The 184,417-nt window shown below is 66.7% G+C and carries 164 protein-coding genes, 1 tRNA gene and 3 pseudogenes (1 of these 168 only partly in view); 90 read left to right on the plus strand and 78 right to left on the minus strand.

What is annotated here, in order from left to right:
• The 3 genes from ABZS43_RS12875 to ABZS43_RS12885 all read right to left on the minus strand — a co-directional run.
• Nucleotides 1-186 carry the beginning of a mechanosensitive ion channel family protein gene (locus ABZS43_RS12875; RefSeq protein WP_355036038.1) on the minus strand. 663 nt of this gene lie to the left of the window's left edge, so only the first 186 of its 849 coding nucleotides appear in the window; the start codon lies at nt 184-186; its stop codon lies off the left edge, out of view.
• A 141-nt stretch (nt 187-327) separates the two neighbouring features.
• A complete protein-coding gene (gene prfB / locus ABZS43_RS12880) occupies nt 328-1,443 on the minus strand; it encodes a peptide chain release factor 2 (protein ID WP_355036039.1) in 1,116 nt (371 codons plus the stop codon).
• A gap of 143 nt (nt 1,444-1,586) precedes the next feature.
• On the minus strand, nt 1,587-2,444 hold the full coding sequence (locus tag ABZS43_RS12885) for a helix-turn-helix domain-containing protein (RefSeq protein ID WP_355036040.1): 858 nt from the start codon (nt 2,442-2,444) through the stop codon (nt 1,587-1,589).
• Between the two features lie 143 nt (nt 2,445-2,587).
• On the opposite strand from ABZS43_RS12885, the gene ABZS43_RS12890 reads away from it, so the two are divergent.
• Both ABZS43_RS12890 and hisN read left to right on the plus strand, forming a co-directional pair.
• Nucleotides 2,588-3,184, plus strand: a complete 597-nt coding sequence (locus ABZS43_RS12890; RefSeq protein ID WP_355036041.1) for an NAD(P)H-dependent oxidoreductase — start codon at nt 2,588-2,590, stop codon at nt 3,182-3,184.
• A gap of 61 nt (nt 3,185-3,245) precedes the next feature.
• Nucleotides 3,246-4,037, plus strand: coding sequence for a histidinol-phosphatase (gene hisN / locus ABZS43_RS12895; RefSeq protein WP_355036042.1), 792 nt, complete (start codon nt 3,246-3,248; stop codon nt 4,035-4,037).
• Nucleotides 4,038-4,095: 58 nt separating this feature from the next.
• Here hisN and ABZS43_RS12900 read toward each other — a convergent pair whose 3' ends face one another.
• Both ABZS43_RS12900 and ABZS43_RS12905 read right to left on the minus strand, forming a co-directional pair.
• Entirely contained in the window at nt 4,096-4,620 is a 525-nt protein-coding gene (locus ABZS43_RS12900; RefSeq protein WP_355036043.1) for a GNAT family N-acetyltransferase, read from the minus strand.
• Nucleotides 4,617-5,588 carry a hypothetical protein gene (locus tag ABZS43_RS12905; RefSeq protein WP_355036044.1) on the minus strand — a complete coding sequence of 324 codons (972 nt, stop codon included), beginning with the start codon at nt 5,586-5,588 and terminating at the stop codon, nt 4,617-4,619. Before ABZS43_RS12905 ends, ABZS43_RS12900 begins: the two co-directional genes overlap by 4 nt.
• 396 nt (nt 5,589-5,984) lie before the next feature.
• On the opposite strand from ABZS43_RS12905, the gene ABZS43_RS12910 reads away from it, so the two are divergent.
• Nucleotides 5,985-7,376, plus strand: a complete 1,392-nt coding sequence (locus ABZS43_RS12910; protein WP_355036045.1) for an acyl-CoA dehydrogenase family protein — start codon at nt 5,985-5,987, stop codon at nt 7,374-7,376.
• 35 nt (nt 7,377-7,411) lie between these two features.
• Nucleotides 7,412-8,641 (plus strand): acyl-CoA dehydrogenase family protein, encoded by a 1,230-nt coding sequence (locus ABZS43_RS12915; protein ID WP_355036046.1) that lies wholly within the window; start codon nt 7,412-7,414, stop codon nt 8,639-8,641.
• 74 nt (nt 8,642-8,715) lie between these two features.
• On the opposite strand, the gene ABZS43_RS12920 is transcribed toward ABZS43_RS12915, so the two are convergent.
• Entirely contained in the window at nt 8,716-8,907 is a 192-nt protein-coding gene (locus ABZS43_RS12920) for a hypothetical protein (protein ID WP_355036047.1), read from the minus strand.
• 401 nt (nt 8,908-9,308) lie between these two features.
• On the opposite strand from ABZS43_RS12920, the gene ABZS43_RS12925 reads away from it, so the two are divergent.
• From ABZS43_RS12925 to ABZS43_RS12945, 5 genes are all read left to right on the plus strand, one after another.
• Entirely contained in the window at nt 9,309-9,647 is a 339-nt protein-coding gene (locus ABZS43_RS12925) for a hypothetical protein (protein WP_355036048.1), read from the plus strand.
• Nucleotides 9,648-9,956: 309 nt separating this feature from the next.
• Nucleotides 9,957-11,069, plus strand: coding sequence for a tyrosine-type recombinase/integrase (locus tag ABZS43_RS12930; protein WP_355036049.1), 1,113 nt, complete (start codon nt 9,957-9,959; stop codon nt 11,067-11,069).
• 10 nt (nt 11,070-11,079) lie between these two features.
• The gene (locus ABZS43_RS12935) at nt 11,080-11,424 is read left to right on the plus strand and encodes a helix-turn-helix transcriptional regulator (protein ID WP_355036050.1); all 345 of its coding nucleotides are present in this window, start codon (nt 11,080-11,082) and stop codon (nt 11,422-11,424) included.
• Nucleotides 11,425-11,508: 84 nt separating this feature from the next.
• Nucleotides 11,509-13,698 (plus strand): hypothetical protein, encoded by a 2,190-nt coding sequence (locus tag ABZS43_RS12940; RefSeq protein WP_355036051.1) that lies wholly within the window; start codon nt 11,509-11,511, stop codon nt 13,696-13,698.
• Between the two features lie 298 nt (nt 13,699-13,996).
• Nucleotides 13,997-14,284, plus strand: a complete 288-nt coding sequence (locus tag ABZS43_RS12945) for a hypothetical protein (protein ID WP_355036052.1) — start codon at nt 13,997-13,999, stop codon at nt 14,282-14,284.
• Nucleotides 14,285-14,879: 595 nt separating this feature from the next.
• On the opposite strand, the gene ABZS43_RS12950 is transcribed toward ABZS43_RS12945, so the two are convergent.
• The gene (locus ABZS43_RS12950) at nt 14,880-15,518 is read right to left on the minus strand and encodes a TetR/AcrR family transcriptional regulator (protein ID WP_355036053.1); all 639 of its coding nucleotides are present in this window, start codon (nt 15,516-15,518) and stop codon (nt 14,880-14,882) included.
• Between the two features lie 99 nt (nt 15,519-15,617).
• On the opposite strand from ABZS43_RS12950, the gene ABZS43_RS12955 reads away from it, so the two are divergent.
• On the plus strand, nt 15,618-16,469 hold the full coding sequence (locus ABZS43_RS12955) for an alpha/beta hydrolase (RefSeq protein ID WP_355036054.1): 852 nt from the start codon (nt 15,618-15,620) through the stop codon (nt 16,467-16,469).
• A gap of 421 nt (nt 16,470-16,890) precedes the next feature.
• On the opposite strand, the gene ABZS43_RS12960 is transcribed toward ABZS43_RS12955, so the two are convergent.
• On the minus strand, nt 16,891-17,583 hold the full coding sequence (locus ABZS43_RS12960; protein WP_355036055.1) for a helix-turn-helix domain-containing protein: 693 nt from the start codon (nt 17,581-17,583) through the stop codon (nt 16,891-16,893).
• Between the two features lie 347 nt (nt 17,584-17,930).
• Between ABZS43_RS12960 and ABZS43_RS12965 the strand changes: the two genes are divergently transcribed.
• The 3 genes from ABZS43_RS12965 (at nt 17,931) to ABZS43_RS12975 (ending at nt 22,543) form a co-directional block, all read left to right on the plus strand.
• Nucleotides 17,931-18,752 (plus strand): SDR family oxidoreductase, encoded by an 822-nt coding sequence (locus tag ABZS43_RS12965; protein ID WP_355036056.1) that lies wholly within the window; start codon nt 17,931-17,933, stop codon nt 18,750-18,752.
• A 68-nt stretch (nt 18,753-18,820) separates the two neighbouring features.
• Nucleotides 18,821-20,248 carry an NAD(P)-binding domain-containing protein gene (locus ABZS43_RS12970; RefSeq protein WP_355036057.1) on the plus strand — a complete coding sequence of 476 codons (1,428 nt, stop codon included), beginning with the start codon at nt 18,821-18,823 and terminating at the stop codon, nt 20,246-20,248.
• Between the two features lie 45 nt (nt 20,249-20,293).
• Nucleotides 20,294-22,543, plus strand: coding sequence for a N,N-dimethylformamidase beta subunit family domain-containing protein (locus tag ABZS43_RS12975; protein ID WP_355036058.1), 2,250 nt, complete (start codon nt 20,294-20,296; stop codon nt 22,541-22,543).
• 150 nt (nt 22,544-22,693) lie between these two features.
• Here the strand turns inward: ABZS43_RS12975 and ABZS43_RS12980 are convergent, their stop codons facing one another.
• The 3 genes from ABZS43_RS12980 to ABZS43_RS12990 all read right to left on the minus strand — a co-directional run bounded on the left by ABZS43_RS12980 (nt 22,694) and on the right by ABZS43_RS12990 (nt 25,802).
• Nucleotides 22,694-23,311, minus strand: coding sequence for a TetR/AcrR family transcriptional regulator (locus ABZS43_RS12980; protein ID WP_355036059.1), 618 nt, complete (start codon nt 23,309-23,311; stop codon nt 22,694-22,696).
• The gene (locus tag ABZS43_RS12985) at nt 23,308-25,038 is read right to left on the minus strand and encodes an amidohydrolase family protein (protein WP_355036190.1); all 1,731 of its coding nucleotides are present in this window, start codon (nt 25,036-25,038) and stop codon (nt 23,308-23,310) included. Before ABZS43_RS12985 ends, ABZS43_RS12980 begins: the two co-directional genes overlap by 4 nt.
• 437 nt (nt 25,039-25,475) lie before the next feature.
• Nucleotides 25,476-25,802, minus strand: coding sequence for a trypco2 family protein (locus tag ABZS43_RS12990; RefSeq protein ID WP_355036060.1), 327 nt, complete (start codon nt 25,800-25,802; stop codon nt 25,476-25,478).
• Between the two features lie 436 nt (nt 25,803-26,238).
• Here ABZS43_RS12990 and istA point away from each other — a divergent pair.
• Nucleotides 26,239-27,737, plus strand: a pseudogene (gene istA / locus ABZS43_RS12995) (IS21 family transposase).
• Nucleotides 27,734-28,522 carry an IS21-like element helper ATPase IstB gene (gene istB / locus ABZS43_RS13000; protein WP_355036061.1) on the plus strand — a complete coding sequence of 263 codons (789 nt, stop codon included), beginning with the start codon at nt 27,734-27,736 and terminating at the stop codon, nt 28,520-28,522. The pseudogene istA and the gene istB overlap by 4 nt, the downstream one beginning before the upstream one ends.
• Nucleotides 28,523-28,559: 37 nt before the next feature.
• Here istB and ABZS43_RS13005 read toward each other — a convergent pair whose 3' ends face one another.
• Both ABZS43_RS13005 and ABZS43_RS13010 read right to left on the minus strand, forming a co-directional pair.
• Nucleotides 28,560-28,991 carry a hypothetical protein gene (locus ABZS43_RS13005; protein ID WP_355036062.1) on the minus strand — a complete coding sequence of 144 codons (432 nt, stop codon included), beginning with the start codon at nt 28,989-28,991 and terminating at the stop codon, nt 28,560-28,562.
• Nucleotides 28,988-29,284, minus strand: a complete 297-nt coding sequence (locus tag ABZS43_RS13010; protein WP_355036063.1) for a hypothetical protein — start codon at nt 29,282-29,284, stop codon at nt 28,988-28,990. Before ABZS43_RS13010 ends, ABZS43_RS13005 begins: the two co-directional genes overlap by 4 nt.
• Nucleotides 29,285-29,349: 65 nt before the next feature.
• Between ABZS43_RS13010 and ABZS43_RS13015 the strand changes: the two genes are divergently transcribed.
• Nucleotides 29,350-29,574 (plus strand): DUF6188 family protein, encoded by a 225-nt coding sequence (locus ABZS43_RS13015; protein WP_355036064.1) that lies wholly within the window; start codon nt 29,350-29,352, stop codon nt 29,572-29,574.
• Between the two features lie 99 nt (nt 29,575-29,673).
• Here ABZS43_RS13015 and ABZS43_RS13020 read toward each other — a convergent pair whose 3' ends face one another.
• Both ABZS43_RS13020 and ABZS43_RS13025 read right to left on the minus strand, forming a co-directional pair.
• On the minus strand, nt 29,674-30,129 hold the full coding sequence (locus ABZS43_RS13020) for a T6SS immunity protein Tdi1 domain-containing protein (protein WP_355036065.1): 456 nt from the start codon (nt 30,127-30,129) through the stop codon (nt 29,674-29,676).
• Between the two features lie 242 nt (nt 30,130-30,371).
• Nucleotides 30,372-31,049 carry a hypothetical protein gene (locus ABZS43_RS13025; protein ID WP_355036066.1) on the minus strand — a complete coding sequence of 226 codons (678 nt, stop codon included), beginning with the start codon at nt 31,047-31,049 and terminating at the stop codon, nt 30,372-30,374.
• Between the two features lie 180 nt (nt 31,050-31,229).
• Here ABZS43_RS13025 and ABZS43_RS13030 point away from each other — a divergent pair, with 180 nt between their 5' ends.
• From ABZS43_RS13030 to ABZS43_RS13055, 6 genes are all read left to right on the plus strand, one after another.
• The gene (locus tag ABZS43_RS13030) at nt 31,230-31,739 is read left to right on the plus strand and encodes a winged helix-turn-helix domain-containing protein (protein ID WP_355036067.1); all 510 of its coding nucleotides are present in this window, start codon (nt 31,230-31,232) and stop codon (nt 31,737-31,739) included.
• A 260-nt stretch (nt 31,740-31,999) separates the two neighbouring features.
• Nucleotides 32,000-33,625 (plus strand): acyl-CoA synthetase, encoded by a 1,626-nt coding sequence (locus ABZS43_RS13035; RefSeq protein ID WP_355036068.1) that lies wholly within the window; start codon nt 32,000-32,002, stop codon nt 33,623-33,625.
• A 134-nt stretch (nt 33,626-33,759) separates the two neighbouring features.
• Nucleotides 33,760-35,418, plus strand: coding sequence for an acyl-CoA synthetase (locus ABZS43_RS13040; protein WP_355036069.1), 1,659 nt, complete (start codon nt 33,760-33,762; stop codon nt 35,416-35,418).
• A 127-nt stretch (nt 35,419-35,545) separates the two neighbouring features.
• Entirely contained in the window at nt 35,546-36,109 is a 564-nt protein-coding gene (locus ABZS43_RS13045) for a hypothetical protein (RefSeq protein WP_355036070.1), read from the plus strand.
• A 269-nt stretch (nt 36,110-36,378) separates the two neighbouring features.
• Complete coding sequence (locus ABZS43_RS13050) at nt 36,379-37,806, plus strand: PepSY domain-containing protein (RefSeq protein ID WP_355036191.1); 1,428 nt, start codon at nt 36,379-36,381, stop codon at nt 37,804-37,806.
• A 143-nt stretch (nt 37,807-37,949) separates the two neighbouring features.
• Nucleotides 37,950-38,657, plus strand: a complete 708-nt coding sequence (locus ABZS43_RS13055; RefSeq protein ID WP_355036071.1) for a hypothetical protein — start codon at nt 37,950-37,952, stop codon at nt 38,655-38,657.
• Between the two features lie 54 nt (nt 38,658-38,711).
• Here the strand turns inward: ABZS43_RS13055 and ABZS43_RS13060 are convergent, their stop codons facing one another.
• The 3 genes from ABZS43_RS13060 to galK all read right to left on the minus strand — a co-directional run bounded on the left by ABZS43_RS13060 (nt 38,712) and on the right by galK (nt 41,994).
• A complete protein-coding gene (locus tag ABZS43_RS13060) occupies nt 38,712-38,966 on the minus strand; it encodes a hypothetical protein (protein ID WP_355036072.1) in 255 nt (84 codons plus the stop codon).
• A gap of 12 nt (nt 38,967-38,978) precedes the next feature.
• Nucleotides 38,979-40,676 (minus strand): sodium:solute symporter family protein, encoded by a 1,698-nt coding sequence (locus ABZS43_RS13065; protein ID WP_355036192.1) that lies wholly within the window; start codon nt 40,674-40,676, stop codon nt 38,979-38,981.
• Nucleotides 40,677-40,875: 199 nt separating this feature from the next.
• On the minus strand, nt 40,876-41,994 hold the full coding sequence (galK, locus tag ABZS43_RS13070; protein ID WP_355036073.1) for a galactokinase: 1,119 nt from the start codon (nt 41,992-41,994) through the stop codon (nt 40,876-40,878).
• 244 nt (nt 41,995-42,238) lie between these two features.
• Here galK and ABZS43_RS13075 point away from each other — a divergent pair, with 244 nt between their 5' ends.
• From ABZS43_RS13075 to ABZS43_RS13085, 3 genes are read left to right on the plus strand one after another with little or no spacing between them, the layout of a single operon-like run.
• Nucleotides 42,239-42,835 (plus strand): pyruvoyl-dependent arginine decarboxylase, encoded by a 597-nt coding sequence (locus ABZS43_RS13075; RefSeq protein ID WP_355036074.1) that lies wholly within the window; start codon nt 42,239-42,241, stop codon nt 42,833-42,835.
• Nucleotides 42,832-43,452, plus strand: a complete 621-nt coding sequence (locus tag ABZS43_RS13080) for a hypothetical protein (RefSeq protein WP_355036075.1) — start codon at nt 42,832-42,834, stop codon at nt 43,450-43,452. Before ABZS43_RS13075 ends, ABZS43_RS13080 begins: the two co-directional genes overlap by 4 nt.
• A complete protein-coding gene (locus tag ABZS43_RS13085; RefSeq protein WP_355036076.1) occupies nt 43,452-45,005 on the plus strand; it encodes a diguanylate cyclase in 1,554 nt (517 codons plus the stop codon). The genes ABZS43_RS13080 and ABZS43_RS13085 overlap by 1 nt, the downstream gene beginning before the upstream one ends.
• Before the next feature lie 53 nt (nt 45,006-45,058).
• On the opposite strand, the gene ABZS43_RS13090 is transcribed toward ABZS43_RS13085, so the two are convergent.
• The 3 genes from ABZS43_RS13090 to ABZS43_RS13100 all read right to left on the minus strand — a co-directional run bounded on the left by ABZS43_RS13090 (nt 45,059) and on the right by ABZS43_RS13100 (nt 46,948).
• The gene (locus ABZS43_RS13090) at nt 45,059-45,703 is read right to left on the minus strand and encodes a helix-turn-helix domain-containing protein (protein WP_355036077.1); all 645 of its coding nucleotides are present in this window, start codon (nt 45,701-45,703) and stop codon (nt 45,059-45,061) included.
• Between the two features lie 35 nt (nt 45,704-45,738).
• On the minus strand, nt 45,739-46,452 hold the full coding sequence (locus tag ABZS43_RS13095) for a DUF6319 family protein (RefSeq protein WP_355036078.1): 714 nt from the start codon (nt 46,450-46,452) through the stop codon (nt 45,739-45,741).
• A 232-nt stretch (nt 46,453-46,684) separates the two neighbouring features.
• Nucleotides 46,685-46,948, minus strand: a complete 264-nt coding sequence (locus ABZS43_RS13100; RefSeq protein WP_355036079.1) for a hypothetical protein — start codon at nt 46,946-46,948, stop codon at nt 46,685-46,687.
• A 125-nt stretch (nt 46,949-47,073) separates the two neighbouring features.
• Here ABZS43_RS13100 and ABZS43_RS13105 point away from each other — a divergent pair, with 125 nt between their 5' ends.
• The 4 genes from ABZS43_RS13105 to ABZS43_RS13120 all read left to right on the plus strand — a co-directional run bounded on the left by ABZS43_RS13105 (nt 47,074) and on the right by ABZS43_RS13120 (nt 51,701).
• Nucleotides 47,074-48,114 (plus strand): NAD(P)-dependent alcohol dehydrogenase, encoded by a 1,041-nt coding sequence (locus ABZS43_RS13105; protein ID WP_355036080.1) that lies wholly within the window; start codon nt 47,074-47,076, stop codon nt 48,112-48,114.
• 57 nt (nt 48,115-48,171) lie between these two features.
• Nucleotides 48,172-49,872: a class I adenylate-forming enzyme family protein gene (locus ABZS43_RS13110; protein ID WP_355036081.1), complete on the plus strand. Its 1,701-nt coding sequence runs from the start codon at nt 48,172-48,174 to the stop codon at nt 49,870-49,872.
• Between the two features lie 192 nt (nt 49,873-50,064).
• Nucleotides 50,065-51,087, plus strand: a complete 1,023-nt coding sequence (locus ABZS43_RS13115) for a DoxX family membrane protein (protein ID WP_355036082.1) — start codon at nt 50,065-50,067, stop codon at nt 51,085-51,087.
• Nucleotides 51,088-51,497: 410 nt separating this feature from the next.
• Nucleotides 51,498-51,701: a hypothetical protein gene (locus ABZS43_RS13120; RefSeq protein ID WP_355036083.1), complete on the plus strand. Its 204-nt coding sequence runs from the start codon at nt 51,498-51,500 to the stop codon at nt 51,699-51,701.
• Here the strand turns inward: ABZS43_RS13120 and ABZS43_RS13125 are convergent.
• Entirely contained in the window at nt 51,698-52,867 is a 1,170-nt protein-coding gene (locus ABZS43_RS13125) for an alpha-hydroxy-acid oxidizing protein (protein WP_355036084.1), read from the minus strand. The genes ABZS43_RS13120 and ABZS43_RS13125 overlap by 4 nt on opposite strands.
• 106 nt (nt 52,868-52,973) lie before the next feature.
• The gene (locus ABZS43_RS13130) at nt 52,974-53,783 is read right to left on the minus strand and encodes a nuclear transport factor 2 family protein (protein WP_355036085.1); all 810 of its coding nucleotides are present in this window, start codon (nt 53,781-53,783) and stop codon (nt 52,974-52,976) included.
• 74 nt (nt 53,784-53,857) lie between these two features.
• Here ABZS43_RS13130 and ABZS43_RS13135 point away from each other — a divergent pair, with 74 nt between their 5' ends.
• Complete coding sequence (locus tag ABZS43_RS13135) at nt 53,858-54,649, plus strand: 3-oxo-5-alpha-steroid 4-dehydrogenase (RefSeq protein ID WP_355036086.1); 792 nt, start codon at nt 53,858-53,860, stop codon at nt 54,647-54,649.
• A gap of 66 nt (nt 54,650-54,715) precedes the next feature.
• Here the strand turns inward: ABZS43_RS13135 and ABZS43_RS13140 are convergent, their stop codons facing one another.
• The 4 genes from ABZS43_RS13140 to ABZS43_RS13155 all read right to left on the minus strand — a co-directional run bounded on the left by ABZS43_RS13140 (nt 54,716) and on the right by ABZS43_RS13155 (nt 58,162).
• Entirely contained in the window at nt 54,716-55,246 is a 531-nt protein-coding gene (locus ABZS43_RS13140) for a DUF2231 domain-containing protein (protein ID WP_355036087.1), read from the minus strand.
• Nucleotides 55,247-55,275: 29 nt separating this feature from the next.
• Complete coding sequence (locus ABZS43_RS13145) at nt 55,276-56,793, minus strand: long-chain fatty acid--CoA ligase (RefSeq protein WP_355036088.1); 1,518 nt, start codon at nt 56,791-56,793, stop codon at nt 55,276-55,278.
• A gap of 501 nt (nt 56,794-57,294) precedes the next feature.
• Complete coding sequence (locus ABZS43_RS13150) at nt 57,295-57,606, minus strand: pyrimidine/purine nucleoside phosphorylase (protein ID WP_355036089.1); 312 nt, start codon at nt 57,604-57,606, stop codon at nt 57,295-57,297.
• 61 nt (nt 57,607-57,667) lie between these two features.
• Complete coding sequence (locus ABZS43_RS13155) at nt 57,668-58,162, minus strand: lipocalin family protein (protein WP_355036193.1); 495 nt, start codon at nt 58,160-58,162, stop codon at nt 57,668-57,670.
• Nucleotides 58,163-58,387: 225 nt separating this feature from the next.
• Between ABZS43_RS13155 and ABZS43_RS13160 the strand changes: the two genes are divergently transcribed.
• The 5 genes from ABZS43_RS13160 (at nt 58,388) to ABZS43_RS13180 (ending at nt 63,266) form a co-directional block, all read left to right on the plus strand.
• A complete protein-coding gene (locus tag ABZS43_RS13160) occupies nt 58,388-58,750 on the plus strand; it encodes a hypothetical protein (RefSeq protein WP_355036090.1) in 363 nt (120 codons plus the stop codon).
• Nucleotides 58,751-58,838: 88 nt separating this feature from the next.
• Nucleotides 58,839-59,684, plus strand: coding sequence for a MerR family transcriptional regulator (locus ABZS43_RS13165; RefSeq protein WP_355036091.1), 846 nt, complete (start codon nt 58,839-58,841; stop codon nt 59,682-59,684).
• Between the two features lie 161 nt (nt 59,685-59,845).
• Nucleotides 59,846-61,267 (plus strand): FAD-dependent oxidoreductase, encoded by a 1,422-nt coding sequence (locus ABZS43_RS13170; protein ID WP_355036092.1) that lies wholly within the window; start codon nt 59,846-59,848, stop codon nt 61,265-61,267.
• The gene (locus tag ABZS43_RS13175) at nt 61,264-61,986 is read left to right on the plus strand and encodes a DUF1365 domain-containing protein (protein WP_355036093.1); all 723 of its coding nucleotides are present in this window, start codon (nt 61,264-61,266) and stop codon (nt 61,984-61,986) included. The genes ABZS43_RS13170 and ABZS43_RS13175 overlap by 4 nt, the downstream gene beginning before the upstream one ends.
• Nucleotides 61,983-63,266: a cyclopropane-fatty-acyl-phospholipid synthase family protein gene (locus tag ABZS43_RS13180; RefSeq protein ID WP_355036094.1), complete on the plus strand. Its 1,284-nt coding sequence runs from the start codon at nt 61,983-61,985 to the stop codon at nt 63,264-63,266. The genes ABZS43_RS13175 and ABZS43_RS13180 overlap by 4 nt, the downstream gene beginning before the upstream one ends.
• Here ABZS43_RS13180 and ABZS43_RS13185 read toward each other — a convergent pair whose 3' ends face one another.
• Nucleotides 63,267-64,616 (minus strand): TIGR01777 family oxidoreductase, encoded by a 1,350-nt coding sequence (locus tag ABZS43_RS13185; RefSeq protein ID WP_355036095.1) that lies wholly within the window; start codon nt 64,614-64,616, stop codon nt 63,267-63,269.
• A gap of 88 nt (nt 64,617-64,704) precedes the next feature.
• Here ABZS43_RS13185 and ABZS43_RS13190 point away from each other — a divergent pair, with 88 nt between their 5' ends.
• Together ABZS43_RS13190 and ABZS43_RS13195 are read left to right on the plus strand one after the other, a co-directional pair.
• Nucleotides 64,705-65,679, plus strand: a complete 975-nt coding sequence (locus ABZS43_RS13190) for an SDR family NAD(P)-dependent oxidoreductase (RefSeq protein WP_355036096.1) — start codon at nt 64,705-64,707, stop codon at nt 65,677-65,679.
• Between the two features lie 163 nt (nt 65,680-65,842).
• Nucleotides 65,843-66,250: a MarR family transcriptional regulator gene (locus tag ABZS43_RS13195; protein WP_355036097.1), complete on the plus strand. Its 408-nt coding sequence runs from the start codon at nt 65,843-65,845 to the stop codon at nt 66,248-66,250.
• Between the two features lie 149 nt (nt 66,251-66,399).
• Here ABZS43_RS13195 and ABZS43_RS13200 read toward each other — a convergent pair.
• Nucleotides 66,400-66,473, minus strand: a tRNA-Met gene (locus tag ABZS43_RS13200).
• A 593-nt stretch (nt 66,474-67,066) separates the two neighbouring features.
• On the opposite strand from ABZS43_RS13200, the gene ABZS43_RS13205 reads away from it, so the two are divergent.
• Complete coding sequence (locus ABZS43_RS13205; protein WP_355036098.1) at nt 67,067-67,606, plus strand: transglycosylase family protein; 540 nt, start codon at nt 67,067-67,069, stop codon at nt 67,604-67,606.
• Between the two features lie 92 nt (nt 67,607-67,698).
• On the opposite strand, the gene ABZS43_RS13210 is transcribed toward ABZS43_RS13205, so the two are convergent.
• Nucleotides 67,699-70,707: a UPF0182 family protein gene (locus ABZS43_RS13210; protein WP_355036099.1), complete on the minus strand. Its 3,009-nt coding sequence runs from the start codon at nt 70,705-70,707 to the stop codon at nt 67,699-67,701.
• A 241-nt stretch (nt 70,708-70,948) separates the two neighbouring features.
• Between ABZS43_RS13210 and ABZS43_RS13215 the strand changes: the two genes are divergently transcribed.
• The gene (locus tag ABZS43_RS13215; RefSeq protein WP_355036100.1) at nt 70,949-71,527 is read left to right on the plus strand and encodes a PPA1309 family protein; all 579 of its coding nucleotides are present in this window, start codon (nt 70,949-70,951) and stop codon (nt 71,525-71,527) included.
• Between the two features lie 9 nt (nt 71,528-71,536).
• Here ABZS43_RS13215 and ABZS43_RS13220 read toward each other — a convergent pair whose 3' ends face one another.
• Nucleotides 71,537-72,559, minus strand: a complete 1,023-nt coding sequence (locus ABZS43_RS13220; protein WP_355036101.1) for a PDZ domain-containing protein — start codon at nt 72,557-72,559, stop codon at nt 71,537-71,539.
• Between the two features lie 161 nt (nt 72,560-72,720).
• On the opposite strand from ABZS43_RS13220, the gene ABZS43_RS13225 reads away from it, so the two are divergent.
• The 3 genes from ABZS43_RS13225 to ABZS43_RS13235 all read left to right on the plus strand — a co-directional run bounded on the left by ABZS43_RS13225 (nt 72,721) and on the right by ABZS43_RS13235 (nt 76,613).
• Nucleotides 72,721-74,112, plus strand: a complete 1,392-nt coding sequence (locus tag ABZS43_RS13225; protein ID WP_355036102.1) for a zinc-dependent metalloprotease — start codon at nt 72,721-72,723, stop codon at nt 74,110-74,112.
• A gap of 211 nt (nt 74,113-74,323) precedes the next feature.
• Entirely contained in the window at nt 74,324-75,187 is an 864-nt protein-coding gene (locus tag ABZS43_RS13230; RefSeq protein WP_355036103.1) for a hypothetical protein, read from the plus strand.
• 82 nt (nt 75,188-75,269) lie between these two features.
• Nucleotides 75,270-76,613 carry an AarF/UbiB family protein gene (locus tag ABZS43_RS13235; protein ID WP_355036104.1) on the plus strand — a complete coding sequence of 448 codons (1,344 nt, stop codon included), beginning with the start codon at nt 75,270-75,272 and terminating at the stop codon, nt 76,611-76,613.
• 301 nt (nt 76,614-76,914) lie between these two features.
• On the opposite strand, the gene ABZS43_RS13240 is transcribed toward ABZS43_RS13235, so the two are convergent.
• From ABZS43_RS13240 to ABZS43_RS13250, 3 genes are all read right to left on the minus strand, one after another.
• Nucleotides 76,915-77,187 (minus strand): WhiB family transcriptional regulator, encoded by a 273-nt coding sequence (locus ABZS43_RS13240; RefSeq protein WP_355036194.1) that lies wholly within the window; start codon nt 77,185-77,187, stop codon nt 76,915-76,917.
• 197 nt (nt 77,188-77,384) lie between these two features.
• Nucleotides 77,385-77,750: a hypothetical protein gene (locus ABZS43_RS13245; protein ID WP_355036105.1), complete on the minus strand. Its 366-nt coding sequence runs from the start codon at nt 77,748-77,750 to the stop codon at nt 77,385-77,387.
• Between the two features lie 112 nt (nt 77,751-77,862).
• On the minus strand, nt 77,863-80,010 hold the full coding sequence (locus tag ABZS43_RS13250) for an ATP-dependent DNA helicase UvrD2 (protein ID WP_355036106.1): 2,148 nt from the start codon (nt 80,008-80,010) through the stop codon (nt 77,863-77,865).
• A 111-nt stretch (nt 80,011-80,121) separates the two neighbouring features.
• Here ABZS43_RS13250 and ABZS43_RS13255 point away from each other — a divergent pair, with 111 nt between their 5' ends.
• Complete coding sequence (locus tag ABZS43_RS13255; protein WP_355036195.1) at nt 80,122-80,352, plus strand: mycoredoxin; 231 nt, start codon at nt 80,122-80,124, stop codon at nt 80,350-80,352.
• 89 nt (nt 80,353-80,441) lie between these two features.
• On the opposite strand, the gene nudC is transcribed toward ABZS43_RS13255, so the two are convergent.
• Together nudC and ABZS43_RS13265 are read right to left on the minus strand one after the other, a co-directional pair.
• Nucleotides 80,442-81,341: an NAD(+) diphosphatase gene (nudC, locus tag ABZS43_RS13260; protein WP_355036107.1), complete on the minus strand. Its 900-nt coding sequence runs from the start codon at nt 81,339-81,341 to the stop codon at nt 80,442-80,444.
• 15 nt (nt 81,342-81,356) lie between these two features.
• Entirely contained in the window at nt 81,357-82,430 is a 1,074-nt protein-coding gene (locus ABZS43_RS13265) for a potassium channel family protein (RefSeq protein ID WP_355036108.1), read from the minus strand.
• Nucleotides 82,431-82,560: 130 nt separating this feature from the next.
• Here ABZS43_RS13265 and ABZS43_RS13270 point away from each other — a divergent pair, with 130 nt between their 5' ends.
• A complete protein-coding gene (locus ABZS43_RS13270) occupies nt 82,561-82,959 on the plus strand; it encodes a hypothetical protein (protein ID WP_355036109.1) in 399 nt (132 codons plus the stop codon).
• 12 nt (nt 82,960-82,971) lie between these two features.
• Here the strand turns inward: ABZS43_RS13270 and ABZS43_RS13275 are convergent, their stop codons facing one another.
• Both ABZS43_RS13275 and ABZS43_RS13280 read right to left on the minus strand, forming a co-directional pair.
• On the minus strand, nt 82,972-86,664 hold the full coding sequence (locus tag ABZS43_RS13275; protein WP_355036110.1) for an ATP-dependent DNA helicase: 3,693 nt from the start codon (nt 86,662-86,664) through the stop codon (nt 82,972-82,974).
• A gap of 103 nt (nt 86,665-86,767) precedes the next feature.
• Nucleotides 86,768-90,568 (minus strand): ATP-dependent DNA helicase, encoded by a 3,801-nt coding sequence (locus ABZS43_RS13280; RefSeq protein ID WP_355036111.1) that lies wholly within the window; start codon nt 90,566-90,568, stop codon nt 86,768-86,770.
• Nucleotides 90,569-90,679: 111 nt separating this feature from the next.
• On the opposite strand from ABZS43_RS13280, the gene ABZS43_RS13285 reads away from it, so the two are divergent.
• The 10 genes from ABZS43_RS13285 to mtnC all read left to right on the plus strand — a co-directional run bounded on the left by ABZS43_RS13285 (nt 90,680) and on the right by mtnC (nt 100,909).
• A complete protein-coding gene (locus ABZS43_RS13285; protein ID WP_355036112.1) occupies nt 90,680-91,459 on the plus strand; it encodes an alpha/beta fold hydrolase in 780 nt (259 codons plus the stop codon).
• 3 nt (nt 91,460-91,462) lie between these two features.
• The gene (locus ABZS43_RS13290) at nt 91,463-91,774 is read left to right on the plus strand and encodes an MGMT family protein (protein ID WP_355036113.1); all 312 of its coding nucleotides are present in this window, start codon (nt 91,463-91,465) and stop codon (nt 91,772-91,774) included.
• Between the two features lie 25 nt (nt 91,775-91,799).
• Nucleotides 91,800-92,546, plus strand: coding sequence for a VOC family protein (locus ABZS43_RS13295; protein ID WP_355036114.1), 747 nt, complete (start codon nt 91,800-91,802; stop codon nt 92,544-92,546).
• Nucleotides 92,547-92,665: 119 nt separating this feature from the next.
• Nucleotides 92,666-94,465: an NTP transferase domain-containing protein gene (locus ABZS43_RS13300; RefSeq protein ID WP_355036115.1), complete on the plus strand. Its 1,800-nt coding sequence runs from the start codon at nt 92,666-92,668 to the stop codon at nt 94,463-94,465.
• Nucleotides 94,466-94,576: 111 nt separating this feature from the next.
• Nucleotides 94,577-94,756, plus strand: a complete 180-nt coding sequence (locus tag ABZS43_RS13305; protein WP_355036116.1) for a hypothetical protein — start codon at nt 94,577-94,579, stop codon at nt 94,754-94,756.
• Between the two features lie 286 nt (nt 94,757-95,042).
• Nucleotides 95,043-97,355, plus strand: coding sequence for an arylsulfatase (locus tag ABZS43_RS13310; protein ID WP_355036117.1), 2,313 nt, complete (start codon nt 95,043-95,045; stop codon nt 97,353-97,355).
• 147 nt (nt 97,356-97,502) lie between these two features.
• On the plus strand, nt 97,503-97,853 hold the full coding sequence (locus ABZS43_RS13315) for a DUF1330 domain-containing protein (RefSeq protein ID WP_355036118.1): 351 nt from the start codon (nt 97,503-97,505) through the stop codon (nt 97,851-97,853).
• A 106-nt stretch (nt 97,854-97,959) separates the two neighbouring features.
• Nucleotides 97,960-99,621: an S-methyl-5-thioribose-1-phosphate isomerase gene (mtnA, locus tag ABZS43_RS13320; RefSeq protein WP_355036119.1), complete on the plus strand. Its 1,662-nt coding sequence runs from the start codon at nt 97,960-97,962 to the stop codon at nt 99,619-99,621.
• Nucleotides 99,618-100,193: a cupin gene (locus ABZS43_RS13325; RefSeq protein WP_355036120.1), complete on the plus strand. Its 576-nt coding sequence runs from the start codon at nt 99,618-99,620 to the stop codon at nt 100,191-100,193. Before mtnA ends, ABZS43_RS13325 begins: the two co-directional genes overlap by 4 nt.
• A complete protein-coding gene (gene mtnC, locus ABZS43_RS13330) occupies nt 100,190-100,909 on the plus strand; it encodes an acireductone synthase (protein ID WP_355036121.1) in 720 nt (239 codons plus the stop codon). Before ABZS43_RS13325 ends, mtnC begins: the two co-directional genes overlap by 4 nt.
• Here mtnC and ABZS43_RS13335 read toward each other — a convergent pair.
• Both ABZS43_RS13335 and ABZS43_RS13340 read right to left on the minus strand, forming a co-directional pair.
• Nucleotides 100,897-101,838: a hypothetical protein gene (locus ABZS43_RS13335; RefSeq protein WP_355036122.1), complete on the minus strand. Its 942-nt coding sequence runs from the start codon at nt 101,836-101,838 to the stop codon at nt 100,897-100,899. The genes mtnC and ABZS43_RS13335 overlap by 13 nt on opposite strands.
• 186 nt (nt 101,839-102,024) lie before the next feature.
• Complete coding sequence (locus ABZS43_RS13340; protein WP_355036123.1) at nt 102,025-102,867, minus strand: helix-turn-helix transcriptional regulator; 843 nt, start codon at nt 102,865-102,867, stop codon at nt 102,025-102,027.
• A gap of 944 nt (nt 102,868-103,811) precedes the next feature.
• Between ABZS43_RS13340 and ABZS43_RS13345 the strand changes: the two genes are divergently transcribed.
• The 4 genes from ABZS43_RS13345 (at nt 103,812) to narI (ending at nt 110,902) form a co-directional block, all read left to right on the plus strand.
• On the plus strand, nt 103,812-107,519 hold the full coding sequence (locus tag ABZS43_RS13345) for a nitrate reductase subunit alpha (RefSeq protein ID WP_355036196.1): 3,708 nt from the start codon (nt 103,812-103,814) through the stop codon (nt 107,517-107,519).
• Between the two features lie 65 nt (nt 107,520-107,584).
• Complete coding sequence (gene narH, locus ABZS43_RS13350; protein WP_355036124.1) at nt 107,585-109,405, plus strand: nitrate reductase subunit beta; 1,821 nt, start codon at nt 107,585-107,587, stop codon at nt 109,403-109,405.
• A 61-nt stretch (nt 109,406-109,466) separates the two neighbouring features.
• Nucleotides 109,467-110,147, plus strand: coding sequence for a nitrate reductase molybdenum cofactor assembly chaperone (gene narJ / locus ABZS43_RS13355; RefSeq protein WP_355036125.1), 681 nt, complete (start codon nt 109,467-109,469; stop codon nt 110,145-110,147).
• The gene (gene narI / locus ABZS43_RS13360; protein WP_355036126.1) at nt 110,144-110,902 is read left to right on the plus strand and encodes a respiratory nitrate reductase subunit gamma; all 759 of its coding nucleotides are present in this window, start codon (nt 110,144-110,146) and stop codon (nt 110,900-110,902) included. Before narJ ends, narI begins: the two co-directional genes overlap by 4 nt.
• 62 nt (nt 110,903-110,964) lie before the next feature.
• Here narI and ABZS43_RS13365 read toward each other — a convergent pair whose 3' ends face one another.
• From ABZS43_RS13365 to ABZS43_RS13380, 4 genes are all read right to left on the minus strand, one after another.
• Nucleotides 110,965-111,417, minus strand: a complete 453-nt coding sequence (locus ABZS43_RS13365) for a VOC family protein (RefSeq protein ID WP_355036127.1) — start codon at nt 111,415-111,417, stop codon at nt 110,965-110,967.
• Between the two features lie 175 nt (nt 111,418-111,592).
• Complete coding sequence (locus ABZS43_RS13370) at nt 111,593-111,928, minus strand: TfoX/Sxy family protein (RefSeq protein WP_355036128.1); 336 nt, start codon at nt 111,926-111,928, stop codon at nt 111,593-111,595.
• Between the two features lie 47 nt (nt 111,929-111,975).
• Entirely contained in the window at nt 111,976-112,995 is a 1,020-nt protein-coding gene (locus ABZS43_RS13375) for an alpha/beta hydrolase family protein (protein WP_355036129.1), read from the minus strand.
• 91 nt (nt 112,996-113,086) lie between these two features.
• Nucleotides 113,087-114,001, minus strand: a complete 915-nt coding sequence (locus ABZS43_RS13380; RefSeq protein ID WP_355036130.1) for an NAD-dependent epimerase/dehydratase family protein — start codon at nt 113,999-114,001, stop codon at nt 113,087-113,089.
• Nucleotides 114,002-114,130: 129 nt separating this feature from the next.
• Between ABZS43_RS13380 and ABZS43_RS13385 the strand changes: the two genes are divergently transcribed.
• A complete protein-coding gene (locus ABZS43_RS13385; protein ID WP_355036131.1) occupies nt 114,131-115,090 on the plus strand; it encodes a helix-turn-helix domain-containing protein in 960 nt (319 codons plus the stop codon).
• Between the two features lie 23 nt (nt 115,091-115,113).
• Here the strand turns inward: ABZS43_RS13385 and ABZS43_RS13390 are convergent, their stop codons facing one another.
• From ABZS43_RS13390 to ABZS43_RS13410, 5 genes are all read right to left on the minus strand, one after another.
• A complete protein-coding gene (locus ABZS43_RS13390; RefSeq protein WP_355036132.1) occupies nt 115,114-115,920 on the minus strand; it encodes a sirohydrochlorin chelatase in 807 nt (268 codons plus the stop codon).
• A 46-nt stretch (nt 115,921-115,966) separates the two neighbouring features.
• A complete protein-coding gene (locus ABZS43_RS13395) occupies nt 115,967-117,214 on the minus strand; it encodes a uroporphyrinogen-III synthase (RefSeq protein WP_355036133.1) in 1,248 nt (415 codons plus the stop codon).
• Nucleotides 117,215-117,220: 6 nt separating this feature from the next.
• Nucleotides 117,221-117,622, minus strand: a complete 402-nt coding sequence (gene nirD, locus ABZS43_RS13400; RefSeq protein ID WP_355036134.1) for a nitrite reductase small subunit NirD — start codon at nt 117,620-117,622, stop codon at nt 117,221-117,223.
• Nucleotides 117,623-117,686: 64 nt separating this feature from the next.
• Nucleotides 117,687-120,257, minus strand: a complete 2,571-nt coding sequence (nirB, locus tag ABZS43_RS13405) for a nitrite reductase large subunit NirB (RefSeq protein ID WP_355036135.1) — start codon at nt 120,255-120,257, stop codon at nt 117,687-117,689.
• A gap of 26 nt (nt 120,258-120,283) precedes the next feature.
• Nucleotides 120,284-121,768 carry a nitrate/nitrite transporter gene (locus ABZS43_RS13410; RefSeq protein ID WP_355036136.1) on the minus strand — a complete coding sequence of 495 codons (1,485 nt, stop codon included), beginning with the start codon at nt 121,766-121,768 and terminating at the stop codon, nt 120,284-120,286.
• Nucleotides 121,769-122,134: 366 nt separating this feature from the next.
• Here ABZS43_RS13410 and ABZS43_RS13415 point away from each other — a divergent pair, with 366 nt between their 5' ends.
• The 6 genes from ABZS43_RS13415 (at nt 122,135) to ABZS43_RS13440 (ending at nt 129,503) form a co-directional block, all read left to right on the plus strand.
• A complete protein-coding gene (locus ABZS43_RS13415) occupies nt 122,135-122,809 on the plus strand; it encodes an FCD domain-containing protein (RefSeq protein ID WP_355036137.1) in 675 nt (224 codons plus the stop codon).
• Nucleotides 122,810-122,973: 164 nt separating this feature from the next.
• Nucleotides 122,974-124,458, plus strand: a complete 1,485-nt coding sequence (locus ABZS43_RS13420) for an MFS transporter (protein ID WP_355036138.1) — start codon at nt 122,974-122,976, stop codon at nt 124,456-124,458.
• A gap of 232 nt (nt 124,459-124,690) precedes the next feature.
• Nucleotides 124,691-126,568, plus strand: coding sequence for an SCO2524 family protein (locus ABZS43_RS13425; RefSeq protein WP_355036139.1), 1,878 nt, complete (start codon nt 124,691-124,693; stop codon nt 126,566-126,568).
• Between the two features lie 9 nt (nt 126,569-126,577).
• The gene (locus ABZS43_RS13430) at nt 126,578-127,501 is read left to right on the plus strand and encodes an SCO2523 family variant P-loop protein (RefSeq protein WP_355036140.1); all 924 of its coding nucleotides are present in this window, start codon (nt 126,578-126,580) and stop codon (nt 127,499-127,501) included.
• Nucleotides 127,502-128,497, plus strand: a complete 996-nt coding sequence (locus ABZS43_RS13435; RefSeq protein ID WP_355036141.1) for an SCO2522 family protein — start codon at nt 127,502-127,504, stop codon at nt 128,495-128,497.
• 1 nt (nt 128,498) lies between these two features.
• Nucleotides 128,499-129,503, plus strand: coding sequence for an SCO2521 family protein (locus ABZS43_RS13440; RefSeq protein WP_355036142.1), 1,005 nt, complete (start codon nt 128,499-128,501; stop codon nt 129,501-129,503).
• An 18-nt stretch (nt 129,504-129,521) separates the two neighbouring features.
• Here ABZS43_RS13440 and ABZS43_RS13445 read toward each other — a convergent pair whose 3' ends face one another.
• The 9 genes from ABZS43_RS13445 to ABZS43_RS13485 all read right to left on the minus strand — a co-directional run bounded on the left by ABZS43_RS13445 (nt 129,522) and on the right by ABZS43_RS13485 (nt 139,764).
• Nucleotides 129,522-130,313: a hypothetical protein gene (locus ABZS43_RS13445; protein ID WP_355036143.1), complete on the minus strand. Its 792-nt coding sequence runs from the start codon at nt 130,311-130,313 to the stop codon at nt 129,522-129,524.
• A gap of 47 nt (nt 130,314-130,360) precedes the next feature.
• Nucleotides 130,361-130,828 (minus strand): GNAT family N-acetyltransferase, encoded by a 468-nt coding sequence (locus ABZS43_RS13450; RefSeq protein ID WP_355036144.1) that lies wholly within the window; start codon nt 130,826-130,828, stop codon nt 130,361-130,363.
• Between the two features lie 338 nt (nt 130,829-131,166).
• Nucleotides 131,167-132,129 carry an SCO2521 family protein gene (locus ABZS43_RS13455; RefSeq protein WP_355036145.1) on the minus strand — a complete coding sequence of 321 codons (963 nt, stop codon included), beginning with the start codon at nt 132,127-132,129 and terminating at the stop codon, nt 131,167-131,169.
• Between the two features lie 12 nt (nt 132,130-132,141).
• On the minus strand, nt 132,142-133,149 hold the full coding sequence (locus ABZS43_RS13460; protein ID WP_355036146.1) for an SCO2522 family protein: 1,008 nt from the start codon (nt 133,147-133,149) through the stop codon (nt 132,142-132,144).
• Nucleotides 133,150-133,193: 44 nt separating this feature from the next.
• Nucleotides 133,194-134,162 (minus strand): SCO2523 family variant P-loop protein, encoded by a 969-nt coding sequence (locus ABZS43_RS13465; RefSeq protein WP_355036147.1) that lies wholly within the window; start codon nt 134,160-134,162, stop codon nt 133,194-133,196.
• Between the two features lie 3 nt (nt 134,163-134,165).
• Nucleotides 134,166-136,010, minus strand: coding sequence for an SCO2524 family protein (locus tag ABZS43_RS13470; protein WP_355036148.1), 1,845 nt, complete (start codon nt 136,008-136,010; stop codon nt 134,166-134,168).
• Nucleotides 136,011-136,281: 271 nt separating this feature from the next.
• Nucleotides 136,282-137,133 (minus strand): TIGR02569 family protein, encoded by an 852-nt coding sequence (locus tag ABZS43_RS13475; protein ID WP_355036149.1) that lies wholly within the window; start codon nt 137,131-137,133, stop codon nt 136,282-136,284.
• 119 nt (nt 137,134-137,252) lie between these two features.
• Nucleotides 137,253-138,437, minus strand: coding sequence for an adenylyltransferase/sulfurtransferase MoeZ (gene moeZ, locus ABZS43_RS13480; protein ID WP_355036150.1), 1,185 nt, complete (start codon nt 138,435-138,437; stop codon nt 137,253-137,255).
• A gap of 154 nt (nt 138,438-138,591) precedes the next feature.
• Nucleotides 138,592-139,764: a DUF3152 domain-containing protein gene (locus tag ABZS43_RS13485; protein ID WP_355036151.1), complete on the minus strand. Its 1,173-nt coding sequence runs from the start codon at nt 139,762-139,764 to the stop codon at nt 138,592-138,594.
• Between the two features lie 327 nt (nt 139,765-140,091).
• Between ABZS43_RS13485 and ABZS43_RS13490 the strand changes: the two genes are divergently transcribed.
• Nucleotides 140,092-140,787, plus strand: a complete 696-nt coding sequence (locus ABZS43_RS13490) for a TetR/AcrR family transcriptional regulator (RefSeq protein WP_355036152.1) — start codon at nt 140,092-140,094, stop codon at nt 140,785-140,787.
• A gap of 106 nt (nt 140,788-140,893) precedes the next feature.
• Here the strand turns inward: ABZS43_RS13490 and ABZS43_RS13495 are convergent, their stop codons facing one another.
• Both ABZS43_RS13495 and ABZS43_RS13500 read right to left on the minus strand, forming a co-directional pair.
• Nucleotides 140,894-141,121, minus strand: a complete 228-nt coding sequence (locus tag ABZS43_RS13495) for a DUF3107 domain-containing protein (RefSeq protein ID WP_355036153.1) — start codon at nt 141,119-141,121, stop codon at nt 140,894-140,896.
• Between the two features lie 109 nt (nt 141,122-141,230).
• Nucleotides 141,231-141,737, minus strand: a complete 507-nt coding sequence (locus tag ABZS43_RS13500) for a YceI family protein (protein WP_355036154.1) — start codon at nt 141,735-141,737, stop codon at nt 141,231-141,233.
• On the opposite strand from ABZS43_RS13500, the gene ABZS43_RS13505 reads away from it, so the two are divergent.
• On the plus strand, nt 141,722-142,525 hold the full coding sequence (locus ABZS43_RS13505) for a helix-turn-helix transcriptional regulator (protein WP_355036155.1): 804 nt from the start codon (nt 141,722-141,724) through the stop codon (nt 142,523-142,525). The genes ABZS43_RS13500 and ABZS43_RS13505 overlap by 16 nt on opposite strands.
• A 46-nt stretch (nt 142,526-142,571) precedes the next feature.
• On the opposite strand, the gene ABZS43_RS13510 is transcribed toward ABZS43_RS13505, so the two are convergent.
• From ABZS43_RS13510 to ABZS43_RS13520, 3 genes are all read right to left on the minus strand, one after another.
• Nucleotides 142,572-143,267 (minus strand): ferritin-like fold-containing protein, encoded by a 696-nt coding sequence (locus ABZS43_RS13510; protein ID WP_355036156.1) that lies wholly within the window; start codon nt 143,265-143,267, stop codon nt 142,572-142,574.
• A 73-nt stretch (nt 143,268-143,340) separates the two neighbouring features.
• A complete protein-coding gene (locus ABZS43_RS13515; RefSeq protein ID WP_355036157.1) occupies nt 143,341-144,396 on the minus strand; it encodes an alpha/beta hydrolase in 1,056 nt (351 codons plus the stop codon).
• Nucleotides 144,397-144,451: 55 nt separating this feature from the next.
• On the minus strand, nt 144,452-145,309 hold the full coding sequence (locus ABZS43_RS13520; RefSeq protein ID WP_355036158.1) for a hypothetical protein: 858 nt from the start codon (nt 145,307-145,309) through the stop codon (nt 144,452-144,454).
• 418 nt (nt 145,310-145,727) lie between these two features.
• Between ABZS43_RS13520 and ABZS43_RS13525 the strand changes: the two are divergent.
• The 5 genes and pseudogenes from ABZS43_RS13525 to ABZS43_RS13545 all read left to right on the plus strand — a co-directional run.
• Nucleotides 145,728-147,239 (plus strand): annotated as a pseudogene (locus ABZS43_RS13525) (DEAD/DEAH box helicase); the annotation flags it as partial.
• Between the two features lie 1,224 nt (nt 147,240-148,463).
• Nucleotides 148,464-149,699: a hypothetical protein gene (locus tag ABZS43_RS13530; protein WP_355036159.1), complete on the plus strand. Its 1,236-nt coding sequence runs from the start codon at nt 148,464-148,466 to the stop codon at nt 149,697-149,699.
• 53 nt (nt 149,700-149,752) lie between these two features.
• On the plus strand, nt 149,753-150,364 hold the full coding sequence (locus tag ABZS43_RS13535; protein ID WP_355036160.1) for an acid phosphatase: 612 nt from the start codon (nt 149,753-149,755) through the stop codon (nt 150,362-150,364).
• Nucleotides 150,361-150,858, plus strand: coding sequence for a GNAT family N-acetyltransferase (locus ABZS43_RS13540; RefSeq protein ID WP_355036161.1), 498 nt, complete (start codon nt 150,361-150,363; stop codon nt 150,856-150,858). The genes ABZS43_RS13535 and ABZS43_RS13540 overlap by 4 nt, the downstream gene beginning before the upstream one ends.
• 90 nt (nt 150,859-150,948) lie before the next feature.
• On the plus strand, nt 150,949-151,647 hold the full coding sequence (locus ABZS43_RS13545; RefSeq protein WP_355036162.1) for an endonuclease V: 699 nt from the start codon (nt 150,949-150,951) through the stop codon (nt 151,645-151,647).
• 5 nt (nt 151,648-151,652) lie between these two features.
• Here the strand turns inward: ABZS43_RS13545 and ABZS43_RS13550 are convergent, their stop codons facing one another.
• Nucleotides 151,653-152,078: a hypothetical protein gene (locus tag ABZS43_RS13550; RefSeq protein ID WP_355036163.1), complete on the minus strand. Its 426-nt coding sequence runs from the start codon at nt 152,076-152,078 to the stop codon at nt 151,653-151,655.
• Between the two features lie 105 nt (nt 152,079-152,183).
• Here ABZS43_RS13550 and ABZS43_RS13555 point away from each other — a divergent pair, with 105 nt between their 5' ends.
• Together ABZS43_RS13555 and ABZS43_RS13560 are read left to right on the plus strand one after the other, a co-directional pair.
• Complete coding sequence (locus ABZS43_RS13555; RefSeq protein WP_355036164.1) at nt 152,184-153,131, plus strand: diacylglycerol kinase family protein; 948 nt, start codon at nt 152,184-152,186, stop codon at nt 153,129-153,131.
• 248 nt (nt 153,132-153,379) lie between these two features.
• Nucleotides 153,380-153,634, plus strand: a complete 255-nt coding sequence (locus tag ABZS43_RS13560; protein WP_011211115.1) for a WhiB family transcriptional regulator — start codon at nt 153,380-153,382, stop codon at nt 153,632-153,634.
• A gap of 137 nt (nt 153,635-153,771) precedes the next feature.
• Here ABZS43_RS13560 and ABZS43_RS13565 read toward each other — a convergent pair whose 3' ends face one another.
• The 4 genes from ABZS43_RS13565 to ABZS43_RS13580 form a co-directional block, all read right to left on the minus strand.
• Nucleotides 153,772-155,286, minus strand: a complete 1,515-nt coding sequence (locus ABZS43_RS13565; RefSeq protein WP_355036165.1) for a histidine kinase N-terminal domain-containing protein — start codon at nt 155,284-155,286, stop codon at nt 153,772-153,774.
• Nucleotides 155,287-155,301: 15 nt separating this feature from the next.
• Complete coding sequence (locus ABZS43_RS13570) at nt 155,302-155,517, minus strand: biotin/lipoyl-binding carrier protein (RefSeq protein WP_355036166.1); 216 nt, start codon at nt 155,515-155,517, stop codon at nt 155,302-155,304.
• Between the two features lie 259 nt (nt 155,518-155,776).
• Nucleotides 155,777-156,064, minus strand: coding sequence for a mycothiol system anti-sigma-R factor (rsrA, locus tag ABZS43_RS13575; protein ID WP_355036167.1), 288 nt, complete (start codon nt 156,062-156,064; stop codon nt 155,777-155,779).
• The gene (locus ABZS43_RS13580) at nt 156,061-156,714 is read right to left on the minus strand and encodes a sigma-70 family RNA polymerase sigma factor (RefSeq protein WP_355036197.1); all 654 of its coding nucleotides are present in this window, start codon (nt 156,712-156,714) and stop codon (nt 156,061-156,063) included. Before ABZS43_RS13580 ends, rsrA begins: the two co-directional genes overlap by 4 nt.
• A gap of 355 nt (nt 156,715-157,069) precedes the next feature.
• On the opposite strand from ABZS43_RS13580, the gene ybaK reads away from it, so the two are divergent.
• Nucleotides 157,070-157,561, plus strand: a complete 492-nt coding sequence (ybaK, locus tag ABZS43_RS13585; protein ID WP_355036168.1) for a Cys-tRNA(Pro) deacylase — start codon at nt 157,070-157,072, stop codon at nt 157,559-157,561.
• Between the two features lie 165 nt (nt 157,562-157,726).
• Nucleotides 157,727-158,029: a hypothetical protein gene (locus ABZS43_RS13590; protein WP_355036169.1), complete on the plus strand. Its 303-nt coding sequence runs from the start codon at nt 157,727-157,729 to the stop codon at nt 158,027-158,029.
• A 42-nt stretch (nt 158,030-158,071) separates the two neighbouring features.
• On the opposite strand, the gene ABZS43_RS13595 is transcribed toward ABZS43_RS13590, so the two are convergent.
• On the minus strand, nt 158,072-158,875 hold the full coding sequence (locus ABZS43_RS13595) for an SOS response-associated peptidase (RefSeq protein WP_355036170.1): 804 nt from the start codon (nt 158,873-158,875) through the stop codon (nt 158,072-158,074).
• Between the two features lie 167 nt (nt 158,876-159,042).
• Here ABZS43_RS13595 and ABZS43_RS13600 point away from each other — a divergent pair, with 167 nt between their 5' ends.
• The 3 genes from ABZS43_RS13600 (at nt 159,043) to rsgA (ending at nt 163,064) form a co-directional block, all read left to right on the plus strand.
• Nucleotides 159,043-160,551, plus strand: a complete 1,509-nt coding sequence (locus ABZS43_RS13600) for an aldehyde dehydrogenase family protein (RefSeq protein WP_355036171.1) — start codon at nt 159,043-159,045, stop codon at nt 160,549-160,551.
• 148 nt (nt 160,552-160,699) lie between these two features.
• Nucleotides 160,700-162,010 carry a 3-phosphoshikimate 1-carboxyvinyltransferase gene (gene aroA, locus ABZS43_RS13605; RefSeq protein WP_355036172.1) on the plus strand — a complete coding sequence of 437 codons (1,311 nt, stop codon included), beginning with the start codon at nt 160,700-160,702 and terminating at the stop codon, nt 162,008-162,010.
• Nucleotides 162,011-162,071: 61 nt separating this feature from the next.
• Nucleotides 162,072-163,064, plus strand: coding sequence for a ribosome small subunit-dependent GTPase A (rsgA, locus tag ABZS43_RS13610; protein WP_355036173.1), 993 nt, complete (start codon nt 162,072-162,074; stop codon nt 163,062-163,064).
• Nucleotides 163,065-163,081: 17 nt separating this feature from the next.
• On the opposite strand, the gene ABZS43_RS13615 is transcribed toward rsgA, so the two are convergent.
• A complete protein-coding gene (locus ABZS43_RS13615; RefSeq protein WP_355036174.1) occupies nt 163,082-163,525 on the minus strand; it encodes a hypothetical protein in 444 nt (147 codons plus the stop codon).
• A 337-nt stretch (nt 163,526-163,862) separates the two neighbouring features.
• On the opposite strand from ABZS43_RS13615, the gene ABZS43_RS13620 reads away from it, so the two are divergent.
• The gene (locus ABZS43_RS13620) at nt 163,863-164,117 is read left to right on the plus strand and encodes a hypothetical protein (protein ID WP_355036175.1); all 255 of its coding nucleotides are present in this window, start codon (nt 163,863-163,865) and stop codon (nt 164,115-164,117) included.
• Nucleotides 164,118-164,188: 71 nt separating this feature from the next.
• The gene (locus tag ABZS43_RS13625; protein WP_355036176.1) at nt 164,189-164,599 is read left to right on the plus strand and encodes a hypothetical protein; all 411 of its coding nucleotides are present in this window, start codon (nt 164,189-164,191) and stop codon (nt 164,597-164,599) included.
• 86 nt (nt 164,600-164,685) lie between these two features.
• Here ABZS43_RS13625 and secA read toward each other — a convergent pair whose 3' ends face one another.
• Entirely contained in the window at nt 164,686-167,532 is a 2,847-nt protein-coding gene (gene secA / locus ABZS43_RS13630; protein ID WP_355036177.1) for a preprotein translocase subunit SecA, read from the minus strand.
• 464 nt (nt 167,533-167,996) lie between these two features.
• On the opposite strand from secA, the gene ABZS43_RS13635 reads away from it, so the two are divergent.
• From ABZS43_RS13635 to bluB, 6 genes are all read left to right on the plus strand, one after another.
• Nucleotides 167,997-169,403: a wax ester/triacylglycerol synthase family O-acyltransferase gene (locus ABZS43_RS13635; RefSeq protein ID WP_355036178.1), complete on the plus strand. Its 1,407-nt coding sequence runs from the start codon at nt 167,997-167,999 to the stop codon at nt 169,401-169,403.
• 19 nt (nt 169,404-169,422) lie between these two features.
• The gene (locus ABZS43_RS13640; protein WP_355036198.1) at nt 169,423-170,040 is read left to right on the plus strand and encodes a hypothetical protein; all 618 of its coding nucleotides are present in this window, start codon (nt 169,423-169,425) and stop codon (nt 170,038-170,040) included.
• A gap of 124 nt (nt 170,041-170,164) precedes the next feature.
• Nucleotides 170,165-171,310 (plus strand): ferredoxin reductase, encoded by a 1,146-nt coding sequence (locus ABZS43_RS13645; protein ID WP_355036179.1) that lies wholly within the window; start codon nt 170,165-170,167, stop codon nt 171,308-171,310.
• 101 nt (nt 171,311-171,411) lie between these two features.
• Nucleotides 171,412-172,875: a fatty acid desaturase gene (locus tag ABZS43_RS13650; RefSeq protein ID WP_355036180.1), complete on the plus strand. Its 1,464-nt coding sequence runs from the start codon at nt 171,412-171,414 to the stop codon at nt 172,873-172,875.
• Nucleotides 172,876-173,005: 130 nt separating this feature from the next.
• Nucleotides 173,006-174,256: a fatty acid desaturase gene (locus tag ABZS43_RS13655; protein ID WP_355036181.1), complete on the plus strand. Its 1,251-nt coding sequence runs from the start codon at nt 173,006-173,008 to the stop codon at nt 174,254-174,256.
• Between the two features lie 98 nt (nt 174,257-174,354).
• Nucleotides 174,355-174,981, plus strand: coding sequence for a 5,6-dimethylbenzimidazole synthase (bluB, locus tag ABZS43_RS13660; RefSeq protein ID WP_355036182.1), 627 nt, complete (start codon nt 174,355-174,357; stop codon nt 174,979-174,981).
• Here the strand turns inward: bluB and ABZS43_RS13665 are convergent.
• A pseudogene (locus tag ABZS43_RS13665) lies at nt 174,978-175,436 on the minus strand (hypothetical protein); the annotation flags it as partial. The gene bluB and the pseudogene ABZS43_RS13665 sit on opposite strands and share 4 nt — an antisense overlap.
• A gap of 328 nt (nt 175,437-175,764) precedes the next feature.
• On the opposite strand from ABZS43_RS13665, the gene ABZS43_RS13670 reads away from it, so the two are divergent.
• The 3 genes from ABZS43_RS13670 to ABZS43_RS13680 are packed head-to-tail and all read left to right on the plus strand — an operon-like array spanning nt 175,765 to nt 177,476.
• Entirely contained in the window at nt 175,765-176,460 is a 696-nt protein-coding gene (locus ABZS43_RS13670; protein ID WP_355036183.1) for a helix-turn-helix transcriptional regulator, read from the plus strand.
• A gap of 10 nt (nt 176,461-176,470) precedes the next feature.
• Nucleotides 176,471-176,896, plus strand: a complete 426-nt coding sequence (locus ABZS43_RS13675) for a hypothetical protein (protein ID WP_355036184.1) — start codon at nt 176,471-176,473, stop codon at nt 176,894-176,896.
• Between the two features lie 55 nt (nt 176,897-176,951).
• Complete coding sequence (locus tag ABZS43_RS13680; RefSeq protein WP_355036185.1) at nt 176,952-177,476, plus strand: hypothetical protein; 525 nt, start codon at nt 176,952-176,954, stop codon at nt 177,474-177,476.
• A 53-nt stretch (nt 177,477-177,529) separates the two neighbouring features.
• Here ABZS43_RS13680 and raiA read toward each other — a convergent pair whose 3' ends face one another.
• From raiA to ABZS43_RS13710, 6 genes are all read right to left on the minus strand, one after another.
• A complete protein-coding gene (raiA, locus tag ABZS43_RS13685) occupies nt 177,530-178,219 on the minus strand; it encodes a ribosome-associated translation inhibitor RaiA (protein WP_355036199.1) in 690 nt (229 codons plus the stop codon).
• 312 nt (nt 178,220-178,531) lie between these two features.
• On the minus strand, nt 178,532-179,176 hold the full coding sequence (locus ABZS43_RS13690) for a ComF family protein (protein ID WP_355036186.1): 645 nt from the start codon (nt 179,174-179,176) through the stop codon (nt 178,532-178,534).
• Nucleotides 179,177-179,227: 51 nt separating this feature from the next.
• The gene (gene lpqB / locus ABZS43_RS13695) at nt 179,228-181,033 is read right to left on the minus strand and encodes an MtrAB system accessory lipoprotein LpqB (RefSeq protein ID WP_355036187.1); all 1,806 of its coding nucleotides are present in this window, start codon (nt 181,031-181,033) and stop codon (nt 179,228-179,230) included.
• Nucleotides 181,030-182,805: an MtrAB system histidine kinase MtrB gene (gene mtrB / locus ABZS43_RS13700; protein ID WP_355036200.1), complete on the minus strand. Its 1,776-nt coding sequence runs from the start codon at nt 182,803-182,805 to the stop codon at nt 181,030-181,032. The genes lpqB and mtrB overlap by 4 nt, the downstream gene beginning before the upstream one ends.
• A gap of 98 nt (nt 182,806-182,903) precedes the next feature.
• Complete coding sequence (mtrA, locus tag ABZS43_RS13705) at nt 182,904-183,590, minus strand: MtrAB system response regulator MtrA (protein ID WP_355036201.1); 687 nt, start codon at nt 183,588-183,590, stop codon at nt 182,904-182,906.
• 69 nt (nt 183,591-183,659) lie between these two features.
• The gene (locus ABZS43_RS13710; RefSeq protein WP_355036202.1) at nt 183,660-184,304 is read right to left on the minus strand and encodes a dTMP kinase; all 645 of its coding nucleotides are present in this window, start codon (nt 184,302-184,304) and stop codon (nt 183,660-183,662) included.
• Nucleotides 184,305-184,417 lie beyond the last annotated feature (113 nt).

Raw genomic sequence — 184,417 nt, forward strand, 5'->3', positions numbered from 1 at the left:
GGCCGCCTCGGAACGCACGAGCGCGTCGCTGGTGTGGAATCCGGAGTCGATCTTCTGGGTGATCCGATCGCGGACGAAGGTCGCGAAGCGACCGAACAGCACCACGCCGAGCAGCAGCAGGACGATCTCCAGCCCGCTGGATCGCAGCCAGGCCGTGGTGTCCGACGAGATCCCGAGCGCGATCACCGGATCGGCTCCCGCAACGTCTCATCTTCGGCATCACACACGCCAGACAGGCTACAACGGTACGGCCCCGAGCACGGCGCGTCATGCCGTTGCGGCCCCGCCGACCTTCCGTGGCGAGGCCGAATTCCAGCCCGCCACAAACTAATTTGCCTGCTCTCGCATCCGCCAGCGAATCCCGGACTCGATGAAACCATCGATATCGCCGTCCAGCACCGCGGTCGGATTGTTCACCTCGTAGTTCGTGCGCAGATCCTTGACCATCTGGTACGGGTGCAGCACGTAGGAACGCATCTGGTTACCCCAGGACGCGCCCTCGTTGGTCTTGAGCGCGTCCATTTCGGCGCGCTCCTCCTGCCGCTTGCGCTCGAGCAGTTTGGCCTGCAGCACGCGCATGGCCGAAATCTTGTTCTGTAGCTGGGATTTCTCGTTCTGGCAGGTGACCACGATGCCGGTGGGGATGTGGGTCAGTCGCACCGCCGAGTCGGTGGTGTTGACGCTCTGACCACCTGGCCCCGAGGACCGGTACACATCCACCCGGATCTCGCCTTCGGGAATCTCGATATGGTCGGTGGTCTCGACGACAGGAAGCACCTCTACCTCGGCGAACGAGGTCTGGCGGCGGCCCTGGTTGTCGAACGGACTGATGCGCACCAGGCGATGGGTGCCCATCTCGACCGACAGCGTGCCGTAGGCGTAGGGCGTCTTCACCGCGAAGGTCGCGCTCTTGATTCCCGCCTCTTCGGCGTAGGAGGTGTCGTAGACCTCGACGGAGTAGTTGTGCCTGTCCGCCCAGCGGATGTACATCCGCATCAGTTTCTCGGCCCAGTCGGCGGCATCCACACCACCCGCGCCGGAACGGATATTGACCAGCGCCTCACGCTTGTCGTATTCGCCGGACAGCAGCGTGCGGACCTCCATGGCCTCGACATCGCCGTGCAGGGAGGCGCGTTCGGCATCGGCCTCGGCGAGGGCGACGGTCATGGCCTCGCCCTCTTCGCCCTCGGCCAATTCGTACAGCACCGGTAGATCATCGAGCCGCTGCCGCAATTCCTCGACGCGGCGCAGTTCACCCTGGGCGTGTGAGAGTTCACTGGTGACCTGCTGGGCATGGTCCTGGTCGTTCCACAGGTCCGGATCCGCGGCCTGATGTTCGAGTTCGTCGATTCGGCGGCGTAATTCCTCGATATCGAGGACCGACTCGACCGTCTTCAGGGTCGCGTCGAGTTCGGCGAGGTCGGCGGAAACATCAGGATGCACGATGTTCAAGCGTAGTCGCCCCGCCTGTCCGGCAGCTCTTCAGGCCGGGTACGTCTGTGCCGAGCGGATGACAGCAGGGGATTGCGTCGAATAACCCATGGGAGCGAGACTACCGGCGCACCCGGGCGAGCCGCGAGGCCATTTCAGTCGTTGACCGCGCGCAGCGCGCCGGGTCTGCGTCCGCTGAGACTGTCGAGCGCCGCGGCGGTGGCCGCGTCGGCGGGCAGGTGCACGACCAGTTGCTGATCGTCGTCGGCCGACAGATCGAGCGTCTCGAAGGCCAGGCGAAGCGGACCGACCGCGGGGTGCGCGAACCGGGTGACGCCGGTGGCGGCGGGCAGGCTCGGGACGGTGTCGAGGCGGCGGGTGAATTCCGCGCCCGCTACCACGGTCAACTCGTCGACCAGGGCCGCGATATCGCGGTCGGCGCGGAACGGGCCGTGTTTGAGGGCGGCGACCACTTCGTCGGCCACGTGCTCCCAGTCCGGGTACACGGTCCGCGCCCGCGCGTCGGCGAAGGTGAAAACGGCCAGGTTCGCCGAACCCGGATCGTCCAGCAATCCCGCGGGCTCCATCAGCTGCCGGTAGCCCTCGGTGTAGGCGAGCACCTCACCCAGCCTGTTGACGACTACCGCGGCCGTGGGTTCCAGCCGGTCCAGCACGGCCCGGACCGTCGGCCGCACCGCCCTGTTCGGCGGCGCGCCGCCCATACAGCTGAAACCGGGATCGGCGGCCTTGGTCAAGCGGTGCAGGTGAATACGCTCGCTCGGCGTCAACCGCATGGCATCGGCCAGTGCGGACAGCACCGGCGGCGACGGGCGACGATCGCGGCCCTGTTCGAGCCGGATGATGTATTCCACGCTCACCCCTGCGAGGGTGGCGAGTTCGGCGCGGCGCAGACCGGGGGTGCGGCGGCGCGGTCCCGCGGGCAGTCCGACCTGGGCGGGTGGCACCGACTCGCGCCGGGACCGCAGGAAAAGTCCCAGCTCGTTATCGCTCACCCCTCGACGGTAACAAGCGGTGGCGATCCGATGGTGTCCCTGTCACTACCACTCTTCCGCCGGTCTTCCTGGTTTTTCCCGCCGACCGCAGAGTTGATCCCGGCGACCGGTCCGGTCGCGAATCAGCCATGGAGGAGACCGTAATGACCGCAGCACCTTTGAAACTCGCGGTGATCATCGCCAGCGTCCGGGAGGGACGATTCGGGCCGGTGGTGGCCCGGTGGTTCATCGACCAGGCCGACCGGCACGGGGGATTCGAGGTGGATCTCATCGATCTCGCCGACGCCGAACTCCCGTTGGCGGTGCCATCGGTCTCGCCCATGATCGAGCCGAACCCGCCACGCCCGGATGGCATGCTCGACCTCACCGCGCGGCTGACCGCGGCCGACGCGTTCGTCATCGTGACGCCCGACTACAACCGCAGCTATCCGGCCGCGCTGAAATCGGCGATCGACTGGCATTTCACCCAGTGGGACGCCAAGGCCATCGGTTTCGTCGGCTACAGCGGCGCCAGCGGCGGACTGCTCGCGATCGAACATCTGCGGCAGATCTTCAACGAGCTCAATGCCCACACCGTGCGCGATTACGTCTCGTTCCCGCGCTATTACCTGCTCTTCGACGCCGAGGGCGAACTGCTCGACCCCGAAGGGCCGGCGGCTGCGGCCGATGCCATGCTCGAACAGTTGCAGTGGTGGGCGCGCGCCCTCGAGGCCGCTCGCGCGGTGTCCGTCTCCGCCTGATCGCGCGGGGGCGTCGCGTGCCGCGCGGCACGGAACCGAAGACGCCCGATAGGGTTCGTGTGTGGCTGCTCACTCCTCCGACCTGGAACTCGCCCTGCGATTGGCCGACGAGGCCGACGCCATCACCAAGGCGCGGTTCGGCGCACTCGATCTGAAAGTGGATGCCAAACCGGATCTGACGCCGGTCTCGGATGCCGATATCGCGGTGGAGCAGGCGATCCGCGTGCTGCTCGGCCATGCCCGACCCGATGACGCGGTACTCGGCGAGGAATTCGGCGGTGAGGCCGAATTCAGCGGACGACAATGGGTGATCGATCCGATCGACGGCACCAAGAATTTCGTCCGCAGAGTACCGATCTGGGCCACCCTGATCGCGCTACTCGAGGACGGTGTCCCGGTGGTCGGCGTGGTGAGCGCGCCCGCGCTCGGCAGGCGGTGGTGGGCGGCGACCGGGTCCGGCGCGTGGTCGGTCTTCCATCCCGGTGCGCCGCAACCGATCTCGGTGTCCGCGGTCTCCGACCTCGGCGCGGCCAGTCTGTCCTTCTCCAGCCTCTCCGGGTGGCGGGAACGCAGACTGCGCGACCGTTTCCTCGATCTCACCGATGATGTGTGGCGCGTGCGCGGCTACGGCGATTTCTTCAATTACTGCCTGCTAGCGGAGGGCGCGGTCGATATCGCCGCCGAACCGGAAGTGTCCCTGTGGGATTTGGCGGCGCTCGACATCCTCGTCCGCGAGGCGGGCGGCGCCTTCACCTCCCTCGACGGCACGCCGGGGCCGCACGGCGGTGACGCTGTCGCCACCAACGGATTGCTGCAGAACGAGGTCCTGGCCCGGCTGGGCGCGACGGCCTGAGCGGACGAACTCCGCTCGCTCGGACCGATTCCCGCACCCCGCGACGGCGAATGTCGGCTCAGGCCGGATCCAGCGACTTCTCGTACAGGATCACCCGAAACGCTCCCTGGAATTGCGGCGGCAGCATCGTTTCCCCGACCTCGACGAAACCCTGTGCGGTGTAGTACTTCCGGAGCACGTCATTGCTCGCGGCGGTGTCGAGGCGCTGCCGGGTGATGCCATTGGCCAGGGTGCGCTCGGCACAGAATCTCAGGATTCTCGCCCCTGAATCCCGTCCTCGCCGCTCGGGCGCGACCATGAGGCCATGGACGTAGCCCGCTTCGTCGTCGCCACCCCAGAACGCCGGATCGCGCCAGATCAGGCGGACCGCCGCGATCAGCGCGGCGGATTCCCGCCACACGAACCATTCCCCGCGCTCGGCTTCCTCGCGCACCAGAGCGGCCGGATATTCGCCAGGCAGCCACTGCACGATGCCGTTGTCGAGCATCCACCCGGCCAGCCGATCGCGTAGTCGGGCGATATCCTCGGCGTCATCGGGGGCAGCGGGACGCATGGGCGCCGCTTCGGGCACGGACTCCGTCATCGACGTGGGTCGGCCGGGGTCAGGTCGAGGCCGGGCGGGGGTCGCAGACGACGAAGAGTGCCGTCCATGCTGGTGACGTACATGCACCAGGTCTCGCCGTCACGGACGATGCGCACCGATGTCGCGCCATGAGGCGGATTCTGCAGGGGCGGAGCGTCTTTGATGAGTCCGGTGATGATCGTGCAGGCCGCGCCGGTGACGGTATCCACCTGGTAGACCGCGCCGAGCACGTGGTCGGCGACGAAAAGCGCGCCCGCGCGGGTGGCTTCCATATCGTCGGGCACCACGGGCAGTCGCGGGACGCCTGTGACGACCGTCGGGTTGTTCGGCGCGTCGAGGGGAATGCGGTAGATGTTCAGTAGCGCGCTGTCGGTGAAGATGGAGACACCGTCGGGCGCCAGCGCGAGACCATTGCTCCACGGCAGCGATGACCAGGTCACCGTGTATTCACCGGTCGACGGGCGATACCGCGAGATGCCGGTCGGCGGGCCGACGAGCCCGAGGGCGCTGAACAGCAGGTCCCCGTCCGGCAGCACGAGCAGTCCGTTCGGACCGTTCAGACCGGTCAGCAGTGTCGTGACCATGCCACTGCCGATGTCATAGCGAGCCAGGGTGCCCGGCGGTTCGGCCGCGCCATCGCCGGTCAGGAAATAGACCGAATCCCCCACCACCCGGACCCCGGCCGGGTGATTCAATCCGGTCACCACCTTCTCGAACCGGCCCGCCGCGTCGACATGGGCCAGGTATCCGTCGAGAATTCCGGTGACATAGAAGCCGCCGTGCCCGTCGCTGTCCAGATTCTCGAGATTCCCCACCCCGCTGACCACGGTGTCGGCGGTCCATCCTTCTGCGCACGAGGCGGCGATGGGTTCCGCCGTCGTCGCGGGCATTCCGGCGAGCCCGCCGACGGCCACCGCGCACGCGAGTATCGCGGCCCGAATCCGCCCGCTCTTCGACCCTGTCGTCATGTGGCACAACATAACAGCGATCATCGGCCGGTGGAGCGGAGCGTGAACCGCCGCCACACGATCAACCGAGCTGCCCCGTGTGCGGCCATACGCGACGAAAACCCCCGCCACCCAGTACATTCGGTCACTCTCCCGTGCCCTGGCACAATGCTGCCACTGGAACTTTCCACTAAATCCGAATTATGGGCGTTTCATTGCTTGCCGCCCCGGGATGCGGGAAACTCGCGAAGCCGCCGATATCGGACGGTTGTCCAGATTCGTACCGGACATCACACCGGCACCCGGACAACAATCCGCGAACAACGGCTCGACGCATTTCTTACTCTGGAGTAAGATAGTCTTACTCAGGAGTAAGATCTGGGAAAGACTCGCCCCGCCCCACCGGAGAAACAGGTGATGATGAGCACTCGAGACAGCGCGACGAAGCGACGTCCTGACACGTCCGCCGTCGGCCTCAACCAGCCCAAACGGGACTGGATGGGTGCCGCGATGCGGGTCATGACAACCCTGACCGGGTCGGAACTCGTCGAGAAATACAACCTGCGCAAACCGATCGAGCGAGTCACCTACGAAGGCACCAAGACCGGCTTCCGCACCCTCGGTGCGGCCACCCGCGCCTTCGGCAAGGTCGCGGGCGGGGGGCGGCCCAAGCGGCTGGCGAACAACGAGTCGACGAGGAAAGATCTCTTCGACATCACCCCCTCCGACGAGCAGCAGATGATCGTGGAGACGGTGCGGGACTTCGCCGCCGAGATCCTGCGCCCGGCCGCCTTCGACGCCGACGCCGCGGCCGCGGCCCCGCGCGACCTGCTCGAGCGCGCGGCCGAACTGGGCATCACCCTGATCAACGTGCCCGAGGAACTCGAGGGCGCGGCCTCCGAGCGCGGCGCGGTCACGAACTCGATGGTCGCCGAAGCGCTCGCCCACGGCGATATGGGGCTGGCCCTGCCGATCCTGGCGCCGAGCGGTGTCGCTGTCGCGCTCTCGCAGTGGGGCACCGACGCCCAGCAGCAGACCTATCTGCCCGCCTTCACCGGCGAGAACGTGCCGCAGGCCTCGGTCGTGATCTCCGAGCCGCGCGCCCTGTTCGATCCGTTCGCCCTGCAGACCAAGGCCACTCGGTCCCCAAGCGGCTACCGGCTCAACGGTGTGAAGAGCCTGGTCCCGGCCGCCGCCGACGCGGAACTGTTCCTGATCGCCGCCGAACTCGACGGCCGTCCGGCCATCTTCATCGTGGAATCCGACGCGCCGGGCCTGGTCGTCGAGGCCGACCCGAGCATGGGTCTGCGCGCCGCCGGCCTCGGACGCCTGCTGCTGGACAATGTCGCGGTCGGCACCGATGCCATCCTCGGCGACGGTGACGCCGCGACCCGCGCGGAGGAGTACGCCGACGCGGTGCGCTTGGCGCGCCTGGGCTGGGCCTCGCTCGCCGCGGGCACCGGCCAGGCCGTGCTCGACTACGTGATTCCGTATGTGAACGAGCGCGAGGCGTTCGGCGAACCCATCTCGCACCGCCAAGCGGTCGCTTTCATGGTCGCCAATATCGCGATCGAGCTGGACGGTCTGCGCCTGGTGACCCTGCGGGGCGCCTCCCGCGCGGAACAGGGCCTTTCCTTCGCCCGCGAGGCCGCCCTTGCCCGCAAACTCGCCACCGACAAGGGCATGCAGATCGGTCTCGACGGCGTCCAACTGCTCGGCGGCCACGGCTTCACCAAGGAACACCCGGTCGAGCGCTGGTACCGCGATCTGCGGGCTATCGGCGTCGCCGAGGGTGTCGTGCTCGTCTGACCCGGCCCGATCGCGTATTTCAGGAGACCTCACCCATGATCAACCTCGAACTCCCCAAGAAGCTGAGGGCCAGCGCCAATCAGGCCCACCAGGTCGCCCAGGAGATCTTCCGTCCGATCTCACGCAAGTACGACCTCGCCGAACACGATTACCCCGTCGAACTGGACGCCATGGCCGCCATGGTGGAAGGACTCGCGGATTCCGGCACCCAGAAGATCGGCGGCGCGGCAGGCGGACGATCCGACGACAGCGAAAAGGACGCGCACGCGACCGAGTTGCTCGGTAACGCCAACGGCGGCAACATGTCCGCGCTGTTGAACACGTTGGAAACCTCGTGGGGCGATGTCGGCCTCATGCTGTCGATCCCCTACCAGGGCCTCGGAAACGCGGCTATCGCGGCCGTCGCCACGGACGAACAGCTCGAGCGTTTCGGCAAGGTGTGGGCCGCCATGGCGATCACCGAGCCGTCCTTCGGCTCGGATTCCGCCGCCGTCACCACCACCGCCGTGCGCGACGGCGACGAATGGGTGCTCAACGGCGAGAAGATCTTCGTCACCGCCGGTCAGCGCTCCACCCACATCGTGGTGTGGGCGACGGTCGACAAGAGCCTGGGCCGCGCGGCGATCAAATCGTTCGTCGTGCCGCGCGACGCCCCCGGTCTCTCGGTGGCCCGGCTCGAGCACAAACTCGGCATCAAGGCCTCCGATACCGCCGTCCTACTGTTGCAGGACTGCCGCATCCCCGCCGACAACATCCTCGGCAGCCCGGAAGTCAACGTGGAGAAGGGTTTTGCCGGGGTCATGCAGACCTTCGACAACACCCGCCCCCTCGTCGCGGCCATGGCGGTCGGCGTCGCGCGCGCCGCACTGGAAGAACTGCGGACCATCCTGACCGACGCGGGCGTCGAGATCTCCTACGACACCCCGGCGAACAACCAGCATGCCGCCGCCGCCGAATTCTTGCGCATGGAGGCCGATTACGAAGCGGCGTACCTGCTTTCGCTGCGCGCCGCGTGGATGGCCGACAACAAGAAGCCCAACTCACTCGAGGCTTCCATGTCCAAGGCCAAGGCGGGGCGTACCGGTACCGACCTCACCCTCAAGGCCGTCGAGCTCGCCGGAGCCATCGGCTACTCCCAGCGCAGCCTGCTGGAGAAGTGGGGTCGCGACTCGAAGATTCTCGACATCTTCGAGGGCACCCAGCAGATCCAGCAGCTGATCGTGGCTCGCCGGGTGCTGGGGAAGACCAGTGCTGAGCTGAAATAGGCTGTTGGACAACGGAAACCCGGTGCCGGTCGGATCATCGACTGGCACCGGGTTTCTGGTCTCCGCCGCGGTCTTCACTCGCTCGGCTCAGTCTGGGCCGTCGCTGGGCCGTCATCCACTGCCCACGCGGCGAACGCGTCATCCACGGCCCGCCGCGCCCGCTCGTTGCTCGACGGCAGAAGATGGGAGTACACCCGCAAGGTGAAACCCGGATCTTCGTGGCCGAGAAAGTCCGCGAGTTCCTTCACCGATACACCGTGTGCCAACAGTTTCGACGCCTACAGGTGGCGAAGCCCGGTATGCATCCCGTCGGCACCAGGCCCCGGTGAACCGCAGAGACCTGATCATCAGGCCACACAACGATTTTCGGTGTTCGCGACACCGGTCGTCGCACCGTCTTCGCCCGGCAAGGGTTCTCGCGGATCGGCCGGTCATCGACCGCGGAGTCCAGCACACCCGAGACGATCCCGAACAGCACGTTCATGTAGTTGTCGGAGTACTTACGTTCCTCCAGTTTGCGCAAGATCCGCACCCAAGGCCTGGTTGATCTTTCCTTGATACCTCTCCGGCCTGCAAAGGCCGCAGCACCGCTCGCTGAGCCCGGAATTCACAAGGGGCGTGTGATCTTGTACCCACAAAAGCGGTCGATCACGAAAGTGAGGATGGCGTGAGCTGGAATTCCGGAGAGACGTGGCGGCTGGTCCGCGATGAGGAACTCCTCGGCGAGATCGTGATCGAGAGCGGTGACTTCCCCTGGCTGTCCGGACGTTTCCTGCCGCAGCCAGCCTTTGACGACGTCAAGCCCCTGTTCGACCAAGAGCTTGCCCTGATTGAGTCCGGCGTGGACAACCATATCGGGGAATGGGAACGTATCTATGCCCGCATCACAGATGCACTGAGCCTGCTGTCGCCGCGTGGCCCAGTGTCGGAATTCCTTCTCCACATCCAAGGCGACGAGGCGTGGTTCCGTTGGGATGACGAGCCGTTCGACGACGATGGAAGCTGAGGCCGGGCCGCTAGTCCGGAGACTAGGTAGTCGGTGAGGGGTAGCCCTGGACACCGGAATGAACGGTAAATCTGAAGCCAGGCAACGTAGTTCGAGGTAGTTGGCTAGAAAGTCTGGCGTATTGCATCGGATGATGTATTGGAGGGCTTGCGTATTGGCGTCGGTGCTGGTGGATCAATGTCGGCAGGCTAGTTGAATCGATTCTCCTACTTGACCTTCTGTGGTGCTGTAACGTGCGCCTTCGCGTGGGGGATTGCATCCAATGATCGAATCAATCATCTGCTTGACGGGCGAGTAGGAGCGTTTGGAGTGGTTTCGGAACGCCAAGGCGAGTTGCGGGCCGTGGCCGGTACAGCCGAGACGGTGCTCGCATCCGGCGTGGCACTGTTGCAGCCGGAGGAAACGGTGTTGCAGGCCATGCTGGCCGGCTGGGCGAAGCAGCAGGCGGCTCGATTGGTGGCACCGGGCACGCTGGAGCAGCGGGAGCAGAACGTGCGGCGGCTGGTGGCGTTCACCAACGACTACCCGTGGAACTGGGGACCGGTGGACATCGAGGACTGGACTGCTGCGATGGTCGATCGCGGATTGGCTCACTCCACGATCCGGCACTACCAGGGGCAGGTAGCCCTGTTCCTGGACTACCTGACCGACGCCCGATACAGATGGGATGCGGTGTGTGAGAAGCATTTCGGAACACATCCGGTCCAGGTGTTCCACGAATGGAACACGGCGGTGCACCGTGCTGACGTAGAAGCGCGGCCCGGCAACCGCCCCATGAGCCGCGACGAGCTCCAGGACTTCTTCGACTACTGCGACGACCGTGTGGCAGTCGTCCGCCGGTCCGGCCGGAAGGGCTGGCTCGCGGCGTTCCGCGACGCGGCCGTGTTCAAGACCATCTACGGCTGGGGCCTCCGCCGCCGAGAAACCGCGATGCTGGACACGATCGACTGGTCGTCGAACGCGGCCACACCCGAATTCGGGCGCTACGCGGCGTTGTCGGTGCGCTACGGCAAGGCGATGCGCGGCAGCCCACCCAAACGACGGTCGGTGTTGTCGACGATGGGTTGGGCCGTGGAGGCCGTCACCGAGTGGGTGGAGGACATCAGGCCGATGTACGGAGTGACCAACACGGTCATGTGGCCGACCGAGCGCGGCGGCCGAATCACCAACGACTACCTGAACACTCGGTTCGCGGCGTGCCGAGACGCGCTCGGCCTGCCGGCCGAACTCGGGCCGCATTGCCTGCGGCACTCCTACATCTCCCACCTGCTCGAGGACGGATTCGACCACCTCTTCGTCCAGCAGCAGGTCGGCCATGCCTGGGGCTCCACCACGGCGCTCTACACATCGGTCGGCTCCGACTACAAGAACAAGGCGTTGCGCCGCGCCCTCGACCGGGCATTCGCCCCAGCACCACGATGAAGAGGAACCGATGACGAGCCGAAGTCGAAAACTCGGATACCACTGGCACCTGCGGACGCTGATGGCGGGCAAGGGCATGTTCGCCACCACCGACCTGGTGCCCCTGCTGGCTGAGCGCGGCGTCACCCTGTCATCCGCGCAGGTATACCGGCTGGTGACCCAAACCCCGGAACGGTTGAGCCTGCCGATCCTGGTAGCGCTGTGCGACATCCTCGACTGCACGCCGAACGACCTCATCGAGCCGGTGGCGGAGGCGAAGCGATCCAAGGCCACTGGGACCAGCGGCGTGGTGGTGAAGGCCGATGCCGTGACCGTGGACCGCAAGCCCCGCCGTGCTGAGATCCGGCGACAGTGATCACCGGGACGTGCTCGGTCTGCGGCGAGAAGCGGGAACTCGTCGGCATCACACCGCAGGGCGGACGCTGGCAAGAAGCGCCACGTGGCCGCAGCGGACTTGCAGCGGAAACGGGATCGCATCATCGCCGCGGTCGGGGCTGTGGAGCCGGAGCTGCCGGTCGACGTCATCGACGATGCGGTTCGCACGGCGGCTCCGCTCAAGCGCCACGCGAGCATGCTCGCCGCATACCTGGAAGGACACCCGGACGCGCTGTCCGACGGCCCCACCAGCGGCATCGCCCCACTGCACCGCCTGGCCGGGCTGCTGGCCGAGGCCGGGGCTCGACGCATCGCACCCCGGCACCCGGTCTGCGCGCGATGCGGCCGACGCGAACGCAGGCACAAGCGCGCCGACGGCGGCACATGCGCGAACTGTCGGTCGCAGGAAAAGCGGCCATGCCCGGCCTGCGGCAACGTCCGCAGGCCATACGCCCTCGATGCGGACGGCCGCACCCTGTGCCATATGTGCATTCGTCGCCGGCAACGGCAGGTCGAGGCGACCGAACTGAGCGACCGCATCGCGGACTGGGTCGTGTCCCGCAACCCCGACGCAGCCCGCACGGCGATCATCGCCGTCATCGACGGAGTCGCACCCAACCTGGAATACCTCCGTCGAGTCGCAGCCGAGCTCGACCAGGAGAAGATGCAGCCGCCGGGCTGGCCTCCGGGCGCCACGGCCAACCTCATCGCTGCTCTCGTATCGACCGGTGCCGCCGCAAACGTTCCCGCTCTGATCTGCCACGACTGCCTACAACACGCGGGACCGAACCCGCACATCAGCCTGAACCCCGTCACCGTCAGTCCGGGAATGGTGCGTTGCGACGCCTGCACAAGAAGATGTCCCGCCTGCGGCCGGTCGTCGCGGTTGCCCGGCGAGAACATCTGCGGGCGATGCCGCACCGACCGGGCTCGGCCGCGCGTCCGCGGCACCTGCGCGGGCTGCGGTACACACGATCAACGACTCGGCGACGCCGGAACCTGCCGCCGATGTCGAAGTCTCGTCCTGAAACCCTGCGACGACTGCCGCGAGCCCGCTCACCGGACCCGATCCGACGACGCGTGGGTATGCCAACGCTGCGCCCTGCGGCGAGATATCGACAAGCTGCTTCCCGACGACGGCGGACCGCTCGCCGCATTGCGGGAAGCGATCCTCGCGGCCAAGCCGAAGACGACCAGGATGTGGCTGGCGTTCCCGCATGTCGCAGAACGCATCTCGGCACTGCGAGATGGACGGATAGCTCTCACCCACACCGCCCTCGACCAGCTCCCGGCTGGCCGCGACGTGGAACACCTCCGTCACCTGCTCGTCGGAGCCGGTGCCCTGCCGCCGGACCCACTTCGCCGAGTCAACGACTGGGCAGCACAACTGCCGCAGGTCCTGGCCGTTCTCGACCAGACGGACAGCCGAACAGTGCGATCGTGGCTGAACTGGAAGGTGCTGCCTCGACTACGTCGCCGCGCCGAAGCCGGGCATCATATGGGCTCGAGTCTGGGCAACGCTCGACAGGACCTGCGTGAGGTCGTGGCCTTCCTCACCGGTCTCGCCGCGACCGGACGATCCCTCGCTACCTGCTGCCAAGACGACCTGGACAACTGGTTCGGAGAACGAACCGCGCAGCGATATCGCGTCCGGCCGTTTCTGACCTGGGCCAAACGTCGCCGCCACCTTCCACGGACCCTGTCGATGCCGCCGAAGTATCGCGGAACATCCACGACACCAACAGATTCTGAATCGCGCTGGGCTACAGCCCGCCGACTCGTCGATGACGACTCCATCCACCCCGCCGACCGCATCGCCGCCGCGCTCGTCGTGCTTTACGCTCAGCCCTTGGCGCGGGTGACGGCGCTGACCCTCGACCACATCCGCAAAGACGGCCAGGCGATCATGCTCAGGCTCGGCGAGGACGAGCTGGAACTCCCCGAACCGTTCGCGTCGCTCATCGTTCAGCTGCCGTGCCCCCGCCGCAACGGGCCATCGATGCAGTTTCCCGGTCGATGGCTGTTCCCCGGAACACGTCCGGGTCGCCCGGTAGGGCCGATTCCGCTCGCGAATCGACTTCTCGCCCTCGATATTCAGCCTCGCCCGATGAGGGCATCTGCTCTGCGTCAACTGGCAGCCGAACTGCCGCCCGCCATCGTCGCCAGCGTGCTCGGAGTTCGGCCGTCCACGGCCGTCAGATGGGCAGGAGAAGCGGGAGGCAACTGGACGAACTACGTCCACGACCGGACATAGACGCCACGGCGATGTCGCTTCTCTCCTGCTGCGTTCCCGTGCTCCGACTGCAATCCGCCCCACGCTGCGGCTGGCTCTCACTGAAACCGGCTGGTGCACGCTGGTTCCGCGCACCATCCGCGTGTGGCTACGCTGGTAAATTCCGACGTCGTTGGCTGGTGAATCCTGACGTCGGGGAGCGTGGATCGGGGTCATGTTGATCGGCCAAAAGTGACGTCATCGGTCGGCGTGGCGGCAGCCGAATCGGAGTGTCGCACGCGCTGATGAGCATCGTGCGTTTCTCGCGGCTGGGCTGCCGGTGCGCGACCTCGATGAGGTCGACGCGGAATGGAGAACATGGGAAAAGCCGTGGCCGGACTGGCGTGACGGTGATCAGGAGGACCTGCAGCGGCATCTCGACTGGCCGGTCGATGACGCTATCTGGCAGGTTGAGCGGGAAGGGCAGTGGCTGCGGGGCGTGCCGAGGCTGGTTCCGGTGTATGGACACCGGTTTCTGCCGGCCGGCTGTGGAAGTTGGGGGCATCCTGTTCTGTCGGTGTGGCGGCTTGGGGACATCATCTGTTATGGCGGTGACCTGAACTTGTAAGTCCGTTTGGAGTTCACCGAAGTCGGTGATGACGACTGGCGCAGCGAGCAGTGGAAGTCGCGGGTGACGGTGCCTTTTTGGCGCGACTACTTGTTGTGAGGCCGAGGGCCGACCTCGCGAACGAGTCGGCAGATCCGGGGTATCGGTGAACTGTGACGTCGGCGCTGTGGGTTGGAGCTGGCTCGGCACCCGGGACCGAGCACACCGGTCCTTGCACCGCAACCACGATCACGACGTCAGAATCCGCCGATGTGAACATCCCCCGATCCCGACCGACGCCAAAATTCACCGATGAGTGACGTCACAGATAGCCGATAGAACCACACGTGTATGTACGACTTTGAGGAGTCTGTTGATGTCCGGTGCCAGTTGATCTGACGTATTGCCAATGTTCTGGCACAAGTGCGGAGGTTCTGCCACCAATCTGACGCAGGTCGATCCCAATACGCGCCCCGGGCGAAGCGCGAGCTGCGCGATTGCGCGGCGCTTCAGCGGTCGTTCGACCGCGATGCCCCACTCATCGTCGATTATCCACACGGGACCATGTACCTACACCTCTACGACACTGAAACTTGTTCCGGGACAGAAAATCCGGTTACACATCCTTCCCGGGGCGAGGCGTCGGCCCTTGCTCTCCGGCAACGGTCGTGCGCAGGGTCTCGATCCACCAGTCGAGCATCTGATCCCGCGCGGCCGCGCCCAGGCCGACGCTGCGGCGGAATTCATCGCCGAACAACGGCTCCATCGCAACAGCCTGGTGCAATGCGGCCACCGTAAGCTGGATCGTCTCGCGCGGTGGCGGCGTTCTCCCGCTGGCCGCGCAGCCCTCACACGCCTGAGCGTGCAGCCGGTCCACCACCTCATCGAGCAGCCCGCTGCCGGTATCCCGCCAACCGGACCGGTGCAGCGCGAGCGCCAGTTCGGCATAACCGTCGGCGTAGAGTGCCGACAGCGCGTGCACCAACTCGGCGGGGTCGATCGGGCTGTCGGTCCACGCGCCCAAAACAGCGTGCAGTTCGGTCTTCAGTTTGGCCCCGCCGAATCGCAGCAACGCCTCCAGCAGTTGGTCCCGCGTGCCGAAGTGATGGTTCACCGCGGCATCGGACACGCCGATCTCGGCGGCGACCGCACGCACCTGCACCGCGGCCAGTCCACCTGCGGTCAGTAGCCCGCTCGCCGCCTCCAGGATCATCCGCTTGGCGTCATCGGGTGTACGTCGTACTCGGACAGCCACCCAGCAATCCTACCTTGACTAGTCGAGGTAAGATTCCTTACCTTGGATACTCAAGGTAAGGAGTGTGGCGTTGTGCACGAACAATCCACGATTCCGGCGATGACCGAGCTGGCGGCGACACTGGGCGTCTCGATCCACGATCCGACGCCGCCCCGTGAGATTCACTTCTCCCATGCGGGCTGCCGGCTACACGGATTCGACTGGGGCGGAATCGGATCACCGGTGCTGCTGCTGCACGGCGGCAGATTGACCGCGCACACATGGGATTTCGTCTGCCTCGGCCTGCGCGGCGATGCCCGGCTGGTCGCGCTGAATCTGCGTGGGCACGGTGACAGCGACTGGTCCGACGACTACAGCATCGACACCCTGGCGGCCGACATCGTCGCCACCGCCGACCACCTCGGCTTCGATCGGGTCGGTCTGGTCGGAATGTCCCTCGGCGGCGTGGTCGCCGCCCACGTCGCCGATGCGTGGCCAGACCGAGTCGACCGGCTGGCACTCATCGATGTCGCCCCCGGCGTGGACTTCGAAAGCACCCAGCGAGTGCGGGCATTCATCACAGGGCTCGGCCCGGTGCGGGAACTCCAGACGATTGTGGACACCGCGATGCAGGTAAATCCGCGCGCGAACCGCGCGGCAGTCACCTACCGCATGAGCACACTGTTTCGCCGTTCACCCGATGGCGATTGGGTGCCGAAGGCCGATCCGAGTCCACCCGACTTTCCTGCTATTCTCGCTGCCATCGATCGGCTGGCCGATCAGCTGGGCGGGGTGCCGGTGCTGTTGGTGCGCGGCGGGCGCAGCCGGGTACTCCCCCAAGTCGCCGCCGAACGACTGGTCGAGCGCATTCCGGACGGGGAGCTTGTGGTCGTACCGGACGCCGGGCACAACGTCCAGGAGGACAATCCGGCCGAGTTGATCACCGCACTGCGTGCCTTCCTGACACGCTGACCGCGACCAAACGCCCGGCAACTGCCACCGCAGTCAATCCCGCCGCCGCATGCACCTCGGACCTTCGGGATACCGGGTACCGCCCGGAGTAAACAGTGGCAACAGGTGCAGTCAACGCCGCTAGGAACGAACCACCTTGCGTCAACAATCTGGCAAGCCGACCGCGCAACGGTCTGACACAGACCTGACGCAATGCTGCTCACACCCCAAGCCCTGCGTCACATCGATTGACAAAGGACAGTTGACCGCGAACTCACACGACGTCGTGAAGAGGCAGCGAAGCGCATCGACGGGGCAGGTTGTTGGGCGGTGATGGGGTCGGCGGGCTCGGAGCTCGTGGCACCGTACATTCGGGACCAGACGCACTGCTCGGACCGGTGTTGCGCTGATCCTTCCCGGCAGGATCGCTGCTGCTATTTCCTCATGATGTTCGATCGGTCAGGGCATCTGCGCGGGCAAAGGACCTCGTAGTGCTCTGTGGTCCCTGGGATCCGCGCGGGTTCGGCGACGCCGGATCGTTCGTTTCGACCGCGAGAGAGACCACTGCCTCGGCCAGCGCCTGCAACGACGCGGCAGCCAGTGCGGTGTCGCGATCGGCGAGCCAGGCGAGCACGGTGCCGTCTACCGCGGTGGCGACCATGCGGGCCAGCGTCTCCACCGGGACGCGCCAGTGCACGTCGAATCGCTCCGTCACGCTCTCGAGCAACGTCGCGGCGCGATCGGTGTAGAGGCGGTATTGCCAACGGCCCAGCGATCCAGGGTCGTCGGGGGCCCGCAGATCGAGCAGTGTGAGTTCGTAGAGGACCGCCTGGCGACCGGGTTCGGTTACGGTCGCGGCGAGCAGCTGCTCCATCGCCGTCCTCATGACCGCACGCAGCGAGCCCGACGAGACGTCCAGATCTGTCAGCGCGCTGGTCTGCGCGCCGACCACCGCTTCGGTCAGCTCGCGCAGCAGTTCTTCCTTGGACCGGAACGCGTAGTGGAACGCGCTCTGTGGCATCCCTGCTTCGGTGCAGATGGCGCGGGTCGTCGCCGCGGAGACCCCGTCGCGAGCCATCACGACGAACGCCGCGTCGACGAGCAGTCGACGTCGCTCCTCAGCCCTCAGACGCACCAACAAGGCCCCTTCCGGTCGGTACGCGAGCCAGGAGACGCCGCGAACCACTCACCCGAGCTACCCGGTCGCTCGACCAAGTCACGTCGGGCAATCCTACCCGCTCACGTGCGCGGCGAAAATTGCACGCGATCAAGCCCTACCTGGTTCGCCGCAGCGTTCCGGATCAGCTCTCGGGGCAGCTCGCTCCTTATCGAGGTAGTCACCCGGCACGAATTCCGCCGCGTTGGTCAGTTGACCAATTCGTAACACGAGATAGTGGCGGACCGCCCGATAGTGGCCTAGTCTCGACTCGAATCGGTCAATTGACCTGTTCACTCGACCCACTTTGCGGCCCCAGGAGAGTCATGGCTCGGTATCAATCCACATACGCGCTGGTCACCGGAGCGGCGGGTGGCATAGGACTGGAAGTCGCCCGGCGCCTGTCCGCGCGCGGCCATCGAATCCTGGCCGCAGAACGCGACGACATTCTCGCCGCCCAGGCGGCCGAGCAGATCGGCGCCGACGCCATCCCCGTCGCGTGCGACCTCGCCGACGACGCCGCTGTCGCGGCCTTGTCCGACCGCGTCGAGAACGAGTGGGGACACGACCTCGAGATCTGCTTCCTCAACGCGGGCATCATCATTCCCGGTGACGTACTCGACACGACACCTCAACAGATCGACCTCCAGCTACGGATCATGCTCGGCTCCACGATCCAGCTCGCCCGATCCGCGGCTACCGCGCTGAGCGCACGCGGGTCGGGGCACATCGTGGCGACGGTGTCGCAGGGAGCGGTGCTCGCCCTGCCCGGCTCCGCGACATACTCCGCCGCCAAGGCAGGTCTGCGCGCCTTCCTCGCGGCACTGCACCTCGAATTGCGGGGCACCGGCGTCACCGTCGGGGGCGTATATCCCAGTGCCGTCGACACTCCGATGCTCCGGCACGAGGCCACGCACGGCGGCAGCCTGCTCAACTTCGTGGGCACCATCTCGTCCGTCTCAGACGTCGCCGACGCGGTCGACAAGGTCATGCGCACCGGCCGCGTCGAGGTCTTTCTCCCGGTCGCCGACGGACTCGCCGCACGCCTGCTACAGGTCGCACCCCGTCTCGTCCCCCTGCTCCTGCCATTCGCCGACCGTATCGGCGAGAAGGGACGACAGCGCTACCTCGCCGGGTTCAGCGCCTGACCCGCCACCGGTCGTCGGCGCAGACGGCCCGATCAGCTATTCCCACATCACCGACCACGGGAGTTCCCATGACCAAAAGCCAGAAGACCACACCAAGACTCGCCGCGGCCCCCGAACCAGGCCCCCAGTCCTCCGGCGAAATCTTCGCCCGCGATTCAGCTGTCGCGATCGTCGGCGCCGGACCGGCCGGACTGAGCGCAGCCCGCATGCTCCGCCACTACGGCATCGACTACGACCACTTCGAACGTCACACCGACGTCGGCGGGCTCTGGGACATCGACAACCCGGGGACGCCGATGTATGAGTCGGCGCACTTCATCTCCTCGCGTGACGTGTCGGGCTTCTACGACTTTCCCATGCCGAAGCATTTCGGGGACTATCCCAGCCGACGCCAGATCCTCCAGTACACCCGCGATTTCGCCGAGACGTTCGGGCTGCGGGAGAACATCGAATTCGACACCGCAGTGGACTCGGTCGTCCCCGACGGTCACACGTGGGTCCTTACTCCGTCCAGTGGCGCACCGCGACGGTACCGCGGAGTGATCTGCGCGTCGGGGACCAACTGGCACCCGCGGATGCCGCAGCACCCCGGAACGTTCGATGGCGAGATCCGTCACGCTGTCACCCACCGTCGCGCAAGCGATTTCGCCGGCAAGCGCGTTCTGGTCGTGGGCCTCGGCAACTCGGGTGCCGACATCGCCTGTGACGCGGCCCAGGCCGCCGACGCCGCCTTACTCAGCGTCCGACGCGGCTACCACATCGTGCCCAAGCACATCTTCGGTATCCCTTCCGACCAGTTCGACGATACCGGCGCCGCGCTGCCACGCTGGATCGAACGCCCACTGGTGTCCGGACTGCTGCGGTTGATCGTCGGCGATGTCACCCGCTGGGGCCTGCCCAAGCCGGACCACAAGCTTTTCGAATCACACCCATTGCTCAACAGTCAACTGCTGCACCACCTCCAGCACGCCGATATCACCGTCAAGCCCGATATCGCCCGGTTCGACGGACCGGACGTGGTGTTCACCGATGGCTCCCGCGAACGCGTCGACCTGGTGCTGTACGCGACCGGCTACGAGATGCGCATCCCCTACGTCGACGCGGCCTTGTTCGCCTGGAACGGCGACCGGCCGGCACAGTACCTCACCGCGTTCAACCGGCGTCACCGTAATCTCTTCACGTTGGGGTTCGTCGAAGTCAACTCCAGCGCATACACCCTGTTCGACAACATCTCGAACGTGGTCGCCCAGTATCTCCGTGACCAGACAGCACGTCCCGCGGCGGCCGCCCTGTTCGACCGGATGATCGCCACCGAACACCCCGACCTGACCGGTGGACTCCACATGGTGAAATCCGACCGCCATGCGGGATACGTCGATGCCAAGACGTACCGAAAAATCCTTGCGCGCGTGCGGAAGCGGATGGGGTGGTCCGACCTCGAACCCGGTTTCGCCGATCACCTCGTCCGGCCGGCATCGGTGGACGTAGCTCGCTGACCGAGCGCATCCGTTCACGCCGCACCAGTGCCGAAAGGGCCGATAATGACAATGAACCTCGCACCGCCCGTCGCGGGATATCTCGACTGCATGTCGTATGCCCCCGGTGATACCGTGTCCGTCCACGCCAGCGGTGTCTCCCCGACCGTCGCCGTGAGCCTGGTACGCCTGGGACGAGGCCCGATTCCCGGCCGGGACGTTCCTGCCGCCGTCGAGACGATCGACTGGTGCGCTTCTGGAAGTTACCCCCTCCACCGGCAGTCGAGCTGTGTCGGTGGATTCTTCATCGCCGAACTCGGTTCCCCGGTACGGTCCGACGTCGGATTCACCATCGGCGCCCACGTGTTCCCGACACGACCCGGCGCGTCACAGACTCTGGTCCACCTCCTGGGGGACAACATAAACGATCTTCGCCTCGTCGCAGAGGACCACGACGTCACGCTGACCGTCCGCACCGGCTCCGGCAGCGTGACCACCGTGACGTGCGCCGACGCGCTGCGCAGCCGTGCGTGGTCCTTCGTCGCCGCACGGGTCACCGCCACGTCCGTCGAGGTCCACGTCGTCGGAGCGGACCCGCTCTACGCGCCGACAGTGCACGCGACCATCGACGCGCGGAATCCGATCACCGGATTCGAAAGCCGCGCCGTGACCTTTGCCGCCGCGGACGCCAGGGACGTCACACCGCTGTCGTACTACACCCGCGGACGGGCGACGGCGTTCTTCGAAGGCAAGCTCGCCGCCCCCTTCGTCGTATACGGATCATCGTTCGACGCCGCCGCGGCATCGTCACCGCAAGAGTTGGCCGATGCGGTTTCAGAGCACGGGGGCGCGCTCTGGGACCTCGCGCCGCGTCGTCCGGGAACCGATCGCATCCACCAGCCTGTAATCGCCGGCTCCGCCGCACCGGGCCTGCTGGTCAACCTCCCGACACAGGGTGTGACCGGCCCGACTTGGGACGGCACATCAGTGTCCTTCCGTGAGCACTCCGAGCAGTACTCCGCCGCCCATTTCCATTCCACCGACCTCGTCGACTGCGGGTGGGAGCCCCTCATCACCGCACAATTGCCCACGGACCTGCCGAGCGGCGTGTACGGCGTCGAGATGCGCGCCGAGGACGGGAGCGCCGACACAGTGCCGCTATTCGTACGTCCGGCACCTGGTGGGCCACACAAGCGGATCGCCTTCCTCGCTCCGACCTTCACCTACCTCGCCTACGGCAACGAAGATCTCCTCGGATTCTTCTCCGACGTGCGGGCCCACATCCTGCACGAGCAACCCGAACTTCGAGAGTTCGCCCGCACACGCCAGGTCTACCGCGACCGGGAGTTCGGTGCCTCTTTATATGACCGACATCCCGACGGCAGCGGCGTCCACACCACCTCATGCCGTCGGCCGATGCTCGACCAGCGGGCCGACACCCCGTTCTGGGCTTACCTCACCGGGGCGCGTGGGCTCGGCGCGGACATGTACCTTGTCGAGTGGCTGGAGCGGTTCGGATACGAGTTCGACGTGATCACCGACCTCGACGTGCACACCGGTGGCGTCGACGCGCTCGCGAGTCACACCGTCGTCCTGACGGGATCGCACCCCGAGTACCACTCCGGTCGTGTCCTCGACGCACTCGAGCAGTTCCGCGACACCGGCGGCCGGATCGGATACCTCGGCGGCAACGGTTTCTACTGGGTGACGGGCGTTCTCGATGATGAGGCGCCGGTGATCGAGATCCGCCGCGGTCACGTCGGCATCCGGACGTGGGCCTCCGAACCCGGGGAAACCGACGTGGTCAGCAGTTGGGAGCCCGGTGGGCTGTGGCGGTTCCGGGGGCGCGCGCCACAGCGACTCGTGGGTGTCGGCATGGCCGCTCAGGGCGGTGACTCCCGCCCGTATCGGATCCACGACGATGCCCGGGCAGCCGCACCGTGGTTCTTCGAGGGGATCAGCGGGTCCGTGATCGGGGACACCGGGTTCATCGATGGCAATGCCGCCGGTGACGAGCTCGACCGCGTCGACGCCGACTTGGGCACTCCGCCGGGCACCGTCGTCTTGGCCTCCTCCGGTAACCACCCGGAAGGAACCCAGCGCGCGGCCGAGGAGTTGCTGCAGCTGTTCCACGGCTCCGCAAGCGGACCGAACGATCCCGACGTGCGCGCCGACATGGTGTGGTTCGAGACGCCCGGCGGCGGTGCAGTGTTCTCCACCGGATCCATCTCGTACCTGTCGTCGATCATGGCCGACGACGGTGACAACTCCTCCTCCCGAGCCCTTCGCAATGTCCTCAACCGGTTCCTCGCCTGAACCCTCTACTCCACGGACGTGGCACACGCAATGGCGAGCCGACTCCCCACTCTCGGCCCGATCGCCGAGGCGGCTGCCGCCGCACCGTGTCGACTCGCGTGGACCGCGGCCGAAGCCGACGATTTCCGAATGCCCATGGACGCAAGCTGATCAGCGCTCCACGGCGGCGGCGTTCCGATCGAGCAGCTGCCGGTAGACCTCGGCCACATAATCGATCCTGGCGTCTTCGAGTTCGGGACGTGGGTAGGTGATGCGGAAGATCGCCTCGCCGTCGAACATGTGGATCAACGAGGTTGCCAGCAAGCGGGCGAGTCCGGCGGGTGTGTCAGGGCCGAGGACTTCGTGCGCGGCCCGCTCGACATCCGCGATCAGCGCATGAGCGACCGGCTCGAGTCGGATGCGCAGCTCCGGTTCGGTGCGGGCGGCGACCAGCAGTTCGAACCAGACGGTATTGGTCCGATGGCGGATCTGTGCGCGGGTGGCGCGAAGCGCGTCGGCGAAATTCAGCGGATCACCCACCACGGACAGCGCGGCGAAGGCAGCCATATGCTGGTGGCCGACCTCTTCCGCGGCGGCGACAACAAGCTCGATGCGCGAATCGAAGTGTCGGAAGATGCCACCCTTGGACACACCGGAGCGTCGGCTGATCTCACCGAGCGAGGTACGGTGGTAGCCGACCTCGGCGATCGCCTCGATGGTCGCATCGACGAGCTTGGCGACGGTCGCGGCACGGCGATGGGCCTGAGTTCGGCGCGGCTTGGTCGTCACTGTTGCCCGGACCGCAGGAACTTCCCGGTGCGGCGGCTGCCGAGCACAGGAGCGGCCACGCCGTGCCCGAAGACGTATTCACCGCCAATGAACACAGCCGTCACGGCGTCGTCGTTGCGATTGACCATGCGCGGCAAATTCTCGAACTGGGCAACCGGGTGTTCGGCGTACGCGTCGAGCGTCTCGTCGAGGTGTGCCGGATCGATGACGACCAGGTCGGCTCGGTCGCCTTCGCGCAGATGCCCGGCATCGATGTCGTACCAGTCGGCCAGTTCCCCGGTCAGCCGGTGCACGGCACGCTCCAGCGACATGAAGGGCCTACCCGCGGACTCGGCCCGGTGTACACGCCGCAGGAACCGCAGGCCGAAGTTGTAGAAGGCCATGTTGCGCAGATGCGCGCCCGCGTCGGAGAATCCGAGTTGCACGCCCGGATCGCTGCCCAACTTCTCCAGATACTCCGGCCGGTGATTGGAAATAGTTGTGCGCCAACGGACTTTGGTGCCGTACTCGACAACCAGGTCGAGGAACGCGTCCACGGCATGCAGCCCGCCGCGGTCGAGACCCACCTGGCCGAACGTCTTGCCGATCACCTGCTCGTCAGGGCAGGCCACGATCTCGGCATCGAAGAAGTCCCGATGCCAAACGCGCAAGCCGAATTTGGCGTCGTAGTCCTTGCGGCACCGCCTACGGTAGGCCTCGTCGCGCATCAGCGCGTTTCGCTCGACCTGGTCGGACAGATGCAAAGCGGCCGCGCCCGAGCCGAACTCCTCGAAGATGACGAGATCGATACCGTCGGCGTAGACCTCGAACGGGACCGGTAGGTGCTGCCAGCGGAAGTCGCCACCGAATCTGTTGAGCAGACGGGCGATCGGACCGAGGATGTGGATCAGAAACGGGCTCGCCTTGATATCGGCGGCGGACAGCAGACTGGTCTTCAGCGGCTTGCGGAAGATGCCCAGCGAACTGAGCGTCATCGCGCCGACACTGCGCGGGGACCTGACATCGGGTCCGGCCTGCAATACCCGGCGACGGCGACGCAGAACCGCGTTGAGCCGCCGACGTTCTCGAGTCTTGGCATAGGTCGAGTGCAGTGTGCGCGAGCGGCAGGTTTCACCATCGAGCTTGTCGAAAAGCAGCTGCTGCGCGGACATTCCGACGAAGCCCGCATCCAGCGCGTCGGTCAGCTTCGCCTCCATGGCGGCGAGTTCGGCGGCCGTAGGGCGAACATCCTTGCGGGTGGCGCGATCGAGACCCATCACCGCAGTGCGCACGTCGGAATGACCGAGGAACGCGGCGATATTGGGTCCGAGCGGTAATGCCTCGAGTGCCTCGACGTACTCTCGCGCGGACGTCCAGGTCTTGGACTCGGCGACCGTGCCGATCACATTCCGGCGCGGTATCGCCTCGACCCGGCCGAAGAGATCTCCGGCATCGGTGGCCCCGACGTGCACGGTGGACAGCGAACACGACCCGAGGAACACCGTGGTGATGCCATGACGTACCGATTCGCTCAGCGACGGAGTTCCCAGCACCTCGACGTCGTAGTGGGTGTGGATGTCGATCATGCCCGGCACGACCCATTGACCCGCCGCGTCGACGACGTTCACGCAGCCGGTTTCATCCAGCGGATCAATGGAAATGGCGGCGACCCGGCCGTCGCGGATACCGAGATGGCGGATCGCCGATGCGGACCCCGCACCATCGAACCAGCGTCCACCTTTGACGATTGTGTCTTAGCTCATAACAACATGGCAACCGATCGGTCGCAAAATGTCAAGGTGGGTGACCGCTGGGGTCCGATAGCGCGGAACGGACACCGGGCTCGCCGTGCGTGCGGCAGGTTGCGAAGTCCGGGGGCAGATGGCAAGAGGCTGGAGAATCCGCCGCGCTCGCGCCGATTTCTACGACCGCGATCACGGGTGGGACCGGTTCGACCGGTAGGTGCCCGACCGGCTGCGGTGGTCTCGCTGAAGCAAAGTCCGTGCTTCGAACGTTCCGGGCTGCATGCTCTACGTTCCGGCGGTGTCGGGGTCTGATCGTGGAGAGCGCCGACGACGCGCGCGGAGGTGACCACCAGCCGCGGACCGATCAAATACCCTGACCCGACCGGGTGCCCGATACCCCCACCGCATACCAGCATCACCCTTCCGGCCCTATCGAGGGGTTAGCGGCCGACGTGGCCGCGGACCTCGCCCGGTCCTCGGTTACGGTCGTCGCGGCCGACCAGCACGTCACCACCGTCCCGGTTCTTCGGGGTCAAGGTCACCGTGACCCTGTGCTTGCGTGCGCGTGATCCGCCGGCTTCCACGTCACCTGTGACCACCCACGCCTTGAACCCGCCCTTGACCTTCGCGTCCGCTCGCAGCTCGACCCCGAATGACAACTCGATCGGGCCCACCACGAACCGCATGTCCTCATCCGCGCCCCGCGCGGTAGCTGTCAGCAACTGATTCCGGACTGCGGCGACCGCGTCCCCCAACTCGATATCCATAACCCCCCTCGCCGGCGGCGAGCGACACGCTACACACCATGCCAGCCAGCGGACAGCGTTGCCGGGATGCATGATTCGCCACGCGAGACCGCCTCGATCTCGGGCGAGGCCACTTGGGATACGGAAGCACCCCAGACAGCGTTGTGCTCCCCCGGGGGAAGGTCGGGAGGACCCATCACCGAGACCGTATCGAGCTACATGAAAGACCTCGCCATTTACATCATCGAACGCCCGCAGTAACGGCACGCCTGCGATAGCCCATGAAGGGTGTCCGTGGCCATGACAGAGTCCCCGCTGGTGGCCGGTGGTAGGTCGCCGCTGGCGGCCAGGTAGAAGTCCCCATTCCCTTGCTCGTCGTGTCATACCCCGGAACTCGTGGCCTGGGCGGTGACGGTGATAGCGCCAACTGTCATCCGTCACTGCCCAGGGAGTTCCATTGAAGTCTGCGAGAGAGCGAATGGACATCATTTCCGCCTATCGAGAGGTCGGAACCTATCGAGGGGCCGCCGAGTTGTGCGGCACCACGCACAAGACCGTGAAACGTGTCATCGAGCGTGTCGAGTCCGGCGGCCGGCCGCCGGAGCGGATGCCGCGGTCCCGCAATTACGACTCGATGCGGGATCTGGTCGCCGAGCGGGTCGCGAAGTCGAAGGGCCGGATCTCGGCCAAGCGACTACTCCCGGCGGCGCGAGCCGCCGGTTACGAGGGGTCGCCACGGAATTCCGGCGGCTGGTAGCCGAGCAGAAAGCGTTGTGGCGCAAAGACAATCATCGAGGCCGTCGTCCGGCGGTGTGGTCGCCGGGTGAGTATCTGGTGATCGATTGGGCCGAGGCCGCACCCGGATTGCAGCTGTTTTGTGCGGTGCTGGCGTTCTCGCGGTGGCGGTTTGTCGCGTTCGCTGCCGATCAGCGCCAGTCGACGACGCTGGCGTTGATCGCCGAGGCGTTCGCCGTGATCGGCGGGGTTCCCACGCGGGTGCTGGCCGATCGGATGGGCTGCCTGAAAGGTGGGGTGGTCGCGAACATGGTTGTTCCGACTGCCGAATATGTCAGGTTCGCAACGCATTACGGCTTCTCGCCGGATTGGTGTCATGCAGGCGATCCGCAGTCCAAGGGCATCGTGGAGAACCTGTGCGGCTATGCCCAGCGGGATCTGGCGGTGCCATTGCTGACCGAGGCCGCGATAACCGGGCGAGCGGTGAGCTTGCGGGAGGCCAACACGGCGGCGAAAGCGTGGTGCGCGGAAGTGAACTCGCTGGTGCATTCGGAGATCTGCGCGATCCCCGACGAACGCCTCACCCTCGAGCGGGAGTTGTTGGGGCCGTTGCCGTCGCTGCGGCTCGAGATCGGCGCACCATCGGTGACCCGCACCGTCGACCGGCTCTCGTGTGTTCGTTACTCCTCGGCCCGCTACTCGGTGCCGACCCGCCTGATCGGTGAGAAAGTGCAGATCGTCCTCGACTGCGGTGCGCTGCTGGTGCTCGAACCAGCGACCGGGGTGATCGTGGCCGAACACGAACTCGTCGCACCCGGTGAAACATCGATCCTCGATGACCACTACGACGGGCCACGGCCCGCACCCAACCGCGGGCCACGTCCGAAAACCACCGTCGAGCAACAGTTCTGCGCCCTCGGGCCGGACGCGGAAGCATTCCTCGTCGGTGCGGCCGCGATCGGCAACACCCGCCTGGGCCAGGAGTTGGAGATCCTGCTCGCGCTCGGCGCCGCCCACGGCGAACCCACGCTGGTGGCGGCGTTGCGGCGGGCGGTGGCGTTCGGGCGTTTCCGCGCCGCCGACGTCCGCTCCATCCTCGCCGCCGGCACCGGCACCCCGCAGCCGCGCCCAGCAGGTGAGGCGCTGGTGCTGGACCTGCCCACCGCACCGACCCGCTCCCTGGACGCCTACAAGATCACTCGTGACGGGAGCGCATCATGACCACAGCACGATCGAAAACCGTTCCCCCCAAACCGATTCCGGAACTCGCCGCCGATCTCGACGCCGGTCTGCGCCGGTTGAAGCTGGCCACGGTCCGCCGCACCGCATCCGAGGTGCTGGCGGTCGCGAAAACCCAGCGCTGGACCCCGGAAGAGATACTGCGCACCCTGATCGAGGCCGAACTGGCCGCCCGCGACGCCTCCAACGCGGCCAACCGGCTCAAGGCTGCCGCGTTTCCGGTCACCAAGACTCTCGACAGCTTCGACGTGTCGGCGTCATCGATCCCGCAAGCTACCTTCGACTACCTGTCGAGTCTGGAATGGGTTCGCGCGCAACACAATCTCGCGATCATCGGTCCACCCGGGACAGGCAAGAGCCACACCATGATCGGGCTCGGCCACGCCGCCGTCACCGCCGGCCACAAGGTCCGCTACTTCACCGCCGCCGACCTGATCGACACCCTCTACCGCGGCCTGGCCGACAACACCGTCGGCCGAATCATCGATACCCTGCTACGCGCGGACCTCGTGATCCTCGACGAGATCGGGTTCGCACCGCTCGACGACACCGGCACCCAACTGCTGTTCCGGCTGGTCGCGGCCGCCTACGAACGGCGGTCGCTAGCAGTCGCCTCGCACTGGCCGTTCGAGCAATGGGGCCGGTTCCTGCCCGAACACACCACCGCCGCCAGCATCCTCGACCGGCTACTGCACCACGCCACCATCGTCATCACCGACGGTGACTCCTACCGCATGAAACACCGCAAGCGAGGTGACCACCCCTGAACTAACCACCCCACCCCCGCAAGGGGGTGGGGACTTCCTACCTGACCACCAGCGGCGACCCCCAAATGACCATTGACAAAGCGGCGCACGGAGCAGAGACGACTACGTTGGAATTCAGGGGTTTGAATACTCCGGTATTGCCAGTTGTCGGTTGTTGATGATCATAAACGGTGAGTCCGGTTTTGGCGGTGATGAACGGTTCGCACACCCAGTCCTGCGGTGCGACCCAGTCCAGGGCGCCGACCTCACCGGCATAGCGGCGCACCCGTGCCACGTACTCACGGGGTGTTGGTCCGGCGGCCCAGGGTCTATGAACGCTGAGCATGGAGAATCCGTTTGAATCCAACGCCCACCGCCCCTGCGCCTGCGGCAACGTGCGGTATTGCGACAGACGCACATCGGAGATGAACAACGGCACCGCGGTACGAGTCAGCCAACCCGGCTGATGAGTACCGAGATAGAACCTCACGCGGTCTCCTTCTCATCCCAGCGCAGGACCGTCGCCAGACGCGGCAAGGTGATCGGGTCCGCGACAGCGCCTGTGCGCGGGAAGACGAGTTCGGCCAGGGCCGGTCCGACGATGGTGGCGGCACATCCTTGCGCACCGAAAGCGTGTGCCAGATGCACAGCGGTACCGCGGTAGTCATCGGGGCTGTGTCCCGGCAGCATCCGCACACGAACCAGATCCACACTGCCGCCGACCTCGACAGCGAGCAGACACGGCACGAAGTGTGTCCGCCGTTGGTGATGCTCAGCCCGCATGCGGTGAGCAGCCGCCCCCAGCGCAGCCGGTACCGGAACCATGACAGGAACCCGGTCCGTGCCCGGTGGGTGATCCACCGCTCGAAGTCGACCTCGAACCCGCCCTTCGAGGCACGATTACTTCCGCCGTCGTGAACTCTTCAGGGACTCTGACCATCGACTTGGACTCCGGGAACCGGCTCGTGGTCCCAGCACACGATGAATACGAGGCATGGTCCCTTGTAGGTCCGAAGGGTTATAGAGTCGTATGCATGCCGCATGGCGAGCTGGCGACTTGGACGGCCGACTGATCGTGAGTTGAGCGCGAGGGTGGACGCACACGGCAAAGTCACCGGATGTCCATTCAGGGATTCACACGCAGCGCTGCGCGGACTCGAGGAATTCGCTCCCTACTGGATATCGAGGCGGACCTCCGCACCCGGTGGCAGCGACGCCACCTGCTGGTGGATCTGACCGGAAACGTTGAGGCTGACGGCGAAATCGACCACACGCAGATTCTCGATGGCCAGTTCGCCGCCGAGGATCGGGGGTTGGTTGAAGTCGTACACGGCGTCGTCGTCGGGTAGCAGACCGTTTTCGGCGGCGGCGACCGCGAGGCTCGCCAGCAGATATTGCTCCATGCCGTCGTGGGTGTTCAGTTCCTCTTCGAGGTCGTCGGGGGTTTCCCAGGGACGGGTGAGCTCACCGTTGAGTGTGTCCAGCCACCACAGCCCGTCCTCGGCCTCGAAGAAGACGTCGCCGAAAAGCGAGGCGCACAGGGGTGTCTTACCGTCGAGGCCGATCCACTCCCAGGACCGGAGCCCCTCTTCGAATTGCTGTGCCGTGAACGGCTTGACTAGTTGCACACCGCGACCCTACTCACGTTTGTCGCCTTCGCCGGTTCCGCCACGGCCGAACCGATGAGGATCGGTTGACGTACGGCCGTTCAGAAATTGCGGGTCGCCGCGGCAGGGAGTCCGGGATATCGGTCGCGGCCAGGGGGCGGGGTGTACGGATCCGGCGTCGCGCTCGGGGTGGACGGATTCCGGCTCGAGTTCTTCGGCGGACCCGGCACGATCGCACCGAACAGATTCGCGCGCGGCGCGATTCAGCAGGTGAAGTATTCGCCCGCGTTCACTTCGCGCGGCGCGGATGCCTCAGTGAGACATCCGAAGGGCACCACACCGGCGTCGCTGGCCCGGAAACCTGTTCCCGCGTCGGCGTTCACGCACAGCAGGCCGCTCGAATCCATGCGGCACCGATTGCCGTGCAGACTGATCCGCGAACCGTAGGGCAGTTGAGCACCGTATCCGCGCAGGAACGGCCCTGGATCGCCGTGCAAGCCGCCGACTGTCAAGGTCTGTCCGGCGAATTCCACCCAGCCGCCGACCCAATTGCCCTGACGACTCGATGGCTGCGCGGGCGGATTCTTCAGATCGACCAGGCAGACCAGGCTGTGACGCCCCTCGTGGCCGTCGCTCATACATTTGATCTTCCCGGTCGGGCTGGTGAAAGCCCGGTCACCGCTGTCCAACTCGGTGGATACACCGTCTTCGGTCGTCGCGCTCGCGTACTTCGAACCGGTGACCTCGGTGCCGGCCTCCACCCAGGCGACAACCTCCTTGATCGGGGCTCCGCTGCCTGGCGCCGCTTTCGCCGCGGCGGAGGTGGACGGCGCGACGGTCGCCGTGGTCGTCGACGTCGGGGTTTCATGCGAGGAATGGTCGGTTGTCGATGAGCAGGCTGCCGCGAGAAGGACCAGAGCCGCCAAGGCCGCGATACGCATGCGTGCACATTAGCGCCCCGGCGCCGACGTCCCGACAGGTGTCGGCCGATCGCCGAGACTCGGCGAATAGGCAAGGGAGCGTATCGAATTGGCGGACCGATGGCCCCGGATCCGACCGGGTCGAATTCGACGAGCGGCTATCCGTTGTCAGCGACCAGCCGACTACATAGGCTCGTCGACGTGGATCTGGAAGGACGTGTGGCGGCCCTCGAACGCCGAATCGCGGTGCTCGAGGCGGGCCGAACGACAGCCCCGGACGGCAAGGCCGAATCCGGCGAGGAGCTCTGGGCGGTGAACCGCCTGCGCGCGGAGTTCGCCGACTCGGGCGTGACGAACGGCGGGGTGCTCGTCACCGGGTCGGGGCGTTTACCCGCCGGGGATCAGTACGCGTGGCAGATGGGTTTCACCACCGACGACCTCCTGCTCGATGACGCGGACGGGGCAGCCGAATGCCTCGCGGCACTGAGTAGTCCGGTCCGGCTACGGCTGCTGCGCGCCATTCTCGCCGGACGCCGCACCGCCTCGGAACTCGCCGAACTCGACGGTGTCGGCACCTCCGCGCAGATCTACCACCATCTGCGCCAACTGGCCGCCGTCGGCTGGCTGCAAACCGCGGGCCGTGGTCGATTCGACGTGCCGCAGGGCCGGGTCGTGCCACTGCTCGTGGCCTTGGCGAGTGCCCGGCGCTGAAGAACTGCTTCGTGGTCCGGACACAGCGGCCGCTCGGGGCGCTGACCTCGCATGACATAACTCCGGCCGACTGTAATCATGGTCGGCGAGCGGACGGTTCCGGCACCAGGACGCACGATTCCGGATAACTCACAACGACTCGATGTCTCCTTTGTCTGCTTCGACTATGACGCGGAACACACCCTGCTACGGTGGGCCCGACATGCCGTTCGGTTCGCTTGGTCGATGGCCTCGCGAGTTTGCTGTGGAGGTACTTCGACATGAAGGTTGCGCACGCGGTCGAGGCCGTGAAGGCGATAGGTCTACTTCGCAGCCGCGGGGTCACCGATCCCCGCAATCCCTTGGAGACGTTGCGGACCATCAAGGAGTCGCGGGTCTTCGGCCCGCAGGCGACGGCGGTCCAGCATTCCGCCCGTGTCACACCGGACTTGCCCGCGCTCGTGGACGAGCGCGGCGAGCTGACCTACCGCCAGCTCGACGAGCAGGCCACGGCAATCGCTCGCGGTTTGCGCGCGGCGGGCATCACCGAGGGCACCGTGATCGGCGCACTGTGCCGCGATCACCGTGGCCTGATCCTGTCGATGGTCGCCGCGGGCAAACTCGGCGTCCGGGTCGCCCTGATGAACACCGGATTCGCCAAACCGCAGTTCGCCGAGGTGTGCGAGCGGGAGCAGGTGAAGGCGGTGCTGCACGACAGCGAATTCCTCGGCCTGCTCGACGCGCTACCTCCGGAACTACCGCGCTACCTGACCTGGGTGGACGAAGGCGCCGAAATCCCCTCGGGTGAACAGACGCTCGATGATCTCATCGCCGCCAATTCCACCGAACCGCTGCCGACGCCGACCAAGCCGGGCGGTTTCATCATTCTGACCAGCGGCACCACCGGGCTGCCCAAGGGCGCGCCCCGCAGCAAGGCATCTCCGCTCGCGACCGCGCAGCTGGTCGACCGCATCCCGTTCCCGAGACACGGATCCCAGGTCATCGTGTCGCCGATCTTCCACAGCACCGGTTTGGCGACCTGGCTCGTCGGCGCGACGCTCGGCAACAAGGTGGTGATGCGACGCCGCTTCGACGCCGAGGCGACGCTGAAGATGGTCGCCGACCAGAAGGCCGAGATGCTGGTCGCGGTGCCGACGATGCTGCATCGGATGACCGAACTGCCCGCCGAGGTCCGCGCCGCCTACGACCTGTCCTCCCTGAAATGCATCCTGGTCGCGGGTTCGGCGCTGTCCCCGGAGCTGTGCGTCAAGGCGACGGAGGCTTTCGGGCCGGTGCTCTACAACCTGTACGGGTCGACCGAATGCGCGGTCGCCACCGTCGCTTCCCCGCAGGATCTGGCGCTCGCCCCCGGAACGGTCGGACGCGCGCCCATCACCTGCGAGGTTCGGCTCTACGACGACAACGACCAGCGGGTCACCGCTACCGGCGTCACGGCTCGGATCTTCGTCCGCAGCGGCGCGCCGTTCGAGGGCTACACCGACGGCCGTCACAAGCAGATCATCGACGGCTATATGTCCAGCGGCGATGTCGGCCACTTCGATGAGCACGGTTTGCTGATGGTGGACGGTCGCGACGACGACATGATCGTCTCCGGCGGCGAAAACGTCTTCCCGCAGGAAGTCGAGAATCTGCTGCTGGAACGCATCGACATCTTCGATGTCGCGGTCGTCGGCGTCGATGATGTCGAATTCGGCAAACGCCTGCGGGCCTTCGTCGTCGTCGAACCCGGCCACGCGCCCGACGCCGAGGAGATCAAGAGCCACGTCAAGGAGAATCTGGCTCGTTACAAGGTGCCGCGCGAGGTCGTATTCCTCGATGACCTGCCCCGCAACATGACAGGAAAGCTGTTACGCCGAGTACTGGTGGAGTACGAGGTAGAGCGGTAGAAACCGCCGAGGCTCTGAGACGGCGACCACAGGAGTCCAGAGTTGCTTGCTATTGTCGCAGCAGCACTGGATCTCGAGGTTGCGATCCACACCACCCCCAGTCCTCGTGGGTGGATCGCGGAAGGTTGTTGTCGATGGCGTCCCTTTCCTTCCCTGCCCTAGGTGGCACCGCGCGCAAAGCCGCCGATGCCGCTCTAGGTATCAATGTCATGGTGAAGCGGCGGCTTTTCAATCCGTTGCGCCCGGACCACGCCGCTCGATCGGCGTTCAACGTGCTGAAGTTCGGACCGTTCGCCGGGGTGGTGATGCACGCCGCGCAGACGAGGCCGCAGGCCGCGGCCATCGTGGACGAACGGGGCGAGCTGACTTTCGGTGAGCTGAACGAGCAATCCAGCGCGCTGGCCCGCGGACTCCAAGCGCGCGGCATTCAACCGGGCGATGTCATCGCATTGCTCGCGCGCGACCACCGGGGCATGGTGTTGAGCCTGCTCGCGGCAGGCAAACTCGGGGTGCGCGCGGTACTGATGAATACCGGCTTCGCCAAGCCGCAGTTCGCCGATGTCGCCGCGCGCGAGAAGGTCAAGGCGGTGCTGCACGACAGCGAATTCCTCGACCTGATGAGCGCCATCCCCGACGATATCCCCCACATCCTCACCTGGGTGGATGAGAAGGACGGCGCGGACCCGTCGATCCCGACCCTGGAATCGGTATCGGAGGGCCACTCGGTAGAGCCGCTGTCTCCGCCCGACAAGCCGGGCGGTCTCGTCATCCTGACCAGCGGCACCACCGGCACCCCCAAGGGCGCCCCGCGCGACCGGGTGAGCCCGTTCGCCTCGGCACAGTTCGTGGACCGGGTACCGCTGCCTACCAACGGGACCATGATCATGGCGGCGCCGATCTTCCACGGCACCGGACTGTCGCAGTTCACCCTCGGCCTCGCCCTCGGCAATCGGGTCGTCTTCCAGCAGCGCCGCTTCGACCCGAAGCTGACGCTGTCGAATATCGCCGAATACAAGGCGGATTCGCTGGTCGTGGTGCCGACGATGTTGCAGCGCATCCTCGACCTGGGCGACGACGTTCTGGCGACATACGATCCGAGCAGTATCAAGGTGATCTTCGCCGCGGGTTCGGCCATCGCGCCCGATGTGGTCACGAGGACCCTGGATTACTTCAACGACAGCCTGTACAACCTGTACGGGTCCACCGAATGCGCGGTCATGACCGTCGCGACGCCCGAGGATCTGCGCAAGGCGCCGACCACCGCGGGTAAGGCGCCGGTCGGCATCAGGATCGTGCTGCTGGACGAGAACCGCCAGCGGATCACCGAGCCGAATGTCACCGGCACCATCTTCGTCGACAACGGTTTCGCCTTCACCGGCTACACCGATGGCCGCACCAAGGAGGTCGTCGACGGCATGATGTCCAGTGGCGACGTCGGCCATTTCGATGCCGACGGCCTGCTCTACATCGATGGCCGCGATGACGACATGATCGTCTCCGGCGGCGAGAACGTCTTCCCGCTCGAGGTGGAGAACCTCATCGCGAGCCGCGACGATATCTTCGAGGCCGCGGTCGTCGGCGTCGACGACCGCGAATTCGGGAAGCGACTGCGCGCCTTCGTCGTCCCCGGTCCTGATTCCAAGCGCGACGCGCAGGAGATCAAGGACTACGTGAAGGCGAATCTGGCCAGGTACAAGGTGCCACGCGAGGTGATCTTCCTCGATGAACTGCCGCGCAACGCGACCGGCAAACTGCTGCGTAAGCCGTTGATCGAGATGGAGATCGACGCCTGATTTCCACGTGAACTCCGAACTCCGGCAGGTCCTTATCGGGCCTGCCGGAGTCGTCCGCGGACCCGAAACCCTCTCACCCCGAATTCCGACCGGATAGTGCCGGGAAACGGTCAGCTATCATCAGCGGGTGAAAATCGAGTTCGGCCGGTCGACCGCGGGATCCCGCGGTGCCGTCGCGCTATTGCGCGGTGGGTCGGCCGGGGCGATCTCGGGAACCATTTCCCTCGCCGCGCACGGCTGGGCCTCCGGCGGTGCGGCCCCGGCAAGCGCGACGCTCGTGCTGCTGGCCGCCGCGTCCGCTGTGATCGGCGCATCGGTCGCGGGGCTCGCGCCACTGCGCGACACCTCCGGCGGACTCGTCGCGGCGCTGATCGGCGGACAACTGCTCGGTCACCTCACCATGGGGTTCGACTCGGGGCATCTGCATCAGGGTGACGTACAGCTGACCCCGCGGATGATCGCCGCGCATATCGTCGCCGCCTTCGCCGCCGCCGTGATCATTCGCGGCGCTGAGGCCGCCTACCGGATCGGGACCGCGGTACTGGCCCGGGTCCTTCCTCTCATTCACCGCGCACCCGTCGTCGCCGAGCCCGCGCCTGCGCGCACCGCTCACCGCGACCGGGTCATCCTGCGCATCTTCGCGATCGAATCGCTGCGCACGCGGGGACCACCGCTCGCCGTTTCCCTCTGATCTCACTCCACACCCGGTGCCCGAGCCTCACGGCTCGCGCGTCGTCGTGACCTGCCACCGCGCCCGATCCGAGCGCGGGAATTCTTGCGCGACAGCCCTTTCGCGTCCCACCGCGTCATGTGGCGACCCCGCGCTCGATCGGCACGTCCGCGCCACCTCGGCGTCGACTCGACGATATCGGCCGACGGCCGGACCGGGTTCCGAACCTCAGAATCGAAACGATCGTGAGCACAACAGAATCCATCACTCCAGATGTCGTGCACAGCGCGATGCCACCGAAACCGCCGCCTCGCCGCGGCACCGGCCTGCAGTCGCTCGCCATGCGATTGCATTTCTACGCGGGCGTATTCGTCGCCCCGTTCATCCTGATCGCCGCCGTCACCGGCGCGCTGTACGCGATCTCGCCCACGCTCGAGCAGATCGTCACCCATGACCTGTTGAAGGTCGAACCGGGCACGGCCGCGCGACCGCTGTCCGAGCAGGTCACCGCCGCGGTGTCGACCAGGCCGGAGCTGACGCTGGTCGCCGTCGCACCGGCGCCGGGGGCCGACGACACCACCCGCGTGATCTTCAGCGATCCGGCACTCGGCGCTTCCGAGCGTCGCGCGGTATTCGTCGACCCGTACACCGCGCGGCCCGTCGGCGAATCCGTCGTCTACGGCAGTTCGGGCGCACTGCCGCTGCGCACCTGGATCGATCGGTTGCACCGCGATCTGCACCTCGGGGAGCCCGGCCGCCTCTACAGCGAGCTCGCGGCGTCCTGGCTGTGGATCATCGGACTGGCCGGGCTGGTGCTGTGGATACGCAGGGTCCGTGCGCGCCGCGCCAGGAATTCGGCAGGCTGGTTGTTCGCGGCCGACCGTTCCACCGCCGGTCGCCTCCGGAATATGAACTGGCACGGTGCGATCGGCATCTGGGTGCTTCCGCTCCTGCTGCTGCTCTCGGCCACGGGCATGAGCTGGTCCACCTACGCGGGCGCGAATATCACCGACCTGCGCACGCAACTCAACTGGACCACCCCGTCGGTGAGCACCACCCTGCCCGGTGCGGACACCTCCGCCGCCACCCCGGCGGGCGATCACCACACCGGTCACGAGGCCGCGCCGCGACCGCCCGATCCGGCGGCGCGGATCGCTTCTCTCGACCGCGTATACGACGCGGCGCGCGGAGCGGGGGTCACGCAGGGTGCGGAGATCACGATTCCGGCAGAATCCGATGCGGCCTTCACGGTGAAGGAACGGCGGATGCCCGGCACCTACACCGTGGACGCGGTGGCGGTGGACGGTGCTTCCGGTTCCGTCACCGCGCGACTGGACTATGCGGACTGGCCGTTGATGGCGAAACTGACCAACTGGGGCATTCAGTTCCACATGGGTCTGATGTTCGGCCTGCTCAACCAGTTACTGCTGCTCGCGGCCATGATCGGGCTGATCGTGGTGGTGGTGCTCGGCTACCGGATGTGGTGGCAGCGGCGGCCGGTTCGCGCCGGTGCGCGGTTCGCCCCGGGTCGGGCTCCGCGTCGTGGCGTGCTGCGCAAGAGCTCTCCCTTGGTCGCGGTACCGCTGCTGGCCGCCGCCCTCGTGGTCGGCTGGTTCGCGCCACTGGTCGGGCTCAGCCTGCTCGCCTTCCTCGTGATCGACGTGATCGTCGGGCTGTCCGGACGGACGCCCGAACCCGAGCACACCCCGGTTTCCTGACCGGCGATGTCACCGACGCCGAGACTCCCGTCCGGCGTGACCGATACGGCCCGCCCGCGAAGTGGCACGGCCCTCGGACAGGCCGCGCCCGCGACCGGACGCGCGGCCCCAACCACAACTCACCATTCGAAAAAGGACTCCCCATGAAGATCACCGCATTCGCTCTGGCCGCCGCATTCATGACGACCGCCGTCACCGTCGCCGCGGGGGCGAGCTCCGCCGCGGAACTGCCCGCCCCGGAAGCCATCGGATTCTCCGCCCACGCCACCGATACCCAGTCGATCATCGCGATCGACGCCGGATCGCTTGTCATCGAAGACGACGCGCTGAAAATCACATCCGCCGACGGTGTCGTGGTCGCGGGCGCCCCGCTGACCCTGCGCATCGACGATTTCGAATTCCCCATCGCCGCAGCGGTTTCCGGCCGCGAGGCGACGCTCACCCCGCAGTTGTCGATGGACAGGGCGGTGTACAAGCCCGTCGCGCTGCCCTTCGAGGACAAAGCGCCGTGGAAATCCGAATACGAGCGCGAACAGGCCGCCTGGAGCCGGATGACGAGCACCATCGGCATGGGCGCGTCGGTCGGCACGCTGATCGGCGGTCTCGGTGGCGGTGCGCTCGGCTGTGTCCTCGGCGGAATCGCGGGTGCGACGGTCGCCTCGGCCACGATCGTCGGGCTGTTCGGCCCGTTCATTCCGGCCGCCGCCGTCGGTTGCGTCGCTGGCATCGCCGCCGTCGGTGCGCTCGGCACCCTGATCGGCCAGATCCTGGTCACCGCCCCCATGGCCATCGGTGCGGCGATTCAGTACGCCGTCACCACGAACCAGCCGTTCGTTCCCCCGGCCAAGTAGTCGAAGCGGCGGCTCCGCCCAGCCGCGCGTTGGGCGGAGCCGCCGCGCTCGTGTCTATTCCGATGGTGCGGAATCATCCCCGGTCACAGGGGTTTCCGATGTCGGGGGTACCACAACCGGACGCAGCCGCGCCCAGACGAGGAACAGCAGGCCGACGACGGCCATGCCGATACCGGCCCAGATATTGATATCGACGCCGCCCGTTTTGGCTTCCTCGGCGGCGGTGTCGTGCACCAGACCGGTGATGACGAGGATGACGCCGTAGCAGCCGAGTAGCGCGCCGACGATGGTGCGGATGTCGAAAAGCACGGGGCGACTCCCTTATCCGAAGACGAGGTTGAGGGCGACGACCATGGCCAGGGCGATACCCGCGAGCAGGACGGGACGCTGGTACCAGGGCAGTGTCGCCTGTTCGGGATCGGTGCGCAGTTCCTCGGGGGTCTCGGAATAGACGAGGCCGACGAGTTCGGCCGCGGGTTTGGGCCGGGTCACCTGGGTCACCGCGACGCTGACGACGATATCGACCGCGAAGGCGGTGCCCGCGGCGAGGAAACTGGCGCCCTGGCCGGAGAGTTGGAAGACCTCGACCTCGTGCAGGAGGAAAACCACGATCGCCGACGCGGTGCCGCAGACCAGGCCGAGCCAGCCCGCGGTCGGGGTCATCCGCTTCCAGAACATGCCGAGAATGAACGTCGCGAACAGCGGCGCGTTGAAGAAGCTGAACAGGGTCTGCAGGTAATCCATGATGTTGCTGAAATTCCCCGCGATGAACGCGGTGAAGATCGCGGCCACGGTAGCTCCGACGGTGGCGAGGCGTCCGACCTTCAGGTAGTACCCGTCACCGCGATCCCTCACCGCGTACTGCTGCCACAGGTCGTAACTGAATACCGTGTTGAAGGCCGAGATATTGGCCGCCATACCCGCCATGAACGCGGCGAGCAGACCGGCGAGACCGACCCCGAGCAGACCGTTCGGCAGCACATCTTTCATCAGGTAGAGCAGCGCCTGGTTGTAGGTGACGTCGCCGGTGAAGTCGGGGTCGGCGGATACCGCCTGTTTGTACTCGATCATCTCCGGCACCAGGACCGCGCTGGTCATGCCGGGAATGACGACGATAAGCGGGATGAACATCTTCGGGTAGGCGCCGATGATCGGGGTGCGCCTGGCGGCGGAGATGGAGTGAGTGGCCAACGCCCGCTGGACTTCCACGAAATTCGTCGTCCAGTAACCGAAGGAGAGCACGAATCCGAGACCGAAGACGATGCCGAGCACGGAAAGGAAGTCGTTCGCGAAACCGCTCAGCGCGTTACCCGGCCAGGACTCCCATTGTTCCGCGCCGCCGGGCGAGGCGGTCACCTTCTCGCGTAATCCGTCCCAGCCGCCGACCTTGTGCAGTCCGACCAGGGTGAGCGGCAGCAGCGCCGCGACGATGACGAAGAATTGGAGCACCTCGTTGTAGATGGCGGCCGAGAGCCCGCCGAGGGTGATGTAGGACAGCACGATCACCGCGGCGACGATCACCGATACCCACATCGGCCAGCCGAGCAGGACATTCAGGATGGAGCCGAGCAGGTACAGATTGACCCCGGCGATCAGTACCTGCGCCACAGCGAAACTCAGCGCGTTGACCAGATGCGCGCCGGTGCCGAAACGCCTGCGCATGAACTCCGGCACGCTGCGCACCTTCGAGCCGTAGTAGAACGGCATCATCACCACGCCCAGGAACAGCATGGCGGGCACCGCGCCGATCCAGAAGTAGTGGAAGGTCGGGAAGCCGTATTCGGCGCCGTTGGCCGACATGCCCATGATCTCGACCGCGCCGAGGTTGGCCGAGATGAACGCGAGCCCCGTCACCCAGGCGGGCAGTGAGCGCCCGGACAGGAAGAAGTCGATACTGGAGGAAACCCGCTGCCTTGCCATGATCCCGATGCCGATCACGAAGACGAAATACAGCGCGACCAGCGCGTAGTCGACCGGCTCCGCATTCAGGCGCAGCGTCGAGGCGGCGTCGAGGCGCACCCGCTGCGCGAGCGGTAGCGCGGAGGTCGCAACGAGCGAATCGGCAAGCGGCACAGCGTCGTCCCTCCAGGCGGTGAAACCGGGCGTCGAGCGTGGTCGTGCGTCGTGCGGGGCGGCGACCCAGTCGTCGCCCGCCTCTACTGTGCGTGATTGTGCCCCAGCGGCGCGGCACAATCACGCATAAAACCTGGACAGTCGATCAGTCCCGCCGGTGCGCACCGGGTGACGGCACCACGACGAACGTGCGCGGTGGCGCGAATGCGGAGCGAGCGAACCGTTCTCGCACGGATTCGGTCACCGCACCGGTGCGGTCCCTGTCGACGAGCGCGATCGCGCTGCCGCCGAATCCGCCGCCGACCATGCGCGCGCCGTGGGCTCCCGCCTCGATCGCGGCGTCGACGGCCGCGTCGAGCGCCGGAGTCGATACCTCGAAATCGTCGCGAAGCGAAATATGTCCCTCGGACAGCACGGGGCCGATCGCGCGCGGATCCGCGCCCTCCCGCAATTTTTCGGCAACTTCGAGTACGCGCGCGTTCTCGGTCAGCACGTGCCGCGCCCGTCGACGCGCTGTCGGGTCGGCGATGCGGTCGAGTTCGGCCATCGAGGCCACCTCGCGCAGCGACGGTTTTCCCAGCGCCGCGGCCGCCGCCTCGCACTGCGCCCGGCGTTGCCCGTATCCGCCGTCGACCAGCCGATGCGGCTGTCCGGTATCGATGACGAGCAGTTCCAGGTCGTGACCAGCCAGGTCGAACGGGATCTGCTCGAAGCCGGATTCGCCGCGGCCCCGGACGAACTCCCGCACGTCGAGGAACAGCGCGTGCCCCGCCGTGCACAGCATCGAGGCCGACTGGTCGAGCACTCCCGTCGGCGCTCCGGCGTATTCGTTCTCCGCGGTCCTGGCGATATCGATCAACTCGTACTCGGTCACGGTGGGCGCGAACAGATCACGCAGCGCGATCGCCACCGAGCACGACAGCGCGGCCGAGGAGGAAAGACCCGCGCCGATCGGCACCGCGCCGTCGATGGCGAGGTCGACGCCGGCGACGCGATGACCGCGCCGCGCGAATTCGGCGAAGACACCCAGCGGATAGCGCGCCCACGCCGGTACCCGGTCCCGCGTATCGGCCAGATCCGCCAGCCCGACGCGGACGGTATCGCCCTCGCGCTGACGCGAGGTCAGCACCACCGACGCGTCCGCGCGCAGCCGCGCACCGCATCGCACCACCAGCGGCACGGCGATCGGCAGCACGTAACCGTCGTTGTAGTCGGTGTGTTCGCCGATGATGTTGACCCGCCCCGGCGCCACCCACTCGCGCATGGTTCCTCCTGTCGTCGGGCCGTCCGTACCCGGTTCGCGCATCACCTACTTGTACGTCATCCGCTTCGACGCGCCTGGTTCCAGCACCGTCCAGGTGTCCGGCACCGCCGGACACCAAGTCCGAGACACGCCGTTCGACCACGACATTCGATCCGTAGGCATGCGCGATCGAAGATCTTGACGCACAGTCGAATTTGACGCAAAAACGACCTAAAAATTGGGTCAGTAGTTACGGGAGGGCACTATGATTCACAGCACCCCATACGGCGGCCTACTCGGGCGGCAGTGGATCGATCGACTCCGCCCACCGCTGGGCCGCCCGCGCGTCGCGAGTTCCGAACGCGACACCGGTGCGCCGTTGACGATCGAGATCGGCGCCGCGACAGGGGTGGGTCCGACCGCCGTTTCGGCTTTCGACGCGGCGCTGCGCGAACTGGGAGTGGGTGATGCCAACTTGATTCGCCTTTCTTCGGTGATCCCGCCGCGTGCCGTTCTCGAGCACGGCGCCCGGGTCCGCAAGCCGATTCCCTGGGGCGACCGGCTCTATTGCGTCTACGCGAAGGGCCACGCGGCCCGCTCCGGCGCAACGGCAGCGGCGGGCGTCGGCTGGGTACTGCGCGACGATGATTCCGGCGCAGGACTTTTCGTCGAGCACCACGGCGAATCCGCAGAGCAGGTCGAACACCTCATCCGATCCAGCCTGACCGATATGACCCGGCATCGACCGGCGACGTTCGGCCCGGTGCACTCGACGGTCGCCGAAACCCGGTGTGACGGCGATCCGGCCTGCGCCCTGGTGCTGGCCGCATACCACACCACACCGTGGGGACGACGCCCATGACCGCGACATCACGCGACGCGACGGCCGGGCCGGGGGGCGCGACCGGCGAGCCGGAAGTGCGCGTCACCGTCGAGACCGCGATCCCGGACGACCGGATCGAGATGTTCTATCGGCTCTACGAGGAAGCGTTCGGCCCACTTCGCACAAAGGCGATCGCCCGACAGGTTTTGCATCGTGAGGAATTCCGAGAGGAAATGACCGATCCGCGTGTACTCAAATACGTCGCACGGACCGAGGCGGGTGAACCGATCGGCTTGACCACGCTGACCAGGCATCTCGAGACCGTGCCGTGGATAAGTCCGGAATATTTCGCCGCGCGATATCCCGAACACGCCGCCAGGAACGCTATCTATTACGCGGGATTCACCCTTGTTGCCCCAAGTGCGCGACAAGGGGCGGCTTTTCATGCCATGATCAAATCAGTTGTCCAGGTTATGGTGGCCGAGCGCGCCGCGGTCGGTTGGGACATCTGCTCGTACAACAACACTCAGCTCTCGTTCGCCGACAGTATTCGCGCGGTGCTCGATGAGCAAGCGAACGTCGAAGTCGCGGTGGAGGATTCACAGACGTACTACACCGCACAGTTCACCGAGGACGGAGCGACCAAGGGGGGCTGATGACAGTCAGCGAAGAGCAGTCGGCGCGACGACGGTTCGGCACCGGCAGTATCTGGTGCGCATTACTGCTCGCCGGATGGACCGCACTCATCGCCCTCTCTTTACTCGTCGAATCCCGCGTGCTCGCTCTGATCGTCATGCTCGCCGTTGTCACCGGCGCGCTGACCATGATCGGGAGCGGGCTGCGCAGGCACCGGCCCGCCGAGCCATTGCCCTGGTACCTGCTCTCGGCCTCGGCGGTACTGTTCGCCGCGGGCACGACGCTGCGCGACTTCACGCAGGCCTACACCGGGCCATGGGACGATATATGCACTCTCGCAGGATATTTCGGTCTCGGTGTGGCCGCGACGCTGTGGCTGCGCCCCCGCCACGTCGGCCGGAACTACGACCTTGTGCTCGACTCCGCGCTCATCGGGCTCGGCGCCCTACTCGCCTCGTGGACCTTCCTCATATCCCCGATACTGCAAACCCGCGCCACCACGACGAAGACGGTGCTCGCCGCGACCTATCCGGTGGTCGACGCCGTCCTGCTGACCCTGATCGCCCATTCGGTGGCCACCTCGGCCCGGTCGGAAACCTCCCTGCGACTGGTGCATATCGGCCTGTTCGCCGTGCTGGTCGGCGATCTGGGCTACAGCCTGGAGACCGCGGGCACCGCGACGATCGAACACCAACTGCTGCTGACCCCGCTGCTGGCGGCCTACGCGACCGTCGGCATCGCGGCGCTGCACCCGACGATGGCGACGCTGGGAACACCGCGGCGCGTGCATCCGCACCAATCGCGCCAGCGCGCGAGTTTCATCGCTATCGCGTTGATCGTGGCGTCCCTGGTACCGGTGGTCGGGTCGAGCCTCGGCACCCTCGACCGCGTGGTGGTGTCCTCGCTGTTCGCCCTGCTACTGATCGGGGTACTGGCACGCAGCGAACGCGCGATCCAGCGCTCCGCGCGCAGCGAGCGGCGCGCGCAGTACCAGGCCGACCACGATATGCTCACCGGCCTGCTGAACCGCTCGGCCCTGTTGCGCGCGCTGACCCGCGACAGCGAGCACTGGGCCGACCAGCCGCTGACCCTGCTCTTCATCGACCTCGACGGATTCAAGATGGTCAACGACAGCTACGGTCACGCCGTCGGCGATGAACTCATCGCCAATGCCGCCGCCCGCATCAGGCGCGTGGTGCGCCGCGACGACGCGGTCGCCCGCTACGGCGGTGACGAATTCGTCGTACTCGCCCCGCTGGGTAGGCAGGAGGCGGTCATGCTGGCGGAACGACTACTCGGCGCGTTCGTCCGCCCCTTCGAGCTCAGTGCGGGCGAGGTCCCCATCACGGCCAGCGTCGGCATCGCCTGCGACAGCCCGCGCGGCTGCGAGGAGAACATCTACGATCTGATCCGCGACGCCGATTCGGCCATGTATCACGCCAAGGAATACGGCCTCGGCTACGCCTTCCACGGCGAGCTGCGACCCGGTCCGTTGACCAATGTCCTTCCCGCGCCGGGCGCTCCCGAATGTACGGCTTCCCGCATGACCCGCCGGCGCGAGACCGCCGTCTGACTCTGTTTCCAGACTGAAATATTCACGACGACACCGGATTCGGCGCGATCAGGTCATTCGGGGGCCGGCAGCCCGAGGATCGCGTGCACGAATTCGATGATCTGCGGCGCCTTGGCGGGCAGCGCCGCGGCGCCCTCCTCGACGATCACGCGCCGGGCGCGTTCCACGATCGCATCGGGAACGAACGAGATCAACGCCTCCGAGCGCCGCGGCAGCCGCGGATTCTCCAGCCTGGCCTGCTCGTAGAACTCGCGGTACAGCTCGCCCGAGACGTCGACCGCGTAGTCGCGAATCACCGCGGCGGCCCGATCCACGCACAGCGATTCCACGATCATCACCCGTGCGAAACCGGGTTCAGCGGCCACCACCTCACAGAAGGTGGTGACCACCGAGGCGATTCGCGCCTGCGCACTCGCCTCGCCGAGCGCGGCCAGCTCATCCACGATCCGGCGCGCCAGCATAGCCTGCGCCGACCGTAGGGCCTCGAGGAAACAGTCCTGTTTGGTGTCGAAATGCTCGTAGAACGTGCTGCGGGAGACCCTGGCCCGCCCGACGATATCGGCCAGCGTCGTCGCCGCGTAGCCCTTGCACTCGACCGAAGCCACGATCGCCTCGAGTAGCCTGCCCCGCGAAGAACCGAGCAGGGCATCCCTGGTCAACCTGTGCCGTTCGGCGAAATCGTTCCAGCGCAACAGCATACGGCCCTCCAGCGGAACCGCCGAGCCCCCACCCACTATTCGGACAGCTCCTCGAGCAGTTTGCGCGCTTCCTCGAGTTCGGCCTGTAGCTGGGCGACCTTCGCCTGCTGCACGCCGCGGGCGGCCTCGAGGATGCCCGCGACCACCTCGGCCACCTCCGGGTGCAGTACCTTGGCCGCCTGCGCCACGGCGGCGCTGGTGACCGGCAGTCCGCGGATCGTGCGCTTCTTGCCGTTGACCACGTCGACCGACCACTCGCCGTCGGGGGTGCCGGTGAGTGTCACGGTGACCTCGGGCGTCCTCGTCTTCCGCGCGGCGGGCGCTTTGGCGGGTTTGGCCGCCGCCCCCGCCGCCCCCGCTGCCACCGCCCCCGCTGCCGCGGGCTTGGCCGCGGCGGCATTCCCCGCGGACTGATCGGCGGAACTCCCGGCAGCGGTCTTCGAGGGAGCCGGCGAGGTGACGACGCTCGGCGGGGTGGACGGTGTCGCAATGCTCGTCACGGTCGACGGCTGGGTCACGGTGGAATCCTTCCTGGTAGTCGTCTTCGGCTGGGCGACGCTCTTCTGAGCGGGAGTCGCCGCGCGCGGTGGCTTGGTCAAAGTCACTTCGGTCGGAGAGAAGGACAGTACATCCTTGGAACCGGTCGGCCGGACCTGCAGGAAATCGCCGTCGGCCGGCTCACCGAGCGCGACCACCTTCCCGGACCGCCCCTCCGCTACGCCCACCGCGGCGGCTGTGAACCACACCATCGGCGGGCGACCACCCGCTATTTCCGTAGCTATCTGCTGAATCTCCGTGTCCGACAATGGCTTGGGCCTGGTTCTAGGCGAGGGCATGGTGCGCTCCGAGCGGTTTTCGTGGATGGCTGCGTGCACAGATGATGCCGCACCGCACCGACAGATTCACAGGGCGTCGCCAACTAAAGCCGCCCTCGGCCATATCCGGATTTTCAGCGAATCCACAGCAACACTGATTTTCACGTCACCGCGGCGCTTGCAGAGCGGGGAACCAGATCTGCGCGAGGATGCCCTGTCGCGCGATATCGCGGAATTCCGGCTCGAGCGCCGTAGCCTCGTCCCACGCGGGCAGCAGATCCCGGTACTGATGGAACCATTCGATGGCGCGCATCAGCCAGCCGACGAATTCGGCACGAGATCCGGTATCGAGCACCCGGTCCAGATCCTCGTAGCCCCGCAACGCGGTCGCCGCGGTGCCCTGCTCGCCGACCGCGCGCAGCACCTCCAACTTGGACGCGAAAATGTTAGCTTGTTGGCTACGTCACTGGGAGAACGGATCTGCCTCGACAGTGCCCGCGCCCACAACCCGGGCCACCGGAGGGCGGCCGACCAGATGCCCGAGGAGACCGAACGATGCGAGCGCTGCAATTGACAGGGCCCGAAACCCTGGAACTGCGTGAGGTTCCCATCCCCGAGATCGGGCCGACCGACCTGCTCATCAAGGTCGCGGCAGCGGGCATCTGCCACTCCGATCTCCATGTCCTGCACATCCCTTTCATCATGCGCGACGAGCCACTCACCCTCGGGCATGAAATCGCGGGCGTCATCGAGGCGATGGGCTCGGAAGTCACCGGTCGCGTCATCGGCGAGCGCGGCATCGTCTACCTGTGCTGGTCCTGCGGGGTGTGCCGGGAATGCGTGAGCGGCAACGAGAATGTCTGCCTCGCGGCGGGCCGTACCGCCATGCCGCCGTGTCCCGGTCTCGGACCCGACGGGGGCATGGCCGAATACGTCCGCATCCCGGCGAATTCGTTCGTGCCGATCGGCGACCTGGATTTCCTCGAAGCCGCACCCCTGGCCGACGCCGCGCTGTCGAGTTATCACGCCATCGATGGCGCGCGTTCGCACCTGCGCCCCGGATCCACTTCCGTCGTCATCGGCGTGGGCGGACTCGGTCACGTCGCGGTGCAGATCCTCGCCGCCACCACCGCGACCAGGATCATCGCGGTGGACGTCAACGCGGACAAACTGGCGCTGGCGGCACGCTGCGGCGCGACGGAGGGTCTACTCGGTGGCGCGGACACCGCCCGCGCCATCCTCGACCGCACCGACGGACGTGGCGCGGACGCGGTCTTCGACTTCGTCGGCATCGACGCGACCGCGACACTCGCCGTCGAATCGGTGGCGCCCAACGGCGCGTACCGCATGATCGGACTCGGCGGCGGCGCACCCGAGATCACCGCCGCCCCCGCGGGCGGTCCGGGCTGGCCGTGGGGCGCTTCGGTGCGAAAGTCCTACGGCGGCACCAAATCCGATCTGATCAACTCCGTCGAACTGGCCAGGACCGGCAGATTGCGGGTCGAGGTGGAACGTTACGACCTCGCCGACGGACGCGAGGCATTGGACCGACTCGACCGCGGCCTGATCCAGGGTCGCGCGGTTCTGGTCCCCTGATCCACCCATGCCTGCCGTCCCCTTCCCCGTCTTCCAACAGCCACCGAGGATCCGATGATGACGAAATCCGTTGACCCGCGAGCACTCGCCGCAGAAGTGGTCGGGCGGTTGACCGGGCCGGGTGGTCCGTTCGAAATGGCCGTCGAAGATGTGCTCGGCGCGCCGATACCGGTCATCAAGAACCGTGCCCGCTCCCTGAGCGAGATTCTCGCCGCGTCCGTCGCGCTCGGTGCACGCGATTACCTGGTCACCGAGGACCGGCGAATCTCCTACGCCGAGCACGCGGCGGCGGTAGGCGCGCTGGCTCGGGCACTGCGGGAGCGCTTCGGCATCGGCAAAGGCGATCGGGTCGGCATTTCGGCGGCGAATACGCCGGAGTGGGTGATGACGTTCTGGGCGGCACAGTGCCTCGGCGCGATCACCGTCGGCTACAACGCGTGGTGGGCGCCGAGAGAAATCGCCTACGGTATCGAGCACACCACCCCCTCGGTGCTGATCGTCGACGCCAAACGGGCGGCGCAACTGGCGGACCTGGACGTTCCGGTTCCCGTGCTGACCATGGAGCGGGACCTACCCGCGCTGATCGAGGAATTCGGCGACGGCGAGCTCCCCCGCACCCCGGTGGACGAGGACGATCCGGCGATCATCCTCTACACCAGCGGCACCAGCGGACGGCCGAAAGGCGCGGTTCATTCGCATCGAAATCTGCTGGCGGTCATCGACTATCACCGATTCAACGACGCGCTCGCCGCCGCCTTCGCGGGCGGTTCCGACGACGGCGCGCCCAAGGGCAGGCGATTCCTGTTGACCTCCCCGCTGTTCCACATCGCCAGCCTGCACAACCTGGTGATCCCTCGGATGGTGACCGGTGATACCGCGATCATCTACCAGGGCGCGTTCGATGCCGAGCGCATCCTTTCGCTCATCGAGCGCGAACGCGTCACCAACTGGGGAGCGATGCCGACCATGGCGGCGCGCCTGCTCGAGGTCGACCTTTCCCGCTACGACCTCTCCTCGCTCGCCGCGTTCTCGCTCAATTCCGCGCCGTCCTCCCACGCACTGCAACAGCAACTGCGACAACGACTTCCGGTCACCCGCACGGCTCTGGCGACGAGTTACGGCATGACCGAATGCAGTACCGCGGCCACCCTGGCCGCGCCGGCCGAACTCGCCGCCTTCCCCGATACCGTCGGCAGACCGGTCATCGGGGTCGCGCTGGAGATCCGCGACGCGGCAGGTGATCCGGTCGCGGAGGGGGTAGAGGGCGAGATCTGGGTGCGCAGCCCCTACGTGATGCTCGGCTACTGGCAGGACGAGGCGGCCACGGCCGCGGCCATCAGCCGTGATCGCTGGCTGCGCACCGGTGATATCGGCGTCCTCGAACAGGGCAGATTACGCCTGTCCGGCAGGCGTTCGGATCTCATTCTGCGCGGCGGTGAGAATGTCTACCCCACCGAGGTCGAGCAGTGCCTCGACGAACATCCCTCGGTGCGCGAATGCGCGGTGGTCGGCCTTCCCGACGACGATCTCGGTCAGCAGGTAGCCGCCCTCGTCGTCGTCGACGACGACGCGGTCGTCTCCGCACAGGATCTCGCGGAATTCGCCCGCGAGCGCCTGGCCTATTACAAGGTTCCGGCCCGGTGGCGGATCACCACCACCGAATTGACGCGCAATGCCACCGGCAAGGTGGTTCGCGCGGGTGTCGCCGACGCGCTGATCGCGACGTCGGACGCGGGGACCGATCGGCCGTCCGGGTAGTCCACGCCGGTCGTCGCACACCCGCGCCCGGCGCGGTCCGAGCACGACCCACCGGCCGCCGCGACGGCCCCGACTCGAACTGCGGATACGATTGCGCAGGTCATCGCCTCGGCGGTGGACTACTGATCTTGGTGTTTGACCATGAGGTTCCCGGGAATCCGACCCATAAGCCACCGAGAAAGGGTTGTCACCATGTTGCTGCGCCGGCTTGCCCGACCACTGCTCGCGACCGCGTTCATCGCCGACGGTGTCGATACGCTGATTCATCCACAGCCTCGTGCCAAGGCCGCCGCCGCGCTGGTTCAGCAGGGCGAACGGTCGCTGCCGAACAATGTCGCCGCCAAACTGCCCGCCGATCCCGGCACCGTTGTCCGGGTCAACGCGTTAGCGCAGGTCTCGGCCGGAACGCTGCTGGCGCTCGGACGCGCGCCCCGGCTGTCCGCCCTCGTGCTCGCCGCGACGGTCATCCCCGCGACGGTCACCGAACAGGATTTCTGGGCCGAGACAGATCCGGATCGCAAGATCGCCAAGCGCAACGCGTTCCTCAAGGACATCAGCCTGCTCGGCGGCCTGATGATCGCGAGCGCCGATACCGCGGGCAAGCCGTCGATCGGCTGGCGCGGTAAGCGGGCGGCGCACAGTGCCGCGGCCGCGGTCTCGGCCGCGCTGCCGATCGGTGCCTCGGATTCCTCCACCGCGGCGGCCCTGCGCGAGCAGGCCCACGAGGCGGCGCTGAAGGCCCGCGAGATCGGCGGGGTCGCTGCCACGAGGGGCGCCGAACTGGCCGGCTCGGCGCAGGCGCACGGCGCGGAATGGGTCGATCTGGCCAAGGAGCGCGCACCCGAGGTCGCCGCGCGGGTTCGCGGGTCCCGTTTCGCCGAGGCGGCCAAGGAACACAGCGCCGAATTCGCCGGAGTCGCCAAGCAGCGAGGCGCGGGATTCGCCGAGGTGGCCCGGGATCGTGGCCAGGAACTCGCCGAAGTCGCGCGCGAGCGCGGCGCGGACTTGGCCGAAGCGGCACGTGATCGTGGCGCGGAATTGGCCGAAGTCGCGCGCGAGCGTGGCGCGGTACTCGCCGAAGTCGCGCGCGAGCGCGGCGCGGAAATCGCGGAGACCGCCAAACAGCGCGCCCCCGAGATCGCGGCGACCGCACGCGAGCGTCGCGCCCTGCTGGCCGAGGCCGCGCGGGAGCGCGTCGAGGCGCGGCGTCGCTGATCGTCGTTCCGCGACGACAACCGACGAACTCGACACCCCGATCGGGCCGGGTGTGTGCGTTTCGGGCGATTCGATTCGCCCGCACGCACGCACCCGGCCCGATCGGCCGTGAGATCCATCCGGCCACAACACTTTTCTGTCTCAGCGGCCCTTCCGCTATCGCGGTGACATCGGTCACCGCGCGACATCGGACAGCGGCGATCGCGGGGTCTTGCGACAAATCGGCGCCGCGTTCCGGTACAACAGACACGTAGGCACCGGAGTCCGACCGCGGTCGAATCGCCGCGCGGCCCGTCCCTGGACGGGCCGCGCGTTACATTCAGCGACATCGCAGCGAAGGAACCTGGCGACGGTGAACCGGTGACGGTCCGCCTCTTGCCTGTATGTCCAAGGGCCCGAGTTGTCAGATTGTGAGTACCGCAGTGGATCTCGACCATCTCGTCCGATACCCCGATCACGACGATGTCCTGGCAGGCCAGATCTCCGGCATGCGGTTGCGCCGATTGATGCGCACCGCCGTCGGCCTGTCGGAGGAGTCGATCGAACTGCTCACCCAGCTCAGCGAACGGCTGCGTACCGCAGAGGGCGCACTGCCGGATTCCGCCATGATCTAGTGTGCGGCATGACCTTTCGTCGTCGGCATGATGTTCTCGCGCACGGCGGCGATATCCCGGTAGCCGTTCACCGCCATCAGCAGATCGGCCTCGGCGAGAATCATGCGCAGCAGATGCACCAGGCCCGGCACGCCGCCCAGCGCCAACCCGTAGACGTAGGGACGGCCGAGACCGACCATCGTCGCGCCGAGGCCGAGGGCTTTGACGACATTCGAGCCGGACCGAACCCCCGAGTCGAACAGCACCGGCACCCGATCATCGACCGCGGCCACGACGCCGGGCAGCGTCTCCAGTGCGCTGAGCCCGCCGTTGGCCTGGCGCCCGCCGTGATTGGAGCAGTAGATGCCGTCGACCCCGTGGTCGAGAGCACGGCGTGCGTCCTCGGGATGGGAGATGCCCTTGAGGATGATCGGCAGGTCGGTCAGTGAACGGAGCCATTCGAGGTCGTCCCAGGTCAGCGAGTTGCCGAAGGTGCCGATCCAGTGCAGCACGATCATCTTGGGATCGTCGGTGCCCGCCATCTTCTGGAATACCGGATCGCTGGTGTAGTTCTTCAGAACGTGCCCGCGCAGTTGCGGGAAGTTTCCGGTCGACAGGTCGCGGGGACGCCATCCCGGAATCCAGGTGTCCAACGTGACCGCGATGCCCCGATACCCGGCCCGCTCGGCCCGGCTCACCAGACTCGCGGCGAGATCGCGATTCTTGGGCGTGTAGAGCTGGAAGAATCCCGGCGTTGATCCGGCATGCGGAATGACCTCTTCCAGCGGGTCCTCCATCAGCGTGGAGAAGATCGCGGGGACGCCCGTGTCCGCCGACGCCCGCGCCACCGCGATATCGCCGTGTTTGTCGCCTGCGACCATTCCGATCACCCCGACCGGGGCCATGAACACCGGAGCGGCGAAGGTGTGACCCCACGCGCTCACCGACAGGTCGCGTTCGGTCGCGCCGACCAGCATCCGCGGTACCAGGCCCCAGTCCTCGAAGGCCTCGGCATTACGCCGCTGGGTCAGCTCATCACCCGCGCCGCCCGCGATATAGGAGTGCAGCGAAGCGGGCAGCGCGGCGGCGGCCTTGGCCTCGAGTGTCGCGTAGTCCATCGGGAACTCGGGCAGATTCCCGCCCAGCGCGGCGAAGTAGATCTCGTTCTGGTAGTCGGCGAACGCCATCGTCCGGCCCTTTCCGTCGGCGACAGGTCACAGCAGAGGCGCGGCACTGCTCTCCCCGGATCCTAGACACCCGTCCCGCGCCCTCGGACATCCCGAATTCGGGCCGCTACGGGGTGGCGTCGAAATACAGACCGATCCGCGTGATGGCGACGGTCTTCGGGTCGAAATCGATGATCGCGACGCCCTGCGCGTCGCCGAGGTCGACGGTGGCGGTCACCGTACGCCCTGCGGCGATCACCTTGTCCCACCGCATGTTCCGGGTGCGCTTGACGAAATCCTCGACCGAGACCGTCGTTCCCGCCGGCGATTCGAGCACGGCGCGCGCACCGAGCAACTCGCGCACCCGGGCGATATCGGCATCCGCCGCGGCGGTGAACACCTCGTGCACGCGGCGCTTACCCGCGCGCCCGACGCTCGACAGCGCCCGCATCATGCCGATGGCGCCGCCGACACCCTGGTTGACGACCAGTTGCGGTCCCAGTTTCATGGCCGCGCCCACCCCCCGCGCGCCGGTGCGCAGCAGTTGTCCGATCATCGGGGCCAACTCCCAGTGCGCCGCCAACCGCGCGATCACCCAGACCCCGCCGACCTCGGCCAAGTCGTAGCGCAGGTGCATCGGTACGAGGACCGTCGCGCCGGTGGACATGGTGGTGGAAATCGAAAGATCGCGCACGACCGTCCGGTCGACGACGATATCGCGCCTGACGTCGAAGGCGATGGTGTTGGGCCCGATGAAAGTGTCGTAGAAACGACCGATCGCGACCTGCCCCACGTGCGGGCGGGAACCGACCGGGTCGTTGACCGCGGCGTCCGGACCGAACAGGCCGACCCAGGCCGCCTTGTCGTGCGCCGCGACGGCGCGCGGCGAGGCCTGCACGGCCGCCATTAGATCCTCGGCGGTCGAATCCAGCGGCATGAGGGTTTCCTCCATCCACGACAGTACGAATATGTTAGAACATGTTCTAGTTTCTGCGCTCACAAAGGATCTCGATGGATTGGTATACCGGCGATACCGCCTACGACACCGTACTGACCATCGGCTTTGCCTTCGCGGCGTTCGTCCTGGTCGGCGGAATATTCGCGCAGAGTCCCTACGGCCGCTTCGCCACCACGAAGGCCGGTTTCAACCTCAATCCGAAACTCGGCTGGTGGCTGATGGAAATTCCCGCGACCGTGGTGTTCGCGGTGGTCTACCTCGCGGGCCCGCGACGATTCGAGCCGGTCCCGCTGGTGCTCGCGGGCATCTGGCTGCTGCATTACGGCAACCGCGGCTGGTTCTTCCCGCTGTCGATCCGACAGGTTCCCGGCAAACGCGGCAGCTTCAATATCTCGGTCCTGGCGGCGGGCATGTTCGTGACCGCGCTGCACGGCTACCTGAACGGCGCGTTCTTCAGCCGTGACTACCGGCATCAGTACGGTACCGACTGGTTCACCGATCCACGCTTCCTCATCGGCGTCGTGATCTACCTGAGCGGGTTCACCCTGCTGGTCCGTTCGGAGGCGATCGTGCGCAATCTGCGCGACAAGACCGATCCGGGCGCCGCCGAGTACCGGATTCCGTACGGCTTCGGCTTCCGCCTCGTCACGAGTCCCGCCTATCTCGGTGAGTTGATCGCGTGGGCGGGCTTCGCCTTACTCACCTGGTCCCTCGCCGGCGTCGTGATCTTCCTGATCACCGCGGGCAATCTGGTACCGCGCGCCTTGGCGACCCACCGGTGGTACCGGGAGCGGTTCGCCGACTATCCGACCGATCGCAAGGCGTTGCTCCCGTACGTGCTCTGAGCTCACGATGCGGGGCGAGCGCCCCGCCGACGATCGCGACGACGACGAGGAACCTTTTCGGCGGCGTCAGTACCGTCCGGCCGCACTGGAGGCGTCCCAGACCGCACGGGCGCCGGACTCCCCCACCCGATAGACCTGCACGGTGGCGGCCACTCCGGCGGCGAGAGTGAGGACGACGAGGACGGCGGCGAGAACGCGGGCGAGGGGTACGCCTCGACGTTCGCGCAGGTGGACGAAAAGAACCACGGCCGTCAACACCACGAGCGGAAGGACGAACCAGGTGAGCGTGTCGCCGAGTTCGGTGTGGGTTCGCAGCGTTTCGGAGGGACCGAAGGTACTGGCGAATTCCTCGCCCGCGTCCGCCGTGATCGGCGTCAGGACCATCGTGACCACCGCCAGCGCGCTGACCAGCCAGATCAGGGCCCGTCGCGCGGCAGGCCATGCCGCCGCGAGGACGAGTAACAGCGCGGTCAGCGGGACGAGGACGACCACCGCGTGAATGAGTAGGACGTGGGTGGGTAATCCGTCGATCGTCTGCACGTGCGCCTCCTTGATATCGACCGCGTCGGCGGTCCGCCGACCAGTCTCGTCCCGCATCGTATTCTTCGCACGGCGACCAGGAATGTTCAGGAGTCGGCGGGCGCGACCGCGTACCGCAGCCGCAATTCGCGTTTGAGCACCTTGTGGCTCGGACCGAGCGGCAACTCGGTCAGGAATTCCACCCGACGCGGGTATTTGTGCTTGGCGAGATGTTCGCGGCCGTATTCGATGATGTTCTCCGCGGTCGCGGCATCCGCGGACGCGGAATCCGTCGGCACGACCACCGCGCAGATCTCCTCGCCGTAGGTCGGGTCCGGCAGGCCGATGACCGCCACCTGCGCGATCCCCGGATGACGCAGCAGCGCCGACTCGACCTCGCTCGGGTACACATTGAAACCGCCGCGAATGATCAGATCCTTGGTGCGGTCAACGATCCGGACGAAACCGTCGTCGTCTTTGACGCCGAGGTCACCGGTACGGAACCAGCCGTCGACGACGGCTTCCGCGGTCGCCTCCGGATTCCCGACGTATCCATTGAACACATTGTGCCCGCGCACGACCACCTCGCCGAGCGCTCCGGTAGGCAGCAGCGAAATATGCCGCTGCGCTTCGGGATCGGCGATTTCCACATCGACGCCCCACACCGGATGGCCGACCGTCCCCGCGCGCGAGCCGAAATCGGGCTGGTTCACCGCGGCGGAGGGCGAGGTCTCCGACAGCCCGTAACCCTCCAGAATCCGCGCGCCGAAGGTCGCTTCGAAGGCCTCGAGCACCGCGCCCGGCAGCGCGGCGCCACCGGAAACGCACAGCCGCAGCGACGGAAGGGTTTCGGCCCGCGCAGCCGCCGCGATCAATCCGATGTACATCGTCGGCACCCCGTGGAAGGTGTCGACATCCTCGGCGACCATCAGCCGAATCGCCTCGGCCGCATCGAATCTCGGCTGCAGCACCAGAGCCGCACCGGCACGCCATGTCGAATTCATCGACACCGTCTGACCGAACACATGGAACAGCGGCAACGCGCCGAGTGTCACGTGTTCGGGGCGCACATCATTCGCGTCGAAGGCGTTGACCGTGGCGTTCATGACCAGATTCAGATGGCTCAGTTCGGCGCCCTTCGGCTTCCCCGTAGTTCCACTGGTGTAGAAGACCACCGCGGGATCATCGGGCGCTCGGGATATGAAAGCCGGAATCGGTTCTCCCGACAGCGAATTCGGATCCACCTGCGCAATTCCCGCGATCGCCGCCGCCGATGCGCCCACCTGCGCGAACAACGAGTGGCACACCAGCAACCCGGCCCCGCTGTCACGCAGCACATGGGCGGCCTCTCGCGCGGTCAGCAGCAGATGCACCGGCACCACCACCGCCCCGGCCGCGAGGATCGCATAGTAGGCGCGGGGGAATTCGGCCGTATTGGGGCACATCAGCGCGACTCGATCACCGGGACGCACTCCGAGTTCGATCAGCGCGGCGGCCTGGCCTCGCGCCTGTTCCCACAGTTCGGCGAAGGTGATCCGCTGTTCGCCCTCGATCAACGCGACCCGATCCGGCCTGCGCTTGGCCTGCTCGGCGAGGATGCTCGCGAGCGACAGTGTCGCATTCATGCTGAGTACTCCTATCTTTCGCGCGAAACCGCGCTGCCGCACCCGACGCATACTGCCGCCGGGGGTCACACGTTCCGGAGCGTCCACTCCGATCGGCCCACGCGGGCGATCCCGACCGACGCCCTAGCGGATCATCGCGTGCGTCGGCCGAGGCATCGGAAACCACGGATGTCGGCCCGATACCTCGATGACGTGATCGAGGCGGCAATGGTTCTGCGCTGATCATCGGATGCGCCGGGTTCGATATCGCGCGGCGGACCGGCAGATATCCACCGGGAGCGAGCGATATGCGGGGTTCGCGACTCGCAGCCCATTGGTACCTCCGAAACTAGCGGTGCACGTTTCGACAAGGCTAAGCCTGATACATATGGGGGCGCAAGTATCAAATTAGGATAGGCGACTACAGCAACGCGGCACCCCTCGGCCACCCGCGCTTCGCCGGGTGGCGGTCCGCGCGCTGTCCGGCCGTCCGGTCAGCGCGCGGCGACGAGCGTCGGGGAATCAGCCGAAATGACAAACGTAGTGCAGGGTTTCGACGACCTCGATATCGAATGAGCTGTCCCCCGGCACGCTGAAGGACTCCCCGCCGCGGAAGGTCACGGGCTCGGACGCACCCGGCAGGGTCACCTTGCACTCGCCCTCGATCAGTTCCATGACCTCCGGCGCGCCGGTGCTGAACGTGAGCGCGGACGGCAGGATGACGCCCACCGACTTGGATGTACCGTCGGCCAACTCGATGTTGTGGCTGACGCATTTGCCGTCGAAGTACACATTGGCCTTCGTGGACACGCTGACGTTCTCGAACTGCGACATGATCTCTTTCCCGAGGTGATGTGGAGCCGTCAGCTTACTGGGCCGGGGACGCGCCGGAATGTCACACTGTGCACAGCGGTGCGATCCCGGACAGACCACCCGTCGTCGGCGATGTCAGGTACATGCACTGACTCTGCCCGGCCGCTTCGATCGCGGTCCGAATCTGTTGCCACTGCGCCTCGTTCAGCGCGGGCGTGCGCGAGAGCACGAATCCGGAAAGTCTGCTCGGATCGGTCACCAGCGCCCAAGAGTAGTCATCGCCGAGCGCGGTCACGATGTAGTTGGTCGGCCCCTCGAGACTTTCCTGCGTCGGCACGCCGGGGAAACTGACGTGCAGTTGGGCGCCGGTCACGCGGTCGTTCACCGTCGCGGTGCCGCTGATCTCATTGGGTGTGCCCATCCAGGTGGTGCAGCGGTTGCGCACCGAGACATTGCCCTGCGGGTCGAGGGCGTAGGTAGCCATGGTGTCGCGGGCGCAGACCAGATTGAAGAACTGGGGCACGGCGGCGAGTTGATACCAGGTGCCGAGGTATCGGTCGAGTTCGAGCGAGGGCACCGGCGCGGGCCCGGCGACCGGCCGCGCGGGCTCGGCGGCGGCGACGCCCGCGGTGAGCGTCGCGGCGAACAGGGCGCAGGCGAGGGCGGCGGAGGAACGGCGGATCGTGCGACAAAGCGACAAAGGAACTCCTCGGATCGGCGACTCTTCCACCTTAGCTCATAACGATGCATAATTGATGCGTCGGTGCGGACCGTGTCCGACGCGGATCACGCAGGAGGTCGAATGCGTCACGACTTGTTCCCGCGCGTGGCCGGTATCGCGACCGCCGCATACGGCGTCGCGGTCGCCGTGCGCCCCGCGATATTGCTTGGCCCCTGCGGCTGGACCGACGAATCCCCGTCCGTGCGCGCACTGACCAGGATGGTCGGATTGCGCGACGCCGCATCCGGACTCGCGATGATCGCGGCACCGGACGCCCGATCGATGCGTGTCGCCATCACCGTCAGGGTGTGCTCGGATCTCTCCGATACCGCAGTGCTCGGACTCGCGCTACGCGGCAGGCCGCAACGCGCGAAGGCCATCGCCGTGACGGCGGGCTGGGCTCTGCTGTGCGCCGCGACCTCGGTCGCGACCGCGGGACCGTGACCCTCCGGCCGGGTACATCGCGCCGCCTCGGACACCGGGGTGCGGGGCCGTGACGACACACCCGGACTCGACCGGGCAGAATGAGGCGATGCCCGCCGGTTCCGCTCCAGTCTCCGACGCGGCCGGATACACAGTGCGCGCGGTCGCCGAGCGTCTCGGCATTCCGACCGCGACGCTACGAAGCTGGAACCGCCGCTACAACATCGGGCCCGCGCAGGATCGACCGGGAAAGCACCGCCTGTACTCCGAACGGGATATCGCACTGCTCGGCCAGATGCTCGCGCTGATCCGCGAGGGCGCGACACCCGCGGGGGCCGCCGCCTCGGTGCACGGACCGCTTTCGATGCGCGGCGACACGAACACACTGCTCGACGCCGCCTTCGCCCTCGACACGACGACCGTATCGAGTCTGCTCGCCGCCCATGTCCGCAATGACGGGGTGATCGACACCTGGGACCAGCTGTGCCGTCCCGCGTTCGCCGACATCATCGCCCGCCAGGACGACGGCGAGGGCTGCATCGACGTCGAACACCTGCTCTCCTGGTGCATCACCTCGATCATGCATCGCGTTGTCCCCCCGCCGGATACGAGGCGGTCCGCATCGATCCTGTTGGCCTGCACCGGCGGCGAGACACACGCGCTGCCCCTCGAGGTGCTGCGGGCCGCGCTCGCCGAGCGCGGCCGCGGCGCCAGGATGCTCGGCGCCGATGTGCCGACCACCGCCTTGACCGACGCGCTCGCCCGTCACGACGGCCCGACCTCGGTGATGCTGTGGTCCCAGCAGGAATCCACCGCACTCACCTCCGCGGTACGCGCCTGCGCGGGCACCGGCGCGCGGGTGTTCGTCGGCGGACCGGGCTGGGACGAAGTCATCCTGCCCGAGACGGTGACCCGGGTGCGGAGCCTCGCCGACGCCGCGGATCTGCTCGCCTGAGCCTGGCACCGCGTCCAGCACGCGCGCGCACAGCCTGCCGAACGCCCCGCCCCGCTTGATCGACCATCCCAAACGATCCGCACGGCGGACATCTCCGGTCGCGGGTAGCCTTTTTCATCAAACGATGCATAATTGATGCAGAAGGCGGCAGAGGGAGAGTTATGGTCGAGCGCGTATCGCGCGGCACGCGGCGCGTGGCCGTCATCGGCAGCGGAGTATCCGGATTGACCGCGGCGTGGGCCCTGGCCCGTTCGGCGGAGGTCACGCTGTACGAGGCACAGGCCAGACTCGGCGGGCACGCCGACACCCACAGGATCATCTCGGGAACGGGTGCGCCGATCGGCGTCGACACCGGTTTCATCGTGCACAACGACCGCACCTACCCGACGTTGCTGCGCCTGTTCGGCGAACTCGGCGTCGCGACACAGGAATCCGATATGAGCATGTCGGTCCGGTGCGACGGCTGCGGTCTCGAATACGCGGGAGCCCGCGGCCTCACCGGACTGTTCGCCACCCCGCGATCGGTGACACGCGGGCGCTACCTGCGACTGCTCATCGAGGTACCGCGCTTTCATCGTCTCGCCCTCGCGGAACTCGACGCCACCGAATTCGACGCCACCGAACTGGACACCACCGAATTCGACGCCACCGAACCGGACGCCACCGAATTGGAGGTTGCCGAATTGGAGGTTGCCGAACTGGACACCGCCGGTTCGGACGGTCGAACGTTGGGCGAATTCGTCAGGGCGGCGGGGTTTTCCGACTACTTCGTGGCACATTTCCTGACGCCGCTGGTTTCGGCGGTGTGGTCGTGCGATCCCACGACGGCGCTGCTGTACCCCGCCAGGTACCTGTTCGCCTTCCTCCAGCATCACGGCATGCTGACGGTTTTCGGCTCGCCGACCTGGCGCACCGTCGTCGGCGGGTCGGGTACCTATGTCCGCGCGGTCGCCGACCGGCTGGATACCGTGCGCGCCGCCACGCCGGTGCGCGCCGTGCACCGCGTCGCCGATGGCGTGGCGGTGCGGGACGACGCCGACGAGGTCGCGCTGTTCGACGCCGTCGTCGTCGCCACCCATCCCGATGAAGCGCTCGCCCTGCTCGCCGAACCGACCGATGCCGAACGCGCGATCCTGTCCGCGATGCCGTATTCGGTGAATCACACCGTGTTGCATACCGACGAATCGGTCCTCCCGAAGGCGACGCGCGCCCGCGCCTCGTGGAACTATCGCCTGCCCTCGTGCACCACACGGGCCGATCGGGTGCTGGTGAGCTACGACCTCACCCGATTGCAGCGCCTCGACCACGCCGACGAGCGCCGTTTCCTCGTCACGCTCGGCGATCAGGACCGGGTCGCCGAGGACCGGATCCTGGATCGGATGGTATACGAGCATCCGATCTACACACCGGATTCGGTTGCGGCACAGCGCAAACTGGGTGACATCGGCGATAATCGAGTGGCATTCGCCGGCGCGTACCACGGATGGGGTTTCCACGAGGACGGCGCGGTGTCGGGCCTGCGCGCGGCGCGGCGATTGGGCGCCGAGTGGGCCGGCGAGCCCCTGGCCGCGCACGCGTCATGAACGCGCGAATCATCCGTACCCGCATCCATCACTCGCGGCTCACCCCGCTGCGACACGAATTCCACTATCGCAGTTACAGCTGGCTGGTCGACCTCGACGATATGCCACAGCTGCCCCGATGGCTGCGCCCCTTCGCCGAGTTCAGGGCCGCCGACCACCTCGGTGATCCCGACACGCCACTGCGCCGCAATGTCGAGGACTACCTCGCCGAACACGGTGTCGACCTGCGCGGCGGGCGGGTGCTCATGCTCGCCAACGCCCGCGTCCTCGGCTATGTCTTCAATCCCCTCACGCTGTATTGGTGCCGCGACGACACCGGCGCCCCGGTGTGCGTGATCGCGGAGGTGCACAACACCTACGGTGGCCGCCACCGCTACCTGCTCCATACCGACGACAACGGCAGGGCCCGCACCGCCAAACAGTTCTATGTCTCGCCGTTCAACGCGGTCAGCGGTGAATACCGGATGCTTCTCCCCGAACCCGACGACGAACTACGGGTATCCATCGTGCTCGAGGACGGCGCTCCGATTTTCGCCGCCGCGATGACCGGCCGTTGCCGATCGGCCACCCTCCCGACGATCCTGCGCGCGATGATCGCCGTACCCCTCGCTCCACTGCTGGTCTCGGCGCGTATCCGCTGGCAGGGCGCGCGCCTGTGGGCCCGCCGTCTGCCCGTTGTCCCCCGGCCTTCCGATTCGCCCCAGGAGTCGCTGCGTTGAGTATCGAATTCCACGCCGAACGCCACACCCGACCCGCCCCGAGGGTATCGACGTGGCCCGACGTCGACACCGTTCCCACCGGCGCACGGGCCAGGATCGCGGCCACCGTAGCCGAGTGCCTGTTCCGGCGCGCGGTCCGCGACCTGCCGGTACGCGTCGAACTGCCCGACGGCACGCTGTACGGCGACGGCCACGCCGATCCTGAGCAACCGCGACTGATCCTGCACCGCCCGAACGCATTCTTCGCCCGGCTCGGAATCGGGGGGCTGATCGGCTTCGGGGAGTCGTATATGGCCGGGGACTGGTCGGCCCCCGATCTCGCGGCGACCCTGGAGATCTTCGGCGCGCGCATCGATACGCTGATCCCGGCGTACCTGCAGCGATTGCGACGACTCTACGTCACCGCACATCCGGAGGAGGAACGCAACAGTCCGGCCAACACCAGGGACAACATCGCCAGGCACTACGACCTGTCCAACGATTTCTTCGCCCTGTTCCTGGACGACACGCTGACCTACTCCAGCGCGCTGTTCTCCGACCTCACCGCGCCACCACGGTGGGACGATCTCGCCGCGGCCCAGCGCGCCAAAATCGATCGGATCCTGGACGCGGCGGCGGTCGGGCCGGGTACCCGGGTACTCGAAATAGGCACCGGCTGGGGTGAATTGGCGTTGCGTGCGGCCGAGAGAGGCGCCGTGGTTCGTTCGGTGACGCTGTCTGTCGAGCAGCGGGCGCTCGCCCTCGACCGGATCGCCGCCGCGGGCCTCGGCGACCGGGTGAGCGTCGATCTGCTCGACTATCGCCGGGTCGAGGGCAGCTATGACGCGGTGGTGTCGGTGGAGATGATCGAGGCCGTCGGCTACGAATACCTCGGTACGTTCTTCGCCACCATCGACGGCGTCCTCGCACCGGGCGGACGCGTGGTCGTGCAGTCCATCACGATGCCGCACGATCGCATGCTCGCGACCCGCGACACCTATACCTGGGTGCACAAATACATCTTCCCCGGCGGTTTCCTGCCATCGACCCGGCTGATCGACCAGACGGTGATCCGCAGTACCGGACTGGTCGTACGCGACAGCTTCTCGATCGGCCCGCACTACGCGCATACGCTGCGACTGTGGCGACAGCGCTTCGAAGCGCGGCGGGAGGAGGTGGCCGCACTCGGCTTCGATCCGGTCTTCCGCAAGATGTGGCGGCTGTACCTGGCCTATTCCGAGGCCGGATTCCGCTGCGGCTACCTCGATGTACGCCAGATCCTGCTCACCAGGGCGGATTGACTAGCCGGTCCGGCCGAGCAGGTGGCGCAACGTCGCTTCCAGCTCGGGTCGGCGGAAAGTGTGCCCGGCCCGCAGCAAGCGCATGGGCGCTACCCGCTGACTCGCCTCGGCGAGTTCCCTGGAGCCCTGCGCGCCGAGCAGCAACCCCGGCCCGAATTCGGGGACGGGAAGCAATGCGGGCCGGTTCAGCACCGCGGCAAGCGTCTTGGTGTATTCCGCATTCCGGACCGGCTGCGGCGCAACGGCATTGACCGGACCGACGAGGTCGACATCCCACAGCGCGCGATGGTAGACGTCGACGAGATCATCGATCCCGATCCAGGACAGCCATTGGCTGCCGTCACCGATCCGACCGCCGAGCCCGGTCGTGAACAGCGGTCTCAACAACTTCAGGGTGCCCCCGCGCGGCGATTGCACGATGCCGGTGCGCACCCGCACCACCCGGACGCCGGATTCCGCGGCGGCGCCGGTGGCCGCCTCCCAGTCCGACACGACATCGGCGAGGAAACCGTCACCGCGCGTGGATGTTTCGTCCAATACCTCGTCGCCGCGATCGTAACCGTAGAAGCCGATGGCCGAGGCGCAGACGAAGGTTCCCACCCCGGCGCGCGCCGCGCATTCGGCGAGCCTGCGGGTGGGACCGATCCTGCTCTCGGTGATATCACGCTTGTGCGCCGCCGTGAAGCGTCCGGCGATGGACGCTCCCGCCAGATGCACCACGGCGTCGACGCCGTCGAGTAGGCCGGGGGCGGGGTCGTCCGGGTGCCACTGTCTTTCGTCCGCGCTGTCCGGCTGGTGCCGGACCAGCCGCAGCACGGTATGCCCGCCGGTGGTCAGGAAGGCGGTCAGCGCCGAACCGATCAGCCCCGACGCGCCGGTGACGGCGATCGTCGATGGCGCGAAGCCGTGACCGGCGGCGCGACCGTGCGCGGTGAGATCATCGATGAGCTGGCGATAGCGGTAGTCGAACATCGGACGCAGCGCGAAGGCGGGGATCCAGGAATCCACCCTGTCCACCACCCTGGTGTGGGCGTCATCGATGATGTCGAAATCGTGGGTGTGCCGCCAGCGCAACAGCAATCCGGCCGGCAGCGAGGCAGGTCCGTCGGTGACCAGCGCGTCGACGAAACGGTGCGGCGGATCGTATCCGGCGGGGTCGTGCCTGGCGATCCAGCGCAACCCGCCGGGCAGGCCGAGAACCGCCTGGCCGTCGCGCAGGGAATCGGCCTCCGCGACCGGCGTCACCGGCTGCCACGGTGGTGCGAGCCGGGCGAACGCCCCGGGGCGGGAATACCAGGCGAACACCTCGGATCGGGGTACGGCGACGACACTCGAACACTCGATGCCCATGTTCCCGACTCTAACCACGAAATGCGTGTCCGCAACGTTCATGCATCGTTTCATCGCGATTCGCGACGAACTCTAGAAGAATGAGGCAATGACCGATGCACTCGGTGCCACGCCCCGACTCGACACCTTTCTTGATCGGACCATCGTCGCGGGCTTCACCCGCCTCGGCGTCGCACTCCGCCGCAAACACTGGCCGGCCGATCCCGCCCCGCACGCACTACGCGGCGCGACGGCCCTGGTGACGGGTTCCAATTCCGGCATCGGCCTGGCAATCGCCGAATCACTCGCCGGACTCGACGCGACCGTAGTGCTCGCGGTGCGCGACCGGACGCGAGGCGAGCGGGCGCGCGAGCAGATCCTCGCGGCGCATCCGGGCGCGAACATCCTGGTCACCGAATGCGATATCTCCGATCTCGGCGCCGTCACCGCCTGCGCGGACCGGCTGTGCGCACAACTGTCCGGGCTCGACGTGCTCATCCACAACGCGGGCGTGCTGCCGTCCGAGCGCACCGAATCGGTCGACGGACACGAACTGAGTTTGGCCACCCACATCCTCGGACCGCTACGCCTCACCGACGGGCTCGCACCGCTGCTGGCCGCGACGGAGGCGGGCCGGGTGATCTTCGTGTCATCGGGCGGGATGTACACCCAGCCGCTGGCCGTCGACGATCCCGAATACCTGCACGGCGAGTACCGCGGCGCGTCGGCGTACGCGCGCACCAAGCGCATGCAGGTCGCTTTCACCCCGATACTCGCCGAACAGTATGCGCCCCAGGGGATTTCGGTGCATTCCATGCATCCGGGCTGGGTGGACACCCCCGGCATATCCGACGCGCTGCCCGGCTTCCACCGCCTGGTCGGCCCGCTCCTGCGCACCGCCGCCGATGGCGCGGATACCGCGGTCTGGCTGGCGGCGACCCAACCGCCGCCGCCCTCCGGACATTTCTGGCACGATCGGCGGCAACGGCCCGAACACCGGCTGCGTCGAACGCGTTACTCCTCGGGCGAGGTCTGGCGTCTGTGGCTGGATTGCAACCGCGCGGCGGGGGTCACCGTGGGGTGAAGGGGGTGTTCTGTTCTGTGCTGCCCATGACGATGGCGGTTTGGTGGGTACCGTCGCTCGCCGCGGTCCACGACCGCATCGTGATCGTGGCGCTACCGGGGCGAGGGCAGGTCTGTACGAGCGGATCGAGTTTGGCGGTGTTGCATTGGTGAGGGAGCTCGGAATGTCAACCCCGCGAACGCGACTGATCCACGAGATCGCCGCCCGGCTGGGCCGCACTGTGCAGTGGGGTATGCGGATGAACCACACCGCCGCGGCGTCCCTCGGCGTCAACGCCACCGATATGGGCGCAATCCAAGCCCTGCAAGACGGACCGATGACCGCCGGTGAACTCGCGCGCCACCTCGGCGTCACCACGGCCGCGACCACCGCCATGATCGACCGGTTGGAACGGGCGGGTTTCCTCGCGCGCACCCGCGACCCGAACGAACGGCGCCGGGTGGTGGTCCAACTCGACGGCGCCCGCGCCCGCGCCGATATCGCCCCACTGTTCGCGCCGTTGATCCACAGCTGGCTCGACCGCCTCGCCGACTACGACGAACATGACCTGGAGGTCATCACCGGATCATGACCTTCAACGGAAGCCCCGCGCCCCAGCAACATGTCGCAGAAGGTTCCAGAAGTACTCATTCCCGGGACAAAAGGAACGAGTAAAAGACGACAGCCCAGAAAAATGACCCAGGCCAGAGAGTAGAAAAACTCTCTGGCCTGGGCCGTTTGTAGCGGGGACAGGATTTGAACCTGCGACCTCTGGGTTATGAGCCCAGCGAGCTACCGAGCTGCTCCACCCCGCGTCGGTAAACACCACATTACACACGTCTACGCACGGATGGCAAATCGCCGACCTCGCACGCGATCCTCGCAGGTCGGCACCCCGGATGATCGGCCGGAAGCCGCGTTCAGGACGGGTGTAGCACTTCGGATCATCGCAGTGACACGGCTCACTCGACGCCCCGCGGGGCTCGGGTCGAGGAGGAACGGACCGCGGAGCGGTCCACGTTTTCGGACAACCGCTCGGCGGAACGTGAGCGCGCGTGAACCCCGATCGGATCGCACAAACGTGACGCGGGACACTATTTCGTGGTAATCTCGATCACATTACGACGCTATAACATGCTGTCCGAAACGCAATCAGATGACGTTTCCGACCTGCGTGAATACAGCTATACCCGCTATTCGCTTCAGACAATGCTCACGTTATCAAGATGTGATCTGCCGAGATTTCTTCGTTACCGTCGAATCAGGCCCGGAGGCAATCCGCGGATGGGCTCCAGCTCGCACCGTTGCACACCGGAGACCCTGTCCCGCGGTACGAGAACCCCGACCTCCTGGGGACAGGGACCGGCAGTTTCCGCGCCGAGTCGGTGGACACAGGGAGGGAATACATATGTCTGAGAACCGGAAGTTCAGCGCGCGCGCCCTCGGCTTCGCTGCCGTCACCGGCGCCCTTGTTGCCGTCCCGTTCGCACTCTCCACCGGCACCGCCTCGGCTGCGCCCACCCACGACTGGGACGGCGTCGCACAGTGCGAGAGCGGTGGTAACTGGGGGATCAATACCGGTAACGGCTACTACGGCGGTCTGCAGTTCGCGCCGAGCACCTGGGCCGCGAACGGCGGACACGGCTCGGCCCACACCGCGAGCAAGGAAGAGCAGGTCCGCGTCGCGGAGAACGTGCTCGCCACCCAGGGTGCCGGGGCTTGGCCGGTCTGCGGCCAGTACCTGCGTTCCGCGGAGCCCGCGGTCGTCCAGGAGCCGGAGCCGGAGGTTCTGCCCGCACTGCCCACCGAACTGCCCACCAGCGCAACCTCGGCCGTCGACCAGGCCAAGAGCGCGGGCGCCGAGCTGGCGACGCAGTACGGCCTCGAGTCGCAGTACCGGGCCGTGCTCGAGCAGAACAGCGGGCTCATCGACTCGCTGTTCCGCTGACGCCGACCCCGTCAACGGAACAGCGTCTACAGGAACGGCGCCGCTATCACTGGGAGATAGCGGCGCCGTTCTGTATCAGTGGAACTACCGGATCAGCGACCGGCGTCCTGGTAAGCCTTGACCGCGGTCTCCAGTTCCTCCAGCGCCTTGCCGAAGTCCTGGAAGTTGCCCGAGCGCATGGCAGTTCGCACAGCCTCGATCTTCCTGTTCAGCTCCGCCGCCGCGGCATCCTTGGCCTGCGACGAACCCGCGGGCGGGGTGACGGTGCCCGCCGGCGGCTGGGTACCGCCTGCCTGCGGGGTCTGGGTGCTTTCCGTGGGCTGGGGCACGGTACCCGGTTTCGGCCGGGTGGACGGATCGCCGCCGAACGGCGTCGCCAGCGCACCCGCACCGGGGAGCAACTGATTGAGCGCCTCGGCAAGTGTCGCCGCATAGCCGACCTTCACGCTGCCCGCCTCGTCGCGATAGCTCACCAGCACGCGCAGCAACTGCGGGAAGGTGGACGTGGTCGGACCGGTATTGCGTTCGTTGTAGAACGGCTCCACGTAGAGGATGCCGCCGTCGGCGATCGGCAAGGTCAGCAGATTGCCGTATTTGATCTTGTTGGAGTTGGACAGCAGGGTTTTCTCCCGCGAGACCTGGTCCGCGGTCGTCATGCTGTTCTGCGTCTGCTGCGGACCCTGGGTCTGGGTGTCGGTCGGCAATTGCAGAATCGTGAACTTGCCGTACCCGTCGGGATCCGAGCGCACCGAGATGTAGGCGGACAGGAACTGACGGTTGTAGCCGACCATGGCGCTGGTCAGATTGAACACCGGTTTGTTCGTCGAAGCGTCGCCGAGCAGCACGTAGTACGGCGGCTGGTTGAACGTACCGCCGCCCTGGGCCTCGACGGTGGGATCCGCGGGCACCGACCAGAACGCGTTATTGGTGAAGAACTCACGCGGATTGTCCACGTGGTACTTCGTCAGCATTTCGCGCTGGACCTTGAACAGATCCTCCGGATACCGGAAATGCGCCCGCAGCTCCGGGGAGATCTCGCTCTCCGACTTGACCGCTCCGGGGAAAACTCCCCGCCACGCCCGCAGCACCGGATCGGAGGAATCGGTCTCGTAGAGCGTCACCGTGCCGTCGTAGGCGTCGACGGTGGCCTTCACCGAGTTGCGGATGTAGCTGACTTCCTTGCGCGGCAGCAGGCGGCCGGTCTTCTTGTCGATGCTGTCCTCGACAGCGCCGTCGAGCGAGGTGGTCTGCGCGTACGGGTAATTGTCCAGCGTGGTGTAGGCGTCGACGATCCAGACGATCCGTCCGCCGACGACCGCCGGGTAGGCATTGCCGTCGGTGGTCAGCCACGGCGCCACCTTCTGTACGCGCTCCTTCGGGCTGCGGTTGAAGATGATCTTCGAATCGTCGCCGATGGCCGAGGAGAACAGAATGTTGCGCTCGGCGTATTTGGCGGCGAAGGCGAGCCGGTTGAACCAGTTGCCGATCGAGACGCCGCCCTTGCCGTCATAGGTGAACGAGGCGGTGTCGGAATCGTATTCGCGGTTGTTCTGGCCGTCGACAGCGCCGACGATCGAGTAGTCCGGATTGGACTGCGAGATCAGCTCACCGAAGTAGACGCGCGGCTGGTCGACCTTGATCCGCTGCCGGTCCGGCGCGGTGAACAGATCGCTGACCATGAAGATCGGATAGCCGCTGTCGCTGCTGCCGCCGGTCGTCGCGTTCGGATCCTCCGACTGCGGTTTGTTGACGCGGTTGGCGGGCGCGGCGACGAAACCGTTGCCGTGGGTGTAGACGGTGTGCTTGTTGATCCAGTCGGTCTGGTTCCCGCTCAACGCCGCTGGATGCAGTTCACGCGCCGCGACGATGTAATCCTGCACGTCGCCGTTGAGGGTGTAGCGGTCGATATCCAGCGACTCGGGGAAGCCGTAGAAGTTCTTCAACTGCTGCAACTGGGTGAACGTCGGCGAAAGAATATTCGGGTCGAGCAGTCGGGCGTTGCCGATCGTGGCCGCGTCGACCGGGATCTCGAGCGGATTCTTGCGGCTCTCGCCCTTGTAATCCTTGTACTCGATCTTGTCGTCGGTGATCCCGTACGCCTGCCTGGTCGCGGCGATATTGCGCTCGATGTAATCGCTTTCCTTGTCCGCCGCGTTCGGACGCACCGAGAACTGCTCCACGATCAGCGGATACACCGCACCCACCAGGATCGAGGAGAGCACGAGCAGCGCGGCCGCCATCGCGGGCACCCGCAGATCACGCAGCACGATGCCGGCGAAGAAGGCGACCGCGCAGATCACCGCGATGGACAGCAGGATCAACTTGCCCGGCAGCACCGCGTTGATATCGGTGAACGAGCCGCCGGTGAAGGTCGGCTCCTTGCGACTGCTCATCAGCAGGTCGTAGCGGTCGAACCAGTAGGCCACCGCCTTGAGCAGCACGAACGTTCCCGCGAGCACCGCGAGCTGGATGCGCGCGGGCCTGGTCAGCGTGCCCTCTCGGCCGGTCAGCCGCAGCCCGCCGAAGATGTAGTGGGTGACCAGATTCGCGAAGAACGCGATCACGATCGCGACGAACAGCCAGTTCAGCACCATGCGGTAGAACGGCAGATCGAAGGCGTAGAAACCGACGTCGAGGTGGAACTGGGGATCTTGCTGACCGAAATCGCCGCCGTTGAGAAACAGTTGCAGCGTCACCCAATTCGATTGCGCGACCAGTCCCGACAGCACGCCGATCACCACGGGGATGCCGATGCCGAACAGCCGCAGCCTGCTCATCACGGTGGTTCGGTAGCGCGCGATCGGATCGTTCGGGCCCGCGACCGGAATGAAGACCGGACGGCTCCGGTAGGCGAGCAGCAGTGCCAGCCACACTACGAGGCCGACGAAGATCGCCACCACCACGAAGAGGATGACGCGGCTGCGCACGACCGTCAGGTACACGTTGCGAAAGCCGACTTCGCCGAACCACAACCAGTTGGTGTAGGCGTCGGTCAGCCGTGGTCCCAACAGGAGCAATGCCGCGATGACGACGGCTGCCACGAGCAGCACACGGCTGCGGCGGGACAGCGAAGGTAAGCCGGTGGGGGGCCGCATGCCCACGATGCCACTCTCCAAGGTCCGGCGGCGATCGCGCCGTTGCCGGGCGATGCACCGCAGTCCGATGATGCGGGTGGTCCTGTTCGGACCATCTCGCGCCCACTCTACGGAAACGGACATCGAATGGGCTCGGTGACCTTGTTCGGCATCGAAACGCGATTCTTCCCCGGTCATCCGATCCCGTGGGCGCACCAGTCGCCGAGTCCCGCTCCACCCGGCCGGGCCATGATGCGAGGATGTTTCGGTGACCGCTGATCTGCACGCCGAACTCGTCCTCGCCCGCTCCGTCCGGGAGGTGGCGGAATTCGCCGACGCCGAGGGCTGGGGCCATCCCCCGCAGATGTTCGCGCTGGTGCCGACAGCCGATCTGGTAGCCGCCGAACCCGCCTTGATCGATCAACTCGACCAGGGCAACGAACTCACCCCGGTCGCCCAGGAAGCGTTTCCCGAGGACATCACCGGCGGATCGATGGCGCTCGATGAATTCCTCGCGACCACCACCTGGCCACCCGCCGTCAAAGGCTGTGTGCTCGTCCAGGAAATCGTCGTGCTGCCGCCGGACGCCGAGAGCACCCTCGACGACGCGCTGGCCCCGCTGCTCGCCGATCACGACGCCGCCGACGCGGCAGCCCGCGCGGCGGCCGAATCATATCCGGAACGCCGGGAGGCGCGGCTGCTCGCCGCGGTTCTGCGCGAGGGCGCTTCCCTGTGCCTGCTGCAACTGCGTCCCGAGGACGACGAAGAATTCGCCGACCTCGAGCTGCGCACCTACCCCAACCTCGCGCCGAACCTGGTCGAGGCGCTGCACAACACCTTCGACTGACGAGACGACTCAGCCGCAGCCGACGGTTTCGCGGCCCGCGCCGATGTCGTTGAGGGATTGCACGGCGCCGCCCAGGTTCTCCACCTTGACCAGCCGCAATCCCTCGGGGGTCCGCTGCCTGGCCTCGTTGCAGTTCGCGGCGGGGACGAGGAAGGTCTCGGCGCCGACCTCGCGCGCGGCCATCATCTTGTACTGGATACCGCCGATCGGCCCGACCTTGCCGTCCTGGTCGATGGTGCCGGTGCCCGCGACGAATTTGCCGCCGTCCAGTTCACCGGGGCTGAGTTTATCGATCAGCGCGAGGCTGAACATCAGTCCCGCCGAGGGGCCGCCGATATCGGCCAGGTTGAAGGTGACCACCATCGGCGGGCGGGAGCCCTCGCCGGGGGTGACCCCCAGGTAGCCCTTGGCGGGATCGTCCGGGCGGGCGGCGAGGACGATATTCGCGGTCTGCTCCCCCGCGCCGCGGCGGAACGTCACGGCGAGTTCACTCCCCGGCGGCTGCGAGGAGACGGCCGTCACCACATCCTTGGGGGCCGCGATCGGCGCGCCGTTGATGCTGATCAGTTCGTCGCCCGGTTCCAGCACGCCCTTGGCCGGGCCGTCGCCGACCTTGCGGATGAGCACGACCGTCGGCAGATCGAGGAAATGCAGGGCGGCGACCTCCGCGTTGCCCTCGGAGTCCTTGAAATCCTGCTGGTTGGACTTGTCGATCTCCTCGCGCGGGACACCGGGCGGATAGACCTCGGCGCGCGGCACCAGCCCGTGCTGACCACTCGCCCAGAACCCGAACGCCTCGAAAAGGTTCAGCCCGTCGCGCACCGAGACCGTCGTCATATTGAGATGGCCCGTCGTCGGATCGACCGCGGCGCCCTGGACGTCGACCACTTGCTTGCCGTCGACCGCGCCCAGTGTGTTGAACGTGGGTCCGGGTCCGAGCGCGACATACGGCACGGTGACCACGGTGCCGATCACACCGAGTACGAGCACCGGGACGAGGGCGGCCACCAGGGTCATGATCCGACGATTCACCAGGCCCACCATAGTGATCGGCCCGGCAGACGGGCGGCTGAGGCAGGTTTTTCGGCGCCAGCGCGTCCTCTCGTTCGCCCCTCGCGAACATCGCGGCGCGACCAGCGCGAGCCGCGCCACCATCGGTTGTTCGCGCCCATCGCACGCGTAACGTTAGCTGTATGACTGACCTCCCATTCGGATTCTCGAACCGCGATGACGACGACGCGCGCAAGCGTGGCGAGGAGCCGAGCGGTGCCGATCCGAACAACCCGTTCGGGTTCGCGATGGGTGGTGCGGGCGGTTTCGATCCGTCGCAGCTGGGACAGATGCTGACCCAATTGGGGCAGATGCTCAGTGGCATGGGCCAGCCGGGCTCGGCGCAGGCCGGTCCGGTCAATTACGACGTAGCGAAGAGATTGGCCCGCCAGCAACTCGGATCGGCGAACTCCCCCGTATCGGCGGGCACCGCCGCGGCGATCAGCGATGCCGCGCACCTGGCCGAACTCTGGCTCGACGGCGCGACCACTCTGCCCGCGGGCGCGGGCCGGACGGTCGCGTGGACGCCCAACGATTGGCTGGAGGAAACACTGCCGACCTGGAAGCGATTGTGCGATCCGGTGGCAGAGCAGATCTCGGGGATGTGGACCTCGCAGTTACCGGAGGAGGCGCGCGAATTCGCGGCCCCGATGGTCGGGATGCTCGGCCAGATGGGCGGACTCGCCTTCGGCTCACAGCTGGGACAGGCGCTCGGGCAGCTGGCCAAAGAGGTGCTGACCTCGACTGATATCGGCCTGCCGCTCGGTCCGAACGCCACGGCGGCGCTGCTGCCCGCGGCGATCTCGGAGTTCAGCGCGGGCCTGGAACAGCCGGAAAGCGAGATCATGGTGTTCCTCGCGGCCCGCGAGGCCGCCCACCAGCGGTTGTTCCAGCATGTGCCGTGGCTGCGCCAGCAGGTGCTCGGCGCGGTCGAGGACTACGCGCGCGGCATCACAATGGATTTCTCCGCATTGGAAGAGGCCGCTCAGGGCATCGACCCGATGACGCTCGGCGATCCATCGAAGCTGGAGGAACTGCTGTCCAAGGGCACCTTCGAGCCGCAGACCACTCCCGAGCAGAAGCAGGCGCTGGAACGTCTGGAGACTCTGCTCGCGTTGATCGAGGGCTGGGTACAGGTGGTGGTCACCAAGGCCGTCGGCGAACGGCTACCCGGCGCGGGCGCACTCGCCGAGACTTTGCGTCGGCGTCGCGCCACCGGCGGCCCCGCCGAACAGACCTTCGCCACCCTGGTCGGCCTGGAACTGCGTCCGCGCAAACTGCGCGAGGCCGCCGCGCTGTGGCATCGCCTCACCGTCGATGCCGGAATGGAAGCCCGCGACGGAGTGTGGGCGCACCCCGACCTGCTGCCGAATTCCGACGATCTGGATTCCCCCGCCTCGTTCATGGATTCGGTGATCGGCGGTGGCGCAACGGCATTCGATGATCCAATGGCGCAGTTGGCGGAGACCGAGGCGCGCGAGGCCGCCGAGCGGGCCGCGCGCAAGGACACCGATACCGACGACGACACGGTATGAATCCGCGGGGTGACTCGTCGAATTCGGCAGCCAGGTAGCCGCTTTCGAACAAGGTAGCCGCTTTTGAACGAGGTAGCCGCTTACGAACGAGGCGGACACGCACGGGGACAGTGGCACGTCCGGCAATTGCCCTGTTAACAACAGACAATCCTGTGGATAACCCCAGGATTCCGGCCGTTCGCACGGTGTCGGCACCCGCATACTTCCTGGCATGACTACGAATCCTGCGCGGGGGCCGATGCTGAATCCACGGGTGACGGTGCTCGTCCGCCCGTCGGGCGTGGTGCAATTGGGTTGGGATCCGGAAAAGGCTCTGCTGATCGATCCACCTGGCCTCGACACCGCGACCGTACTGGCGTTCATCCGATTACTGGACGGTTTGCAGACCCGGCCGCAAATCATCTGGCAGGCCGGAGAAAGCGGTATCGGAGCGGAGCAGGCGGTGGCACTGCTGACCGAAATCGATGAGGCCGGCCTGCTCGTGCATCCGCGAGTCCGCGAACGACAGGTCCGATCGGTGCGGCTGCACGGACTCGGTCCGCTCTCCGATGCGCTGATGACGGGCCTGCGCCGACTGGCGATCCGTCCGACCCGCTCGCGCGGGTCCGTGCCGGATACCGCCAGCGCCGGGTGGCGGGCGGATCTGGTGATCCTCGCCGATGACGTGGTCGTCGATCCGCAACTGGTGAGCGAACTGGTCCTGCATCGCATACCTCACCTCCAGGTGCGCATCCGCGACGGAAAGGGAATCATCGGGCCCCTCGTCCTGCCCGGCGAGACGAGTTGCCTGCGTTGCGCGGATCTGACCCGGGCCGACTACGACGCGGATTGGCCGCATCTGGCCGCCCAACTCCTCGGACGGGTCGGACATGCCGGGCCCGCCGCGATCGCGGCGACGGCCGCGCTCGCACTGAACGAAGTCGAGTCGATCGTTGCCTGTTCGCCCCTTCGGACGCCCGCGACGTTGGACACCACGCTCGAACTCGACCTCGATTCCCATCTCATCCAGCAGCGTTACTGGGCGCCGCACGACGAATGCGGTTGCCGTGCCGTTTCGGCGGGCATACCGGCGTGATCATGCCGATTTCCCGGTGCCGGCAGGGACCGAGATCACATTACGATGGCGATCCCCCTGGTCTTTCCGCCATGATGGGTACGTGCCTGAGATTGTGCGTCGTCGCTCGTCCCGCAATGCCAAGTTGGCGAAGATTCCGCTCGGTATCGCCGGACGCGCCGCTGTCGGATTCGGCAAGAAGCTGGCCGGGGGTGACAAGTCGGAGATCAACGCTCAGCTGAACCAGAAGGCCGCCGAACAGTTGTTCACCGTGCTCGGCGAACTCAAGGGCGGGGCGATGAAATTCGGCCAGGCATTGAGTGTGATGGAGGCGGCGGTACCGGAGGAGTTCGGCGAGCACTACCGCGAGGCACTGACCAAACTGCAAGCTGCCGCGCCGCCGATGCCCGTCGACACCGTCCACAGGGTGTTGGATCAGCAACTCGGCACCCAGTGGCGGCGGCGTTTCCAGTCCTTCGACGACGTCCCGACCGCCTCCGCGAGCATCGGTCAGGTGCACAAGGCCGTGTGGTCGGATGGCCGGACCGTCGCGGTGAAAGTGCAGTATCCCGGTGCGGACGAGGCGTTGCGCGCCGATCTCAAGACGTTGTCGAGGATGACCGGCCTCATCTCCTCGGTGATTCCCGGCGCCGACGTGAAGCCGATCCTCGCCGAGATCACCGAACGCACCGAAGAAGAGCTCGACTACCGCAACGAGGCGACCAACCAGCGCACCTTCGCGAAGGCCTTCGACGGACATCCGGAGATCGTGGTGCCGAAAGTGGTCGCCGGCGCGCCGAAGGTGATCGTCACCGAATGGCTGGACGGAACCGCGGTGTCGAAGATCATCGCCGAGGGCGCACGGGATCCGGAGGGCACCCGGGACCTGCGCAATCGGGTCGCGCTGTTGATGGGCCGTTTCCACTTCTCCTCGCCGGAGACGGTCGGCCTGCTGCACGCGGACCCGCATCCGGGCAATTTCATGATGCTCGAGGACGGCAAACTGGCCGTCATCGATTTCGGCGCCTGCGCACCGCTGCCGAACGGATTTCCCGCAGTCCTCGGCCGGATGCTGTCCCTGGCCGTCGACGAACGGTTCGACGAACTGACCACCCTGCTCTACGACAACGGATGGATCATTCCGGGCAGGCAGATCACCGATGAGGAGATCGCCGACTATCTGCGTCCGTTCACCGATCCGATCAGGACCGAGTCGTTCCACTTCACCAGGAAATGGATGCAGCGGGTGGCAGGCAAGGCCTCCGACATCTCCAGCCCGGAGATGAAAACCGCACGCGCCATGCAACTTCCCGCCGAACACGTGATGATCTTCCGCGTGCTCGGCGGCTCGGTGGGCATCCTGGCTCAACTCGACGCCGAGATCCCGTTCATGCAATTGGCCAATACCTGGCTGCCGGGACTGCGCGAGGAGCGCTCGGCCAGCTGACGGACACCGTTGCGGCACACCACTTCTCGGCATGATCCCAGGGATCGTGCCGACGAGAAGTGCGCCGCCCCGATATCGAAAATCGTTGTCGTGCAACGCAGACCAGCCGCGCACCGGATCTCGGGGTGCGCGGCTCGTCTGCTTTCTCGTTCCTGGGCCCGGCATGGGTGCGGCGATAGCGGGGCCTCAGCGACCGGAGGGAGGGAAGACCTCGGCTCCGGGCTCACGACCTGTGCCACGACGACGCGTGGCACGGTCATGAGCCCGGTGAACCGTGTCCGGTTGTGCTCGCGAATCCCGCTCATGCGGAGATCGCGACCTTGCGCGGACGACCGCGCGGACGCTTGCGGGCGATCACGACACCCTGGTCGAAGATCTCACCGCCCCAAACACCCCAGGGCTCACCACGATCCAGGGCCGCGCTCAGGCAGCCCTTCCGGATCGGGCAGGACTCGCACAGTGCCTTCGCCTGCTCGAGTTGAGCGGGACTTTCGGCGAACCAGAGGTCCGGATCGTCGCCCGACCGGCACGGCAGGACTTTGGTGACCTCACGGGTGCGGGTCGGCCGCGCCACGGTTCGGCATGTCACGTGAGTAGTGGCCTGCGGCCAACTCTCGGCGGTGAACACGTCGTTCTCCTTCAGCTTTATTTGCAGCGGTTCGTTACTTTGTCCACGAAACCGGTGGCAAACGGCTGAAGAGCCGCTTAAAACAAATGGCCACGGGTTTCGCTTCGTATGCGATCCGTGGCCTGGAGGTCTGGGAGAGTCCCCTACCTAGATCGACATCTGTGTCGATTCCAGATCACGGTCGCCGGGTGTGCGGTGCGGAGGCGGGCTGCTTGCGTATCGACCTCGGCCGGGAGTTCCAGCAGTGCGGATGCCTGCTCATATCCGGTGTCGAATGCGAAAGCGCCGGGGCCCTCGATGGCCGCCGGGTGCCAGCTACCGCTGGGCTTGTCCTGACGCAGAGCGCAAATCGGCTGATGGGTACGCGTGACTTTCGCCTGCGCGCCGATACCGCCTACGAAGGACAGACCGGTCCCCTGCAAAGCGAGGACCCCCCGGGAGGCTGACATAGGCATACTCACCACACCGCCGATGGCGTTGTCAGCGTTGATATTCACGATGCCGTTCACCGGTCTGCCTCCCTCCTGTACTCGAAATCTGTCGGAACTGTGCGCGCCGGGATGACCTCCCGGTGCGTGATTCCCACCATATGCAATGTCGCCGAAACCGACAACATATTTTCTACCTGCGGTTTTGTGAGGTAGATCGGAGCCGCGACGCGACGATGGCGAGAACGTCCGCACCGTACTGGACGATCTTCTTCGCGCCGATGCCCGGAATCGCCTGCAGCGCCTTGTCATCGGAGGGCAGTTGTTCGGCGATGGCGGTGAGCGTGGTGTCGGTGAAGACCACGAACTCTCGCACCCGCAGTACCTCGGCCTTCTCGCTGCGCCACTCCTTCAGCGTCTCCAAGAGCACGGCGTCGAGTTCCGCGGGGCAGCGACGGCAGCGGCCGAGCATGGTGGCGTAGGTGCCGATGAGTGGTTTGGCGCAGATCCGGCAGGTGGGCCTGATCCCCGAGGCCTCCTTGACGGGCGCGGCGATCCGCGAGGCGGGCGAATCGTCGGGAACGACGCCATTGAGGAACCGGGACCGGCGCCTGGTCCGCCGCGCGCCCTCGGTGCGCGCCAGCGCCCAGGACAATCGCAGATATTCGCGGGCCCTGGTGACGCCGACATACAGCAGCCGCCGCTCCTCCTCCAATGCCGCGAAGTCGGCGACCGAGCCGTCGTCGGCGAGAACATGGGCGATCGGCAGGGTGCCGTCGGCGAGGCCGACCAGGAAGACCGCGTCCCATTCCAGCCCCTTGGCCGCGTGCAGCGAGGCCAGCGTGACGCCCTGCACGGTGGGCGGATGTCTGGCCTCCGCGCGCGCGGCCAGTTCCCGCAGCAGTCCGATGAGGTCGAGGTTCTCGTCCTGTTCGACCAGTTCCTCGGTCAGCCGGACCAGCGCGACCAGCGACTCCCAGCGTTCCCTCGCCTGCGCACCGGCCGGTTCGGTCGCCGTGAGTCCCACCGGGGCCAGTACCGCCCTGACCAGGGTGACCAGCGATTTCCCGTTCCGGGACTGGTCGGGCAGATCCTCGCGGGAGGCGGCCTGGCGCAGCACCGATACCGCCTGCCGCACCTCGGCGCGCTGGAAGAAACCCTCGCCGCCGCGCACCTGGTACGGAATGCCCGCTTCGGTCAGCGCCTGCTCGTAGGACTCGGACTGGGCATTGATCCGGTACAGCACGGCGACTTCCGAGGCCGGGGTGCCCGCCGCGATGAGTCGCCGGATCTCCTCGGCCACCGCGGCGGCCTCGGCCGGGACATCGGGGTGTTCGGCGAAAATCGGTTCCGCGCCGTCGGGCCGCTGGCCGATCAGCTGCAAGCGCGTGCCAGCGATACGTCCGCGCGCCGCACCGATCACCCGGTTCGCGAGCGAGACCACCTGCGGGGTCGATCGGTAGTCGCGTTCCAGACGCACCACCGTCGCGTCGGGAAAGCGACGGGAGAAGTCGAGCAGATAGCCGGGGGTGGCGCCGGTGAAGGAGTAGATGGTCTGGTTGGCGTCGCCGACGACGGTCAGATCGTCCCGCTCGCCCAGCCAGGCATCGAGCACCCGCTGCTGCAACGGGGTGACGTCTTGATATTCGTCGACGACGAAACTGCGGTAGCGCCCGCGGAATTCCTCGGCGACCGCGGGATAGTCCTCCAGCGCCGCGGCGGTATGCAACAGCAGATCGTCGAAATCGAGCAGCAGGCCCTCCGGCGAGGTCTTCAGCGATTCGTAGCCCGCGTAGACCTGCGCCACCAGGGCCGCGTCGTACGGCGGTTCACGATGGTGCGCGGCGGCGGAGGCCGGGTAGTCCTCGGGCGCGATGAGCGAGGCTTTGGCCCATTCGATCTCGCTGAGCAGATCGCGCACACTGTCGGTGGCCGAGGAGAGTCCCGCACGATGGGCGGCCTGCGCGACGATCGAGAATTTGCCGTCGATCAGTCGCCACGGAACCTCGCCGACGACCTGCGGCCAGAAATATTTGAGCTGACGCAGCGCCGCCGCGTGAAAGGTGCGCGCCTGCACCTGATTCGCGTCGCCGCCGAGGCCGAGTTCGCGAAGCCTGCCGCGCAACTCCCCCGCCGCGCGCGCGGTGAAGGTGACGGCGAGCACTTGATCGGCCTTCACGTGTCCGGCCGACACCAGATGCGCGATCCGGTGGGTGATCGTCCTGGTCTTACCTGTCCCCGCCCCCGCAAGCACGCAGACCGGACCGCGTGGCGCCCGTACGGCGGCGGCCTGCTCGGGATCCAGGGCGGCGAGGTCGGGTGCGGGCACGGCGTCCATCATGACAGTCCCCTCCGACAGCCCGGCGGTCACGGCGAATGTCGGTGAAGAAGGAACAGGATCGGCGCACACAGCGTTGAAGGGTCCGTGACTGACGCAACCCCCGCCCTGACCATGTACTCGACCACCTGGTGTGGTTACTGCCGCAGGCTGAAGAAGCAGCTGCAGGAGTCGGGCATCAGCTACGTGGAGATCGACATCGAGCAGGATCCGGCTTCGGCCGAATTCGTCGGTAGCGTCAACAACGGCAACCACGTGGTGCCGACGGTGAAATTCGCCGACGGTTCCACCGCGACCAATCCGTCACTGGCGGACGTCAAGAAAGTCCTCGCGACCCTCGGCTGACCGGGTATCGCACAGTTCCAGCGCAACAACTCCGATCCAGCTGCCGCCGCCGTCGCGGTTCCTGCCACGCGACGGCGATCCGGCGTGCATCAATCCAGCGCGGCCCAGGATTCGACGATGGTCCTCGCGATGGAAATAGAGCCGGGCAGCAGCAGCCGCGCACCGTCCTTGCGTGCGGACCAGTCCCCGACCGCCAGCGCCGCCCTGACCTCGGCCCGCGTGAACCAGTGCGCCTCGGCGATCTCGCCGTCCGAAAAGGCCAGCGGCTGTTCGGGATCGGCGACAGCGGCAAAGCCCAGCATCAGCGAGCGCGGGAACGGCCACGGCTGGCTGCCCAGATAGTGGATATCGCGGACGTCGAGACCCACTTCCTCCTTCATCTCGCGTTCCACACACCGTTCGAGTGACTCACCGGCCTCGACGAATCCGGCCAGAATCGAGAACAGCGTCGGCGGCCAGGTGTGCTGGCGGGCCAGCAGTACTCGGTCACCACCGTCGTGGATCAGGCAGATGACCGCCGGGTCGATACGCGGGAACTCTTCGTGGCCCTCCTCGGTGACCCGGGACCAGCCGCCCTTCGTCGCCACCGTCGCCGAACCGTCGCCCGCGTGGAATCCGGCCTTGTCGTGCCAGTTCAGCAGGGCCATCGCCGAGGTGAGGACACCGGCGGTGAAATCATCGATCTCGTCGGCGAGCGCACGCAGATCGGTCAGTTCACCCGTGAGATCCTTATCGCGCACCGCCCACAGATGCCTTCCGTCGCCGATGCCGAGGAAAACCGCGGCCGGGTCCGGTTCGGCCGACAACTCGACGGCCGCCTCGAGCAGCAGGGCGCCTTCGGCGAAGCGGAACTGCCCCTTGCGGTTGACGCGAAGCACTCTGGCCTCGCCCCAGCCCTCCTTCAGAGCCTGGTCATCGGCCCGGACTTCATCGGCGCGGTCGACGGCGGAACGCGACAGCAGCGGCACGGCATTCAAATCGAACGACACGCTTCGAGACTAGTCTCATTTGAGCACGCGACGAATATAGAGCAGCTTGTCCCCGCCTTCGATGGCGTCGACCGCGGGTTCGCCGACCCGGATCAACTCACCGTTTCGCACGACTCCCAGCACGATATCGCTGAGATGGCGTGGGGAACCCCCGATCTCGGACGGCTCGACATCGCGTTCGGCGACGGCGAAACCCTGCTCCGGGGTCAGCAGATCCTCCATGATCTCGACCACCGTGGGGGTGGTGGTGGCGATACCGAGCAACCGGCCCGCGGTCTCCGAGGACACCACCACCGAATCCGCGCCGGACTGCCGCAGCAGATGGGTGTTCTCCGCCTCGCGGATGGCGACCACGATCTTGGCGGTCTTGTTGAGTTCACGCGCGGTGAGCGTCACGAGGACGGCGGTGTCGTCGCGGTTGGTCGCGACCACCACCGAGGCCGCGTTCTGCACACTCGCCAATCGCAGCACGTCGGATTGGGTGGCCGAACCGTGCACGGTGACCAGGCCCGCGTTACCCGCCGACTCCAGCGCGAGGGAATCGGTGTCCACGACGACGACATCGCCCGGCTGCACACCGTCGGCGATCATGGCGTGGATCGCGGTCCTGCCTTTCGTGCCGTATCCGACGACCACGGTGTGATTACGCACGCTGCGCCTCCAACGCTGGATCTTGAATGCCTGGCGGGATCGCTCGGTGAGCACGCCGATGGTTGTACCGACGAGCACGATCAGGAAGAGCAGCCGCAGCGGCGTGATGATGATGATGTTCGCGAGCCTGGCCTCGGGAGACACCGGGGCGATATCGCCGTAGCCGGTGGTCGAGAGAGAGACCGTCGAGTAGTAGAACGCGTCGAGGAACGAGATGTCCTCGCCCGCGTTGTCGTGATAGCCGTCGCGACCGACGTAGACCACCAGCGCGGCGGCGAACAACAGACCGACCGCGAAAAGCACCCGCCGCACCAGGGAAACCCACGGGCTGTTCTGGATCTCCGGTATGCGAAGCAGACCGACCAGCGCGAAGTCGGGGCGACCGGATATTCCGAGCACGCCCGACCTGTCTCCGAAGTCACCCAACACCGGTGCCATCACTCCTGCCGCCCATCGAGCCGGCCATCTCCGGCATTACCTGTACCTCCGGCACAGCACGGCAGCCTACTCTGTCTCGGCCACACCGTTCGGTCTCGACGCGAACAGCCGGTCGATGCGAGGGTAGGGCATGGCAGAAACCACTTCGGATGACGGACGGCGCCCCGCGCTGGCCCTGGCCCTACTTCTCTTCGGTGTCGGGGTGCTGCATTTCGTCGCCCCGAAATTCTTCGACTCGATCGTGCCCAGGGCACTGCCGGGTAAGGCGCGCGACTACACCTACGCGTCCGGCGTCGCCGAGATCGGCGTCGCCGCGGCGCTGGCCGTGCCGCGCACCCGCGGCCTCGGCGGACGACTGGCCGCACTGCTTTTCATCGCGGTGTTCCCCGCGAATATCCAATTCGCCGTGGACACGGTGAAAAGCGAGAAGGCCTCGCAGGCGATCAAGGTGGGATCGGTAGCCCGGCTGCCATTGCAGATCCCGATGATCACGCAGGCGTTGAAGATCGCGCGCCTGGCTCGGCGCTGAGGCCCGCCGAACTCACTGATCGGCCTGCTCGCGCGGCGGCGCCGAGGTGCGGATGAGTTCGGCGAGTTCGTCGTGCCCCGGAAGTTCCGCGGGCGCGACGGTGCGGCCCGAACGCACGTAATGGAAAGCCGCACCGATCTTTTCGAGCATCTCCGACTCGGTCCCGCCGGTCCGGGCCGCCATCAGCCGCGCCCAGGCCAGACGGTAGATCGCCAACTGCATGGCGACCGCGGGTTCCTCGGCGGGGCCGGGTTCGGCGCCGGTCTTCCAGTCGACGACGATCCAGCCGCCACCCGGTTCGGCGAAAACCGCGTCCATCCGACCGCGGATGACCGTGCCCGCGATCGAGGTCTCGAAGGGAACCTCCACCTCGAGCGGGCTGCGGTGCGCCCACGGCGATTCGAGGAACGCGTCCTGCATGCGGGTCAGATCGGTGTCGACGCCGCCGTCGGCCGTCTCCGGTTGCCCCGCGCCCGGCAGGTCGTCCAAACCGAGCAATCGGCTACCGCCGAACCAGCGCTGCACCCAGGCATGGAAGGCGGTACCGCGCCTGGCCAGGGGATTCGGCGGGAACGGAAGCGGACGACGCAGTCGCCGAGCGAGTTTCGCCGGATCGGCGCGCATTTCCACCAGCGCGGTCGCCGGAATCTGCCCGGGCAGTTCCACCTCCTGCGTGCCCACGCGACCCGATTCGAATTCGGCGAGCAAGGCGTCGACATCGGCCGCCCATCCGTCGGGATCGTTCGGGTCGCCGGAGAATTCGGCGGGCGGGAGGTGATCGTCGGGTGGTGGGAGGAAGTCGTCGGGCAGGGGAGCGTGATCGTCGGTGAGGGGCAGATAGTCCTCGGGCGGGGCGAAATCGTCCGGCGGGAAGTCGTCGCGGAGGTAGGGGTCATCCGGGGTGGTGTAGTCCTCGGCTGGGTAGTCCTCGGCTGGGTAGTCCTCGGGCAAGGTGAAATCGACAGGCGGCGGGAGGAATTCCCGCCGGGGCGACTCGTCGTCGTCCGTCGGCGGGGTGGCCCGCGGATCAGCTCGGAGTGCGTCCAGGGCGGCGCGCACGAGGGCGGCGCCCCGTTCGACGGGGACGCGGCGTGGGCCGAGCGGGTCGCGCGGCCATTCGGCGGTGGCCGGATTGTCGGTGAAGGGGTTGACGGCGTCGACATCCGGCGGGTCGTCCCAGCGGGCGATATCGACGGCGCCGTTGACCGGGCTCCCCGGGGTTTCGCCCGCGGTCTTCAGCTCGAGCAGGAAGTCGGACGGCCCCTTGGGGGATGATCCGGTCTCGGCCCAGTGGTGTGCCGAAACCAGCAGTACGTGTTCGGTTCTGGTGAGCGCGACATAGAAGAGGCGGCGCTCCTCCTCGATCCGCCTGCGCTCGAGGGCGTCCTTGTGCGCTTTGACAGCGCGCTCCAGATCGGCGCGATCGTAGAGATCGGACAGGTCGAGCACGGGGACACCCTCGGCGGCGTCGTCCCGGATCCGGTCGCCGCGCAGCGTAGTCGGGAGTTCGGCGAGTGCGCCGAGCCAGGTGCCGGAGGCGGTACCGGAGGGAAATACGCCGCGCACCACGTGCGGAACCGCGACGACCTCCCATTCCAGGCCCTTCGCCGCATGCACCGTGAGCACCTGCACTCGATCACGCGCGACTTCGACCTCGCCTGGCTCGAGTCCGTTCTCCACGGATTCGGCGGCGGCGAGGAAGGCGAGCAGACCGCTCAGGGACGCGCCGGAATCCGCCGCGTAACCCGCGACCACCTCCGCGAACGCGTCCAGATGCTCGCGCCCGGCGCCGGTTCCCGCCATCGCGCGACGCGCCTGGGTTTCCACCCCGACGCCGATGGTGCGTTCGACATCCGCGACCAATTCGGCCAGCGGCTGCCCGCTGCGCTCCCGTAACGCGGACAGCTCACGGCCCAGCGCTTCGACGCGGGCGAATCCTACTTCCGAATACTGTTCGGCCGGACCGGGATCGGCGATCGCGTCGGCGAGTCCGGCCTGCTCCGCCGGTTCCGGCGCGACGTCGCGCAGCGCCTCGGCGAGGGTGGAACTATCGGTGATCGCTTTCGTCTCACCGCCGGATAGCCGACTGATCGACAGGTCGCGGGCCCGGCGGGCGAGCGCGGCGATATCGGTGACGCCGATCCGCCAGCGGGCGCCGGTGAGGATACGCATGGCGGCGCTGCCCGAGGCGGGTTCGGCGATGAGCCGCAGGGTGGCGACGATATCGGCGACCTCCGGCGTCGCGAGCAGTCCACCGAGCCCGACGATCTCCACCGGCAGACCCTGCTCACGTAGCGCCTCCGCCAGCGGCGCGGCATCGGCGTTGCGGCGTACCAGTACCGCGGAGGTCGGTGGCGGCTCGCCGTCGCTGCGCCGTCGCCCCCATTCCGCGGCGATCCGCTCGGCGAGCCAATCACGCTCCTGGGCGACAGTCTCGGTCAACGCCAACGCGACGACACCCGCTCCCGCATTCGGTTTGGCGCGCAACGCGTCGACGGTCACCCCGCCCTTGTCCCTGGCGCTGACCCGCAGCGGTTCGGCCACGAGATTCGCCAGCGCCAGCGCCTCCGGCGGATTCCGCCAGCTCGTCAGCAGGGGCAACGTCGGTGCGGGAACTCCTGGGGCACAGGGAAAATCCGTCGCGAAACGCGGCAGATTCGCCGCCGAGGCCCCGCGCCAACCGTAGATCGACTGCATCGGATCACCGACCGCGGTCACCGCCAGCCGCGGCCGGTCATCGGTATCGACATCCGGCGCAGCTTCGGCGATCGGCCGGTCGGAGCCGGGGGCGGTCGCGGCACCGCCGAAGAGGGCGGCCAGCAGGATGCGCTGGGCGTGCCCGGTGTCCTGGTATTCGTCGAGCAGGACGAGGTGGAAACGGTCGCGTTCGGCACTGCCGACTTCGGGGTGTTCGGCGGCGAGGCGGGCCGCGAGGGACATCTGGGCGCCGAAATCGAGGGCGCCGCGCCTGTGCAGGGCCGAGGACAGCTGGCGGACCAGCGGGAGCAGAGCGACGCGTTCGCGCTGGACCTGCACCAATCCGCGTAGGTACTGACTCGGACCGCCGCGCTGTCGAGGTCCCGCGGGCAGGGTGTGCACCAGCTTCTCCAGTTCGGTGTGCGCCTGGGCCAACTGTTCCGGCTCCACCAGATGTTCGGCCAGCTGACCGGACAGCGCCAGCACCGCTTCGGTCACCGATACCGGGGTGCGGTCGGTTTCGAGGTCACCGTCCCAGGTCCGCACCACCTGGTGCGCGAGTTGCCAGAGCTGGGTCTGGGTCAGCAGCGTCGCCGACGGTTCCACCGGCAGCAGCAGACCGTGCTGGGTGAGCAGGCGGCCCGCGTAGGAGTGGTAGGTGCTGATCTCCGGCTCCGTACCCGAGAGCCGCGCGCGCAGTTCTCCCGTGGCGTCGAGCTCACGCAGCAGCGGCGCTCCGGCGAGCCGTGCGAGCCGGGTGCGAATCCGGGAGGTCAACTGCTGCGCGGCTTTTCGGGTGAAGGTCAGCCCGAGCACCTGCTCCGGCAGTACCAGCCGATTGGCCACCATCCACACGACCCGCGCGGCCATCGTCTCGGTCTTACCCGCTCCCGCTCCGGCCACCACCAGCGTCGGACCGGCCGGTGCGGCGATCACCGCCGCCTGCTCGTCGGTCGGCGGTGGCAACCCCAGCGCCGCTGCCAGCTGGTGCGGCGTGACCTGGGTCATCGCCGCGCCCCGGCACCCATACGCGCCACGACGCGAAGCCACCACGTGGCTCGCGGCACTGTCGGTGATGCGTGGTGATCGGGTTCGCCGGGGTGGGGCGGGGTCATTCGTCGGTGACCTGCCTGCCCGTGTCCTGGACGGGGCAGCTGCCGGAAACCGCGCAGTGACGGCAGCCGTCATTGCGCATGGCCAGGTAGCTGGGGCCGCGGGTGGAGGTGGCGGCGTCATGGATGGTGGTGCGCCAGGTGTCGAGGGCTTCGGCATCGAGCGGATCCTGCATGCGCTGGGTGGCGCCCTCCTTGCTGGGTTTGGCGACGTACACCAGGCGCGCGCCGCCCGGTTCGCCCAGAGCGGGGGCGTCTGCCACCGGGGCAGCGCTACCGATGGCGTCCACGGCATCGGTATCGGGACCTCCGGTCGCGTCCTCCACGCCGACGCGCATATCCAGCGCCCCGAAGGCGGCGGCGACCTGGTAGGTGGCGAGCTGGGCGTGATCGGCGGCGGCCTGTTTCGAGATGGGTGTCTTACCGGTTTTCACGTCGACGATGACGAAGCGGCCGAAAGCGTCGCGTTCCAGCCGGTCCACCCGGCCCTTGATCCGAACCGGAGGCTCGTCGGTCGTGCGGGCGGGCAGTTCACAGTCGACGCTCACCTCGACCCCGGCCTGGGTGAGTTCCCCTCGGGTATTGCGCACCCACGCCATGAAGGTTTCCAACATCGCCTCGGTGCGGCGCAATTCCTGCCGGGAATGCCAGCCGGTACCGGGATCGATGGCCTGCCATGCCCTGTCCAACGCGGCACGCACCTGGGCTTCGGGGACACGGCCCGCGAGCGCCTGCACCAGTGTGTGCACCAGATTGCCCTTGACCGCGTGCGGATTGTCGCCGTCGGTGCCGCCGTGACGTTCCAGTGCCCAGCGCAGCGGACAGGTGCGCAGCATTTCCACCGTGGACGGCGAGAGCGCGACCGCGGTCTCGTCATCACCCCACAGTGGACGCGGTGAGCTGAGTCCGCCTGTGCCGTACCACTGCTCGGGGTGGGTGCCCGGCACCCCCGCCTCCGCCAATCTGGCCAGCTGGTGGGCCGCGCGCTTCCTGCGTTCGGGGTCGGCCTCGTCGTCGCAGACCACCCCGCGCAATTCGGCGACCAGCGCGTGCATCACCAGGGCGCGGCCCGGATCGGCGATCGGCAGTGCGCCAGGCTCACTGTCGTCGTCGTGGCCGAGCAGTTCGCCGAGGAACCGGGATGGCACCAGATCCCTTTCCCCCGACACCGATTCGACCGCGGTGACCAGCAGCGACCATCGGGCCCGGCTGCACGCGACGAGAAGGAGTCTGCGTTCCTCGGCCAGAATCGGGGCCGCGCGGCTCAACTGTTCACCCGACGGATCGATGCCCGCGGTGAGGTCGACCAGATCCTCGGTGTGCAGCAGGGTGCCGCGCGGGCGCGGGTTCGGCCAGATCCCTTCCTGCACGGCCGCCACCGCGACGACATCCCATTCCCTGCCCGCGGCGGCATGCGCGCTGAGCAGCGCGATCGCCTCACCCGGCGCGGTCAGTGGCGCGGTGTCCTGTGGGATCTCCTGCTGGACCAGATATTCGACGAACCCTTCGATACTCGCGCGCGGCAACCGGTCGACGTAGGCCGCCGCGGCGTCGAAGAGTCCTACGGCGGCATCGAGATCCCGATCGGCCTGCATTCCCATCGCGCCACCGCGTTCGGATTGCCCGAGCCAGCGCCGCTCCAGGCGCGAGGCGATCCACAGCGCCCACAGCACATCTTCCAGACCCGCGCCGTCGCTCCTGGCCTTGCGGGCCTTGTCCAGCGCGTCGATGACGCGTTTCAGCGGAGCCGCTTCGACCTCGGTCAGGCCGGAGAGCAGGTCGCGCTCGCCCATGTCGACGAGCAGGGCGCGCAGTACTTCGGCGGAGGACCGGTCCGGCGGGGAGTTCCGTTCGGCGTCAAGGACATCACGTTCGGAAACATCGCGTTCGGAAACATCGCGTTCGGGGACATCGCTTTCGGGGACATCGCTTTCGGGGACATCGCTTTCGGAGAGGTATTCGAGCCATTCGGGGTGCTCCGGCGCGCCACGGTATCGAACCGCGCTCATGTCGGAGGGCGTCTCGGCTTCCAGCCCCCAGTCCGCCTCGTTGTCGTGCCAATCGGATTCGCCGGCCGACCATTCGGGTTCGTAGGCGGCCCATTCGGGTTCCCTACCCGCCGGATCGTTGTCGTCGCCGGACGCCGCGGCGGCCTCGGCACCGGCTACGTAATCGGCCTGTTCCCAGTCGGATTCGCTGATATAGCGTTCGTCGTCGATCGGCCCCTCAGTCAGGTTCTCACCGGAAACACCCACGCCGCGAGCCGATTTCGCCTTGCGTTCGGAGTCGCGCACACTGCGCCGGATACCGCGACGCAATCTCCGCAGGCTGATCTGGTCGGCGCCGCCGAGCGGGCCGCCGAGCAGATCCAGCGCATCCTCGGCGGAGAACAGTTCGGTCGAGGCGCGCGGGCCCCGCTCCCCCGCCAGCACCGCGCGCAATGCCAGCAGCATCCAGGCCGCGCCGCGCCGCCGGGCCAGCGGCACGTCCAGCGCGGGCTGTTGCACGGGGACGCCCGCAGCGAGCAGTGCGCGGCGCAGGGGTGCGAGCGAGAGCGGGACCGAACGGACGATCACCGCCATGCGCGACCACGGCACACCCGCCGTGAGGTGGGCCCGCCGCAAATGATCGGCGATCAGCGCCGCCTCCTTGGCGGGCGTGGCCAGTACCCGGACGCGGACGGCCGCGCCGCCGTCCAGCGGTTCCGCGTCCCGCGCGGGCGGGGAGAACCGTTGCGGCCCGCTGCCCGGCAATCTCGCCGCGACACGGGCGACCGCAAGACGCACCGGCGCACTCGCCCGATGACTCTCCCGCAGCACGATGCGCCGCTGCGGCGGAATGTCGAGGTCGGTGAGGAATCCGGAATCGGCACCGCGGAAGGTGAAAATGCTCTGATCCGGATCTCCGGCCACCACCGAGGTGTGGGTCGAGTCGCCGATCACGCGGACGAGCAACGCGGCCTGCGGATCGAGATGCTGGGCATCGTCGACGAGCAGATATCGAATCCGCGATCGCTCGGCGGCGAGGAGTTCGGCATCACCGGCGAGCGCGTCCAGTGCCGCGCCGACCAGTTCCGCGGCATCCAGCGCGGGCGCGGTGGCCTCCGGGGCTTCGACCCCGACCGACCAGCGCAGCAGCATCGTCTGCTCGTAGCGCATCGCGAACCGGCCCGCGGCCACCCATTCCGATTTATCGTGCTCGCGGCCGAGGCGCACCAGATCCTCCGGGCCGAGTCCGCGTTCGGTGGCCCGCAGCATGAGGTCGCGCAACTGCTCGGCGAAACCACCGAGACCGAGTGCGGGCCGCAGTCGCTCCGGCCACAGACCGGTCGCTCCCGCGGCGATGTCGGTCAGATCCCCGCGCAGCATCTCCCGCAGAACCGCGTCCTGTTCGGCACCGGTCAGCAAACGCGGCGGCGGATTGCCGTGCGCGGTGGCATGCCTGCGCAGCACCGAGAAGGCGTAGGAGTGCAGGGTGCGCACCAGCGGCTCCCTGGTCGCGCCCGGCACGCCGCCCTGGTCTGCCAGGCGCATGGTGACCGCGTCGCGCACGGCGCTCGCCGCCTGCTTGGAATGGGTCAGGACCAGCACCGATTCCGGATCGACTCCGGCCGCGATCCGTTCGGCCGCCAGGTCGATCAACAGCGCGGTCTTCCCGGTCCCCGGTCCGCCGAGCACCTGCCACGGACGCCACCCCGGGCGGATCGGCCCACCTTCGGCATTGGCCTCGAACAGCGGGCGCACCTCGGCGCCCCAGAGCCTGGCCCCGGGCGCCGCCGCGTTCCGGCGAACAAGTCGCACCGCGCTATCCGATCGCACCACGCGGGCTATTGCAACAGACGCGACCGACAGTCCGGGCCGCCCCCCACCTCTGTGAGTTGCCCGCCTGCCCGCGCCGAGCAGAATAGTCGGGTGTCGATACTTCACGTGCACCGTTTCGGTCCCGCCGCCGGACCACTCGTTCTCGCCCTGCACGGGCTGACCGGTCACGGCAAGCGTTGGGCGGCGCTCGCGGAGGAGTATCTCCCCGATATCCGCGTGATCGCCCCCGACCTGCGCGGCCACGGCCGCTCGAGCTCGCTGCCACCGTGGGATTTCGAACGGATCGTCGCGGATCTGGTCGACCTGCTCGCGGCCGAAGCCGAGGAGCCGGCGCTGATCGTCGGACATTCGTTCGGCGCGGCGACGGCGGTGCATCTGGCCCATCGGCATCCGGAACTGGTACGCGGCCTGGTACTGCTCGATCCGGCCATCGCCCTCGACCCCGTTCGGCTCGACGAGATCGCGCACAACACACTCGCCCACCCCGACTACGCGAATATCGACGATGCCAGGGGTGACAAGCTGGCCAGCGCCTGGGCCGACGTCGCCCCCGCGCTGCTCGACGCCGAACTGAACGAACACCTGATCGCGACCGGTGACGGTCGCGTCGGCTGGCGTATGAGCCTGCCCGCCATCACCTCCTACTGGGGCCAGCTCGCCCGCGATTTCGTCCTGCCGCCCGCCGATCTGCCGACCGTCCTGGTGCAGGCGATGAAGGTGCGTCCGCCGTTCGTGACCCCGGAGTTCCGCTCCGCCCTCACCGCGCGTCTCGGCGAACGGCTCACCGTGCGCGAATTCGATTGCGATCACATGGTCGCCCAGTCCATGCCCGCCGAGACGGCGGCACTGGTGCGCGCGGCGCTCGGCTGAGCGATGCCGACGTCCGACGCCGAGATCGAAGAGGTCCGCGCCCTGGTCGGCCGCATTCCGCGCGGTGCGGTGGCCACCTATGGCGATATCGCCGCCGCCGCGGGACTTTCCACCCCGCGTACCGTCGGCTGGATCATGCGCACCGATTCCGCCGATCTGCCGTGGCACCGGGTGATCGGGGCGAGCGGAAGGCCCGCCGCGCATCTGGCCGACCGTCAGCTGCGACTGCTCGCGGCGGAAGGGGTGCCGGTCCGGGACGGGCGGGTGGATCTGGGTGCCGCGCGTTTCCGGTTTACCGAACTTCGGGATCGGTAGACGCGGCGCGGGTTACCGTGGAGGCATGTCCACCCGCCTGGCGCGTGTCGTCTTCGATGCTGACCGGCCGCGGTCCGTCGCGGGTTTCTGGGCCGAACTACTGGGCTGGGCGGTACCCCTCGATCGATCCGACGAGGTCGATGTGGCGGCACACGATCCGGACGGCCTGGAGATCGCGCTGACGTTCCTGCCCGCAGCGCATACCAAGCAGGGTAAGAACCGCATCCATCTCGATCTGGCGAGCCGGTCACTTGACCATCAGCGAGTCCAGGTGGATCGCGCGCTCTCCCTCGGCGCCCGCTGTATCGATATCGGTCAGGGCACCGTGCCGTGGGTGGTGCTCGCCGATCCCGAGGGCAACGAGTTCTGCGTCCTGGAGCCCCGCGAGCAGTACGTCGATACCGGAGCCGTCGCGGCCATCGTGGTCGATACCCGGGATCCGGTGCGGCTGGCCGAATTCTGGTCGACCGCCTCGGGCTGGCCGGTGACCTACGGCGGTTCCGAGATCGCCGGATTGCGATCGGCGACCGGACTCGGCTGCTGGCTCGAATTCGTGCACACTCCCGAACACAAGTCCGGTCGCAACCGTCTGCACCTGGACCTCACGTCCTTCCCCGCGGACGATCCGGCCGAGGAGGTGGCCCGGTTACGTGCGGCGGGTGCGACGCCGCTGGCCGCGGGCAGTCTCGGCATCGCACCGGGACTGCCGCTCGCCGATCCCGAGGCCAACGAGTTCTGCCTACTTCGTCCCGCACCCCATTACGCGATCTGATCCGATTGTCCGCCCCGTCCGCCCCGCGCCTCGCCGTCGGCGAGGTCGCGCTGCGTCCACCCGAGCCACCGACGAATTAGCATGTCGCCCATGCTGTACCTTGCCTCCGGACGGCTCCGATGAGAGCCGCCGACGCCATCGTGCTCGCGGGCGGACGCGCCAGCCGCATGGGTGGAATCGACAAACCCGGACTCGTCATCGGAGGCCGCTCCCTGCTCGACGCGGCGCTGTCCGCCGTCGCGGGCTGCGAGCACACCGTGGTGGTCGGCCCGCACCGGCCGGAGCTGGCTCCGAACCTCCTGCAGGTGCGTGAGGTGCCGCCGGGCTCGGGTCCGGTGGCGGCGATCGACGCGGGTCTGCGCGCGTTGAACGCCGATCCGGCCCCGCTGGTGGTGGTACTCGCGGCCGATATGCCGTTCCTGACCTCCGCCGCGATCGCGGCGCTGATGCGGCGGGAGGCCGAGACCGGTGCGGACGCGGTCTTCGCCGCCGACGACGCGGGCAGACCGCAATACCTGATCGGGCTGTGGCGGCGCGCCGCGCTGGTCGCCGAACTCGCCAAACTGGATTCGCCGGTCAACCAGCCGATGAAGGCACTGATACCGACCGATACCGTCATCGTCTCGGTTCCCGGTGTCGCCGATGTGGACACCGACGACGAGGTGCTGCGGGCGCGTGCCGAAGCCGCCACCGTCACCGCCGTGGCCGGATCGTCATCCGAAGCGGGCGCCGACGATTCGGATATATCGCCTCGGCCGCCCCTGACCGTGGACGAGGCCAGGAATGTCCTGCGCAGCGATCTGTCCCGGCTCACCGCCTACCGCACGCAGTTGCGCGCGGTGCGCGGAGCGGCGCTGGCCGCACCGCTGACAGCGCACGGACCGCTGCCACGATTCGACGTGTCGGCCATGGACGGCTACGCGGTCTCCGGTGACGGGCCGTGGCGGCTGCGCCGCGATATCGGATTCGCGGGCGGGCAGCGCCCGGTCGGGCTGCTCTCGGGCGAGGCGGTGCGCATCGCCACCGGCGCGCACGTGCCCGACGGCACCACCGCGGTGCTGCGCGACGAATTCGCCGAGGTGCGGCCGGGGCATGCCCTGCACCGGCTGCCGGATACGCCGCTGCGCGAGGATATCCGCCGCCGCGGCGAGGATCGGGGCGCCGGTGACCTCGTCGCCGCCGCGTCCACCCCGGTCTCGCCCGCTCTCATTTCCGCCGCGGCCAGCGTCGAGGTCAGCGAGGCGCTGGTACGCGGCCCGGTGCGGGCGCGAATCGTGATGACGGGCGACGAGATTCGCAGCGACGGCCCCCTACAGAGCGGCCAGACCAGGGACTCGATCGGCCCCGCGCTCCCGGATATCCTGTCCTACTACGGAATTCGCACGGTGGATCGGGTGCATCTACGCGATACCCCCTCCGGATTCGACGAAGTGCTCACGGCCACAGAGGATATCGATCTGCTGGTGGTCGTCGGTGCGACGGGTGGCGGCGCGGCCGATCAACTCCGCGGCGCGATCGCTCGCGCGCAGGCCCGGCTGCTGGTGCACCGGCTGCGACTGCGGCCCGGCGGCTCCACCCTCGTCGCGGAACTCCGGTCGGGCACCACCGTGCTCGGCCTGCCGGGTAACCCGTTCGCCGCCGTCGCGACCCTGATGGCACTGGCCGCCGCCATCGTCGAGGGGCGCACCGGCGCCAGGCCGGGACGCCCGCTCACCGGGCCGCTGCACAATGCCGCGGCCATCACCGCCGCCGTCCCCCGCATCGTCCCGGCACGGATCGCGCCCTACGGCGGCTGGCTCGGCGAGCCCCAGATGAGCACGGCGCACCTCGGTGACCTCGTCGACCGGGACGGTCTCGTCCTCGTGCCCGCCCAGGCCGCCGACGGCGTCACCGCCGAATTCCTGCCGCTACCGGCCTGAATACCTACGCACAATTAAATATCCGCAATTTCCCTTCCGATCCCCTTGCCTGCTCGCTATTGTGTTGATGTTAGGCGAATAACACATCACTTCGGAAAGGACCGAGTGGAGATGGCTGAAAAGTCGAAGAAAACGCCTAAGAAAATGCCCAAGCAGATGCCGAGGCAGCAGCAACAGCAGCGCCAGGAGCAGGGCATAGGCCGAGCAGGTTCGCACGACGAGCAGCAGATGGAAGGCCGTCAGCGGCCTTCGTCGCAGCGCGACACAGAGCGCCGCCACGGCCAGAACTGATTGACCAGCATACTGCGACCGCCGGTACCGGTACCGGCGGTCGCAGTATGTTTCCGCTAACTCCCGAATAAAACGGGAAATCGAGAATCCGCACGCACCGAGTCGTAATAATCAACCCGGTGTGCGGTAACTCGGCGCGCTTTAATCACCCCGGCGTGCGACAGCGAGAATCCGGCGCAGGCGGCAGGGGCGGCGAATCTACCAGCGGCCCCACATCCGATCACCCGTTCCGAGCATCCTGCGTCGAATACTGGCGACCCGGTGGCGTGCCGCTTTGACTGACCGGATGGCTGTTCCACCCCATGCCCGCGGCTACGCGTCGTTCCGCGGTTCCGTCGGGCGCACCACCGCGGACTCCACCCCCGAGTGGACCTACCCGCCGAGCGCGCCCGCGGACGCGCCCAACATCATCGTGGTCCTCGTGGACGACATGGGTTACAGCGATATCGGTCCGTTCGGTTCGGAGATCGACACCCCGACCCTGGATCGTCTGGCCGCCAACGGCGTACGGCTCACCAACTATCACACCACCCCACTGTGCTCGCCGTCGCGAGCCGCGCTGCTGACCGGAATCAATTCCCACCGAGCCGGTTTCGGTTTCGTCGCCAATGCCGACCCCGGATATCCCGGGCTGCGACTGGAACTGGCGGACGATGTGCTCACCCTGCCGGAGATCCTACGCGCCAGCGGATACGCCACCTACGCCGTCGGCAAATGGCATCTGGTACGCGATGCCACGATGAACCCTGCGGCACACCGTGATTCGTGGCCGACCCAGCGCGGTTTCGACCGTTACTACGGCTCGCTGGAGGGTCTGAACTCCTTCTACTATCCGAACCAACTCGTCTCGGACGCCTCGGTGGTCGATATCGAGGAATACCCGCCGGACTACTACCTCACCGACGATCTGACCGATAAGGCCATCGGCTATCTGAAGGATCTGCGCGCCCACGATTCGGCCAAACCCTTCTTCCTGTATTTCGCGCACGTCGCCATGCACGGCCCGCTCCAGGCCAAACCGACCGATCTGGCGAAGTATCGCGGTCGCTACGCCGGGGGCTGGGACGCGCTGCGGCAGAACCGTTTCACCGCTCAGCTCGCCCAGGGATTGTTCCCGGCGGGCACCCGTCAGAAGCCGCGCAATACCGAACCGGGTTACGAAGCGGCCGAATGGGATTCGCTGACCGAGGACCAACAGCGGCGCTTCGCCCGGTATATGGAGGTGTACGCGGGCATGGTCGACAGCGTCGACCAGAGCCTCGGCCGCGTTCTGGATGTGGTCGAACAGCTCGGGGAGCTCGACAACACCATCGTGGTCTTCACCTCCGACAACGGGGGCACCGCCGAGGGCGGGCCGGAGGGAACCCGAAGCTATTTCGCCGAATTCGCCCATATCGATGACCCGGACTGGATCGGCGATATCCCGCACGACGAGGAACTCATCGGCACCGCGCGACTGGGCGTGCACTATCCGCGCGGCTGGGGGCAGGCGTCCAATACGCCGTTCCGCTTCTACAAGGGGCAGACTTTCGCGGGCGGCGTGCGGGTGCCGCTGATCGTGTCGTGGCCGCGCGGTCTGCCGCGAACCGATGGCGACGACGGTATCCGGCACGAGTACGCCTATGTGACCGACCTCGCGCCCACGCTGCTCGATCTGGCCGGATTGCCGCGTCCTTCGGTGCGCAAGGGGGTGCCCGCCAAGAGTTTCGACGGTGTCTCCGCGGCGCGGCTGTTACACGATCCGCGGGAGCGGACACTGCACACCGAACAGTATTCGGAGATGACAGGGCACCGGGGTTTCTACCGCGACGGCTGGAAACTGCTGTCACTGCACGAACCCGGCGCCGATGTGGACGCCCCGCGCTGGCAACTGTTCGACGTGCGCGCCGATCCGACCGAATTGCACGACCTCGCGGACCGATTCCCCGACAAGGCCGCCGAGCTCGCGGCGGCCTGGGACGAATCGGCGTGGGCGAATACCGTTTTCCCGCTGCTCACCCGCCAAGATCTCGCACGCCGCCGCCCCGAGGAGGCGCGCCTGGCCGCGCCGTTGCGCCTGCTGCCCGGCACGCCGGTCCTCGAGCGCTACCGCTCCCAGCGCCTGATCGCCTACCGCGATTTCACCATCGCCGCCGAACTCGGCGGCTATCGCACCGGCGACGAGGGCGTCCTGGTGGCGCACGGCGATCCGCTGGGCGGCTATCTGGTCTACATCGAGAACGGACGGGTGGTGCTCGGCGTCAACGGTTACGGCGTCTACCGGTCCGTGACATCCGCGCCGCTGTCCGCGGGGGCGAGCCGGATCACCGTCGATGCGGTCATCCGGCCGCGACTGCGTCAGGATTTCCTGATCGCCGTCGACGGCGAACCGGTCGCCGAACTCGCCGATCAGGTGCAGTTGGTCGGCATGTCGCCCTGGACCGGAATCTCCGTCGGCGTCGACGCCCGCGGTCCGGTCTCCTGGGATCTGCGTGCGCGCCGCGGGCCGTTCCGCTATACCGGTGACCTGCGCGCGATCACCTACAACCCCGGCCCGATCCGCGTTCCCCGCCAGACCATCGAGGCCGTGGAACGTGAGGCGGAGTTCGTGGCGGAATGACAGACGGAATGCGGTGCCGCGCCCGCACCCCTCGGGGCCATGCCCGCGAATGCCTTACCCGCGAGGTAATTGTCCAGGCGTCGGGCCGGAGTTACGTTCGGCTGGTCGCCATCGCCCCGACGGCGACCAGCATCGGAGGAACCACCCATGCCCGCCTATGGCTTCGCTCACCTGCACACTCGTCGCCCGCACCCCGACATCATCGAATACCTCGAACGCATCCAGGACACCCTCGACCCGTTCGATGGCCACTTCGTCATCCACGGCCTGCCGACGGAAGTGGTCGAGGGCACGTGGCCAGGCAGCATGGTGCTGATCGAATTCCCGGATATCGACCGCGCGCGGACCTGGTACCACTCACCCGCCTATCAGGCGATCGCACACCTGCGCACCGACCACATCGACGGCGATCTCCTGCTGATCGAGGGCGTCGGCCCGGATTACGATCCGGGCGAACGGGCGGCGAAATTGATCGCCGAGGCGGCCTCGGCGGGCTGAGACCGCGAGGGCGAGCCCGCGCTGCCCGATTTTCCGCCGATGGCTCCCGTCGGATACCGTTCACCAGGCACGATGCAGCTCTTCTTCGCTCTAAAGGATGCACCTGATGGATGACAGTTCCCTGATCTGGGACGACGGTGCACTGCTCACCATCGACCAGCGCGGACTGCCACACGAGGTGCGGGAGCTGCGTCTGCGCACCGTCGAGGAGATCATCGACGCCATCGCGACCCTTGCCATCCGCGGCGCGCCTGCCATCGGCATCGCGGGGGCGTTCGGCGTTGTCATCGCGACCGCGGCCAATACCGTCGACGGGGTGGTCGATATCGCCCGGGTCGAGGCCGAGGCCGCGCGTATCGCCGAGGCTCGCCCGACCGCGGTGAATCTGGCGTGGGCGGTGCGCCGGGTGAGCGCCGCCGTTGCGCGCGGCGCGGACGCGGTGCTCGCCGAAACCCTGGACATGCTCGCCGAGGACGGCCGGGTCAACCGCGCCGCCGCGACAAACACCGCCGACCTGGTCCGGGAACTACTCGGCGACCGGCGGCTGCGCGTGCTGACGCACTGCAATACCGGTCGTCTGGCGACCAGCGCCGTCGGTACCGCGATCGGCGCGATCCGGGTGCTGTTCGAACGCGACGCGATCGATGAGGTGCTCGTCGATGAGACCCGGCCGCTGCTACAGGGCGCCCGGCTGACCGCGTGGGAACTGGCCGAGGCCGGTATCCCGCACCGGCTCACCATCGATTCCGCCGCGGCCTGGGCCATGGCGACGGGGCAGGTCGACTGCGTCCTGGTCGGCGCCGACCGCATCACCGCCAACGGCGATGTCGCGAACAAGATCGGCACCTACATGCTGGCGCTCGCCGCACGCCACCACGGGATCCCGTTCATCGTGGTGGCCCCGGAGTCGACCCGCGACCAGAGTATGTCCACCGGAGGCGAGATCGTCGTCGAGCAGCGGGCCGCCGCGGAAGTGACCGGATTCGGCGGTGTCGCAACAGCTCCCGCCGATACCGAGGTGTTCAACCCCGCCTTCGACGTGACACCCGCCGCGCTCGTGACCGCCGTGGTCACCGAGGCGGGCGTGGTCTACCGCGGCGGCATGCCCGCCGGACACGACGGGCATGCCGCGGCGATCGCGGAACTGGCGCGCGGGCTGTACCAGCGCGGCTGGATGCCGGGCACGGCGGGCAATATCTCGGTGCGCCACGGTCGTTCGGCCGTCGTCACCGGGAGCGGCCTGTCCAAGGGTGAACTCACCGCCGACGATATGGTCACCGTCCGGGTCGCCGACTCCAGCCCCGAGGCGGGTCAGCGGCGTAGACCCTCGGCCGAGACCACGATCCACACCGCTGTCTACCGGAGCACGGATGCCGCGGCCGTGGTGCATATCCACCCGCCCCACGCGACGACGCTGTTCACGCGTACCGGCGTGCCGGACGAGATCACCACGCTGCGGATCGCCGACTACGAACTCATCAAGGGTCTCGGCGGAGCCGATCCGGACGTGATCGAGATACCGATCTTCCCGAATTGGCGCGACGTCGCGCGCATCGGCGCCGACGTCGAACGCTATCTGATCGAATATCCCTCCGCACCACCGGTTTTCGGAATAGCGGGCCACGGCATCACCGCGTGGGGGGACACTCTTGCCCAGGCCCGCGACCGTGCGGAATGCCTGGAGGCACTCTGCGAACTGGTGACCCGAACCGGACGGCGGCATGCCTTCGCCGTCGATACCGACCTTATCGAGATCGGACTGACTTGACGCTCCTGCAGATAATGGCCGCCGACAATGCCGCCGAGGTCCGGGTACGGACCACCGACGACGCGACGATCACCGCCGAATTGGCCGCGCACGGCATCGCTTTCGACCGCTGGCCGGTCGTGGACGAGGCCGAGTCGTTGACCTCCGACGAATTGCTCGCCCGCTACGCCGACAAGGTCGCGGCCCTCAACGAGTCGGGTCGCTACGAACATATCGATATCGCGAGGATCCACCCGGACGACGCCGACCCGCAGTGTCAGGCGACCGCGGCGGGCGCCAGGGCGAAATTCCTCGATGAGCACCGGCACGCCGAGGACGAGGTGCGGTACTTCGCCGCCGGGCGCGGCTGCTTCTACCTGCATCTCGGCGAGGAAGTGCTGGCCGTGGTGTGCGAGGGTGGCGATCTGCTCGCCGTGCCCGCGGGCACGCCGCACTGGTTCGATATGGGGTCCCGCCCCGATTTCATCGCGATCCGCTTCTTCGAAGAGGCGGACGGCTGGGTCGGCGACTTCACGGGCGACCGCATCGGCGCGAGTTTCCCGACCCTCGACGAACTGCTGACCGCGTCGTGACCTCCACGACCACGGCCGTCGTCCTCGATATCGAGGGCACGACCAGCCCGACCAGTTCGGTGCGGGAGGATCTGTACGGCTACACCCGGGCCAGGCTGGGCGAATGGCTGCAGGAGAACCGGTCCGGGTTGGCCGCGCCCGTTCTCGCGGCCACCAGGGCATCGGCGGGACGTCCGGATGCCGAGGTGGCCGAGGTGGCCCAGATCCTGCGCGGCTGGCTCGATTCGGACGTCAAGGCCGAACCGTTGAAGACCGCGCAGGGACATATCTGCGCCGAGGGTTTCCGATCCGGCGCGTTGCACGGCGAGTTCTTCCCCGACGTCGCGCCCGCCCTCGCCGCATGGCATGCGGCGGGGCTGCGACTGTACGTGTACTCGTCGGGGTCGGTGCGCAATCAGCGCGATTGGTTCGCCTTCGCCCGCAACGGCGAACTCGGATCCCTGGTCGATGGCTATTTCGATCTGACGACGGCGGGTCCGAAACGGGAGTCGGCGTCCTACGAGACGATCGCATCGGAGATCGGCGTACCCGCCGGGCGAATCCTGTTCCTGTCCGACCATCCGGACGAACTCGATGCCGCCGCCGCGGCAGGCTGGTCGGTGATCGGCGTACACCGCGCGGGCGAACCCCAGCACCCGCGCCCGCCCCACCGGTGGGTGGACTCCTTCGAGAAGATCCCCGCGTCGAATCGGGCAGACGCCGCTCAGGCCCCGTAGACCCGCACTTCGGGGACCCGCACTTCGGGGCGAACCGAGCCGATGCGGCCGTGCTGAACGGCGGCGAAGATGCGCCGCGCGTGTACCGCGACCGGACTGGCCGACCAAGGCGCCAGTGCCGTGGTGAACATCAGTTCGCACCAGGAAAGGGTGGGCACCTCACCCGCGACGAGCGTCGCGATGAGCGAGGTCTCGGTGTCGTGCCCGGCCCATGCCGTCAACAGCCAGGAGGCGTCCAGACGGCCGAGGAATTCCTCGGCGTCCTCGGGCGGACCGTGCGGGGCGTCCACAGCCAGATGCACCGCGGCGGCGATGGCGTGCCGCATCCTGGCGTCGATACCTACCGCGTCGTGCAGCAACAACGCCTCCAGCGCGGCGCGCAACTCCACGCCGGGATCGACCTGGGGGCCGGCCGGACCGCTACCAGCATTACGTGTCATAGGCACTCTTTCCTTCGAATCGTCGAGCATCACTACGGATCGGAGGTGGCGCTCTTGCCCGCTCTCCGTTGTCTCGCCGTCGACCAGGCTGATCAGCGATCCAGGATTCCAATCGAGCCTGCCGAAGACCTGGCACCAGTCGAGGGCCGGATTGTCTTCGGAGACCTCGATGGCGAGCGCGAGACCTGACATCGACGCGATGCACGCCAGGGTCACCGTGTCCACATCCGCTTCGGTGACGGTCAGGCGCAACGTCGCCTGCGGATATCCCGAATCCGCCCTGGCCCGTCCCGCCAGCCAGACTGCCCGCGCCGCGACGGCCATCGCACCCGCGACGGGATCTCCGTGCGGATTATCGGCGTCGCTGTCGAGGAAGGGGCCGTACCAGAGGGCTCGGCCCTCCTCTCCGCATACCGCGAAGGTTCCGTTCACGCAGTCGGCTGCCGCCGCCAACGAGATCTGGGGCATCGATTCGACCTCATCAACCATGCGCAATCGCTCCCGCAATGTTTTCGCAATCCGTGGACGTGCCGCTCACCGAATCACAGTTCTGTAAGTAATCACCTGCACTGCGATAAACGGATCAAATACGCTTCCAGGATCGTTGTCCATACAATCTCGAACATCGTCTTCGCCCTGTGAAGTACCCACACCGGCCAGGGCAACACAACCCCGTTACGGACCGCAGGGTTCGGCACCTGATACAGCAGCGCCGGTATCCGCGGGGTCCAGGCACGGGGTGCGGATGCCGAGAAAGAATTGGATCCTGCCGGGATGATTTCCGGAATCGACCCGGAACATCTGGACGTCGAGACTGAAGCACGCACCGGAGTCCGGGTCCCGCAGACGCATATGCGGACTGTCGCGCCCGTAGGTCGTTCCGCCCGTCGCCCACATGCGCCGGAATTCCGGGTATGCACCGAGTTCGGCGAGCAATTCTCCAGCCCATTCCGTATCACCGGATTGGCCGATGAGCCCGCGCAGCCAGTCCACGGTCAACGACGCCTCACGCTCCCACTCCACCATGACCCGTGTGGACAACTCGTTGCCGAAGAACCAGCGCAGGATATTGACATCGTCGACCTGTCCGGGAAATGCCGCCGCGTAGGACTCGTTGCAGGCCAGGATGTTCCATCTGGTGTCGAAATAGCAGGCCGCGTTCGGCTCGTGCACGGCCAACCCGTAGCGCATATCGTCGCTGATCTGCCCGCGCAGTTCATCGATGTCCGGAAACCGCCCCTCCGCCAGGCCTGCCAGGTCGAACAGATGCCTGCGTTCGGCATCCCCCAGCGGACTGATCCGGTCCAGATATCGAATCAGCGCATCGACGACCGCCCTGGTCGGATGATCGCGATCACCGCCCTCCAGATGGGTGATGTAGCTGGAACTCACACCAGCGGCAAATGCCAGTTTTTCCCGAGATATGCGCCGATCGTCCCGGAGTCTACGCAGCAACCCCCCGAAGGTGGGCGGTCGCAATAGATTCCCTACGCCGACGTCCGTCGTTTTGCGTGGCACAGCAATCCGCTCCCATGAAACTGTAGACGTATCAACAACTCGAGCACTCCCGCATGAACAACAGCTGAGCCGACCGCGACCGAACCGGCTCGACGACAACCGACCCCATCGTCAACTATGCGGGCACACGCCGAAAGCGCCGGATATTAAACGACATTGTTTCTATATATCAGCGGGACGCGCAGCGTGTCGGCGATATCACGGGAATGATCTTGCTCGCGAATCGCGGGTTGCCGCACCGGCATTGAACCCACTCCCACCCCGAGCCCGACCGCGGCGACCCGCCAGAGGGATATCGCGCGGCGCGCCGCAGACACGCGGGCGGATGACAACTCGTTCCCCGGAAGTAACGGACCGTCCACACCGACCGGATGTCCGGCGCGCACCCCCGGGCGATACCGGACACGATCCCCCTGAGTCGAATTCGATCAATTCTAGTGGTCGATAATCGTGACAGTTATTGCTGACCGAAAATATGCTGAATGAATAGACCGACCGATCAGCTAATCGATGGGAAATGGATTCGGCCGGATCGATGCCGATCCACTCCGCACCGTCCGCACCTCCCGCGCGGTGGCGCCTTCCGAGTCCGCTCGGCGCCCCGTGAACTGTGTTAACAAATATTAAGCGCCAGAGAACCCCTCGTTTCCAAAGCATCACCGCCAACCCCCAGATACATCCGTTCGACGGGGCGTTTCGCCCGGTCAGGCCACATCCCCCCTGGTCGCGTCGACGGGAGTGACCAATCGACGACGGCGCGCAGTGACCATGAGGTTGCGCCGATCTCACAACTCACCGATGCCAAGAGCGCGCTGTGAGAGATTCGTTTGGCCACGCGGTCGCGACCTCCCTAAAGTCGGTGCAACAGCCCAACTCAACTGCTCGAAGGGGGCGTCGTGGATACTTCACGCACTCGGAATTCCGGACCCTCCGGTGGGGCGGGTCTGCCTTCCTCGGACGCGGGTGACGCATTACTCCGACTGGGAAAGTATTTCCAGCGCGGCGAAGTCTCCGCCGACCATCGCAGCCTGCACAAGGTGGGCGGACGCGGCGCCGACGAGTTCTACCGGGACCGCTGGGCGCACGACAAGGTGGTGCGCTCGACGCACGGCGTCAACTGCACCGGATCGTGTTCGTGGAAGATCTACGTCAAGGACGGCGTGATCACCTGGGAGTCCCAGCAGACCGACTACCCGTCGGTCGGCTCGGACAAGCCCGAGTACGAGCCGCGCGGCTGCCCCCGTGGCGCGTCCTTCTCCTGGTACACCTATTCCCCCGCCCGGGTGCGCTACCCCTACGTACGCGGCGTACTGCTCGAGCTGTACCGGGAGGCCAAGGACCGCGTCAAAGATCCGGTACTGGCCTGGGAATCCATCGTCGAGGATCCGGAGCAGGCCGCGCGCTACAAATCCGCGCGCGGCAAGGGCGGATTCGTCCGCGCCGAATGGTGGGAAGCCGCCGAGATCGCGGCGGCGGCGCACGTGCACACCATCAAGCGCTACGGGCCCGATCGGGTGGCTGGGTTCTCCCCCATCCCGGCCATGTCGATGGTCAGCCATGCCGTCGGCGCGCGCTTCATCTCGCTGCTCGGCGGCTCGATGCTGTCGTTCTACGACTGGTACGCCGATCTGCCGGTGGCCTCGCCGCAGGTCTTCGGCGACCAGACCGACGTGCCGGAATCCGCCGACTGGTTCGACGCGGGCTACCTCATCATGTGGGGTTCGAACGTCCCGGTGACCCGCACCCCGGACGCGCACTATATGACCGAGGCACGCTACCGCGGGCAGAAGGTCGTCGTTGTCTCGCCCGATTACGCGGACAACACCAAATTCGCCGACGAATGGGTGGCCGCGCGGCCGGGAACCGATGCGGCGCTGGCCATGTCGATGGGCCACGTGATCCTCAAGGAATTCTTCGTCGATCGCGCCACCCCGCGCTTCCTCGACTACATCAAGCGCTACACCGATCTGCCGTACCTGGTGTGCCTGGACGATCCGCAGGGCTGGGACGCCGAGGGCAACTACCATCACGACGGCGCGCTGGCGGGCAAATTCCTCACCGCGGCCGATCTCGGCCACACCGACGAAGGCGCGGCCCACAAACCGGTTCTGCTCGATGACGCCGGAAATCCGGTGGTGCCCAATGGTTCTCTCGGACACCGCTTCAACGAGGCGGACGCGGGTAAGTGGAATCTGGACCTCGAGGGCGTCGACCCGCTGTTGACTCTGTACGACGCGCCCGACCGGGGCACGATGGCGGTGCGACTGCCGCGGTTCGACACCGATACCGCGGGCGTCCTTGTCCGCGGCGTGCCGACCATGACGGTGGCGGGCAGACGCGTCACGACGGTCTTCGATCTGCTGCTCGCGCAGTACGGCGTCGGGCGCGACGGGCTGCCGGGTACCTGGCCGACCGGATACGACGACGCCACCGAGCCGTACACCCCGGCCTGGCAGGAGACCATCACCGGCGTTCCCGCCGTGCAGGCCGCCCGCGTCGCCCGCGAATTCGCCGACAACGCCGAACGTTCCGGCGGACGTTCGATGATTCTGATGGGCGCGGGCACCAATCACTGGTTCCATTCCGACCAGATCTACCGCGCCTTCTTCACGCTGACGCTGCTCACCGGCTGTCAGGGCGTGAACGGCGGCGGCTGGGCGCATTACGTGGGGCAGGAGAAGTGCCGCCCGGTCACCGGTTGGGCCACACTGGCTTTCGGCCTCGACTGGCAGCGCCCTCCGCGCCAGATGCAGGGCACGGTGTTCTGGTACCTGACCAACGACCAGTGGCGCTACGACCCCTTCACCTCGCAATCCTTCGCCTCCCCGCTGGGCAAGGGCGCATTCCGGGGACGCACCGCGGCGGACAATATCGCCCTCGCGAGCAGGCTCGGGTGGATGCCGAGTTACCCGACCTTCAACCGCAATCCGCTCGATCTCGCCGACGAGGCCGAGGCGGCGGGCAAATCCGCGGCCGACTATGTGGTCGAGGGGCTGAAATCCGACGAACTGCGTTTCGCCTGCGAGGATCCCGACGCTCCGGAGAACTTCCCGCGCTGTCTGACGGTGTGGCGGGCCAACCTGCTCGGCTCCTCGGGCAAGGGAAACGAGTACTTCCACAAACATCTGCTCGGCGCCGACTCCAATGTGCAGACCACCGACGCCACGGGCGTACGGCCCCAGGAACTGGTGTGGCGCGACGAAGCGCCGACCGGAAAGCTGGATCTGCTGCTGTCGCTGGACTTCCGGATGACGAGTACCACCCTGTTCTCCGATATCGTGCTGCCCGCCGCCACCTGGTACGAGAAGCACGATCTGTCCTCCACCGATATGCACCCGTTCGTGCACGCCTTCTCCCCGGCTATTTCGCCGCCGTGGGAGGCCAAAACCGATTTCGACGCCTTCCATCGCATCGCCCGCGGCGTCGCGTGGATGTCGGAGAAGCACCTGGGTAAGCGCACCGATATCGTCGCGGTGCCGCTGCAGCACGATTCGCCCGACGCCTTGGCGCAGGCGGGCGGCAAGGTGCTGGACTGGAAGGCGGGCGAGTGCGAACCCATTCCGGGTAAGACCATGCCGAAACTGGTTGTGGTCGAACGTGATTACCCGAATATCGCGGAGAAGATGGCGGCGCTCGGGCCGCTCGTGGAAACCCTCGGCTTGACCACGAAGGGTGTGACCACCTATCCCGAGGCCGAGGTCGCCTACCTGGCCGGAATGAACGGCACCGTGGTGTCCGGGGTGGCGCAGGGGCGACCGTCGCTGGCCAGGGACACCCATGCCGCGGAAGCCATCCTCGCCCTTTCCGGCACCACCAACGGCAGGCTCGCGGTGGAGGGTTTCGAGGCGCTGGAACGGCGTACCGGCACGAAACTGGCCGATCTGGCCGCCGAGCACGAGGGTAAACGCGTCACCTTCGCCGATACCCAGGCCAGGCCGGTTCCGGTGATCACCTCGCCGGAATGGTCGGGCAGCGAAACCGGCGGGCGGCGCTATTCGCCGTTCACCATCAACACCGAACGGCTCAAGCCGTGGCATACGCTCACCGGCCGCCAGCATTTCTACCTCGACCACGACTGGATGGTCGAACTCGGCGAGCAGCTCCCGATCTTCCGGCCGCCGCTGGATATGACGGCGCTGTTCAGCGAACCCGGCGTCGGCGATGTCAGCGACAGGGGCGTCACCGTGCGGTATCTCACGCCGCATTCCAAGTGGTCGATCCATTCGGCCTACCAGGACAACCTGCATATGCTGACGCTCTCGCGCGGTGGTCAGTCGATCTGGATGTCGGAGAAGGACGCCGCGAAAATCGGTGTGGCCGACAATGACTGGATCGAGGCAATCAACCGCAACGGAATCGTCGTCGCCCGCGCCATCGTGTCGCACCGGATGCCGGAGGGCACCGTCTTCATGTACCACGCCCAGGACCGGGCCGTGGATGTGCCCAGGATCGAGGGCACACCGGAGGTCGGCGCGGCGCGCGGCAAACGCGGCGGCATCCACAACGCACTCACCCGGATCATGATCAAACCCTCACACCTCATCGGCGGGTACGCGCAGCAGTCCTTCGCGCTGAATTACCACGGGCCCACCGGAAATCAGCGCGACGAAGTGACGACGATTCGTCGGCGCAGCCAGCACGTGGAGTACTGACATGAGCATCCGACGAGGTCACCGACCGATATCCGAGGGCCGCTCGCAGAAGGTGGAGTACTGATATGCGTGTTATGGCACAGCTCGCCATGGTGATGAACCTGGACAAATGCATCGGCTGCCACACCTGCAGCGTCACCTGTAAACAGGCGTGGACCAACCGGGGCGGTACCGAGTACGTCTGGTTCAACAATGTGGAAACCCGTCCGGGACAGGGCTATCCGCGTCAATACCAGGATCAGGAGAAGTGGAAGGGCGGCTGGACGCTGACCAAGCGCGGCAAGCTGACTCTCAAATCCGGGTCGAGGATGAAGCGGCTGCTGAGTATCTTCGCCAACCCCGATCTGCCCACGGTGTCGGACTACTACGAGCCGTGGAGCTACGACTACGACAATCTGCTGTCCTCGCCACCGACCGACACGACCCCGGTCGCCCGGCCCAAATCGCTGATCACCGGCGAGGATACGCAGGTCACCTGGGGCGCGAACTGGGATGACGACCTCGGCTCCGGTCCGGAGCAGGTCGGCAAGGACCCGCTGCTGTCGCGGCTGTCGGACAAGGTGAAACTGGAGTTCGAACAGACCTTCATGTTCTACCTGCCGCGTATCTGCGAGCACTGCCTCAATCCCTCGTGCGCCGCCTCGTGCCCGTCGGGAGCGATCTACAAGCGCGCCGAAGACGGCATCGTGCTGGTCGACCAGGACAAATGCCGCGGTTGGCGGCAATGCGTCACCGGCTGCCCGTACAAGAAGATCTACTTCAACCACAAGACGGGTAAGGCCGAGAAGTGCACCTTCTGCTATCCGCGCGTCGAGGTGGGTATCCCGACCGTCTGCTCGGAGACCTGCGTCGGCCGGTTGCGCTATATCGGCGTGATGCTCTACGACGCCGATAAGGTGCAGGAGGCGGCCTCGGTCACCGAGACCGAGGATCTCTACCCCTCCCAGCTCGGCGTCTTCCTCAATCCGCACGACCCCCGGGTGATCGCGGAAGCGGAACGGGCCGGCATCTCCCCGGAATGGATTCAGGCGGCCCAGGATTCGCCGGTCTACAAACTGATCGTCGACTACCAGATCGCGCTGCCGCTGCATCCGGAATACCGCACCATGCCGATGGTCTGGTACGTGCCGCCGCTGTCGCCGGTGGTGGACGTGCTGTCCGAGACCGGTCACGACGGCGAGAGCGCGTCGAATCTGTTCGGCGCCATCGACGCGCTGCGGATTCCGGTGGAATACCTGGCCGAACTGTTCACCGCCGGTGATGTGGGACCGGTCCGCGCGGCGCTGCAACGACTGGCGGGTATGCGCGCGTTCATGCGGTCGGTGAACCTCGGCGAGGAGCCCGACCCGTCGATCGCGCCGTCGGTACGGTTGGAACCGGAGGAGATCGAGGCGCTGTACCGGCTGCTCGCGATCGCCAAATACGAACATCGGTACGTGATTCCGAACGGCGCCGGTTCCGAGGCGCACCAGCTCGACGCCCTCGCCACCGGATGCAGTCTCGACAACGACGGTGGGCCGGGGATGACCGCCTTCGACCAGATGGTGGAGAAATTCCACCTCACCGACAGCAATGGCGCCGCGCCGCAGGAGAAGTCGAACCGGATCAATCTGTTGAACTGGGACGGCAAGAACACCTCCGGCCTGCTGCCCACCACCGCCGCGACCAACGGCTCCGGAGCCGACGGCGTATCGACCGATGGCACGGCAGCGAACGGCACGGCAGCGAACGGCACCGGATCGAACGGCACCGAATCGAACGGCGCCAACGGCAACGGCAGCAACGGCGCTGCCGGGAACGGCTCGACGGACCATGCGGGCAACGGCGCCGCGCATGGTCCGTCAGCTGAATCGAGTCCATCGACGGTCAATGGAGTGCCGCGATGAACCTGCCGATTCCTCTGTCGCACAGGCGCTCTCGCGTCACCGATGAAAGCGTGGCGCTGCGATGAGCCTGTTGAAGATTCGCCGCCGTCCCGAACCGGTCGTACCGATGTCGGAGCGCGATCGTCGCCTGGTGTGGCGGCTGGCCGCCCTGCTGCTGGACTATCCGTCGCGCGAAACCCTCGCCATGCTCGACGAATTGGACAGCGTGGCAGCGCGATTGCCCGAACATATCCGTCCGCAGCTCACGGGACTGCTCACCCATCTGCGGGTGACGCCGCCGATCGAACTCGCGGCGAGTTACGTCGAGACCTTCGACCTGCGCAGGCGCGCCAGTATGCACCTGACGTTCTACGCCTACGGGGACACCCGCAAGCGCGGTATGGCGCTGCTGCGCTTCAAGCACGCCTATAAGCACGCGGGGGTGGAATTGGGCGATCACGAACTGCCCGACCACCTTCCGGTACTGCTCGAATTCGCCTCGACCGTCGACCCGATCGGCGGGGAACGCCTGCTCGGCGAGCATCTGCCGGTAATCGAACTGCTCCGGCTCTCGCTGTCGGACAGCGGTTCCCCCTACGCGGGCGTGCTGGGCGCGGTAGTCGCCACCCTGCCGCGGCTCACCACGGCCGACCGCCGCCGCATCGCGGAACTCGCGGCACAGGGCCCGCCGGAGGAAGAGGTCGGACTCGATCCCTTCGCGATGGACCCGACAATGTTCGCCCAGTCGGAAGGCCGCCGATGAATTTCACCCCGCACTTACCCGTCGAACTGTGGCTGATCCTGCCGTACGTGGCCTTCACCTCGTTCGTGCTCGGTCATATCTGGCGCTACCGCAACGATCAGTTCGGTTGGACGACGAGGTCTTCCCAGATCTACGAGAGCAGGCTCCTGCAACTGGGCAGTCCGCTGTTCCATTTCGGCATGCTCGGCGTCTTCGGCGGACATGTGCTCGGCGTGCTGATTCCGGAGTCGTGGACCGACGCCGTCGGCATCTCCGAGCACACCTATCATGTGGTCGCCGTTGGCGCGGGTTCGATCGCGGGCCTGGCGGTATTGGCGGGGGTCGCCATCCTGCTGTACCGACGCTTCACCGTCGTCGCGGTGCGCAAGGCCACCACGGCCAACGACAAACTCATGTACGTGCTGCTCACCCTCGCACTCGTCTCCGGCCTGCTCAATACCTGGGGCAGCAATCTGCTGTGGGGCACATACAACTATCGCGAGACCGTATCCCCGTGGTTCCGTAGCCTTTTCAGCCTGAATCCGGAGCCGGAACTGATGGTCGACACTCCGTGGACCTTCCAGTTGCACGGACTGGTGGTGCTCACGCTGGTCGCGCTGTGGCCCTACACCAGGCTGGTGCATATGTTCAGCGCGCCGGTCGGGTATCTCACCAGGCCGTACATCGTCTACCGGCACAAGCAGTCCAATGCCCCCGATACCCGTCGCTACGCGCGGGCATGGGAATCACCCGTCACGCCCGAACACTGGCGCTGACCGACGAGCGAGGAATCCGCCCACCGCGCGCGGTGGGCGGATTCCTGTCGTACACACCGAATTCAGGCGCCGTCGTAGGCATCCCGCAGGACCTTGATATCCAGTTTGGACATCGTCCGCAGTACCGTGCCGACCGCCGCGGTCTTGGCCGGATCGTCGCCCATCATCAGTTCCGGCAGCCCGGCCGGGGCCACCTGCCACGACAGACCGTAGCGATCGGTGAGCCAGCCGCAGTTTCCCGGCGTCCCGCCCTCGGTGAGGGCGTCCCACAACCTGTCGACCTCCTCCTGCGAATCGACGACCACCTGGATCGAGGCCGCGTCGGTCAGCGGATGTCCGGGGCCGCCGTTCATCAGGGTGATCGACTGGCCGTCCAACTCGATGCTCACGATGAAGGCCGAACCGTCCGGATGCCGCGCGATATCGGTGATGCGGGAATTCGCCACCAGTTCGACGTACCTGGTCGCGGCCTGCTCGGCCTCGGAGTCGAACCAGAGGAAGGTGTTGACGGACATGATGTGCTCCTTATGAGGTGGTGATGACCTGCTGTCACCCTTCGGTCGGAGCCGACGCCGCCGCCTCGACCTATCTCGGCGGAAATCTCGGAAATTTTTTCCGTACCGATAGCCGCAGGTCAGACATAGTCCGGCCGGGATGGTCCCCGGTGCGGGCTGCACCGAGGCCCGCCCGCTACCTCTTGGCCGGCAGCGAACGGGCGTAGGCGACGCCGCGGTCGACCCACTCGCGCAGCGCCGCCTCCGCACGCACCGCCTCGGCGCTCACGCGCAGCCAACCGTCGATGTCGCGACCGCCCATCACCATGGATTGCACGTGCGATCCGTCGAGGAGGTCGTCGCCGTGGCGCGGGTCGACGCGCACCAGCAGCCCGCCTTTGCCGCTGGCCGCCACCGCCATATTTCCGCCGATCAGGAAGGCCAGACCACCGAACATCTTCCTCTCGGTGAGCTCGGGCCCCGGTTCGATGACCTCCCGGATCCGCTCGGCGAGTTCTTCGTCGTATGCCATGGTGACAGTCTCGCTCCCGGTACCGACATGTCGGCGCGCAAGCGCGGCTACACGCCGAGCGCGGGCGCGAATATCGACCAGGAACGGTGCAGGTCGTCCTGCCAGTACGGCCAGGCATGGGTGCCCGCCGGACGCATGTCGACGGTGGCGGGAATGCCGAGCGCGGCGAGCCGATCGGTGAGCGGGCGGGTACAGCTGCCGACCACCGTCTCCATGACGCCTCCGACCAGCACCCGGTCCAGCAGCGCACCCGGATTGCCGCCGATCCCTTGCGCGCCGAACGTGTCGTGCGGCCCTGGTAGACCGTTGCCCGCGGACACGTACAGGGCCTTGCCGCGCAACTGCTCGGCGTGCAGCACCGGGTCGTTGTCGGTCCAGGCCGGATTGTCCGGCGCGCCCCACATATTGGCGGCATTCCCGCCGAAAACGGCGAGTTCCGATCGGACGAGCAGACGCCCGACCGAATCACTGGTGCGCGCGCAGCCGCTGTAGGCGCCGACTGCCTGGTACAGATCGGGTGCGGCGATGGCGAGATTGAGCGCGGAGGTCGCCGACATCGACAGGCCGGCCACGCCATTGCGCCCGGTCATCCCGAAGCGCGCGTCGAGCAGCGGGGGCAGTTCCCTGGTCAGGAAGGTCGTCCACTTGTTGCGGCCGAGGACCGGATCGTCGGCGATCCAATCGGTGTAGTAGCTGGCTCTGCCGCTCATCGGCACGATGACGTTCACCGGCTGGTCCGCGAAGAACTCCGCCACGTCGGTCCGGTGCGGCCACGGGCCCCCGTTCTCCCCGCCGTCCACCCCGTTGAGCAGGTACAGGGCGGGCGCACCCGCACCGGGATGTGACATCCACAGGGTGATCGGCCGATCCATCGCGGCCGAATACACCACCACCTCGAGTTGACGCCCGCCCAGCGGACGGACGTCGATGATGCCGGATTCGGGGTCTGCCGCCGCGACGGGTGACCACATGAGCGCGGCACAGGCGGCGATGACGGCGATCGAACAGCTCACGAGCCGATGCATGAGTCGAGTGTCGCGCAAGACCGGGTCTACCGGTGCGTCCACCGTATTTCGCGTACTCACCGGGCGTGTTCGTATGCGACTCGACCGTGGTGAATTCGGATGGGATACGCGGTGGGCGCACCGGGTCGCCCGCTCAGGCGGCCGGTTGCACGACCGTCTTCCACACATCATCGAGCGCCGTCGCGCCGATGCCGAAGGTGTCACGCAGGGCGGAATCATCCACGATGAACTCCCGGTGCGAGAGGTGGTACGTCTCGAACAGCTCGCCCCAGAACGGGTCGCCGAAGCCGAGCAGGGTGAGTTCACGGTCGGTCATGACCTCGAGGGGCGGCAGGTCGACGCCCGCGAGCGCGGCCAGCCGGGACGCCGCCTCGTGGACGGTGGTCGTGATGATCGGCGCGTGCCAGGCTCGTCCCCACGCCCGGTCGTCGCGCGCGACGGCGACGAGCGCCGCCGCGGCGTCAGCGATCGCGGTGTAGGGATGGCGCAGGTCCACCGATTGCGGGACGAGGACAGGACGACCGGCCAGCACATTGGGTTGCACGATCAGCGAGAACACCGAAACCGCTCCCGCGCCGAGGAATTGGCCCGCCCGCACCTCCGTCGCACGCACCCGGCCCGCGCGGTGGGCGGCTTCGGCCTCGCGCCACATCCGCGCACGGACACTGCCCTTCGGACCGGTCGCCGCCAGGGGCGAATCCTCGGTCACCGGTCCGTTCGCCGGCCCGTATCCGTAGAGGTTGCCCAGCATCACCAGATTCGCCCCGACCTGTTCGGCCGCGGACAGGATCGCCCCGAACAGTGGCGGAACCGCCTGCGGCCAGGTGTGATAGGCGGGCGCCGCGATATTGAAGACCGTGGCGGCGCCCCGCGCGATCTCGGCCAAGGCGCTCGTGTCGGTGGCGTCGGCGGCCACCCGTTCGATATTCGGATGCTCGGGTCCGGTTCCGCTGCGGCTGACCATTCGCACCCGCTCGCCCGCGTCGGCGAGGAGCAGCGCGGTGGCCGACGCGGTGCCGCCGCGTCCGACAACGATATGGTCGGTCATGTTGATTCCTCTCTGGGACAAAGTGTTTCGATTCATCGGCGAATGTCGCCGAGCCCTCGATCTCCACCCTGCCCGCCCGCCGCACGGTAGGCTAGTGGCTGCCTTGCCACCTATCCCAAGGATCCGGCCATGAAATCCGTCGCGGTCGTCGCCGTCCCGCCCGTGAAGACTTTCGACCTGTCCATGCCGCACACGCTGCTCGGGTCGGTAACCGTCGAGGGCGAACCCGGATACTCCGTCACGGTCTGCACCGGTGAACCCGGTGTGGTTTCCGCGGGAATCGGCGGCTTCGACGTGGTGGTGCCGCACGGCCTCGAGATCGTGGACTCGGCCGATATCGTGATCGTGCCGAGCACGGGAGCGCGCGGCACCGCGGATTCGGCGACGGTGGCCGCGCTGCGCCGCGCCGCCGATCGCGGAGCCCGCGTCACCTCGATCTGCAGCGGCGCCTTCGTCCTCGCCCAGGCCGGACTGCTCGACGGGCACACCGCGACCACACACTGGGGTCTGGCAGACGAACTGCGCGACCGCTATCCGCGGGTGAGCGTCCGCACCGACGCACTGTTCATCGAGGACGGTCCGATCACCACCGCCGCCGGAGCCGCGGCCGGAATCGACCTGTGCCTGCACCTGATTCGCACCGATTACGGAGCGAGTATCGCCAACACCGCTGCCCGCGTCGCCGTCGTTACGCCGGTGCGTCCCGGCGGTCAAGCCCAATTCGTCGACACCGCGCTGCCGCCCGAGAGCGGTCTGTCGCTGGCGGCGACCAGGGCATGGGCCATGGGGCGTCTCGACACTGCGCTGTCCCTGGACGATCTCGCCGGACACGCGCGCACCAGCGTGCGCACGCTGACCCGCCGCTTCCACGAGGAGACCGGAACGAGTCCGCAGAAATGGCTCACCCACCAGCGCGTGCACCGCGCTCGCGAACTCTTGGAAACCACCTCGCTACCCATGGACCAGGTGGCGCGTCACAGCGGTCTCGGCTCGGCGGAATCCCTGCGCCAGCAGATGATTCGCCAGGTCGGGTTATCGCCGAGCGCCTACCGCGCATCGTTCACGAGGTCGCCGCGACAGCTGGCCTAGCACCCGACGATCCTCCCGGCCGCTCAGAGCACCCGTACTCGGGTCGATTCCCTCGCGGCGGTGTGGTATCGGTCGGCGATCAACCGGACGACGGCCGGATGCGCACCGATGGGATCGGCGACGCCGTCCGCGCCCGCCTCGTGCAGCCGCTGCTGGAAGAGACCGTGCGCCAGCAGATACGACGCGATGAACACCCGTCGCGCGCCCGACGCCCGTAGGTCGGCGACGACATCGGGAACCCGAGGGGCCCCGGTGGCGACGTAACCGATGCGAACCGGTGCGCCGAGGTGCTCGGCGAGCAGGGCGGCCGAGCGCCTGACATCCTCGCGCGCCCTGGCATCCGAGGAACCGGCCGCGGCGAAGACCACCGCGTCACCGGGCCGCTGACCGACGGCGCGCAGACGCATGGTCATGATGCGGGCGAGTGCCGGATCCGGACCCATGGCCGGGGTGACCGACACGGAGGGATGATTACTCTCCTCGACTTCGCGCGGCACATCCTGGTAGACGTGATAGCCCGACGCGAGAAACGCGGGAACCACCACGGCGGGCACAGATCCCGCCGTCGCTTCCAGATCGCGCAGTACCTCCGACGGCGACGGACCGAGCACATCCACGAAGGCCGTGCGCACGACCGGCGCCGCCATCATCGGCTCGCCCCGCACAGCCCGGCATTCGTGCGCCGCGGTGACCACCCCGGCGGCACCGGATTCCCGTGAGGCCCTCGTACTCAATTCCAGCGAGACCGCTTCGGCCAGTGCGGCGATCATCTCCACGCCCCTGGTACTCCTGGTGCCGTGTGCCACCAGCACCAGCGCGGGCGCGGTCATGATCGGCCCCCGTCGACGTCGCCCCGTTCGGATCGTCGTCCCGCCGTCATGCCGACCAACTCCCCATCGACTGGACGTAGCGCGGCGCGCGAGCCGGGGTACCGATTCCCGGCAGCGGCGGGCGCTGCCCGTCCACCGCCCGGGGGAAATCATCGGCGCATTCCGCGGCGTCCAAGGCGAGCCGGTAGCCGCGTTTGACCACGGTCTGAATCGCCTTGGGTGTGCCCAGCCCCGCGCGCAACCGCGCGATCGCCGTCTCCACCGCGTGGGTGTCGTCGCCGCCACCCGGCAGCGCCGCCAGCAGATCCTCGCGGGAGACGACCCGGCCGGGCTGACGGGCCAGCGACCGCATCAACGCCATCGGCGCCGGTGCGAGCTGACGCACCACCCCGTCCACCACCACGCAACCACCGCGCACGCTGATCTGGTGGCCTGCGGCCTGAATCCGGTTGGCGCGCCGTGGCAATTCCTCCGCGACGTGGCGCGCGAGCGCACCGAGCCTGGCCCGGCCCGGCATCGAGGTCGGCACGCCCAGTTCCTCGAGCGGCGCGGCGGTGATCGGTCCGACGCAGGCGGGAAGCACCCGGCCACGCAGGGCGTGCAGCACACCCTCGAGCAGCCCGGTTTCCTTGGCGCGCATCAGCATCGACGCCACGGCCGGTGCGCTGGTGAACGTCACGCAGTCCAGGTTCGCGGTGACGATCGCCTCGATCATCTGGTCCATCGGCCCCTGGTCGGCGGGCGGAATCCAGCGATACACCGGAACCGGAACGACATCGGCCCCCGCGCAGCGCAGCACCTCGCAGAAATCCGGAATCGGTTCCCATTCGGTGGTGGCGCCGTGCAATTGCACCGCGATCCGCACGCCCTCCACACCTTCGGCGAGCAGATGGTCGAGCACTTCCGCGGAGGATTCCGAGGCCGGTGACCACTCTTCGCGCAATTCCGCGGCGCGGATGGCGCCCTTGGCCTTGGGGCCGCGAGCGAGCATCCGGTTACCGGCGAGGGTGGTGCGCAATTCCTCGGCGAGACCCCAGCCCTCGGCCGCCTCCATCCACCCGCGGAATCCGATGCCGGTGGTCGCGACGGCGATCTGCGGCGGTTCGGCGACGAGTTGGCGGGTGACCCGCTCCAATTCGGTGTCGTCGGCCAGCGGGATGATGCGGATGGCGGGCGCGGCGACCACCGTCGCGCCCCGCCTCGTCAGCAGCGTGGCGAATTCATCGGCACGTCGCGCCGCCGTGATTCCTACCGTGAATCCGGCGAGGCATGCGCCCGCGTCGATCGTCGTCATGAATGCTCATCCGTCCGAGGAGTCGAGCCCGGACGCCACCGGCTCGTTGGATACCGAAACGATGCCGTCGTCCACACGCACCGCGTACACCGGCAGCGCTGCCGACTCGTCGTCCAGGCAATGTCCGTCGATCAGGGAGAACGCCTGCTTCAGCAACGGCGACGCGACGACGGGAATCCCACCGCGATCACCGACGATCCCCCGTGACATCACCGCGGCCCGGCCGATCGGATCGATATTACCCACGGCGAACACCGTGCCGTCGGCCAGTAGGAACAGGGCGGCCTGGCGGCCACCTTTCAGCAACACCGCGACTCCGCGGCCAGGAATCAAGTAGTCGAGTCGGCACGCCTGTGTCCAACCCGTGGTCGTAGCCTGCGAAATGCTGGGTGTATCGATAACGGTCATCGGGTTCCTCCTCCGAGCGCCTGCATCATTGGTACCGGCGTCCTGTTTCCACGCGGTTAAGCGCTCATTTCCCGTGCGTGGCTGTGGTGGATCCCACACCCGCCGCCACCGGCATCTCCGGCAGACCGAGCAGCACCGGCACCTTGCGTTCGCCGCTGTCGTCGAACGAGATGGTCTGATCGGTTTCCTCGGGGGCGTTCACGAAGGAGACGAAGCGAGACAGCTTCTCCTCGTCATCGAGGACCGCGGCCCATTCGTCCCGGTATCCGTCGACGTGCGCGGCCATCGCGGCCTCCAGATCGTCGGCGATGCCGAGGCTGTCCTCGCACACGACCTGCTTCAGGTAGTCCATACCGCCCTCGAGCGCCTCCTGCCACGGCGCGGTGCGCTGCAACCGGTCGGCGGTGCGGATGTAGAACATCAGGTAGCGGTCGATGTACTTGATCAGCGTCTCGTCGTCCAGATCGCCCGCGAGCAGTACCGCGTGCTTCGGGGTGAGGCCGCCGTTGCCGCCGACGTAGAGGTTCCAGCCGTGCTCGGTGGCGATGACGCCGACGTCCTTACCCCTGGCCTCGGCGCATTCGCGCGCGCAGCCCGAGACGCCGAGCTTGAGCTTGTGCGGGGACCGTAGCCCCCGATACCGCTTCTCCAGTAGGACGGCCATGCCGACCGAATCCTGCTGACCGTAGCGGCACCAGGTGGAGCCGACGCAGCTCTTGACCGTGCGCAGCGATTTGCCGTAGGCGTGGCCCGATTCCATCCCCGCGTCGACAAGACGCTTCCAGATCAGCGGCAACTGTTCGACGCGGGCGCCGAACAGGTCGATGCGCTGGCCGCCGGTGACCTTCACGTAGAGGCCGAACTCCTTGGCGACCTCACCGATGGTGATCAACTGCTCGGCGGTGACCTCGCCGCCCGGCATCCTCGGCACCACCGAATAGGTGCCGTTCTTCTGCAGGTTGGCCAGGAAATGGTCGTTGGTGTCCTGCAGCGCGGCCTGCTCGCCGTCGAGGATGTGACCACTCGAGGTGGACGCCAGGATGGAGGCGACGGTCGGCTTGCAGATATCGCATCCGGATCCCTTGCCGTACTTGGCGATCAGGCCGGAGAAGGTGCGGATTCCAGTGACCTGGACGATCTGGAACAGCTCGGCGCGCGACTGGCCGAAATGCTCGCACAGCGCCTTGGACATCTCGACGCCGGACTGCTCGAGCAACTTCTTGAGCATGGGAACGCAACCGCCGCAGGAGGTTCCGGCGGAAGTGCAACTCTTCACGGCGGGCACGTCGCAGGCGCCTTCGGCGATCGCGCCGCAGATCGAACCCTTGCTCACGTTGTTGCAGGAGCAGATCTGCGCGTCATCGGGCAGCGAGTCGGCGCCCAATTCCGCACCGGCGGGCGAGATCAGCGCGGCGGGTTCGGCCGGCAGTGGGCGGCCGACCAGCGGACGCAGCGCCGAATAGGCGGTGGCGTCGCCGACCAGGATGCCGCCGAGCAGGATTTTCGCGTCATCGGAGACGACGAGTTTGGCGTAGGTGCCCTTGGCCGCGTCGTGCAGGACGACCGACAGCGCGCCTTCGGTGACACCGTGCGCGTCGCCGAAGCTGGCCACATCCACCCCGAGCAGTTTCAGCTTGGTGGACATATCCGCACCGGGGAATTCACCCGCCCCGCCGAGCAGCCGGTCCGCGACGATCTCCGCCGTGGTGTAGCCGGGGGCGACCAGGCCGTAGCAGACCCCCTCGACCGCGGCGCATTCACCGATGGCCCAGATATGAGGATCGGAGGTCTGTAGCCCGAGATCGGTGATGATGCCGCCGCGCGGTCCGACCTCGAGGCCGGACTCCCTGGCGATCTCGTCACGAGGACGGATACCGGCGGAGAACACCACCAGCGAGGCGTTGATCTCCGAATCGTCGGACAGGGTCAGCTTGAGTTTGCCTTCGGCGCCCTCTGCCACCGACTCGATCGACGACGTGCCGACACCGGTGTGCACAGTGAGTCCGAGATCGGTGACGAGCTTCTCCAGGATCGCGCCGCCGCCCGCATCGATCTGGGCGGGCATCAGCCGCTCGTTGTACTCGATCACGTGCGGGGTCATACCGAGCAGGCGCAGCGCGTTGGCCGCCTCCAGTCCGAGCAGACCGCCGCCGACGACGACACCGTGCGCGCCGGGGCCGGCCGCCTCGGCCGCCGCCCTGATCCCGTCCAGGTCCTCGATGGTGCGGTAGACGAAGCATTCCGGCAGGTCGTGCCCCGGCACCGGCGGCACGAAGGCGTAGGAGCCGGTCGCGAGCACCAGCGCGTCGTAGCCGATGGTGTCGCCGTCGGAGGTGGTGACCTTGCGGGCGTCACGGTCGATGGAGATGCCGCGCTGGCCGAGACGGAGTTCGACCAGATCGTCGCCCGCGTACTCATTGCCGGGCAGCGCCAGCGCGGAAGCGTCCCAGGTGCCGACGTAGCCCGAGAGGCCGACGCGGTCGTAGGCGGGGAGCTGCTCCTCGCTCAGGACGACGACCTGCCATCGGCCTGCCTCGTCGCGGGACCGGAGCGCTTCGACGAAGCGGTGACCGACCATGCCGTGGCCAACGACCACCGCGGTCTTGCGTTGCGTCGGATCGACGGTGGGGTTCATGAGTGACCTCCGTAGTGGTGCGAGTGTCAGGCGCGAGCCGACGTATTGGTGGACGGTGCGCTGCCCTTGCCCGACTGCGCGGCGTGTTCGGCCTGGAGGACGAATGTCTCGGCCTCGACCACGACATCGGAGTCGGCGGAGCGGCTGTCCGCGGTCGGGCGGCGCAGGAATACCGCCCAGGTCACGACGGCGCACGCGACGTAGAAGGCCATGAAGACCCAGAACGCGGTGGTGGCGGAATTGGTCGAGGCGTAGGACGAGCGCAGCACCAGGTTGATGCCGACGCCGCCGAGGGCGCCGATCGCGCCGACGAAGCCGATGAGCGCGCCGGAGGTGTTCTGCGACCAGGCGGCCTGCGCGGCGGGACTGGCGTCAAGACTCTTGCTCTTGGCGTCGAAGACCGAGGGGATGATCTTGGTGACCGACCCGTTGCCGACCCCGGAGAGCACGAACAGCGCGATGAATCCGGTGACCAACACGGTCATCACGCCGCCGGTCGGCACACCCTTGTTGCTGTCGCCAACGGTGCTGGCGAACGCGACGACCACCGCGGCGGCCATCATCGCGCCGAAGACGTAGAGGGTGACGCGGCTGCCGCCGATCCGGTCGGCCAGCTTGCCGCCGTAGGGCCTGGCCAGCGAACCGAGCAGCGGGCCGATGAAGGCGATCTGCGCGGCGTGCAGCGCGGCCTGCGCCGCGGTGTCGCCGCCCGCCTTGAAGCTGATCTGGAGCACCTGGCCGAAGGCGAAGCTGTAGCCGATGAACGATCCGAAGGTGCCGATGTAGAGGAACGCGATCGCCCAGGACTGCGGCACTTTCAGCGCCGTGATCATGTAGGACAGATCGGCCTTCTGGTTCTTCAGATTGTCCATGTACAGCGCGGCGCCGACACCGGCCAGCGCGACGAGCACCAGGTAGATGGCGCAGATCAGCGAGGCGTACGCGTTGCCGATCGTCGCGATGACGAGCAGGCCGATCAGCTGGATCACCGGAACGCCGATATTGCCGCCGCCCGCGTTCAGCCCGAGCGCCCATCCCTTGAGCCGCTGTGGGTAGAAGGCGTTGATATTGGTCATGGACGAGGCGAAATTGCCGCCACCGAGACCGGCGAACGCCGCGACGATCAGGAAGGTCGTGTACGAGGTGCCGGGCTGGTTGATGAAGTACAGCGTCAGCAGTGTCGGAATCAGCAGCAGCGCCGCACTGAAGATGGTCCAGTTGCGTCCGCCGAAGCGCGCGGTGGCGACGGTGTACGGAATGCGCAGGAGCGCGCCGACCAGCGTCGGCACAGCGACAAGAAAGAATTTGCCCGCGGGGTCGATGCCGAACTTGTCGGTCGGCATGAACAGCACCATCACCGACCAGATCGACCAGACCGAGAACCCGACATGCTCGGCGAAGACCGACCAGATCAGATTGCGCTTGGCGACATCCTTACCGCCCGCCTCCCAGGCGTCGACATCCTCGGCATCCCAATGCTCGATGTTGCGGTTACGCGTCAGCGTGCTCAACGAGGGCCTCCCAAAATCGGTTAGGCCCAACGGTAGGAAACAGGTATTGCCGAAATGCTGCGCGAAATGACCGCAGAATCAACGGTTGCTCACGATTCCCCGAAACCCGAGGTGAGTTCCGGGTCTATGTTTCAACGATGTGACACAAGCGTTTCCGTGGGTGAAATAGAGCCGATCTCGGAATATCGAGACGGTGAGGTGTGACACGCACTACCGCTCACACAAAGAATGGCGGCATCCGCACGACCTCGCAACTCGAGCTGTGAGGTTTTTCCTCGGCGTCGGAGAGCGTCGCCGTCGCGATAAATCATAGGATGACCCGATGATAGGAGCCTCGCGCCCCGCGAGGGGCGGTACCCTGTTTCGGTGCAACCAGTCCGGCGCACCAGCCTCATCGCCCAGGTAACCGAGCAGCTGCGTGCCGAAATTCGTTCGGGCCGTTGGTCTATCGGCTCTCGCATCCCCACCGAACCGGAGCTCACCGAGCTCACAGGGACCGGCCGCAACACCGTGCGCGAGGCCGTTCAGGCGCTCGTCCACGCAGGCATGCTGGAACGCCGCCAAGGTTCGGGCACCTATGTGATCGCGATATCCGAAGTCGGCGGCACCCTCGCCAAATACTTCGCCGACGCGGAGGAACGCGACGTCCTCGAACTACGTCAGGCGCTCGACACCACCGCCGCCGCCCTGGCCGCGCGCCGCCGCGACGACAACGATATCGCCACACTGAAGCGACTGCTGGACGAGCGTAGCCGCCACACCTGGGGCGAGGGCAATATCGCCGCCATCGCCGCCGACGTCGCCCTCCATCGCGCGATCGTCGTCGCCAGCCACAACGCGGTGTACCTCGAGTTCTACGACTCGCTGCTGCCGACCATCGAACAGGTGATCCGCTCGCGCACCTCCAAATCCGACGAGTCCTACGACACCGAACACCGGGAACTGGTGCAAGCTGTCATCGACGGAGATCCCGAGCAGGCCGCCCAGGCGACCCGATGCTTCCTCGGGTCACTGATCGCGGAGTACCCCGAACCTCGATAGTCCCGACCGGTCTCGCATCGAGCACGCGAAGTAACCAACTGGTCACCGACCGCGTTTCGGCCATGTGAGTCGGATTTGCCGGGAACGCAACGGAAGGCCATCGGCGCGCAACAACCGACTTCTACGTTTGTCTCGACCGTAGCGAGGCAATCGAGAGGAAGCCGATGACTGCCACAGTAGCTACCACAGCACACGAATCGGGAACGCAGGCGTTCGAGCATCAGAGCCGCGGGCGCTGGCTCGAGAAATGGGAACCGGATAATTCCGAATTCTGGGAGTCCGGCGGCAAACTCACCGCCCGAAAGAATTTGATCTTCTCCGTATTCGCGGAGAATCTCGGATTCAGCGTCTGGGTCATCTGGGGCACCGTCGTCACCAGCATGGGCCTGGCCGGGTTCGACTTCCTCGCCGGACTCGGCAAGGGCAATCCGACCGCCGTCAGCAACGCCCTGCTGCTGACCTCGACCCCCACCCTGGTCGGCGCCGCGCTGCGGATTCCGTACACCTTCGCCATCCCCAAATTCGGCGGCAGGGCGTTCACCGCGTTCAGCGCGGCCATGCTGCTGATTCCGACAATCGGACTGGCCTACTTCGTGAACCAGCCAGGAACACCGATGTGGGTATTCATGGTGCTGGCCGCGCTGGCCGGCGTCGGCGGCGGCAACTTCTCCTCGTCGATGGCCAATATCTCCTTCTTCTTCCCCGAAGGGAAGAAGGGTGCGGCCCTCGGCATCAACGCCGCGGGCGGAAATCTCGGCGTCGCGCAGACCCAGTTGATCCTGCCGCTGCTCATCACCCTCGGCACCCACATCATGGCCAAGGATCCCGCGGGCTATCGCTTCGGCATCACCCTGTCCGTACTGGTCTGGATACCGTTCATCCTCATCGCCACCTTCGGCGCGCTGCGCTACATGGACAGCATCGCCACCGCCAAATCCGATGGCAAATCCTACAAATTGGCGCTGACCAACCGGCACACCTGGATCATGTCCTTCCTCTACATCGGCACCTTCGGTTCCTTCATCGGGTTCTCCTTCGCCTTCCCGACCCTGATCAAGGCCAACTTCCCCGACCTGGCCAAGATCGGCTGGATCACCACCCTCGGTAACCTGGCCTTCCTCGGCGCGCTCGTCGGCTCCTTCAGCCGTCCGTTCGGCGGTTGGATCTCCGACAAGGTCGGCGGCGCGAAGATGACCGTCTTCGTCTTCGCCGGCATGTCGGTGGCCGTCGCCCTTATCATGGCGGCTCTGGAAATGAAGAGCTTCCCGCTCTACCTGGCCGCATTCCTCATCCTGTTCATCCTGACCGGCATCGGCAACGGCTCCACCTACCGGATGATCCCGTCCATCTTCAGCGCGGAAGCCAAGAAGTACGCCTCCGAACACGGCATGGACATCACCGAAGCCACCGCATCGGCCCGCAGGCAGGCGGGTGCGGCCATCGGCGTCATCGGCGCGATCGGCGCCTCCGGCGGCTACCTGCTCCAGCAGGCACTTCGCCTGTCCAACATCAACTTCGGCAATATGAACCCGGCATTCTGGGCCTACGCCGTCGCGTTCCTGGTGATGGCGGGGGTTACCTGGTTCTTCTACCTGCGCTCCAGCTTCGCCGTCGGCCGCATCTCGTCACTGGCCTACGCGAACGTGTAATCCCTACTGCCCCATCGTCGAACGCCGCCCCCGGCCCGTCCGCCGGAGACGGCGTTCGGCGTTTCCACGCCCCGCCCGAGTCCTCGGCGGAAGTGATTGCCACACAAGCTATTTCATAGCGAACTCAATCCTCGTCCATACCCGTGGACTCCCGAATATCATCGAGGCACACTTTGTGTAACGACGACGTTCGGTGTTCACGGGCCGAGCGCGGGGGCGAGGACGGGCACGCATGAGAATTCGGCCACGGCAACAGTTACTCGACTTGTGGCGGGCCGTGCTCGCGTACTCCTGCCGGAGTGGGGAATGGCACTGGGGCGGGCGTGACGGCCCCAATTCGATCAGCGACGCCGAGCAGCTGCTCTGCCTGCTGTATCCGGCGACCGAGATCGATGCCTTCGCTCTCGACCAACCCGACGAAATGGCCTCCGACGCGAAGAAAGCGCTCTCCCTGTTCGGCGAGGAGACCCGCATCGGTGGCACCCTCGTCGACCTGATCGACAAATACCTGGACCACTACACGGACGCGGAAGGTCACCCGATCTTCGCCGGGGGCAGCTACCTGCATTCCATCGACGAAAACCCACCGAATGAAGCGCAATCGGCGCTGGAGGTCGTCGACTCGTATTCGATGTCGCTGAGTCTGTGCATCGCGTCGCTACGCTTCCTACGCGGCTTCGAACGATTCGTCCTCGGTGAAGTGCGACTGGAAGCCAGGCAGCTGCGCGACCGTATTCCGTCGGTGATCGACAAGGTCTCCGCGCGGCTCACCGCCGCCATGACGGGATTGGTGCGCAGCTTCGTCATCAACACCCCGGAACCGAACTCCGCTGCCGGGCGCGAGATCCTGACCATGATCAACCAGAGTCATTCCCCGGCCGGTGACGTCCTCGATCAGCTGGCGACTCGACTGGAGCGGCTGCGAGTGCAAGCCGCGAACGAGGTCAAGCTGGCACAGCCACCCGTGAACAGAACCGCCACCGTCGAACGAGAGATCGATATCGCGGACGACAAACGGCTGTTCGAATGCGGTTGGGGCTGGGGCATAGTCAAAACCTCCGGGCCGATCGTCACCCCACCCAGTCGCGTGGGCACCGCAGTCGGTTACGCCGAACCCCGCCCCTATCTGTACTTCACCGCCGTCGCCTTGGACGGCATCATCGACCTGTCGTCCCAGCGCCTCCGGGAGCTAGAGTTGCTCAACGACGAGCAGCGCAGACTCGCCGACGCGCTGACACTGCGTTTCGAACTCACCCGCACCTACTGGTCGACGGTGGCCCGCTTCGACAGCGGCCGTTGGCCATTGGAGGACATCCCCTGGCGCACCTCCGACGGCGAGGAATCGGAGTACTTCAGTCTCGCGGTGGCCGCCATGCTCATCCAGGATCTGGTCTACCGCAACAGCACCGAAGATCTGGAGCGCACGGTGGCGGTGTTCGATCAACTCGCCCGTCGCGGCAGAATCACCAGTCGGCTCACCTCCGCCGACCCCGCCGCGGCCATCCATCATCCCGGCGTCCGATTACGCCTGGCGGGGAGCGAAGCCATCGGTGACGGCCCTCTATTACAGTGGTACGTACCGGATTTCGCGACAATGATGCTCAAACGCTGCCTCCAGGCAGCACGTTTGCGCACCGATGTCGATATCCGCGACCAACTGATGGCGCTGGCCGAATCGGCCATGGACCATCTCGATCGCTCTCTCCTGCGCGAAGGCGATGCCCGTGGGTTGTGGGACGACCCCCGCTGGATGCCCAACGGCGCGGAATCCGTTCCGCAGGATCCGTCCTGGTTCGTCACCGAGCGCGTCATGGAATGTCTGGTGGTCGCCCACGGCACTTTCAGCGGCCCCCCGCTGGCACCGAAAGCAATGATCACACGCGCGGTGGATCTACTCAGTGAGGCCGAGCACCTCCTCAATCAGGAGGAATTGGAGGTCCAAGGCGATGACCTGTCCGCGAGACAGGCTGCGGTCGACCGAATTCGGCACTCACTCGACCGTGCCCGCCGAGTATTACGCGAACGTCCGGGAACCTCCTACAGTTTGGCCGCTCAGGCACTGACCGAACTCGACGAACTGGCGTACGCGCGCCAGGACGCTACGCGGTAGGGCGACGCCGTGCTGGTGTTCTCCACCTCCGATAAGGGCGGCACCGGACGTTCGGTGACCAGCTGCAACATCGCCTATCGGCTGTGCCTGGCCGGAGACAATGTCGCCTATGTCGACTTCGATTTCGGCTCCCCCACCGCCGGTGCGTTGTTCGAGATCGGTGGAATGGAACGCGGTATACCGGAAACGACCGGTTCCGGCGTGCATTCCTACCTACTCGGTGCGAGCGGCACCGCTACCCACATCGACGTCGGCAAGGACACCGAAAGACCGGAACTCAAGGGTATCGGCCCACGCTCCGGCCGCCTGGTACTCGTTCCAGGCAACGAGGGCGGCGCGGAATTCCTCGAATGCACATCCACCACGGTAACGCGCTGCGCGAAATTGCTGCTGGCCTTGGAGCAGGAATTCGCGGTGGTTGTCGTCGATCTCAGTGCAGGTCGGTCGGCCGCACTCGAACTCGCCCTGCGAACAACCGCGCTGCCACAGATGCGACACCTCACCGTCCGCTGGCTGATCTTCCACCGATGGACCCGCCAGCACATACTCGCCGCATCCGGCCTGGTGTACGGACCGAACGGGCTGCTCCAGTCCGGCGTCTCCTACCAGCACGTCGAGAGCGAACTCCTCGGCTCGCTTCGCTATGTGCGCACTGCGGTACCTGCCACCACGGCGGAATCCAGCGATCCGCACGGCGCCCAGTCGACATGGCTACAGCAGCAGAGCGCGAAATTGCGCACCATGGCCGCCGAGCATCGCCTCGGCCAGTCACTAGTGCTCGGTGAAACCCCGATCGAGCCAGTACTGCAATGGCGCGAGCAACTGATCCTCGACCGAGACGTCCACGCTCGTATCGCCCGAACCGAGACCGTACAGGCATACAGCAGGATCGCTCGCCGTTTGATCGATAACGCCACGTGGGAGTTGCTCTAGATGCCAGTCGCGCAAAGATACAGCGAAGCAACCGATCAGCCGCAGATCGAGCAGGTTCCGCTCTCGCATCTATCGATCGAGGTCGGGCATTTCTATCTCAAGGATATCGCTCGCGATATCGATAAGGTGCGAGCAGAGTTCCGGCGCATCGTTCCGTTGGTGCGGGCATTCATCGAGTCGGCGAAGGTGCAGTACGGCAATGACGTACGAGTCAGCACCTGCTACCTGATCGATGACTACTTCCAGCCGGATACCAGCCCGTCCGATATCCTCGGAAAGCTTCTCGCCGCCGCCGAAGAGGCCGGTCTCGGCATCGACTATCTGGCCCGTGAGTCCGGCTGCCACCAGATTTCGCGGTTCGACCGCGGCGAATCGCGCGGCGAACCGATTCCGGTGGCGGAGATGGTGGCCGCACGTATCGTCGCCGAGCCCGCGCCCCCCGATAACGGCAGCCGCCCACCCACTGCCGAGTCGGGCTGGCTGTGCAATGGCAGGCGGTCCTCGGACCATGACCACGACCAGGTGCAGGCGATGCGCAATCGGACCTATCGACCGCCCGAGGAGTTCGGTCGTCGCGAGCATTCGCTCTTCCTCGACGTGGAATTGTGGAGTAACAGGACAGCGGAAACTCGATGGTCATGCATGTTCCTCGCCGCCGTCTGGCATCTGCTGCGACTCGGGATGCTCCGTTACAACGGCGCGGCGGTGGTGGATCCACAGCCACAGCACGGCGAAACGTGGCCGCGGCGCTGGGACGAGGTGCCACCGGTGATACAGCTGAATCCCGCTGCCCAACCATTCGCGGCCTACCGGACCCTGTCGATGCTGCCCAAGAGTTATATCGGTATCGAGCACGCGGTAAGAGTGGTGCTGGATCATCTCGATCTGGATGACGCCGTCCTCGCGCAGATCATCGACCGCGCGAACGCCGAGGGAGTCTCGGTATCACGCAAGATCAGCGATCGGCTGTCCCACCTATTACTCGACGGGGCGTGAGATGGCCACGCCCCTTGTGGTGCTCGGTGAGATTCGCACCTGTCTGCTGCCATCGGCGACGGCCCTCTCCCAGGCCGAAGCATCCGAACTGCTCGCGTTGATGCCCGGCTCCGCGGTGCGATGGAAAGAGCGGCCGGGCAAACTCGCGATATCGCCGACCATCGCGGTCGGCGTCGATTGTGACCTGGCATTGGGCGACGATCCGGTGCGGGAAGGAGGATTCGCGCACATCGTCGGTACCGTGGCGACCAATGCCGTACTGGTAGGCGGCCGGGTGCTCCAGTCTTCGGCCCACACCCGGGTAGTGCGGGCCACCGATCGACGTCGGCAGACCTGGTCGCATTACATCAGCTGCAAGGGCATCACCGAGGTCATCAACCGCATACCCGAACGGGAGATCGCCGAAAAGGCCCTCGTCCGCGGATATTTCTCGGGTCCGTTCACTGAGCAGACCCTCGACCTCGCCTCGATCAGCGAGCGTCTGCTGGGCGATATCCGCATGGCCGCCCAATTGGATCAGCGTCCGCCCATCCGGGCGCGCACAACCAGGTTGCGCTGGACCGCTCGTATCGGCGGCAGCGCGGGGCCCGCGACAGATTTGCGTCTGGACGACGACCGCGTGCGGTCGATCCAATTGATCGTGCGTGAAGAGAAAGATCTCACCGAGACCCAACGGTTCTGCGAGGATCTCGCCGTACACGACTGGCTGCTGACGGTCATGGCCGAGTTACTCGATGAAGCGGATCACTTTCCTTCGCGTAGCCCCAAACGGATCGACACCTTGGCCCCGGCCCTCGAACACCTGACGGGCTTGTGGATGCCGGGGGGACACACCCCCACCCTGGTACGCGCATTGTGGAAGGAATTGCAGAACGACCCGGGTTTCACCCGTCAGTGGACCACCTTGGTATCCCGACTACGCGACAATATCGCGGTAGCAACCCTGGACGCCCTGCGATACAAGGCTTTCACCGGAGATGCACATCAAGAACGAGCGCACCGGTGAGACAGGCCCCTGCCGAATTCACATCCGGAACCACTTGCGCACGAGAAGTGCGAAGAACACCGACATCGATAAGGTGCCCACCCATGCTTCCAGCGCGAATAGCGGTCGCGCGACCGCATGCATATGCTCGATGTCACCGGGCCCCACCGGGTTGAGGAAACCGGTCACGGTCATGTACACGGATTCGGTCGCAGACGGATTGCCGCCGAACAGCAGACCGACGACCGTGAACAACACCAATTGCACGGCCACCCAGCCGAGGAGCCAGGAGGGTCGATACCCGTGTCCACACAGCGCATACGACATCTGTCCCGCCGATCGCCGCCACCACACCGGCGTCGCACGAGTTCGCGCGCGCGCCAATTGCAGTCCACACCCGTCCTGCCCCTGTTCATCTTCGTTCAGGCGGTACAACGCCGCCCCGCGTCGGTAGGCCAAGGCAGCGTATGCGTAGAGCTGGACCCCGGAGAGCTGCTCACCCAATAGCTCGTATTCTTTGGCGAGTAAGCCGTTCTGACGGTTGCTCAACCGCAGCGGCCCATAGAATTCGACCTCCGCCGCCATGAGCGCGGCCACGGTCGCGCTCGGCACTCGCCCATTCTCCTCGTCGGGCTCCGGCTGCCGCGCCGCGGCATACAGCTGACCGAATACCAAAGGGTCGGATTTGCGATGGAGTGTGGACGGATTGTAATCGGCGAGAATCGATTCGATACGGGTGGTGAGCATCTCCAATTTCGCCTGCTCAGAACCTTCGTCCTGACTCAGTTCCTGGGCGTGCTGCCTTGCATGCCTACCGATGAGGTCCGACACCGATTCGACATACGACGAAATCCCACCCATTGATATGAGTCCAGCTATCAGGAACGGAATCGGTATTCGAACAAATCACGGGGCTCACCTTCACCGAAGTATGCCTCGTCATGTTTGACGAACTCGAACCCGGCTTGTTCGAACAGAGCGCCAGCCCGACGATTATCGGGCCGCACCGTCAGATTCATCACTTCGGCGCCCAGATCACTGCACACCTGCAGAGCGCGGGTCAGCAGGCCACGACCATAGCCCTGCCTCTGGTACTGCTTGTCCACGGCGAAGGTGAACAGTAGGGCGCGACCCCCACGTTCCAATGTCAACGCGTACCCGATAACCTTGCCGTCCAATTCGGCGACCAGCCAATCGGATCCGTGCAGGTCGAATAGTTGCCGCAGCATCAGGTACTGGTACGGCGCCTCGGTGAAGACCTTGGCCTCCAGATCCGCGAGATCCTCGAGGTCGTCGAAGCGAGCATGCCGGTATTCCAGCCGCTGCAGCACCTCAGCGTTGTTCATGTGCTCCCTAATGTCAGGGCATAAGCCGTCCAATTCCAGCCTAGAACGTCCCGCTCTCCACCGCGTCGGTGTGGAGGTCCCGGAATGGTCCCGTGATCCGTTACGGCGTCCAGCGCGACGAATCCGATCCCGCCGGGGCACCGACCGCATCACCGAGGCGAAAGATCCTCGAATCGCCACTATGACCGACATTTCACCCGAAGCGGCGCACCACGCCGCAACACCGTCCAGGAACGGATGAGGGCGCCATTTCCAGCGCCATCCACTCCCGGCTGGACGTCAAGACCGCTTACGCTCCGAGGCCGTTCCCACGCCCACCCGCCGACCGTCTCGCGGCGTCACATATCTCCGCCGACCCGACTGCGCTTCAGCGCATTCCAGGTCGCCACCACCAACTGGTTGCGGAGATGATCGACCGACGTGGACCATTCCACCGACATGCCGGGATCGTCCTGTAACTGTGTCCACAAGGGACGCAGCGGCGCGGGGGTATGTGCGCCCGGCGCCCACAGATGCCCCAGATGGTGCAGCACCGGCGCGAGGATGTCAGCGGCATCCTCACTGCCGGGCCCGGCCAGATCAGCGCGTTCGATCGCGCCCGTCATGGCCGTGAGCAGCCAGTCGTGTACCGCGAGATCCTCGAAGAACCGTTGTGCCGCAGTAAGTTCGCACTCGGACGGCACGAGTACGAGAGCAGTGCGCCGGATCTCGTCATGGACGCGGAAGGCGATCCGGGGTATGGAGACCGCATCGACCCTCGCGGCCCAGCGCAAGCGAGTAGCGCCGATACGCGGCGGCCCATCATGCCCCGACGGATCGCCGACAGCGATCCGCGCCAGCAGACGCTCGTTGACGGGTGTGAGGTCGAGGACGTCGGTGTTGCTCGGCTGTAGAAAGCCCTCGGCCACAAGGACACTCGTATCCGTACGAACCTTCGTGATCACCTCGACTACCCCGAGCTCGCGCAGATAGTGGTGCCAACTCTTCCGACGGTCGGAGTCCGATCGAACGATCGTGGCCTGCGACGAACTCTGCACTACCCTGCCGCCGACGATCACCGCGCGTACCCCCACCGTGCCGATCGCACGAACGACGGGATGAGCGGGTGCGGCCAGCGGACAGTCGATGCCCTCCCCCGTCTGCGCGGAAATACCCAGGGATACCGGCCGCGAGCGCCACTGCGCGCGCTGACCCGGTACCAGTTCCAGCAGCTGTTCGATCTCACCTCGGCGCAATGCCACCGCCGTCGGCAACGGCGCGGTGCACACCTCTCCGAAGACAGCCAGGGGCTCTGGTGGCACAGGTATCTCCGCTCAGGATCCGTCCGTCAAGAAATGATGATGGCTGATGCGCTCGGCCACCCGCCGCGACACCGCGACACCTTCCGCTTCCCCACGACAGACCACCTGATCGACCACTTCCTCGTCGAGATGAATGTGATCCAGAATCATCCGAACGGCGGCTTCGACACCCAGCGATCGCAGGGGCAGGATCGAGAACGAATGGTAGGCGGTAAACGGTTGGGCCCGGCTGTCGAGCTGGAGAACAGCGGGCATCTCCGACCATCCTTCCGGCCACGGACCACCCACCGTACAGAGCTGTGGCTCCACGACAGGCCTGCCCTCGTAGCGCAACACACCCAACCGCAGCAACTGCCAGATCGCGGACAGGTAGGGAGCCGACCACATCATCACGCCCTCGGCGCGCCGCCACAACTCGACATCGAGAAATATCGAATGCTCGCGACTGCCGAACTCCTTCGGCGGTTCATACGGTTCGTCCGGATGCATGGCCTGCCCCGAATCGCCGCCGGCGGCCCGTTTGCCATTGCACAGCCATCCGGAGACAGACGTCGGCGGGCGTCTTCCGTTATCGCCCGGCTCCGGCTCGGCCACGATCCGACCCCGCACCATCTCCGCGAGTTCGATCCGCGGGGTGAGCACCACCGCGTCGCGAACGACCTCGGGCACCTCCCAGCAGCCTGCCTCACGTGCGAGATAGTCGATGGTCAATCCACACTCTCGCGCCACCGTGAGCACATCTTCGAGAACGTCGGCCGGTCTGGTATCACCGTGGGAATAGTCGTCGATCAGGAAGCAGGTACTCACCCGAGCTCGTGGTCCGAATTCGTTCTCCGCGCGTGTGGTCAGCGCCTCGACCATCGGCGCGACGCGACGAAACTGCGCACGGATACGGTCGACGCCGCTGGTGAGTTCCCGCATGGAGAAATGGCCGACCTCGATCGACAGATGCGATAACGGGACCGAGCTCACCCGCGCCTGTTCAGTCGTCGCCTCGCTGTAACCTGCGATGTGGTCCACGTGATGGAAATCCCTCCCGGGATGCTCACTCGACAGTGATCGAATCAAGAACGGGGCCGGAGCACACCCGGTAACGGACGCCAGATCCGCTCATCGAGTAATGCGTCGGCGAGACGGTCGTACGCCGCGACAGTGCCCGCCTCGGCGATTTCCTTCTGCACATCGACGTCCAAAATCAGTTGTTCTCGCCATTGCAGTATCGGCTCGACCGGAACGGTACCGAGCAGCGAACTCGCCCCGACCCGGCTGGCACCCGCCAATGCGTTCAACATCCGGTCCTGTTGATGCAGCCACACCGCCTGTGGCGCGGGACCGCCGCAGGACCGATCGAGTCGCGGGATCGCGGTACGTACGAACCGGACACTCTCCAGGAGTTTCTCTCTACTGTGGCCAGCGCGTTGCCCGCGGTCGAGCAGGCCGTGGGCGCCGTGGACCAGCCCGCATGTCGCGAGAATGTGCTGATGGGTCCACCGTTGGAATATCAGCCAACGCACCGTTCGGCTCTGCAACGCGTCAGTCGCGGTAGCGTTCAACGCCATTTCCATCGCGGTGGACCGACCGCCGCTGAGATCTACCAGACAAATATCGAATTCACGCTCGACAGACAGAAGCAGCCGAGCGCACCGATCGATGACCTCGGGATCGTTACCGCTGCGGAGTTCCCCTCCGCTCTCGTCACCGGGGAACAACACCAATTGCCCGCCGCGACCGCGTAACCTACGCACATCATCACGAGATGTATTGTCCCGCACGTTGATTCGCGTGGGCACACTGATCTCGCCGAGGAGATAGGAGTGCAGACCTTTCCCGATACTCGCACCCGATGCTGCTCTATCCGGTGGGACGCCACGCTCGAATCCCCCGAGCTCGAAAATCGCACCCGCGGTCGGCGAGCCGAAATCGAAATCGACGTAGGCGATACTTCTGCCCCTGCGGGACAATCGATATCCCAGGTTGCAACTGGTCACCGACCGGCCTGTACCGCCCTTGTCGGAAGTCGCGAAGACGATCATCGGTCACGGATTCCTGGTGGCGTCACGCTGCGCGGTGACCAACTGGTCGAGTATGCGCAAGGCGTCGAGGGTGTGTACAAATGTCGTCGCGGCATCTTCTCGTATCAACCGTCTCGCATCATCGATGTACCGCTCGACACTGTCGAGTGCGACGCGATTGTCCGAGTAGTCATCGACGCTGACACCTAGCATCTCCTGGTCGAAACGATGCTCGGCGATATTGAGCATGACCCGCGCGACCGCTTGCAGATCGGGCCAGTTCGGCGGTGGCTCACGATATGTGCGGTCGGCCACGACCAGGCACTCGATCACGCGTTCGGTCATGTACCACGAAGGTTTGGTTTCCGTGGGTCGGTGCTCATCGGAGAAGGCGCTGTCCGGGTCGTCCCACAGGCCGACCGCGCCGTCACGCAAGATCCGCCGATGCAGGTGGTCCATGGTCGATTTGGACAGTTCCATCAACTTGTCCCGCGCGGCGACATTGTTCGACAGCCGTGCCGCCTGCAACATACGCTTGAGCAGCACAGCGGAGAAGTCCGACACCTGCCACTGCAGCATCGGACCTTCGTCGACCTTTTCCGTCCCACGCAGGCTGAGCAGCACACCCGGCCGGTGCAGCGCCACCGCCGGATCATCCCTCATCGGGCGTCGGATGATCCGACCGCGACCGGCCAGTTCGTCGAAAATCGCCACGGCCCTTGTCAGGTCGTCGTCCGAGGCGTTGCGCTGGACCAAATCCTGGATCAATACCGCGGAAACGATGAGACTGTAGTAATCGGACTGTTCACCGTCGGAGGTCTGCCAAGGAATGTCCTCGAGAGGCCAGCGCTCCTCGCCGAATCGCGCCACGATCGACCAGTAGCGCTGCGTCAACTCCCAGCGCGTCCGCAGCGCCTGCGCCAACCGGTGCTGGGTCTCGTCCAGCAGGCCGAGTTCGCCGGCGCGCGGCGAAACGAGGTCATTGATGCCGTCCAGTGCCACGACCGTGAAGTAGAGGTAGGGCCGCGGTTCGGCGATGCCTGCCGCGGTGGCGATCGGTGAGTCGACGAAATCCACCGGACTCGCGTCGGTTGAAACACCCCAACTCCAACCGCATTCGAATAGCAGGTATTCGTCCTCCAACTCCTTGACCGACGCCTCCTGGCCCAGTGTGACGTCACTGCGCAACCGTGCCCTGACCCGCTCCAGGTTCGTCCTGATACCGGCGAGCACGGTCTGCTCGGTCCGCCCATCCTGGTTGAGCATTCCGAGAATCTTCTGTCCCTCAGTCGATTTCGGTCGCACGGTGTTGACGACGAAACTCCGAAGCAACCCGGTCATCGCCGCGGTCAGCCGGGTGCTCAAGTGCTCGGACAACTCGTCGACCTGGTCGGTGGACCGACCCGGACAGGTGCGAGATCGGTAGTCACGCAGGAAGCGCAGACCTGCCATACATACGGTCAGCGACATCGAATAGGAGTCGACAATCTCGAGTTGCTGCTGAATCTCGGTCGGCGGCCGTTCCTCGCTCGACCGCAAATAGCTGCCGCCCGCGAAGATCGGAAGTCCGTCCTCGGTAGAATTATTGCGGATGTAGGAGGCCAACAGCGAGACCACGAACGCGCCGATACGTGTTGTGCCACCGATCGGTTCGAGGACCGATTGCACGTCCTGCTCGATCCGATCTGGATCATGCAGTGCGAAAATGTCGATCTCGGTAGCCGGGTAGAGCAGGCACAGCAACTGCTCGGAGTCACTGATCGAGTTGGCGTCCCGCACCCCTCCCCACTGCCACTCGTTGTCAACCCAACACGCGCCGATCATCGACTTCCAGATGCCCAGAATCTGTTCTCTCGGTTGGATTCTCACCTGCCGCCATCCTCAAAACCCTCGTAGCGGGCCGCGCTGGTCCAATCCGGAAAGTCACGACCTGGCGGCAATCTGCGCACAAGATATCACTGCGGATCGGGCAGGGCTCCCCCAGAGTGCGTCGACACACTCTATGAAAATATTAACCCAAACCGTTTGAGCACGAAGGTAGTTCGTACCGATCGGTATACGACAGTCCTCACCGACCCCGGTTTCCTCGCTCGGTGCGAGCGAGCGTGGCCGGGGACCGGATCCTTCGCGCGTCCGGTTGTCACAACATCAGTCGAACCATGTCAGCCGTCCGCGCCAGCCCCGGAAAAGCGTCCGGCGTCGACCGCGGGTGCAGCGTATGCACCGCTAACCGAAACATGACCGCCCGCAACAACATCTGCGGCCACTCCGGCAGATCCGCCCAACGATCCAGCAACCCGTCATCCGCGCCACCCCACGCCAGCGCATCGATGACGATCACTCCGGCCGCCCACGGAGCCGGACGCCAGTACGGTGTGAGATCGGATAAACCGGGTGTGCCCGTACCCGCGAACAGCACGGTGCCGAAGAGATCGCCGTGAACGAGCTGCGGAGGTGTTCGAACGGGTTTACGCAAGGTGGCGAGTTGACCGATGAGTTCCATACTGCGCAAACCATCGGCGGTGGTCGGCGGCGGGCCGCCGCCAGCGCGCAGGGTGCGCAGCGGGACGGCTTCCCAGGCGGCGCGGTCGGCGGCGACGAAGACGTCGACGTCCACCCACGGCGCGACCGGCGGCTGTACCAGGAAGCGGGGACGTTCGAGCTCGGCGGTGGCCTGGTGCAGCCGCAGCGACACCGAGACGACCTCGTCGTGGCGGGGCTCGGGGATACCTTCCAGGTAGGTGTCGGCGCGCCAGCCGGATACGACGTAGCGCCCGTCGGTGGCGCGCACGGGACGGGCCAGTCGCAGGCCGTCGACTTTCAGTGTTTCGCGGATCTTCGCCGACCACGCGGCGCGCGCGTGATCGGCGACGGGACTGAGCACCACGTCACCGCAGCGCCAGCCACCGTCCCAGTCTCCCAGCGAAACCGGGGTCACTTCGCGCAGACCGAACGTGGCGCGCACGTGCTCGGGGGGTTCCACAGAGGTCACGGCCGTACCGTACCGCCGGTTCGAGCCGCCGATACGGTGCCACACCGCCGATTGTGGTCGCGGCACGGTGTCGAATTCGTATACCGCGCACCGAACGTCATGCCCGGTGCGCGCCCCGGTCAGTAGACGGGTAGCGAGGTGTCGACCTGGTTCGCCCAGGCGACGATGCCGCCTTGGACGTGCGTGGCGTCGGAGAAGCCCGCCTTCTTCAACGCGGCGAGCACCTCGGCCGAACGGATGCCGGTCTTGCAGTGCAGCACGATCGGGCGATTCTGCGGCAGGTCCGCGAGTACCTCACCGGACAGAATGCGATCCTTGGGGATCAACTTCGCGCCATCGATGTGCACGATGTCCCATTCGACCGGCTCGCGGACGTCGATGAGCTCGATCTCCTTGCCCGCGTCGAGCAGTTCCTTCAGTTCGCGCGCGGTGATGGTGGATCCGGCCGCGGCCGCCACGCCCTCTTCGGAGACCACACCGCAGAAGGCCTCGTAGTCGATCAGTTCGGTGATCGGCTGACGTTCCGGGTCGCGGCGCAGTTTGATGGTCCGGTAGTTCATATCGAGCGCGTCGTACACCATGAGCCTGCCGAGCAGCGGCTCGCCGATACCGGTGATGAGTTTGATCGCCTCGGTGACCATGATCGAACCGATCGACGCGCACAGCACGCCGAGAACGCCGCCCTCGGCGCACGAGGGCACCATGCCGGGCGGCGGGGCCTCGGGGTAGAGGTCGCGGTAGTTGATGCCGCGATCGTCGGGGGCGTCCTCCCAGAAGACCGAGACCTGGCCTTCGAAGCGATAGATGGAACCCCAGACGTACGGTTTGCCCGCCAGCACCGCCGCGTCGTTGACGAGGTAGCGGGTGGCGAAGTTGTCGGTGCCGTCGACGATCAGGTCGTAGTCGCGGAACAATTCGACCGCGTTATCCGGCTCGAGCCGGATCTTGTGCAGGTTGACGGTGATCCCGGAATTGATCTCGAGGATCGAGTCGCGAGCGCTGTCGGCCTTGGGACGACCGATGTCGGACTCGCCGTGGATGATCTGCCGTTGCAGATTCGAGGCGTCCACCTCGTCGAACTCGACGATGCCCAGTGTGCCGACGCCTGCCGCCGCGAGATACAGCAGTGCGGGCGAGCCGAGTCCACCCGCGCCGATCACGAGCACCTTGGCGTTCTTCAGGCGCTTCTGCCCATCGACACCCAGATCCGGGATGATCAGGTGGCGACTGTAGCGCGCGATCTCGTCGGTAGACAGCTCGGCTGCCGGCTCGACGAGCGGCGGCAGGGCCTTCGGTGATGACACGTCCAGGACTCCTCGAATCGAATTGGCCGATCACAACGCGGCATTGACCACCTGTGCAACGCCGAGGACCGAACCGTTCTTCCCGCTCTATCGTCGCGCACCCGCGCACGGTGCGCGAACTCGCCCCATCCCGACCGCGGTGGGGCCTGCGTCGTCAACCGCGGGGGTAGGGCCAGGGGTTGAAGCGGCAGTGCTTACCGTCCATCGGAACCACACCGTCCGGGTCGAGGGCGGCGATGTCGTTGTTCCTGGTGCCGAATGTCTGCTGCATCATCACCGGCGCGAGTCCCCCATCGGTTTCGCAGGGTTGATGCTGGTGGTAGCCGATGGCGTGGCCGACCTCGTGATTGATCTGATACTGCCGGTAGGAGCCGATATCGCCCTCGTAGGCGAGCGCGCCGCGTACCCAGCGGACCTCGGACAGCACCACGCGCCGCAGATCGGCGTTGAAACAGGAGGAGTCGATCGGGATATCGAATCCGCAGGCCTTGCGGGTGGAGTCACGCGAGGTCAGGGAGATGCGGAAATCGGGCTCACCCTGGTCGATCCGGCGGAACGCGAATTTCCTGTCATGGGACCAGCTCTTCGGATTGGCCAGGGTGCTGTCCACCATTTTGGCGACCGCGGCGTCGCCGCCGAGTCCCGAGGTGTCGATGCCGTCCTCGATCTCGACGGTATAGCTGAAGTGCAGTTCCGCGCCCGCCCCGAATTCGGCCGCCGCGCCGGGCACCACATGCCAGGTGCCCGCGCCGAGCTCGGTGAACGGGCCGCCCTCGGGTAGCGCGCCGGTCGGCAGATCGGCCGGGAAATGCCCGTCGCCGGGCGGGGCGCCGATGATGCCCGCCGAGGCGGCGCGCGGGCTTAGTCTGCCGAATCCGGGGGCCCCGCCCGTGCCCATGGCCTCCGGTCCGCCTTTCACCGCGTCGACGACCACTAGCACGGTGACGACGAACAGCACGGGTAGGGCGTAGGCGCGCCAGCCGTATGTGGAGATGAAGCGACCGAGGGCGCTCTGCTTCTTGATATCGCGTTCGGGGCGAGGCGATCGAATTCTGCCGTCGTCGGGAGCGGTGGGATCCCAGCGGGCCCGCAGTGGTTGGTGCGAGCGGTCGGACGAGCCGTGGACGCCGAGCGGGTCGTACAACTCGACACTTTCGGCTGCGCCGCCTCCGGTACCGCCGCTGCCGACAACTCCGTCGTGGTCGAGTCGCGGGGGCGTCGTCTCCGGCGCCGAGCCGCTGTCGCCGGCGCGGCCTCCTGGGTCGGAGCGCGCCCGCCCCTTCGTGGAACCGGGCTGCGCATCGGGCCTTGGCACGGATTCCGACATTACGGTTCCGTCGGCCACGGAGCGAACGGAGCGACGGGCATCGCACCCGTCGCTGGGCGGGGAAGAGGTGCGGAAGACGAGTGCCCGGGGCGGTAGACACGGTGGGTCACGCACACCAGACTCTCACAGTCGACGGCGGTGGAATGCCACGAGTGCGCCGGATCCGGAGCATGGGACGTGACACACGACGGGGGTTCGCTGCGATATATCTCACCGTGTGGACTACATGCGTATCCCCGAACCGCACGGACGCCACGACCGGGTATCGTTCATGGGATACCCGGTGCACAATCCCTATTAGCCGGGGAATCGACTGGGAGAGCCGAAATGACTGACCTCGTGGACCGGCCGACGTCCCGTAGAACGTCGCCCGAGCCCATGGCGCCGACCAAGCGCGGCACTCGTCTGCCGCGGGACGAACGACGTCAACAGTTACTCCATGCGGCCAGTGAGGTGTTCGTCCTACGCGGTTACCACGCCGCGGGCATGGACGAGATCTCCCAGTGCGCCGGAGTGAGTAAGCCCGTGCTGTATCAGCACTTCACCAGCAAACTCGAACTGTACCTGGCTGTCCTGCAAAACTATGTCGACATGCTGGTGTCGAGCGTACGTCAAGCATTGCGTTCGACCACCGACAACCGTCAGCGTGTCCGCGCCGCCGTCGCCGCGTATTTCGACTTCGTCGACAACGAGATGCAGGGTTTCCGCCTGGTTTTCGAGTCGGATCTGACCAGCGAGCCGCAGGTGCAGCGCCGGGTCGAGCAGGCCACCGAGGCCTGTGTCGACGCGGTCTTCGATCTGGTCGCCCATGATTCCGGCCTCGATCCGTACCGGGCGCGCATTCTCGCCGTCGGCCTGGTCGGCGCGAGCCAGTTCACCGCCCGCTACTGGCTGGAAGCCGATCGCCCGATCCCGAAGGACGAGGCCGTCGACACCACCGTCGCCCTCGCCTGGGGCGGCCTGTCCCACGTGCCGCTGCACCCGCTCGACGGCAGCACCACACCGCGCACCCTCGGTTCCTAGGTCCGGGCCGACAACCCAGGCATACGACAAGGCATACGACAGAGCCCCTGCTCGACCCGATGGTCGGGATCAGGGGCTCTGTCGATTCCGCGCTCGGCGGCGGAGACTAGACGGCGGCGAACCCGACGCGGCCGGCGCTCGGTGCGCCGATTTCCACGTAGGCGACCTTGGCAGCCTGGATCAGGAACTTGCGGCCCTTCTCGTCGCTCAGCGACACCACGCCGCTGTCGCCGGTCAGCGCACCGGAGACCAGCGCCTCGACCTCGTCAGGGGTCTGCGAGCTGTTGATCACGAGCTCCCGCGGGCTATCCGATATACCGATCTTGACCTCCACGGCCAACCTCCGAACCTAGAGTCCTGTGCTGTCGAATCCCAGGCTAGTGCAGGGCGAGGACGCTGCGGCAGACGGCCGCCTGCGCTCTCAGCGAACAGCGCCGAGCGCACTACTTCGGTTCGACCAACTGGATCTCGAGTTCGACCTTCACCGCGTCGCCGAGCATGCCGGGCAACGGGCCGCCGACGCCGAAATCGGTGCGCTTGATGGTGCCGGTCGCGGAGAAACCCGCGTGACGATCCCCCGTGGGGCCGAAATCCTGGACACCGCCCCATTCGACGTCGAGGGTGACGGGTTTGGTGATGCCGCCGAGGGTCGCCTCGCCCTCGACCACGAAGGATTCGGCGACCCGCACCGGTTCGAGTGCGCGGAAGGTGAGCGTCGGACGGTTGGCGACGTCGAGGAAATCCGCGGTTCTGACGTGGTTGTCGCGGTCCGGGTTCCCGGTGTCGAAGGAGTCGAGGTGGATCGTCGCGCCGAGGGTGGCCGCACCGGACTCGTCGACGACGAATTCGGTCTCGAAACGAGTGAATCCGCCGCGGACCTTGGAGATCCCGAGGTGGCGGATGGTGAAGGCGACCGAGGAGTGGGCGGTGTCGAGTGTCCACGCTCCCACCGCGAGTCGCTGGGTGGCCGTGGTGGATTCCGAGGCGCAGGACGCCGGGGTTACGTCGCGAGGAAGTCGCGGTGCGGGCCGGGGTCAGCGCTGATTATCTGGCCCGGCTCGAACAGGGGCGCGATACCAACCCCTCGGTGGCGGTGGTCGACGCCCTCGCCGACGCGCTGCTGCTCACCGGCGCGCCCCGCGACCACTTCACCATGCTCGCTTTGATCTCTGGACACGAATACCGCTGTCCCGGAGCGGAATCCGCCGACGAGCAGCTCACCGAGTCGATGCGGATGATCCTGCGGGCGCTGCAACCGACTCCGGCCGTCGTCGTCGGGCGACGTCTCGATGTGATCGGCTGGAATCCGGCCTGGGCCGATTTCTTCGCACCACTCGGTCTGTTGGACGAGGAGAACGACAAGCCGAATCTGGCCTGGTACATCTTCATGCATCCGGCGGCGCCGCGCGTACTGCGCGACTGGCCCGCGGCGGCGGACTACGTCGCCGCCGCCCTGAATCGGGCCAAGGTCCGCTGGCCCGCCGACGACACCGTGCGCGAGATGATCGAAGCGCTGCGCCGAAACCCGGGTTTCGCCGAGCGGTGGAAGCCGCACCGCCTCGACGATCATCGCTCCGGCGTACTCACCTTCGACCATCCTGTCCACGGTGAGATCGACGTGCCGTTCGAGACCCTCGACTCCGACCGGGATCAGAGCATCGTCATCTGGCTGACGGACAGAACCGCCGCGCAGGCCCCGGGGTTGCGGCTGGTCGAATCGCGCGCCGTGAACGAGTGATCAACGGGCACAGCATTTTCCGCACCTCGCGCCGGGTGCGGTGCGCTCAGAGTCCGAGCACGGCCATGCGCTCGGCGTGGCTGGCCTGCATACGCTCGAACAGGTTGGCTATGCCGTTGAGGTCGCCGGTCGCGGTGAGGACCAGGTCGGTGAGTTCGTCGCGCTGCGCCATCACGTATTGCGCCTGGGTGATCGCCTCCCCCAGCAGTCGGCGGCCCCAGAGGGTGAGACGGTCACGCTCGGAACGGCTGGTCCGCACGGCCCTGCGCACTTCCTCGACCACGAATTCGGAGTGGCTGGTCTCGGCGAGCACATCGTGGACGACGGCGGCGACCTCGGGGCTCAGCGCACCCGCGATCTCGTTGTAGAAGTCGGCGGCGATGCCGTCACCGACATAGAACTTCACCATCGATTCCAGCCAGGTCGACGGGTCGGTGGAGGCATGGTAGGCGTCGAGCGCCCGGACGAACGGCGCCATCGCGTCGAAGATATCGGCGCCGATGGCGGCCAGCGCCGCCTCGAGGGATTTGAAATGCTCCATTTCGGCGGCGGCCATCTTCGCGACGGCGACCTTGCCGCGCAGCGACGGGGACAGCTTGGCTTCCTCGGCCAACCGATAGAAAGCGGAGATCTCACCGTAGGCGAGCACCGCGAACAAGTCGGTCACACCGGGATGGTCTGCGGCGAGAATTTCGGAATCGATCGGCGAGACTCCCAGCGCGGCAGATGTCTGTGTTCCCATGTATCCGAAGGGTAGTCCTGGATTCCTACCCCAGCGTTTCCAACCCGAACATTCCACGTATCGGATCTTCGAACTACCGCAGTTCGGCGAGGAATTTATCGATATAGCTCCATGTCGTGTCGCGCGCGGTGTCGCCGGTGAGGATGCCGAGGTGACCACCGGGGGCCGTCTCGTAGCGCACCGAGGCCGCGCCCGTCAGGGTCGCCATACCCGACTCCACCGCGGCGGCCGGGGTGATGACATCGTCGGGACCGCCGACCAGCAGGACGTGCGCGGTCACATCGGCGAGTGCGATCCGGCGAGCGCCCAACTGGACGACGCCGCGGCCGATGTCGTTGTTCAAGATCAGCCTGCCCCACAGCTGGCCGTAGAACCGGCCGGGATAGCCGGGCATCGCAGACATGAAGCGGTCGATGGCCTCCATCCTGGCCAGGGTTTCGGTGCGCGCGATATTGCTCGCCACGAACCAGGGGCGCTTCAGCTCGCGATCCCATGCGGTGGCCCGATAGGCGATGCGGGTGAGCGGAGCGGGCACGCCGCCCACGGCGCGGATCGCGGTCGATGTGGCGATACCGCCGGTGATCTGGGCGACAGCGCGCAGCTGGGGAACCCCGGTCATCTTGTCGTAGTCGAGCGGTGAGCCGACCGAGGTGATCGAGCGGACGGGCAGCTGCGGATGCGCGGCGGCGGTCAGCAGCGACAGGGTGCCGCCGAGTGACCAGCCGATCAGATCGACCGGCGCTCCGCCCCGATCGGCGGATGTCCGCAGGATCGCCTCGGGCAGGATGTCATCGATCCAGTGCTCGAACCCCATGCGGCGGTCGGCGAAGGTGATCTCGCCGTAGTCGACGAGGTAGGGCGATCGGCCGGTCCCGAGGAGGAACCGCGCGACGCTCTGGTCGGGACGCAGATCGAAGCAGGTGGCGGGCGCGGCGAGCGGTGGAACCAGCAGGACAGCGGACCCCTCTGCGGCAGAGTCGGATTCGGCGGCCTCGAAGCGGCGCAACTGGCGATGGGGTTCATCCCACAGCACGGTCGACGGGGTGGGATCGGGGGCCTGCACGCCAGGGCCGAAGGTGAGTGCCCAGGCATTGCGGGCGGCGAGGGTGACGGTGTCTGCGAGACTCACAGCACGAATCTCTCACAGGACGATACCGCTGGTTACAGGCAAGTCCGGTTTCCGGCTATTCCTTGCCCATAGCGACCGCGTTGCCGGGCGGAACCACCGTGGCCCGCACGGTCCGCACCAGCGGCGCGAGGCAGGTCAGCACGTCGCCGACGGCATCGTCGGCCAGGACCGACAGCGCACCGCGCCACGCCGCGTCGTCGGTGGCGGCCTCCACCCGTTCCAGCAGCGCCGCACCGTCCGCCGTGAGCACCGGTTCGGACGGCTCGCCGGTCACCAGCCCATCGGCGCGCAAACCCGCGACAATCTCCGCCCACTGGGACGGCGACCAGCCGCGCGCCGGTCGCACCACGGATTCGCTCACCTTGTCCGCCGCCACCTGGAGTACGAGGGCCCGCACGCCCGAGACACCCGCCGCCACCAGGGCCGCCACATGCCCGTCGCCGCGATGCTCACGCAGGATGGTGGCGACCTGCCACAGCGCCGCCACCGGATCGTCGGCGAGGGGCAGTTCGGCATTGGAGGCGAACAGCGGCCGTCCGGTCGGGTCGGCGGCACGTAGCGCTGGCCTCAGCAGTTCGACGGCCCGCGCGCATTCGGCGTCGTCCGCGCCCGCCGTGCGCAACACATCGGTCGCGGCCGCCGACCTGGCCTCCAGACAACGCCGCGGCGAGGTTCTCGACCAGGCGTCGGGCAGCGCCCTGCCGACCATATCCGGATGGAATCCGGCGAACACCGCCGTCACCGCGCCCGGGCTCACCCGCCCCAGCGGCGCGGCCCGGAATGCGAAGTAGGTCTGCCAGAATCCGCGCAGCCCGAGGGCGACGCCCGCCGCCCTGATCCCGTCGCCGAAATAGACGACATCGTGGAGCGGTTCCAGCGTGGTCCAGATTCGTCGCGCGGGATGAATTGCCATGTCCCGCAGCGTACGTCGCGGATGCGACGGATGAAACCGAAGTTTTGTCCGAAAAATACCGTGGCGGCAATTCGAGCCGTGCACAATATCACGCTACAATCACTGCGGACAACGAAAAATTTCGCTCGACCGGAGCTGCCGGATCAGTGCCTTTACCGCGTCCAGCGGATAGGTCTGCGACGGCCCTCGACCAGGTTCCGAGCCGGAATTTCTCGATGTCAGGAAAATGTGCGCGCACCTGATCCGCATCACCGTTGCGCCGCGCCGATGTCCCGGGTCGCTGCCGTATCCACGGCACCCTGGTGACGTCCGGCAGTGGCCCGGGTGAGTATCACAGGCGGATACGTGGTTGTCGTGGACCGACCGGTCCGCCCCACGCCTCGTGCGCGCGTGACGCGATTACGAGGAAGGCACGAACCTGAGCAAGATCACTGTCGAACAGGAACCCGGTCTCACCGACACCCTGTTGACCGCCGAACTGGATGACACACACACCGCACCGAAATTCGCCGAATTGGGGGTTCGCGATGAAATCGTTCGCGCGCTCGGCGAGATCGGCATCGAACGCACATTCGCGATTCAAGAACTGACCCTCCCGCTGGCACTGGCCGGTGAAGATCTGATCGGTCAGGCCCGCACCGGAATGGGCAAGACTTTCGGATTCGGTGTGCCGCTTTTGCACCGTATCGCCACCGCCGATACCGGTACGACACCGCTGGACGGCACGCCGCGGGCACTGGTCATCGTGCCGACCCGCGAATTGTGCATCCAGGTCACCTCCGACCTGGAGAACGCGAGCAAATACCTCACCAATCACCAGGGACCGCTGAAGGTGGCCTCCATCTACGGTGGACGTCCCTACGAGTCCCAGATCGCGGCGTTGCGCACGGGCGTCGACGTCGTCGTCGGCACGCCGGGACGACTACTGGACCTCGCCAAGCAGAATCATCTGATTCTGGGCAAGGTCGGCGTCCTGGTACTGGACGAGGCCGATGAAATGCTGGATCTCGGCTTCCTGCCGGATATCGAGCGCATTCTCACCATGGTCCCGGACAAGCGCCAGACCATGCTGTTCTCGGCCACCATGCCGGGCCCGATCATCACCCTGGCCCGTACCTTCCTGACGCGGCCGACGCATATCAGGGCCGAGGAGCCGCACGACTCCGCCGTGCACGACCGCACCGCGCAATTCGTCTACCGGGCGCACGCGCTGGACAAGCACGAGTTGATCGCCAAGGTGCTGCAGGCCGAAGGCCGTGGCGCGACCATGATCTTCACCCGCACCAAGCGGACCGCCCAGAAAGTCGCCGACGAACTGGCCGAGCGCGGATTCGCGGTCGGGGCCGTCCACGGCGATCTCGGGCAGATCGCCAGGGAGAAGGCGCTGAACAAATTCCGCAAGGGCGCGATCGACGTCCTGGTCGCCACCGACGTGGCGGCGCGCGGCATCGATATCGATGACGTCACCCACGTCGTCAACTACCAGTGCCCCGAGGACGAGAAGACCTACGTCCACCGGATCGGGCGGACCGGCCGGGCCGGACGCACGGGCGTCGCGGTCACGCTGATCGACTGGGATGAACTGAACCGCTGGGCCGGCATCGACAAGGCGCTCGGCCTCGGCATGCCGGAACCGCTCGAGACGTATTCGCGCTCACCCCACCTGTTCGCGGACCTGGGTATTCCCGAAGGCGTGACCGGCACCGTCCGCAAGACCGCCAAGCCGGTGGTCCGCGACGAGGATTCCGAAACCGTCGAGCGTCCCGCGCGCACCCCGCGCAAGCGCAACCGCAGGCGCACCCGCGCCGGGGAGCCGATCGATGGGGTCGAGACCACCGGCACCGAGAACGGCGCCGAGGCGACTGCCGAAGGCGAATCCGACGAGGGCGCTCAGCCGCGCCGTCGACGTCGCCGCCGGCGTTCGGGCGGGGACCAGGAGACCGCCGCGAGTACTGGCGTCGCCGAGGTCACCTCGGTCGATCACACCGAAGAACCTTCCGGTGAGACGGCCGGTGAGCAGCCAACGCGACGCCGCCGTCGGCGTCGCAGGTCCTCCGGTGAGGATGTGACGGGTCAGGACATCGCCGTCGATACCGACAACAGCACGGCGGACGCCGGTGGGGCCCCGGTCAGCGATGTGGTCTCGAACGGAACCGCCGTGACCGCGGCAGTCACCGTCGACACGGCCGCGCCGACCGTTCTCGCCGACGACTCGACGCGTACAGCCACCGGCGCGGACAGCTCTGCCGGAGCGGTGACCGTCGCAGACCGCGCGGCGGAAGTCACGGCCGTCGCCGAGAGCACCATCGAAGCCACGATGGTCGCCGATGACGCCGACGCCACGGCCGTCGCCGACAGCACCACCGAGACCGCGGTGGTCGCGGACAGCCCCGACGCCACGGCCGTCGCCGACAGCACCACCGAGGCCACGGCCGTCGCCGACGACGCTCCGGCGGACAAGCCCGTTCGCAGGCGCACCCGCAAGGCGACGACAGTCGCGGCGGCCGACGGCGAAACCGAGGCCGCGGCCAAACCCGTCCGCAGCCGTAGCCGCAAGGCCACGACGATCGAGGGCGAAACCGAGGTGGCGGCCAAACCGGTCCGCGCCCGTAAGAAGGCGGCCGGGACCGAAGGTGAGGCACCGGCCGAACCGGTGCGCAGCCGCAAGGCCGCGGTCGCCACCGATACCGACGGCGAAACCGAGGCTGCCGCGAAACCCGTGCGCAGCCGCAAGAAGGCGACCGCCACCGACGACGTCGCCGAGGCCGCCGAGGACACAGAGGCCACGAAGGCCACCGAGACCACAGAGGCCACGAAGGCTACGAAGGCCACGGAGACGACGGAGACGACGGAGACGACGGAGACGACGGTGCGCCGCCGGACTCGGAAAACCGCCGAGACCACCGACGCTGCCGCGGGCGATTCGGGCGCGTCGACCGAGATCGAGACACCGGTGAAACGTCGTCGCACCCGCACGACCGCCGCGACCGCCGCGACCACCGACGTTTCGGCGAGCAGCGACGGCACCACGGAGGCCGCGGCGGGCGAGCAACCACGGCGGCGGCGTAGTCGCAAGGCCGAGCAGGAGGACGTGGTCACCGCCTCGGCGGCAACCGCTTCGGCATAGTTCGGCGGATCCGCTACTCTCGCAATCGTGCTCGCACCCGAGCGGCGAACGCGCGCCGACATCATCTCCGCGGTCGCGATAGCCGTCCTCGTACTGCTCGCGGCCTTGGCGGTGTGGGCGCGCGGCGATGCGACCGGAACCGAATCGGTGACGGCGCCGACACCCGTGTCGGCGCCGCCCACCGCGGATCAGTTGCCCAGCACGCTGCGGGAACTGTGGCATGCCGCCGACGCCGCGACGTCGAGAGCGCTGACCTCGAGCGGCGTGGCTGTCACGGGTAACGACGGCACGGTCACCGGGCGCGATCCGTTGACCGGCGCGCAGGTATGGCGGTATCGGCGGGATATGCCGCTGTGCGGGGTCGAATCGCAGTTCGCCATGGTGCTGGCGGTGTATCGGGATCAGCGCGGATGCAGTCAGGCGACGCTGCTCGCCGGGGAGTCCGGCGAGCGGCGCACCTCACGCAGCAGCTACATGGATCCCACGGTGCGGCTGTCGGTCGACGGCACCTACGTGCTGGCGCGGGGACCGGAGCGGCTGGAGATGTGGCGCTCCGATCTGGTGCGCACCATCGAATACGGGTACGTCGACGCTCTGATGAATGTGAAGACCCAACCGCGCTCGGATTGCGATCTGCTCTCAGCGGGTTCGAGCCCGTCCCGGCTGGCCGTGGTGGAACGCTGCCCGCAGGATCCCGCCGATCGGTTGACGGTGCTCAACCCCGCGCCGAAGGACAATACGGTCCCCGAGGAGTACGGCTCGCACGTCCTGTCCGGAGCGGGCGCCGATTCCCCCGACGCGCGGGTGCTCGCGGTGTCCGACAGCCGCGTTCTCCTCTATCTGCCCGGTGGAACGTCAACGGCTGCGAGCGAAGTCACGCCGCCCCGACTCGCCGTATACGACGGAAATGGTAATCCGCTTGTGGTGCAACAGCTGTCCGCGCCGTTGAGTGAGACCGCGGCCGCCGTCAGGCTCGGCTCGACCTCGTTCGTCTTCACCGGCAACAGTCTGATCGCCTTGAACGGCAGCACCTTCGATCCACTCTGGGCCGCCCCGAACGCGATCGGCACACCGGCGATGATGGCGGGCAAGGTGCTCATGCCGGTGGGCGAGGGCATCGCCGCGCTCGATCCGTCCTCCGGCGCGGAGATCGCCCGCATACCGGTGCAGCGGCCCGGTTACGACAACTCCCCTGTCTCCGTCGCGGTGCTCGGCGCCACCGTCCTGGAGAAGCGCGGCCCGGTCCTGTACGCCCTCGGTTGAGGCATGCCCCCCGGTCGCTGCGGTCCGTCGACGTGGCGATCATGATGGATGGCATGTCCGCACTCGACGATGCCAGGCTGGTGCTGCTTCGACACGGGGAGACCACCTGGTCGAGGGAGCGCCGCCACACCGGACGCACCGATCGCCCGCTCACACCCTATGGCGAGGCGCAGGCCAGGGCCGCCGGACCGCTGATCGCGGATCTGGCGCTGCGGGACCCGCTGGTGTTGACAAGTCCCCGTCTTCGCGCCGTATGCACCGCGGAACTCGCCGGTCTCGCCGACGCGACGATAGACGACGATCTGGCCGAATGGGATTACGGCGACTACGAGGGGCTGACCACCCCGCAGATCCGCGAAACCGCGCCGGGCTGGACCATCTTCACCGGCGAGGTTCCCGGCGGGGAGTCGGCCGCACAGGTGGGAGCACGAGCCGATCGGGTGCTCGCCTCGGTGGCTCCGGTGCTGCCCGAGCGGGATGTGATCCTGGTCGGGCACGGCCACTTCTCGCGCGTGCTGATCGCCCGCTGGGCCGAGTTCGAGGTACGCGAAGGCCGCCGCTTCTTCCTGTCCACCGCCGCGACCACCGTGCTGGGATACCAGTACGACATTCGGACGATATTGGCGCACAACATTTTTCCCGTATCGAACGGAGAAGAATCGTGAAACATCCGAGTAATGCCGGGATTCGTCGCGCCACCGAGGCCGACGTACCGGCACTCGTCGGTCTCGTCCACGGTCTCGCCGAATACGAAAAGTCGAGCGACCAGTGCACTCTGACGACGGAGCAGTTGCACACCGCATTGTTCGGTCCGTCCCCCGCGCTGTTCGCGCATGTGGCCGAGGACGGATCGGAGATCGTCGGCTGCGCCATCTGGTTCCTGAACTTCTCCACCTGGAACGGTGTGTTCGGCATCTACCTGGAGGATCTGTACGTGACGCCGTGGGCGCGCGGCAGGGGGTACGGGAGGGCGATGCTCGCCGCACTGGCCGAGGAGGCCGTGAACAGGGGCTACAGCCGCGTCGACTGGTCCGTGCTCACCTGGAACACCCCCTCCATCGAGTTCTACGAATCCATCGGCGCGGTCAGCCAGGACGCCTGGGTCGGTTATCGCCTCACGGGGGAGGCATTGCGCGAGCTGGCGCGGCAGGCGCCCTGACGGATCGCCGAGTTGTACGGTGGGACAAGAGATCGCACCACCGAAGTTCCGCACCACCGAAAGTCCGCACCACCGAATGCGAGGACGCCGATGAAGGTCACGCAGCCGGACAGTTGGCCGAACAGCGCGCCCGAGGCGATGGCCCTGCAGGACGAGTTGCGGCCTCTGGTCGACGCGACCGATCCGAAACCCCCGGATTTCCGCACCGTCGTAGGCGTCGACTCGGCCTACGACGATTCCGGCATGGTCGCGACGGCTGCGGTGGCACTGGACGCGCATACCCTCGAGACCGTCGCCTCGACCGTGGTGCTCGGCACGGCGACCTTCCCGTATGTGCCGGGCCTGCTCGCATTCCGCGAACTGCCGACCGCGCTGGCCGCCCTCGAAAAGCTGGACGCCACACCGGATCTGCTGATCTGCGACGGTCAGGGCATCGCCCATCCTCGCCGTTTCGGTTTGGCGTGCCACCTCGGCATCCTGGCGGGCATCCCGACCATCGGCGTGGCAAAGAACGCCTGGGGCGACTACGCCGAGCCCGGGCCCGAACGCGGCGCCGCCGGGGATATCCGCATCGACGGCGAGGTGGTGGGACGGGTGCTGCGGACCCGAACCGGGGTGAAGCCGCTATTCGTCTCGGTGGGCCATCTGATCGGCCTGGATACCGCGTGCGCCCAAGTGCTCGCGCTCACCCCGCACTACCGCCAACCCGAGACAACCCGCCGGGCCGATCAGATGTGCCGCCGAGCGCTGCGCGAGGCCATGGTCCGCCGTGCTGGCGTCGCGGGCTGACGCGCCTATTCGGGATCGACGCCGTATTGCTGGGCCATCCAGAGATTGGACGCGGGTGCGAACAACAGCGCGAGCGCACCGACCACCACGATGCCGAGTAGCGCGCCGAGCACCGGCTGATGGGAATCGGTGAGCAGCGACCAGGTGACCGGGAGCAGCAGGATCTGAGCGATGGTCGCGATGGCCCTGCCCCATCGCTGACCGAGCAGCAGACCGATGCCCGCGGCCAGCACCGCGCCGCCGAGGATGCCGAACCAGGCGGCCGTGCCGTAGCCGCTGGCCTGCGTCTGATCGTGTCCGAGCAGTCCGCGCACCACCAGCACGACGGCGGTGGCCACCGCGACCGCGCCTTCGATGGCCACCAGGGCCCCCGCACCACGCACCGTCGTCGGCACCCGCGCCGAACCCGCATTCTCGCCACTGTCAACCACGCGCCCAGCCTACGAGGAGCCCTCGGGGGTGAGCAGTGGGACCGGGGCAGCGCGACCGGGCAGTGGCTTTTCAGACCTGCCGCCGCCTCCGATTAGGCTGCCAGCGTGCGGACGCTGCTGATCGTGAATCCGAATGCCACCTCGACGACGCCGGCGACCAGGGATCTGCTGGCGCACGCGCTGGAGAGCCGGACCCAACTCACGGTTGCGCACACCCAGCATCGCGGACACGCTGCGGAATTAGCCCAGTGGGCATCGACCAACGAGATGGATCTGATCGTCGTACACGGCGGCGATGGGACGGTCAACGAGACCATCAACGGTTTCCTGCCGCTGCCGGAATTGAACGACGGTCAGGCCTGGCTGCCCCGCCTCGGCGTGATCCCCGGCGGTTCGGCGAATGTCTTCGCGCGCGCACTCGGAATTTCCCCCGATCCGGTGACGGCGACGAATCAATTGATTGATCTGCTGACCCTGGAGCGCGATCGCAAAATCAGTCTCGGGCTCGCAGACGATCGCTGGTTCACCTTCAGCGCGGGTGTCGGACTCGACGCCGATGTGTGCGAGGCGATAGACGCCAGTCGCGCGAACGGCCATGCCGCCACCCCCGCCCGCTATATTCGAACAACTGTGCGACAATTCTTCCGGGCAAAGCGTAAGCAGCCGACCATCCGGATCGAAATCCCCGGATTCGAGCCGGTCGACGAGGTCCATTACGCCTTCATAACGAACGCGAGCCCGTGGACCTACCTGAACTCGACCCCGGTGCGCACCAACCCGGGGACGACATTCGAGACCGGGCTCGGCGTGTTCGCCGTACGGTCCATGTCGGTCCTGCCAACTCTGTTGCTGGCCCGCCAGTTGCTCGCGCCGAATGGAAATCCTAAGGCGCACAATTTGTTTCGCGAAGACGATGTGCCATCGGTGCGCGTCGAGACAGCCGAACCCGTCGGCCTGCAAATCGATGGCGATTTCATCGGAAAACGCAACGTGGTGGATTTCACCTCGGTGCCCGACGTGCTGGAAGTCGTCGCGCCACGCCCTTCCCGGTGACCGATCGTCGCCGAAAACATCGTGGTTGTGCTGCAAAAACCCCCGGGAGCGAGTACAAAGGACCGGGCAGGCCCCCTATGCGGGGACTTTGAGAGCGTGAGCTTCCCCACGGTGCGCCGCAGAGCTATTGACATCTACGGTGTTCGTGAAAGCATTCACAAGCAACCGTGCGGAAACATTCGAGTCGCACAAGTGAACAAACCAGAAACCATAGGCGCCCTTGTGGCGCCCAGCAAAGGAGCAGAGGAATGGACTGGCGCCACAAGGCCATCTGTCGCGATGAGGACCCCGAGCTGTTCTTCCCGGTGGGGAACAGTGGTCCTGCACTCGCGCAGATCGCCGATGCCAAGCTGGTCTGCGCTCGCTGCCCCGTAACCGCCGACTGCCTTTCCTGGGCCCTGAAGTCCGGGCAGGATGCCGGCGTATGGGGCGGTATGAGCGAGGACGAGCGCCGCGCGCTCAAGCGTCGCAACGCGCGCACCCGCACCCGCACCGTCGTCTGATTTCGACGATCAGCGTTCGACGGACCATTCAGCCCGGTCCGCCAACGCATTTCGGCCCGGCACCCTTCCAAGGTGCCGGGCTCGTTTATTTCCCTACCGCCGTACAGCGGCCGTAATTCGGGAAAGCGGCAGGGAAATCAGCGGCCGGAACGGCGCCCGAGCGGAACGCGCAATACCGCGTCGGTGCCCACATCCGCGCCGGGATGCAGGCCGATGGAACCGCCCAATTCGGCGGTGACGAGAGTGCGCACGATCTGCAGGCCGAGCCGGTCGGAGGCCTCCAGGCTGAAACCGGGCGGCAGGCCGCGGCCGTCGTCGCTGATGATGACGTCGAGCCAGCGCGCCGAACGCTCGGAACGTATTGTCACCGTGCCGTTTTCGCCCGAATCGAAGGCGTGCTCGATGGCGTTCTGCACCAATTCGGTGAGCACCATCACCAGCGGCGTGGCTCGTTCGGCGGAGAACACCCCGAGCGAACCCGCGCGGCGCACCTTGATCCGGGTGGTGTGCACGGTGGCGACATCGGCCATGATCGGCAGTAACCGATCCACCACCTCGTCGAGATCCACCTCTTCGTCCACCGACATGGACAACATCTCGTGCACCGAGGCGATGGAGGTCACACGGCGCACCGATTCGGTCAACGCGACCTGCGCTTCCTCGTTCTCGGTGCGACGGGCCTGCAACCGCAGCAACGCGGCGACGGTCTGCAGATTGTTCTTCACCCGGTGATGGATCTCACGGATGGTCGCGTCCTTGCTGAGCAGCGCCCGGTCCCGCCGCTTCACCTCGGTGACATCGCGGACCAGCACCGCCGCGCCCGCCAGTTCACCGTGGGGGCGCAGCACCAGGGTGCGCAACAGCACCGTCGCGCCGCGCGCCTCGACCTCCATACGCCGACCGGTACGCCCGGCCAGCGCCGCCTGGATATCGCCGACTACTTCCTGAGCGTCGAACGGGTCGGTGACAAGCGAACGGGTGGTGACGGCGAGATCCTGCCCCGCCAGATCACTCTGCAAACCCATCCGGTGGTAGGCCGACAACGCGTTGGGGCTCGCGTAGGCCACGATGCCCTCGGTATCGAGCCGGATGAAACCGTCGCCCGCGCGCGGACTGGAATGGGTGGCGGCACGGTCCTCGGTGGTGGGGAAGGTGCCGTCGGCGATCATCTGGCACAGGTCGTCGGCGCAGGCCAGGTAGGCGATCTCCAGCGTGCTGCGCACCCGGGAACGCTGCATGTCGGTATCGCGACTCAGCACCGCGATCACGTCGTCGCCGCATCGCACGGGGATGGCCTCGCGCACCGCGTGCACCGGATGCGGGTGATAGACGCCCTCGGCCTCCACATCGCTGTCAGCGCGGACGATCCTCCCGGTCAGCAACGCGTCGAAGACCTGGGGATGATCGCTGTTCAGTGCGGTGGTGCCGACCATGTCCTCGATGTGGGCCGTGGCCGCGGTGGTCGGGCGACACTGGGCGACGCAGACGATATCCGCGCCGTCGGTGATCGGTCCGGCGCCGACCCACAGCAGCAGATCGGCGAAGGACAGATCGGCGAGTAACTGCCAATCGCCCACCACCCGTTGCAGATGGTCGACGGCGACGCCGGGTAGATCGGTATGTTCGGCGAGCAACTCACTCAGTGTCGACACGTCGGATCTGTTCGCTCAGGAAATCACGGCGATCAGATCGCCCTGTTGGAGCACCTGACCGGGCTCGACGGCGATCGAGGTGATCTCACCCTCGATCTCGGTGAGGACGGGGATCTCCATCTTCATCGATTCGAGCAGGACAAGGGTCTGGTCGATCGCGACCTTCTCGCCCACCGTTACCTCGACCGTCAGGACCGTCGACACCATCTCCGCGCGTACTTCCTCAGCCATGACACCTCATTCACTCGGTTCGGCCTGTATCCGCTGAAGCTACAGCCAACCACACATGAAAGAATGGCCTTCAATCAGAAGGAGGTCTACTTATGGGTAAGCGCGGACGTAAGAAGCGCAGCCGCAAGGGAAACGCGGCCAACCACGGCAAGCGGCCGAACGCCTGAGCCGAGGCAGCTGCCGAGAACAACCGAGCGGCCCGCTCTTCCTCGCGGAGGAGCGGGCCGCTCAATTGTTTTCGAGTGTTTCCGGAACCGGCTCAGGCCTCGGTGGTCTCGATCCTGGTCACCGTGACCAATTTGCGAATTTCGAGGGTCAGCCGGTCCCGCAGTGAATCCGGGGCGCGGTCGCCGCCGCATTTGCGGCTCAGCAGACCCTTGATCTTCTCCTCGATGCCGTATGCCTCGATACAGGGCGAGCAGTGGTCCATATGATGTTGCAGCCGAGCCCTGGTCGACTCGTCGCATTCACCGTCGAGTATCAGCCACACGTCGGCGATGACCGCCGTGCAGTCGAGTTCCATATCGGGGTCCCGCTGTTCGCTCACTGCTTGACCTCCTGGCGCTCGCCCCGATTGAACCCACGCTCGCGCGCCACATCGGCGAGCAAGCCCTTCAGTTGCTTACGTCCGCGGTGCAGCCGGGACATCACGGTACCGATGGGAGTGCCCATGATGTCGGCGATTTCCTTATACGGGAAACCTTCGACATCGGCGTAGTAGACGGCCATCCGGAATTCCTCCGGAAGCTCCTGCAGCGCGGCCTTGATGTCGTCGTCGGGCAATGCGTCCAGCGCCTCGACCTCGGCCGAACGCAGACCCGTCGACGTGTGCTCCGCGGTGGCGGCCAGCTGCCAGTCGGTGATCTCGTCGGTCGGGTACTGCGCGGGCTGGCGCTGCTTCTTGCGATAGGAGTTGATGTAGGTGTTGGTCAGGATCCGGTAGAGCCAGGCACGCAGATTGGTGCCCTCCTTGAACGACTTGAAGCCCTGGAACGCCTTGACGTAAGTCTCCTGCACCAGATCCTCAGCGTCGGCCGGATTCCTGGTCATGCGCAGGGCAGCGCCGTAGAGCTGGTCGAGCAGCGGGAGCGCGTCGCGCTCGAACCGCCGCGCCAGCTCGGCCTCGTCGACCGGTGCGGCCGCCCGGTCGGTTGCCGCATCGTCGCCGCGCGCGGCGCCGACCGTGCCCTCGGTCACCACGTCATCGTCGCTCGTCACACCTGTCCCTTCGATCGGCGTACCTGCCAAATCTACCGGCACATTCGGATCGGAGGGCAATCGCGGGTCCGACGGCGGCGCCACGGTCAAGACCGGGCGTTCGTCGAGCAGTACGGGCACCGACATCTCCCTTCACGTCATACGACTCGATATCACCGGCGAGGAGGCGCAATCCCGCCGCTCCCGCGCCTGGCGCTCGGTCCGCCGCTGCGGATCCCGGTGCGCTCTACATCGGTGTGCAACATGCGCCGCCCCGGCTGTGTTCCCAGCCGTTGGCCGGTCAGAGTGAAAATCCGTTGCGGAATCCGCCACCACCGCAACTAAGGTGACCGGCATGGCAGGCGCCTCGACTCCCGCGATCCGCACACTGTCCTCGGCGCGGGTGGACCATAGAGTCCACGCGTACGAACACGATGCGCGCCGCGACTCCTACGGCGCCGAAGCCGTCGACGCGCTCGGCGCGCAACTCGGCGTCGAAGCCGCCCAGATCTTCAAGACCCTGGTGATCGAACTGTCCACCGGCAAGCTGGCCGTGGCTGTCGTTCCCGTACCGAATACCTTGTCGCTCAAGGCCGCCGCTGCCGCACTCGGCGCACCCAAGGCGGTGATGGCGGCCAGGTCCGCGGCCGAACGCAGCACCGGCTACGTACTCGGCGGGATCTCACCGCTCGGGCAGCGCAAACCGCTGCCGACCGTGGTGGACGCCTCGGCCCTGACCTGGGATCGCGTCTTGTGCAGCGCGGGCAAGCGCGGACTGGAGATCGAAGTGGCCCCGGCGGATCTGATCAGGCTCACCGCCGCGGTGACCGCGCCCATCACCGCCTGAACCCGCGTCGCGACCGGTTTCAGCGCACGAGTATCGCCCTCGCCCGGCGCGGTCGCGCGCCACACGCGCGCGAATGTGCGTTACTGATCTGCGGCGTTACCCGATTCGAAGCGTTACCGGTCTCAGCAAGGTCCGATTGGTCCGACCCCGAGGATGTGATGCGAAATGTTCCGGCACCAACGTCTGCGCACCGTGGTCGTCGCCCTGGCCGGGGCGGCAGTTCTCGGCCTCGGTTCGACAGCACTCACCCCGGTCGCCACCGCCGCCCCGCAGGTAACACAGGGCGATTCCCCGTTCGCGGGACTCGGCGGCGGCGCGCCGAGTAAACCCCGCACCCTGGAAGAGGACAGGGCGAAGAAGGCCGAGAAATTCGGCGGCGGACTCGCCTCCGAGGTGATCGATCTGATATCCGGCGTCGTCAAATGCGGCCTGAATATCGCGACCGACGCCGTGCAATGCTCACTGTGAAACGCCGCTGAGCCGATAGTCGCGCACCGAGGGGCCGGGAGATCACAGCAGGCGGATCTGCCCGGCCTTCTCCGCGGCGACGCCGTCCACGGCGGCCAGCAATTCCGGTCCGTTGTTCTTGACGCTGTTCACCAGCGGCGAGACTGGCCGCGCGACGATGCCCGCCACCGATTCCGGCGTCGGCGTCTCCAGCAGTTCGCTGGGCGCGGGATGATCCGGATCCAACCAGGCGTCCCAGTGCTCGCGCGGCATCGGCAGCGGCATGCGGTCGTGGATCGCGGTCAGATCGCCGACCGCGTCGGTGGTGAGAATCGTGCACGACAGCAGCGGCGAACTCTCCGGCAGCGAGCGATCCCGCCAGACCGACCACAGACCCGCCATATAGAGCCGGGACCCGTCCGCATTCGACATGAAATACGGATGTTTCGCGACTTTCCCCTTCGCGCCCCCGACCGCGTCCGGTTCGACGAGCCATTCGTACCAGCCGTCCATCGGCACCAGGCAACGCCGGTATTTCACGGCGTCACGGAAGGACGCGGTGGTCGCCGCCTTATCCGCGCGCGCGTTGAACAGCGGTTTGCCTTTGACGGGAACCCCCGGCTCGGCGACCTTGGTCCAGACCGGGATGAGACCCCAGCGCATACGGCGGATCCGTAATGTCGGATCGGCATCGGGATGTTCGCGATCGTGGCGTTCGACGACCGTGAGGACCTGGGTGGTCGGCGCGACGTTGTAATTGGCGAATCCGCCCGACGTCGCCTGCTCCCCACTCCCGGTTTCGTCGATGGCGTCCAATTCGACGGCCAGCCTGCCCGGATCCGTGGTCGTGGCATATCGTCCGCACATATCTCGATCCTGCCACCCGGCGGTGACAACTCCGGGGCAATAGGAGCATTGTGGTGACCTGGTGAGAGTTTTGGCTTAGCATTCTCTCAACGGATGGGTTGGATCACACCCTCCGCACCGGCACGCGCACCGACCGGCCGCACCACAGGTAAGAGGAGAGTCCGATAGTGACAACAACCGAGACCACACCCACCGCCCCCGAGACGGCGCTGACGTCGGTCGATCCGGCGACGGGCGAGGTCATCGCGACCTACACGATCGCCGACGAGGACGCGGTGCGCGCGGCCGTCGACAAGGCCCGCACCGCGGCCTCCACCTGGGGATCGCTGAGTTTCGACGACCGCCGCAAACATCTGCTGCGCTGGTCGAGCAGGCTCGTCGCCGATGCCGACGAATTCTGCTCGCTCATCCACAAGGAGAACGGCAAGCCCATCGACGACGCCTTCCTGGAGTTGATGCTCGCACTCGAGCACATCGCCTGGGCGGCCAAGAACGCCAAGAAGCTGCTCTCGCCGAAGAAGGTCTCCCCCGGCGCTCTCATGTCCAACTTCACGGCGCGTCTCGAGCAGCGCCCGCTCGGTGTCGTCGGCGTCATCGGGCCGTGGAACTACCCGGTCTACACCCCCAACGGCTCGATCGCCTACGCGCTGGCCGCGGGCAATACCGTGGTCTTCAAGCCGAGCGAGTACTCGACCGGTATCGGCAACTTCCTGTCCCAGGCGTTCAAGAAGGCCAATCCCGAACTGCCCGAGGGCGTTTTCGAAACCATCAACGGCTACGGCGCCACCGGCGCGGCACTGGTCGCCTCCGGTGTCGACAAGATCGCCTTCACCGGTTCCACCGCCACCGGCAAGCGGATCATGGCCGCCGCCGCGCAGACCCTGACCCCCGTGCTGCTCGAATGCGGCGGCAAGGACGCGGTGATCGTCGCGAGTGACGCGGACGTCAAGGCCGCCGCCGACGCGGTCGCCTGGGGCGCCACCGCCAACAGCGGCCAGACCTGCGCGGGCGTCGAGCGGGTGTACGTGGATCGCTCGGTGCGCGACGAATTCGTCGCCGAGGTCAAGCGGATCCTGAAGGACATCAAGCCGGGATCCGATGACAAGGCCGATTACGGCCCGATGACCATGCCCAGCCAGATCGATATCGTCCGCCGCCATATCGACAGCGCGCTGAAGAACGGCGGCACCGCGGTGCTCGGCGGCCCGGAGTCGATCAAGGGACCGTTCATCGAGCCGGTCGTCCTTCTCGACGTCGACGAGGATTCCGAGGCCGTGGCCGAGGAGACCTTCGGCCCGACCGTCACCATCCGCACCGTCGACGGCGTCGACGAGGCGGTACGGCTGGCCAACAACTCCAAATACGGCCTGTCCTCGGCGGTCTACTCCAAGAACAACGGCCTGGCGATCGCGCGCAGACTGCGCGTCGGCGCCACCTCGGTGAACTCGGTTCTCGCCTTCGCCGCGATCGCCGGACTGCCCTTCGGCGGAGTCGGCGACTCCGGCATCGGCCGCATCCACGGCGAGCCGGGCCTGCGGGAATTCTCCCGCCCGCACTCGATCGCGGTGCAGCGTTTCACGATTCCCGGTATGGCGTTGCTCAGCTACTCGCGGACCGACTCCACCATGAAATTGCTGCGCAAGATGGTGCCGTTCCTGCATGGACGCCACAAGTAGGTCGTCGGGACCGATGACGCCGAGCGGGGCGCGGGAGCACCATCCCGCGCCCCGCTCGTCTGTCGGCGACTCGCGAGTCGTCGCGGCGCCGGGCGTCACGGCCGACATTACCGGCCAGTTCACGACCGCCCGCGTGTCCGGTCCGTTGATGGGCGAAGATGGACCTGTGACTTATTGGCCAGCGCCCCATGTCGATGTCCCAGTCCACGCGACCGTCACCCTGCCCGGTTCCAAATCCATTACCAACCGCGCCGTGATCCTGGCGGCGCTGGCGGACGGTCCGTCGACGATCACCGGTGCGCTGCGCAGCAGGGATACCAATCTGATGATCGGGGCGCTGCGCGCGCTCGGCGCCGATATCTCCGGCGACGACGAGACCCTCACCGTCGTCCCCGCACCGCTCGGCGGCGGCTCGGTGGACTGCGGCCTGGCGGGCACGGTGATGCGCTTTCTGCCGCCGGTCGCGACGCTGGCGGCGGGCGAGGTCGCCTTCGACGGCGACGCGCAGGCCAGAGCACGCCCCCTGCGCACCATCCTCGACGCGCTGCGCAGACTCGGAGCCGAAATCGACGGCGACGCACTGCCTTTCGTCGTGCACGGCAAGGGTGCGCTGCGCGGCGGCTCGGTCACCATCGACGCGTCGGGTTCGTCCCAATTCGTATCCGGCCTGCTGCTCTCGGCCGCACGCTTCGACGAGGGGCTGACGGTCCACCACGACGGCAAGGCGCTGCCATCGATGCCCCATATCGAGATGACGGTGGAGATGCTGCGCCGCGCCGACGTCGAGGTGGACGCTCCCGCCGACAGCCGCAAGGCGCAGACCTGGACCGTGCGGCCCGGCCCGATCCGAGCCGTTGACTGGGAGATCGAACCGGATCTGTCCAACGCGACACCGTTCCTGGCCGCCGCGGCCGTCACCGGCGGCGAGGTCAGCATTCCGCACTGGCCGCGGCTCACCACCCAGCCGGGTGACGTGATTCGGGAGATCCTGGTACGCATGGGCGCGGAGGCGCGCGTCTTCGACGGGGTGCTCACCGTGCACGGGCCGGAGCGGCTGGCCGGTATCGATATCGATCTGCACGATGTCGGCGAATTGACCCCGACCGTGGCCGCGCTCGCGGCGCTCGCCGATTCCCCGTCGTGGCTGCGCGGAATCGCGCATCTGCGCGGACACGAGACCGACCGGCTGGCGGCGCTGTCCACCGAGATCAACCGACTCGGCGGCGCGGTGACCGAAACCGAGGACGGGTTGGAGATCGTTCCCGCCGAATTGCACGGCGGCCGTTGGCATTCCTATGCCGATCACCGCATGGCGACCGCAGGCGCGATTCTCGGACTCCGCGTGCCCGGTATCGAGATCGAGGATATCGGCACCACCGCCAAAACCCTGCCGAATTTCGTGGCACTGTGGGAGCGGATGCTCGATACGGCGTTATCCGGACCCGGAGTGGCGCGCTGAACGAGCGCGGCGTCCGCACCGCGCCGTCGGTCTGCGGGCCGGGCGCCGGGGAGGCGCGGCTATGAGCCGTAAGGCGGCCAGTTACGACGAGACCGATGTGCGGGTCCGTCCCGGCAAGAGTTCGCGTCCCCGCACCAAGACCAGGCCGCGGCACAACGACGCCGAGGCCGCGATGGTGGTTTCGGTGGATCGCGGCCGATGGGGGTGCGTGCTGGAGGGTGATCCCGACCGACGCGTCGTGGCGATGCGCGCCCGCGAACTCGGGCGCACCCCGATCGTGGTCGGCGATCAGGTCGACATAGTCGGGGATCTGTCCAGGAAATCGGATACGCTCGCGCGCATCGTCCGGGTGGCCGACCGCACGACGGTGCTGCGCCGCACCGCCGATGACACCGATCCCTTCGAACGCATCGTGGTGGGCAACGCCGAACAACTGTTCATCGTGGTTGCCCTCGCCGACCCGCCCCCGCGCACCGGATTCGTCGAACGCGCTATGGTCGCCGCGTACGCAGGCGGGCTGCGACCGATTCTGTGCCTGACCAAACACGATCTGGCCGCCGAATCCGAATTCGCCTCCGCCTTCGACGATCTCGAGATCACCATCATCTACGGCGGTGTCGACGATCCCATCGAGCCGGTCCTCGACATCTTGGACGGGAAACTCACCGCCTTCATCGGCCACTCCGGCGTCGGCAAATCGACCTTGGTGAATCGGCTTGTGCCGGAAGCGGAACGGGCCGTTGGCGAGGTCTCGGGGGTGGGCAAGGGCAAACACACCTCGACCCAATCCGTGGCCCTGCCGCTGCCGAACGGCGGGTGGGTCATCGACACACCGGGTATCCGCTCCTTCGGCCTGGCCCACATCACCCCCGACGACGTCATCGCCGCCTTCGACGACCTGGCGGCCGCCATCGAGGACTGCCCCCGCGGCTGCACTCATCTCGGCCCGCCGACCGATCCCGAATGCGCGCTCGACCGCCTCCCCGGCAAAGAACGCCGTGTCGCCGCGATCCGCCTGCTGCTCAACGCCCTCACCACGAACGAGGCCTGGTAGCACGCGACCTCGCGCGATCAGGCGGTGTGCTTGCGCACCGTCTCCTCCCAAATAGTCTCGGGGGCGGGGAATTGCCGCGACAGCACCCGCCGTTCGAGATTGTGCGCGGTTCTGGTAGCCGCCAGCGTGCTCACGTACCGATACAGCGCCACCACGGCGACAACGGCGCACAGCACGACGACCCACGCGCGGTCGTGCCAGGCGACTCCCGCAACGGCCGCGACCGCGACGACACCGAGCGCGACAATGGTGACCCCTACGCCGTACACAACGGCCCGCCGAACCAGTAACCGTTCCTGCGCCCGCATGAATGCCTGATACCACGCACTCGCCTCGCGTACGAGTGACGGCGCGATTTCCGGGGCGTCCACCGACAGCCCGGCCTGTAGGCCGTCGCGCCACTGCCAGTACCCCTGTTCGGTGAACTGAGGAAAGTCGCCCCGAGATTCGTTGTCGCCCATACCGTGGACGGTACGGCCACGACGCCGGAATTGCCCGTCCCGCCGTCGCGACCCAGGGGTGAGCGCTACAGGACCGCCCGGTTTTCCTGACGTCGCGTGAACCCGATCCGCTCGGCTTCGGCGAGTCCGGACCGAAAACCGCCTAGTTCCCCATTATTTGCCGAAGAATCGCGAAACACTCAGTCCACCCTGGCTTTCCGATATGTTGTGCCCGAACAGGGGGGGTTTATTTCCATATCGACTGCCGCGGCACGCGCTTCGGTGGAGATAGCTGTTCCTCCCTTTTCGATCGAATCCGACCGACGCCGAGAAGCGGCGCAGGAAAGGCGGACACCGAATGACCGAACCGCGACAGCCACGGCCGGGCCCCCACTCGCGAATGCCGCACTATCCGCCGCCGAAGAAGCGGCGCGCGGCCTGGCCCTGGGTGTTGCTGTTCGGTGTATGCGCCTGTGCGCTCCTGCTTTTCGGCGGTTGCGCCGCCCTGCTCGGCAATGTCTCCGGCCGGGTCGCCGGGAGCGCGGAGCAGCGTAGCGCCGTCGAGTTCCACGGTTCGGCATTCTCCGGCGGGGTTCGCGTGGCGGTGAAATAACGCGGAATGGTGACCAGATCCCCGTTCACAGTTCGATTCCGGCCGCAAACGAGATGTCGAGAGGACCGAGAATGACCGGAACACCGGACACGCCGCCTCCACCGAGAACAGCGCGCACGATTCTCGCCGTCACCACCGCCTGCGCCGCACTGATCCTCGGCGGCGTCCACAGCGCCAACGCGGCGCCCGCCGCGGATTCGACCAGCAGTAATTCCGGTTCGGTGGCGAACGGCAGTTCCGGCCCCGCGCGCAACGCCGCCGACCTGTTGTTCCTCCGACGAACCGACTACGACGACGCCGACTACCCCACACAGGACGCGGCGATCGAATTGGCCCGCGCCGAATGCAAATACCTCGATACCCACGGCAATACCGCGCGTAACCGCATGCGCCTGGCCGAGCAGACCCGGCCCGCCGTCAAATACCCGTACCTGTTCCTGGAAGCGGCAGTCGACGCGGTCTGTCCGTGGAACCGGCTCTGACGCCGCACCAGTCGCTGTGACAGGAGCCGCTGTGACAGGAAAACGCCCACGGATCGAAATCCGTGGGCGCCTTCGTATTCCGACTCTCAGTGCTTACGACGCGACTTCGGCGAACGCCCCGACTTCGCCTGCGCCCGAGCCGCTTCGCGACGCTCACGGCGCGTGGTGCCGACACCGTCCTCGTCGCCGTACTCCTGGGCGTCGTTATGCACCGCTGCGTGGCCGCCGTCATCGGGGCCCGCCGGACCCGAGTAACTGTAACCACGCGGGGCGGAGTCACCGATTCCCTTGGCACGCAACGCCGCCGGAACACCATTGGCGACCGGAGCCTCTTGCGTCGGCAGCGGGCGCGGGGCGGTGGCGCCGACCGGCGAACGCAGACCGGGATCGATCGCGACACCTTCCGGCTGCGGCTGCTGCACCTCGACCTGGAGGTTGAACAGGAAGCCGACGGATTCCTCTTTCAGACCATCGAGCATCGCGGCGAACATGTCGAAACCCTCGCGCTGATACTCGACGAGCGGATCGCGCTGCGCCATGGCGCGCAGGCCGATGCCCTCCTTGAGGTAGTCCATCTCGTAGAGGTGTTCGCGCCATTTGCGGTCGAGCACCGACAGCAGCACCTGTCGTTCGAGGTTACGCATGGAACCCTCGCCCGCCAGCCCGTCGATCTCCTGCTCACGCTTGTTGTACGCGTCGTGCGCGTCATCGAGCAGAGCCTCGGTCAGCTCCTCCTTGGACAGGTCGCCCGCCTCGCCGACCTCGGTCTCTCCGGTCAACTCCTTGACGTCGACGCTCACCGGGTACAGCGTTTTCAGCGCGGTCCACAGCTTGTCCAGATCCCAGTCCTCGACGTAGCCCTCGGCGGTGGCGCCGTCCACGTAGGCGGTGACCACATCGGTGATCATCTCCTGGACCTGGCCTTCCATGTCCTCGCCGCGCAGAATCCGGTTGCGCTCGCCGTAGATGATGGTGCGCTGCTGGTTCATGACCTCGTCGTATTTGAGGACATTCTTACGGATCTCGAAGTTCTGCTGTTCGACCTGGGTCTGCGCGCTCTTGATGGCCTTGGAGACCATCTTGGCTTCGATCGGCACGTCGTCGGGCAGGTTGAGGCGGGTCATGATCGCCTCGAGGGCCGCGCCGTTGAAGCGCCGCATCAACTCATCGCCCAGCGACAGATAGAACCGGGATTCACCCGGATCGCCCTGACGGCCGGAGCGCCCGCGCAACTGGTTATCGATACGCCGCGACTCGTGACGTTCGGTGCCGAGCACGTAGAGGCCGCCCGCCTCGCGCACCGCGTCGGCGTCTTCCTCGGTCTGCGCCTTGACCTGCTCCAGCGCCGAATGCCAGGCCGCCTCGTACTGGTCCGGCGTCTCGACCGGGTCGAGTCCCTGCTTGCGGAGCAAGATGTCGGCGATGATGTCCGGGTTGCCGCCGAGCACGATATCGGTACCACGACCGGCCATATTGGTCGCGACGGTCACCGCGCCAGGACGACCGGCCTCGGCGATGATCTCGGCTTCCTTCTCGTGGAACTTCGCGTTCAGCACGTTGTGCGGGATGCCGCGCTTGGTGAACTGCTTGGACAGATATTCCGAGCGCTCGACGCTGGTGGTGCCGATCAGCACCGGCTGGCCCTTTTCGTGCCGCTCGGTGACATCGTCGACGACGGCCGAGAATTTGGCCTCTTCGGTTTTGTAGATCAGATCCGACTGATCGGCGCGAACCATCGGCTTATTGGTCGGAATCGGGACCACGCCGAGGTTGTAGATCGAGTGCAGCTCGGCCGCCTCGGTCTCGGCGGTACCGGTCATGCCGGAAAGCTTGTCGTAGAGGCGGAAGTAGTTCTGCAGCGTGATCGTGGCCAGGGTCTGGTTCTCCGGCTGGATCTCGACGCCTTCCTTGGCCTCGATCGCCTGGTGCATACCCTCGTTGTAGCGGCGTCCGACCAGGATGCGGCCGGTGAACTCGTCGACGATGATGACCTCGCCGTCGCGGACGATGTAATCCTTGTCCCTGTTGTAGAGCTCCTTGGCCTTGATGGCGTTGTTCAGGTAGCTGACCAGCGGGGAGTTCGCCGCTTCGTAGAGGTTGTCGATGCCGAGCTGATCCTCGACGTATTCCACGCCCGCCTCGTGCACGCCGATGGTGCGCTTCTTGATGTCGACCTCGTAGTGCAGGTCCTTCTTCAGCTGCGGGGCGATGCGCGCGAACTCGGCGTACCACTTGGAGGAGGCGTCGGCCGGACCCGAGATGATGAGCGGGGTGCGGGCCTCATCGATCAGGATGGAGTCGACCTCGTCGACCACGGCGAAATTGTGGCCGCGCTGCACCAGATCGTCCAGCGAGTGGGTCATATTGTCGCGCAGGTAGTCGAAGCCGAATTCGTTGTTCGTGCCGTAGGTGATGTCGGCGGCGTAGGCCTGGCGACGCTGGGCCGGATTCATCCCGCCCAGGATGACGCCGACCTCGAGCCCGAGGAACCGGTGCACACGGCCCATCCACTCCGCGTCGCGCTTGGCCAGGTAGTCGTTGACCGTGACGACGTGCACGCCCTCACCGGAAAGCGCGTTGAGGTAGGCCGGGAGCACACAGGTCAGGGTTTTGCCCTCACCGGTCTTCATCTCGGCGATATTGCCGAGATGCAAGGCCGCGCCGCCCATGAGCTGGACCTTGTAATGCTTCTGGTTCAGCACGCGCCACGACGCCTCGCGGGCCACCGCGAATGCCTCCAGCAGCAGGTCGTCGAGCGTCTCGCCGTCGACGTAGCGCTCCTTCAACTCGTCGGTCTTGGCCCGGAGCTCGGCATCGGTGAGCAGCTCGATCTCCGACCCGAGCGCGAGAACCTCGTCCGCGACATGAGCCAGCCGCTTGACCGTGCGGCCCTCGCCAATCCGTAGCAACCTCGTCAGTGTCAGCGCAGGCACGGGTCTCGTCAGTCCTCTGGTCGGTGTGTCATGTGTTCGGCCCCCACCCGGGTCGGGCGGTGTGCGCAGCCGGTGCGCACGTACCCCGCCGGGAACAGCGGAATCCGCAGCACGCTCCATGCTAATGCCGCACCCATGGTAGGCGGCGGTGACCTGCGTCGTGGCGCCTCGCCCGACTCCGCCACCGTGCCGTGGGGACGTTTGCCTTCACCGTACTCGTCGTCGGCCCGCGGCCGGGTGTGTGCGCCGTACGATGTCGGGACGTCCCACGGCCGCTCACCGCGCATTCCCCCTCCCCCTGTGATCGAATCGGGGAGGCGGTGCCACGAGAACGGGCACGGTGTAAGGAATGCGCCCGTTTCGCTTGATATGCCACAAGACCGCCTACGGTTCCCTGTAGGGCAGCACAATGGGTCGTGATGCGAGCACGTCGTACTGGGCAGCGGAAGGGAGTATCGGGCAGCGTGATCACGAGACTGACGCCGCAGGACGCGTCGTTCTATCGGCTCGAGTCGAGCAGCAATCCGATCCATATCGGCTCTCTCGCGATCGTCCAGAGCACCGGCGACGACTCATCGTTGGACTACGACCAGCTGGTCGACCTGGTCGAGAGCAGGCTCTCCCTGGTCCCCCGCTACCGCCGCAAGGTGCGTGAGATCCCGCTGGCGCTTGGCAGGCCGGTGTGGGTGGAGGACAGTCACTTCGACATCACCTATCACGTCCGCCGCTCCGCGCTGCCCAGTCCGGGCACCGACGACCAACTGCACGATCTGGTCGCTCGATTGGCCTCGCGCCCGCTCGACCAGGGCAGGCCGCTGTGGGAGATGAACCTGATCGAGGGTCTGTCCGACGGCAGGAGCGCGATTTTCACCAAAACCCATTCGGCGCTGGTCGACGGGGAGAGCGCGCTCGAGATCGGGCACGTGATCCTCGATACCAGTCCGACCCCGCGCGGATTGGCCGACGACGCCTGGGTCGCGCCGCGCGAACCCAACGACGTGGAATTGCTGGTCGGCGCGCTCGGCCACCTGGCGGCACAGCCGCGCGAGGCGCTCGAGGTCGTCCGAGGCGCGAGCGCGGACGCCTTCGCGATGGTCGCCGCCGCCGGTAGAGCGGTGGATTCGGTGGTCACCGCGGTTCGTGCCGCGACCGCGGGCGCACCCGATAGCCCCCTCAACGCGAAAACGTCGCGCAGTCGCCGTTTCGACGTGGCTCGCACGGATCTGGAGGATTACCGCACGATCCGCCGCCGCTTCGACTGCTCGATCAACGACGCGATCCTCGCCGTCGTCACCGGCGCGCTGCGCAACTGGCTGCTCTCGCGCGACGAGGCGCTCACCGAACAGGCCACGTTGCGCGCCGTGGTGCCGATGTCGGTATACCTGGAGGATCCGAACGGCGATCAACTGAAGCCCGCGAGTGAGGTCTCGTCGTTCCTCATCGATCTTCCGGTGGGCGAACCCAATCCGGTGATGCGGCTCTCGCACATCTCGCACGCGACCGAGGCCAACAGCAGACAGCGCCGCGGGGTGCGCGCCCGCACCCTGGTGCATCTGGCGGGGTTCGCTCCGGCGAGCCTGCATGCGGTGAGCGTGCGGGCGGCGAGTACGTTCGCAGAGCACACGTTCAACTTGGTGATCACCAATGCGCCGGGTCCGCAGACGCCGATGTATATCGGCGGCGCGCGGATGCTGGAGATGTATCCGGTGTCGCCGCTGCTGCGCCGACAGGCTTCGAGTATCGGGATCACGTCCTACGACGGACACGTCTTCTACGGACTCAACGCCGACCGCGACGCGATGGCCGACATCGGAGTACTGGCCGCGGCGGTGCACGAGTCCATGGAGGAGATGCTCGGTGCCTGCGTCTGAGAAGTCCGATCGCAACGCCCTGCGGGTCTACATCCCGGCGACGGTACCGATGTTGCGCCGACTGGTCGCGGATCGGGAGATGTTCCCGATCGGCGGCACCGCCTTCGCGGTGACCCCGACACTGCGCGAGGCATACGCCTCGGGCGACGACGACGAATTGGGCGAGGTCGCCATGGTCGAGGCCGCCCGCGCGTCGCTGCGATTGCTCGCGGCCGAACGCGAGGAATTCACCGGCGGCGGTGACATCGACAGCGGTGACATCGACAGCGGTGATATCGACGGCGGTGATATCGACGGCGGTGACATCGACAGCGGTGACATCGCGGGCGAACCGACGGCGGCGGGAAGTCCGGTGTACCGCCGTGCGGTGATCGCCGCGGACGTGTCCGGCGCGAAACTGCGGCCTGACCTCGATGACGCGGTGGTCAAACTGGCCGGACCGATCACCTACGACCAGATCGCGTCCGTGCACGTCGACCTGGCCGAAGCCGAACCCGAGGTCGCCAAGGCCGTCGATGTGGTCGACGCCGCCGACCTGGGCGATACCGACGCCGAATTCGTCCTCGGCGACGCCGAAGACCATCAGCTGGCCTGGTACGCCGCGCAGGAACTGCCCTTCCTTCTCGAATTGCTGTGAGCCGGCGCGCACCGTCGATCCATCGCCGGATTCCCACTGCACCGACACAACCTACGATGCCGTAACCTAGCGAGCAGGCGGCAACGACGGTGGCCGCCACGACAAGAGAGACGAACGACACCGAATGGTCTTCAAGAATGTCCGCGAATGGCTGGAGGCTCCGGCCGCGAGTGTCGCCGACCGCGGTGGTCGGCTGAATGTGCTGCGCGGGGCCGTCGCCCGGGTGACAACGCCCCTGCTGCCCGATGATTATCTGCACCTTGCCAATCCGCTGTGGTCGGCGCGGGAGTTGCGCGGCCGCATCGTGGAAGTGCGCAAGGAGACCGCCGATTCCGCGACGTTGGTCATCAAGCCGGGATGGGGTTTCGATTTCAAATTCCAGCCGGGTCAGTACATCGGCATCGGCATCCTGGTGGACGGCCGCTGGCATTGGCGTTCGTATTCGCTGACCTGTCCGCCGAACTGGACCGAGCCGGACCGCGGCGCGCGGCACCGCGACCGCGTCATCTCCATCGCCGTGAAGGCGATGCCGGAAGGTTTCCTGTCCACCCACCTCGTCGGCGGTGTCAAGGCGGGCACCGTCATCCGACTGCAGGCACCACAGGGCGGTTTCGTCCTGCCCTATCCCCCGCCCGAGAAGGTGCTGTTCCTCACCGCGGGCAGCGGCATCACCCCCGTCATGTCGATGCTGCGGGCCATGGACCGCCGCGACCGGGTCACCGATGTGGCGCACCTGCATTCGGCGCGCACCGCCGACGATGTGATGTTCGCCGCGGAACTGCGCGATCTGCACGACCGCCACCCCAGTTTCACCTCACATCTGCACCTCACCGGGGAGCACGGCAAATTCGCACTCGCGGATCTGGACGAGCGTTTCCCGGACTGGCGTGAGCGCGACACCTGGGCATGCGGCCCGGCCGGCATGCTCGACGAGATCGAAACCCATTGGCGCGCAGCGGGTATTTCGGATCGCCTGCATGTGGAGCGATTCGAGATCGAGCGTTCCGCGGTGGGCGAGGGCGGTACCGTCACCTTCGCCAAGAGCGGTCGCACCATCGAGGTCGACGGAGCGACGAGCCTGCTGGAGGCGGGTGAATCGGTCGGGGTGCAGATGCCGTTCGGCTGCCGCATGGGCATCTGCCAAACCTGTGTTGTCGCAGTGAGTTCCGGACATGCGCGGGATCTGCGCAACGGCGAGGAACGCCGCGTGGGCGATAAGGTCCAGACGTGCATTTCCGCCGCCGCGGGCGATTGCACACTCGATATCTGAGAGCCGCGGGGGCCGCGCCGCGCACGGCCCCCCTCGGGTAGCCGAACGCTACTCGGGACGGCGGGTACCCTCGAGGTACACGAGCCAGAGAAGGGACTCCGGTGGCAATCACCGACATCAAGGCTTTCGCCCACCTCACTGCCTCCGACATCGAGGCCCTCGGCCAGGAGCTCGACTCCATCCGGCGGACGGTCGAGCTGTCACGCGGCGAGCGCGACGCGAAGTACATCCGCCGCGCCATCGCCGCCCAGCGCGGACTGGAGGTGGCGGCGCGCGCCGTTCTCTTCGGCAGCCGCAATCGCTGGGCCTGGGTCGCGGGTACCGCGATGCTCTCGGTAGCCAAGATCATCGAGAACATGGAACTCGGGCACAACATCAGCCACGGCCAGTGGGATTGGATGAACGACCCGGAAATCCACTCGGGCACCTGGGAATGGGATCAGACCGGCCCATCCTCGCAGTGGCGGCGGGCGCACAACTACTCGCACCACACCTATACCAATGTGCTCGGCAAGGACGAGGATCTCGGCTTCGGCATTCTGCGGATGACGCGCGATGAGCAGTGGCGGCCGATCCACCTGGTGCAACCGGTGGCGAATCTGGTGCTGGCCGCGAGTTTCGAGTGGGGAATCGCCCTGCACGATTGGGACATCGAGAAGCAACTGTCGGGCACCCCGCCAAGGGAACTCATGTCCGCCCCGAACCGCGAGTTCGGACGCAAGATCGTTCGCCAGGTCAGCAAGGATTTCCTGCTCTATCCGGCGCTGACCGGTCCGGCGTGGAAGTCGACGCTCAAGGCCAACGCGACCGCCAATCTGGTGCGCAATCTGTGGGCGTACGCGGTCATCTTCTGCGGCCATTTCCCCGACGGCGCGGAGAAATTCACCATCGAACAGCTCGAGGGTGAGACCAGCGGCGAGTGGTACTTGCGCCAGATGCTCGGCAGCGCCAATTTCAAGGCGGGGCCCGTGATGGCGTTCATGAGCGGCAACCTCTGCTACCAGATCGAACACCACCTCTTCCCCGACCTGCCGAGCAATCGGTACGCCGAGGTAGCGGTGCGGGTGCGGGAACTGTGCGACAAGTACGACCTGCCCTACACCACCGGCTTGATGGGCAAACAGTATCTGCTGGCCTTCCGGACCATCCACAAACTCGCGCTGCCGGACCGGTTCCTCAGGCGCACGGCCGACGACGCGCCCGAAACCTCCTCCGAACGCAAATTCGCGGGCATCACGCTGCCGTCGCTGACCACCGAACGCTGGACCGAGAATCACTGGCTCCCGGAGAACCATCGGCTGATGATCGACCCGGACACCGGGCGGCGTCGCGGACTGCGTTCGGCGTTGGCCGAGGCGAAGGTCGTGTTGCGCGAGAAGGCCGAACACGAGAAGGAAGTTCTGCGCGAGGCCAAGCGGGCATTGAAGGAAAAAGCCGAGCAGGAGAAGGAGATGCTGCGCGAGGCGCGGACGGCGCTGCAGGAGAAGGCCCGCACCGAGCAGGCAACGCTCCGCCGGAAGGCCGAGCGGGGACGGGTATTACGGCGTATCCGCCGCAATCGCTGACCTCTCGACTGGACCGATCGCCGTCGGACCGCTAGCATTCCTTCAGCGATCCCGCAATGCGGGATTTACCACACATTCGGATGTCACCCACACAACCTACGGTCTCGTAACTTACGGTAGTGTAACCGCCATGGCGATTTCTGATGTCAAGGAGTACGCGCACCTCACCGAAGCCGATGTGGAAGCACTCGGCGCGGAGTTCGACGCGATCCGGCGGGACATCGAATCCTCCCGTGGAGACAAGGACGCGCGCTACATCCGCAATGTCATCCGTCTACAGCGTGCACTCGAAATCAGTGGGCGCACCGTGCTTTTCGCCAGCTTCCTGCCGCCTGCCTGGCTGGCGGGCGTGGCGTTGCTCGGCACCGCGAAGATCATCGAGAACATGGAGATCGGGCATAACGTTATGCACGGTCAGTGGGACTGGATGAACGATCCCGAAATCCACTCCAGCTCGTGGGAATGGGATAACACCGGCCCGTCCAAGCATTGGAAGCAGACCCACAACTACCTGCACCACAAGTACACCAATGTGCTCGGCATGGACGACGACATCGGTTACGGATTGCTGCGCGTGACACGCGATCAGCGTTGGAAGCCGTTCAACCTGGGCAACCCGGTCTACAACCTGGTGCTGCAACTCTTCTTCGAATACGGCGTCGCGATCCAGCACCTCGAATTGGGCAAACTGGCGGCGGGCCGCTACCCGGAGGGTTCGCCCGAGCGCGCCGAGTTCGAGCGCAAACGCGGCGAAGTGCTGGCCAAGATCGGCAAACAGGTCGGCAAGGATTACCTGCTGTTCCCGTTGCTGACCGGCCCCGCCTTCTTCTCCACCCTGACGGCGAATTTCGCCGCCAATATCGTGCGCAACGTCTGGACCAATGCCGTCATCTTCTGCGGCCACTTCCCCGACGGCGCCGAGAAGTTCACCAAGGCCGATATCGACGGCGAAACCAAGGGCCAGTGGTACCTGCGGCAGATGCTGGGCAGCGCCAATATCTCCGGTGGTCCCGTCATCCATTTCATGAGCGGAAATCTGAGCCACCAGATCGAGCACCACCTGTTCCCCGACCTGCCGAGCAACCGGTACGCCGAGATCGCGGTGCGGGTGCGGGAACTGGCCGAGAAATACGATCTGCCCTATACCACCGGATCGCTGCCGGTGCAGTACTTCAAGGCGTGGCGCACCATCGCGAAACTCGCGCTGCCCAACAAGTACCTGCGGCACACCGCCGACGATGCTCCTGAGACCGCTTCCGAGCGCAAATTCGGCGGCGAGACCGCGCCGACGTTCGATCCCGTCACCGGCCAGCGCCGCGGTCTGCGCACCGCGCTCGCCCAGGGCCGCCGCCGCATCGCCCGCGCCGTGCCCATCGGCTGACGATCCGCCGTTATCGACCCGGTGGCCGCTGTGTCGCCGGGTCGGCTCGCGGTCACCGGAAACCCGCCTGATTGACTTGCCGCGTGTGTGCTGACCAAATGAGTGTCTACGAAGCCATCCGGTTGCGCCGGGACGTGCGCGCCGAGTTCACCGGCGACATCGTGGACGACGCGACGCTATGGCGAATCCTGGATGCCGCGCACCGGGCCCCGAGCGTCGGCAATTCGCAGCCGTGGGATTTCGTGGTGGTGCGCAACCCGTCGACGCTGCGGAAATTCGCCGAACATGTGGCAGAGAAGCGCGTCGAATTCCGTGACGCGCTACCGCCCGAACGCGCCGAGACCTTCGAGCCGATCAAAATCGAAGGCATCACCGAGAGCGGCACCGGCATCGTCGTCACCTACGACGACGCCCGCGGCGGCCCCGTGGTCCTCGGCCGCGCGACCGTCCCGGAAACCGGGGTCTACTCCACCGTGCTCGCCATCCAGAACCTCTGGCTCGCCGCCACCGCCGAGGGCGTCGGAGTCGGCTGGGTCTCCTTCTACGACCAGCCCGTCCTGTCCGAGCTGATCGACCTGCCCGAGGGCATCCGCCCTGTCGCCTGGCTCTGCGTCGGCCCGGTCGACGAATTCCAGGCGGTCCCGGATCTGGAACGTTTCGGCTGGCGCACCGGCCGCCCCCTCGCCGACGCCGTGCACCGGGAAACCTTCCAGTCCGGCCGCTAGACGCGTTCGAGCACCGCGGACGCGCCGATACCGCCCGCCGCGCAGATGCCGAGCAGCGCGGTGGATTTGCCGGTACGGGCCAATTCGTTCGCCATGGTGGTGACCATCCTGGCTCCGGTCGCCCCGAACGGATGGCCGAGGGACACGGAGCCGCCGTGGACGTTGAGGGTGTCGATATCGATCTCGCCCACCGCGCAATCGCGGCCCAGGCGCGTCTTGGCCCATTCGTCACTGGCGAGAGCGCTCACCACCGACAGCGTCTGCGCGGCGAATGCTTCGTGAATATCGACGAGATCGATATCGGCCAGCGACATTCCGGCCTTGTCGAGCGCACGCGGCATGGAGACGGCGGGACCGATCAGTACCTGATCGGTGGGATCCACGTCCCCATGAACTTACTTCAAAGTAAGTTTCAGGTCTACGACACCTCGTGAACCGTCACGACGCGGCGCGGCGTCACGCCGCACACCAGGCCGGGCATTCGCCGGGTACGCCAACGGCGCACCCGGCGACCCGATCGGCCGCTCGCCGCCCCAGCCACGGGCCCGAATCCGGGCAGCGTCTCAGCGATCCCCTCCGAATCCGCTGAGCCTGTCCGCCGTGCGCCGTTGCACGCCGAGCAGGGGGAGTCCGTCCGTCGAACGCCCCTGCTCGTCCCGGAACCGGCGGCGCCCGCGCCGTCACTCCGACGCAAAAACACAGTAACAATATTTCGACGGATTTCTCAAACTCTTTCTATCAATTTGCTATCGGGAGTGCGCGCGGCCTACGATGAAACCCACTATGCAAAGCACTTCGGAGCTGTCGCGACAGAAGCGCTTCGGCCGGATCATCAAGGAGCGCCGGGACGAACTCGGCCTGACTCAGATGCAGATCGGCGATCTCGGCGGGCCGTCGGCCCCGACGATCAGGAAGATCGAGGACGGCGACGCCTCGATCAGCACGCACACCCTGAACAAACTCGACGCGCCCCTGCGCTGGTGTCCAGGCAGCGCTGCTCGCACTTACGCGGGTGGCGTACCGAGCGAAGCGCCGGACCTGGACTCTCCGAACAGTGAATCGATCGTCTCCGGACCCGATTCGATCCGCTTCGAACTCGCCGATCTGACGGCCCTGCTCGCCGCCTCCGGCCGGCTCACCGACGCGGTGGAGCGCGGGCACACCGCCGACCCCCATGTGGTGGCGGCCATCGCGGATCTCAACGGCATCGTCTCCCGGCTGTCCGCGCGCTACGCCACCGCCATGCTCGAACGCAACGGCGGTCCGGGGCGGGATCTGCACCCGCTGGTGGAAATGGCCTTCACGCATCTGCTCGAGGTGCCCGCCGAGTCGTGCGATCCGGCCGAACTCGAGGAACGCCGCTATCGTCGCTGGTTGGCAAGCCGTGTCACCGATATCGACGCGACAACCGAGGCCAGATTCCGCAGCCGCTGGCTGGCGGCCAACGGTGGCGTGGAGATCAGGACCGGCAGAGGATGAGAAGGTGGAGATGCCCGAGAACACGTCCGCGGGCGAGCGATTGAAGCTCAGCCGCAAAATCAATCGACTATTCGAGATCATGCACCCGCGCTCGGCTCCTGAGCGCGACACCTCGGCGGTGGCCGAACAGGTGAGTGCCACGTTGCGGCGCACCGTCTCCGCACATCACATCGACAGCATGCGCGACGGCTCTTTCGACGATTACGCGGTCGAACTCGACGTGCTCGCGGCCATCGCGCACTGCTTCGGCGTCAAACCGGACTATCTCACTACCACCGGCGACTCGGCCTCGGCCATCGACCGCGAACTCGAATTACTCGCGACCATGCGCGATGCCAATGTCGCCAGTATCGCGCTGCGCGGTTCGAAGGTCGATCTCGACAGGCTCTCCACTCTGATCGAGAGCACGGACCGGCTCGGCCCGACGACTCTGTAGCATCGACACCTACACGGGGCGGGATCGCCAGAACTGTTGTAGGAGATCGCATCACATGGCCGGTATCGACGCCCGGTTCCGGGAGTTGTCCCGGAACATCCCGATCCCACGCCCCTGGAACCTGACCGCCTACGTGGGCGCGGTCGCAGAATTCCGGGGCCGGGCCATCACCGTCCACCCGGTGGACACCACGGTTCTCGCGGGAGCCGGATGCGGCACCGGCAGCGGACTGTGGATCGCCAAGCGGGACGCGGATGTCATCGTCTACGGGGCCGACACCACAGAGTGGCACGCCGAACATATCGTCGCCCACGAACTCGGCCATATGCTGCTCGGGCACGGTCCGGATCGCGCGGCCGGCGACAACGCCCCGTCGACGCCCCATACCCTCGCCGCTGTCGCGGAACTACTGCCGTCGATCAGCCCCGAATCCATCCGACACGTACTGGGCAGAACCGATTACGGCAGTATCCGCGAACGCGACGCGGAAACCTTCGCCGACCTGGTGATGCTGCGGGCGATGCGACCGCGCCGCGACTCGATGCTGCACACCACGTTCTTCCGCGATCGCGGGTGTTGACCATCGCCGAACCCGGCCGGACATGGTGGTTCCGGCCGGGTGCGGCGGCATTGCTAATCGAGCCGGATCAGGCCGTAGTCGAAAGCGTGACGACGGTAGACCACCGACGGCCGGTCGGTCTCCTTGTCGTGGAAGAGGAAGAAGTCGTGTCCGACGAGCTCCATCTGATACAGCGCGTCATCGACCGACATCGGAGCCGCGGTGTGCACTTTGGTGCGCACGATATGGCCGGGTCCGGCCTCGTATTCCGGTGACTCCGTGGAATCCGCGCCGGGATGCCGGTGCGTGTCCAGTTCTCCGCTGGCGAGAGCGAACAGTTGATCGTCGACGAGTTCGGCGGTGGCCTCCGCGACCGATAGGGGAGTTTTCTCGCCGTAGTGAACGCGCCTGCGGTCCTTGGTGCGACGCAGGCGGCTCTCGAGTTTCGCGGTCGCCGATTCGAGTGCGGCATAGAAACTGTCCGCACAGGCCTCGGCCCTGACCACCGGACCCTTGGCGCGCGCGGTGATTTCGACACGCTGGCAACTCTTGCGTTGACGACGGTTGCGTTCGTGGAACAGCTCGACGTCGAATAGGAAGATCGAAGGATCGAAACGTTCTAGGCGAGAGAGTTTCTCCGCGACATAAATTCGATAGTGATCGGGCACTTCGACGTTGAGGCCCTTGACCACGACGTCGGCGCGAGGGGTTCGTGCACTGTCCTCAGCGGATGGCTCTGTCGAATACTCGGCACCGGCGTCCAGTACCGAAGAATCTGAATCTTTGACTGAAGGTCGTGAAGAAGTCGTCACGCGTACCTCCCGGATCTGGCCGCACAGACCGATGCGATGTGCGGCGGGGTTGAGCCGTGCCGAGCAGTATTCGATATCCGTCACTTCGCGGAGCCCTTCGCGGTAACGCGGACTCGGGCCGGGGGCCCTGGACCTCACGTCGGGGAATCGCACGGCACGAAGGTTGTCCGAGGCGCCACCTCCAAACTCCCGGTTCGGGTGATGTGTCCGCGACGGTAGTACGCCGAACGGCGGTCCGCCAGTGTTCACGCAAATTTTCCGGAGTCAAGCAGCACACGTCACCACGACGCCACGTACGGAATAACCGATCCGCTCCAGGGCGCGCACCGATTCACGGGCGGTGGCACCGGTCGTCAGCACGTCATCGACCACGACTACCTCGGCAAATCCGGTGTAGGATGCCCGCGCGCCGAGTATCGGGACAGCGTGTATCCGGTCGCGCAGATTGCGCTGACGTTCACCGGATGTCAACCCGACCGAGTCGCGAACACCCCACCACACCCGCAACATCGGAACCACCTGGCTATCTCGCAGCGACCGCGCCGCGACGCGGGCGGTTCGCAGCACGGGATCCCCGCCTCGCCGGCGCGCCGCGGCCCGTCTGCTCGGCGCGGGCACGAGGATCAGCGGTCGCCCCGGTGCGCGCAGACGCCCGAGCGCGGTGGCGAGCGCGTATCCGAGCGGTTCGGCCAGATCCCGCCTACCGCGCTCCTTCGTCGCCAGCACCGCGCGGCGGGCCGGTCCCGAATACGGCCCGAGCGCCCAGCACGGCACCCCCGGGTCGGTGCGCGGGCGCACGCGCACGGGAGGTCTCGCGAGCGCCGCCGCACAGTCGGCGCACCATGCGATTCCCACCGCCCCGCATCCGCCGCACCGCGCGGGCAACATCAAATCCAGCAGCATCCCCATCGGGCGAGTCTGCACCCGCTCACCGACATATCCCGGCGAGCCGAGAAGCCGCTATCCGGGCAGTACGGGAACGGCGTTCGCGCCGAGACCCGGCACCTCACGCCAATAGGGTTCGCCGCCGTCCGGATTACTGGTCAATTCGAGAACCGCGCGCGAATCGGCGACGTACTGGTGTTCCAGGGAGACGCTCACCGAGCGCACCGGCGAGGTGAGGTTGCGTCCGGTCAGCGGCAACAGCCCCGACCCGTCGATCTGAACCGTGCGCACCGGATCGACATTGCCCTGGAAGGCGATGAAGATCGTGTCGCCGCTCAGCCAGTTGATCGATGCCGCCGGTGTACTGACATCCACCGCCACCGGCCGCGGCGAGGTCAGCGCGTACTTGCCGTCCGGCTGCCGGATCACCACCGCCACGTACACCTTGCCGTCGGCGATCAGCACCGCGCGAACACCGACGCGCGATACCCGGACCTCGGTGATCGGCAACCTCAGCGCGGTGGAACCCGTTGTCAGACCCGAAATATCGACATTCTCGACCGATACCGTTCCCGTCGCACGATCGTTGACGACCCGGATGACCCGCTCACCGTCGATGACGGCCCAGGCCGCACCACCATCGAAGGTCCACGAGGGCCTGCTGATGGTCGTGCCCTCGGCGACGGGGAACTGGGTGCCGCCGTAGTTGCCGACCATCAGGGTGCGTGGCGGTTCGGGCGCGGGTCGGCCCGCGTCGGCGACCGCGGCGACGAACTGCCCGTCCGGGCTCAGCGCCGCCGACTGGAGATTGTTCACCGCGCCGAAATACCCCGGGGCCTGTGCGATCCCGCCGGCGCCGACCTGGACCAGCGATCCTTCGCGCAACGCGTGCAGGCCGATCCGGTTCTGGGCGTTGGCATCGGGACTGAACTGCTGGACGTCGGCGACCGACCAGCCGTTGGCGGCGAATCGCTCGTCCAGCGGTTTGCCGTCGGCCAGCAGCATGTACGGCCCGAGGATGTCGGCTTTGGACAGAGTGAGCACCACCTGCGCGGCGAGCAGCTCACGATCACGCGGCGCGAGGCCGTTGACCCCCGTGAAATCGATACGGACCCCGCCCAGGCCGACCCCGACCTCGTCGGGATCGCCGTTGGCCTTGGTGATCGGACCGCGCACCTCGACGGGCGGTGCCAGTCCGTTACGGACCACGGGGGCGAGCGCGGGCTCGCTGCCTTCCTTCATCAGACTCAGCAACCGCTGGGTCAGTGCGTTCTTGGGTGCGGAGATCCACCGCAGATCGGGGACGACCGAGGTTCCGGTGGAATCGGGGAAGTACAGCACGTACCGCCGGTACGATTTGGCGAAGGCGGCGGTATCCATCACGACACCGTCGGGCAGGTCGTTGATACGCCATTCCCCGTCGACCTTGCTCATCTCGATCTTGTACTCGAGCGGAGGGCCCTCGATGGCCCGGTAGGCGCCGTCGGGCGCGATCTCGGCGACCTTCTGGGCGCGTATCCGGTAGGCGGCGGTGTCCGCGGTGCGGGATTCGAGCAAGGTATCGGGCCGGTCGACGATCACCGTGCTCGTCGTGTCGTCCCATTTGGTCGAGGCCGACTCGGTCATGTACTGCCTGGCCGACGCGTGTCCGTTCGCCGGATCGGCCGTCGCCTGCAGGAAGTCACGGAGCAACAGGCCGGGATCGCGACCCGCGGCGGGCGGCAACGGGCCCTCCGAGGTCGCCCCCCGATTGATGGTGCCGAGGGCCTGCGGGGCGGACGACTCCGGCAGGCTCGCACAACCTGTGAGTACCGCGGTCACCAGCACGAGCGCACCGAACGCGGCCGGGCGCAGTCGCGGGAACCTGGAGTGCACGGTCATGACTGTACGTCCCCCGATTCGCGCAGTAGGCCGCCGGATTCGACATCCGAGGAGGCCGCATCCGGTGCGGGCCGCGGCGCGGCGCCGTTGACTTCCGAACCCGTCGCCTCGGCCTCGGCGGACTGTTCCGCGCTCGGTTCCGGCCGCGGGAACGGGGTGGTCGCAGTATCGGTCGTGTCGGCGGGTACGGCCTCGACCGATCGCTGTGACTTGCGCGAGACCGGCTCCAGCGGCAGCGGGCTCGGTCCGAGCTTCTTGCCGCGCACGAGCGGCAACGTCAGCCGGAAACTCGCGCCGAGCCCGACCTCGCCCCACGCCTCCAACCTGCCCTCGTGCAGATTCGCGTCCTCGACACTGATGGAAAGGCCGAGGCCGGTACCTCCGGAGCGGCGCATCCTGGACGGATCCGAGCGCCAGAATCGGTTGAAGACGAGCTTCTCCTCGCCCGGCCGCAACCCGACGCCCTGATCGCGCACCACCACCGCGACCGCGTTGGCGTCGGCATCGCCGCGCATGCGGATCAGGACCGGTTTGCCCTCGCTGTGGTCGATGGCGTTGGCGAGCAGATTACGCAGCACCCGCTCCACGCGACGCGGGTCGACGTCGGCGACCAGCGGATCCTCCGGCAGATCGATGACCACCTCGATACCGGCGTCCTTGGCGAGATGCCGCACGGTGGAGATCGCCGCCCGCGCGCACATCCGCACGTCGAGCGATTCGACCTGCAATTCGGCGACGCCGGCGTCGTGACGACTGATTTCGAGCAGGTCGTTGAGCAGACCCTCGAATCGGTCCAATTCGGTGACGAGCAATTCGGCGCTGCGGGCCAGCGCCGGATCGAGCGCGTCGCTGCTGCTGTGGATCAGATCGGCGGCCATCCGCACCGTGGTGAGCGGGGTGCGCAGTTCGTGGCTGACATCGGAGGTGAACCGGCGTTGCAGATTGCCGAATTCCTCCAGCTGCGTGATCTGGTTCGACAGGCTTTCGGCCATCTCGTTGAAAGCCTGCGCCAACCGCGCCATATCGTCCTCGCCGCGCACCAGCATGCGTTCCTTGAGCCTGCCGTCGGCGAAACGGCTGGCGATCCGCGCGGCGGACCGGATGGGCAGCACGACCTGCCTGGTAACGAGCGCGGTGATCGCGGCAAGCAGCACGAGCAGCACCAATCCGCCGATCATCATGGTGCCGCGCATCAGCGCCAGGCTGCGTTCCTCGTTGGCCAGCGGGAAGACCAGGTAGATCTCGAGCGTCGGGATCTCCGCGCTCGGGCTGCCGATGACCAGCGCCCTGCCGTGATAGCCGTCCGGATCCGACACCGTGGCGAACTGGTAGCTGACCTGGTTGCGCTGCACGAACCGGCGCAGTTCCTCGGGCACCTCGCTGATGGGGCCCACCGATATCTGCTGTTGCGGGGTGCCGCCGACGATGCTCAGCGCGGAATCGAAACTGCCTGCGACACCGCTGGATTGACCGGTGCCGCCCCGGTTGGACAGGGCGTTTCGGGCGTCGGCGAGTCGCTGTTGCTGGGTACCGGTATCGTGCACGCCCGCCAGCTGGCTCTCCACCGTGTTCCGCGCGCGGTCCATCTCCTCGACCGCGGCGTTGATCTTGGCGTCGAGCAGCCGATCGGTGATCTGACTGGTCAGCACCACACCGAGGATGGTGATGACGATCAGCGACAGAGTCAGGGTCGAGACGATGACGCGCAGTTGCAGCGAACGTCGCCAGACATGCCCCAGCGCGGTACCGACGTCCTTGAACCACGTCGCCACCGGTGTGAGCGCTGTTTCGACACGATGACCGATCCCGCGCGGCGCACGGGTTCGGTCATCCTCCCCACGCGCGCCCGCAGGACGCTCCTCGCTATCGGTCACGGGGGTCCGGCCTTGTACCCGACTCCGCGGACGGTCAGCACGATTTCAGGATTCTCGGGGTCCTTCTCGACCTTCGCGCGTAGGCGCTGCACATGCACGTTGACCAGACGGGTGTCGGCCGCGTGCCGGTAGCCCCAGACCTGCTCCAGCAGTACTTCACGGGTGAAGACCTGGCGGGGCTTACGCGCCAACGCCACCAGTAGGTCGAATTCCAGCGGCGTCAGAGAAATTTGCACGCCACCACGGCTGACCTTGTGCGCGGGCACGTCGATGACGATATCCGCGATGGAGAGCAGTTCCGCGGGCTCCTCTTCGGTGCGGCGCAGGCGGGCGCGCACCCGGGCGACGAGTTCCTTGGGCTTGAACGGTTTGACGATGTAATCGTCGGCGCCGGACTCCAGACCGAGCACGACGTCGACCGTGTCGGTCTTGGCCGTGAGCATCACGATCGGCACCCCGGAATCGGCCCGCAGCACTCGGCATACGTCGATACCGTTCATGCCGGGCAGCATCAGGTCCAGCAGCACGAGATCGGGGCGGATCTCACGAACCGCGGCCAGGGCCTGCGTGCCGTCGCCGACCACATGCGGGTCGAACCCTTCCCCGCGCAAGACGATCGTGAGCATCTCCGCGAGCGCCATATCGTCGTCGACGACCAGAATCTTCGGCTTCATAATTACTATGTTGTCATCTCTCGCGCTCGTATCGGGCCGCCACGCCAACACTGGTGAAATCCCGCCGCACATCCAACCTTATCGGGCAACGATTTCGGCCAATCGGGTGGTCAACGTCGATGGATCGTCGGATCGGAATATCCACCACGGCCCGTGCCAATGGCGTTGCGCCAACTCCCGGTACACCTCACCGGTCCGCTGCTGTAATCCGCCGTCACGCTCGTAGGCGTCGAGTGCGCGGCTCTCGTCGAGTTCGCCACGCCGGTGCGCACGCTCGGCGGCCACCTCGGTCGGCACGTCCAACAGCACCTGCAACGCGGGCGCCGGGAGCTCGAACCTGCCGAACTCCAAATCGCCCACCCAGCCGACTATTTCGCCGTCCGCCGATTCCTTCTGGCGGGCAGCCGAATACGCCGCGTTGGAGGCGACGTACCGATCGAGGAGAACGATGTCGTTGTCGGCCAGCATTTTCGACAGCTCGGTCCGCGCGTCCGCGCGGTCGAGGGCGAACATCAGCGCCATCGCGTACACCGAGTCGGCCAGATCGCCGTGTCCGCCACGCAGTGCCTCGGCCGCCAGGTCCGCGTGCACCGAGCGACCGTAGCGCGGGAAAGCGAGCGTATCGACGCGCAGACCGCGGGCACGCAGGGCCGAGCCGACGCCATCGATCAGCGTCCGCTTACCCGCTCCGTCGATCCCTTCGACCGATACCAGCGCACCCATGACGAGCAGGCTACATGCGTGGCGTGACGCGGCGAACGCGGGCCGCCGAATCGCCGTGACCAGCGGCGCCGCCGCGCGGCGCGGGGACGGCCGCGTCCCGCCGGGTCCGACCC

The sequence above is a fragment of the Nocardia sp. NPDC005366 genome (genome assembly GCF_040606855.1).
Classification (GTDB): domain Bacteria; phylum Actinomycetota; class Actinomycetes; order Mycobacteriales; family Mycobacteriaceae; genus Nocardia.

Coding starts and splice junctions, on each gene's coding strand:
- ABZS43_RS12890 (WP_355036041.1), top strand. CDS start 2,588: ATGACCGCAGCACCTTTGAAACTCGCGGTGATCATCGCCAGCGTCCGG.
- ABZS43_RS12900 (WP_355036043.1), bottom strand. CDS start 4,620: ATGACGGAGTCCGTGCCCGAAGCGGCGCCCATGCGTCCCGCTGCCCCC.
- ABZS43_RS12905 (WP_355036044.1), bottom strand. CDS start 5,588: ATGACGACAGGGTCGAAGAGCGGGCGGATTCGGGCCGCGATACTCGCG.
- ABZS43_RS12910 (WP_355036045.1), top strand. CDS start 5,985: ATGATGAGCACTCGAGACAGCGCGACGAAGCGACGTCCTGACACGTCC.
- ABZS43_RS12915 (WP_355036046.1), top strand. CDS start 7,412: ATGATCAACCTCGAACTCCCCAAGAAGCTGAGGGCCAGCGCCAATCAG.
- ABZS43_RS12935 (WP_355036050.1), top strand. CDS start 11,080: ATGACGAGCCGAAGTCGAAAACTCGGATACCACTGGCACCTGCGGACG.
- ABZS43_RS12955 (WP_355036054.1), top strand. CDS start 15,618: ATGACCGAGCTGGCGGCGACACTGGGCGTCTCGATCCACGATCCGACG.
- ABZS43_RS12965 (WP_355036056.1), top strand. CDS start 17,931: ATGGCTCGGTATCAATCCACATACGCGCTGGTCACCGGAGCGGCGGGT.
- ABZS43_RS12970 (WP_355036057.1), top strand. CDS start 18,821: ATGACCAAAAGCCAGAAGACCACACCAAGACTCGCCGCGGCCCCCGAA.
- ABZS43_RS12975 (WP_355036058.1), top strand. CDS start 20,294: ATGACAATGAACCTCGCACCGCCCGTCGCGGGATATCTCGACTGCATG.
- ABZS43_RS12990 (WP_355036060.1), bottom strand. CDS start 25,802: ATGGATATCGAGTTGGGGGACGCGGTCGCCGCAGTCCGGAATCAGTTG.
- istB (WP_355036061.1), top strand. CDS start 27,734: ATGACCACAGCACGATCGAAAACCGTTCCCCCCAAACCGATTCCGGAA.
- ABZS43_RS13010 (WP_355036063.1), bottom strand. CDS start 29,284: ATGCGGGCTGAGCATCACCAACGGCGGACACACTTCGTGCCGTGTCTG.
- ABZS43_RS13025 (WP_355036066.1), bottom strand. CDS start 31,049: ATGCGTATCGCGGCCTTGGCGGCTCTGGTCCTTCTCGCGGCAGCCTGC.
- ABZS43_RS13035 (WP_355036068.1), top strand. CDS start 32,000: ATGAAGGTTGCGCACGCGGTCGAGGCCGTGAAGGCGATAGGTCTACTT.
- ABZS43_RS13040 (WP_355036069.1), top strand. CDS start 33,760: ATGGCGTCCCTTTCCTTCCCTGCCCTAGGTGGCACCGCGCGCAAAGCC.
- ABZS43_RS13050 (WP_355036191.1), top strand. CDS start 36,379: ATGCCACCGAAACCGCCGCCTCGCCGCGGCACCGGCCTGCAGTCGCTC.
- ABZS43_RS13055 (WP_355036071.1), top strand. CDS start 37,950: ATGAAGATCACCGCATTCGCTCTGGCCGCCGCATTCATGACGACCGCC.
- galK (WP_355036073.1), bottom strand. CDS start 41,994: ATGCGCGAGTGGGTGGCGCCGGGGCGGGTCAACATCATCGGCGAACAC.
- ABZS43_RS13075 (WP_355036074.1), top strand. CDS start 42,239: ATGATTCACAGCACCCCATACGGCGGCCTACTCGGGCGGCAGTGGATC.
- ABZS43_RS13080 (WP_355036075.1), top strand. CDS start 42,832: ATGACCGCGACATCACGCGACGCGACGGCCGGGCCGGGGGGCGCGACC.
- ABZS43_RS13085 (WP_355036076.1), top strand. CDS start 43,452: ATGACAGTCAGCGAAGAGCAGTCGGCGCGACGACGGTTCGGCACCGGC.
- ABZS43_RS13090 (WP_355036077.1), bottom strand. CDS start 45,703: ATGCTGTTGCGCTGGAACGATTTCGCCGAACGGCACAGGTTGACCAGG.
- ABZS43_RS13095 (WP_355036078.1), bottom strand. CDS start 46,452: ATGGTGTGGTTCACAGCCGCCGCGGTGGGCGTAGCGGAGGGGCGGTCC.
- ABZS43_RS13105 (WP_355036080.1), top strand. CDS start 47,074: ATGCGAGCGCTGCAATTGACAGGGCCCGAAACCCTGGAACTGCGTGAG.
- ABZS43_RS13110 (WP_355036081.1), top strand. CDS start 48,172: ATGACGAAATCCGTTGACCCGCGAGCACTCGCCGCAGAAGTGGTCGGG.
- ABZS43_RS13115 (WP_355036082.1), top strand. CDS start 50,065: ATGTTGCTGCGCCGGCTTGCCCGACCACTGCTCGCGACCGCGTTCATC.
- ABZS43_RS13125 (WP_355036084.1), bottom strand. CDS start 52,867: ATGGCGTTCGCCGACTACCAGAACGAGATCTACTTCGCCGCGCTGGGC.
- ABZS43_RS13130 (WP_355036085.1), bottom strand. CDS start 53,783: ATGCCGCTGGATTCGACCGCCGAGGATCTAATGGCGGCCGTGCAGGCC.
- ABZS43_RS13135 (WP_355036086.1), top strand. CDS start 53,858: ATGGATTGGTATACCGGCGATACCGCCTACGACACCGTACTGACCATC.
- ABZS43_RS13140 (WP_355036087.1), bottom strand. CDS start 55,246: ATGCGGGACGAGACTGGTCGGCGGACCGCCGACGCGGTCGATATCAAG.
- ABZS43_RS13145 (WP_355036088.1), bottom strand. CDS start 56,793: ATGAATGCGACACTGTCGCTCGCGAGCATCCTCGCCGAGCAGGCCAAG.
- ABZS43_RS13150 (WP_355036089.1), bottom strand. CDS start 57,606: ATGTCGCAGTTCGAGAACGTCAGCGTGTCCACGAAGGCCAATGTGTAC.
- ABZS43_RS13160 (WP_355036090.1), top strand. CDS start 58,388: ATGCGTCACGACTTGTTCCCGCGCGTGGCCGGTATCGCGACCGCCGCA.
- ABZS43_RS13165 (WP_355036091.1), top strand. CDS start 58,839: ATGCCCGCCGGTTCCGCTCCAGTCTCCGACGCGGCCGGATACACAGTG.
- ABZS43_RS13170 (WP_355036092.1), top strand. CDS start 59,846: ATGGTCGAGCGCGTATCGCGCGGCACGCGGCGCGTGGCCGTCATCGGC.
- ABZS43_RS13175 (WP_355036093.1), top strand. CDS start 61,264: ATGAACGCGCGAATCATCCGTACCCGCATCCATCACTCGCGGCTCACC.
- ABZS43_RS13185 (WP_355036095.1), bottom strand. CDS start 64,616: ATGGGCATCGAGTGTTCGAGTGTCGTCGCCGTACCCCGATCCGAGGTG.
- ABZS43_RS13190 (WP_355036096.1), top strand. CDS start 64,705: ATGACCGATGCACTCGGTGCCACGCCCCGACTCGACACCTTTCTTGAT.
- ABZS43_RS13195 (WP_355036097.1), top strand. CDS start 65,843: ATGTCAACCCCGCGAACGCGACTGATCCACGAGATCGCCGCCCGGCTG.
- ABZS43_RS13205 (WP_355036098.1), top strand. CDS start 67,067: ATGTCTGAGAACCGGAAGTTCAGCGCGCGCGCCCTCGGCTTCGCTGCC.
- ABZS43_RS13225 (WP_355036102.1), top strand. CDS start 72,721: ATGACTGACCTCCCATTCGGATTCTCGAACCGCGATGACGACGACGCG.
- ABZS43_RS13230 (WP_355036103.1), top strand. CDS start 74,324: ATGACTACGAATCCTGCGCGGGGGCCGATGCTGAATCCACGGGTGACG.
- ABZS43_RS13250 (WP_355036106.1), bottom strand. CDS start 80,010: ATGATGGACGCCGTGCCCGCACCCGACCTCGCCGCCCTGGATCCCGAG.
- ABZS43_RS13255 (WP_355036195.1), top strand. CDS start 80,122: ATGTACTCGACCACCTGGTGTGGTTACTGCCGCAGGCTGAAGAAGCAG.
- ABZS43_RS13265 (WP_355036108.1), bottom strand. CDS start 82,430: ATGGCACCGGTGTTGGGTGACTTCGGAGACAGGTCGGGCGTGCTCGGA.
- ABZS43_RS13270 (WP_355036109.1), top strand. CDS start 82,561: ATGGCAGAAACCACTTCGGATGACGGACGGCGCCCCGCGCTGGCCCTG.
- ABZS43_RS13275 (WP_355036110.1), bottom strand. CDS start 86,664: ATGACCCAGGTCACGCCGCACCAGCTGGCAGCGGCGCTGGGGTTGCCA.
- ABZS43_RS13290 (WP_355036113.1), top strand. CDS start 91,463: ATGCCGACGTCCGACGCCGAGATCGAAGAGGTCCGCGCCCTGGTCGGC.
- ABZS43_RS13295 (WP_355036114.1), top strand. CDS start 91,800: ATGTCCACCCGCCTGGCGCGTGTCGTCTTCGATGCTGACCGGCCGCGG.
- ABZS43_RS13300 (WP_355036115.1), top strand. CDS start 92,666: ATGAGAGCCGCCGACGCCATCGTGCTCGCGGGCGGACGCGCCAGCCGC.
- ABZS43_RS13305 (WP_355036116.1), top strand. CDS start 94,577: ATGGCTGAAAAGTCGAAGAAAACGCCTAAGAAAATGCCCAAGCAGATG.
- ABZS43_RS13310 (WP_355036117.1), top strand. CDS start 95,043: ATGGCTGTTCCACCCCATGCCCGCGGCTACGCGTCGTTCCGCGGTTCC.
- ABZS43_RS13315 (WP_355036118.1), top strand. CDS start 97,503: ATGCCCGCCTATGGCTTCGCTCACCTGCACACTCGTCGCCCGCACCCC.
- mtnA (WP_355036119.1), top strand. CDS start 97,960: ATGGATGACAGTTCCCTGATCTGGGACGACGGTGCACTGCTCACCATC.
- ABZS43_RS13335 (WP_355036122.1), bottom strand. CDS start 101,838: ATGGTTGATGAGGTCGAATCGATGCCCCAGATCTCGTTGGCGGCGGCA.
- narH (WP_355036124.1), top strand. CDS start 107,585: ATGCGTGTTATGGCACAGCTCGCCATGGTGATGAACCTGGACAAATGC.
- narJ (WP_355036125.1), top strand. CDS start 109,467: ATGAGCCTGTTGAAGATTCGCCGCCGTCCCGAACCGGTCGTACCGATG.
- narI (WP_355036126.1), top strand. CDS start 110,144: ATGAATTTCACCCCGCACTTACCCGTCGAACTGTGGCTGATCCTGCCG.
- ABZS43_RS13365 (WP_355036127.1), bottom strand. CDS start 111,417: ATGTCCGTCAACACCTTCCTCTGGTTCGACTCCGAGGCCGAGCAGGCC.
- ABZS43_RS13370 (WP_355036128.1), bottom strand. CDS start 111,928: ATGGCATACGACGAAGAACTCGCCGAGCGGATCCGGGAGGTCATCGAA.
- ABZS43_RS13380 (WP_355036130.1), bottom strand. CDS start 114,001: ATGACCGACCATATCGTTGTCGGACGCGGCGGCACCGCGTCGGCCACC.
- ABZS43_RS13385 (WP_355036131.1), top strand. CDS start 114,131: ATGAAATCCGTCGCGGTCGTCGCCGTCCCGCCCGTGAAGACTTTCGAC.
- ABZS43_RS13390 (WP_355036132.1), bottom strand. CDS start 115,920: ATGACCGCGCCCGCGCTGGTGCTGGTGGCACACGGCACCAGGAGTACC.
- ABZS43_RS13395 (WP_355036133.1), bottom strand. CDS start 117,214: ATGACGACGATCGACGCGGGCGCATGCCTCGCCGGATTCACGGTAGGA.
- nirD (WP_355036134.1), bottom strand. CDS start 117,622: ATGACCGTTATCGATACACCCAGCATTTCGCAGGCTACGACCACGGGT.
- nirB (WP_355036135.1), bottom strand. CDS start 120,257: ATGAACCCCACCGTCGATCCGACGCAACGCAAGACCGCGGTGGTCGTT.
- ABZS43_RS13420 (WP_355036138.1), top strand. CDS start 122,974: ATGACTGCCACAGTAGCTACCACAGCACACGAATCGGGAACGCAGGCG.
- ABZS43_RS13425 (WP_355036139.1), top strand. CDS start 124,691: ATGAGAATTCGGCCACGGCAACAGTTACTCGACTTGTGGCGGGCCGTG.
- ABZS43_RS13435 (WP_355036141.1), top strand. CDS start 127,502: ATGCCAGTCGCGCAAAGATACAGCGAAGCAACCGATCAGCCGCAGATC.
- ABZS43_RS13440 (WP_355036142.1), top strand. CDS start 128,499: ATGGCCACGCCCCTTGTGGTGCTCGGTGAGATTCGCACCTGTCTGCTG.
- ABZS43_RS13450 (WP_355036144.1), bottom strand. CDS start 130,828: ATGAACAACGCTGAGGTGCTGCAGCGGCTGGAATACCGGCATGCTCGC.
- ABZS43_RS13465 (WP_355036147.1), bottom strand. CDS start 134,162: ATGATCGTCTTCGCGACTTCCGACAAGGGCGGTACAGGCCGGTCGGTG.
- ABZS43_RS13485 (WP_355036151.1), bottom strand. CDS start 139,764: ATGTCGGAATCCGTGCCAAGGCCCGATGCGCAGCCCGGTTCCACGAAG.
- ABZS43_RS13490 (WP_355036152.1), top strand. CDS start 140,092: ATGACTGACCTCGTGGACCGGCCGACGTCCCGTAGAACGTCGCCCGAG.
- ABZS43_RS13510 (WP_355036156.1), bottom strand. CDS start 143,267: ATGGGAACACAGACATCTGCCGCGCTGGGAGTCTCGCCGATCGATTCC.
- ABZS43_RS13520 (WP_355036158.1), bottom strand. CDS start 145,309: ATGGCAATTCATCCCGCGCGACGAATCTGGACCACGCTGGAACCGCTC.
- ABZS43_RS13535 (WP_355036160.1), top strand. CDS start 149,753: ATGTCCGCACTCGACGATGCCAGGCTGGTGCTGCTTCGACACGGGGAG.
- ABZS43_RS13545 (WP_355036162.1), top strand. CDS start 150,949: ATGAAGGTCACGCAGCCGGACAGTTGGCCGAACAGCGCGCCCGAGGCG.
- ABZS43_RS13560 (WP_011211115.1), top strand. CDS start 153,380: ATGGACTGGCGCCACAAGGCCATCTGTCGCGATGAGGACCCCGAGCTG.
- ABZS43_RS13570 (WP_355036166.1), bottom strand. CDS start 155,517: ATGGCTGAGGAAGTACGCGCGGAGATGGTGTCGACGGTCCTGACGGTC.
- ybaK (WP_355036168.1), top strand. CDS start 157,070: ATGGCAGGCGCCTCGACTCCCGCGATCCGCACACTGTCCTCGGCGCGG.
- ABZS43_RS13590 (WP_355036169.1), top strand. CDS start 157,727: ATGTTCCGGCACCAACGTCTGCGCACCGTGGTCGTCGCCCTGGCCGGG.
- ABZS43_RS13595 (WP_355036170.1), bottom strand. CDS start 158,875: ATGTGCGGACGATATGCCACGACCACGGATCCGGGCAGGCTGGCCGTC.
- aroA (WP_355036172.1), top strand. CDS start 160,700: ATGGGCGAAGATGGACCTGTGACTTATTGGCCAGCGCCCCATGTCGAT.
- rsgA (WP_355036173.1), top strand. CDS start 162,072: ATGAGCCGTAAGGCGGCCAGTTACGACGAGACCGATGTGCGGGTCCGT.
- ABZS43_RS13615 (WP_355036174.1), bottom strand. CDS start 163,525: ATGGGCGACAACGAATCTCGGGGCGACTTTCCTCAGTTCACCGAACAG.
- ABZS43_RS13620 (WP_355036175.1), top strand. CDS start 163,863: ATGACCGAACCGCGACAGCCACGGCCGGGCCCCCACTCGCGAATGCCG.
- ABZS43_RS13625 (WP_355036176.1), top strand. CDS start 164,189: ATGACCGGAACACCGGACACGCCGCCTCCACCGAGAACAGCGCGCACG.
- ABZS43_RS13645 (WP_355036179.1), top strand. CDS start 170,165: ATGGTCTTCAAGAATGTCCGCGAATGGCTGGAGGCTCCGGCCGCGAGT.
- ABZS43_RS13655 (WP_355036181.1), top strand. CDS start 173,006: ATGGCGATTTCTGATGTCAAGGAGTACGCGCACCTCACCGAAGCCGAT.
- bluB (WP_355036182.1), top strand. CDS start 174,355: ATGAGTGTCTACGAAGCCATCCGGTTGCGCCGGGACGTGCGCGCCGAG.
- ABZS43_RS13670 (WP_355036183.1), top strand. CDS start 175,765: ATGCAAAGCACTTCGGAGCTGTCGCGACAGAAGCGCTTCGGCCGGATC.
- ABZS43_RS13675 (WP_355036184.1), top strand. CDS start 176,471: ATGCCCGAGAACACGTCCGCGGGCGAGCGATTGAAGCTCAGCCGCAAA.
- ABZS43_RS13680 (WP_355036185.1), top strand. CDS start 176,952: ATGGCCGGTATCGACGCCCGGTTCCGGGAGTTGTCCCGGAACATCCCG.
- ABZS43_RS13690 (WP_355036186.1), bottom strand. CDS start 179,176: ATGGGGATGCTGCTGGATTTGATGTTGCCCGCGCGGTGCGGCGGATGC.
- lpqB (WP_355036187.1), bottom strand. CDS start 181,033: ATGACCGTGCACTCCAGGTTCCCGCGACTGCGCCCGGCCGCGTTCGGT.
- ABZS43_RS13710 (WP_355036202.1), bottom strand. CDS start 184,304: ATGGGTGCGCTGGTATCGGTCGAAGGGATCGACGGAGCGGGTAAGCGG.